This is a genomic window from Sphingomonas sp. AC411, assembly GCF_979253035.1.
On record NZ_CEEDAQ010000001.1, the window covers coordinates 1,542,501 to 1,768,742 of the forward strand.

Consider the following 226,242-nt stretch of genomic DNA (forward strand, 5'->3'; position numbering starts at 1 on the left):
AGCCGGATCGCGACGAGCAGGACGTGGGGGCGTTCGGGATCAAGCCGTCGAGCAACGCAAACGCCGCAGTCGACAGCGCCGCGACCAAGGCCAGCACCACCGCGCCGCCGGTGATCGCGAAGGCGAGCAGGTTCAGCATGATGAATCCGCGGGTCTCGCGTTGTTCATAGGCGATATTGAGCGCGGTGACGATCGACGAGGCGCCCTTCGTGCCGCCATATAGAGCGATACCGAGCGCGATCACGAGACCGAAGCCCTTTTTGCCTTCGGACGTGCCGACCACGGTGGTGAGCTGGTCGCCGATCACGCGCGCGGCATCGTCGGGGAGGACGTGGAACAGCGCGCGAATGTTGGCAACGACGGTTTCGGTATCGGCGACGAGACCGTAGATCAGGACGATCGACGCGAGCAGCGGCACGATCGCGGCGAACCCGTAGAACGCGGTGCCGGCCGCGATGAGGCCGATATTGTCTTCGCCCGCCTCGGTCCAGGTCCGCTTCAGGACCTTCCACCATTCGCGGGCCGACATCGACCACGGGCTGGTGGCCTCATGCTCGGCTCGTAACTCACCTTTGCTCAGCGTCTTGCCCCTTGGTCCCGATATCCTCCGACCCAACGCCGTGCGCACGCAAACGTGCCGTCAGAGTTGCCGCAAGGCCTGTGCCGGGCGGGCGCCGAGGATCGGCCACGCGCCGATCAACCCGATCGCCATCGTCAGCCCCGCCCCGCCGATCAGCGTCGCTGCGACCGCCGCATAATCCGGCAGCCACTGAAAGCTGAACAGCTGCGTGACGACATACCACGCGCCACCGAGTCCAAGCGCGAGCGCGAGAAGCGAAAGCACGATGCTCAGGAAAGCGTATTCGAGCGCCTGCACCGCGAGCACCTGGCGTCGCGTCGCGCCGAGCGTGCGCAGGATCACGCCGTCATAGGTGCGCGCCTCGCGTGCGGCGGCGATCGCACCGATCAGCACGGCGATACCGGCGAGGATCGCGACCGACGCCGCCGCGGTGATCGCGGTCGCCATCTGCGAGACGATCGCGCGGACCTGCCCCAGCACGCCGCGCACCTCGATCACCGATACCGACGGGAAGCGGGGCAGCAAGGCGCGCATCACCATCGATTCCTCGCCCGGCGCCAGATCGATCGTCGCCGCCAGGTTGTGCGGCGCATCCTCGATGGCGTTGGGCGAGAACACCATGACGAAGTTGAAGCCGAGCGTATCCCAGCTGATCCGCCGGAACGACGCTATCCGCGCGGTCCGCTCGACGCCGAGCAGGGTATAGGTGAGCGGATCGCCGATCTTGAGATCGAGCACCTTCGCCAGACGCTCGTCGATCGAGACGAGGTGGGCCGCGGTAATTACGCGGCCACCACCGGCCGGCGGTCAGTTCGCTGCCCTCGGGCAGGGTCGCGGAATAGGTCAGGCCACGTTCGCCGCGCAACGCCCAGGCGCCTTCGGGCAGGGTCTTCAGGTCGGCGACCCGCGTCGTCCCGTAGCCGGTGATCGTGCCGCGCATCGCCGGCACGGTGCGGATCACCGGGTGGATCGCGATGCCTTCGACAGTCCGGCGAAAATCGGCTTCGCGATCGGGCGGGACGTCGAGCGCGAACAAGGCCGGCGCACGCTGTGGTACGGAGCGTTCGATATTAGCGTCGATGCTGGTGCGGATCGCCGCCAGCAGGACGAACAGCGTCAGTCCCAGCCCGAGCGCGACGACCAGCGTGCCGGTCCTTGCGCCGGGGCGGTGGAGGCCAGCGATCGCCAGTCGGAGCAGCGGGCGGCGCGATCGGGGCAACAGTGCGGCACTCCGCCGGACGCCCCATCCGAACACCGCCAGGAGTGCCAGCACGCCGGCCACCGCCGCCAGGAACCCGGCGCTCAGTGCGGGCTGTTCGGCGGTGAGCAACGCGAGCGCGACGATCGCGGCGCCGGCGCCGAGCACCCATGGCAGGGCCTTGCGCAACGGCACGGGGCGCTCGCCCGGCACGCCGCGCAACAGTCCGGCGGCGGGAATGCGACCGGCCTCGATCAAAGGCGGTGCGGTAAACGCGAGCGCGATCAGCATGCCATACGCCGCGGCGAGCGCCAACGGCGCGACTTGGAGCGTGAAGCGCGGCGCGACGGGCAGCACGTCCCCGCTAGCCACACGATCAGCGGCACGGTGAGGACGCCTGCGACCAGCCCGGCGGCGATGCCGATCGCCGCGACGACCGCCACCTGCAGCACGTAGATCCGCGCGATGATCCCCGACGTCGCGCCGAGCACCTTCAACGCGGCGATGCTCCGCGACGCGCGGCGAGATAGGAGGATACGCCGTTGCCGACGCCGATCCCGGCAATGACCAGCGCCGATAGCCCGACCAGCAGCACGAACTGCCCCATGCGATCGACGAAGCGCTCGGCGCCGGGTGCGGCGCGATCGCGCGTCTTGGTTTCCCATCCGGCGGTCGCGAACGCCGCCTTGAAGCGGTCGACGGCACTGGTCGGCGATGCGCCGGTCGGCAGGCGGACGCGATATTTGCTTTCGTACAGACTGCCTGGCTGGACCAGCCCGGTTCGCGCGATACCGGCGAGCGAGACGATCGCGACCGGGCCGAGCGTGAATCCTTCGCCCAACCGGTCCGGCTCGCCCGTGACGATGCCGCCGACCGTGAAGGTCGCGGTGCCGAGCTTGAGTTGAGCGCCGGGCGCGATCCCGAGGCGGCCGGCCAGCGCCGGCACGATCAGGACGGTGTTGGCATCTAGCACCGTTGCCACATCGCCGCGCAGGGCCAGCGTACCGTATAGCGGATAGGCGCGATCGACGCCCTTGAGTTCGATCGGGACGCTGTTGGTGCCGCGCACCGCCATCGCCTGCATGCGCACGGTTTCGGAGACAATCCCCAGCCGCGCCATCGCAGCACGTTCGGCGGGGTCGCGGCGCGCTGAGACGCGGCGAACTCGACGTCGCCGCCGAGGATCGCGCTACCGCGAGATGCCAGTTCGGTGTCGATCGCCCGCGTCAGGCTGCCGATCGCGGCCAGCGCACCGACGCCGAGGAACAGGCAGGCGAGCAACAGCCGCAGCCCGCGAAACCGCAGGTCGAGTTCGCGCCGCGCAAGCCGCCACGCCAGCCGCCAGTCGTTCACCGCAGGCGGTCCGAGACGATCCGGCCGTCGGCGAGTTCAACGGTGCGATCGCAGCGTGCCGCGAGGGCGGGGTCGTGGGTGATGACGATCAGCGTCGCGCCGGTAACCGCGCGGTGGTCGAACAGCAGGTCCATGATCGCGGTGCCGGTCGTCGCATCGAGGTTGCCGGTCGGTTCGTCGGCGAAGACGATATCCGGCCTCGGCCCGAGCGCACGGGCGATCGCCACGCGCTGTTGCTCGCCCCCGACAATTGCGTCGGGTAATGGCCGATACGATGCGAAAGGCCGACCGCGCCCAGTTCGGCCTCGGCGCGCGCGAAGGCGTCCGGCATCCCCGCCAGTTCCATCGGCACCGCGACATTCTCGAGCGCGGTCATCGTCGGTAACAGGTGGAAGGCCTGGAGGACGATCCCGATCCGCCCGCGCCGTGCCCTGGACAATGCGTCCTCGTCCAGCGTGCCGAAATCGAGCCCGGCGACCTCCACACGCCCGCCGCTCGCCTGTTCCAGTCCGGAAAGGATCGCCATCAGCGACGACTTGCCCGACCCGGATGGCCCGAGCAGCGCGACGCTGGTGCCGCGGGCGATATCGAGATCGATGCCCTTGAGGATCGTCGTCGCGGCGGTGGCGGCGCCGAGTGTCAGCGTGACATCGCGCGCCGAGATCACCATATCGGCGGAAGCAGGTTCGGACATGGAGACCAATATCTTGGAGAAACAGATGCGACGCTGGCCTCTTTATGGGGGCGGACTGGCGCTTCTCCAAGCCGCGCTGTTGAGCGCGTGCGATCAGGCGGCGGAGGCCCCTGCCCCGGCTGCCACTACGAACGCAGTCGCACCGGTCGTGGAAGCGCCCGCCCCGAGCGGACCCGAGCGGCTGATCCTGGCCTTCGGCGACAGTCTGTACGCGGGCTATGGGCTCGACCGCGGCCAGAGCCTGCCGGACGCGGTGCAGGCGCGACTGCGGCGCGACGGCATGAACGCGACGATCGTCAACGCCGGCGTCTCGGGCGACACGAGCGCAGCGGGGCGGCAGCGGTTCGCGTTCGCGCTCGACAACATGGCGCGCAAGCCGGATCTGGTATTGATCGGACTCGGTGGCAACGATGTGTTGCGGCAGATTTCGCCGGCCGAGACGCGCACGAATATGACCGCGATGCTCGACGAGGCGAAGCGACGCGGAATCCCGGTCGTGCTGACGGGGATGATGGCGCCGCCCAACCTCGGACCGGACTTCTCTTCGCAGTTCAATGCGATATGGCCCGATCTTGCGAAACGTTACAATGCGACGCTCTATCCGTTCATTCTGAACGGCGTGATCGGCAATGCACAGTTGATGCAGGCGGATCACGTCCATCCCAATCAAACCGGCGTAAACAAGATTGCGGACCGGGTCGCACCGATCGTCGAGAATGCTTTGAAAAAGGCCGAATGATTGGAAATACTTGGCAGGCAGTTCTGTATTCGGGTCGGAAACAGTCGGCGGGGCCATCGCACGATCGTCCAAGTTCGTCACATCGAGTGGCTTGCATTCCCCTTTCACAGGGCGCGCGGTTGGTGCAACGCCGACATGAGGGATACAGAGGGCTAGGACATACAGGGCGATGCAATGCAATTAAGCGGTTTGATCGCACGGCTTGGTCGACATCTCGATCTGACCGATGCGGAGCGCGAGGCGATCACGCGGGCCGAGCGGGGCGAGCGCCGGTTGAAGGCCGGCGACATCCTGATGGCGGAAGGTGGCGAGAGCCATGCGCTGTACGTCGTGCGCCAGGGATGGCTGCATTCCTCGACTAAGCTGGATCACCGGCGGCCGGCAGATCCTGCGCTTCCATTATGCCGGCGACCTGATCGGCACGTCGAGCATGGCCTGGTCGCAGGCGGCGGCGACGCTGACCGCTATCTCGGACTGCTGGGTCATCGAACTGCCGAAGACCGAACTCGGGCTGCTGTTCCGCGCGCACCCGCGGATCGCCGGATTGCTCTATGCCATCGCTGCCGCCGAGAACGTCGCGATGAGCGACCGGCTGACGACGATCGGGCGGATGGGCGCGAGCGAGCGGCTGTCGACGTTGCTGCTCGACATCATGGCCCGGCTGCGCGTGACGGCGGGCGGGATCGTCGACTCGTTCGACCTGCCGCTGACGCAGACCGATATCGGCGATGCGCTGGGGCTGACCAAGGTGCACGTCAACCGGACGATCCGGGCGCTGGAGAAGGCGGGTGTGATCGAGCGGAACGGGCGTCGGGTGCGGATCGTCGACGAGGCCGCACTGGTCGCGACGACCGGGTTTACCGATCGGTATGGCGAGATCGAGACGGCCTGGTTGCCGCCCGCGGCTTGAGAACGATCGTTTCTTGATCCTCCCCGCCAGGGGAGGATCATTTGGGCAGCGTCAGGTGCGGTCGACGACGAACAGCGTGACGCGGTCGTATTTGATGTCGCCGGGGTTGAAGATCGCGTCGGGGACGAACGGGCGATCGATCACCTCAATATCCTTCAGACCGGCGAGCTTGAACGTGCCGAGCTTGATCTCCTTGGGCGGCTGACCGTCGCGCTCGAGCGTGATCGCGTCGACGAAAACGTCGTCATGCTTGGTGTAGAGGATGTGCGGCGCCAGCGTGCAGACCATCCGGTTATAGGTCGCGGTGATGCACTGGCGCAGCGCGATCGCCTGCAACAGCAGCGCGTTTGCATTGGACGGGGCGGACTGGTCTGGGGTCGAGGTCATGTTGTGCATCGCAGCATAAGTTAGGGGATCGGTGCCGTTAGGCCGAACGCGCTACATGCGACAAGGCCTAACTTGACACTATAGCCGGTTTAGCCCGCCTGCTCGACCCGGCCTGACGCTTCGACCTCGTCGGTGTGGACGTCGAAGCCGACCAGACGGGCGGGGCCGAAGCTGGTGGTGAGCGCGGTATCGGTCGCGTCGCGCCCGCGCGCCATCAGGATCCGGCCGATCCGCGGGCGATTGTGCCGCGCGTCGAGCGTGTGCCATGTACCGCCAAGATACACGTCGAACCATGCGGAGAAGTCCATCGGCGCGTCGACCGGCGGGATGCCAATGTCGCCGAGATAGCCGGTGCAATAGCGTGCGGGGATGTTCATGCAGCGGCACAAGGTGACCGCGAGGTGCGCGAAATCGCGGCAGACCCCTTGGCGTTCCTGGTAGACGTCCCACGCGGTCTTGGTCGACCGCGCGAAATGATAGCCGAACTCGACATGGTTGTGCGTGAAGTCGACGATCGCTTGGACGCGCTGCCAGCCGGCGGGGACGTGCCCGAACAGCGACCAGGCGGTCTCGGACAGGCGGTCGGTCTCGCAATAGCGGCTGCCGAGCAGGTAGATCAGGATGTCGTCGGGGAGATCGTGCACCGCATGCTGGACCGCGTCGGGGGAGACCGAATCCGGCAGGCCGCTGTCCTCGATCGTGAAGTCGCAGGACAGGGTGAGGCCGCCGCTGCGCACCGTGAACCGCGTGCACACGTTGCCGAACGCGTCGAGATAATCATAGGTCGGCACGTCGGGATCGGCGGCGATCCGGTGCGGGGTCACGAAATCCTTATTGCGCGACGGATGCACGCTGAGCATCGCCAGCATCGGTGTCTCGACGTCGGTTTCGAAACGAATGTCATAACCAGCCCGGATCAGCATCGATGTCCCCCTTGGGCGCAGTGTTTCGCGCCGTATGTCACGCAGTGTGTGATGATTGGTGGTGGTCGGAGTGCTCGTTCGAGTCTTCGTCGACGGTGATGTCGACCGACACGCTCATGTCGAGGAAGCTGCCGGGAAAGCCGCTCCAAGTGCCGGAGACGGGCACCGCTTGGTAGATGTCGCGCGCGACTGCGACGCGGACGAGACCGCGATTGCCGACGATGCCGTTGGTCGGGTCGAACTCGACCCAGCCCGAGCCAGGGATATAGACGCGCACCCAGGCATGTGTGTTGCCGCCACCGGTGCGATGCTCTCGACGTGTCGGATTGTAGACATAGCCCGACACGAACCGCGCCGCGAAACCGAGCGCGCGGACCGCCTCGATCATCAGCATCGCATAGTCTCGGCAGGTGCCCTTGCGCTTGGCGAGCGTCTCGATCGGCGACTGCGTGCCCTTTTCGGGGCGCTGCACATAGGTGAACTCGCGCTTGATCGCCGCGGTCATCTCGGAGAGCATGGCGAGCGTATCGGTCTGCCCGCCCGGCGCGACGAACCGGCGCGCCCAGGTGTCGATCTCGCGCAGCGGATCGTGATGCTGACGCTCGATCGAGCGGAGCAGGTCGGGCATCTCCTCCGACGAATAGGTGAACGGATAGAAACGCGCATACCGCTCGATATCGACCCGCTGCAATTCCCCCGGCGTGTGATCGAGGTGGACGGTGCTATCGATCAAGAGGTCCTTCGCCCGCTTGGCGAAGGTGGCGATCGCTACCGAATTGCCGAACACGTCGTGCAGCCAGCGGATGTCCGAGGGCTCGGGGCTTATCGTCAGCGTGGCATCGATCAGGCGCTGGTCGTAGCTTTCGCGCGGTCGGACCATGATCCGGTGTTCGCCGAACGCAACCGGTTGGCGATACGAGTATTTGGTTACATGAGAGAGTTAGAGATGGCATCGAGGATCCACGTCGCATGAACAGCACTGCCAGCCAAACGCTGCTTGGGACCGAAGATGCCGCACCGGTCAGGGTAATCAACCCCAAAGGTGCGTCATCGTTCCTGTTGATAGGCGATCATGCGGGAAATGCCGTACCGAAGGCGCTGGGGTCGCTGGGCCTGAGCGATGCGGAGTTGTCGCGGCACATCGGCTGGGACATCGGCATCGGCGAACTCGGCGCGCTGCTATCAGAGAAGCTCGACGCGGTGTTCGTCCGGCAAAGCTATTCGCGACTGGTGATCGATTGCAACCGGAGCCCGAGCCAGCCGGATCTGATCGCCGAGGTGAGCGACGGGACCGTGGTGCCGGGCAATGCGAGGCTCGGTGAGGCCGACCGCGCGACCCGGTTCGCGAAGATCCACACGCCGTATCAGGACGCCATCGCGGCGGAGATCGCGCGGCGCGATGCGGCGGGGATGACGACGGTGCTGGTCGCGCTGCACAGCTTCACGCCGGCGATGAAGGGCGCGTTGCGGGACCAGGCGCGGCCTTGGCATATCGGCATCCTGCACGACGGGGGAGACACCGCGTTCGCGCATGCACTGCTCGATGCGTTGCGCAACGAGGCGGACCTGGTGGTGGGCGACAACGAACCGTACCGCATGGACCTGATCGACTATACCATCCCACGTCATGCGTATCCGCAGCGTCGGCTATATGCTGAGATCGAGGTGCGGCAGGATCTGCTAGGGTCGAGCGAGGGGTGTGCGGCTTGGGCCGAGCGGCTGGCGCGGGTGCTGCCGGCGGCGCTGGGCTCGCTGTAGTTCCACATTCACGATCCTCCCCGCTAGGGGAGGTGGCTGGCGCTTGCCAGACGGAGGGGAGGAAGGGCGTAACCACTGTTCCGTGCTCCTCCCCTCCGTCGCCTCCGGCGCCACCTCCCCTCGCGGGGGAGGATCAGAGTGCTTCGGGTTCGGCTTGGCCGTGCCGTCGCAGCCGCAATCGGATCGCGGATCATCTTGGCGGTCTGGTGCGTTCGCTCGGCGGCCAAAGATGTGACCACCCCTCTGTTTGAAATTCGAGCCTGATGCAGTCCACGCCCCCGCCCACGGCGCCCGACCAGATCCCAATCCCGGCGCAGGAGCGATACAAGGCTCTGTTCGAGGCGATCGACGCGGGATTCTGCATCATCGAAGTCCTTTTCGACCAGCATCGGACGGCGATCGATTACCGTTTCGTCGAGGTCAATCCGCAGTTCGAGCAACAGACCGGGCTGCTCGATGCGGTCGGCCGTACTGCACGCGAACTCGTTCCCGATCTCGAGCAATTCTGGTTCGAGACGTACGGCAAGGTCGCACTGACCGGCGACCCGGTGCGGTTCGATCACGGCTCCGACCCGATGGATCGCTGGTTCGAGGTAAATGCGTTCCGGATCGGCGCACCCGACGCGCACCTAGTCGCGATCCTGTTCAACGACGTATCGGACCGCCGCCGCGCCGCGCTGCAGACCCAAGAGAGCGAGGACCGCCTTACCCAGGCGCTGACCGCGGGCAACGGGATCGGCACCTGGGACTGGGACGTTCCCAACGACAGGATCAAAGCCGACGAACGGTTCGCGCGACAATATGGCGTGCCGGTCGAGATGGCTCGCAAGGGTGCGCCACTCGAACGGTATTTCGCCTGCGTCCATCCCGACGATCTGCCGGCGACCCGCTGCCGCGTGGCCGATGCGATGGAGGCGGGCGGCGACTTCTCCGCGGAATACCGCGTGGCCCAGTCCGACGGCGCGATCCGGTGGATCGCCGCGCAGGGCCGGTGTCGACTGGCGGCAGACGGCTCGCCACTGCGCTTTTCGGGGTGAGCTTCGACATTACCGAACGCAAGCAGGCCGACCTTCGGCAACACGCGTTGCTCGAGCTGGGCGATGCGATCCGTGACCTGACCGGACCCGACGAGATCGCCTATGCCGCGTCGGCCATCCTCGGCACCGCGCTGCAGGTCAGCCGGGTCGGCTATGGCGTGATCGACACGGTGCGAGAGACGATCACCGTCGAACGCGACTGGAACGCGCCGGGGATCACGACGATCGCCGGAACGCTCCGGTTTCGCGACCACGGATCCTATATCGAGGACCTGAAGGTCGGTCGCACCGTAGCCATCGCCGATGTCGATCTCGACCCGCGCACCCGTGAAACAGGCGACGTGCTGAAGGCGATCAGCGCGGCCGCGTTCGTCAACATGCCATTGGTCGAGCAGGACGATTTCGTCGCCTTGCTCTACGCCAATCACGCGACGCCGCGCGTGTGGACCGAGGACGACCTGTTGCTGATGCGCGAGGTCGCCGAACGCGTCCGCACCGCGACCGAGCGCCTGCGCGCCGAGAATGCCCGCCGCGCCAGCGAAGAACAGTTCCGCGTGTTCGCCGAGGCAGTGCCCAACCAGATCTGGGCGGCACGGCCGGACGGCCATCTCTATTGGTTCAACCAGCAGGTCTATGCGTTCAACGGCCTCGAACCCGGTGCGCTCGACGGCACGCGCAGCTGGGCGAACCAAGTGCACCCTGAAGACTCTCCTGCTGCAACAAAGGCTTGGAAGCGATCCCTCACAACCGGTGAGCGCTACAGCGCCGAGTTTCGCGCTCGGGGGAAGGACGGCATCTACCGCTGGTTCCTGGTCCGCGCCGATCCGGTCCGCGCCGCCGACGGTACGATCCTGCGCTGGGTCGGTACCAACACCGATATCGACGACAGCCGCCGCCAGGCCGCCGAGCTGGTCCGCTGGAACGAGACGCTCGAGGAGCAGGTCGCAGCCCGGACGCGCGACCTGATGGCGACCGAGGAAGCGCTGCGCCAGAGCCAGAAGATGGAGGCGGTCGGCCAGTTGACGGGCGGAATCGCGCATGATTTCAACAACCTCCTGACCGGCATTACCGGCAGTTTGGAACTGCTCGGCATCCGCATCGCGCAAGGGAGGCTGAACGATGTCGAGCGCTATTCGATCGCCGCACAGGGCGCCGCCAAGCGCGCCGCGGCGCTGACCCACCGCTTGCTGGCCTTCTCCCGCCGGCAAACGCTCGATCCCAAGCCGACCGACGTCAATCGGCTCGTTTCAGGGCTGGAGGATCTGGTGCGGCGGACGGTCGGTCCCGCCATCGAGGTGGAGGTCGTCGAGGCGGTCGGGCTGTGGGCCACGCTGGTCGATCCGAACCAGTTGGAGAACGCGCTGCTCAACCTGTGCATCAACGCGCGCGACGCGATGCCCGAGGGCGGGCGGCTGACGATCGAGACCGCCAATCGCTGGATCGATGCACGGACTGCGCGCGAACGCGAACTCGAACCCGGCCAATATGTCTCGCTCAGCGTATCGGATACTGGCACCGGGATGCCGCCCGAGGTGATCGCCAAGGCGTTCGACCCGTTCTTCACGACCAAGCCGCTCGGGCTCGGCACCGGACTCGGGCTGTCGATGATCTACGGGTTCGCCCGACAGTCGGGCGGCCAAGTGCGAATCTATTCCGAGGTCGGCGACGGCACCAACGTCTGCCTTTATCTACCGCGGCATTTCGGCGAGGCGGAAGACGCCGGCGTCGATGCCGAACTCGCCGACGCCCCGCGCGCGCTCGACGGCGAAACCGTGCTGGTGGTCGATGACGAACCGACCGTACGGATGCTCGTGATCGAGGTGCTGGAAGAACTCGGCTATGCGGCGATAGAGGCGGCGGATGGTGCCTCGGGCTTAAACTGCTGCAATCGTCAGCGCGGATCGACCTGCTGGTAACCGATGTCGGGCTGCCGGGCGGAATGAACGGACGCCAGATGGCCGATGCAGCACGCGTCGGGCGGCCCGACCTGAAGATCCTCTTCATCACCGGCTATGCGGAGAATGCAGTGGTCGGCAACGGCTTCCTCGATCCGGGTATGCACGTGATGACAAAGCCGTTCGCGATGGAAGCGCTGGCCGGGCGGATCAAGGCGTTGATTACCGCGCGATAAGTTTGCGCGCTGCGACGATCTTGAACCCGATCGTCGATCGATGCGTGTCGTCCGCCCGCCCCTAACAGCATGGGCTTCCCATGCCAGACAGCGCGATGATCTGTGTTGCCTTGCGGTAACAGCCGGACTCCCAAGTGCGGAGATGGCAATATTGTCACTTGATATGATGTATCATCAAATTTACCCGGCGACTCGTACAGGGACAACACCCCGACGATAAGGGAATTTCATGAAGACGATGCTGTTCGGCGCCACCGCCCTGGCTGCCCTCCTCGCCTCTCAGGCTCACGCTCAGACCGCCGCGACGGATCCCGCGACGCCCGCCCCTACCCCGGCGCCCGCCTCGACGTCGGTCAGCTCGACCAATCAGCGCGACATCATCGTCACCGCACCGCTCCAGACGAGCGAGCGCGACGTGTTGCAGGGCACGACCGTCCTCACCGGCCAGGAACTCACGCGCCAGTTGCGCCCGTCGATCGGCGAGACGCTCGCGCGCCAGCCCGGCGTGTCGGCGTCGTCGTTCGGGCCGAGCGCCTCGCGTCCGATCCTGCGCGGCTTCCAGGGCGACCGGATCCGCGTGCTGACCGACGGGATCGGCTCGATCGACGTCTCGAACACTTCGGTCGACCACGCGGTCATCATCGATCCACTGCTCGCCGAGCGTATCGAGATCCTCCGCGGCCCCAGCGCGCTTCTATATGGCACGTCGGCGGTCGGCGGCGTCGTCAACGTTATCGACACGCGTATCCCGCGGTCGGTGCCCGAGAACGGCTACCGGTTGAACGGCATCGCCAATTATGGCTCGGCGGCGAACGAACGCTCGGGCGGCATGGCGGGCGACGTCGCGGTCGGCCAGCACCTCGTGCTGCATGCGGATGGCTCGTATCTGAAGTCGGGCGACCTGCGCACCGGCGGCTATATCCTGTCGCGTGACGCCCGGGCACAGGCACTCAGCCACGGCCGCCGCCACACCCGTCGATCCGAACGAGGCCGATCCGATCGACTATGCCGCATCGGCGCAGTTGAAGGGCAAGCTCCCCAATACGCAGTCGGAGACGTGGACGGCGGGCGCCGGCGCGTCGATCATCACCGACAATGGCAGCCTCGGCGTGTCGTACAGCCATTACGACAGCCTGTACGGCGTACCGATCCGCTACGCCACGCAAGCCGGGCAGGAGCAGGAAGCGCCGCGTCTCGACGTGGTCCAAAACCGCGTCGACCTGCGCGGCGAGATCGACACCGGCGGCGACGTGCTGAGCAAGATCCGCGTCCGCGTCGGCCAGGCGAGCTATCGCCATTTCGAGCTGGAGGAAGACAATTCGGTCGGCACAGCCTTCTACAACAAAGGCCTCGAAGGACGCCTCGAAGTCGTCCAGGCGAACCGCGGCGGCTGGCAGGGCGCATCGGGCGTGCAGTTCTACAACCGGATCTTCAACGTGGTCGGCGACGAGGCATTCCTGCCGAAGAACGAAACCAACCAGACCGGGCTCTTCACGCTCCAGCAGTATGAATCAGGCAAGTTCCGCGCCGAGGGCGGCGTGCGCTACGAGATCACCGATCTCGCCGCACGGACGCCCGAGGACGACCTGCGCTTCTTCCGTGGCAGCCAGAGCTATCATTCGGTCTCGGGGTCGCTCGGCGCCTCCTACGCGCTGACCGACAGCATCCGCGTCGGCCTGAACGGCTCGCGGACCGAGCGCGCGCCGTCGGCCGAGGAATTGTTCGCAAACGGCGCGCATGCCGGCACGCAGGCGTATGAACTGGGCAATCCGGACTTCAAGCTGGAGAAGTCCTGGGGGCTCGAAGGCACGCTGCACGCGCATGGCGACGGCTTCAGCTTCGACGCGTCGGCCTATTACAACTGGTTCTCGAACTACATCTCGGAGAACCAGGTCGCACCGTCGGTCTGCCAGGCGGCGGCCGATCCTTCGGGTCGCACCGTCGACCTGCCCTGCTTCCAGTATCAGCAGGCCAACGCCCGCTATTACGGGTTCGAGGCGGACGCATCGGTCAAGCTCGCGCAGATCGGCGGCTATGCGGTCAACGCCGACGTGCTGGGCGATTACGTCCACGCCAACATCGTCGATCAGGGCCCGGTCCCGCGCATCCCGCCGATGCGCGTGCTCGGCGGGATCGAGGCGCAGGGCGACCGGATCAACGGCCGCGTCGAGGTGGAGCATGTGTTCGACCAGAACCGGATCGCCGCGTTCGAGACGAAGACCAACGATTATACGATGGTCAACGCGTCGATCGGGTTGAGCCCGTTCGGGAAGGATCCGAAGACGACGCTGCTGCTGAGCGCGAACAATTTGTTCGACGTGAACGCACGGCGCGCGACGAGCTTCCTGAAGGACTTCGCACCGCTTGCAGGTCGTGATTTCCGCGCGACCCTACGCTTCGGGCTGTAAAAGCCGCTACACGCCGCCTGCCCGTCACCCCAGCGAAAGCTGGGGTGACGGGCAGGAGACGCGCTGGACCATCGCTGAAGACAAAGCCCCCGCAGAAGGGACAGTGCTTCATCCCCAACATGAAACAAATGTCATTTTCGGGTTTACGCCGCCCCGCCCCCGCCGCTAGGAGAAATTCTTCTAACGGGTGGCAAGGTAATGATGCGGAAGGCTATTTCTCTTTCCGTGGGCGCGTGCCTGCCGCTGTTGACGGCGTGCAACCAGCACCAGTCGACGCTTGCCCCATTCGGTGAGGAGGCGGACAAGGTCCTCTCGATCACCATCGTCCTGGTCATCGGTGCCGTCATTCTCGCTGGCGGCCTCGCGCTGCTCATGCGCCATGCGATGCGCGCGCCCGAGGGGCGGCTGACGCACAAGGGGGCATGAAGCTGGTGCTGTGGCTCGGCGGCATCGGCCCTTCGATCATCCTGCTTGCGCTGCTGCTCTACGCGCTCCCTGCGATGCGCCCGCGCGAAGTCGCCAACGGCGATCTCCGCATCGGCGTCGAGGGCGAGCAATTCTGGTGGCGGGTCCGCTATGCCCCGCCCGGGGGATCGGTGGTCGAGGCCGCGAACGAACTCCGCCTCCCCGTCGGCCGCACGGTCGAGCTGTCGTTGCGCAGCCCCGACGTCATCCACAGCTTCTGGGTGCCTGGCCTCGCCGGCAAGATGGACATGATCCCCGGCCGCACCAACCGCCTCGTCGTCCGCGCGACCAAGGCCGGCACGTACCGCGGCGTCTGCGCCGAGTTTTGCGGGCTCGGCCATGCGCTGATGGCGTTCGACGTGATCGCGATGGAGCCCGCCGCGTTCGAGCGCTGGCTCGCCGAGCAGGCCCGCCCCGCGACCGTCACAGCCTCCCCGGCGCGCGCTTGTTCGCGAGCTATGGCTGTAGCGGTTGTCACAGCGTCCGCGGTGTCGGACCGGTCGCGAAGATCGGCCCGGATCTCACGCATTTCGGTTCACGCCCGACACTCGCCGCCGGCGTGCTGCCGATGACCCAGGCCAACATCGCCGGCTTCGTCCGCAACCCGGCCAAGACCAAGCCGGGCGTTCGGATGCCCGCCTTCCCGCAGATGTCGGCCGCCGAAGCCGACCAGATCGCCAGCTATCTTCAGGGGCTCAAATGACCACCGAGAGCGCCCAGTACGTCGCCCCCGACCAGAACGATCCCGCGGTCCGCAAGGGCCAGGAGGATCGCCTGCGCGAAGTGTGGAAGCCGCCATCGGGGTGGTTCTTCCGCTGGACCGACGTCAACAACAACCGGATCGGCGTGTGGTACACGCTGACCGCGTTCGGCTTCATGCTGTTCGCAGGCGTGCTCGCGCTGATCATGCGCACGCAGCTCGCGGTGCCGAACAACGACCTCGTCACCGCGAACACCTTCAACCAGCTGTTCACGCTGCACGGCTCGATGATGATGTTCCTGTTCGCGGTGCCGATGTTCGAGGCGGTGTCGATCATTCTGTTGCCGCAGCTGCTCGGCGCGCGCGACCTGCCGTTTCCGCGACTGTCGGGGTTCGGATATTGGAGCTTCCTGATCGGCGGCGTGTTCGTGTCGGGCTCGATCTTCTTCGATGCGGCACCCGATGGCGGCTGGTTCATGTACCCGCCGCTGACGACGCGCACCGACCTCAGCGGGCTCGGCGCGGATATCTGGATGCTGGGGCTGAGCTTCATCGAGGTGTCGTCGGTCGCCGCGGCGGTCGAGCTAATCGTCGGCGTGCTGAAATGCCGCCCGCCCGGCATGCGCCTCAACCTGATGCCGCTCTACGCCTGGTACATCCTGGTCGTCGCGGTGATGATCCTGTTCGCGTTCCCGCCGCTGATCGCGGGCGACGTGCTGTTCGAGATGGAGCGGCTGCTGAACTGGCCGTTCTTCAACGCGGAGAAGGGCGGCGATCCGCTCCTCTGGCAGCACCTGTTCTGGATCTTCGGGCATCCGGAAGTCTACATCGTCTTCCTGCCGTCGATCGCGCTGTTCGCGATGCTGATCCCGACGTTCGCGCAAAGACATTTGCTCGGCTATCCGTGGATCGTGCTGGCCGCGGTCGGCACCGCATTCCTGAGCTTCGGGCTGTGGGTCCACCACATGTTCACCACCGGGCTGCCGAAGATCAGCCTCGCCTTCTTTGCGGCCGCGTCGGAAGCAGTGGCGATCCCGACCGGGGTGCAGATCTTCGTGTTCATCGCGACTTTGTGGGCTGGCAACGTCAAGAAATCGACGCCGCTGCTGTACGCGAGCGGAAGCCTCGCCGTGTTCGTGATCGGCGGCCTGACCGGTGTGATGGTCGCGGTCGCGCCGTTCGATTGGCAGGCGCACGACACCTATTTCATCGTCGCGCATCTCCACTACGTGCTGATCGGTGGTACGCTGCTGCCGCTGTTCGCCGGGCTGTATTATTACTGGCCGCTGGTGACAGGGAAGAAGCTCAGCGACAAGCTTGGGCGGATCGCGTTCTGGATCATGTTCGTGGGCATGAATCTGACCTTCTTCCCGATGCATCTGTCCGGCCTGCTCGGCATGCCGCGCCGCGTCTTCACCTATCCGGAAGAACTCGGGATCGGCGGGCTGAACCTTGCCTCGACGATCGGGTCGTACATGTTCGCAGCTGGCGTCGTGATCGTCTGCATCGACCTCGCGCTTTCACCGCGCCGTCCGAAGGCACCGCGCAATCCGTGGAATGCGGGCACGCTCGAATGGCTCGCGCATCCGGACGACGAGGATTGGGGTATCCGTTCGGTGCCGCTGATCGAGAGCCGCTATCCGATCTGGGACCAGAAGAACTTCGTCCAGAAGGTCGACGAGGGGCGCTTCTTCCTGCCCGATGCGGAGGAGATGCGGCGCGAGTCGATCATCACCACCGTGCTCGACGCGCGCCCCCTCCAGGTGATCCGCCTCGGTACGCCGAGCGTGAAGCCGATGATGACCGCGGTCGCCCTGGCGGGCGTGTTCATCCTGACGACCTACCATCTTTATATCTGGTCGGCGGTCAGCGGCGTCGCGACGCTCGCGTGCGTGCTGTGGTGGCTGTGGACCGGGACCGCCGAGATCCCCGAAAAGCCGACCAAGCATATCGGCCATGGTATCGAGGTGCCGCTCTACACCTCCGGGCCGTCGGCGCCGGGCTGGTGGGCGATGTTCATCACGATGATGGCGGATGCGACCGCGTTCTCTGGCCTCGTGTTCGGCTATTTCTTCTTCTGGACGATCCACAATGATTTCCCGCCGAGTGGAGTTGGGCTCAACGGGCCAGGCGTGTTCTGGCCGATGGTCGCGCTCGCGCTGACCTTAACCGGCTGGGCCGCAACCGTCGGCGCGCGCGAAGTGCATCGCCGCGGCAACGTCGGTGCGGGCCGGGCGCTGCTGGTGGTCGGGATCGTCGCGACGCTGGCGAGCCTGTTCGCCGGGCTTGCCGGACCGTGGTATTCGGGGCTCGATCCCGAACTCCACGTCTATCCCGCGATCGTCTGGACGTTGGCGATCTGGACCGCGGTGCATGCCGCGATCGGGGTCATCATGCAGGCCTACACGCTCGCCCGCAGCCTCGCGGGGAAGATGACGCCGGTCTATGACGCGGACCTGCGCAACATCACCGTGTACCACCATTTCCTCGCGCTGACCGGCATCGTGACGTTCTGCACGATCGGCCTGTTCCCGGGGTCGCATGACCGAGCCAAAGTCCAGCCGGAAGTCCGAGTCCGACCGAAAGCATTGGGCGCGCGACCTAAAGGTGACGCTCTGGACCTTGATCGTCCCGCCGACGATCTGGGCCGTACATTTCCTGTTCTGCTACCTATGGGTGGCGGTGACCTGCGCAAAATCGCCGACCCCGGGGACCGCCTTGACCGGCTTTCCCCTTGCGACGCTAATCGCGACGATCGTGGCGCTGCTGGCGATCGTCGCGGCGGGCTATATCGCGCGCGTCCAGTCCGAGACGCCAGGCGATCCGGCCCCGCACGAACAGGGCACGGCGATCGACCGCCTGCGCTTCCTCGCGCTGTCGACGCGGTTGCTGGCGGGGCTGAGCTTCGTCGCGGTGATCTTCACGGCACTACCCGTCATCATGTTCGGCGATTGCCGATGAGACGGGTGCCGACGAGACGCGCGAGCCTTGCGCTGGGCGTCGCACTCGTCCCGATCGGCTGGGCGTTCGCCGCCGCGCCGCTCGGCATGGTCGGGCACATGACGGGCCACATGATCGCAGTCGCGGTCGCGGCACCGTTCCTGGCGTACGGCATCGCCGGCAGCCGCTTCGATCCGGCCGAGCGCTGGCCCGCGGTCGTGACCCCGCTCGCAATGTCGCTCGTCGAACTGGTCGTTGTGTGGCTCTGGCACCTCCCCGCGCTCAGATTGCGCGTCGACATGCAGCCGGTTGCGTTGCTGATCGAGCAGGCAAGTTTCCTCGCGGCTGGCGTGCTTCTCTGGAGCGCAGTTCTCGGCACGCGCACCGGCGGCGCGAGCGATCGACGCGCGTCGGGTGTCGCGGCGATGTTGCTGACCTCGATGCACATGACGCTGCTCGGCGCGCTGATCGGCCTCGCCCCGCGCCCGCTCTACGCGATGATGGAGATGCACCCGGCAATGCACGGTCTCGACGCCCTCGAAGACCAGCAACTCGGCGGCGTCGTCATGCTGATGGTCGGCGCGGCGAGCTATTTCATCGGCGGGCTCGCGATGCTCGGCGGACTATTGAAGACACGGAGCGCGACGGCATGACGATCCGGATCACCTGGGCGCGCGCAATCGCCACCCTTGTCGCGCTGGCGCTCGCCGGGCTGTTGTTCGCCTGGTCGGGCGTGTTCAACATCGCCGCGTCGTCGGGCCATTGGAAGATCACCGACTGGTTCCTCCACTGGACGATGCGCAACTCGGTCCGCACTTACGCCGCCGTCACCGCTCCCGACGATCCCAAGGCGAACGACGGCCTCGTCAGCGCCGCCGGCCACTTCAAGGCAAGCTGCGCCTCGTGCCACGGCGCCCCCGGCGTGCGCCCGCTTCCCGTGATGCAGTCCGCGACGCCGCCCGCGCCGAACCTGTCGATCAACGCGCGCGAATGGACCGACAAGCAGATCTTCTGGATCCTCAAGCACGGCGTCAAATACACCGGCATGCCCGGCTGGGCTGCCAAGGGCCGCGACGACGAGGTCCGCCGCATGGTCGCCTTCGTCCGCCTGCTGCCCGAGATGACACCCGCAACCTATCGCTCGCTGACCGAAGTCCCGGGTGTTTCCGATGCCAGGATCACGACTTGCGCCGGCTGTCATGGCGCAGACGGACAAGGCCGCGGCCAGCCCGACATGCCCGTGCTCGGCGGCCAGAGCCCGGCCTATCTCCGCGCTGCGCTGGAGGCCTATGCGACCGGCAAGCGCCAGAGCGCCGTTATGGCGAACGCCGCCGCGACGCTGACCCCGGCCGAAATGAAACGGCTGGCCGACCACTTCGCCGCGATGCCGGGCCTCGGCCGCGCAACGCCGTCGGGCTCGACCGAAGCCGCGAAGATCGCCCGCGAGGGGTTGCCGAAGGTGCAGCTCCCCGCCTGCGCGAGCTGCCACGCTCCCGGCAAGCCCTACCCCGTCCTTGCCGGCCAGCGCGCTAGCTACATCGCCCAACGCCTACGCAACTGGCGCGGTGATGAGACGGTGGTCGACGCGCGGAAGTCGCAGGCGACGATGCCGGTCATTGCCCGCCGTATCCCGGAAGACATGATCGACCCGCTCGCCCGTTATCTCGCAGGCCGCTGATCCTTCAGCTTTTCGCGGGCAACATCTCGATCGACACGGAACGTTCGCCGAGCACATCGGCGAGCCGTTCGCCGGATGAGAGCCCGGTGTCGCCCCACCAATCGCGGGCATCGATCCGGTCGAGATGGCGCTCGGCACAGCGGAGCGGAACGACGCAGCGCAGGCTTGCCTCCTTGCCGACCCGCCGAAACGCAATCACCCGATCCGCGCGAAGGCCGGTGACGGCGACCGCCTCGTAGCGGCCCTCCGAGAACAAGGTCGGGTGATCCCTTCGCATCGCGAGAAGCTGCCGAATCAGCGCCATCTTCGCTGGCGTTTTGCCGTCCAACGATGCCTGCAGTCGCGCGTAATCTACCGGTCGCCGATTGTCGGGATCGACCAGGCTCAGATCGGTGGTCTCAGTTCCTTGATAGAGGTCTGGCACGCCGGGCACGGTGTAGCGCAGCGCGACCTGTGCGAGGCCGTTCGCCTCCGCCGCGGGTGCGATCTGCGCGATGAACGCGGTCATGTCGTCGAGGAAGGCCTTCGACCGCTCGGGATCGAGCAACGCGCGGGCCAGATCGTGGCAGCGGCTCTCGTACGCCTCGTCCGGCGCCTCCCACGAGGACCGTAGCTTCGCCTCGCGCAACGCCTTTTCCTGCCACGCGACGATCCGCTTGGCGAAATCCGCCAGTCCCTGGGCGTCCGATGCCGTCAGCTCCTCAGGCCATGCGCCGAACAGCGTCTGGAACAGCATATAGGCGTCGGCAGGATCGACCCCGTCGGCAAACGGCGCGGCGAGTTCGTGCCATCGTTGCACGCGCGCGCGCCAGAGGTCGGGCACTTCGCTCAACACCGCGAGCCGTGCCCGGACGTCTTCGCCACGCTTATGGTCGTGCGTGGCGGTCGCGAGCATCGCCGCCGGCCAATAACGGGCGCGATCGACCATTGCCGCGTGGAAGTCGTCGATCTCCAGCGACATGCGTGCAGCGTCGAACCCCACGTCATTGCGCGAGAGCAGGCGGCCGTAGCGGTAGAACGCGGTGTCCTCGACCGCCTTGGCGGCGATCGGTGCGGAGAGTTGCTGGAACTTGCGCACCGCCTCGGCCGCGAGCTTGGACTCCCCGGAACCCTCGCCTGCCAGCCATGCGAGCATACGATCGACCACTGCGGTCTCGCCTGGTGGGACGAACTGCGCGATGCGCTGGCGAACCGTCTCGCGGATCGCGGCGTCCGCTGCCGGGGCGGCGTCGCCTGTTCCGTAGGTGCGATAGACCGGGAAGACCCAGAGCAGTCGCTCGATCGCGCGGTCGAGCATGCCGCGGGTAAGCCCGTCGCATTCGGGCGTCGAGCGGGCGAGTGCGACGAAGGCCTCGACGCTGCTCCGGTGCTGCGCGTGGAACTGCCACGCAAGCAATTCCTGCCGCGCGCGCAATTCCTCGGGCGCGAAGTCCGGGGAGCGGCCACCGATATCCGCCCAGAGTTCGGCGAGCGGTTCGGCACCGGCGGGCGCGTGGAGCAAGGCCGTCACCTGCTCCATGAAGTCGTACCCACTGGTGCCGTCGACGCCCCAGTCGCTGCTGAGCGGTTCGCCGTCGGCGAGGATCTTCTCGATGACGATGTACGCCCGACCGGTTGGCGCATCGGCGGGACGTTCAATCGCATCGAGCCTTGCACGGAGTTGACGACAATAGCCGGCGGGGTCGGTCAGGCCATCGACGTGATCGACGCGAACACCGTCGATCAGTCCCTCGGCGTACAGTCGGAAGTAGAGCGCGTGCGTGGCGTCGAACACGACCGGGTCTTCGGCGCGGAGGCCGGCAAGGTCGTTGATCGTGAAGAACCGCCGCCAGTTGAGTTCATCGTTGGCGACGCGCCACGATGCGAGGCGGTAATGCTGGCGATCGACGAGCGCGGCGATGTCGTCGGTTGCTGCGGTGGCCTGATCCTCGTCGCGGATCGGCAGGCGATGTTCGCCATAGGCTTCGAGGACATACCGACCGTCGACCTGCTCGACTTTGATCGCGCCACTCGCGAGCGTCTCGGCGAGCGGATCGCCCAGGATCGGGAGGACCAGCTTCTCGCGCCAGTCGATATCGAAGTAGCGCGAAAATTCGCTTGATTGGCCGTGCGTTAGGACGTCATTCCACCACGCGTTCTCACCGCCGGCGACACCCATATGGTTGGGGACGATGTCGATGATGACGCCCATGTCGCGCGCACGGAGGGCGGCAACGAGGCTGCGGAACGCCTCTTCGCCCCCGAGCTCGGGATTGATGCGGGTCGGGTCGACGACGTCGTAGCCGTGGGTGGACCCGCTGCGGGCGGTGGTGATCGGCGAGGCGTAGAGGTGGCTGATCCCAAGTGTGTCGAGATACGGCACCAGCGCCTCGGCATCGGCGAAGGTGAAGTCCTTGTGGAACTGGAAGCGATAAGTTGCGCGCGGCGTCGTAGGGGGTCATGCGGGTCTCGCGGCGTTGAGCGTGTCGATGCGGGCGGCGACGGCGGGGCGTTGGAGCAGTGCCTCGGTCATATCCGGCAGGCGGCGTCGCCAATTGGGGTGTTCGTCGATCGTGCCGGGGAGGTTGGGCTGCTCGATCACCCCCGCCAGATCCTCGATGGGTATGATCGCGAGCGCACACGGCGTGCTAGCGACATGCGCGATTGCGGCATCGACGACCGGGTCGGTGTCATTGAGCGATGGCTGCTTCGCGCCCGTGTCGAAAGCGGACCAGAGTGCCGCGCGATCGTCCGCGCGGGCTGCCCGGTCTGCGGGTTCGTCGATAGCGTCGGACTTGCGGCCGAGGTCCCACGTCCAGTCGATGTCGCGGCCGCTCCACCAACCCGCGATTGTCGCGAGGTCATGTGTGCCGGTCATCGCGACCGCGTCGGGCGACCATTTCGCTAGGGGCACGAAACCGTCCGCGTCGCGCTCGAACCAGAGTACGCGCATGCCGAGCATGTGGCACGCATCCATCGCCTCGCGGAACCCGTCGGGAACAGTGCCGAGGTCTTCGCCGATGACGATAGCCTTCGCCCGCTGCGATTCCATCGCGATGATCCGCATCATGTCGTCGAACGGCATGTCGAGGTACGCGCCCTCTGCGGCGGACGCGCCTTCGGGGACGATCCAGAGGCGGCGGAGACCGAAGGCGTGGTCGATGCGGATGCCGCCGGCATGCGCCAAGGCCGCGCGGATCGTCGCGATGAACGGGGCGAACCCGGTCTCGCAGAGCGCGTGCGGGTCGAAACCGGTGATGCCCCAGCTTTGGCCGTCCGGGCCCAGCGGATCGGGTGGCGCGCCGATCGAGAGGCCGGTGAGCAGATCGCTGCGTCGGCTCCAGCCGTGGCTGCCACCCGGGTCCATGCCGACGGCGAGGTCGGCGATCAGGCCGACCGCCATGCCTGCATCCTTCGCGGCCTTTTGCGCGGCGTCGAGGTCGCGGCGAGCGAGCCATTGGAGGAAGACGTAGTAGGTGACGTCATCGGCATGTTCGGTGACGAAGCGGCGGACGGCCGGGCTGGCGGGATCGTGATACGCGGCCGGCCATTGCTGCCAACCCCGCGCGCCGGAGGTCGCGAGGAAATGCGCGTGGAGCGCGTCGAACTCGGCGTGGCGTTCGAGGTCATCGCCCCCTACGTGCCTGTATGCGTCGAGGGTTTTGCCAAGTTGTTGAGAATCTTGGTCGAAGGTCTTGCGAAGGCGTGCGAGCTTTGCAGGTATCGCGCTCTGCCAGTCTATCAAGTCGGGCGCGGGGTCGTTCGACGTCCCGGCGAACGCGGACGCGTCGGCATAGAGGCCGTTGAGGAATTGGCGACTGGATGGCGCGTAAGGGCTGTACCGGCTGGCGTCGGCGGGGAAGAGAGCGTGGGTCGGACTGATCGCGAGCGCGTCGGCGCCACGCTCGCCGAATGCTCGCGCGGTCTCCGCGAGTGTGCCGAAGTCGCCGAATACTTTGGCAGTCTCGCTGCGTAGGCTGGGAACCTGGACTGCGGGCGCCCAGATTTTGCGCCCCGGTACGGCATCGGCGATCGTGTAGCAGCGGCGCGGGGCGACGAGCAGATCGATCACGTCGTCGCCGATTTCTAGACGATGATAGCCGGTGTGCTCGATGGGCTTCAACAAGCCTCGGTCGATCGCAACCGACGTCCGCGTCCCGTTTTCCAGGGTGAGTTCGGCCTCGCCCGATAGCGGCGTCGCAAGCTGGATCGGATCACCGACGTCGACGGACAGGAAGCGGGGCGCTCGCGCAGTCCTGACTGCGATAGCGGCGAGGCTTTCTGCGATCTGCGTGGCGCTCGCGGATGGGTGGCCGAGGCGATCGAGGATCGCCCGCAACGCCTCGTCCGACACCGTCTGACGGCGACCGGCCGCGTCATGCCATTCGAGTTGCAGACCGGCGGCGGTCGCCAGTGCTCTTGGATCGCTCATCGTTCCAGCCAGACCGCGACGCTGCCGGATTCGCCCAGTTCGCCGTCGGCGAAGATCGGTGCGGCTTCGATCTCCGGGAACGCCACAGCCTCATCGCCAAGGTTAAGCGCGATCGTGAGCACCGCGCCGTCGGCCATCTTCCAGCGGGCGACGACGGCCCCTCCCCGATCGCTTCTGCGCAGATCGCGGTCGTGCCGCGCAGGCGAGGAATGATCGCGTCGTGGCGGATTTTCAACAGGTTGCGGTATAGGTCTTGCCATCTGGGCGCATCGGGGCCGGGTTCTGCGCGCGACCGATGGAAGGTTTCGTGCGCGTTCGGATCGGGGATCGCTTCGCGTGCTTCGGGGTCGGCGAAGGCGGCGAACTTGGCGAATTCCTTGCGCCGGCCATCGCGCACCGCGTCCGCCAGCTCGTCGTGGAAGTCGGTGAAGAACAGGAACGGGCTTTCACTGCCGTGCTCGTCGCCCATGAACAGCAAGGGAATTTGCGGCCCTAGCAGGAGCAAGGCGGTGGCTGCGCGGAGCTTCTGATGGTCGGCGAGCAGCGTCAGGCGTTCGCCCATCGCGCGATTGCCGATCTGGTCGTGGTTCTGGAGGAACGCGACGAACGCGGTCGGCGAGAGGTGCGCGCTCGGCTTCCCGCGCGGCTTGCCGTCGTGGTTGGGCGAGCCCTCCCCTGATAGATGAAGCCTTCGCTGAGGCAGCGTGCGAGGCGTTCGGCCGGACGATCTGAAAAATCAGCATAATAGGCGCTGGTTTCGCCGGTCAGCAGGACGTGGAGGACGTTGTGGAAGTCGTCGTTCCACTGCGCGTCGAACGCGTCCGAGTGCAGACGCTCGGCGTCGTTCCCTTCGTTTTCGAGGACGAGATGGACGTGCCGGCCCGCCGTCTTCTCGCGGAGTTCGGCGGCCATCGCGTCGAGAAAATCGTCGTTCGCGATCGCGTGGACAGCGTCGAAGCGGAGGCCGTCGAAGCGGTATTCGTTCAGCCACATCAGCGCGTTGTCGACGAAGAAGCGGTGGACCGGCGCCTGATCGACCGCGACCGCGCCGCCCCAGGGGGTATCGGCGTCGGCGTTGAAAAGCCCTGCGCATACGCGCCGAGGTAGTTCCCGTCAGGCCCGAAGTGATTGTAGACGACGTCGAGGAACACGGCCAGGCCAAGCTCGTGGGCGCGATCGACCAGCGACTTCAGTTCGTCGGGCGTGCCGTAGCTTTCGGCGGGAGCGTAGGGTAGCACGCCGTCATAGCCCCAGTTTCTCGTGCCACTATAGGCGTTTACGGGCATGAGTTCGATGGCCGTCACACCCAGCGCCGCGATAGTCGGGAGGTGATCGACAACGCCCGCAAAGCCGCCGAGCGCGCCAACATGGACCTCCTGAATGACCATCTCTTCCCACGGACGGCCGCGCCAGTCTGCTGTGCGCCAGTCGTAGGCGGCGTGATCGACGACGACGCTCCACCCATGGACGCCCCCGATTGTGCTCGCGAGGCCGGATCCGGAACCGTCAGATCGCCCGCCAGCCGGAACCGGTATCGCGTCCCTGGCGCTACGCGAGCCGAGGTGCTGAACCAGCCGTTGGCGTTGCGCGTCATTGGAACCGCGCCGCCATCGGCGATCTCCAGCGTCACGTCGTCGTGGTCGGGCGCCCAGAGGCGGAAGGTCGTTCCGTCGTTGGCGAGCGTCGGTCCCCAGCTCATGCCGCTGCGACCGTCCACGAGAGCAACGCCGCACCCTGTGGGGAAGCTCGTAGCTGTCCTTGATCGGAAGAGGACCTTGCTCGGGCTTGCTGCTGTCGATCAGGACGGTGCGCTCGACCTCTTCGGGGGTGGCATGTGGAAGGTCAACGGACCTTCCGAGGCATTGAGGAAGAGCGAGATCACCTGGATCTCACCCGATTCCATCTCGCAGGCGCGGCGCATTACAAGGGCACGGCCGTTGGTGTTGTCCCAATCTTCCGCCGTGAGTTGCTGGCCGCGCTCGTCCCACCATTCGATGTCCTTCAGCCCTTCGGCCGGCGTGTCGTCGCCGTAGAGGAAATTGCCGGCGCGCAGCATGCCGTATTCGCGGCGCAGCGCGATCAGGCGCGCGGTGAAGTCGATCAGCCCTTCGCCCTCAGGGGACTTGGCCTTGTCCCAGTCGAGCCAGCTGATCTCGTTGTCCTGGCAATAGGCGTTGTTATTGCCGTTCTGCGTGCGGCCGAACTCGTCGCCCGCGACCAGCATCGGCGTGCCTAGCGAGGCGAACAGCGTCGTCAGCATCGACCGCATCACGCGCTGGCGGGTCTCCAGGATCGCGGGGTCGTCCGTTGGTCCCTCCACGCCCCAGTTGCGCGAGCAATTGTTGGAATGGCCGTCGTTGTTGTCTTCACCGTTCGCTTCGTTGTGGCGCTCTTCGTACGCGACGGTGTCGGCGAGCGTGTAGCCGTCATGTGCGCCGAGCAGGTTGACGCTCGCCCAGGGACGGCGGGCGCGGCGATCGAACAGGTCGGCCGAGCCGGTCAGGCGCGCGGCTAGATCGGCGCGCTGCGCGTGGTCGCCGCGCCAGAACTTTCGCACGGTGTCGCGGTACTTGTCGTTCCATTCGGCGAACCCTGGCGGGAAGTTGCCGAGCTGATAGCCGCCGGGGCCGATGTCCCACGGCTCGGTGATCAGCTTCAGCCTGCCAAGCACCGGGTCCTGGCGGAGCACGTCGAAAAAGCCCGCGCCGGGATCGAAGCCGGTGTCCGTCCGGCCGAGCGTCAGGCCGAGATCGAAGCGGAAGCCGTCGATGCCGAAGCTGGTCGCCCAGTAGCGGAGCGAGTCCGCGACCATCTGGATCACGCGCGCCTTGGTGAGGTTCAGCGTGTTGCCGGTGCCAGTGTCGTTGATCGAGTAGCGCGGGTCGTCCTTGACCAGCCGGTAGTAGCTGGCGTTGTCGAGTCCTCGCCAAGATAGCGTCGGGCCCTGTTCGGAGCCTTCGCAAGTGTGGTTGTAGACGACGTCGAGGATCACCTCGATCCCGGCCGCATGCAGCCGGCGGATCGAGCGGCGGAGTTCGTTGTGGCTGTCGGTCGCGAAGAACGAGCGCTCGGGGGTGAAGAAGTTGAGGGTATTATACCCCCAGTAATTGCGCAGCCCCTTCTCCTGGAGGAAACGGTCCTGGATGTAGGTGTGGATCGGCAGAAGCTCGAGCGCGGTGACGCCGAGGCGCTTGAGGTGATCGATGACCTTGGGATTGCCGAGCGCCGCGAAGGTGCCGCGCTCGGAGGGCTGGACCTCCTCGAACAGCTTGGTCAGGCCCTTGGTATGCGCCTCGTAGATCACCGTCTCGGACCAGGGCGTGTTGGGCCGCACGTCGCGCGACCAGTCGAAATGGCTGTCGGTCACGACGCCCTTGGGCATCGTCAACGCGCTGTCGCGGCGGTCGAAGCTGAGATCCGCACGCGGCGACTTCACCTGATAGCCGTACATCGCGTCGGTCCAGCGGAGTTCGCCGATCATCTGCTTGGCGTACGGATCGAGCAGCAGCTTGTTCGGGTTGAAACGGTGGCCTTCCTCGGGGGCATAGCGGCCATAGGCGCGATAGCCGTAGACCAGGCCGGGCTGCGCGTCGGGAAGATAGCCGTGCCAGACTTCGTCGGTCCATTCGGGGAGCGCATAGCGCTTCAGCTCGCGGCGGCCGGTTTCGTCATAGACACACAGTTCGATCTTTTCGGCATTGGCGGAATAGACTGCGAAGTTGACGCCGAGGCCGTCGAAGGTCGCGCCGAGGGGTAGGCCGAGCCGGCGTCGAGCGTGTCGGGCAGTAGATGCAATGCGAAGACCCTTTTCGTGTCGTAATCGTCTCGCTGCGGACGCGGCTTTACCGCGGTGCAGCATTCCTTGCCGTGAAACCCGTCCGCCGGTTCCTATGTTCCGCTCGCAGCAGCGAGTTTTCGCCGCACGTTCTCAGATTTCAAGGAACATCCATATGCCTTTTTCCATCCGATCGATCCACGCATGAGCGGCCCGAAACTGTTCGAGCCGCTCACGGTCGGCAATCTGACGCTCGCCAACCGGATCGTGATCGCGCCGATGTGCCAGTATTCGGCGGAAAACGGCTGCATGAACGACTGGCACCAGATCCATCTGGGGCAGCTCGCGCTGTCGGGGGCTGCATTGCTGACGATCGAGGCGAGCGCGGTGCTGCCCGAAGGACGGATCACGCATGGTGACGTCGGGCTGTACGACGATGCGACCGAGGCAGCGATGGCGCGCGTAATCGAGAGCGTCCGGCGCTGGTCCGACATGCCGATCGCGATCCAGTTGTCGCATGCCGGGCGCAAGGCGTCGTGCGAGGTGCCTTGGAAGGGTGGACTCCAGATCGCACCGAGCGCGCCGAATGGGTGGCAGACCGAAGGACCGTCGACGGTGCCGTTCCTGCCCGAGGACAACGCACCGGTCGCGCTCGATGCCGACGGACTGGCGCGGGTGCGCGATGCGTTCGTGGCGGCGACGGTGCGCGCTGCTCGGCTGGGGATCGACGCGGTGCAGTTGCATGCGGCGCATGGCTATCTGTTGCACGAATTCCTCTCGCCGCTGTCGAACCGGCGCGAGGATGAGTATGGCGGCAGTCTCGAAAATCGGATGCGGTTCCCGCTCGAGGTGTTCGATGCGGTTCGGGCTGCGTTCCCGGCCGAGCGTGCGGTGACGATGCGGGTGTCGGGGACCGACTGGGCCGAGGGCGGCTGGGATTCGGAGCAGACGGTCGCGTTCGCCAAGGCGCTCGAAGCGCGCGGGTGCAGTGCGATCCATGTCTCCAGCGGAGGCACGACGCCGGCGCAGCAGATTCCGGTCGGGCCGAGCTATCAGGTGCCGCTGGCGCGTGCGGTGAAGCAGGCGGTGTCGATCCCGGTCGTCGCGGTCGGGCTGATCACTGATTTCGAGCAGGCCGAGGCGATCGTCGGGACCGGCGATGCGGACATGATCGCGCTGGCCCGGACGATTTTGTATGATCCGCGATGGCCTTGGCATGCGGCGGCGCATCTTGGGGGAAGGTGAAGGCGCCGAACCAGTATCTTCGGTCGCAGCCGCGGCAGTTTAAGGATCTGTTTGGGGGTAGAGGCGCTCTTGCGATCCTCCCTCGCCAGGGGAGGTGGCGCGGAGCGACGGAGTGGGAGGAACACGCAACATTGGTTGCGCCTGCCTCCCCTCCGTCAGGCAAGTGCCTGCCACCCCCCTGGCGGGGAGGATCAATCAGTTCCGCTCCGGTACGAGCGATGATGGTTGGCAGCTTACCCCGCGACGGTCATCACCGATCCGGAGTCCACGCGGATATCCGCGCCGTTGATGAAGCTCGCCCGCTCAGAGCACAGGAACACGATCGCCGACGCGACCTCTTCCGCCGTGCCGCGGCGCTTGAGCGTCATGCCGGGGCGCTCTTCCTCGAGGAACGTCTCGATCGCTTTGTCGAAGCTCACCCCTTCTCGTCAGCGCGCTTCTTCATCATCTTGTCGGTCATCGGCGTGGCGATGAACGCGGGCGACACGGTGTTAACCAGCACGTTGTCGCAGCCATAGGCCTTGGACAGCCCCTTCGAGAGGCTCGAAATCCCGGCCTTCGATGCGCAATAGGCGAGTTCGTCGACATAGGGCTGCACCGCATCCTCCGAGCTCATCAGCACGATCCGGCCCCATTTCGCGGCGCGCATCGCCGGGATCGCCTCGCGGCAGACGCGGACGGCGCCCATCAGGTTGATGTCGAGCGTCGACTGCCAGCCGGCATCGTCGACGTCGAGGAAATCGCCCGTCGCGCCGGTCACGCCCGCGCAGTTGACGAGAATGTCGGGCTCGCCGAGCTGCGCGCGGACCTTGGCGAACAGCGCCTTCACGTCGTTAGGCTTGGTGAGGTCGGCCTCGATCGCGATCACCTCGCCATGCGCCTTCAACTCCGTCGCGCTCGCGTCGAGGTCACCACCGGGCTGATCGGTGATCGCGACGCGCACGCCCTCCTGCAACAACATCCGGGCGGTTTCCTTGCCCATGCCGCTGTCGGCCCCGGTGACGAGTGCGATCTTGCCTGCGATATCGAGGTTCATGGTCGTATCCTTGTCGGAGTGTAGGTCATGCCCAGGCCTTGGGCCCGCCATCGTCGAGCGCGCGGTCGAGGTAGAAGGCGGCGCTGATCAGCGCGAGGTGGCTGAACCCTTGCGGGAAATTGCCGAGGAAGCTGCCGTCCTGCGCGATTTCCTCGGCGAACAGGCCGAGGTGGTTGCCGTGCGCGAGCAGCTTCTCGAAATTCCAGCGCGCTTCGTTCAGCCGCCCTGCCCGCGCGAGGCATTCGACGTACCAGAACGAACAGGCGACGAACGTCCCCTCCCGCCCCGGCAAGCCGTCGTCGATCGTGTAGCGATACACCTGCCCATCGTCGGACAGGTCTTCGCCGATCGCCTCCAGCGTGGCGAGCCATTTGGGGTCGGTTGGGCCGATGAAGCGCACCAGCGGCATCATCAGCAGCGCGCCGTCGACCGCCATGTCCTCGGGCGCATCGCCGATCGCGCGGACGAAGCGGCCTAGGCCGTCGTTCCAGAAATTCGCCCAGATGTCCTCGTTGATCGCGGTCCGAACCTCCGACCAGCGCACTAGCGGTGCGGGCAGCGAGCGTTTCTGCGCCAGCCGCACCGCGCGATCGACCGCGACCCAGCTCATCAGCCGGGAATGGAGGTAGTGCTTCTTCGGCCCGCGGACCTCCCAGATGCCGGAGTCCGGCGTCGCCCACGTCTCGCAGACCTGATCGACGATGCGGCAGATCGCCATCCAGGAATCATGCGCGATCGGCTCGCCATGTTTGGTGCCGAGATAGGTCGCGTCGAGCAACGCGCCGTAGATATCGTGCTGCGTCTGGTCCTTCGCCTCGTTGCCGACGACGATCGGCGACGCGCCCTCGAACCCGGCGAGATCGAGCGGACGTTCGTCGGCGATCGGGCCGCCGTCGAGCGCATACATGACGCCGAGATGGCCCTTCGAACACGCCTGCGCGCGGTCCATCGTCCAGTGGAGGAAGTCGACCGCCTCGCTCTGGAAGCCGAGGCGCAGCAGCGCATAGACGGTGAACGAGGAATCGCGGATCCACGTCGCGCGGTAATCCCAGTTGCGGACGCCGCCGGGCGCCTCGGGCAGGCCGAAGGTGGCCGCCGCGGCGATCGAGCCATGGCGGCGCGAGGTCAGCAGTTTGAGCACCATCGCCGAGCGCTCGACGGTCTCGCGCCAGCGGCCGCGATAGCGCGACTGGCGGCTCCATGTCCGCCAATAGGCGATGTCCTTCTCGACGATCGCATCGAGCGCCTCGGTGTCGAGCGAGACGTCGTCCGGGTTGCTAAGGATCAGCGAGACGGTATCGCCTTCGCGCAATGCGATCTCGGCCGTGAGGTCGCAACCGTCCGCGACCAGCGATGCCGCGCCGTGAAGTGCCAGCGCCAAGCCCGTCTCGTGATCGAACCGCCCGCGCGAGACGTCGGCGCCGTTGATGGTAACCGACGCCTTGCGCCCCGCCGCGCCATAATCGAACCGCGGCGCACACCGCACACGGATCGTCGCCGCCCCGCGCGTGCAGGTCAGCCGTCGCACCAGCCGGGGCGGTGCATCGTCGACGTCGTTGCCGACCGGCATCAGGTCGACGAGGTCGATGCTCGCCGCATTCGCCATCCAGCGGGTGAGCAGGATATTGGTCTCGGGCAGATACATCTGGACGATGTTCGCGCCGGGCAGCTCGGGCTCGACCGCGAAATGCCCGCCCTTCTCGTCGTCGAGCAGCCGCGCGAAGACCGAGGCGCTGTCGAGACACGGCCAGCAGAGATAGTCGATCGTACCCGCCGTATCGACCAGAGCAATCGTCTCCAGATTGCCGATCGCGCCATGATCCGCGATGGGTATGGCGGGCTTGTCGCCAAGCTCACCCATTGTTGCGGAAGCCGGGATACAGGCTCATGCCGCCATCGATAGTGAGCGTCGACCCTACGATATAGTCAGCGGCATCGGAGACGAGGAACAGGGCGGCGCGGGCGACATCCTCGGGGTCGCCGATCCGGCCGTAGGGGATCAGTTCGAGCAGCTTGTCCTGGTCGGCGGTGGCGTCCGCATTGATCTCAGTCGCGATCGCGCCGGGGGCGATGCCGTTCACGCGGATGCGGTCGCCGGCGATCTCCTGCGCGAGCGTCCGCATCAGCATCCCGCTGCCGCCTTTCGACGCGGCGTAGTTGGCGTGGCCCGCCCAGGGAATGACCTCGTGCACCGAGCTCATGAACAAGATCTTGCCGATCGGCCGGCTGAAGCCGCGGTCGCCCTGCTTGCGGAACCGGCGGACCGCCTCGCGCGACACGAGGAACTGCCCCGTCAGGTTGACGTCGATGACTCGCTTCCAGTCCTCCAGCGTCAGGTCGGCATAGGCCGCGTCCTTCTGCATGCCGGCATTGGCGAAGACGATGTCGACGCCGCCGTAGCGCTCGACCGTCTCGTCGAACAACTTCAGCACCGCCGCCTCGTCGGACGTATCCGCCTTGCACGCAAACGCTTCGCCGCCCGCCTGCTCGATCGCCTCGACCACCTCGCGCGCCTTGTCCGCGCTGCTGTTGTAATTGACCGCGACCTTTGCGCCGGCCTTGGCAAAGGCGATGGCGGAGGCGCGGCCGAGCCCGGAACTCGCGCCGGTGACGATCGCGGCCTGGCCTGTCAGGTCGATGTTCATGGCTGGTCCTTCGCTTGGGGATTTCACTGGAGGCATCGCCGCTCAACGCGCCCCGCGGTCAGTTTCTCCAAGGCTCCATGAACCGTTCGGCAATCGCGCTGATCTGCATCAACCGTCCGATTTCGGTGCAACTCTTACGGCTCGCCACGCGCTGTGGGTCTTGAGTAGCTACGAGGACGGCACATGACCAAGACCATCGCCAAGGATACCGGCACGCCACCGAAAGGTGACACGTTCGAAACGCAGATCGGCGAAGGCGGCGAACTGCACCAGATCGCCAGCGGCGAAGGCGCCGTATTGACGACGCAGCAGGGCATCCCGGTTGCCGACGACCAGAACTCGCTGAAAGTCGGTGATCGCGGGCCGACGTTGCTGGAGGATTTCCACTTCCGCGAGAAGATCTTCCATTTCGATCACGAGCGTATTCCCGAGCGCGTCGTTCATGCTCGCGGTTACGGCGCGCACGGCACGTTCACGCTGACCGAGAGCCTGGAAGAATTCACGAGCGCCGGCATCCTGACAGAAGTCGGCGAGCAGACGCCGATGTTCCTTCGTTTTTCGACGGTGGCGGGCAACAAGGGCTCCGCCGATCTGGCGCGCGACGTGCGTGGTTTCGCGGTTAAGTTCTATACCAAGGAAGGCAATTGGGATGTCGTCGGCAACAATATCCCGGTGTTCTTTATCCAGGACGCGATCAAGTTCCCCGACCTGATCCATGCCGCCAAGCAGGAGCCCGACCGCGGTTTCCCGCAGGCACAGACCGCGCATGACAATTTCTGGGACTTCATCAGCCTGACGCCGGAATCGATGCACATGGTCATGTGGATCATGTCCGACCGCACCATCCCGCGCGGCTTCCGCTTCGTCGAGGGCTTCGGCGTGCATACCTTCCGGCTGGTCAACGCCGAGGGTAAGGGCACCTACGTCAAGTTCCACTTCAAGCCCAAGCTGGGTCTCCAGTCGGTCGCGTGGAACGAAGCGGTCAAGATCAACGGTGCCGATCCCGACTTCCATCGTCGCGACCTTTGGGACGCGATCGACCAAGGTAACTTCCCCGAGTGGGACATGGGCGTGCAGTTGTTCGACGACGAGTTCGCCGACAATTTCGAGTTCGACGTGCTCGATGCGACGAAGGTCATTCCCGAGGAGCAGATTCCGGTCCGGATCATCGGCAGCTTCAAGCTCGATCGTCTGGTGGACAATTTCTTCGCCGAGACCGAGCAGGTTGCGTTCTGCACGCAAAACATCGTGCCGGGGATCGGTTTCACCAATGATCCGCTGCTGCAGGGCCGCAACTTCTCGTATCTCGATACGCAGCTGAAGCGTCTAGGTAGCACCAACTTCACGCATATCCCGATCAATGCGCCGAAGATTCCGGTGAACAATTACCAGCAGGACGGCCACATGGCGATGCATGCCCGCAAGGGTCGTGCGAACTATGAGCCGAACAGCTGGGAAGGCACGCCGCGCGAGAGCCCGACCAAGGGCTATAAGCACTTCCCGTCGCAGGAGACGGGGCGCAAGGCACAGGTCCGTTCGGCGACGTTCGCCGATCACTACAGCCAGGCGCGGCAGTTCTTCATTAGCCAGACCGAGATCGAGCAGAAGCACATCGGCGATGCGCTGACGTTCGAGCTGTCGAAGGTCGAGCGGGTCGATATCCGCGAGTTGATGGTCGGGCATCTGCTCAACATCGACGAAAAGCTGGCGAAGACGGTCGCGACCGGGCTCGGCCTCAAGGCGATGCCCCCCAAGGCGAAGGCTGCGGTCGAGCCCCGCACCGACCTGCCTGCTTCGGACGCGCTCAGCATCCTGAAGAACACTACCGGCAGCTTCGAAGGTCGCAAGCTGGGTATTCTCGTCACCGACGGGGCGCCGGCTGCGATCGTGCAGGCTCTGGTCGATGGGATCGTCGCGGCGAAGGCCACGTACGAGATCATCGCGCCAAAGGTCGCTGGCGCAACGCTCGACGACGGGACGCTCGCGGAGGGCAAGCAGAAGATCGATGGCGCGCCATCGGTACTCTATGATGCCGTCGCGATCGTCGTGTCGGCGGATGGGGCGAAGAAGCTTGGCAAGGACAAGACCGCCAAGGACTTTGTCAGCGATGCGTTCGGGCATGCCAAGTTCATCGGCTTTAACGCTGACGCAAAGCCGTTCCTCGAAAAGGCCGGCATCGAGGACGAGGACATGGACGACGGCGTGATCGCGCTGGGCGGCAAGGGCGATGTCGATGCGTTCCTCAAGACGCTCGGCAAGCTGCGCATCTGGGATCGCGAACTGAACGTCGATCTCGACGCTCCCGCGTTCGAAGACCCCGAGGCGGCTTGATCGCTTCGATAAAGCCTAAGGCAACGCCACCGTACGCTCAGCGTGCGGTGGCGGTGGCCATTCCCGTCAAGAACGAAGACCAGTATCTGGGCGGATGCCTAGACGCGCTGGATCGTGCGGCGGGGCGCTACGGTGGCGAAGTCGTCATCGTCGCGATGGCGAACGATTGTACCGATGGGACGATCGAGATTTTGAACACCTGGCGGCCGAACCATGCAACGCTTGCATGGTCGGCCGTTTCGCTTTACCGGGCGCTCGGCACGCCGGTTGGGCGCGGCGCCTGGCGCTCGATGCAGGCGCGAACCTGCTGACCCATCATACCGATTTGCTGCTGTCGACCGACGCGGACACGAACGTCGCGGCCGACTGGATCGTGCGGATCGTCGCGCACATCGATGCGGGCAACGATGCCGTGGCCGGACGTGCGCTGACGCTCAAGGCAGATCGCGCATCGCTGGGCGTCACGGCACAGCATCGGCTGGACCAGCTCGGACGCTATTACACCGCGCTCGATTATCTTCGCGCTCGCGCTGAGACGCAGCCACATGATCCTTGGCCTCGCCATTTCTACGAAGGCGGCGCGAGCATCGCGGTCACACACGCGATGTACCGTCGGATCGGTGGTGCGCCCACGCCGTCCGTGGCAGAGGACCGTGCGCTGTTCGACCGCATCCGCGCGCATGGCGGCCAGGTGCGCCACCCGCTGAACGTGCGCGTGTTCACGTCCTGCCGGATCTCTGGTCGCGCGCCGGGCGGCATGGCCGATGCCGTGGCGCGGTGGATCGATCAGCCGATCGACGCACCGTTGCACGAAACCTATGCCGTGGTGGCCGCGCTCAACCCCGCGGTAGCCAGGCCGGACGATCAGTTGAGCTTTGCGACTTTGCCTGCGGCGATCCGGGAGGCGCAGTCGCTGATTCGCCTAACCCGCACCTTCGAGCCGCCAGAGATCGAGCCGGTACGCCTCGTGCCGGTCGCTGCGAACGACCGCGACGCGATCGTCGAGCGCAGCGTGCAGTTCGGCAACGGCCTCGTCCCCGCTTTTGGGATAATCGGTCTCGCCGATCCAATGGACCAGCATCACATACCCGCCTGACACCACCGCGCCGCGCAGATAGCCTGCGAGCCGGACGATGTCGGCGCTGTCCCAGTAATAGACGACCTCCGACAACATCACGAGATCGAAAATCCCCTCGGGCGCTTCGTCGGGTAGGCGGCGCTGCTCGATCGTCACGTTCGGCTGATTTGCACACCGCGCACGCGCCGAGGCCAGCGCGGTCGGTGAGACGTCGACCGACAGCAACGCGTCGCACCGCGAACCAAGCTGGGTTGTCAGCACACCATTCGCGCACCCGACTTCCAGCGCATTGGCGAACCGCGGCTGGGGCAAGGCGGCGAGCGTCTCGGCGTATTTTGCGGCTTCGTACGCGCTGGTTTCGAAGTCCCAGGGATCGCCCTTGTCCTTATAGAGCGCCTCGAAATAGTCGGGGGCGATCGAGTGTTCACGACGCACGGGGATCTCCAGCAATAGGGTTGTGGGCCGATCGAGCAGACGGAGCATCCTGTCGGGGAGGCGGAAGTTCTCAGCGGCACCGACGATACGCCCGCCGCGCTGGCTGCGGTGGCATGCCATCGCGCGACGTTGTTGCGGCCTGGCCGCCGCCGTGTCGATCGAGACGACGCGGTGACGGCGGACACGCTCGACTACGTCCGCAACGGTCCAGCCCCAGACGACATAGTGATACAGGCGAACCGCTATACGCCGCGCGACTGCATCGGCGAGGGCTGCGGCGGCCTCGTGATCGCAGTGCGGCTCGCCGTCCCACGTTACCGCGATCCGGCGTATATCGCGGGCGCGACACCAGGTCGCCAGGCGATCCGCGGTGCGTTCGAAGCGCGGGTCGCCGGGTTTCGGCGGGGCCGCATCGGGCCAGTCGAGATGCAGCGGGGCCTCTCCGCCCAGCAGGCGCAACGCGGCGGCGGCTTCGGTACGGCGTAACCCGGCGATACGCGTGCGGCTCCAACCCGGTGCGTCGGGGTGTGATCCCGCGCCATCGGTCACGAATGCGGTATGCGCGCGTCCCCGCTGGCAGCGAGCGCGGCGATCAGTGCACCACAGCCGAGCGTCTCGTCATCGGGATGCGGCGCGAGGATCAGCCACGGACCTTGCGCCGCGGCTGCCTTGGCGGACATCGGTCGGGCGCGACGGAAGAGTGTGCTCCAGGCGCGATGGCCCGGCGCTACCACCACCGATCGTCGCCCCAGCAATCCTCCTCCAGCCATGCCGCCGCCGCCCGATCGCGTGCCTGGTCGGGCACCGGCTGACGCAAATACAGCCCGAGATCGCGGGTGATCCGGTCGATCCGGCTGGCGGCGAAGAAGGACGCGGTACCGACCGAGCGCGCCGCCGCCTCCATCGTCTTCAGCCCCGCCTCCTCGACGATGCCGCGGGTCATCAGCACGAACGGGATCGCCTCGGTCGCGTGCGCCTCCGCCAGATGCGCGGCGCGACGTACCCAGAGGCCGGCGCTGCGCGTCTCCGTCAGGCAGGTGGCGAACCGCGCACGCTGGACCGCGTCGTCGCCCTTGCCGGTCGCGACGAGGTGATCGCGCAGATGCCGGACCAGCGCCTCGACCGCGCCGAGCTGGACCGCGGTGAACCGCCATGCGCCGGCACTGAACCGCGGCTCGGTTTCGTACACGTCGGGGGCGCCGATCATGCCCTCGGCACCGATCGGCATGTCGGAGAAATCGAACAGGCCGCTGCACGTGCCGCGCATGCCGCGAACCTGCCATCCGCTATTGTCCGCGCGCGCGGTTTCGCCAGCGATCGGGACGAGGACGAGTTGCTTGCCGCCGGTCGCGTCCCGCGCGGTCACCAGGATGCGATCGAGGTGCCCCGCCCCGGTTGCGAAACTCTTGCGGCCCTGGAGCAGCCAGCGACCGTCGCCGTCCGGGCGGATCGACAGACCGGGCTGCGGCTCGGTGTTCCAGACCCCGTAGACGCGACCAGCCTCGAGATCGCTCTCCAACGTCCGCCGCTGGGCGTCGTCGCCATAGGCCGACACGAGCTGCGCCGCGTTCACATGGCCCTCGAACACGCGACCGAGGCTGAGATCGGCGCCACCGATGGCGCGCAATACGTCGACCAGCGCGTCGGTCCGTTCGGGAGACGAGACGTCGACGAAACCGGCAAGCGCTCCTACCTCGTGCAGCGCGGCGACGCGCTCGGCGGGGAACACCTCGTCTCCGTTGGTGCGATCCCAGTCGGCTGCCAGCGCGCGGACCGCCTCCAACGTCGTCCAACCCTGTGGATGTGCGGGCGATCGTGCCGGTGATGTCATGGCCAGTGGATCAATCCCCGCGCGCTGCGAACCATGCGATACGGCCGCTGTGCCAGTAGAACGCCGGAACGCCGCGAGCGTTGCGTGTCTGGGCCTCGGCGACGGTTAACCAGATCCAAATTCGCCCAAAACCTTTGGTTAACGCTTGGCCGGCATAGTCGCGCGATCGGAAGGGACCGGATCGATGGCACAGAAACAGGATGTCTTCGCGCTGGTCGGCAAGCGGATGTGCGCGTCGCCGCGGCATGGCGATCTCGCTACCGGGTATGACGTACCCCCGATCGCGGACCTGATCCGGCGGATCGACCGTGCGCTGCTGGAACGCCGCGCGGCCTGAACGTCTAGTCGTCTGCGCCGGCCATACCGATCGCGGACGCATACATCTGCGCCGCGCGCTGCTCCCGCGGGTCCTTGAACGCGCGTGTCGGATCGGGCGCATCGCCGGTCGCGCGCAACACCGCCCATAACGCGAACCGTCGACCGGCATCGCGCTCGGTGCCGAACGCCAGCGACACGCGGTCGCGTCCCGCTTCCAGCGCCTCGGGGCTGAGCGTGTCGATGTCGGTCGTGCCGAAGAAGTGGTGCGAAATCGCGTCTAGGTCCATGCGAACAGCCTAGCGGACCGCCCGCCCCCGCGCAATCGGATGCGGCGATGCGGCGGCGCATAGCAACGGTTGCGATCGCGCCGCTCTCCGCTTAGACGCCGTCGTCCGGCTCGTCCTAGCGCCGGTACGGAAGAGTGTCCGAGTGGTTTAAGGAACTGGTCTTGAAAACCAGCGATGGGGTAACTCATCCGTGGGTTCGAATCCCACCTCTTCCGCCACCCCATGTTTTCAGGTTGTCTCACAGGGTCTCGCAACCCCTCAGATTACCTTGGGTTTTGGGTTGCGGTTTGTCTCACGCGGCATCATTGAACATCAATGCAGCGTAACCAATCAGGGGGCACTTTCGGGGCACCGGTTCAGCCAGATGGGGGCACCGGGTGCTGACCGATCGGGCATGCCGTCAGGCGAAGGCTATGGAGAAGCCTTACAAGCTGGGCGATGCACACGGGCTCTACCTGTTCGTGATGCCGAGCGGCTACAAGAGCTGGCGCTGGAAGTATCGAATCGGCGGCAAGGAAAAGCGCATCGTGTTCGGTGCCTACCCGGACGTTTCGTTGCAAGAGGCCAGGGACCTGCGCGAGGCAGCTTCGCGGGAACTTCGCCGCGGCACGGACCCGGCAGTGGACAAGCGACAGAAGGCAGCAGCGCAGATCGCCCGAGCGGGCAACTCGTTCGAGATCATCGCGCTGGAATGGCATGCCAGTCAGACGCCAACTTGGTCGGCGCGGCATTCAGCGCTAGTCCTCAGCACACTGCAGAAGGATGTGTTTCCGAAGATCGGAAAACTGCCGATCGATGCGATCACGACACCGCTGGTGATCGAAGTGCTTCGTCCGATCGAGCAGCGGGGGGCGATCGAGACTGCGCATCGGGTCCGACAGCGCATATCGGAAATCTTTGCGCGGGCGATCGGGGCCGGAATAGCGACGGCCGACCCGGCAGCGGTCGCCGCAAAGGCACTTGCTCGAGTACCAAAGGGCAAGTTTCCCGCGGTGCGGACGATCGAGGCAGCGACGAATGTGTTGAGGTCCGTAGAGAGTACGCCCGGCCATCCGCTCACCAAGCTTGCCTCGCGACTTCTGGCGCTGACATCCGTCCGAGCTGGTGTGCTACGTATGGCGGAAGCCAGCGAGTTCGAGGATTTGGACGGCCCCTCCCCGCTGTGGCGTATTCCCGCCGCGAAGATGAAGCTAGTTTTGGAGCGCAAGGAAGACGTTGCGTACGAATTCCTCGTGCCTTTGTCAGCGCAGGCGGTGGCAACAGTGAAGGTAGCGATGGGTTTCTCCGGGAATGCGCCGCTGATCTTTCGGAGCATCCGGCATCCACGCAAACCGATCAGCGACAGCACTGTGAGCAAGGCTTATCGAGACGCCGGCTTCGCAGGCGTGCACGTGCCGCACGGCTGGCGATCAACATTCTCAACCGTGATGAACGAGCTGGCGGGCGAGCAGAACCGGGTCGGCGATCGGGCGATAATCGACTTGATGCTTGCGCATATTCCGACTGGAGTTTCCAGCAACGAGGGCGCGTACAATCGGGCCGCATACATGCCACGCCGGCGCGAGCTCGCGCAGGAATGGGCCGACATGCTGATCCGGGATCTCGCTCCACCGGAAGCGCTGCTTACTATTCCTCGACGGTAACCGGCGTGGGAGCAGTGGCATGACTGCGCGCTCCCTTTTCAAGATTGTCGGCGGCAAGGCCTCAAAGGGACATCGGACCGGACAGCCGGTCCGCCGTAGCAGCTATCGCGCAGGCGAGCGCGAGCAGCGGTATTGGCGGCCGTTCAATAAGGCTGAACGCAACGCGCGCATGCGTGCTGCGGAAACCTACGACCGAAAGCACAAGATCGCTGGCAAGCGTAACGGGCCGCTGGGCGCGATCGGCGTCGACGTGCTGCGCGAGCTGATGCGAATGATCGACTTCAAGACGGGCAGGCTCGAACCCGCCATCGCGACGTTGGCGACGCGGCTAAGCCGTTCGCGCGGCGCTATCGTCAGCGCGCTCGCGCGTCTAAAGGATCACGGCTTCCTCAACTGGATCCGACGGTTCGAACCGATCGAGGATCCCGACGCCTTCGGCCCCCAGGTCAAGCAGGTGACGAACGCGTATTGGTTCGGTCTGCCGAAGGAAGCGGCCGACATGGTCCGCCGCATGATGGGCAAGGGGCCAATGCCAGACGACGAGGTGACCCGCAGGAAGGCCAACGAAGAGGAAACCGCGGCTATGCTCGCGACGATCTCGGCCGAGGACCTGGCGGCGTTCCGTGCCGGCGACGAGTCTCCGCTCGCGAAAGCACTCGCTTCGCTAGGGCGTCGCGTAGATCTCTGTAACGCGAATCCACCGGGTGGTCAGAACCCGACCCTACAAGGTTAAATATAAAAGGAACGCCGTTGGCGTGCGCAGATTTGATGCTTCACCAAGCCCCCGAGGCCCCGAACCCAACGGGTTCAACATCCAGCGACCGCGGGTGAGCGTGCCGGCTTGCGCCGTCCCGTGCATCCTGGGGAGGATGCGCGAAATCGGTCGTGGCTCGAAGAAAGCGGGCGGTTTTTGCGGAGCTCGACTTAATACGCGGCTAAATCAAATTAGACTGCCAACTAGCGATGGTGAACGGGAACGAACCCACCAAGATCCGGACTTTCAATTGTCCACGCTGTCGCCGGTGGCGCCGGAAGCGTTGAGTTGGGAAGCCCGATGCTTAGCGGGGCAGAGCTGTAGCTCCGGACAGCACCAAAGACTCCGGATGCCGTGCAAAATACTCCAATTATACCAACTATCAATGGAACGTACTGATCCAATACACGAAAGCCGTACCGTTGGACCGTATCAATACTAGAACTGAATGTATGAAGACTGGTTTCCAATTTCTTCTGGGTTTTCTCCTCTTCTATGGAAGCTTGCCAGAATTTATCGACTATATCTCGAAATTCAGATATAGCTTCGACAACACGCCTCTGAGCATCCCGATTAGCATTTATACTGCTCCTCATGGTTTTATAATGTTTTCGGAATTCTTCGCGAGCTTCATTTAATCGACTTACAAAATATTCACGGTTATCTGCAATGGTTACGTTAAGTTGCGCTTCACTTTGAAATTTGCTATCTAACGATCTATCAAATTCTGTAAAAGTAGTGTCAATGGCGGATTCGGCTTTTGATCGAAAATCGTTAACCGAGCTAATGGCGGGCAAAAGCTTATTGTTGGATGCGTACGCAAGCGCATTATCCATTTCAGAAAATCTTTGCGACAGGGCGCTTTTCGACGCTATGATTGCGTCATGAACACTATTGTATTGGCCACCGTCAAGAGCTACCGAGTTTGTCGAAATTACCACACGCAGCGATAAATAAAATTGAAACATAAAGTAAATGATAGCTCCAAGAATGAAGCTAAACGCCCAACCCGAAGATATTGACACTTCAGTTCCCAAGCCTGGAACTTTTATTTCTGAAGTCGGGGCGGCAAATCTAATGACAATACCAATTGCTGACGCAACCAACAGGTTTCTTTTCTTTTCATCAAAGCCCGCTACCGACGTTACGCCCTTTATGGTCATAGTTTTTGCCCCGCTTACGAATCCAGATTTAAGTAGCCCACGATGCGCATCGCGCAAACGATCCAGTATCTCAGACTGGATATTCAGAGCCAATGCGACGTAGCTCGGGAGCGCCGCCTTATCGAACTACCGTGTCGCCCCGTTGTCGGAAACTCGCCGGAGACCGCCAACCGTCAACTAGGGCGTGCGATTTGGCAGCTTGATCGAAAGCGAATTTTGGTCCGAAAGCCCGCAATCCAAGCGAGGGCAATAACTCGAGCCGAACGGGCTACAGCTGCATCAATCCGCATCTTCCCACTGGCTTAAAGCGCCCTCTACGGCCCTGTTCCCCGTATGGTGTGCACCACTTTCTAGGACTGCATCAAAAGCGACCTATTAAGTGGGCGGGCGAGGCGGGGTTCTTGCGCGGTAATCGGGGTCGGCGCGCTAATGATGCTGTCCGTAGCGGTCACCGTCGGGCGACCGTTCCGCTTTGGTCTGTCCAGTCGGGTCGCGTGGAGCGGGCGGACGTACCGCACTTGGTGCATCGAAAGCGTCGCGCCAGCTGAGGTACCGCCAGATGGTCCGATAGCTGATCGACGTTGACCGATGCTTGATAACCGCACGCGCAGTCCGCCACTATTGCCCGAACGCCATCGCTCCTCACGTTGCCGAGCGTCATTGGCCCCTGCCCGTTCATCCGCGCGCGATCCGAATGAGCCGTTTCCGCTCACGATCGTCGGCCCGCAGGAACTCGATGACGGCGACGCCCTTGGGTACCGGCGGGTCAATCACGACATCGATGCGCGCACCTTTTCGGCCGCACCGGCAGAGCAGTACGCTAGCGAGATGGTTGATCTCCATATGACCTCGGACCTTCGGGTGGCCGGGCGGCGGCTGTATGAATTCGCCTGGAAGCTTCCAAACCTGCCGACCGCAGCGGCAGATGATCAGGAGTACAGCCCCATGCTTCCGGCAATCGGAAAGGGTTCGAAGGCTCTTATAGCCCACAGCCGGGCGACCACGGATCGCGCGCGCCAAGCTCGCGCTCGTCGACGTTCAACACGATCGCGAGATGGCGTCGTTCGTCTTCGGGCAGTCGCCGGGGAGAGCCACGCGTAACGAACTGGCGAAGGTATGCTGGGTTGCGGCCGATCATAGCGGACAAACTAGCGAGGCTCCTGCCCCTCTCGATCGCCAACTCTGGGAGCCGATCACGAGGATTGCGAGCCGATGCCATCAAGCGCACAGCCAGTCGAGCTCCGCATCGTCGACCGCGTCGAACATATCGCCGTCGGCCTGCATCGCGGAAAGATGCTTTCGAACAGCTTCCGGATCGCCGGTTCTCGGGAAGCGTCGATCAGCGTGCGCGCCCGTCGCCAACTGCCCAACGAGCCCGGCCCTGTCTGTTTGGGTCATCAGCCATTGGCCGAACGGGGTGTCGGGCATCATCGCATCCTCGCGTCGAATCAGTATGCAAGGATGTAGCCTGTTCCGCGTTTGTTCTCAATCCGTGTTCTTGGCCTTGACCGGCTTCCGTGTAGGAAAGACAGGACCGCGCACCGACATCTGATCCGGTCGATACGGCCGCTGGAGTGCTACCACGTCGTCGTAGCTCCCCGTCAGCCAGCGTGTGTGATCGCTCGGATGGAGTACCGTGATCATGGCTTTCGGATGGATCGGCGCAACCAGCTCGTTGGGGTCACAGGTCACCATGGCGAAGTATCGCTCGTCGCCGATTTGACGCCAAAATCCCGCGATTGCGAACACGTGCTGATCAAGGACGTTGAACCACATCTCGCCCTTGATCGCCTTCTTTCCATCGCCCTGATCGATCGGCTTCGGCGTCCATTCGCAAAATTCCGTAAGCGGTACCAGGCAGCGGTTCGCCGGGTTGCCGGCGAGAGCCTTCCACTGCGGCAGCGCAAGATTGCGCACATTCGTCATTGGCCATGGGGCCTGTCCCGCCGTGACGTCCCAGTTCATCACGTCGAGGCCGCGATGCCCGTCTTGGTCGCGAACCACATAGGCCCGGCTTTTTGGATACAGCTCTTGCGGATTGAACCGGTTGTCCATCGGCTTCGGCGTCAGCCACTGGGCGCCAAAGCGCTCGACTATCGTCTCGGGCTCGCCGCTGAACCTTGCACGGTTGCACATCAGGCGGCCCCCTCGATCGTCGGGACCACAACACTCGTCATCGCAAATGCCAACCACGAAGGCTTTGCTCCATCGCGCTGGGATCTCATTCGTCGAGATTTCGACGCTGAATCTCGGCGAGCAACGCATCGGCCTCCGGGTTTCCCGGAACGCCGTCGGTCTGCTCGTACGCGTGCAACAGAGCGTCGTCAGAAAGGTTGGCTGGATCTATCATCGCCACAGCGTAACCCTTCCGTTCGGCCTCGCAAGATCATACATTGCGTAGATGGATCGAACCGCCAAATCGTCACACGTCATGAAGGTCGATATTCAGGCAAAGGTCGACCTGTTTCAGAAAATCATGCCTTTGGTGATGGACTATTTGGCAGCGAACTCGCCGGACAACGCGCTGTCGGCCGACGACATCATCGACTTTCATGCCCTTTCGATCGCGGCAGTCCTCGAGAACGACACGAACCTGACAACACCGCAGCAGCTGCGGAAGGGCGGCGAGGTTGCTGCTAAGCACATAGCGACATGGGTTCGCCTGTTACGATTGGATCATCAAGCGCGGGGGCCTTCCCTTATGGCGGTGACAATGGGCGCAGTCGCAACGGGCGACACGACCCAATAGGAGCCTCCTTTTCCATTCCGACCTGAGTACGGGGCTGGCGCCGCACCGCGGCGCCAGCGGATCAATCGGGCGCGAAATTCGACACGATCAGCTCCCCGGCACGCTGAGCGGCTCCGGCACCAACCGTGTACGTTGTCTCGGCCGTGCCGACATAGAACCGCGCGAACGTCGCCCGCGCGCCGGGTGTGTCGTTAATCGACAGAATGAAGCGCCCCTTGATCCCCGCGAGCTGCGCCGCGAGCTGGTCGAAGTCGCCGCGGCCGAACACGTCCTGGCCATAGTCGGTTTCGCATCCCCAATAGGGCGGATCGAGATAGAACAGCATGCCAGCGCGATCGTACCGCCGAATGAAGTCGGCATAGCCGAGCTGCTCGATCACGACGCCGGCAAGCCGCTCGTGGATATCGGCGAGCATCGGCTCAAGCTTGGCGACGTTGAAGCGCGCGCCCTGTGTCTTGTCGACGCCGAAGTTCCGGCCGTTGACCTTGCCCCCGAACGCCAGGCGCTGGAGGTAGAGGAAGCGGCAGGCGCGTTCGAGGTCGGTCAACGTCTCGGGCGGCGTCGCCTTCAGTCGTTCGAACTCAGATCGCGCCGCCACGCGGAACCGGAGCATGTCGATCATGTAGGGATAGTGGCGCTGTAGGACGCGGAAGAGCGTGACGACATCGCCCGACACGTCGTTGATGACCTCGACCTTCGGGCGCGATCGGCGCCGAAGGAAGACGCCGCCCATGCCGACGAAGGGTTCGGCATAGCCGTCGTGGTCGACGCGCTCGATCATCGCGACCAGGCGCGACGCCAGATTGCGCTTGCCGCCGATATAGCCGGCCGCGGGTGAGACGGGCCGGACGGAATTAAGGGTGTACATGTAGGATTTGCTCGCCTTGTAGAGATCCCGCCCCCGCGGATTGCGGGGTGCGGGACGGCCGATGGCCGTTGGTCGTGGCGAGACAGATCCTCGTCGGTGTGCCGGGCTGGACCCCGGCATCCCCGCCCGGCTATGCCGGACGTCGAACTACTTGGCCGGCGCTACCGCGCGCGGCGTAAACCGGACGGCCTCGAAGCCGAGGTAATCGTTGATTTCCATGAACGCCATCTGCAGCGGCAGGATCTCCAGCTCGAAGAACATGTCGACGGCCTCGCTGATCTTGCCGAGCTGTGAGCCCTGCGCCGGCACGATCCCGAGGACCGATGGCGGGGTTCGGTGCGCCGCCAGCACATCGTCGCGCGTCGCGTTCTTGATCCCGAGGAACTCGTCCTTTGCGCCGACCTCGGCGATCGGCAGGATCTTGATGCTGCCATCCTTGCCGCCCGGCGCGTGCACGAAAAGGTTCTTGAAGTTGCCCGGCCCCTTGGAGTTTTTCAGCGCCTCGCGCAGGGCATCGGTGTCGTTCTCGTCGATGTCGCCGGTCGCATAGAGGATGTATCCGGCGTGGCTGCCGTTGAGATAATAGCGGCGCCGAAACAGCGTCGCTGCCTCGTTGAGCAACGCAGACTGCAGCGCGCTGAGATACTCGGGAACGCCGTAGATCTCCTGGTTGATGTCGGGCTGCATGATCTGAATGACGCTGTCGGCGGCGAACGCGGTCGCCGCGGCCATCCCCGGCGTCCAGTAGAACTCACCATCGACGATACCGCGGCGCGTGTATTTCGCCATCGCGTGGTGCAGATCCATGACCCCGCCGAGCACGTTCTTGCGGGCTTCGAGATATGCGTTTCCGAACACCAGATAGTCCTGCACCGCCTTTCCGAAGGCCGACCGCGACAGGATCGGCGTCGGGTCTGCCGCGCTCCGCGGCACCGGATCGAACGACGCGGCTATGAGGTTGCGCTTGAGCATGATCGCCGAACTATGGTGCGGCGACACGCGGAACGCGCGCGCCAGGCCGTCTAGCGACAGGGGCGGCTCGTACCAGCGGTCGTTGCGGTAGCATTCGACCATATCCATGATCTCGCGCCGGTTCAGCACCTCGACCGGCTCGCCGAATGAGAAGGCGTTCACCGCGGTCGAGGGGCTCGCCGTTGTCTGGACGGCACCCCTAGATGCTACAGCGGCTTCGCCCCGCGACATACGCTGCGCCCGGTTACGCTTGCTCATTAGAATAGCTCCATTCGTGTTTTCGGGCGCGCCTGGCCGTCGAGGGGTTCGTTGATGAAAATGTGCATCGCCGCCCAGGCGAGGTCGCCGTGTCCGACCGCCTCGGTGCGGCTGGTCTTGAACGTCACGCTCTTGCCGCTCTGGGTCAGCGCCTTCTTGATCGACAGGAATGCCGACTGCAGGTCGATCCAGCCGGCGTCGTATTCGACGCGCTGGCGAGCGAAGGTGTGCTGCGCCTTCATGACCAGGCCGGTTTTCACCTCGAGCGAATATTCGATCGCGACGACGCCGCGCATCTTATCGCGCAGCAGCTGGTACACCGCGGCGCCGACACCCTTCTTGTCGATCCCGAGATAGGTGCAGTTATACCGCGCCAGGCGGGCGAGGATGAACTCGGCCTGCTCTTGAAAGTCGCCCTTGATCTGGTGACGTTCGAGCAGGCGGAACTTGCCGCCGGGCCCGGTGGGCGGCAGCGCGATCACGAACCCGGCATTGTCGCCGTTCTCGCTCTCCTGCGGATCGAACCCGGCCCACACCTCGCGATTGCCGACCGGCCGGTTCGCAAGCATGTCGACGTCGGTCCAGTCGACCATGGCGTCGACGGTGCAACGCTGCAGCTCGTTGAACTTGAACGCCGACAGGCTGTCGTCGACGAACTGGCACATGAGCAGGTTGGCGAATTCGTCGGGCGCGTATTCGATGCGCAACTCGTCGAGGTTGAACAGGTCGCAGCCGCGCGCCGCGGCGTCCTCAATCGTGACAATCTGCCGCCAGACCTGATCCTCACACAACACGCCTGCCTGCAGCCGGGCGTGCGAAACGTCGATCTCGATCCGGTCGGCTTTCTTGACCCGCCGGTTGCGCCGCTCGCCCGTCCAGTACGGATGGCCCTGATGCGCGATCGTCGACGGCGTCGAGAAATAGGTGCGGCGCCAGCGCTTGTGCATCGCCATGGCGCTGGCGACCTTGTTCAGCTCTTCGAAGCCGTAGGTCCAGAAGAACTCGTCGAAGTAGAAATTGCCGTGGTAGCCCTGCGCGGTGCGGGCGTTCGTGCCGAGGAAGATCAGCTCGGCTGCGGGCTCGCCCTCGGGGATCGTGTCGGCCGTCAGCACGATCGGATCGCCCTGCAGCTTCACGCCGACGCGGGCGGCAAACTGGACGATGTAGTTGCGGAAGATGTGCGCCTGGTTCTTCGACGCCGACAGGAAGATCTGGTTGCCGCCTCCGCGTAGCGCGTCGAGCAGCGCCTCGCGGGCGAAGTACCATGTCGCGCCGATCTGACGCGATTTGAGGATCATGCGGGTGCGCTGATCCTTCGCGCCCCACCAATCCTCCTGATAGCCGAACAGCTCGTCGTGGAAGATCTGCTCGAGCTGCTCGACCTGTTCGGTCGTGAAGTGGTTCTTCGGCTTGCCGGCCTTGCGGTCACCGGCGTTGCGGTTGGCGACCTTCTCGTTGAGATCGCCCTCGTGCCCGCCGGGCGCCTCGAACCGGCGCACGCGGGCACCGGCAACGACCGCTCGCATCAGCAGGTCGATCTCTTTGAAATCGCCGCCCGTCTTCGCGTCCTTGGCAATCAGCGTGTTGAGGCGGCATTCGAGCGCATCCTCGATCTTTGACAGCGACGACGCCTCGTCCCATTTGCGGCGCTGCTTCCACGCCTCGACGGTCGGCCGCTTCAACCCCAGCTCGTCGGCGATCTGGGTGACGCCCCAACCGCGCCAATACAGGCTGCGCGCCTGGCGCTCGGCGTCGATCGGGATCGGCATCGTGGCGGCGGGCAGCGGCATGCCGGTATCTGCGGGGAGCTTGTCCATGTCGCGGCGGACCTTGCCGCGCGATCGGTGCCGTCCGCACCGTGTCCAGGGTGTGGAATGCGATCCCACACCTGCGCACGCTTGAGAGAGGCGGCACTTTCGGTCCCTTTGCGGCTTCCAGATGCCGCCTGACGCGGCCCACCGATTTCGAACCCCGAGGGACCGACCGCCATGGGCACCAAGAGCAAGTTCTTCCGCGCATTCGTCGCCGGCCAGACGATCAGCGACGGCCGCAAGATCGACGACGCGTGGATCGACCAGATCGTCGAGACCTTCAATACCGGAACCTACACCCCGCGCATCAACGTCGAGCATCTGTCGGGCTACAGCCCCGAGCCCCCGTTCAACGGCTATGGCGACGTCGTCGCCGTCCGCGCCCAGACCGACGACATCGAGATCGCCGGCAAGACCGAGAAGCTGAAGGCGCTGTATTGCCAGGTCGATGGCAACGACCAGCTCGTCGCCCTCGTCGCCAAGAATCAGAAGCCTTATCCCTCGGTCGAGCTGACCGACAGCTATGCCGGATGCGGCAAGGTCGGCCTGATCGGCCTCGCCTTTACCGACAAGCCTGCGTCGATCGGCACGCAGGCGCTGCAATTTTCGCGCACCGCGCCCGGCTCGCTGTTCTCGCAGGGCGGCGAAGCAATCTCGCTCGATTTCGAAACGCCCGCGTCCGATCCGGCCAAGGTCGAAGGGGCCGTCGCCGGCTTCTTCTCCGCGCTCGCGGCAACGCTGAAGGGCGGCAAGCCGGAGAAGATCGAGGTCGTCACGCCCCCGGCACCCGCCAACGACAATTTCGATGCCGCAGCCTTCACCACGCAGATGGGTGACGTCGTCGGCAAGTCCATTGCTGCTGCAATCAAGCCGATCACCGACGCCCATGCCGAGCTGCAGGGCAAGTTCGCGACGCTGCAGGCCAAGCTCGAGAAGACGCCCGAACCGCAGTTCAATCGCACGCACGCCAATGGCGGCACCGGCGAGCCTGTCACCGACTGCTGACGCCGTCCCCTCTTCGCACCGACTGATATTCGCCCAGGAGCCGCCCCATGCTGAACGACACCCGCCTTAAGTACGACGCCTACACCATGCAGATCGGCAAGCTGAACGGCGTCGCCGACACCGGCAAGTCGTTCACCGTCGCGCCCGCCGTGGCACAGACGCTGCGCGGCAAGATCCAGGCATCGAGCGCGTTCCTGACCAGCATCAACATCATCCCCGTCGTCGCCCAGGAAGGCGACAAGGTCGGCGTCGGCGTGAAGGGCACGATCGCCAGCCGCACCGATACCCGGATCCACGATCGCCAGCCGCGCTATCCCGGCGATCTCGACGAGACGCGCTACCGCTGCGAGAAGACCGACTTCGATACGCTGATCCGCTACGAGACGCTCGACGCATGGGCCCACCAGCCGAACTTCCAGCCGCTGATCCGTGACGCGATCGTCAAGGCGAAGGCCCTCGACATCATCACGATCGGCTTCAACGGCGTGAAGGTGGCGGTCGAGACCGACCCGAACACGTACCCGCTGTTGCAGGACGTCAACATCGGCTGGCTGCAGCATATCCGCCTCGACGCGCCCGCTCGCGTGCTGTCGGAAGGCGATCTGAAGCCCGCCACCCGCGTGAACAACGTCGTGACGGTTGCCGGCGCGATCTATGTCGGTGCAGGCGAGGTCGGCACGGACGTCGACTACGTCAATATCGACGCGCTGATCTATGACGCGATCGAGCTGCTCGACGAGAATTACCGCGACGACACCGACTTGGTCGTGATCGTCGGCCGTGACCTCGTCCACGACAAGTATTTCTCGATCGTCAACGCGGCCGGCGACAAGGCGACCGAAACGTTGGCGCGCGACGTCTTGCTCTCCGACAAGAAGCTGGGTGGCCTGCAGGCGGTCCGGGTGCCGAAGTTCCCCAAGAACGCGCTGCTGATCACCACGCTCGCGAACCTGTCGGTCTACGAGCAGATCGGCACCGAGCGTCGCAAGATCGAGGACAACGCCAAGCGCGACCAGATCGAGAATTACGAGAGCGTCAATCAGGCTTTCGTGATCGAGGACATGGGCAAGGTCGCCCTCGTCGAGAACATCATCATGGGGAAGAAAAAGGCGGCCTAACCGGCCTCGCTTTTCCCCTTACCAGTTAGCCCGCTCTCCACAGGACATGCCATGAGCCTTGCTCGCAAACATCGGGATCGAATCCTTGCATCCCAGATGGCATCTGCTCCCGTCACGGAGAGCGGGTTATCCCCTGCGGCGTCGTCGTCCGACGCCGGCACCCCTGCCGAACGCGCAGCCGCATCGATCGCGATGCGGCTGCAGCACGACCTGCGTCGGCTGAAGGAAATCCATTCGATCCAGCGCAAGATCGAAACCAAGCGCGAGCTGTTGCCCGCTTATGCCGACTGGGTTGCCGGGCTGCTCGAGGGCGGGCGGAATGCCGGCATCGGCGTTGCCGAGGACGTCCTGCCGACCATCATGGTCTGGCTGATCGACACCGGCGATTACGCGCGCGCGCTCGAACTCGCTGACCATGTCGTCGCCTATAACGTGCCGCTGCCGTCGCGCTACGAACGGTCCGCCCCGGCGCTGATCGTCGAGGAGATCGCCGACGCCGCGATCCGCGCGCAGACCGCGAAACAGCCGTTCCCGCTCGACGTGCTGGAGCATGTCGAAGAACTAACAGCCGACGCGGACATGCACGATCAGGTTCGCGCCAAACTGCACAAGGCGATCGGCACGGAACTGGCGCGCGCGGCCGACGCGATGGATCCGACGAAACCGGAATTCGCCGACGTTGCGCACCGTGCGCTTGCCCCTCTGCGTCGCGCCGTTGCGCTGCACGACCGGGTCGGCGTTGCCGGACAAATCAAGCGGCTCGAGCGCGCGCTTGCGCCGCCAAAGCTCACCACGAAATCCGCCGGCACGTCGCCGGCCAAATAAGCTCGCCCCCGGCGCTCGGGGGCGGATCACGCGGGATGGGAGGGCGCTTCGGCGCTGAGGGCCATCGACCGTTCCTGATCCCCACCCCCGAAAACACGAAGGATCGCGCCCGATGCTCGTCACAATCGCCATCGTCGCATGAGCGGGTTCGGCTGCGCGCCCCTCATCGTCATCCCGCCCGAGCCGGCCGAAATGCCGGTCACGAACGACGGATGGTTTCCCGACATCGACGCTACGCAGATCCGCGACGAATGGCGGGTGCGCGATGTCGTCACGCCCGATCGGCTGAAACGCGCGATCGTCGGTGCGATCATGACCGTCGGCAACCAGCTCGCTGCCTGGCAGGCCGCCCACGTCCTCGCCGGCCATACGTCGCTTGCCGCGGTTCCATCGCCGAAGATCGACGGCACAAGCCGCCTCGTGCTGCTCTACGCGCGCGCGATCGGCGCCAGCGCCAAGGCCGAGCTGGTCGAGACGTACCGCGACATGGATGTGACCGGCACCGGTCAGCGGCAGGTCGACGACATGGAACCGTCGATCGTCGAGCTGCGCCGCGACGCGCTCCACGCGGTGCGCGACATGCTCGGCCGGACGCGCCTGCGCGTCGAGCTGATCTGATGGCCGACGTCCTCACCGCAAGACAGGGCGACACGCTCGACGAACTCATCTGGCGCGAGCGCGGGTTGGGCGCTGCCGACATCGGCCGCGTGCTCGATCTCAACCGCGGCATTGCCGACGTCGACGCCGTGCTGCCGCTCGGCACACAGATCGCGATGCCAGCCAGCATGGCGCCGGCCGCGCGCACCCTCCCGCTTATCCAGCTTTGGGACTGACCGTATGAAGGATCTACTCCACGAATTCGGCGTGTCGCTGCTGGCATTCGCGTTCGGACTGACGCCGGCCGCGCTCGGCGCCGCGGTCAGCCTCGCTTACGAAACCGGCCTGACCTGGTCGCGCCGCTTCCTGCAAATGTCGGTCGGCATCGTCGTCAGCTATTTCGCGACCGGCGTCATCCGCGTGCTGTGGCCATGGGGCCAGCCCGACCCGTTCGTCATCCAGGCGGTCGGGTTCGTCGTCGGCATGATCGCTTTCAAGGCGACGCCCAAGTTCATCGCCGGCCTCAGCGAGCGCGTCACCGATATCCCCGCGGCCTTTTTCGACCGCTTCTTCCCCAGAAAGGACCGCCTGTGACCGCCGCAACGCCCGCCCCAACGCCGAAGCCGAAGGTTCCGGCGAAGACCCTCGCCGGTGTTCTCGGCAGCGTCGGTGCAGCGCTCGCGCTGTTCGTGATGACCCCGGCCGAAGAGAGCGGCCGCAAGGTCACCGCGACCGTCGCGCCGAGCGGCGCGATCACGATCAAGCACGTTTCGGGCAAGCAATATCTGAAGGCGTATCTCGACGCGGTCGGCGTCGCGACCGCCTGCGACGGCATCGCGACGAAGGATATCCGGCTCGGCCAGACCTACACCGAGGCGCAGTGCGCGACGATGCTCGAGCGCGAGCTGATCGTGCATGCCGAGGGTGTCATCAAGTGCATCCCCGGCGTCTACGGGCGCACCAATCAGGCGATCGCGATCGTGTCGCTCGCCTACAATGTCGGCGTCTCGATGGTCTGCAAGTCGAGCATCGCCCGGTTCTGGAACGCAGGCCAGTGGCGCGCCGGCTGCGATTTCTTCCCGCGCTACCGGTTCGCAGGCGGACGCGTCCTGCCCGGCCTGGTCGCCCGCCGCGCGCGCGAGCGCGCCATCTGCCTGAAGGAGCTTCCGCGATGATCCGCACTCTGTTCACCAAGCTGCGCGGCGACTTCGCGTTCGTCGTCCTCGTGATCGTCGCCGCGGTCGGCGCCTGGCAATATGTCGAGGCACGTCAGGCGCGCGCCGACCGCGACGATCTCCAGCACGCCGCACAGGTCATCTGCGCCGGATCCGGCACTGGCTTTGCCGCAGCCGGCAAGACACCCCGCGGGGAGGCCTGCGCCGCCACGGTCGCCGGTCTCGTCCGGTTCAAGGCCAGCAGCGACCAGCTCGCCGCGGCGACGCTCGCGCAGGCGATGGCCGACCATGACGCCCGACAGAATGAAGACACCCGCGCCGCGCGTGCTGCTGCCGAGGCAGCAAGCTCGGCTGCTCAACGAATGGAGATGGCAGATGCGAAAGCTGAACGGACGAACCTTGTCGATAGCGATTGGTTTCGCGCTGTTAACGGCGTTGCCGGCCTGCGCCCGGCACGCTGACGCGCCGCCCGCGGCTATCTCGGCGCCGATCGTCGTGAAGGTGAAGGCCACGCCCCCGCCGAGCTGCTGCACTGCGCAGATCGCCCCGCGGGCCTGCCTGAAGATCCCGCGCTGATTGCGCAGATCCCGACCGCCATCCGCGCCGGCATCATCCGCCTCGCGCGCGCCTTCGCCGGCAACGCCGATCGCGGCGACCGCCTCGTCAACTGGAATGCACCGGGCACGTGCCCGGTCGCCAACGCAAAGTGAAAGGAGCCGCGGTGAAACTCCGTCTACTCGCCCTGTTGGCTGGTCCCGCGCTGCTGGCGTCCGCCAGCGCGCACAGCCAGGCCAAGCCGATCTATAATGACCAGAGCATCACCGTGCTGCAGGGGCTCGCCTTCGGCCCTTGCGAAGCGAGGCGATCCCGGTCGACGACGCACACGGTCTGCCCGTCCGCTGCATGTCGGGCTGTAGCGCCGGTGGCGGCGATGACACGCCCACCGGCGCGGCCGGCACGCCGAACGCCAAGGTCCTGACGATTCAGGGCATCCCCGGCGCGACCGCCATTCCCGTATCGGGCACGTTGAACCCGGTCACGCTGGCGGCAACGTCGAGTGCACTCGCCGGCACGTCCTCGGCCGCACAGGTCGTCGGCCCGTTCGTGCCCCAGCTCGGCCGCGCGATCACCGTCGCGCTGTCCGCTGTCGCATGGCCGGGGGCACGGCGCAGCTGCTGCGCTCGACCGATGGCGGCACGACCAGACTGCCGCTGACGCCGGCCGGCGTCGTGCTCGGCACGTACACCCGGCAGGGCGTCGACCAGCCGTGGTTGGAGACCGAAGCCGGCGCGACCTTCTACCTGTCCCTCCCGAACGCCGGCATCGGCTACCGGGTGTCGCAGTGATGCGCGCGATGATGGCGCGCCTGGTCGCGTTCTTCCTGCTGCTGACGTTCCCGGTCTCGCCGATCGCGGCGCAGATCGATCCATCGGCGCGCGGCCTGGCTGTGCAGGCACAGGCGCTCGCTGTTGGACGCGACGCGCGCATCGCTACGGTGGTCGCCGATAGCCGCGGTGACGCGGTCTATATCGATCCCGCGCAATACGCGCTGAACATGCGCAGCGCTCTGGTATGGGCGAAACAGCTATCCGGGGGCGGTTCTCGATCGGACCGACCTTCGGGAAGTCGGGCGATCGTACCGACCAGATGATGGCTCGAATGCCGCAGGCGCTCGCGACGCGCGCCGGCATCCTCTACATCATCGCCGGGGTGAACGACCTCGCGCAGAACTATCCGACCGCAGCGACCAGCGGCGCGACCGCAGCCGGTAACATCATCGCGATGGCGGAGATGGGGCGGCTGGCCGGGATGAAGGTTATCCTCGAGGCGGAAGTCGGTGCGAACGGTTTGACCGCCGCGCAGGTCAGCCAGATGAACGAACTCAACACCCGGCTCGCCGACTATGTCGAGGGCACCCCGAACGTCTATCTGAACGACGCGCGATCGGCGGTGATGAACCCGACCGCGGCCGCGTCGACCGTGACGTTCAAACCCGGCTTCTCGCTCGACGGGACACACGAGATAAGCCGCGGCTCGTATTACCATGCCCTCACGCTGCTGCCGCTGATCAACCAGATCGTCCCGCCCCGCAGCGTCCTGACCCGCACCGGTACCGAACTTCCCGGCAATGGCCGCTGGCAGCTTCTCGCCAACCCGATCTTTGCGACCGCGACGGGCGGCACGCTGAGCGGGACGGCAACCGGAACTGTCCCGTCTGGTTGGACCGCGTTCGGCTCGGCAGGCACGACGGCTACGTTCGGCACGCAGGCCGATCCCGAAGGCGTCGGCAACAACGTCACCGTGACATGCCAATGGGCCACGGCCGGCGATAGCTGTCGGTTGTTTCAGACCGTGGGGTCAGCGAACTGGCAGCCGGGCGACATCGTCCAGGCGGTGACGCAGATTCAGGTCACCGCGGCATCGTCATGCCTTGCGGCAACCCGCCTCGAGCTGGTCACGGTCGGCACGTTGAACGGGTCGGCGACGGGCTTCAACTACATGGACGGTTACACCGCCACCACGTCCGGCAGCATCGGCGCTGATCAGCCCTACACGGCCACGCTGATGACGCGGCCCTTCACCGTCCCGGCTTACACCACCAAGAGCTATATGGCGGCGTACGTCCACCTCGAGGGATCGTGCGCGGGCACCGCCAGCTTCGTGATCCGGCAGATGCCCATCCGTCGCCGGCTGTCGGCGCCGAACGGCTGACTCTGTCAACGGTAGCGGCCCAATCCGGCCGCTACCCCCGCATCCGCGCAGGATCCTGAAATGAAAAAGCCCGAAACCCTCCGATCGTTGCTGCTCGCCGCGGTGCCGGGATTGAAGACCAAGCCCGAGAATTTGGCGATGTTCGTCGACAAGGGCCGCATCGCCGCGCACGCCGGGGGCACGCTGTCCCTCGAATACCGCTACACGCTCAACATCGTCGTGCAGGACTACGCGGGCGCAGTGAACGATATTATGATCCCGATCCTCGCATGGATCGCCGGCCAGCAGCCGGACCTGTTGCAGGGAATGACCCCGAGCCGTTCGGGTTCGAATCCGAACTGCTCGACGCCGACACCGCCGACGTCTCGATCACGATCGAACTGAGCGAGGCGGTCCGCGTCACCGCGAAGGATGGCGGCGGCTATAACGCGACGCACCTTGCCGAACTCCGCGACGGGGACGGGTTTAATGGCGTGTGCTGCGTGAACCTCTGGCAACTCTTCCTGCGCGATGACCTGGTCGCGCAGACCAGCGATCCTGCATTCGTGGCTGCGGCATGACTGACGATCTTGCCCCGATCGAGCAGCTCGCCGGCGCGCTGCTCCGCCGGGTCGATGCGGGCGAACGCCGGAAGGTCCTCCGTCTCATGGCGCGCTCGCTGCAGCGCAGCCAATCGGCCCGTATCGCGCGCCAGCAGGATCCGGACGGCCAGCCCTATGCCGCCCGAAAGCCACAACCTGTAGGTCGGCTGCGGCGTAGGGGACGATCAAGCGCAAGGCGATGTTCCGCAAGCTGCGCAACCCATCGAACCTCAAGGCTGGCTCGACCGATACCGAGGCATGGGTCGGCTTCAGCGGCCGAGCTGCGCAGATCGCACGCGTTCATCAGGAGGGGCTAGATGATGTCCCGTCTAAGGGGCGAAAGCCTGTGCGCTATGCGCAGCGGGTTTTGCTCGGCGACACGGAAGCGGAACGCCAAGCGCTGCTCGACACCGTATTCAACCATATCAGTGCTTCGCTACTTTGACGTTTACGCCCAGACTCAGACGTTCGGGCGACCAATCTTGCTTTCGCATAACGGCCATTCGTTAATCGCGGTAAATGTGTCACGGTTGGTGGTTAACCGAAATCGCGTGGACTAAGCATCAAACAGGTTACGACGCGGCGGTGCAACATGGGTAAATGACCACTAGTCGGCGTTCCGACATACTGAGGGCATGCAGCGATATTTCGTCAACGTGTCCGAATATGGTCGCTGGATCACAGACGATGACGGATTTCTCGCCCCCGGGCTGGAGGTTGCTCGGCAAATGGCTATCGCGGGGGCCCGCGAGATCATCGCGGCTGACATCTTAAACGGCAAACTATGCGTATCGACAACGATCGAGATATTGAATGAGAATAGGATCGTTCTGGATCGCGCGTGGTTCAAGGACTTTGTTCACGTATCTGACGGCTAATCGCAGAGTTTATTGCCAAACGCATGGCTTTTACAGCGTCGCGCTTTCCCTCCGTCAGAGCCCTGGCTTCGTTCATAGCTTGGACTTCAAACGGGGTTAGCGGTCGCCCGAAGATCCGTTCGAAGTGGCCCTGCAGTTTGCTCGGTTTCATTTCGCGAGAATAACAAAGTTCGAATTTTTCGATACAATATATGTTAGGCAATTGCCGTGGAAAAATCCGATGCAGTCGGCGCGCGCATTCCGTGATAGCTTTCCTGTAGCGAGCGTCTGAAACCGCCAGTCCGCTTTCCTTTCCCCTTACAAGCTTGCCTCGGTGATAGCGAAAGGTGACATCAGCGGAACGGGTATGGACATTTTAGTAACATTGCCCGTTAATCAGAATGTGATTGGGGCCGACTCCATTGACAGGCGCATGTCCGGCGTTGTTCGAAAAGACTGTCTTGCGCGTGAGAACGCGTAAACCGCAATGGCTCTAATCCGCATCATAAACTTGCGGAAAGGCAGTAATGGGCTGGGGAGGTTTTCGAGCCTCCCCTCTATCTTTCTGCCAGACGGCTTTGAAAAATTTATGTCCCGTACGCTGTCCGCTAATTTCTGGTGACAACTACGTTGCCTCTGGACCGCTAAGCGGTCAGTCCGCTTTCCTCCCGTTCCTTCCATTCTACTATCGCCCCGTCTCAGCGGTTCCGCCATGTTCGCGCAAAGATCGGAGATTGCTCTACCTTTCTATCAGTTTTATGAGGCGATATCGGTACGTCTGGCCTGGAGCACGGTGCCGATGGAGGCACCTGACGTGTCTTCGCTCAACATGGAGCGAAACCATGTCCGAAGTAATGGGACGCGCTTATTTCAACGCTCGCGGTGCTAAGGCGCTTCAGTTGGCTCAAAAAGCAAAAGACTCGCAAATAGCAGAAATTCACCATCGGATGGCGAAAAGCTATTTCGAACTCGCAGAACTCGCGCCAGAGGAAAGCTCGCTGCCAACTCTCTCCGCTGAGCAGTTAGGTAAATCCCAGTGAAGTTGGATATAGAACCTAAGATTTTACGTGTATCAGTTGGGGGTAATGTAACGATAGGTGCTAGAAAGTTGCTGCGTGATATATTCTGCCGCTCAGTTGAGCTTGGTTATTATCCTACAGCTTGGTCGCTTCGAGTCGGCTTCGTTGAACTGATGCAGCGAGATGCGTACTTAGTGTTAGGATACATACCAGCCAGGATCGACAGTTTCATGGGGCTGCCGATAACCATATCCGGCTCGGGTTTGCAAAATCGCCTCATAACGGCGACCGGCAGTATGGCCGTTCCAGAACTTGAAGACGTTCCGCGGACTAGATCGTATGCCAACGATTGAATTGCGAAGTGGCTCACCGGACTTAGCGTTTCAGACCCGGCTCTGAAGCCGTCTGTCAGCTATTGCCATCCGGCTTCCCGAAAGCGGAAGGTCCGCTTTCCTTCCCATTCCGGCCATTCCGGTAACGCCCAAACCTAGAGCGACATCCGGTCGGGTCTACCGCGTGATCGGACAGTCTCAGCTACGCGGAGTGAGGAAAGTAAACAATGAAGACGGGGATAGCATAAATCTTGATCTAGTTTAAGTCATCGTCATGCCACGAGTCGCCCTCTCGCCCGTTCAGCGCCTGCGCGAAGACTTGGAGGATGCCTTGGCGCAGGCAGATGCCTTAGACCTATCACTGGTAGCTATCCAGATCGCGGAGGCGCTCGAGATGCTCGGGCCGTGTGAGGACGGCAAAGCCCGGCTGCTCGGTTAGCACGAACGAGGGCGGGGCGAACGTTCAACAGTGGATCGCTTGGTCTTAAACGAACGACTATGCTCCAAAGCGGACGGTCCGCAATCCTCCCCATCTGAGATATTCCCGACCGTCCCTTATGCCAACTGCCAAGCTCGCCTTCAGTCCCGGACCGGCACGCAGGACAAAGCGGTAGAGATGCTGGGCAACGCTCGACAGGTCGCAGCCAGACATTAGGACCATCCGGCACGCTCCAGAATCGCAAATTATCTAAAAATAGGAGTGACGAAGCCCAAAAGGCCCGCCAGGATCAATATCATCAGGGTGGTTTGCAGCCTTGGTAACGGGAGTTAGGTTTCATCATGTCTATTTCGGGTGCAACGACTTTGGCTGGAGAAATACTGGCATCTTACGAGGCCGTTCGGAGGCATTCCCCTGCGAACGACGCAATTAGTAAAGCCTGGGCAAAGTATTGGGGGACTCGATACGGAAGCCGGGAGTTTTGGTTCGCGTATGCCGAGTACCTCGGGAAGTTAACCGATCTTAATAGGCAGATAGAATTCTTTTGCAAAGACCCACGGTCGTTGCAGCTGTTCTCCAATGCGTTGACTCGGTTGCAGGCGAGTTTTGATCCTATCTATTTTCAGAATCAGACGTCGCAACTCGCAAATCTTGACGAGACATTTAACATTATTCATCTGGCCTCTGCAATTCTTCCAAAGACGATAAACGATCCTATTGAACCTCTGACGATCGAGGGAATAGGGAAGATGCTCGATGAGATGATGAGCGAACTAGAGACGGCGGACATTGATAGTCAACTCAGCCAATTTCTCCGAGGGAATATGAGCTTTCTCCAATGGGCTGTTGCCAACTACGCCACATTGGGGACCGACGGTCTTTCGAAAGCATACGGTTTAGTGGCGTCAGAGTTCATTAGAGCATGGGGGAAGCGAGCCTCAGAAAATCCATCATCGGAATCATGGTGGCAGTCGGCGCGGAGCAAGATGAAACTGATTGGCGAAGGGGTTATCTGGTCGGAGAAGCTAGCGTCTGGAGCTGAAAAGCTGCTTACCCACGGAGATGACGTAATTAATCTGCTAACTTAACTACGAGGGCTACGGGAGGCCGAATGACCGCTATCGCCCACTTCCGGACGTTCCGTCATCTGCTAACGTGATCGGCATGCTAGCGCTTCTGGCCGTTCTCCTATTCAGTGGCTTAGTAGGGTTCTGGCTCTCTTTGTTGACAGTCGTCCGGACGCGACGCTCTGTTGCCGCCCTCTGGGCGCTCGCCCCTTCCACCTTCTTCCTCGCCAAAGCCTTCGCAGAAGGCGGGAGCGCTATGATGCTTGTATCGACCCCGTGGGCGGTCGTGCTCCTCGCCACATGGGGAGCAGCGGCGCTGCTGGGCTACCTCGCTGCCCGTGACCGACGACGGTCCTACCGCGAAGGCTAGCAAGAAAGTGCGCTGCCTCATCGCGTCGAGCGTCCGCTAACCTTCCATCTCGGACATTAGTCCGATGGAGCGGGGCTCGTACGAGGGGTCGGGGAGCGGGTAACAGGATTTGGTCGCTATCGGCCTGCGGGTGGTTGATGGTGGTCCTACGGCAAAATAGGCTTCGGCCATACCCCAAGGTATTTAAGCTATGGCAGACGTATCGACTTTCGGATTGATGCTGGGCTCATCTGTTATCGCAGCGGCGCTGACGCAGGGCATAACAGCAATTAAAGACAGATTTTCAAAGCGGGAAACTGCGAATTTCTCAGCGCTTTATCTCGCAATGACATTTGAGGGATACGGCCGGGAATGCTCCAATATACTCTCCGAATCGGAAATGTCGCTCGCGTCTGAAGGCAATGCTGGGAAGCATCATGGGTTTCTTCCCGAGTTTCCTGAGGTGCCAGCAACCGTCGACTGGAAATCGCTCGGCATAGAAATTACTTCCAAGGCGCTGGCTTTGCCAGTTCTGGTGGCAACAACGAACGTTTCGATTAGAACGACTTGGGACGTCACCGAAGAGGATATCGCTTTAACGGAGTTGCATGAAGCAGCCGCTGATATTGGCTTGCAATCTTTCGCTTTGGCCCGTGAGGTTCGCGAGAAGCGCAGCATCCCCGCGCTCGTTTTGAACGAAAAATGGAACGCTTTCACTCACCTCACGGAGAAACACCGAGAGTTCACCACTCTACGTGAAAATTCAAAAGCTCAGCATGCTCGAATGTGGGACGGACTTGAGGTCGCCTAACCCACCAATCTCGGCCATTCCGCTAACGCCCAGTTTCGGTCTCTAGCCGAGTTGTCGTCGATCCCGAAAGCGGTCGCTGGACAGCAGCCAGCGCCGCGTCCAATCTGTTTTTCAGGGCGATTCGGAGGTTGATATGAGCAACGTACAATTGAGTGACCACCAGCTTCTAGGCAAGGCAAAGACGGCGATTCGTGAGGGGGATGGCGAACGCGCCAAAGTTTTCTTCGCCGAATTTTCCGAGCGGAGCGTAGCGAGGAACAAGGCGAAGGTGGCAAATGATCCTACGTGATCTAGAGTCCCCCAAGCAACGTCATCCTCCGAAAGCCGCCTGACCGCTCCTCTCCCATACCCGCCATTAACGGCGGGTGTGAAAAGCCATCTGACACCCGAGCATGATGGCGCACCGGTGACCTGACCGGCGACATGGCCCGATGGCCGAGCCGTCCACCTTCACCGCTGTCGATCTGTCCCGCCTGCCGGCGCCGACGATCGTCGAGACCCTCGATTTCGACACGATCTACGGTCAGATGCTCGCGCAGCTCGTCGCGCTGCTCCCCGATTTCGATGCGACCGTCGAGTCCGATCCCGCCGTCAAGCTGCTGCAGGTCGCAGCCTACCGCGAGCTGCTGCTACGCGCCCGCGTGAACGACGCCGCCCGCGCGGTCATGCCGGCCTATGCGATCGGGGCGGATCTCGACAACCTTGCCGCCCTCTTGGGCGTGGTTCGCCTGGTCATCACCCCGGCCGATGCACAGACCGGCGCCGCGGCGGTCCTCGAAAGTGACGAGGACTTCCGGCGACGCCTGGTCCTAGCACCAGAGGGCTATTCGGTTGCCGGCCCCGAGGGCGCGTATATCTTCCATGCGCTGTCGGCATCGGCGGACGTCCTCGACGCCAGCGCGACCAGCCCGACGACCGGCGAGGTTCGCGTCACCGTCCTCGCGCGCGCCGGCACCGGTATCGCATCGGCAGCACTGCTCGCCGCAGTTCTCGCTTATGTCTCGGCTGAAACCCGCCGCCCGCTGACTGATTACGTGACGATACAGTCGGCGCAGATCGTGCCATACGCGGTCGCCGCCTCGATCACGACGTTCGCCGGTCCGGATGGCTCGATCGTCATCGCCGAAGCGCGCGCGCGTCTCGCCGCCTACATCGCCAACTCGCACCGCCTCGGCCGCGACATCACGCGTTCGGGGATCTTCGCCGCGCTTCACGTAGAGGGCGTGCAGAACGTCGTCCTCACCAGTCCCGCGGCCGACGTTGTGCTCGACCGCACGCAGGCCGGCTGGTGCACCGCGTCCAACGTCGTCCACGCCGGGCTCGGCGAGTGACGCTCCTCCCGCCCAACGCCACCGCGCTCGAGCGCGCGGTCGAGGCCAGCATGGCGCGCCTCGCGGACGTGCCCGTGCCGCTGCGCTCGCTCTGGAACCCCGATACGTGCCCGGTCGACCTGCTCCCCTATCTCGCATGGGCGCTGTCGCTCGACAGCTGGTCGAGCGCGTGGCCGGAAACGATCAAGCGCGCGCGCGTCCGCCAGGCGCTGGCAATCCAGCGCCGCAAGGGCACGGCATCGTCCGTCCGCGACGTCGTAGCCTCGTTCGGCGGATCCGTGGCGCTTCGCGAATGGTGGCAGATGGCGCCGCCCGGCGATCCGCACACCTTCAATCTGCTGCTCAACATCACCGACGATGCCGGCGCGCCCGTCGATGCCGCATTCGTCGATGCCGTCATCGCCGAGGTCTACCGCACCAAGCCGGTCCGCTCACACTTCACCTTCAGCCAGGCGCTCAACGCCACCGCCGGCATCGTGCCAGTCAGCGCCGCGCGCCCCGCCGTTTTCACCCGCCTGACCATGACCGCACCTGCGGCCTGACCCGGAGAGACTATGTCGCTCGTCTTACGCATCACCGACGCCGGCCGCGCCGCGCTCGTCAACGCCGCCCGCGATGGCACCAACGCCGTGCGGATCGCGAGCGTCGGCGTCTCCCCGACCGCAATCGTCGCCGCGGCGAATACCGCCGCGCTGCCCGGCGAGGTCAAGCGCATCGCAACGATCTCGGGCGCGGGCGTCGCGGCCGACGTCATCCACCTGGTCGTGCGCGACGAGACCGCCGATACCTACACGGTGCGCAGCCTCGCGCTGTACCTGGCAGACGGTACGCTCTTCGGCGCCTACGGGCAGGCCGCGCCGATCATCGAGAAGTCGGCCGGGGCGCTGCTGCTGCTCGCGATCGACGCCACCTTGCTCGATGTCGCTGCCAGCCAGATCACGTTCGGCAACGCCAACTTCCTCAACCCACCCGCCACTACGGCGACCCCCGGCGTGGTCGAGCTGGCGACGGACGCCGAAGCCACCGCGCTGGCCGACGCGGTCCGCGCGCTCACCCCGAAGAACATGGCGGCGATTTTCACCGCGGCGAACGTCCTGTCGCGCCTGATCTCGGTCGATGGCGCGGGTTCGGGGCTCGACGCGGATCTCCTCGATGGCCGCCAGGGCGCGGAGTTCGCGCTGTGGTCCGGTGGCAACTTTACGGGTCCGGTCGGCATCCGTCATGCCGGACTGGCGGCGGGCCTGCGCATATCGGACGGCACGAACGGTTACGGCTTCCTGCAGTTCGGCGAAGCGTCCGATGCCAACGTATCGCTCAACTGGTACATGGGTTCGTCCGCCGACAACGCGTACAGCATCTACCAGGGGCCGTTCGGATCGGGCGCGCTGCGGTTGCGCGTCACGCAGACGACGGTCGCTTTCAACGGGTCGCTGATGTGGACGGCCGCGAACGATGGCGCGGGTTCGGGGCTCGACGCGGACCTGCTCGATGGTCAGCAAGGCGCCTGGTACACCGACATCGTCGCCCGGCTGGGATACACGCCGGTCAACGCCACGACCTTCACCGGCGCCAACATCATATCGCGCCTGCTTACGGTCGACGGGGCAGGTTCGGGGCTCGACGCCGACCTGCTCGACGGTCGTCAGGGCAGCGAGTTCGCGCTGCTCGCAGGCGCGGCATTCTCCGGAGCGGTATCGGCGCCCTCCGGCACGATCGGCAGCGTTACCTGCGACGCCGACGCGAACCTGCTCGTCGGTGTCACCAGCGGCAGCGCGCATATCCTCGCCAAGGGCGGCGTGGAGAACGCGCAACATACCGGCTTCCTCGGACCGAACGGCTATGTCGCGACCTTCAACATCGCGAATGCATCGGGGCAGAGTTCGGCTCCGTCGGCCTTCTACCTGTCGAAGAACAGCAGCACGGGACGGTCGATCAACGCGGCCGGTACGATCAACGCCAGCGGCGCCGACTATGCCGAGTATATGCAGAAGGCAGACGGCTGCGGCCCGATCGCGGCCGGCGACGTCTGCGGCGTCGATATCAACGGCGAGCTGGTGACGCAGTGGGCTAATGCCCTGAGCTTCGTCGTCAAATCGGATCAGCCGGGGTTCGTCGGCAACGATACCTATGGTGCGCATCTTGGCGAACGACCGATCGGGCCGACCGACCAAACTGCCGACGATTGGGAAGCGGCGCACGCGGCCTACCTCGCGGATCTCGCGGCGTTCGAAGACGCGCTCGAGGCGGCGCGCGCGAACGTCGACCGGATCGCCTTTTGCGGTCAGGTCCCGTTGGCGGTCAGCGGCGCGTTCGCGATCGGCGATTACATCGTCGCCGCGCCGGATGGCGACGGGATCAAGGCGATCGCCATTGATGCCGCGACGATCAGCTTCGACCAGTACCGCGCCCGCATCGGCAAGGTCTGGGCGGTGCGCGACGACCGCGCATGGATCGACGTTCAGCACGGCTGACGCCCCCGCAATCACAACCACCCACCGGAAGGACCCGACGCAATGAAGATCACCATCGGCGAACACGACCCTGCGACCCGCACCGTCGCCGCCACCTTCACCAGCGGCGACGTCGTGCATGAGCGCAGCGTCAACGCCTGCTACGACGCGAGCGGCGAATACGATGCAGACGCCACCGCCGAGCGCGTCGAGGAAGTCGCCCGCGGCGTCGCAGTAAAGATCGGCCTCGGCGTGATCTCCAATGCTCCCGAAGCAGAACCTGCGATCGAGCCTGATCCCACCGCCTGATCCCTTCGGGTGTGGGATCGCATTCCACACCCGCACGACCGCGCGCAGTCCGGATCGCCGCGCCACTGTCCCGCGTCATGAACGCGCTTCCCGATCCTCGCCGCATTATCGGCAACATCGTCCGCATCGGCACGATCGAGATCCGTCGATCGTGCCGATGCGACGTGCCGCGTGCGTGTCGGCGAGATCGTCACCGGTGACGTCTGCTGGATCGTCCAGCGCGCCGGCAACACGCGCATCTGGTCGCCGCCCACGGTCGGCGAGCAATGCCTCCTGATCTGCCCCGAAGGCGACACCGATGGTGGCGTCGCGATCCTCGGCCTGTTCTCCGATGCGATGCCAGCACCGTCGAGCGACGACATCGACCTGATCGCGTTCGGCGACGGTGCGATCGTCTCTTACGACTCGGTTGCACATCACCTGGTAGTGCGACTCCCGGCGGGCGCCAGTGCCGATATCGACGCCCCCGGGGGCCTGAAGATCACCGGGCCGGTCTCGATCGATGGCGACGTGACGATCAACGGCAAGGCAACTGCCAGCGATGATGTGATCGGTGGCGGCAAGAGCCTCAAGGGCCACAAGCATCTCGGCGTCACCGCCGGTGGTGGCGTGTCGGGGCTGCCGCAGTGAACGGCATGAACGCGCGCACCGGAGCTTCGCTCGACGGCGTCGATCATCTCACCCAGTCGATCGCCGATATCCTGTCGACGCCCATCGGCTCGCGCGTCGCGCGGCGCGACTATGGCTCGCTGCTGCCCGACCTGATCGACCAGGCGATGAACCCCGCCGGCCGCATGCGCCTGCTCGCCGCGACCGCGCTCGCGCTGCTGCGCTGGGAACCGCGCATCACGCTGACCAACGTCGCGCTGGGCCAGATCGGCCCCGCCAGCTTCGCGCTCATCCTCGACGGCAAGCGCACCGATGTCCCGGCGCTCGCCGCCCGCACCCGTCTCTCCATCCCGCTTGCCGGCGCGCTGCCCGCATAGTCCTGAAAGGATCTGTTTCGATGGCCTACCAGCACGGAATTACCGTCACCGAAGTTACCTCGGGCGCCCGCACGCTCGTCGACGTCGCCACCGCCGTCATCGGCCTGGTCGCGACCGCAACCGCGCCCGCGGGTGCCGCGACCGCCGCGCTCGATGCGGCGTTCCCGCTCAACCGGCCGGCGCTGGTGACCGACATTGCGGCCGCGATCGGCGTCGCCGGCACGACCGGCACGCTGCGTCTCGCGCTGCAGGCCATCGCCGACCAGGCGCGCGCGCCCGTCGTCGTCGTGCGCGTCGCTGCAGGAGCCGATGCTGCCGCCACCAACACCGCCGTGATCGGCGGGACGGTCAACGGGCTCAAGACCGGCATGCAGGCGCTACTCGCAGCCGAAGCACAGCTCGGCATAAAGCCGCGGATCCTCGGCTGCCCGGGCCTCGACACCCAGGCGGTCACCACCGCGCTGGTCGTCGTCGCGCAGAAGCTGCGCGGGATGGCCTATGCGTCCGCGATCGGCGCCGACATCGCTGCCGCTACCGCCTACCGGGGAAGCTTCAGCGCGCGCGAGCTGATGCTGATCTGCCCCGACTTCATCGCCTTCGACACCGTCGCCAGCGCCAACGCGACCAGCTTTGCGGTTGCCCGCGCGCTCGGCATGCGCGCCCGCATCGATTCCGACGAAGGCTGGCACAAGACGCTGTCGAATGTCCCCGTCGTCGGCGTCGTCGGTCTCACCAAGGATATCCAGTTCGACGTGCAGGATCCGAACTGCGAGGCGAACCTGCTCAACGCGCAGCAGGTCACCGCATTGATCCGCAGCGGCGGTGGCTTCCGGTTCTGGGGCTCGCGCACGACGATCGAGCCGACCTCGCCGTTCACCTTCGAGTCTCGCGACCCGCACCGCGCAGGTCCTCATGGATACGATCGCGGGCGGCATGATGTGGGCGATCGACAAGCCGCTGTACCCAAGCCTCGTGAAAGACATCGTCGAGACGATCAACGGCACGCTGCGCGGGATGAAGAGCGCCGGGCAGATCATCGACGGCACCGCCTGGTTCGACGCGGCCAAGAACACCGCGGCGACCCTCAAGACCGGCAAGGTGACGATCGATTACGATTACACGCCGGTCCCGCCGCTCGAAAACCTGCTGCTCAACCAGCGCATCACCGACAGCTATCTCGCCGACTTCTCCGTCGCCTGATCGCCACCGCTTTCCCGACCCGAACTTAGGAGCCGACCATGGCACTCGCCCGCAAGCTTAAGCACATGAACCTGTTCAACGAAGGCAAGAGCTACCTCGCCGAAGCGATTTCGGTGACGCCGCCCAAACTCGCCCGGAAGTATGAGGAATATCGCGGCGGGGGCATGGATCGCGCGGTCAAGATCGACATGGGCGGCGAGCCTCTCGAAATGGAATGGACGTTGGGCGGTCCCGATCGCACCGTCATTCGCCAGCACGGAATGACCCAGCTCGCAGCCGTCGCCCTGCGCTTTGCCGGCTCCTATCAGAACGACGAGACGGGTGGATACGACACGATCGAGATCACCGTGCGTGGCCGTCACGAGGAGATCGACCGAGGCGAGCAGAAGACCGGCGAGGGCGGCGAGATGAAGGTCAAAAGCGCGCTGGTCTACTACCGCGAGGAGTGGAACGGCCGGATCGAGATCGAGATCGACGTCCTCAACATGGTCTTCATCGTCGATGGCGTCGACCTGATGGCCGAAGCGCGCGCCGCGATCCTCTGAGGGCTCCCCGGCGCCAGCGCCGCCTCCACTATTATCCCCGACCGAACCCTAGGAATTTTGCGTGAACAAGCCCGACACCGCCCCGCTCTTCAACACCTTCACCCTCGACGCCCCCATCCTGCTGGGTGGCGTCGAGATCATCGCAGCCGGCACCGAGGTAAAGGTGCGCAAGCCCGACTCGGGGGCTCTTCGCGGTATGACCCTGATGGCATTGTCGCAGCTCGACGTGAACGCGCTTGCGCAGCTCGCACCGCGCATCACCGAGCCGACGATCCCTCAGGCCGCGATCATGGATCCTGCCGATCTCATGCAGTTCGGTGGCGAGGTCATGGATTTTTGCTGCCGAAAGCGGCCAAGGCGGCGGTCTCCCCGACAGCGTAGAGGAAGCGATGGCCGATCTGGCCATCGTCTTTCATTGGTCGCCGGCAGTCATGGACCCGATGCCGATACGCGAACTGGTAGCCTGGCACGAGAAGGCAGCCCGACGCCACAACCCCGACGCATAGAGAGGCCTCAGCTTGGCGGACCGCAATCTTCGTATCCGGATGCTGCTGGAGGCGGGTGACAAGGTCACCCGCCCGTTGCGCGATATCGCCGGTGGATCGAGCCGAGCCGCACAGGCGCTGAAGGCCACACGCGATCGCCTGAAGGAGATCAAGGCGGCGCAGGCTGATATCGGGGGCTTTCGCGAACTCAAGATGGGTCTGCGATCGAGCAGCACCGAACTCGACAAGGCACGGGCTCGCGTCACTGCGCTCGGCCGAAGCATGGCGCAGGTCGATACCCCGACCCGCAAAATGACTACCGAGTTCAATAAGGCAAAGCGTGAGGCCGCAAAGCTCGAAAGCCAGCATGAACAGAACAGCCAGAAACTGGGCGAGCTGCGCACCCGCCTGTCCGCTGCCGGCATCGCCACGAATGATCTGGTCCGTCACGAACGTCGCCTGAGGGATGAAGCCGCGGCGACCAACCGCGAGCTCACCGAGCAAGGTCGGCGCATGCTGCAGCTCAACGATCGGACGAAGAACTTGGCCACCGCGCGTGCGGGGATGGCCAAGGGCATGAATATCGCCACCGGTATGGCCGCGACCGGTGGCGCGGGCATTGCGACAGCAGTCGCGATCGGCGGTCCCCTTGTCGGCGCGGCAAAGGGGGCAATGAGCCTCGAGGAAGGCATGGCTGGCGTCGCCAAGGTCACCAACATGACCGCGCCGCAGATCGCCACCATGACGAACAACATCGTCGATCTCAGCACGCGGATCCCGATGACCGCTATCGAGCTGGCGAACATCGCGGCTGCTGCCGGCGCGGCTGGCGTCGGCATGGACAAGATGGGACGCGCGCTGCCAACGCAGCGCAAGGACCTCATCGACTTCACCGACGCGGCTGCGCGGATGGGCATTGCCTTTGACATGACCGCCGAGGACGCTGGTGGAACGATGGCGAAATGGCGTCAGGCGTTCAAGATGACGCAGCCCGAGGTAGAGGCGCTGGGCGACCGGGTGAACGCGCTCACGAACAAATTCGGGGGCAAGGCGGCAAACGTCAGCGCGATTGTCACCCGGATCGGGCCGCTTGGCAAAGTCGCTGGCATTGCGGCCCCGGCAATCGCCGCGATGGGCTCGTCTCTCGACTCGATCGGTGTCGAGAGCGAGATCGCAGCGACCGGTATCAAGAACACGCTGTTGGCGCTTACCAAAGGGGAGGCGGCGACGAAGAGCCAGACCAAGGCGTTCGACGCCCTTGGTCTGTCGGCGGTAGACGTATCCAAGCGCATGCAGCTGGATGCAAACGGCACGATCGTTGACGTCTTCGAACGGCTCGCCAAGCTCAGCCCCGATCGGCAGGCGAGCATGCTGGATAGCTTGTTCGGTTCCGAATCGATCGGCGCCATTGCGCCGCTTCTGACCAACCTCGACGGACTGAAACAGCGCCTCGGGCTCGTCGGTGACAAGGCTCAATATGCCGGATCGATGACGAAGGAGTTCCTCAGCCGGATCAACACGACGCAAGGTGTGACGGACCTAGCTGGCAATGCGTTCCAGGCAGTCAATATCTCGTTCGGGCAGTCGCTGTTGCCGACGATCAGGGAAGGCGCGTTGCGCTTCGGTGCCATTGCACTGCGCATGCGGGCCTTCGCCCTACGGCACCCCGAGCTGGCAAAGAACGCGCTCATGGTCGCGGGCGGTATGGCTATTCTGTTTGGGCTCTTCGGTGTTGCTGCCATCGCCATGGCAGCGCTGATGGGGCCGGTAATCCTGTTGAATGCCGGGCTTACCGCCATGGGGCTTGCTGGGACCGTCGCGTCTGTCGGTATGCTGCCGATTATCGGTACGATCGCAGCGATAGTTCTAGGCGCGGCTGCGCTCGCGATGGTGGCGTACGTCATCTACGCGAACTGGGACAAAATCACCGGTTGGTTCAGCGAGAAGTGGACGTCGGTCAAAGGCGTATTTTCTGGCGGCATTGCCAGCATCGCTGCCGTATTGGTCAATTTCAGTCCGGTCGGCCTGCTATACGCTGGCTTCGCATCTCTCATGAGTTTCCTCGGTGTGTCGATGCCGGCGAAGCTATCCAGTGCGGGGCGATGGCTGATCATGGGTCTCGTCAGCGGGATTACGGGCAGCTTGGGCGCCTTGAAGAACGCCGTCGTCGGCGCGGCATCGGCAGCAGCAACTTGGTTCAAAGAAAACTGGGTATTCGTTCGCCGTCGCGCGTGTTCGCATCGTTCGGCGGTTTTATGATGGAGGGCCTGAGCAATGGGATCGCGCGGGGAGAGGATGATCCCGTGCGCCGGGTCGATCGCCTCTCACGCCGCGTCACCGCCGCCATGACGGCAGGATCGTCGATGCGCCTGCGCTTGCCCCAGCTAGGCGAACCACTGGAACGCCTCGACGGCCTGTCGCGGCGCATTACCGCGGCAGTCGCGATCGGCGCATCGGTGGCGGCCGCAAACCCCGTTGCTGCGAGCGCGCCACGCCCCGACCAGCCTGTCAGCCAACGCTACGCACAGCCCGCGCCGGCACCGATTACCATCATCGTCAACGGCGCCCCCGGCCAAAGCGAACAGGCCATTGCCGAAAAAGTCGAACGCGCACTCGAGCGATTGATGAACCGGCAGCGCGCCATGTCCCGATCGTCATTTTCCGACACCCCGATGGAGCCGACCAGTGAACATGATGGCTCTAGGCATGTTCGTCTTTTCGCTGCCGACGCTGGCGTATCAGGACATGCAGCGGCGAAGCGGCTGGCGACATGCGCGTAGCGGCCGGATCGGCGCGGTCGACGCCACCCAGTTCGTCGGTCGAGAGAACGATAAGATCAGCCTCTCGGGCGTCGCCTATGCCGAGTTGATGGCAGGGCGCGCGTCGCTCGACGAACTGCGCGACATGGCGACCGAGGGGAAGGCTTGGCCGCTGATTGACGGGACCGGGCGGGTCTATGGCGCTTTTGTCATTACCGACATCGACGAGGGCATGCAGGAGTTCTTCGCGGACGGCACGCCGCGGAAGGTCGACTTCACCATCGATCTTCTTGAGATCGCCGATATCACGACGGGTGCAGCATGACCGCCATCAACAACGTTCCCGATTTTAAGGTCACGTTGGACGGCAAGGATCTGACCGATCGTATCCGCCCGCGCCTGGTCGTACTACGCCTGAGCGAAAAACGGGGCGGCGACGCCGACCAGCTCGAGATCACTATCGACGATTCGGACGGCAAGCTTGCCATGCCGCGTGCGGGCGCAACGCTCAGCGTTCAACTCGGCTGGTCGGCAGGCGCCGGCGTTACGATCGGTCTGGTCGACAAAGGCAAGTTCACGGTGGACGAGGTCGAACATAGCGGCCCATCGGACCAGATCACGATCCGCGCGCGTGCGGCGGACTTCACCAGCGCCATCGCCACTCGGCGCGAGAAGAGCTGGCACGACACGACGCTCGGCGCGATCGTCAGAGAGATTGCCGGCCGGAATAAGCTCACGCCCCGCTGCGCGCCCGCGCTCGCGACGATTGCGGTCAAGGCGATGGCACAGACCCGCGAGAGCGATATCGCGCTCCTGCGCCGGCTGGGGCGGGAGAACGATGCCACGGCGACCGTCAAGGCAGGCGCGTTGATCCTCGCGCCCACCGGTGCCGCCACGACCGCGACGGGCGCGGCGATCCCTGCACTCACGATTCGCCGCGGCGACGGCGATCGACATAGCTTCCGGATCAAGAAACGCGACGAGGCCAGCAACGTGTCGGCCGACTGGCACGACCGCAAGGGCGCGAAGAAGAAGACCGTGACGGTCGGTAGCGGCACTGGCGAGACAAAGCGCCTGGCGCGGACCTATTCGTCCGAGGATGCCGCCCGCCGCGCCGCGACCGCCGAGCAGGGCCGTGCAGCACGCGAGCCTCGCACGCTGGATCTTGCCCTCGCCCTCGGCCGGTTGGAGATCTATCCCGACAGGCCGGTTACGATCATTGGTTTCAAAGGCGAGATTGATGCGGTGAAATGGCTGGTTTCCGACGTGTCGCACGAACTGATTGCCGACCGCGGGTTCACGACGACCGTAACGCTGGAAAGCGCGGCTTAACCAGCCGGAACGGCCATCGGTCCGCAAGTGCTAGCGCGATAGTGCGAAGTCCCGGCCGTCCATTCGGCGTTAATTGTCAGGAGATGGCTAGTCCCCCTAGCAGGCTCCAGCTTTCTCCGCACCGAAGCGTGCTTGAGCTTTGGTATACTTAGACCCGGAATCGGATGAAAGCTGATCGACTAGCCCGTTGCATGAAAAGCCGGTCATATCTAAGTATTGCTTAGCCGAGCGAACCGCTTGTTCATTCCAATCTACTGTCAGACTGTCGACCGCTGCCGTAGCATCTGCGACAGCATACCCATTGCCGGCGTCGGAACTAAGCTGCTCGATTAGTCCTCGGCGGGAGAAGCCTGTCATGTCGAGATACTGCTGGGCACTGCGCGCGGCGTTCGCTTTGGGGCCGAATAAACCTCCACTCGATGAGCTCTCGGGCTGAGCTACAGCGCCGGTCGTGCCATTCGCTTTGTCGCTCGACACCGTGCCTAACGAAGCCACAGGCTGCCCACCTTCTCCTGCAATCGCGCCGATAATCATCAGCACGACGACGATGGCGATAAGCACGAGGCATCCCTTGCCGTATTTCTTCTTCGCGACACCCGGTGTTGCCGCTTCCGTTGTCACGGAATGGCCACCACGCAGGACCGCCGCTTTTTGCGTCTCGAACTCCTCCGACGTCAGCACACCCTGATCGCGCAAAGCAGCCAGCCGCGCCAGCTCCTCTGAAACATTCCCTGCCATAATTCCCCCGTAGATTGTTTTCGTCCATTAACATTCGCGAAGGCATTCATCGCAAAATGTCGATCGAAATTGGACCTTACTCGCTGCCGCTAGTATCCCATCGCTTCATCCCACGGCATGACGCGGTGGACTGACGACACCTGCTCGTTAGGCACTTCGAACTCTACGGCGGGGTTAAACTGGCGCAGGATCACAACGGTCGGGCGTCGCCGCACCAGTTGCTTGATTAGAACGTGACGGACCTCTTCGCCGTCGAACGTTGGGCCACGCAGCTGAACAACTACGTCTTCACCAACGCCAGGCGACCGCTTGGGATCGACGAGGACCCGGCGTCCCGAATCAAAGCGCGGCTCCATCGAGTGCCCCGATACCGATACGACGTAGAGATCTGGCCTGCCGGTGACGCCGATCGGCCTAGCCATGAAATCGAGAGGTGCGGACATGTGCAACTCCGTCTGCTCGACATTCACTACAACCCCGTTGCAATCGTCGAATTCCAGATCAGCCCCGAGCGCGGTACCGTAGATCGGGAGGGTCTTGGGTAGGCGACGGAACGACTCCGGCGACATTGTCTGCGAAGCAAAGGTTCGCTCAATCGAGCCTTCTCGACCCAAAAGCCAATCCGAGGTCGTACCAAGATGTTCGGCAATGGCATCAAGCCGGTCGATAGACGGCATAGCGTGCTTCGAAATGATGTTTCGTATCGCACCCGGTTGACCCGTAGCGGCAAGCGATATCTCACGTGCGCTGACGTTCAGCTCAGCAAGCTTGGCAGCAACCCGCTCTTGAAGAATTTCGATCGGTCTCACCGCGTCACGTATGCCGCACTAAGACGCAGAGGACGAGCGTCATTTGTGACTTGACTGGGTGAGTCACGAAGGGCACATAGCGTGTCATGTGTGACGCATACCAGAACGCATTGCGAACGGTCGCTGATTCGTACGATGCCGAAGTAGCCCGCTGGGGCGGCAAATCGCTGTCGCGAGTTGCCACGATTGTTGTCAGCAGCGGTGCCTTTTTTCAACGTTTGCGCGATGGCAAGACCTTTTCCGTCACCAATCTGGAAAGGTTTGCATCTTGGTTTCGCGTGCCCGCAAACTGGCCTGATCATACAATACCTCGTGACGCTGCTGCCGCGTTGATCAGTATCGGTCGCCCACCTCTTTCTGCTAACATCATGCCGCATCCGTACAGCATAAATGACGCAGCCGTCGCCTTCGATAAGCGTCCGGTTTTGAAGCGAGCCGACGCATGACGATCGTCCGCCCTCCCAAGACCTTCGCTCAGGCAACGACGACGATCGCTGGTCTGCTGAGCTGGGAAGCCATGAAGAAGATCGTGAAGCGCTCGACGCGGACCATCCGGTATTGGAGCCAGCCGAACTGCAAAACGACGCCGATGCTGCACCAAGCGGCTGCGCTCGATGCCGCGTACCTTGCAGCTGGCGGTGAATATGCACCCTACGCCCGAGCGCTCGCGTTCGCGGTCGACGTCGAATATTCCAGCGAGATTGCCTGTTACCGGGCGCTCGCTGCCGACACCGCCAAATTCGTTCGCGAAGCCGGCGAACTCGGTGCAGCCCTTATTGAAGCCGGTCAGCCCGGCGCCTCCCCGCACGCGCATAGCCGTGCGCTGGTTGAGGCGCAGGACGTTGAGACGGCGCTTGGCGCGCTCATGCGACGCCTACCCAAATTCTTCCGGTTCGGCGCGGGGTCGCACTCGGAGAACACCGGGGGACCCAATGACCATCTCGAAGCCTACCAAGCACAGAATTCCCGGCCTTTCCTGCCCGCATTGCGACGGTCCGGCTGGCATCCGTAACAGCGCGGCACTGACCACGACGGTTCGGCACATTCGCTATCGCTGCGAGAATGACGAGTGCGGCCATGTGTTCGTCGCTGAGCTGCAGGTCATCCGCACGATTGTGCCAAGCGCCTGCCCGAACCCGGAGATCCGCCTCCTTTCTCGAACCGGAACGTCGGCCGGACGCGACCGCATCCCGCGAATGACGACAACCGCACACCCGCCAACGACGACGTCGTAACGTCCCCGGCAGCGAATTCGCCCATCCCAAGCTGATCCATCGCGACAGCGCCGCGCCCGTCACCCCCGCTGACTGAACACCATGCCGGAAGCACTCGCTTCTGGTGACGCCAAACCTTTGCCTGAAGAGGATCGACAATGCTTCATCTGCCATCGTTGCCCCATCGCTGCGTCCCACTTGAGGCAGCACCGATTGCGCCGATTACCCCTGCCGGATACCTGAGGCTGCGTCGGGATGCCGCTGGCGTTTCGGTCGCCGAGGCCGCGCGGCGGATCGCACCGAACAACCAGGCGGAAGGCGTCGCGCTGATCCGCTTGCTCGAAACGGACGGCGCCGCCGCTCGATACGTCGAAACGATCTACGGTTTGCGCGAGGCATACCCGCTCGACGTCGATGTGTATTTGCAGCTTCGCGACACGCCATCGGAAGCGCACCCTAAGATCTGCACCGGCTGCGGATGCAGTCATTGGGATCCGTGCGTCGCGCCCGACGACGCGGGCACCTGCACTTGGTCAAGCGACACGACGTGCACGCGCTGCAGCGGCGAGGCCTTTCCCGTCACGGTGTACCAGTGACCAGCAGCACCAATTCGATGACGCCGAGCCAGATCGACCGTCGTATGCGTCGCCGTCGTGCTGCGAAGTTGGCTCTGCTGATCGCGTCCGCGTTCATCTGGATCCCCGTCGCGATCGTCATGGTCGTCGCCGGCCTTGCGGATCGGCGCGCGTGATTGGCGCCGCTCATCTGCTTCACGGCATCGGTATCGGACTGTTTATTGCGTCTGCCGCGACTGCAATCCGCGTCATCGCGGCCAGCTTGATCCGCAATGGCCGCGCATCGTCAGGCTAACACTCGGCGATGTCGAGCCGGTGTGTCGGGTGTCGGACGTCATTCCACACCTCGCTGGCGATGGCAGAGAGTCCTGCCCGTTGCAGACACTTCATCCGCTTATGACCGCGTCGCGTAACATCATCAATGCGATCCGCCTGTGACGTGGGGGACGTCGCCGTCTGTGGTGGGGATCGCGCCCTCTTCGAAGGGCTCGGCCGCACCGGCAAGCAATGCGACGTCCTCGCCGTCCGCAAGGCGTTCGCCTCGGTTCGCTTCGACGACGGACAAGCGGTCCTCTGTCTCGCCAAGGATCTGCACCCGATCCAGCGCCGCCCGCCGCCCATGTTTTGAACACCCGGCCCTTGGCCAGCCCCTTTCTACAAGGAAGGCCGCTGGCGCGAGCGCTCGATCCCCCCGCACGAACAGGATCTCCATGATGATCAGCGCCGCTCCGACCAAAGCCCGCCAGACTCATCCATCGACGCAGCCATACAAATGTTCCGAAAAACCGGAACAGCGAGGTCTACCGGTCGGAATGTTGCGGATAATGGGGCTCGAAACCGCCGCGAAGTTCATCGGTAAAGGCCGGCTCGCTGACGAACTCTGCATAACGCCGCGCTCCCTACATCACAAGCTAGACGCAGCACGTGGCATATCAGACGCCGATCTCGTCGCGGCAGCTCATGGGCTGGAGCAGGAGGCCGAGCGGATCCTCGCACACGCGCAGAAGCTGCGGGCGGTCGTGTCCCCTGCCGTATCCGGTGCTATAACCGCCGCTCCCTTGGGACAGGCGCGCATCGTCCTCGCCCACTGCGATCACATCGAGCGTTTCGCCTATGAGCGTCAGGCCGCCGGGTTGGATGCGTCCCCCACATGCTGGCCACAGCGGCAAGAAGGCTCGCTGCGGCAATCCTACCCGAAAGCACGAAGTGCGGAACGCCGGCATGAACATGATCGCCACCGATTTGTCGCGCCGCAGCCTCGCGGCTGACAAGCTTGACGGCCGGCCAAGCGACAGCGGTCGCTTCCTTCGCATAACCGACGTCGTCGCGACCGTCGGCCTTAGCCGTGCAACGATCTACCGGCTGATCGACGCCGGTGAATTCCCAACCAGCACGGCGCTGACGAAGCGGTGCGTCGGCTGGTGGGAGGAAGAAGTCTGCAACTGGGTAAACGCCCGCCGCTCACGTGCATCCCGTACGTAATTATCCCCCGGCCGGGGTCACCAAAGGGGGCACCGAGCAATTACTGTCCAAGAATTACAGAGTAGTTTCAGGAATTTATGATGGTTTACGCTACAGCCACCTCTTCCGCCAGCACCCGTCGATAGTGCGTCAGTTCGCCTTGGTCGGCGGGATCACGGGCATCGGTAGCGGGGCAACGGGTACGCCTTCGTCGACGAGAGCCTTTGCTTCGGCGAGGCTCGCCTGGCCGTGGATGGTGGCGTGTTTCTCTTCGCCGAGATGCATGGCGCGGGCGCGATCGGCAAACGCGGTGCCGACCCATTCGGAGGACTCCAGCGCCTTGGCTTGTTGCTTGGCGATCAGCGTCATCGCCGCCTTCACCATTGCCGGACTGGGCGGCGACTGCCTAGCGTTGCCCTTGGACAGGATCGAGGGCGCCATCGGTGCCTTGATGACGTCGCCGTCGTCGCAGAGCGGGCAGCGAACATGGCCGGCGGCGCGTTGCGTCTCATACGCGTCGCTCGAGGCGAACCATGCCTCGAACACGTGCTCGCCGCTGCATTTGAGGTCGAAGACGATCATGCCACGGTCGTGACGGGGGAATGGCCCGACGATGCGCGATCGCGGGGATGCGTGCGCGGACCTGCTCGACCCGTTCCAGATCGATCTCCGCGAACCCCAGTCCGGCTGCCTCGCCCATGTCGAGGATCACCTCGCCCCACGGATCGACGACGAGCGAATGGCCGTATGTCTCGCGCCCGTCCTGATGCACGCCGGTCTGTGCCGCCGCGACGACGAACGCGCCGGCCTCGATCGCGCGTGCGCGCAGCAGGACGTGCCAGTGCGCGGCGCCGGTCGGTCGGGTGAAGGCGGCGGGAACGGAGAGCATCGTCGCGCCGGCATTGCTCAGCGCCCGGTAGAGATCGGCGAAGCGGAGGTCGTAGCAGATCGACGCACCTAATCGGCCGGCCGGCGTATCGACCACGACCGCCGTTTCGCCGCCGACATAAGCCGCGGACTCCCGCCAGCTTTCGCCCGTCGGAAGGTCGACGTCGAACAGGTGCAGCTTGTCGTAGCGGGCACGGATCGCACCGGCAGGATCGATGACGAACCCGCGATTGGCGAACTTGCCATCCGGGCGGCGGACCGCGAGCGAGCCGAGGTGCACCCAGACGCCGGCGTTGGCGGCGGCGGCACGCACCGCCGCCAGCACGGGATCGGCGTCTTCGGTGACGATCGACGCCGCACCCCGCGTACGATCGCGGTCGATCAGCCCCGACATCTCGGGGGTGAACAACATCGCTGCGCCGGCCGCTCCAGCTTCACCGATCGCACCGACCAATGTTTCGGCGTTGACGGCGGGATCGATCCCGCTCGTCATCTGGAGAACGCCGATCCTGGTCATCAGGCGAGGAGAGGGTCGAGGCCACCCTTGGCGTCGAGCGCGGCGAGATCGTCGGACCCGCCGATATGCTTACCGTCGATAAAGACCTGCGGCATCGTGTTGCGACCGCCCGACCGCTCGACCATCTCGGCCTTTTTCGGGCCACCCATGGTGACGTCGAATTGCTCGGGTTCGACGCCCTTCGATGCGAGGAGTTTCAGCGCGCGCGTGCAGTACGGGCAGAACGCTTTGGTGTAGATTTCGACTTTAGCCATGTAGGCGGAGGTGTGGTTTCGCCCTGCGCTTGTCAATCGTCCGGCGACGAGAGGACGCGTGCCCAGCATAGAATCGTCACCGATCGCGCGCCTGCCTTCAACAGCGCGCGCGTGCACGCGTCGGCGGTCGCGCCGCTGGTGTAGACGTCGTCGATCAGCACGATCGCCCTGCCTCGCACGCGATCGGAAGCGGCCACGCCGAACGCGCCGGCCACGGCCTTGGCGCGCTGACGACCGCCCAGGCCGCGCAACAGGATGGTGCGGCGCTTGCGGATCAGGACGTTGCGATCGTGGCGCACGCCCGACAACAGCGCGACGGCGTCGGCGATCAACGCGGCCTGATTGAAGCCGCGCGACCAGATCCGCCAGCGGTGCAGCGGCACGGGGACGAGAAGATCGGTGTCGGGGGCAGCAATCGCCGCATCTGCCGCGCCATCGTCTCGGCAAAGGCGATCCGGCCGCCATATTTCAGCCGCAGCGCCAGCGTGCGCGCGATCGGCCCGTAAGCGACCGCAGCGCGGACTCCGGCGTGACGCGGCGGTGCGGCGAGGCAGGCCGCGCAGCACGCGCCCTCGCCGCGATCGAACGCGAAGGGTCGGTTGCAGCGCGCGCACCATGGCGGACCGAGAAACCGCAGTGCGGTCCAGCAGATCGCGCAGAACCGGTGATCCTCCGCGACGGGCACGCCGCAACCGGGGCAGCGCGGTGGCAGGGCGAACCCGACGATGTGACGGAAAGGGTCGCGTATCCTCATGCAGACCTCCCGCCACGCGACCCGCGTTCTACCTCAGAGCTTGTCGGCGCGGCGCGACCGCAGCACAAGCGCAGACGTGTCCGATATCGTTTCAGAAAATGCCGCCCCGGAAATCTTCGACCGGGCCGCCCGCCGCCTGCGCCGCGACAGGGCCGCGCCCGGCTATGCCGAGCATGATTTCCTGCGCGCGACTATGCTCGACGGCATCGCCGAACGCCTTGACGCCGTGACGCGGGACTTCGCGGACGTTCTCGATCTCGGCTGTTTCGACGGAAGCTTCGTCGCTCCGCCGGGTGCCCGCGTCGCGCGCTGCGATCCGGGATATGCCTTTGCCGCGCGGTCGGGCGGCGTGCAGGCGGACGAGGACCGGCTGCCCTTCGCCGATTCCTCGTTCGATCTGGTGGTGAGCGCGGGCATACTCGATCAGGTCGCCGACCTGCCGGGCGCGCTGTCGCTGATCCGCCGCGTGCTGCGTCCCGATGGCCTGTTCCTCGGCGCGTTCGTCGGCGCGGGAGTCCGCCGGCACTGCGCACTGCGCTTCGGACCGCGGAGGGCGATCGCCCGGCGGCACGGCTCCATCCGCAGATCGACGTGCGATCCTCCGGTGACCTGCTCATGCGGGCCGGGTTCGCGTTGCCGGTCGCCGATGTCGAGACGCTCGATGTCGGCTACCGGGATCTCGGCCGGCTGTTCGGCGACCTTCGTGGCATGGCGGCCGGTAATATCCTGGCGCAGCGCCAGCCGCTGACGTCAGCGGTGGTCGGACGCACGTTCGCAGCCTTTGCCGAGGCAGCGGATGCCGGCGGGCGCACGCACGAGACGTTCCGGATCGTCTTCCTGACCGGCTGGTCGCCCGATCCCTCGCAGCCGAAGCCAGCGCGGCGTGGCAGCGCGACCGCGTCGCTGGGCGAGGCGCTGAAGCCCCGCGCCTGAGAGGCTAGTCGATCATCCCGTCGCCTGCGGCATCGCGGGCGAGGATGGCACCCATCGCGTCGAACAACGCGTCCATCGCGACGGGTTTGAAGATCACGTCGTCGGCGCCCGCGACCATGCACCGTTCGCGAAGGTCAGGGGCGATGTCTGCGGTCACGACGATGATCGGAACCTTCGCCTTCGCATCAGGTCGGGCGCGGATATGTTCGATCGCGGTGATGCCATCCATGCCGGGCATCCGCAGGTCCACCAGGACCATCACGAAATCCTGCTCGTCGAGGATCTCAAGGCCACGTTCGGCGCTCTCCGCCTCGACCATCGTCACGCCCGCGACGTCGAGCATGTCCTTGACAACACGCCGATTCATCCGGTCGTCTTCGATGAACAGAACGTTCACTTCCGCCCCTCGGAGGGTCACGCAGCGGAGGTAAAATCGGCATCATATCGCAGCATCTACGCGTCAAGCAGCGTGCGATACAAGGTTCGGATTTGCGTTTTTATTTGAAACTGATCCATGTAATAAACGTGTGACGAGTTCCCCGCCGCTGACCGGTCTGGAGATCACCTGGGTGATGCCGGTCGCAAGCAATTCTTGCCGCTCCGCCTCCGCCGAAACTGGCCACAACAACGATGTTTCCGCTCCCGACTGGAGCGCAGCCGCGGCGATCCGCGACAGCGCCGCGTGCGGGTCCACACAGGCCCGGATCGTCATGTCGTCGATCAATACGCGTACCACGTCACCGCCCTCCAGACGTGCGACCGCGTCCTCGACGGACGCCGCGAAGGCGGTCGCGCCGCAATCGGGCGCAAGCAGCGTCTTGAACATGCTGCGCGTGATCGGATTGCGGTCGACGACCAGCGTCACCGCATCGACGCCCGGCGCGACCTGCTCGGCCGGCATGATCGGCTCGGGCGCGGCCTCCGGCGCGCGAACCACCGGCAGGACGAGGGTGAAAGTCGCCCCCTGCCCCACGACGCTGCTGACCGAGACGTCGCCGCCCATCGCGCGCGCCAAGTTGCGGCAGATCGCGAGGCCAAGCCCGGTTCCGCCGAACTGCCGCGTCGTCCCGGCATCGGCCTGACGGAACGACTCGAAGATATCCTCCAGCTTGTCGGCGGGTATGCCGATGCCGGAATCGGTAACGGCGACATGGAGGCGGTCGTTCTTGTCGACTTCGATGCGCAACGTCACGCGGCCGGACTTGGTGAACTTCAGCGCGTTGGAGAGGAGATTGAAGACGATCTGTCGCACGCGCGCGGCGTCGCCCATGATCATCGCCGGACATCCGCCGAGCTCGATCGCGAACGACAACCCCTTGCTCGAGCCTGATCCTCCCACATGCGGGCGGCATCCGTGATCGTCGCGCAGACGTCGAACGGTGCCGATTCGATCGCGAGGTTTCCCGTCTCCATCTTGGCGACGTCAAGGATATCGTCGACCAGCGCGCGCATCCTAACGCCGGCATCATGCACCACGCCGATCCGTTCGCGCAGCGCGGGCTCGATCCGCTCATCGGCAAGCATGACCTCGCTCATGCCCAGGATGCCGTTCAACGGCGTCCGAATCTCGTGGCTGGTCGTGGCCAGGAACTCGGTCTTGGCCGCCAGCGCCTTGCCCAGCGCGTCGTTGGTCACGGCGAGATCGTCATTGGCCGCGCGGACCTGATCACGGCTGCGACGGAGCGTGACGATGCCGAACGCCAGCAATGCGATGACGATCGCCACCGCGGCCGAGGCGCCCAGGAATACGTAGCGTTGCGTCTGCGCCCGCGCCCGCTCGAACGCGATGCTGCGTTGCAATTCGCTGGCCTTGAGCTGGCTGATCTTCAATTCCTGGTTCGCGAAATCGAACCGCGCGGCCATCAGCGCAGTCTTGGTACTTGTCGCGAGCTTGGTCGCGTTGTCGTCGAGCCGCTTGAGCGCCTGGAGATGCACCAGCGCGGCCTTGTAGTCGCCTACCGTCCGAAACACGTCGTACGCCGTCTGGTGAAAGTCCTTGTAGACCAGACCTGTCTTGCTCGCATCGACTCCGACCAGTGCTTCGGTTATGAGGTCCAGTGCTCGTTTCGGCTGGCCACGTAGCAAGGCCGACTGTGCAGCGGACGCGATCAGCTTCGCACGTTGCCCTCCTATGTCTTTATCTGTCGCAAGCTTGAGCCCGGCATCGATCGCTGCATCCGCCGCATCCATTTTTCCGGCAGACAAACGCGACCGGGCGATATTATTAAATATTCGCGCCTGAAGAGCTTTACCCCCAACCTTCCTCGCGAAATCCAGGGACTTGATGTATTGTTCGGCAGCTGCGTCATACTGCCCCAGTTCGCTAAGCACGACACCGCGGTTATTATATATCGATATCGATAGATTGGGATCCGCCGCATAGATCTCCAATGCTTGTTTTGAGTATCTGAGAGCCGCCACTTGATCTAACGCGTCGTTGTAGATCATGGAAATCAAAAGCAACGCCATTGCTTGACCGCGAGCATCGCGCAGGCGGGAATATATCCGGTACGCCCCTGATAGTCCTGCAAAGCATTGCCGGCGCGTCCCTGATCACTATCGACCCCGCCCTCGAAACAAGGATGTCCGCGTGGAGCTTGCCGTACGGAACGAGCTTTACGACCAATTTCAACGCCTCGTTAATCGGCGCCTCTGCCTGCGAAGATTTGTTAGCCCTTAGAAAGGACTCGGCCTGAAGCCATTTTGACGTCGCGACCGCCATTCCCTGCGATTTCGGATCTAGAATTTTCTTTGCTTGTACTTCGGCAGCACGCGCCTTGGCACCTGCCAGATCGGGATCGATCAACATAGCCGCTTTCGCATCCGCTATGGTGACCTCGTATTTGTTGGCCTTGCTATTGGATTCCCCGATTGCGCGGTGGCCGCCCCCGAAATGGATATTCCGGCAATCATCAAAAGCGCAAAGGCTAAACCGCGGGGGGACATCATGGATCTCAGGCGCGCTTCCACACGGTCGCAAGTCGATTAAGCGGAGCGCGCGCATTTGCCGCGATTGCCAAATGCTTGCCCTCGTCGAGGAAGTGAATCAGCGCATCGATATTGATCGGTCGACTGATGAGGAAACCTTGGATCATATCGCAACCCATGACCGATAACAGCGCCATAGCGGCTTGCGTCTCTACCCCTCGGCAACGACTTCCATCTCGAGCGCATGCGCAAGATCGATCGTCGATCGAACGATCAGCGGATCGCGGTTGGAACTGGTCAGTTGCGTAACGAAGAGTTTATCGATTTTGAGTTCTCGTGCGGGTAGCTGCTTCAGATAAGCGAGTGAAGAAAGCCCCGCACCGTAGTCATCGATTGCGATAACGATACCGATCGCAGCAAACACTTTCAGATTGGCGATTGCGCTTTCGGGATCACGTATCACCGACGTCTCGGTGATTTCGAAGCCAAGTTGCGCGCCACTATCCTCAACCAGCGCACATGCGCGTCGAACGAATCGCTCGTCCGCCAAAAGCACACCTGCGATATTGATGAAAATTCGGAGATCGTGGCCATGCTCGGCCAATATCCTCTGATCCTGAATCGATCGCCGGATCGTCCATAGTGTCAGCGCAACGATATCCCGCGACTCCTCGGCAATGGGGATAAAATCGCTTGGCAGCACCAACCCTCGAGTTGGATGCGTCCATCGGACGAGTGCCTCCACACTCGTAATTTCCTGCCGACGGAGATGAACCTTCGGCTGATACTGGAGGAAAAGTTCCTCATTTTCGATCGCTCGGGTAAGGTCACGCCCCAACCCCGCTCGATCGATCGCCGCAGAATCACCAGCGACGTCACGCGCCACGGCAACGTGCTCGGTGCGTGCGTCACGAAGTGCTTTCTCAGCCTCCTCGAGAAGATGCACTTCGTCGCGGTGGCCGTCGGCGGCGGCCGCGCCGAGTTGGAGGCAAACCATGTACGATTCGCCGTCAAGATCGAACGGCAACTCGAACGCGACTTCGATCGCGGTCAACGCAAGGTCGAGCGCGAGCCTCGCATCGCTTTCAAAGGCGATCTCGGCAATGTCACGACCCGCAATAACGGTTCGCGCCTCAGGAAGCGCCCTGGCAAATCCGCGCCGCGACGTCGACAATCAGCGTGTCCGCACGCGGTTTACCGACATGTCGTCGCAAGACCGCGAAGTTCGCGATCTCCGCCAGGACTACAAACCGCCAACCCCTTGAAGAACTGAAGAAAGTACGTCTCGCGTCAGTTCCGATCGAACCTCGGAACCAGCCTGGGTGCTGCCCGGCCGCGCCATACGCTCGAATTGCGACTGCGGAAATTCCTTCATGTGGCCGGGATATTCGCAGACGCATAAAGATACCCTTAAGCCGGTGGACTGCTAACCATCATTCGTGGTTAACGAACTCTAAAAATAATTGTTTAACGTTTTGTTATCCACTATACCGGCTTCACACCCTAGCGGGTGTTTACAAGGGAGCATAAAAATGCTGAATTTCCTCATCTCGCTCGTTTATGATAACATTCGCCCCTGGTGAATGACTTCGTCGGCCCGGGTATCGTTGGGGCATTGAATAAAGATGCCTATTGATAGTCGGGCCGAAACTTGCTCGATTCGGCAGATCGCCGACGATTGTGGCGCAACATCTCATGTCATTGCCGTTGCTTGATAAATTGCGGGTTTTCGCAGTTGAAGCATGGTCGACATAGGCAGTGACGAGATTGCCAAGCCCTTTTATTCTAGTGCGCTACGTTAACCGTGATCGGCCTGAAGTTCGATCTTCGACAACCGCTGATACCGTTGTACCGCATGCGCACGACGGTCCGGTTTGGCACGCGAGTCACCTCTCTTGCCGCGCATGATATGACGCTGGTACCTACACTTCATGGAGGACCGCGACATAGTAGCCGATCAGTGCGCTTTGGTTAGCTCGGTCTGAATTGCCCGAACCCGCACCGGGTTCGAGAACACCATCGCGTCGTCGATCGAGCCGAACTTCAGCGCCATCAGGTCCAGCGCGTAGTTCTGGTTTAATTTCCACGGCTTGCGCTCTCCCTGGGTTGGCAGGGCGGCGGCGGCGCGCTGGACGTAGCCGGAGGTGAAGTCGAGGAACGCCTCGTTCTTCATCGTCGGATCGTCGTTGTGCGGGGTCGCCTGGCGCAGGCCGCGCTTCTTCATCGTGTTGAGCAGGCGGCAGACATACACCGCGGTCAGGTCGGCCTTCAGCGTCCAGGAAGCGTTGGTGTAGCCGAAGGTCGAGGACAGGTTCGGCACGCCGTCGAACATCATCCCCTTGTACTGGAGCCGTCCGGCGAGCTCGATCGGCTTGCCGTCGAGGCTGAACGCGACGCCGCTCATCAGTTGCAGTTCGAGGCCGGTGGCGGTGACGATCACGTCGGCGGGCAGGTCCTTCCCGAATCGAGATGGATGCCCTCGGGCGTGATCCGTGCGATCGTGTCGGTGACGATCGAGGCGGTGCCGGCGTTGATCGCGGTGAACAGGTCGCCGTCGGGCACCAGGCAGACGCGCTGATCCCACGGGTTGTAGCGCGGCGTGAAATGCGTCGCGACGTCATAGTCGGGGCCGAGCTGATCGCGGACCATGCCGATCATCCGCTCCTTCACTTTGGCCGGCTTCTTCGCGCCAGACGATAGAAGACCATCCCCATCAGCACGTTCTTCCACCGCGTGATGCCGTAGGCGGCCTTGGCCGGAAGCTTGCCGCGCAGCCAGTTCGCCACGCCATCCTCGCCCGGGCGCGCGACGATGTAGGTCGGCGAGCGCTGGAGCATCGTCACATGCGCGGCGGTCTTCGCCATCGTCGGCACCAGCGTCACCGCGGTCGCGCCGCTGCCGATCACGACGACTCGCTTGCCGCTATAGTCGAGGTCCTCGGGCCAGAATTGCGGGTGGACGATCTGCCCGGCAAGCTCTCCGCACCCTCGAACTCGGGCGAATAGGCCTTGGCGTAATTGTAATAGCCCGCGCACATCGACAGGAAGTTGCAGGTCAGCGTGACCGATGCGCCATCGGGTCCCGTAGCTTCGACCGTCCAGCGCGCGTCTTGGGTCGACCACGCGGCGGACTTCACGTGATGGCCGTAGCGGATCTTCCGGTCGATGCCGTACGCGTGCGCCGTTTCCTCGACATAGGCGCGGATCGAGGGGCCGTCGGCGATCGACTTGGCTGCCGTCCAGGGGTGGAAGACGAACCCGAGAGTGTGCATGTCCGAATCGGAGCGGATGCCGGGATAGCGGAACAGGTCCCACGTCCCGCCCATCGACTGTCGACCCTCGAGGATCATGTAGGTCCGGTCGGGGCAGCGCATCTGAAGGTGGTAGCCGGTGCCGATCCCGGAAATGCCGGCGCCCACCACGATCACGTCGACATGCTCGGTCATGCTGCATCCCCTCGCCCCGGCGTTACGCCGTAGGTTTCATAACCGAACCTATCCTGTTGTGATATTTACTCAATAGTCCTTCGTGTATTTGACGCTCGCGCTCTGCCCGCCGCTCGATCCCGCTGCCGACAACAAGCTTAGCGCCCTTGTCAGCGCGATCTCGAGCTGGGTCGAAGTGAAGCCCTTCGCGTCGGTCACGATCTCCACATAGATGTTCTTCGTGATGTACTTACCCGCCGCGAGGCTGGTGCCACGCCCGGTCGCCTCGTCGGCGCCGAGCACGCGCAACCGGTCGAACCCGGTCGCCGAGCGCAGCTTGCCGAGCGGGTTGAGACCGCCGCCGCCCGACCCGCGCAGCGAGTTCAGCGCAGACGCCAGCTGGATCGCCTCGGTCGCCGACAAATTGGCCGGGCTCGACCCGAACAGCAGGCGACTTAGCACCTCGTCCTGCGGCAGCGTCGGCGTCGAGGTGAACGCGATCTGCGGACGTTGCCCGGTACCCGTCACGTTGATGATGACGGTGATGTCGCTGGTCGTGGTGGACGCCTGGATATTGATGTCCGGGTCGGTCAGCGCGCCGCCGCGGAAGCGGATCTGGCCCTTGGTGACCTCGAATCGCTTGCCCGAGAACGAGTAGGTCCCGCGGACGATATCCAGACCGCCGGTGACGATCGGCGCAGCGGACGTGCCGCCGATCCGCATGTCCATCTCCCATTCGGATTCGAGGCCCATGCCCGACACGAACAGCTGGTTCGGCGCACGGACGCGGAGGTCGAGCTTGAACGAGCCGGCATTCGGCACCTCCGACCGGTCGGTCGACAGCGGCGTACGCACATCGCCCTTGCGCCGTACCCCGGTCAGTTCGGGGACTTCGGCTTGGCCCTGGCGGATGATCTGATAGCGCGCCTCGGGGATCTGGAGATCGCCCTGGATCAGCCCGCCGTTGCGATCGTGCGTGAGGCGGACCGTGCCGGTCGTGGTGGCGCTGATCGCGTCGCTCTTCGCGAGCTGTGCATTGTTCAGCGTCGCGCGGATATCGATCGGGAAGCCGCTGTCCGCCGCAAAGCCGATCTTGCCCTGCGCCTGCACGGTACCGTCGCCAGCCTTCGCATTGAGCTGGGTCAGTTGGAGGTCGGTGTTCGAGAAACGGCCTGCGATCCGCATCTGCGAAAGGCGCGTGCCGTAGGTTTCGTTGTCATAGGTCAGGTTATCGGCACGGACGACGCCGTTGAGCTGCGGTGCCTGCAGCCGACCTGAGAAATCAGCGGCGACCGCGATCGGCCCTGACAGCTGCTGGTTCGGGATCGCCGCAAAGCTGAACAGCACCGCCGATGGGCCATTGTAGCGGATCCCGCCCGAGAGCGGCGCAGCCATCAGGCGCGTGCTCCACGAGCCGTTCCCGGCCGGTAGCGGCCGCAGGTTCGCGACCATCCGGCCAATGACGGAAGTGCCCCGACGGACCAGTGCACGACCGGTAGCGCCATCGCCGCCAAGCGTTCCGGCGAACACGATGTCGACCGGCTCGGAGACGGCAGCAAGGCCCGAGCGCGTGAAGTTGGCGACGGTCACGCGTGCGTCGGCGGTCGGCAATGCGGCCGAGTTCGCCTGCGAGAAGTCGAGGCTGCCGGTCGCCTTGCCGCCGATGCCGAGGTTCGGGACGAGTGCCGACAGCGTCGACAGATCGAGACGATCGAGCCGGACCTGCGCGTTCGTGCCGCGGCCATAGCTGCCGGCCAGGCGCGCCGAGCCACCGCCTGCGCCACCGAAGTCGATCCGGGTCGGCGACAGGCGGTATTCGCCCTTCACCGCCTGGATGCGCGCCGGATTGACGGTGCGGAAGTCGATGCCGTTGGCCTGACCCTGTGCCGCGACGAGGTAATTGTTCGGGCTGAGCTTGGCGTTGACGGCGAGGCGGAAGGGCACGCCGTTCGAGCCGGTCAGCACCGCTTGCGCAGTGCCGTTGCCGCCGACGTAATTCACCTTCGCACGTGCTGCGGACAGGACGATCGCCCCATAGCGCATGTCGGCGATCTGCGCGTCGGCGACGATCTGTGGCGTCGGCGTCATGACCGCGGTGGCGTTGACGATCGCGCGGCCGATGGTGAAGTCCACCATCCCCGGGATCTTGGCACCGTTGGCGCGCGAGGCGACGTCGGCGCGTTGATAACCGCCCTGGTTGGCGAGGCGGACATTGCCCGTCAGGCCCTGCCCAGCGAACTGGAGCGCACCCGAGAACGGGCCGGCCGCGGTCTGCACGATCCGGCCGCGACCGGTGATCCCGGCGAACACCACGCGGCGCACGTCGACCGCGAGCTGCGTGCCCGGCGTAACCAGCACGTCGGCGGTGAACGGGCCGTAGTTGGTGCCGCCGCTCGCAGGTGACGGCATAGGCGCCGCCGCGGCCGACGATCCGGGCGTTGAGGTTCACTAGCCCAACGCCGACGCCGGGACGCGGTGCGCGCAGAACGACGACAGGAGCCGTCGCGCTTCCCGTCACGCGGGCCGACAGCGGGCCGTAGACGGTGGAATACGCGTCTGCATTGACCAGCACCGCGCCGGTGGCGGGATCGAAGCGACCTTCGCCGCGCGTGACGCGGAACTGTGGCGCATTCATCCGGAGATTGCGGAAGGTAACGATGCCTTCCGGGCTGTAGCCGATGTCCGAGCGGACGATCGCGTTACCGCCGAGGAAGCTGCGCGCGCCCTCGTTGAAGATCTGCGCGGTCTGCGCGACGACACGGCCGGTGATGCCGAAGCCACCATTCGGTCCCGGTACCAGCTTGGCGTCGGTCGTCAGGTTGACGATGCCGATGCCATCGACGCGGTAGTTGTTGACCCGGCCCTTCAGCGCGCCGGTGTAGCGGCCGGTCGACATGTTCGCGACGACCACCGCGGTTGCGTCGATCTTGTCCGAGCGGATCTTGAGATTGTCGGACAGGACGTTGACGCCGGAGATCGCGAAATCGCCGTCGATCGCGACGTTCGTGGCGAGCCCGCCGACCGCGGCGTTGAGCCCCGTCACGCGACGTGCGCGTGCCTTCACCGGCACCAAGATGCGGTCCGAGTTCACGCGCGCGAGGCCCTCCGCGTAGAGGTTCTCGACGCCCATGTCGCCGAACGCGATCGTTGCCGCACGGACCTTGTAGTCTACCGTCGGCGTCGCGAACGCGCCGTCGAGGACAACGCGCGCGCTGACGTCGCGACCGCGCAGGTTCGGCAGGATCGCGCCGGGCGTCAGCAGCTTCGCGTTCACCGCGAAATTGCCGAACCGGCTGTTGGCGAGATCGATCAGGCCGCCGGCGTCGACCGCGAGCGCGTCCGACTTTAACGTCATCCGCGTGTCGGCCTTGCGATCGTTAAGCGTGGTATCGATCGCGACATCGAGCTGTGGCGCGGTCAGGCGCTCGACTGGACCTTCGAGGTACAGGCCGGGACGCGTCGAGCCGCGTACTTCGATGTGGCCGTTCTTCGCGGTCAGCCCGAGGTTCGCCAACTGCCCGCCGCCGAGCGTCGCGACAGCGCGACCCTGCCAAGACGCCCAGCTGCCACGACCATCGACGCTCGCAGTCAGCGGCGCCTTGAACGAGCCCATCGTCGAGACGACGCCGCCGACCGGAGCGGTCAGCTTTACGTTCACGTCGAGCTTGTTCTGCTCGGGCACCGCGTCGAGCTTGAGCACGAGGCGGTCGCCGCCAGCGATACCGCGGCCGGTCAACGCGGTCGCGTTGGTCGTCAGCTGCGCGCGCTTGTCGGCGATGTGCACCGCGCCGTCGATCTTCACGATATGCGTCTGGCCAGTCACCGGCTTGGCGATGACGAAACGGTCGATCGCCAACCGGTTCACGTCGATGTCGAGATCGGGGAGCAGCGGCGCGTTCGGATCGGTCGGCGTCGCGTTCAGCACCGGGCGACGCTGCAACGTGACGAGCGGTGTCGTTAGCGAGCGCACGTCGACATGGTTGTTGGCGAACGCGAACGGGCGCCAGTCGACGGCGAGCTTCGGGCTGGTCAGGAAGACGCCCTTGGGATCGGACACGCGGACGTCGCTGAGTGTCATCGCGCCGTACATCGAGCCGTCGATCCGACCGACCTTGATGTTGAGCCCGGATGCGGTGGTGTAGCCACCGATCTGATCCGCGACGAGGCGGCGGCCCGGATCGGTGTTGATCCCGAACAGCACGATCAGCACGAGCGCAATCAGCCCGACGACCAGGATCGCAAGCCATTTCAGGATGCGCTGCCACAACGGGCGACGCTCGACGATCACCGTTTCGGACTGCTCGAACTGGTCCCGCTCAGCAGGGCCCCGTTCACCAGCGGGAGTGCCGTTTTCGGCCATCAGAATGCCTGCCCGATCGAGATGTAGAGGGCGATCTTGCCGTCGCCCTCGCGTGGGTTCAGCGGCGTCGCGACATCGATACGCATCGGGCCGAAGCTGGTGTAGAAGCGCCCGCCAATGCCCGCGCCGTAGCGCAGGGACGACAGGTTCGGCGTGCTGCTCTCGTAGCTGTTGCCGGCGTCGATGAACGGCACGATGCCGAAATCGCCGAACCGGTAGCGGGCTTCGAGTGCGAATTCGTTGAGCGACCGACCGCCGACCGGGTTGCCGTTGGGATCGAACGGCCCGAGCCGCTGATAGCCATAGCCGCGCACCGATCCGCCGCCGCCGCCATAATAGCGCCGCGATGGCGCCAGGTCGTCGCGGTCGACGCCCTGGATCGAGCCGGCCTTGGCACGTCCGGCGATCACGATGCTACTGGAGACGGGGTAATAGAACGTCCCTCGATCATCGTTCGGATGTACGGCTTCACCGACCCCTGCACCGATGTTTCGGGGCTGAGGTTGAGCGTCAGGCGATAGCCCTTGGTCGGGTTGAGCAGATTGTCCGAGCGATCGAACCGAACCTGGCCCGGCAGCGCGACGATGCCGTAGGTGCGGCGGACGTCCCTGCCTTGCGCGAAGTCGTAGACGCTCTCGTTCGTGCCCACGAGTTCGCCGCCGTAATAATAGGTCAGCGGCTTCTGCCAGATCGGCGTGGAGTCGTAGCTCCAGCGGACGCCGACGCTGGTCGTGAAGGCGTCATAGGCGTCGTAGTTCGAATGGTTCGCGCCCGCGGTCAGGCTGAACGTCTTGTCGCGCTTGCCTGCGTTCGCGCGGCGGAACGTGCCCGACACGCCCTGTTCCTGCGTCCCCGCGATCACCGAGGCGATCAGCGCGCCCTCGTACGGGAACAGGTTACGGTGCTGCCACGTGCCTTCCGCGCGGAAGCCCTGCCCGGTAGAGAAGCCGACATTGCCGCCGAGCGAGCGCGGCTTGCCCTCGCTCTGACGCACCAGCAGGTCGACCTGTTCTGTGCCATCGGGGTTGATCGTGCCGGTCCGGACCGGTTCGACCGACACGGTCGAGAACAGCGACGTCGCGACCAGCGCATCGCGCAGATCGTCTGTCATCCGGTTGTCGTAGAGTTCGCCCGACTTGAACCGCGGGAACAGGCTCAGATGCTCCAGATTGAAGACCGGATCGCCTTCGGTCCGCAGCTGTCCGAACGACGAGCGAGGACCCGTGTCGACGGGCAAGGTGTACGCGCCGGTCGGGGTCTGGTCGTCGAGCAAGATATCGCGCTCGCCGACCTTGACGAACGGATAGCCTTGCTGCGGCAGCGTCAGGCTGACGTTCGCCTCGGCGCCCTGAATGCGCGCAGCCTCGATCGGGTCGCCGACCTTGAGCGGCAATTGCGTGCGGACCAGATCCGCGGGCGTCGTCGGATCCGACTTCACGGTGATCGACGACAGCGAATAGAGCCGGCCGGGTTGCGCGCTGACAGTCGCCTTCAGCCGCGCGGGCTTGGTCGTGTCTGCATCGGGGATCGTCTCGATCGTCGAGATCGCGGTCGCGTCGTAATAGCCGAGCGACTTGAGCAACCGCACCGCGAGTGCCTCGTCCTCGCGTGCGCGCGCCGCGACCTGCGTGGCGTTCGCGGCCTTGCCCTTGCCCTCGTTCAGGGCGGACAGCGCCTTGTATTCGCCTTCGAGCCCGTCGCCTGCCTTGTCGAGCCCCTTGGTGGCGGTCTCGTAGCGGATCTCAGGCGCGTCCTTGTCCTTGATATCCGCGGCGGTCTGGAGCGGGGTCGTGTCGAAGCTCGACAGCGGTGTCAGCGGTTGCGCCAGTTGCGGATCGCTGGGACCGGTCGGCGGTAGGACGTCGCCCGCAAGCGTGGTCGCGGGAGACGTCGCGGTTGCGGGCGTTGCGGGTGCCTGGGTTGCAGGTGTCTGGTTCGCAGGTGCCTGGGTCGACGGGGCAGGCAGCGGCGCCATCGCTTCCAACGGCGCATTCAGGTCACCGCTCAGCGGCGGCAGCGCGCTGTCGAATTCGGAATCGGGAACGATCGGCGCGTCGGAGCGCGGGTCGGTGGACTGCGGCTGATCGCTCGGCTTGGGCGCGTCGGGACCCTTGGCCGGGGCGGTGCCCGGCTTGGCAAGCTGCGCGGAACCGATACCCGCAAACCCCGTTGTCGACGCTACCAACGCGAGAGCGAGCCAATGATGCCGGCTATTCGAAGCTGTCACACGATCCCCTTTACGGACGGCAATCGTGTACGATTCACCCCCATCTTCGTCCACGTAACGCACGTAGGACGGCTTGGTTTCCAACAAATTTACCTCAGACACAGCCGATTAGGCCACCGACCGGCATGACGACGGTATCACGGCCGGGGCGGTCGATCCTTAGCGTCGCGGAGGTCACGGTCGCGCCGGCCGAGATGTCTGCACGGACGGCGACCGCCATGTCGAGCGTCGCGGTGACGTCGCCACCACGATACACGGTGACGCCGCCAAAGCCGAAACCGATCGCGGCTGACTGGGTCGCCATCGCATAGTCGGTCGTCTTGCCGTCGACCGCAAGGCGGATCTGCGCCGGGTCGGCGGTGGCCATCGCAACGAGTTGGCGGCCGGCGTCCATGCTCCAGAGATACGCGGCGCACCCCTTGGCGGGAAGCTTCTGCTTGCCGATCGCGCCGAGCGGGCCCGGACCTGGATTTGCAGCTGGCGCAGGCGCCGCGGTTTGCAGCGCGAGCATAAGAGCGAGCGATATCATGGCGTCAGGCCTATCATGAACAGCCACGCGGGATAACCCGCGATCGCCAGCAACGCGCCGAATGGAAGCGCGGTGTCCGCCGCCATGCTGCGTCCCTTGAGAAGCGCGGAGAGGACCACGCCGAGCCCGATCATGCTCGCGATCAGCAGGACGGCGGGCAACATCTGCCATCCGAGCCACAACCCGATCGCGCCGAACAGCTTCGGATCGCCGCCGCCCATACCGTCGCGTCCTCGTATGCGTCGATAGCCGAACGCGACCAGCCACAGCGTCCCGAACCCGGCGATGCCGCCGATCAACCGCTCGGATAGCGGCGGATCGATGCCCAACGCCGCACTCGCCAATCCGGTCGCGGCAAGCAGCAGGGTCAACCGATCGGGCAGCCAGAACGCGACGAGATCGAGACTGGCGAGCGCCAGCAGCAGCCATCCGAAGACCGCGCCTGCGATCCCGATGGGTCCCGGCACGACCAACCCCGCCGCGGCACCGATCGCCAGTCCGGCCAGTTCGATCCGCCAGTGGACGGGGCTGATCGGTGCGCGGCACGAACGACAGCGTCCTCTCAGTACAAGAGCGCTGAGCAGCGGCACGAGGTCGGTCGCGCGCAGCGTTCTGCCGCACGCATCGCAGGCCGAACGCCCCTGCATGACCGATCGGCCATCGGGCCAGCGCGTCACCAGCGCCGCGACGAAGCTGCCGATGATCGCGCCGAGCACGCCCAGCGACACCGCCCAGAACGCCGCCTCAGACACCCGTTTTCCGCACCAAATAGCGATACACGCCGAGGAGATTGATCCCGAACAACACGATGTTCTGCGTGCCCAGCGCCCAGTCCCCGGTCAAGGCCGCACCGCTCAGCCACGCGATCGACGAGCCGACGAACAGCACGAACCCCACCCCGTCACGCGCCGCCCGAAATCGAGCGATACCATGAACGCGGCGATCACCCCCGACGCGGCGGCACACCATTTGAGCGTCATGATGAGGGTTTCCATGCCGACGGGTCTAGGCGCGTCCGCCCGTGCTTTGTATTGCCGCACATCAACCCCAGATACGGGGCAGAAAAATACATGGAGAGCTGAAGTGGCCGCCGATCGAGATCCTATCGTCATCCTGTCCTACGCACGTACGCCGATGGGTTCGTTCCAAGGCGCATTGTTGGGCGCGACCGCGACGCAGCTTGGCGCCGACGCGGTGCGCGGTGCGGTCGAGCGGTCGGGCGTGTCGGCTGCCGAGATCGAGCGGATCTACATGGGCTGCGTGCTCCCCGCCGGGCTCGGCCAGGCGCCGGCGCGACAGGCGGCGATCAACGCCGGGCTGGGTGATCACGTCGAGGCGACGACCGTCAACAAGATGTGCGGTTCGGGGATGCAGGCGGCGATCCTGGCGGCGGATGCGCTGGCGGCGGGGTCGGTCGACCTGCTCGTCGCGGGCGGCATGGAGAGCATGACCAACGCGCCGTATCTCTCGAAAAGCCACCGTGGCGGTGCGCGGATCGGGCATGACCGGATGTACGACCACATGTATCTCGACGGGCTCGAGGATGCGTACGAACCCGGCAAGCTGATGGGCAATTTCGCCGAGGACACCGCGCACGAATACCAGTTCACGCGCGCGCAGATGGACGACTACGCGATCGAGTCGCTTCACCGCGCCCAGCGCGCGCAGAAGTCCGGCGCGTTCAACCGCGAGATCGTCTCCGTCGATATTGCGGGCCGCAAGGGCACCACGACCGTCTCACTCGACGAACAGCCGGCCAAGGGCGATGTCGCCAAGATCCCCACGCTGAAGCCCGCCTTCTCGAAGGACGGCACGATTACCGCCGCCAACGCCTCGTCGATCTCCGACGGTGCCGCTGCGCTGGTGATGACGCGCGCGAGCGTCGCGGACCGGCTCGGGATCACGCCGATCGCGCGCGTCGTCGCACATGCCGCGCACGCGCATGCGCCGTCGCTGTTCACCACCGCGCCGGTATTCGCGATGCGCAAGGCGATGGAGAAGGCCGGCTGGTCGGCGTCGGACATCGACCTGTTCGAGGTGAACGAGGCGTTCGCCGTCGTCGCGATGATTGCGATGCGCGACCTCGGGCTGCCGCACGACAAGGTGAACATCCACGGCGGCGCATGTGCGCTGGGCCATCCGATCGGGGCGAGCGGCGCGCGGATCCTCGCGACGCTGCTGTCGGCGCTGGAAACGACCGGCCAGAAGCGTGGTCTCGCCTCGCTTTGCATCGGCGGCGGCGAAGCGACCGCGATGGCGGTGGAATTGATGCGCTAGTTTTCTTCCCCCTCCCTGAAAGGGAGGGGTCGGAGTGGGTTGCCCTCCGCATCTCCCGAGCACAGTCTCGAAGAATGCCGCGTGTTCCTCCCGAAATGACACGGCGTGCTCGGGATCTGCGCAACCACCCGACCGATGCGGAGATCGCGATCTGGCACAAGGTCGCGTATTTTCGGCCCCGGTTTACGCGGCAGTTGGTGGTTGAGCGGTTTATTGTCGACCTAGCTTGCCGGGAAATGCGGCTGGCGGTGGAGTTCGATGGGAGCCAGCATATTAGTTCTGTTCGCGACCTTGCTCGTACGGTGCGGTTGGAAGCGCTCGGCTGGACGGTGATCCGGTTCTGGAACTCCGATGTCGCCCGGAATCCGAACGGTGTGGCGGAGACTATCCTGGCAACCGTCGTCCGTCTTCAGCGGCCGACCCACCTCAACCCCTCCCTTCCAGGGAGGGGAGCTAGAAGGGGGCAAGAAGGGGGCAAGAAGGGTAGTCGGTACCGAACCCCTCTTCTTACCCCCTCCCTGAAAGGGGGGTGGGGGTGGGTCGGCTTCCGTATCACGCACCGCCGCCCCGGAAGCTAAACCCCCACCCTCAAGGCAAAGTCTCACCAGCCTCCACACCCCAAAGTCCGCTAATCTGCACGAACCCCGCCTGACCCTTCACGTCCATCCGGCACCAGCCATTCCCGCACTGGCTCAACCGACCGACCACGCCCGGCGCCGCGCGCCACAACAGCCGGCTCCCTGAAACCGGCTTCTCCCGCAGCTCCACAGGCCCCGCCCCGCGAACGATCGCGGTCCGCGTGCCGCTCAGCAAATTCGCCTGCATCCAGCCCTCGGTCCCGTCGGGATCCGCCACCTTGCGCCATTCCTTGAAGATCGCGACGACCTTGATCGGCAGGTCCTGGCGTTGATACAGCCAGCTCGCCGGATACGTCCGCGCAGGCCCGGTCCGCATGCGCGCGCGCGTCGCCGAGATCGACGCGTAATAGGGTACGCTCCGCTTCGCATCGGCGGCGGTCGCCGGGTCCGGCACCAGCGCCACGATGACGAAAGCGGAAAGCGCGGCGGCGAGAATGCGCATGGTCATGTCCTAACTGGCGAGACGACGTCCTATCGCGACGAACCGCATTCCTCAACCGAAGTTGAAGCCTCGAAGTCGACGGGACGGCGACGAGACGTTGACGGGCACGAGCGCCTTCGCCAAGCCATCCGCATGATCGACACACGCCGCTGTCCGAACCCGAAGGTCGTCGTCACCCGCGAGCTAGCGGACACGCTCATGGAGCGGATGGAGGCGCTGTTCGATACGCATAACAACCGCCCCGACGCCAAGCTGACGCGCGAGCAACTCGCCGCCGCGATGGCCGATTGCGACGTGCTGGTCCCGACCGTGACCGACGACATCGACGCCGCCCTGATCGCCGGCGCTGGCGACCGCCTGAAGCTGATCGCGAACTACGGCGCGGGCGTGAACCATATCGACCTGAAGGCGGCGCGGGCTCGCGGGATCATCGTCACCAACACGCCGGGGGTCCTGACCGAGGACACCGCCGACATGACGATGGCGCTGATCCTGTCGGTCCCCGCCGCCTCGCCGAGGGCGAGAAGCTGGTACGGTCGGGCCAGTGGAACGGCTGGAGCCCGGGCGGGATGCTCGGCCACCGGATCGGCGGCAAGGCGCTAGGGCATCGTCGGCATGGGGCGGATCGGCCAGGCGGTCGCGCTCAGGGCGCGCGCGTTCGGGCTGACGATCCATTACCACAATCGCACCCGCCTGCCCGCCGTCCGCGAGGCGCAACTGGCGGCGACGTTCCACGAATCGCTCGACGAGATGCTTGCGGCGGTCGACATCGTCACGATCCACACACCGCTCAATGCCGACAGCCGCAACCTGCTCGACGCGCGGCGGATCGGGCTGATGCGCCCGCATGTCTACCTGATCAATGCGGCGCGCGGCGGGATCGTCGACGAGGTGGCGCTAGTCGAGGCGCTGGAGAACGGGCGGCTCGCTGGTGCTGGGCTCGATGTCTGGGCGCACGAGCCGGTGATCGATCCGCGCCTGCTCGCGCTGCCCAACGTCGTGATGCTGCCGCATATGGGGTCCGCCACGCTCGAAGGCCGGATGGCATCGGGTGAACGCGTGATCCAGAATATAAGGATGTGGGCGGACGGACATCGACCGCCGGATCAGGTTCTCGACGGCTGGGCCTGATCGCGCAAAGGTAATCTGTATCAGTATTGCGGAACCGATCTCGCAATGCAGCATTTGTTGGACACCCCCGGAGAGAATGGAGTGTCCCCAATGAAGAAGATTGCTGTTTCCGCGCTGCTGCTCGCATCCGCCGTGTCGATGAGCGCCTGCTCGACGCTCAAGGGCGCGGGCATCGGTGCCGCCGGCGGCGCAGGCGTCGCGGCAGCCACTGGTGGTAGCATCGAAAAGGGTGCGGCGGTTGGCGGTGCCGGTGGCGCGGTGGTCGGCACGGTCGCCGACTGATCGAGCACTCGGTGGGACATGCGGGAATATCGCCCCTGTCCCACCAAATTACGGCGTCCGACAGTTTGGTGAGCCATTAATCCTCCCCGCCAGGGGAGGTGGCACCGAAGGTGACGGAGGGGAAGGACGCGGAACAGAGGTTTCCTCTCCTCCCCTCCGTCTGGCAGAGACAGCCACCTCCCCTAGCGGGGAGGATTAAACCAGCCACCTCCCCCTAGCGGGGGAGGATTAAACCAAACGCCTCAGACCGCTTGCCTTAGACCGCGCGCATCCAGTGCGTGCGGGCGACTGTTCCGGTCAGCACTTTCGACCCAAATGCCTTGATGATTTTGGCGGCGTCGGCACTGTTCATCAGCACGACCCGCGTGCTCCCCCGACGGCAGCGTCTCGATCGCGCTGATGATTGCGCCGTGCTTCTTGCACATCGCAACGACCTGAGGCTGCTCGACGCTGACGTTCACCGCCCGCGAGATCGGCACGACAGTCTCGGCGACCTGCTTTGCGACGACCTGCTTGTCGACGGCCGGCTTGTCCGCGCCCGTGGTCACGATGCGAGCGTTCCGGTTGCGATGTAAGGATAGATCGTCATGCGGCATTCCCGGCTCGGAGCGGGAGCGCAAAGCATCTCTCAGTCGCAGCCTGCCCGTACGAAGCGCCGCGATGGATCCGTTATGCGCGCAATGCCCGGAAACGGCAATGGCCGCGCTACGCCCGCACCCGCAGCAGGGCCAGTCCGAAGCCGATGAAGATCCCGCCCGTCACCCGGTCGAACGCCCGTCGCAGCGCCGGTCGCGTCAGGTATCTGGCGAGCGTCCGGCCGCCTGCCGCATAGATGCCGTACCAGATGCTCTCGACCACCGCGAAGGTCGCCACCAGGATTGCGAACTGCGGCGCCTGTGGCGATGCGCGATCGACGAATTGCGGGAGAAAGGCCGCGGCGAACAGCAACAGCTTGGGGTTGCTGATGCCGATCACGAACCCGCCGCGGAACAGCCGGCGGGCGGAAACCGTCACCGGCAGCGCGTCCGCGCCGACGTCGATCGGAGACCCTGCCCCGCGCCATGCCTTGATGCCGAGGAACACGAGATACGCGACCCCGGCATAGCGCAGCGCGTCGAACACGCGGGGCCATGCGGCCAGCAACGCGGATACGCCCGCCGCCGATGCCGCAAGCACGAGTATCAGCGCGGTCAGGCACCCCGCCATCGCCGCGATGCTGCGGCGCGCGCCGAACGCCACGCTGCGCGTCATGACGTGCAGCATATTGGGACCCGGCGTCCCGCACAGCAGGACGATCGCGATGACGAACAGCCACCATGCGTGGAGTGTCATGTCTGCCCCCTGCCCCTTCTTGCGGATACGGAAAAACTGGCTGCCCCGCCGCGCGCCACCTGCTCGGAACCTTGCCAACACCGGTAGGTCACCTCGGACCTGTTCCGGGGTCCACGGTGCGGCAAACTCACACCTTAGAGAATGCGGCACCGTGGATGCCGGAACAAGCCCGGCATGACGAAGAAAGTGGCGTATTGGGATATCGCGCCGCCGCTAACCTGCGGTTCGCTACAGCCCCCGCCTCAATCCCCCGTAAGGATCCGATCGACCAGCTGCCCGACACTCGGCACGAAACCGTTCGAATAGAACGGGTCCTTCTTGAAGTTATACGCCGCATGCCCGGCGAACATCAGGTTCTGGTCGATGTCGCCGCCGTGCGCGATGTCCTGGAGCGTTTTCTGGATGCAGAAACTGCGCGGATCGGCCAGCCGACCGGTCGAGTTGGTCTCGGTATCCGCCCAGCTCGAGAACGAGCATTGCGACAGGCAGCCCATGCAATCCGACTGGTCCTTGCGGATCATGCCCTTTTCGGTCGGGCTGACGAACACGAGCGTGTTGTCGGGCGTCTTCAGCGCGTCGGTATAGCCCTCGCCGAACCACTGGCGCGCGCGCAGCAGGTCGTTGCGCGTGACCCAGAAATTCTTGCCCTTCACGCCGACGTCGAGCTGGAAGATGTGATCGCCGGCCTCCTGGGTCGAGAACGCGATCTGGCGCTCGGACCGCGCCTCCAGCGAGCGCAGGAACGGATTGCGCACTGCCGACGAATAGAACCCGGTCGGCGAGAATTTGTGCAGCAGTACGTCGCCTTCCTCGATCTGCGTCAGCGCGTTCTTCCAACCCTCCGGGATCGGGCTCTCGCGCGTGAGCAACGGCCGCGTGCCGAACTGGAACGCGATCGTGCCGAGCTCGGGATTGTCGATCCAGTCGTTCCAGTCGCGCAGATACCAGACGCCGCCCGCCATCACGATCGGCACGTCGTCGCTGATCCCGCCCTCACGCATCACGTCGCGCAGTTCCTTGACGCGCGGATACGGGTCCTGCGGCTTCAACGGGTCCTCGGCGTTCGACAGGCCGTTGTGCCCGCCCGCGAGCCACGGATCCTCGTACACCACCGCGGCGAGCCACTCGGCCGCCTTCGAATAGGCCCGCTTCCACAGCGCGCGGAAGGCGCGGCCGGAGCTGACGATCGGCAGATAGCTGACGCCGTAGGATGCGGTGATCTCGGACAGCTTGTACGGCATGCCCGCACCGCAGGTGACGCCGGCGACCTTGCCGCGCGTGCGCTCCAGCACGCCGTGCAGGATCCGCTGCGCGCCGCCCATTTCCCACAGCACGTTGATGTTGATCGCGCCCTTGCCGTCGGCGATCTCGTACGCGCGCTCGACCTGCTGGACCGCACCCTCGATCGCGTACTGGACGAGTTCCTCGTGACGGTCGCGCCGCGTCAGCGCAGCATAGACCTGCGGAATGATCTTGCCGTCGGGATCGTAGCTGTCGGCGTTCACGGCCGAGACCGTGCCGATGCCCCCGGCCGCAGCCCACGCGCCGGCCGAGGCGTGGTTGGTCGCAGCGACGCCCTTGCCGCCCTCAACCAGAGGCCAGACTTCCCGACCGTTATAGACGATAGGCTTCAGGCCCTTGAACACGACGTCACCTCTCCCGGAAAATACGGCCCCCTATATCGCAAGGACGCAGCGCGCGAGCAATATTAAGACCTAGGTTAGTATATCGCCTAGTGCACCGGGGCGGCCGAGCGCATCCTCGTACAGCGCGCGATAGCGGGCGATCATCACCGCCTCGTCGTACTCCGCCCGTGCCTTGGCCTGGTTCGCGGCACCGACCGACGCCCGCAAGGCCGGATCCGCGACCAGCGCCTGCAACGCATCGCGCAGGCGCACCTCGTTGGCGATGTCGGTGACGAACGGCAGGTTTTCGGGCGAGACCATCCGCCTGATGTCGCCGACCGGATAGCTCGCGATCGGCAGACCCGCCGCCATCGCCTCGACCACGGAGATCGGGAACTGCTCGCTCCGCGACGACACCGCCAGCATATCGAAATGGCCGATGTAGCGATACGGCCGATCGAGGAAACCGGGCAGCACGAGCTTGTCCGCCATCCCCATCGCCGCGGCAGCCTGAAGGATGTTCGCGCGCTCCGGGCCGTCGCCGACGATCACGAGGCGCACCCTGCCCGAGACGCCGCCGACCGCACGGACCAGCGCGGTGAGGTCCTTCACCTCGCGCAGGCCCGCCAGCGCGCCGATCACGACTTCCTGGCGCTGCGCGTGAAGCCGGGGATCGCCTTGGGCTCGGGCTTCTGCGTGTAATAGGCGGTGCCGATCCCGTTGACGATCCGGTGCACGCGCTCGCGCGGCTGTTTCCAGGTCTTGAGGGCGATCCCCTCGAGCACCTCGGACGGTACCGCCAGCGCATGCGCCGCGCCCAGCGCGAGCCGCCGATAGACGTTCCGCTCGATCTTGAGCCCGCCCGCCTCGTCGGCGTTGAATCCGTCCTCGTGATGGACGAGCGGCGGCGCTCCCTTGCTGAACGCGCGCCGCGCCATCGCCCCGTCGATCGCGCCCCAGTTGTAGGTCAGCACCAGATCGAACCGTCGCATATACTGCGCGATCGCCTCGTAGCGCTTGACCGAAGGCTTGCCCGTCAGCGGCGGGGATTCTGGGCGATCTCGTAACGGATACCCTGAGCGATCGAATCCCGCGCGCTCAGGGCATCGGGCACCCCGACACGATGGTGTGCTTCGCCCGATCCCCGAAGGCGTTCATCAACCGAACCGCCCGCGCCTCCTTGCCGCCAAGGTCGAACGTGGAATGGAGGTGCAGGATGTTCACGGGAGCGGCCATCGGCGTGCGATGCCGATTTCCGATGGCGGTTTCAAGAGAGCGCTGCGTCGCGCACTGCCGATGTCGTCCTCCCGCGGAACGCCCGCATGGAAGAACGACATCGACAAGCCTGAGTCGCCGCCCTTGGGTCGACTACCAGCTAAGCCCCGCCCGCGCGTAGAGATAGCGACCGTTGAACCCGAATGGCGAGTAATACGGGAAGCCGATCACACCGGTCACGTTGTTGGCGACGACCGTCGCATCCGGGTACACGTCGAACAGGTTGCTGACGCCCAACCCGAGTTGCGCGCCCTTGGTTGCCTGATAGCGAAGCTCCACATCGGTGATGAGATGCTTGCCGCTGTGCACGTCGGCGGCTTCGGTGGTGCCGGGCTGGTTGACGTCGCCGTAATAGGTGACGCGGGCGAGTGCCCCCAGTCGATCGAGCGACCAGTCGATCGATCCCGTTACCTTCTCGCCGGGGGTACCGTCTTCGAGCGTCAGGATACGGCTGCGCGCGAAGAGCACCGGCGCGGGGTTGAGCGTCGACGTCGAGGTCGGCACGCGCGTCACGTCGCTGTCGTTGATGTTGCCCGCGATCGTGAAGTCGAACGTCCCGGCCGCGTCGGTCGGCAGGCGATAATGTGCGACCGCGTCGATACCCTTGGTGGTGGAGGCGAGCCCGTTGATGAAGAAGCGCGCGGCGGTCGCACCCGATCCTGCAAGCAGACTGGTGATCTGTGCGTTGACCGCCGCAGACTGGGTCGCCGACGTCGTGATGTTCTCCGACAGGCCGATCTGGTTGCGGATCCGGATCCTATAGGCATCGACGGTCAGGTCGAACCGACCAAAGCGAAAGACGGTGCCGACCGACAGGTTGGTCGATTTCTCGGGCTCCAGCGGCAGGCCGCCTAGCCGCGTCGCGACCGGGCTGACCGACGGGAAGGTGCCGGTCTGGATCGGGTTGCCGTTCTGGATGACGGTCGCGATCGACGTGAAATACTGCTGCTGGAGAGCAGGCGCGCGGAACCCGGTCGAGGCCGTGCCGCGGAGCGCGAACCAGGGTGCGAAGTCGTAGCGTGCCGAGATCTTGCCGGTAGCGGTGGTGCCGAAATCCGAATAATCCTCGCCCCGGCCAGCGAGCCCGACGAGCAGCTTGTCGGTCACCTGCGCCTCGAGATCGAGATAGACGCTGCCGTTACGGCGGTGACGATCGACTTCGTTGGCGGGCGAGAAGCCGCCGAACCCTTGCGCGCCGGGCGCCGCGTTCGCTGCGGCGCCGGTGATCGTGCCGGCAACGGGATAATCGTACGACGCCCGTTCGCCCGCCTGGATCTGGAAACCTTCGCGGCGCCCTTCGAGGCCGAACGCGACGTTCAGTCCCTGCAGGACGTCGAGCTTGCGACTGACGTCGAGGCCGGCGACGAGCTGATCATAGACCAGCGCGCCGTCCGAGAAGTCCTTCGGGGTCGCGCTGCCATAGGCGTAGTTCGCCGAGTTCAGCGTGCGGAAACCGATCTTGTTGCGGCCGTAGCTGACGTTCAGATCGACCGACCAGTCGGCGACCTCGCCCTTGATGCCGACCGCCGAGTTCAGATCGCGCGATTTGGTGTTGATGATCGGCAGGAAGCCATCGGGGTAGCCGGCCAGCGCCGTCGTGGCACTGGCGAGCCGCGGAAACGCGGCACTGCGCGTGTCGCGGTCCTGATAGCCGAGCCAGCCGTACAGCTTCCACGAACCGGTCAGCGTCGTGCCGGCATTGGCGAAGATGCTGTACTGCTCGACGGCGGGATCGCCGAACCGGCCCGTCACGCGCAACGGCGTGACACGCGGGTCGAAATCGGCGCGGTTGGTAGCCTGGCGGTTCAGATACTCGCCCGACACGGTCAGGAAGCCATCCTCGCCGAAGCCGACGCCCTGCCACCCCGACACCGTCACGGCATGCTCGCCGTTCGTGCTGCGGCTGCCGCGCGCGGTATCGATGTCGGTGTTGTAGAAGCCGTAATTGACCGTCGCGCCGCCGCCCGACCGGGCCTCGCGCAGGCGCAGGTTGACGACGCCTGCGATCGCGTCGGAGCCATATTGTGCCGATGCACCGTCACGCAGCACCTCGATCCGGTCTAGCGCGACGGTTGGAATGGTGTTCAGATCGACCGCCGCCGAGCCGCGACCGACCGAGCCTCCGACGTTGAGCAACGCAGCGGTATGCCCGCGCACGCCGTTGATCAGCACCAGCGTCTGATCGGGCGACAGGCCGCGCAGCGTCGCCGGCCGGATCGCATCGGTGCCGTCGACCGCCGACGGCCGCGGGAAGTCGATCGAGGGCGCGATGGCCGACAGCGCCGCACCGAGTTCGGTAGTCCCCTGCCGCTGAAGCGCTGCCGAACTCAGCACATCGACCGGCGATGCGCTGTCGAGCCGCGAGCGACCGACCGACCGAGTGCCGGTGACGATGATGTCGTCCTGCGTATCGGGAAGCGCCGCCGCTGGGTCCGAAGCGGCGGGCACCGGCGCATTCTGGGCATGCGCGGCCTGGGCGCTGGCAAAGGCGAGAGTCGAGGCGGCGAGCGTCAACGCGGTACGATAGGCAGTCATGCGATAATCCCTGATAGTGGATCGTTCTGCGACGATCTCGGTGCGTGATGAACGAACGGACGCATTCACCGGTCCCGATAGGTACCAAGCGCGCGGCCGATAAGTGAAAAGAACGCGCGGCTGGATGCACGCGCTGCAACGTCCCATTCGGGAGGCCTTTGCACCGCCAGCACGTCGCCGCCGCATGGTCGTCTCCATCCAAGACGACCATCATCCACTATCGCGGTGGGAGTTCCCAGTCGTTTGAGCTTTCGACCCCGAAATTTTTAGTTGGCGCGCCGACGTCGCACGGTCGGCGCTTGCCGAAACACCGCGGTTCGGCAAGCATGGGCGAAAGGGGAGAAAACCAGATGCTCAAGGCACTCTTGATCGGCCTGACCGCCACCGTTGCGCTGCCGCTCTACGCTCAGACGACACCTGCGCCGCAAACCCGGCCAGCCGCCGCCACGTATATCCAGGCAGGCACGTTGCTCGATCGGCCGGGCCAGCCGCCGCGCGGCAACACAACGATCATCGTCCGCGACGGCAAGGTCGCCGAACTGCGCGACGGCTTCGTGGCACCCGAACAGGGGCGGCGCTGATCGACCTGCGCACCGCGTTCGTCATGCCGGGGCTGGTCGATATGCACGTCCACCTCTGGGGTATCGGCGGCGATCCGATGCGGGCACGACTGGAGGCGCTGAACCGCGACCGGTTCGACGACGAGATGACCGCCGTCGCGAACGCGCGCACGACGTTGAACTCAGGCTTCACCTCGGTCCGCGATCTCGGTGGCGACCCGCGCGGTATCCGTGCGCTGCGCGACGCGATCGACGCGGGAACGGTCGAGGGCCCGAGCATCACCAACGCGGGCGAGATGATCTCGGTGACCGGCGGCCATGGCGACGGCGGCAACGGGCTTGCCGAAGAATTTGCCGACATGGTCCATGGCAAGGAGGTCAATCTGTGCGACGGCCCCGACGATTGCCGACGCGCAGTGCGGGCGCAAGTGGCACTGGGCGCCCGCGTCATCAACTCGCGGCCACCGGCGGTGTTCTCTCGAACGTGAGCGGTGGCCTCGGCCGCGCAATGACTCCGGACGAGATGCGCGCGATCATCGAGACGGCGCATGCGCTGGACCGCAAGGTCGCCGCGCATAGCCACGCAGCCGAGGGCACCAAGGCGGCGCTGGAAGCCGGCGTCGACTCGATCGAACACGGCACGTTCCTCGACGAGGAAACCATCCGGCTGTTCAAAGCCAAAGGCGCCTACCTCGTGCCGACCGAGATCGCGCCTGTCGCAGCGCTCGCACAGGCGCGCGGTGGCGCCTTGCCGCCAGCGACGATCGTCAAGGCCGAGGCTGCCGCCGCCGCCATGGCCGCCAGCCACCGCCGCGCGTATGCGGCCGGTGTGAAGGTCGCATTCGGCACCGACACCGGCGTATCGAAGCATGGCGACAACGGCACCGAGTTCGCACTGATGGTGAGGAACGGCCTCACGCCGACCCAGGCGATCGCGGCCGCGACGACCGGCGCCGCCGACCTGCTCGGACGCGACGACATCGGCACGCTCGCCATCGGCAAGACCGCGGACATAATCGCCGTGCGGGGCTCGCCGCTCGAAGACGTAACCCGCCTCGAGCATGTCGACTTCGTGATGCACCGCGGCGCGATCGCAAAGGGTCCGCAACCCGGCACCTGACTGCGGTTCCGGACGACACAATCGAACCGGTCGCCTTGGCAAATGCCCGCCGAACTGCGACCGTCGGGCTCAGGGCGATCTCGGAGAACGACGACATGCTACGGGCGGGATGGATTTTGGGGATCGGGCTGTGCGCAGCCCCGGCCGCGGCACAGAGCGTACGCGTCGAAGGGGCACGCTCGAAGGCGTCCGCCTGACGGCGTCGCAAGCGCCGGTCGATACCTATCGCGGAATCCCTACGCCGCGCCGCCGATCGGTCCGCTCAGGTGGCAGCGACCCAAGCCTGCCGCACGGTGGAGCGGCGTGCGGAAGGCGGACGCATTCGGTGCACGCTGCATGCAGCAGGCCTTGTTTGCCGACATGAAGTTTCGCTCGCCCGGCATCGCCGAGGACTGCCTGACGCTCAACGTGTGGGCGCCGGCCGGTACGAAACCCGGCGCGAAGCTTCCCGTGCTGTTCTACATCCATGGCGGCGGCGCGATCGCGGGCGACGGGTCCGAACTCCGCTATGACGGCGCAGCACTGGCACGGCAGGGCATCGTCGTCGTGACGATCAACTACCGGCTCGGCGCATTCGGCTTCCTCGCGACCAGCGACCTCGTCGCGGAATCGCCGACGCACACCGCGGGCAATTACGGCCTGCTCGATCAGGCCGCCGCGCTGGCCTGGGTCCGCCGCAACGCCGCCGCATTCGGGGGCGATCCGGCGCGCATCACGATCGGCGGGGAAAGCGCCGGATCGATGTCGGTCAGCGTGCTGATGACCTCGCCGCTGACCCGCACGCAGTTCGCGGGCGCGATCGGCGAGAGCGGCGGCGTGATGCCGCCGAGCTTCCGCCCCAAGTCGCTGGCGCAGGCGACCGCGAATGGTGACGCATTCGTGCGCACGGCGGGCGCGCGTTCGATCGCAGACCTCCGCGCGATGCCGGCCGACGCAGTGCTCGCCGCGCAGGGCACCCAGCGCCTTCGCGCGGACTTCATCGTCGACGGCCTGTTCCTGACCGAGGCGCCGATCGACACCTATGCGGCAGGACGAGCGGCACGCGTGCCGTTGCTGGTGGGTTCGAATTCGCAGGAGGGCAGTTGGACCGGCGTCCTGAATGGCCAGCCGCCGACGGTCGCGAATTACCGCGCCGGCATCGCCCGGCTCTACACCGATGCCGATGCCCTGTTCGCGCTGTACCCGGCACGGACCGATGCGGAGGTGCCGGCCGCCGCGACGAGGCTGGCGAGCGACACGTTCCTTGGCGCATCGACCTGGAAGTGGTTCGACCTGCATCGCCGGACCCGGCAGCCGACCTATTATTACTATTTCTCGCATCCCCGGCCCGCGGCGCTGCCACCGCTGACCAACCCCGAGGTCCCGCCGATGGGCGCGGTGCACAGTGCCGAGATCGAATATGCGCTCGGCAATCTCGATACAAACCCGGCCTATGCGTGGACCCCCGACGATCGGCGCATATCCGCCGTCTTCCAAGGCTATTTCGCGGCGTTCATCAAGACCGGCAACCCGAACGCGACCGGCCTGCCGACCTGGCCCGTCGCATCGCCCGGCAATGGCGCGATCATGCGTCAGACCGTCGATATGCAGACGCGTGCGGAGCCGTTTACCGAGCAGGCGCGCTACGAGGCTGCGGTTCCCCTGCTCGAGAACCGCCGGCCCTGACCGCGCAGGCTGGCGTCACGCGGTGCGTCAGATCTGGTCGAGGAACACCGCGCCGGGGACCGCCAGCGTCTGCTTGGTGGCGGTCAGCCGGCCGTCGCTCTCGACCTTGAAGATCGCGACGGTGCCGGAGCGTTCGTTGGCAACCACCAGCCGCCGCTGCGCGTCGAGGAGCAGGAACGCGCGTGGCCAGTTGCCACCGCTCGCGATGTGCTGGAGTGGGCTCGGCACGCCCGCGGAATCGAGTGCGAACACCGCGATGCTGTCATGCCCGCGGTTGGAGACGTAGAGCCGTCGCCCCGCACGGTCGATCGCGATATGCGCCGCCTGCGATGCGCCGCGATGCTGGGCCGGCAGTGTCGAGACGATATGTCGCGTGACGAACCGCCCATCCGCTTCTGCGTCGAGCATGATCAGCGTGTTCGACATCTCGCAGACGACATAGGCGACCGGCCGTGTCGGATGGCGTGCGAGATGCCTTGGCCCGGCCCCCGCCGGCGCGCGCCACGCGACCACCGGCTCCGCGAGCGTCCGCGCGCGCGGATCGAACCGATAGGCGAAGATCGCATCCGCGCCGAGATCGACCGAATGCAGCCAGCGCCGATCCGGGCTGAACCCGACCCAATGCGCGTGCGGTCCGTCCTGCCGATCATGGTTCGGGCCGCTGCCGGTATGGCGGAACAGCGTCGGCTGGCCGGGAACGCCGGTCCGTCGGTCGAGCTGATAGAAGGCGACGCTGCCACTGGAGTAATTGGCGATCGCAAGGCACGCGCTGGCCCGGTCGATCGCGACATAGCAAGGGTCGGCCCCAGCGGTCGGCACGATGCCGCGCCGTGTCCAGCCGGGCGCGTAGGCCGCGATCTCGCCGGCCGCATTTTCGCGAACGAGGTAGTAGGCACCGCCGGGGCCACCACCGGCACCGAACGAGGCGTCCGCGATCCCGGCGATCGGCGTTCCGACCTGCCATTGGTCTTGGCGCGGATCGTACTTGATCGGGTACAGGCCCTTGCCACCCTCGCGCGCGTAGGTCCCGGCGATCAGCGTGATTGCGCCCGATGCGGCGCGCTTGGCGACCGCCGGAAAGGCGATCGTTGCCGCCATCCCGGCAAGCGCGGACCGTCGTGTCGTCGTCCAGTCGGTCATCATCGGTCCTCGGCTAGCAGCGGCATCGATGGCGGTTCATGCGTCATGCCCGGCGCGGTGGCAACGCAGCGTGTGCCGAAGCGCAGCCATTGCTGACGAACACGCGTTCGGCGGGCCCCGGCGGCGGCGAGGAGCGCGATACCGCGCGTATTCGCTCGCTGGGCGTCGATCATGAAACGGACTCCTGCATCGGTCGTTTCGAATAGTGCATCCGTCCACCGCGGACGATCACGACCAAGGTCGTAATAGGCGGCGCACCGCGTTTCCCGGATAGAGGACCCGCGGCGCGCGTCTGATGATACCGACCGACCCCGTCCTGCCATGGAGAGCCCGTGTCTTCCCTCGACGAAACAGTACGAATGCCATCCGCCGCCGCCCGTTATGCGATCGTCGTCATGGGGGTCAGCGGCAGTGGCAAATCGACGATCGGGGCCGCGCTGGCCGCACGTCTCGGATGCCAATTCCTCGAAGGAGACGCCTTCCATACGCCGCACAGCGTCGCAAAGATGCGGGCGGGGCAGCCACTCGACGACCAGGACCGCTGGCCCTGGCTCGACCGCGTCGCCGCCAGCTTGCGCGATACGGCCGATAGCGACGGCGTTGCGGTCGGGGCCTGCTCCGCGCTGAAGCGTATCTATCGCGATCGGCTGTCCAAGATGGCGGGTATCCCACTGCTGTTCGTGTTCCTCGACACCACCGACCAGGACGAACTGTCGCGGCGACTGGCGCATCGTTCGGGGCACTACATGCCCACCAGCCTCATCGCGAGCCAGCTCGACACCCTGGAAAAGCCGCAGCCCGATGAGCGTGCGCTTACCCTCTCCGCCGGTCTGTTGCCCGATCGGGCCTGCGACGTCGCGCTGGACTGGATCCTGCGCGAGAGACCTGTCCACGACGAAGAGCGCCTCGGGAGGGCTGTCTAATGGAACTCGGAAGACGTGATTTGCTCGTTGCGGCGGCGACGCTGGCGGCGACGTCGAGCGCAGCCTGCGCTGCGCCTCCGCGCAAGCTGGGCTATGCGATCGTCGGGCTCGGATATTACGGGCTCGAAACGATCCTGCCGCAGTTCGTCAATTGCGAGCATTCGCGCGTGACCGCGCTGGTCAGCGGCGATCGGGCCAAGGCGCTCGCGACCGCAGCCAAATACGACGTGCCGGAGCGGTCGATATATACCTATGCCGATTTCGACCGCATCCGCGACAATCCCGACGTCGACATCGTCTATGTCTGCCTGCCCAATTCGATGCACGCCGAATACACCATTCGCGCGGCGAAGGCGGGCAAGCATGTGATGTGCGAGAAGCCGATGGCGATCTCGGTGGCCGAGTGCGAGGCGATGATCCGCGCGTGCAAGACCGCGGGCAAGAAGCTGATGATCGGCTATCGCTGCCACTTCGAGCCGTTCAACCTTGAGGCGATGCGGCTCGCGAAGTCCGGCGCTGCGGGCAAGATCCGCTATGTCCGTTCGGAGCACGGCTTCGTCCAGGGCGACCCGAACAAATGGCGCCTGAAGCGCGCGATGGCAGGCGGCGGGTCGCTGATGGACATGGGCATCTACAGCCTCCAGGCCGCACGCTACATGACGGGCGAGGAGCCGATCGCGGTCACTGCCCGTGAATCCACCGACCGCCGCGATCCGCGCTTCCGTGAGGTCGAGGACATGATCGAATGGACGCTGGAATTCCCGTCCGGCGCGATCGCCGGATGCCAGTCGATGTACAGCGCCAACCAGAACCACATCCTGCTGATGGGCGACAAGGGTCGCGTCGAGCTAGAACCGGCGACTCGCTATGACGGCAACCAGTTGTGGACCGGTCGCGACGGTCGCGAGACCGCGATCACCAGTCCTCCCCGGGGCCCGGCAAGACCCAGTTCGCCGGGCAGCTGGATCATCTGGCGGAATGCATTCTAGACGGACGCGAGCCGATCGTTTCCGGTGAGGAAGGCTTGCGCGACATGCGGATCGTCGAGGCGATCTACCGGTCCGCGCGCGAAGGCCGGACGGTGAAGCTGTGATGCGGCCGTTGCTTGCGGTCGCGGTCGCGATGATCGCAACCTCGGCTCTCCCCGCGCAGACCACCAGCGATCCGACGAGCTTTGCCGGATCGGCCGATGTTCGCGCGCGGATCGTCGCGCTCGAAAAGACGATGAAACCGGGCCAGGGGTTCGCCATGGCGCCGCTGGTCGAGGCGGGCGGGACTAGCGCCGCGCTCGAATTATGGAAGGCGCCGGGCAAGCCTGCGGTACACCCCGACGAGGCCGAATATGCGACGGTGATGGCGGGTTCGGGGACGCTGGTCTCGGGCGGCACGCTGGTCGCGCCGAAGCTGCGCTTTGCGGGGCTCGTCGAAGGCGATCGGATCGAAGGGGTACGACGCGGAAGCTCGCGGTCGGCGACGTGTTCCTGATCCCGGCGGGGGTGCCGCACTGGTTCGGCATCGACGGCAAGCTGGTCATGCTCGGGACAAAGATCAGGACGTCAGGTCAGCGGAAGCCCAGCCAGTAGAGCAAGCCGATGTTGACCGCGAGCAGGGGCAAGGCGGTCGGTATCTGCGCGCGGATGACGGCGTTCTTGTCCTTCAGCTCGAGTAGTGCCGCGGGGACGAGATTGAAGTTCGCCGCCATCGGCGTCATCAGCGTGCCGCAGAACCCGCTGAGCATGCCGATCGCCGCGACTACGGCGGGATCGCCGCCATAGTGGCGCACCAGCAGCGGTATGCCGATCGCCGCGGCCATGACGGGGAACGCCGCGAAGGCGTTGCCCATGACCATCGTGAACAGCGCCATGCCGAGCGTAAAGGCGAGGACTGCGCCGAACAGGCTGCCTTCGGGGATTGCGTGGCCGGCCAGCCCGCCGACAACGTCACCGACGCCGGCCAACGCGAAGACAGCGCCGAGACTCGCCAGCATCTGCGGGAGGACCGCGGCCCAGCCGATCGCGTCCATCAGCCTGACGCCTTCCGCGAGCGGCTTGGCGAGGCGGGGCGGAACCAGAGGTGCATGGCGACCAGCGCGATCAGGACGCCGCAGGTGAGTGCGACGAGCGTCGCCTGCTTCGGGTCGACGAGGCTAGGGACTGCGCGGAAGAGGACGGTCCCGCCGAGTGCTGCGGCGGGGATGATCAGCGCGGGCAGAAATATACGGTTGCCGAGCCGTGCAGCTTCGGCGCGCCGTTCGTCGAGTGTAGTAGTAACACGCCCGCCCCGCCCCATCGCGCCCGAGCCGGCGATCGCGACGAGGGCGAGAACCAGCACGCCGTTGCCGATGTCGCCCAGTCGCCCGCCGAGCAGGAAGCTGATCGCCAGCACCACGTAGAAGGCTGCGTTGCCGAAGCGCTTCGGGTTGGTGCGGTCGGTCGCGCTCAGGATCGCGAACGCCGCGAACATCAGGCCGGCGACGCCGTAGATGAAGCCGGTGCCGATCACTTGGCGGATCTCCGGGCGCGCGCCAGACGGCGATCGAGCAGCCAGAGGCGGAAGCCGTGGATCAGGAACGCGGCAATCGCTGTCGGGATCGCCCACATCGAGAGGTGGAGCGGCTGGATGACGATGCCGTATCCTCCAGCACGCCCTTCATCAGCAGGATCGATCCGATCGCGATGAAGATGTCCTCGCCGAAGAACAGTCCGATGTTGTCGGTCGCCGCCGCCATCGCAGGGATGCGGTCGCCGCCGGGCGCGACGCCTTGCGCCTCGGCGGCGGCTTCGGCCATCGGCGCGACCAAAGGACGGACGCTCTGGGCCGGGCCGGCGATCGACGTGAGGCCGAGTGCGGCGGTGAGTTGGCGGAACAGCAGATAGCCGATCAGCAGGCGCCCCACGGTCGCGCCGCGGAGCTTGGCAATGGCAAGCCGGGCACGTTCCTGCAGGCCATGGCGTTCGAGCAGTCCGATCACCGGCAGGACGATGTAGATCACGGTGACGTAGCGGTTCTCGTTGAACGCCTTGCCGAACGCGGCGAGAATCGCGAGCGGTGCGATGCCGGCGGCGAGGCCAGTGACGAGCGCGGACACCGCGACGACGAGCAGCGGGTTGAACCGGAGCAGGAAGCCGGCGACGATCACCGCGATGCCGCACAGGACCAGCATGGCGTCTAGCGCGCCTGCTTAGCGAGATCAGCGTCGAACGCGACCTTGGCCTTCGCGACAATCTTCGGGAGCAATGTGGGGTCGACGAACGCCGTGGTGTGGCCGGCTTGACGGCGTTCGCCGCGGGCGATCACGTCGGCGAGTTCGGGATGCGACGGGAGGACGATGTCGGCATGGAGCGTGCCGAGCATCGCGATGCTGCGGCGGTAGTCGGCGACGATGCCGGGATAGGCGCGGTTGCCGATCAGGCGGTTGCCCGCGACGCTGACGCTGCACGGGAAGACGACGTCGAGTGGGCGCGGCCTCGCGGGGATCCGCATCGTCCAGGTCGTGCAGCCGGGCGTGTGGCCCGCGGTTGCGCGCGCGGTCAGCGTCGTGGTGCCGAGGGTCACCGTTTCACCATCGCGTATGCCGCGGCCGACTTCCACCTTCGGGAAGCGAATGACGCCGTAGTTGGTCTCGCCGGGTGGCACGCCGGTTTCGAGCGCGCGGACGTCGCGGATGCCGGCGACGACGCGCGCGCCGGTTGCACGCTTGAGCGCGGCGGCTCCGGCGGCGTGATCGAAATGGGCGTGGGTGACGAGGATCAGCTTCACGTCGCGAAGGCGGACGCCGGCCTTTTCGATGTTGCGCCCGATCATGCCTGCATTCTCGGCAAGGGTGCCGTCGATCAGGATCGCGCCGGCGCTGGTCTTGATGAGGTAGGCGGCGATGCCTTCGCTGCCGACATAGGTGATCGGGCCGGCGATCGGGAACGGGACTTGGGGACGTGTCCAGGCAGGCGGGTCGGCTGCGCCTAGAAGAAGTGGAGCCGTAACAGCGATCGCCAGTGCGCCTACCGGTGATTTGGTGCGACGACCTAACGATCCTCCCCCGCCAGGGGAGGTGGCAGGCGTAGCCTGACGGAGGGGGCGGTAAGCGGTAACCTCTGCATCTTATCCTCCCCCTCCGTCTGGCAAGGGCCAGCCACCTCCCCTGGCGGGGAGGATTAAGTCGTGTGCGTCTAGCTTATTCCCACTCGATCGTGCCGGGGGCTTCGAGGTGTAGTCGTAGGTCACGCGGTTGATGCCCTTCACCTCGTTAATGATCCGGGTCGCGACGCGCGGCAGGAAGTCGCCGGGGAACTGGAACGCCTGCGCGGTCATGCCATCGGTCGAGGTCACCGCACGCAACGCCAGCACGTTGTCGTAGGTGCGGCCGTCGCCCATCACGCCAACGCTGCGGACCGGGAGCAGCACCGCGAACGCCTGCCAGATCGTGTCGTAGAGCCCCGCCGCGCGGATCTCCTCGAGATAGATCGCGTCCGCCTTGCGCAGGATGTCGCAGCGTTCCTTGGTCACTTCGCCGGGGATGCGGATCGCGAGGCCGGGTCCGGGGAACGGATGACGGCCGACGAAGATCTCGGGAGGCCGAGTTCGCGCCCCAACACGCGGACCTCATCCTTGAACAGCTCGCGCAACGGCTCGACGAGCTTCATGTTCATGCGCTCTGGCAGGCCGCCGACATTGTGGTGGCTCTTGATCGTCACCGACGGGCCGCCGGTGAAGCTGACGCTCTCGATCACATCCGGGTACAGCGTGCCCTGCGCGAGGAACTCCGCGCCACCGAGCTTCTTCGCCTCGGTATCGAACACGTCGATGAAGGTCTTGCCGATGAACTTGCGCTTCAGCTCGGGGTCGGTGATCCCGACGAGGCCACTGAGGAACAGCTCCTCGACGTTCACGTGGATCAACGGGATGTTGTAGGCGCCGCGGAAAAGGCTGACGACCTGCTCGCTCTCGCCGGCGCGCATCAGGCCGTGGTCGACATAGACGCAGGTGAGCTGCTCGCCGATCGCCTCGTGGATCAGCACGGCTGCGACTGCGGAATCGACGCCGCCCGACAGGCCGCAGATGACGCGGCCCTTGCCGACCTGCGCTCGGATCTCGGCGATCTTGTTGTCGCGGAACTCGGCCATCGTCCAGTCGCCGCTCAGCCCGCAGACGTGGCGCGCGAAGTTCGCGATCAGCTTGCCGCCATCGGGGGTATGGACGACCTCGGGGTGGAACTGAACGCCGTAGAAGCGCCGCGCTTCGTCGGCGACGATCGCATAGGGCGCGCCGGTCGAGGTGGCGACGGGGTGAAGCCGGGCGGGATCGCGTCGACCTTGTCGCCGTGACTCATCCAGACCTGGTGGCGCTCGCCCTCGGCCCAGAGGCCGTCAAACAGCGCGCAGTTGGACTTGACCTCGATGAACGCGCTGCCGAACTCGCCGCCATCGCCCGACACGATAACGTTGCCGCCGAGCTGTGCGGACATGACCTGCTGGCCGTAGCAGATGCCGAGGATCGGAATACCCGCCTCGAAGAAGCGCTGCGGCACGCGCGGGGAGTTCTCGGTGGTGACCGAGGCGGGGCCGCCGGAGAGGATGATGCCCTTGGGCTGCATCCGGTCGAACGCGGCCTCGGCGGACTGGAAGGGGGCGATCTCGCTATAGACGCCAGCCTCGCGCACGCGGCGGGCGATCAGCTGGGTTACCTGGCTGCCGAAATCGACGATGAGAATGCTGTCTCGGGTGCTCCATGTCGGGCGCATAGCCGGATGAGCCCCGTAACGAAAGAGGCCGCGCCTCCCGGATGGGAAACGCGGCCTCTGATCGGCGGTAAATCTGATCCTCCCCGCAAGGGGAGGTGTCGCCGAAGGTGACGGAGGGGGCGGACACGGAACCGAGGTTGTCGCCGCCTCCCCTCCGTCAGGCTGTGCTTGCCACCTCTCCTGGCGGGGGAGGATTAGAAGGTCAGCGCTTCGGCGGAAACAGATTATGCCGCTTCGTTGTAATCCTCGTCCGACATCACCGGACCCGAATCCTGGCCCTTCGCCGAGACGTCGCGGTCGACGAACTCGATGACGGCCATCGGCGAGGCGTCCGACATGCGGATACCGGCCTTGATGACGCGGGTGTAGCCACCGTTGCGATCCGCATAACGGGTCGCCAGAATGTCGAACAGCTTGATCAGCTGCGCGTCGTCGAGCAGCTTGCCGTGCGCGAGACGACGGTTGGACAGGCCACCCTTCTTCGCGAGCGTGATCAGCTTCTCGACGTAGGGACGCAGTTCCTTCGCCTTGGCGACGGTGGTGGTGATCTGCTCGTGCTTGATGAGCGCGGCGCTCATGTTACGGAACAGAGCAAGACGGTGGGCCGAGGTCCGCTGAAGCTTACGGCCGCCTACGCGATGGCGCATGTTCAATACCTTTTCGTTCGTTCAGGGGCCGTGTGAGGTACCCGGGAGCTGGTCGCCGTTAAGGCCGCGACCGATCGCCTTTCGTAAAAGAAGGTTAGGCCGGGTTACGCCAATGACGCTTCCTTGGCCATGCCAACTTTATCTTCAACCGGGTGGCGCCGCGGCAAAGCCGCGTCGTCGAACGGGTCGGACGAAACCGACCCGCCGGCCGGGCTGTTTCGTCTCCGGGGCAAGCTCGCTTGCCCCGGTGCGAAATCAACCCATAATCTCCTGCTCGAGCTTCTTGGCCATCTCTTCGATGTTCTCAGGTGGCCAGCCGGGGATTTCCATGCCCAGGCGAAGACCCATCGACGACAGAACTTCCTTGATCTCGTTCAAGGACTTGCGGCCGAAGTTAGGCGTACGCAGCATCTCGGCTTCGGTCTTGCCGACCAGATCGCCGATGTAGATGATGTTGTCGTTCTTGAGGCAGTTCGCCGAGCGCACCGACAGTTCCAACTCGTCGACCTTCTTGAGAAGGTAACGGTTGATCTGCTGGGTGTCGCCTGCCGGCTCCGCACCACCGGCAGCGGGTGCTGCCTGGCCGATCGGGGCCGACGAACGCGTCACCGACGAATCGTCGAAGTGGACGAACAGCGCGAGCTGGTCCTGGAGGATGCGACCGGCATAGCCGACTGCGTCTTCTGGGGTGATCGTGCCGTCGGTTTCGATCGTCAGCGTCAGCTTGTCGTAATCCAGGTCCTGACCGACGCGAGTCGGGTCGACCTTGTACGAAACCTGCCGTACCGGCGAGTACAGCGCATCGACCGGGATCAGACCGATCGGCGCATCGGCCGGGCGGTTTGCGGTCGCGGGCACGTAACCCTTACCGATGTCGGCGGTCAGCTCCATGTTGAGCGTCGCACCCTCATCGAGGTGGCAGATCACGAGATCCTTGTTCATGATCTCGATGTCGCCCGAGACGGCGATGTCGCCGGCCTTGACTTCACCCGGACCCGTTGCCGAGAGTTGGAGGCGCTTGGGCCCCTCGCCCTGCATGCGGATCGCGATCTGCTTCACGTTGAGGACGATGTCGGTCACGTCCTCGCGGACGCCGGCCAAAGACGAGAACTCATGCAGCACGTTCTCGATCTTGATCGAGGTGACGGCCGCGCCCTGCAGCGACGAGAGCAACACGCGACGCAGCGCGTTGCCGAGCGTCAGGCCGAAGCCACGCTCGAGCGGCTCGGCGATGAAGGTCGCCTTGCGCTTGGTGTCGCCACCGGCCTTTTCTCCAGGCCGCTGGGCTTCTTGAGTTCCTGCCAGTTCTTTGCGTTGACAGACACATGCTTCCCCTAATTTGGGGGCCGACGAAAAGGACTTCCGCCGGCCATTAAAATGCATCCGCGACGCGCGTTCGACCTGATCAGGGTCAACCGTGCGCGGACAACGTCGGAGAAATCAGACGCGACGACGCTTCGAAGGACGAACGCCGTTGTGCGGGATCGAGGTCACGTCGCGGATCGACGTGATCTGGAAACCGACTGCCTGAAGTGCGCGCAGTGCCGATTCGCGACCCGAGCCGGGGCCCTTGACCTCGACTTCGATCGTGCGGACGCCGTGCTCGGCGGCCTTCTTGCCGGCGTCTTCCGCTGCGACCTGGGCCGCGTACGGAGTCGACTTGCGCGAGCCCTTGAAGCCCATTGCGCCGGCCGACGACCACGAGATCGCGTTGCCCTGGGCATCGGTGATCGTGATCATGGTGTTGTTGAAGCTGGCATTCACGTGAGCGACGCCAGAGGTGATGTTCTTGCGCTCGCGCCGCTTAATGCGCTGAGGTTCGCGTGCCATGGTGTATTTCCTGACCTGTATCTGCGTGACGCCGGGCGGTCGCTAAGGACCAGCGCCGGCGGAGTAATCCGTTGAAAAAGCGGATTACTTCTTCTTGCCGGCGATCGGCTTGGCCTTGCCCTTGCGGGTGCGCGCATTGGTATGCGTGCGCTGGCCGCGGACCGGGAGGCCCTTGCGATGACGCAGGCCGCGATAGCAGGCGAGATCCATCAGGCGCTTGATGTTCATCGAGGTCTGGCGGCGCAGATCGCCCTCGACGGTGTGATCGGCGTCGATCGTCTCGCGGATGTGCAGGACTTCCTGGTCGGTCAGGTCCTGGACGCGTGCGGTGTCGGCGATGCCGAGCTTCGCGACGATTTCCTTGGCCTTGGTCGAACCGATGCCGTGAATGTAGGTCAGCGCGATCACCACGCGCTTGTTGGTCGGGATATTAACACCCGCGATACGTGCCATGAACTTGGTTCTCCTGCTCCACGAGGTCCGGCATGGCTGCACGAACCTCATCTCTTAGCGATGAACCGAAACGCACGATAACGACGAACGCAAACAAGCGCCGCCGGAACCGTCGTGTCGGGGAGAGTTCGAATAAGCGCGCGCCAACGCGCTGTCAAGCGAGCGGTTCCGCAGGAACGGCCACGGCCTGGCGCATCTTGAGCCAGCGGCGGAACGAGACGACCGTCCAGATGATTTCGACCACCCCGAACGGCCACGCGCCCTGGAGAAAGCCGTAGATCGAGCCAAGCACGCACCCGAACGCAAAGCCGAGCGTCCACCAATGCGAGCCGGCTTCCTTGGCGTAGCATAGCAGGGTGAAGGATACCGCGGCTAGGCCGAATAGCGAGAGAGGGTCCATGGGAAGGCCATGCCCTGCGCGTCGCGAAGGCGCTACCCCGGCACCGTACCCGGCACCGTAATCTTCGCACAAAAACGCGATGATCGTGGGGCAAGGATCTTGGGGCCAACGGCCGTCTAAACGGATCATCGGCCGAAGGTCTCGCAAGAGCGCAAGCCGCACCGGCGCTGACTGGCGGGGGCGGTGGCCAAGCGCTACCAGCACTGGGGAGCCGCACGCGCTTTCGGTCCGGACGGGCCTCCTACCAGCCATCGGAGCATGCATGATCGTCCGCTTTGGCATCCTTGCCGCAGTGCTGTACGCGGCGCCGTCCACCGCTACCCCGCCCTCAGCCATCCCCGCGCTGCGCCACGCATGGCCGGGCGACGCCCTCGGACGGGTCGAAGGCCTTGCAGCGCTCCAGACCCTCGAGATCGAATTGCTCACCCGCGACAGCGCCACGCTGGCGCTCGACGACTGGTGCGCGGCCCACCGGATCGATGCACCGGGCAGCAAGATCGTCGCGGATCGCGACTATTCGGTCACCAAGGCCCCGACCGCCGATCAGCGACGCCAATTGGGCGTTAGCGACCAGGAGCCGATCCGGTATCGCCGGGTACGCCTGCGATGCGGCAGCCATATCCTGTCGGAAGCCGACAATTGGTACGTGCCGTCGCGGCTTACCCCGGCGATGAACGTCGCGCTCGACCATAGCGACGTCGCCTTCGGACGTGTCGTGCAGCCGCTCCACTTTCGCCGCCAGACGCTGTCGGCACGGCTATTATGGTCGCCCCTGCCGATCGGCTGGGATCGCGGCACGCCGATCGTGGGCGCGACTCCGACGCTGGAGATCCCTGAACACGTCATAGAGAACCGCGCGTTACTCGTTACGCCGACGGGAACGCCATTCAGCGAAGTGGTCGAAACGTACACGCGCACCGTGCTCGATTTCGCCCCGCCGACGCTGAAATGAGGCTGGCGAAACGCGAGGAATGCGACATCGTCCATTCCTGGATGTTAGCACCGCAGCGTCCGCCCGCTGGGCGTAAGCGGTCGCTCGTCCGCGCTCGACGCAAACCATAGGCGCTATTTTCATCGGCTACTTCCGCCCGAACAGCTTTTCGATGTCACCGTGTGCGAGCTTTACCCAGGTCGGGCGCCCGTGGTTGCATTGGCCGGAATGGGGGTGACTTCCATTTCGCGGAGGAGCGCGTTCATTTCGGGGACCGACAGGATGCGGCCGGCGCGGACGGAGCCGTGGCAGGCCATCGTGCCGGCTACCGCGTCGAGGCGTTCTTTTAGGGAAAGTGCTTCGTCGAAGGCGGCGAGTTCGTCGGCTAGGTCGGTGACGAGGCCTTTGGGATCGCTTTGACCAAGGAGCGCAGGCGTGGCGCGGACCAGCATGGCGTGGGGGCCGAAGCGTTCGAGGTCGAGGCCGAATTCGGAGAGTTCTTCGGCGCGGGATTCGAGGCGGTCGCAGGCGGATTCGTCGAGTTCGACGACTTCTGGGATCAGGAGGGCTTGGCTCGCTATGGTGCCGCCGATCAGGGCTGCGCGCATGCGTTCGAGGACGAGGCGTTCGTGGGCGGCGTGCTGGTCGACGAGGACTAGGCCGTCTTCGGCTTCGGCTACTATATAGGTCTTGGCGACCTGGCCTCGGGCCACACCCATGGGGAAGGCTGTGGTTTGGGGCGGGGGTGCCCAGGCGGGTTCGGCTCTTGCCTGCGGGGGCGACGCGAAGAAATTTGGGCGGGAATCGTTGACCGCGCCATAGCTTCTACTCTCCAAAGGGAGCCTTTGGGGCGTGCCCTCACCTTCCCATCCGCTTTGCGGACGGGCCCCTTCCTCTCCCCCGGGGGAGAGGAGATGGTTTCGGGTTGCCACATCGAGAGGGCGGACTCGCTGGCGCGTTGGCTGCGGTGGCCTGCCGCGTCCAATGCTCGGCGGAGACCGGAGACTATGAGGCCGCGCACCATCGCGGGATCGCGGAAGCGGACTTCGGTTTTCGCGGGGTGGACGTTGACGTCGACCTGGTCGGTGGGGATGTCGAGGAACAAAGCGACGACGGCGTGGCGGTCGCGCGGGAGCATCTCGGCATAGGCGCCGCGGATCGCGCCCATCAGCAGGCGGTCCTTCACGGGCCGTCCGTTGACGAAGAGATACTGGTGGTCGGCGATGCCGCGATTGTAGGTCGGCAGGCTGGCGACGCCGCCGAGGACCAAGCCTTCGCGTTCGAGATCGATCGCGACCGAATTGTCGGCGAGCGCGCGATCGGTGAGCGTCGCCACCCTGCCCGGCCGATCCTCGACCTGCGTCGCCGACAGCGCGCGGCGGCCGTCATGTTCGAGCGTGAAGCCGATGTCCGGGCGCGCCATCGCAAGGCGGCGGACGACGTCGAGACAGGCGGCGTACTCCGCGCGGGGGAGCGGAGGAACTTGCGGCGGGCGGGGACGCGGGCGAAGAGGTCCTCGACCACCACCCGCGTACCGGGGGAAGCGCGGCGGGGCCTTCGCGCTCGACCCGGCCATTGTCGACCGTGCGCGCCCAACCTTCGGCGCCGCGAATCCGGCTCTCGATCGTCAGCCGTGCGACGCTCGCGATCGAGGGCAACGCCTCGCCGCGAAAACCGAGCGTCACGACCGATTCGATAAACTCGTCGGGCAGCTTCGAAGTCGCGTGGCGTTCGAGTGCGAGCGCCATGTCTGCAGGCGTCATTCCGCAGCCGTCGTCGGCCACCTCGATCCGCGAAGTTCCTCCTTCGACAAGGAGAATCGCGATGCGGCCGGCGCCCGCGTCGATCGCGTTTTCGACTAACTCCTTCAACGCGCTGGCGGGTCTTTCCACCACTTCACCGGCGGCGATGCGATTGACCAGATGCTCGGGGAGACGCCGTATTGACATGGGTTTGCGTCTAGACCAAGCGACGGCATCCCGCGACCCGCAAACGCCACTTAATATAGTATAGGCACCCGGTGCTCGAAACCACCGGCGGGCTCCGCGAGATGATGTGTGTGCGCATGTTTTGCTGGCGGTCCGCCCGTCCGGCGGACAGGATTACGGGACCCTGATTGAATGGCCTTCTACTCGCGTTTCTTCAAGTTCATGTCGCACGACATGGCGATCGACCTCGGCACCGCGAACACCGTCGTCTACGTCCGTGGCCGCGGCATCGTCCTGAACGAGCCGTCGGTGGTTGCGGTCGAGACGATCAACGGGATCAAGCGCGTGAAGGCGGTCGGTGACGACGCCAAGATGATGATGGGCAAGACGCCGGGCAACATCGAGGCGATCCGGCCACTCCGCGACGGCGTGATCGCGGACATCGACGTCGCCGAGCAGATGATCAAGTATTTCATCCAGAAGGTCCACGGACCCCGCAAGTTCGCGCGCTGGCCCGAGATCGTGATCTGCGTGCCGTCCGGTTCTACCAAGGTCGAGCGCCGCGCGATCCGCGATGCCGCGTCGAACGCGGGTGCGTCGCAGGTCTGGCTGATCGAGGAGCCGATGGCGGCGGCGATCGGCGCGGACATGCCGGTGACCGAGCCGATCGGTTCGATGGTCGTCGACATCGGCGGCGGCACGACCGAAGTCGCGGTGCTGTCGTTGCGTGGTCTCGCCTACACCACCTCGGTGCGCGTCGGCGGCGACAAGATGGACGAGGCGATCGTCTCCTACGTCCGCCGCAACCATAATTTGCTGATCGGCGAAGCGACGGCGGAGCGCATCAAGAAGGAGGTCGGCATCGCCAAGCCGCCGGTCGACGGCATCGGCATGATCATCCAGATCAAGGGCCGCGACCTCGTCAACGGCGTGCCGAAGGAAATCCAGATCAATCAGGGGCAGATCGCCGAGGCGCTGAGCGAGCCGGTCGCGACGATCGTCGAGGGCGTCCGCGTCGCGCTTGAGAACACCGCACCCGAGCTGGCCGCGGACATCGTCGACCAGGGCATCGTGCTCACCGGCGGCGGCGCGCTGCTGCAGGGGCTGGACGAGGTGCTGCGCGACGAGACCGGGCTGCCGGTGACGGTCGCCGAGGACCCGCTGACCTGCGTCGCGCTCGGCACTGGCCGCGCGCTCGAGGATCCATTGTTCCGCGGCGTGCTGATGAGCGGCTAAGAGGTTGGTTTTGCTTTAAGACACGCGGACACGAAATCGCGTCGTCCGAGTCGCGGGGGATCTGGCCCCTGCGCTTCGGCGGCGCCCGAGACAGGGGGACAGGCGCATGGCGCCAGCCCGCGACCGGCGCACGGGGTTTTCCCGACGTCGGCAATATGGTGTGTTCATGGGCTATGTGCTCGCCGTCGCTGGTGCGGTGGTGGGCCTGGTGCTGCTCGTCGCGTCCACGTTCAATCCGCCGGCGTTCTCGGCGCTGCGGATGGGCGTGGCGGGCGTGACCACGCCGGTCTCGACCGGACTCGCTACGATCGGGTCGTCGATCTCGGGCATCCCCGATGCGATCGGCAATTACTTCTTCGTGAAGCAGGAGAACGTCGCGCTGCGCGCGGATCGCGCGCGGACGCGCTCGCTGCTGATGCGCGCGCGCACGATCGCCTATGACAACCGACGGCTGCGCAGCCTCCTGGCGATCCGCGACCGTTCGCCGGAGCCCGTCGTGACCGCGCGGCTGGTGAGTTCAAGCGCATCGAGCGGACGGCGCTATGCCCTGCTCAACGCCGGCCGGTGGAGCGGCGTGAAGCCCGGCATGCCGGTGCGCGGCCCCGATGGCCTGATCGGGCGCGTGGTCGAGACCGGGCCGAACGCGGCGCGCGTGCTGTTGCTGAGCGACGGCGACAGCATCGTCCCCGTCCGCCGCACCCGCGACGGCCTACCCGCGATCGCGGCGGGGCGCGGCGACGGGATGATCGACATCCGCTCGGTCAACGCGACCAACGTGCGCTTCAACGCGGGCGACCTGTTCGTGACGACCGGCACCGGCGGCATCTACGGCCCCGGCGTGCCGGTCGCCCGCGTGACCAGGGCCGGCTCGGATTCGGTGATGGCGCGTACCTTCGCCGATCCCGACACGCTCGACTTCGCGCTGGTCGAGAAGGTGTTCATGCCGGTCCCGCCGCCACGCCCGATCGCGCAGCAATGAGCATGCCGCGATGAGCCGCCCCCGCGTCGTCGACAGCGTCGACTACAAGCCGTTCGAGACCAAGCTGCCGGCCAGCCGCGCACGGGCGATCCCCTGGGCGACGGTCATGGCCGGATCGCTGGTCACGATCATCCCGGTGGTCGCGACGATCCCCTCCTCCCGCCGTTCGGGTTCGTCATGCTGCTGGCGTGGCGGCTGCTCGCGCGGTTCGCGTTCCGGCCTTGGGCGGCCGCCCCGCTCGGGCTGTTCGACGATCTGGTCAGCGGCCAGCCGCTCGGCAGCGCGGTGCTGATGTGGTCGCTCGCGTTCGTCGGCATCGACATGCTCGAACAGCGCCTGGCGTTCCGCGATTACTGGCAGGACTGGCTGATCGCGAGCGGCCTGATCGCGGCGTGCATCCTGGGCGGGCGGTTCATCGCGGTACCGGTCGGCGCGCATGTCGACACCGTGCTGATCGCGCAGATCGTCGTCACGATGCTCTGCTTCCCGCTCGCCGCGCGGATCGTCGCGTTCATCCAGAACAAGCGGGGCGGCGAGTGAGGAACACCCCGCGGATCGTCACCGAGATGTCGCAGGCATACACCTTCTCCAGGCGTGCCTGGATGCTGGGCGCGGCGCAGGGCGCGGTCGGGCTGATGCTCGCCGGGCGGATGGCGTGGCTGTCGGTCGCGCAGAACGAGCGCTACACGATGTTGTCCGAGAGCAACCGCGTCAACATGACGCTTCTGCCGCCCCGCCGCGGCTGGATCGTCGACCGCCACGGCGTGCCGATCGCCAACAACCGCACCGATTTCCGCGTCGACATCATCCCCGATCGCCTCCGCGACAAGGAGCGCGTGCTGCCGCTGCTCGGCCGCATCCTCCAGTTGCCGCCCGAGGAAGTCGAACGGATCGCGATCGACCTTGAGCACGCCGCGGGGTTCCAACCGGTGCAGGTCGCGGAGAATCTCGACTGGGAGCGGTTCGCCGCGGTCAGCGTCCGCCTGCCCGAACTGCCCGGCGTCGCGCCAACCCGCGGGTTCGCACGCAGCTATCCGGCGGGCGCCGCGGTCGCGCATCTGACCGGCTATGTCGGCGTGCCCAATGCCGAGCAGTATAAGAAGACGCGCGACCCGCTGCTCGTCACGCCCGGGTTCAAGCTCGGCAAGGACGGGCTGGAGAAGATGCTCGAGCCCGAACTGCGCGGCATCGCCGGCGCCAAGCGCGTCGAGGTCACCGCACGCGGCAAGCTGGTCGCCGAACTCGCCACCAAGCCCGACGTGCCCGGCAAGACCGCGCGCCTGACGATCGATGTCGGCTTGCAGGAGTACGCGGCAAGGCGTCTCGGCACCAACTCCGGATCGGTCGTCGTGATCGACACGCGCACCGGCGAGATGCTCGCGATGGTGTCGATGCCGGCCTATGATCCGAACAGCTTTTCGGACGGGATCAGCCATCTCGAATGGCAGATGCTGAGCGACGACGATCACGTGCCGCTGATGAACAAGGTCACGCAGGGGCTGTATCCGCCGGGCTCGACCGTCAAGCCGATGAACGGCCTCGCGCTGATGAACGCGGGCGTCGATCCGTCGACCCGCATCAATTGTTCGGGCGCAATGCGGCTCGGGACCAGCGTGTTCCATTGCCACAAGAAGAGCGGCCACGGTCCGCTCGACCTCAAGAACGCGATCATGCAGAGCTGCGACATCTATTTCTACGAGATGGCGCGGCGGGTCGGCTACAACGCGATCGCCCCGGTCGCGCGCGTGCTGGGGCTCGGCCAGAAGTTCGACCTGCCCTTCTCGACGCAGCGCTACGGCACGGTCCCCGATCCGGCGTGGAAGCTGAAGAAATACAAGCACGACTGGACCGTGGCGGACTCGCTGAACGCGTCGATCGGCCAGGGCTATGTGCTCGCCAACCCGTTGCAGCTCGCGGTGATGGCGGCGCGGCTGGCATCGGGGCGGGCGTTGCAGCCGAGCATCCTGGCGAACCACGTCCACCGCGACTCCCTGCCCTCGCGATCGATTCCGAGCATCTCGCGCGCGTCCGCGACGCGATGTTCGGCGTGATCAACCAGGGCGGCACCGGCGGCGCGGCCAAGCTGCTCATTCCCGGCGTCGCGATCGCGGGCAAGACCGGCACCGCGCAGGTCCGCCGCATCACGATGGCGGAGCGGCGCTCGGGCGTGCTGAAGAACGGGCAGCTGCCGTTCAAGATGCGGGATCACGCGCTGTTCATCGGCTTCGCCCCCGCCGACAATCCGCGCTATGCGCTGGCGGTGGTGCTCGAGCATAACGGCCACACCGTGCGCAACCTCGACACACCGATGATCGCCCGCGACATCATGACCTATATGCTCGACCGCGAGCGTGCTCTGAAATCGCTCGCCGAGGTCGAACCGACCTGGGGCGGCGATATTCGCACGCGCATGGCGGCGACCGCGGAGACGTATCGCAAGGCGCAATCCGCCCCGCCCGCGGCGATCGCCACCAAGACCGACGCGATTGTGCCCAGCGACGCCCCGGCGGTGGTCAACGCCACCGACATGGCCAACGCGACGCAGGAAGCGCTCACCACGCCCGGCAGCACGGTCGCCGAGGACGATACGCGGGACCGCCAGCAATGACTCTCGACCGAATGACCCCCATCAGGCGCACGCGATGAACCGTATCGTCCCCGAACCGCTCGCCAAGCTTCCCTGGCTGGTGATCATCCTGGTCATCGCGATCGGCTGTTTCGGGCAGATCGTGCTGTATTCGGCGGCGGGCGGCTCGCTCCGGCCCTGGGCGCTGTCGCAGGGTATCCGCTTCTTCGTGCTGCTCGCCGGCGCGATGGGGCTGTCCTACATCCCCGAACGCACCTGGAAGGCCGCCGCGCTGCCCGCCTATGCGCTGATCGTGCTGTCGCTGATCGCGGTCGAGATCCTCGGCAAGGTCTCCGGCGGGTCGCAGCGCTGGCTCGACCTCGGCTTCATCCGCCTCCAGCCGTCCGAGTTCATGAAGCCCGCGATCGTGCTGGCGGCGGCGAAATTCTACGACATGCTCCCGCCCGGCGAGACGCGCCGCTTCGGCGGGATCTGGCCCGCCGCGCTGCTGATCGCCGTTCCCGCGGCGATCGTGATGAAGCAGCCCGATCTCGGCACCGCGCTGATGATCTGCTCGGGCGGCGCGACCGTCATGTTCCTTGCCGGCGTTCCCCTCCGGCTGTTCGTGGGCGGCGCGATCGCCGCCGCGATCGCGATCCCGCTCTCGATCAACTTCCTGCTGCACGATTATCAGCGCAACCGCATCCTCATCTTCCTCGATCCCGAGAGCGATCCGCTCGGCACCGGCTATCACATCAGCCAGTCGAAGATCGCGATCGGCTCGGGCAGAATCTGGGGCAAGGGTTTCCTCCAGGGCACACAGAGCCATCTCGACTACCTCCCCGAGGGCCATACCGACTTCGTCTTCGCGACGATGGCGGAGGAATGGGGCTGGTCGGCGGCTGCCTGCTGATCCTCGCCTTCCTGCTGGTGATCCGCTGGGGGATCGAGGTCGGCCAGCGCGCCAACAGCCGCTTCGCCAGGCTGACCGCGGCCGGCCTCGCCACGACGATCTTCTTCTACGTCGCGATCAACCTTATGATGGTGATGGGCCTTGCGCCGGTCGTCGGCATCCCGTTGCCGCTGGTGAGCTTCGGCAGTTCGGCGCAGATGACCGTGCTGCTGTGCCTCGGCATCCTGATGTCGATCGACCGCCAGAACCGCAAGACTGTCGGCTGGTAGGCCGGATAATTCGGCTTATTTCGCGAAAAGCGGCTCGATCGACGAAAACGGACTCGGATCGACGAAAAGGGGGTTGCGGCCCCCGACGAGTCTGCTAACAGCGCGCCTCCAGCAGCGGGGCGCCACACCAGGGCGCCACTCAAAACCGCCCCGGAATGGACGCATAGCTCAGTTGGTAGAGCAGCTGACTCTTAATCAGCGGGTCCTTGGTTCGAGCCCAAGTGCGTCCACCATTTTTTCCGTTTACATATCAGGCATTTAGCTTGACCCCACCTACAAGGCTGGGTCGGAGCGGGCTCGTGCTGTGACCAGTTTTGTGACCTCGACCGGGGCCTTCTCCCTCGGGCGCAGTGTGACCTGATTTGCCATCGAAAATCAGCTGGTCTGCATGAGGCTGCAAATGCTTCACCGACATGTGCGCGTAACGACGCACCATCACCGCTGATCTCCCGCCACCCAGCGCCTACAGCCCCCATGTGGGCACGTCATTTTGCCGGAGTCAGCTCGCCTAGCTATGCCGCAGGTCGCGTCAGCGAAGGCTTTACCGACATCCGTAGGCCCTCTGCGTTTCACTACTTCGGGCACTCTTTCATATCTGCGCGAAAGCTAGCGTGTATGAGTGATCGGACTCGATCTCAGCAGGCGAGCGGGATTGCCCGCGACGGTCACGCCATCTGGAACATCGCGCGTCACGACACTGCCTGCCCCGACGATCGCGTTGTCGCCGACGGTGACGCCCGGCAGGACCAGCGCGCCGCCGCCTATCCAGACGTTTCGACCTATGGTGACCGACCGCCCGAACTCGAGCATCTGGCCACGCTGAGCCGGGTCGCGCGGATGATCGGCGGTGAGGATCTGCACGCCGGGACCGATCTGCGTGCCCGCACCGATCCGCACGGGCACGACATCGAGCACTGTGCATCCGAAATTGAGAAACACGCCCGCGCCCAGATGAATGTTATAGCCATAGTCGCAGTGGAACGGCGGTCGGATCGTCGCACCACGCCCCGCGTGACCAAGCCCTTCCACCAGCAGCGCATGACGCTCCGCCGCGGTCGCTGTCGACGCGCGGTTGTAGCGGTCGAGCCACGCGGCGGCGCGCGCCGCGTCCGCGACGAGTTCCGGATCGTCGGCGACGTAGAGTTCGCCCGCCAGCATCCGTTCCTTCTGCGTCATCGCGATCAACTCAGGTCGTGAAGGTCCTTGCCCAACGGGGCTGTGATGCTCAGGTCGGAGAAATGCACCTCCAGTCCGGCGCGTTCGGGCGTGCAGGCCATCGGTCCGACCTGATATGCGGAGGCGATCGGAAAGGGCGCCAGTCTGACTAGGGGCCAGGTCTTGCCGTCCGCCGAGACCTGCAACCGCAGGACGCCCTTTGCCACGGTCGCACGCATCCAGAAGTCCTGCGCGTCATGCTCGTAGGGGCCGGTTGCCCAATCGGACTTGCCGTCGGTCAGCACGCTGCTCAGCATGGCGCGCCCGTCGGACAATTCGATCCCCGCCTTGACCCAGCGTCGTTCGTCGACCCGCACCATGATGCCGGCCTGATCGTAGAGTTTCTGATACTGGCCGCGGATGCGCAGTTGGGCGGTAAACGCAGCAGGCGCGGTGAAGCCGAGAAAATGGCCGCTGTCCCGGGTGAACCCGTAATGCGTCTCGCGCCAGAAATCGCTGCCCTTGTCGGTGACGAGCGTCAGGTCTCCGCTGGGCGCGACCTTCCAGGCCTTAGGCGCATTCAGCCAGCGACCGTCGCGGCGCCCAAGTGCCGCGGTTGCCGAGTCCTGCGCGGCCGCGACGCTGGCATTGCCCGCGATCGCAAGCGCCGCCGCACCACCGATTACTGTCCGCCTGCTCACCCGATCCTCCGTCATGGCCGCTACCTTCCAATCATCCCCAATGTTATGTACATATGTACACATGCCAAGATCGAGGTAAAGAGGCGATGACCCAACAGTCCCGGCGCAACGATCCTGCTCGGCGGCAGCGCATCATCGATGCGACGCTTTCGGTCATTGCGGATCATGGGACCGCGGCAACGACCCATCGCCGCATCGCCGAGGCTGCGCAGGTGCCGCTCGGGTCGGTCACCTATTATTTCGCGACGCTGGAGGAGTTGCTGACGGCGGCCTTCCTGCAACTGGCCGCCGAATCCTCCGCTGCCTTTCGCGCCCGCCTGGACGCTGCGACGGACCGCGCGACAGCGTGTTGGGCGGTCGTCGACATCATCGCGAACCAGGTCTGGGCGGAACCGCGCACCCTGTTGTTGAGCTACGAACTATACGCCTTTGCCGCGCGTCATCCGGCAGTCGGCGCCGTCATGCAGCAATGGATGGACAGCAGCCGCGATGCGCTGGGCCGTTTCTTCGATCCGCTCACGGCGCGCGCGCTCGACGCGCTGATCGAGGGTATCGGCATCCACAATTCGATCGATCGCGCGCCCCTCGACCGCGATGCGGTCAAGTTCATCGTCGAGCGGATTGCCGGGCGTTAGCCGGTCCGATCCATCAGGCTGCCCCAGCAAAACGGCACGACGGTCAGGATCAAGACCATGCCGAAAGCATCACGGCCGCATGATCGCGATCGGCCGCTGTTCCACGGTCTATCGGTCCCATACTAGGCCAAAGCAGCGCACATGCGTTTAGCGACATTTTATCGACGCGAGCCTTCATAACACGCCCCCATGATCACGGCCGGGGGCGAATGTGCCGCTCGTCACGGGCCCCGGACAACCAGGCAGAGCCGACCACCCCAGCTGCCTCGCCCCCGAAGGACGCGCGTCACCCGCACTTTGCCATACCGCGGCCAAAGACTGAAACGTAGGGAGATCAACCACTTACTTGGCACAGTCAGGCATAGACTCGCCAGGCGAAGCATCGGCGGCATGGCGTTCGCGTTTCACTGGGAAACGCTACCAAGGCTTAATGCTATTGATAATCTATCGCAGATATATATGAGCGCCCACACCGGAATGAGACGAAGGGGCGGACTATGGGGAAGTTGATTGTTGTGGCCGGTATGGCCAGCGTGCTGGCCAGTTCTGCGGCCTGGGCCCAGGATGCCGAGCCGGTTTCGCCGGAAAACGACATCGTGGTGACCGGCGCCATCGCCGGCACGAAGACCGAAACCCCGCTGATCGAGCTGCCGCAGCCGCTGACCATCATCCCGGCGGACCGGTATCTGTCGCAGGGCGCGATCAACATCAGCGACACGGTAAAGTATGCCGCCGGCGTCCTCGCCAATCCCTATGGCCGCGATACGCGGGTCGACGGCTTCAACGTGCGCGGCATCAGCGCGCTGCAGTTCCGCGACGGCATGCGCGACATCTTCTCCTATTATGCCAGCATCCCCTCGGACCCGTATAATTTCTCGCGGGTCGAGATCGTGCGTGGCCCGGCATCGGTGCTGTTCGGGCAGGGCTCGATCGGCGGTCTCGTCAATCTCGTCTCCAAGACGCCAGAGTTCCGCACCGGCGGCGAGCTGAACCTCGTCTATGGCAGCTATGACCGCAAGGAGGCGCTGGGGGATGTCAACCTGGCGCTCAGCGACACGCTGGCGATCCGTGCGGTCGGTCGCGTGCGCGACGCCGACACCTTCATCGATCATGTGCCCGACGACCGCGTGATGTTCGCGCCGTCGATCCGCTGGCAGCCGACGCCGGATACCGACCTGATCCTGACCGGCCTGTACCAGAAGGACGACACCGGCTCGACGTCGCAGTTCCTGCCGATCGTCGGCACCTTCGCGCCCAATCCCGACAATCCGGGCGGGCGGCTCGATCCCTACACCTTCGTCGGCAAGGCCGGCTGGGACCGCTATGCCGGCCGCTCGCTCCAGGGTGGCGGGTCGCTGGTCCACCGCTTCTCGGACAATATTCGTATCAGCCTGAAGGCACGATACATCGACAGCGACCTCGAATATTTCACCCATTACGCCGACAGCTATACCAACCCGATCAATCCGTTCGCGGTCTATGGCAGCGATGGCCGCACCATCGGGCTGTACGCCGAGGCCAGCGATGCGCGGATGAACGTCTTCTCGACCGACAACAACGTCCAGCTCAAGTTCAACACCGGCGCAGAGATCGAGCACACGCTGCTGGCCGGCCTCGACTATAGCTGGAACAAGGTCGGCAAGCGATTCGCGACCACGGCGCTGGAGACGGTCGATCTCTACGACATCGATTATGATCTCGCTTCAGACCTACGACCCCAGCGGCCCGTTCGCCTATGATCTCACAGAAGCAGCTCGGCGTCTACGTACAGGACCAGATCCGCTTCTTCGACCGCGTGTCGGTGATCGTCGGCGCCCGCCGCGACCATGTGACGAACTCCTCGGGCCAGGAGGACAATGCCACCACCTTCCGCGCCGGCATCATCGGCGAGGTCGGCGCAGGCTTCTCGCCCTTCTTCAGCTACACTGAGAGTTTCCTGCCGATCGCCGGCCGGCTGACGGGCCCTGGCGGCGTCCCGACCGACCCCTTCAAACCGCAGTTGGGCACGCAATATGAGGCCGGGGTGAAGTGGCAGCCAGATCTCCGGACGCTGATCACCGTGACCGGTTTCAAGATCAAGGAGCGCAACCGCGTCCTCTATCTGGCCAATAACGTGACGACCCAGTCCGGCGAATTGTCCACCAAGGGCGTCGAGTTCGAGGCGAGCCGCGTCCTGCCGGGCAATTTCGAGCTGTTGCTGAACTATGGCTACAGCCAGCTCGATTCCGAGGTGAACACCAGTCTCGACTATATGCCGCGTCACACCGCGTCGATCTGGTCGACCAAGACCTTCGGCGACACCAGCGGACCGCAGCTTAGGCTCGGCGCGGGCGTGGTCTATAGCGGCGAAAGCAAGTCGACCGGTGCGCTCGATCCCTATGGTCGGAACCCCGCGATCGCGCCCGGTACGCTCTACACGGTTGTCACCCCGTCGCGCACGACGGTCGATGCGCTCGCGGAGATCAGCTGGGACAAATGGCGCCTGGCCATCAACGCGACCAACCTGCTGGACAACCGTGGTTTCGCGTCCTGCCTCGCGCGCGGAGACTGCTTCATGGCCGCCCCGCGCAACGTGATGGCGACGCTGGGCTTTCGGTTCTAGCAGGCGACGGCGTAACATCACCGTTCGGGGCATCACTGCTCGGCGGCATGGATGCCCGCCGGGCCGCCCGCCTCAGCCAACCTTGCTCCAGTGTTGCAGGGCCATGACGTTGTAGCGGACCATCGCATTCACGAGCGTGCCGCGCAGCTCTGCTATCGACGAGATCGTCGGGCAGCAGCGGGTCCGAGTTGATCGCGCGGATGACGGATTGCCCGAGCAGGAAGGTTTCGCGCGCCGCCTCGGTGACCGGCATCCGCGCGGTCCTGGCCTCGCTGGCTTCCAGCTCGCCGATCCAGAAGCGATAGCCGTCCTCGAGCAGTTCGGGTGACCACAAGGCGCGGAACCGTGCATCGTCCGCCGACTGCGCGACGCATCCGGCGAGGATGGTCGCCTGCGCGTCGAGCCCCAGCCCCGCGAGTTCGCCGGCCAGCGACGGCGTATCGCGCCGCAGATTGTCCGGCCGCACCCAGGCGCCGGTATCCGCCTCGACGAAGCCGGTAAGCCGCAACGCCCGCTCCCCGCCTGGAGTCGCGGCCGGTTGATGCGGCCCAGATGGTGCGTCAGCACGACGATCCACGCCCCGTCCCACGGACGCACGCCATCCTCGACGCGCGGCCACTGGCGCGCCTTTGCATGCAGCGCGGCCGCGTTCGGGCCCAGCGAATAGACGCCTCCTCGGCCTGGTCGGCGAGGCCCTCCCGCACCAGCCGTCCCAGCGCGACGCGCACCGCAGCGGGTTCGATGTCGAAGATGCGGGCACGATCGATCAGCGTTCCGGCGCGCAGCGGCGCGGGCGCGGCGGTGGACAGGAACCACAAAGCCAGCGACTTCGGCGTCACCGGCGCACGCCAATCATGTAACATCTTTGACTCATACTGCGTTATCGTGTTACTCAAGCTGCGGAAGGATCGCCAGCATGAAGGTAACCGATTTTCTTGCAAGGGACGAACTCGCCGCATTGACGCGGCGATCAAATCTGCGGGCGTGGTGGGCGTTCGCGGTGAACTGGGGGTTGATCGCAGGCGCGTTCGCCGTCGCGATCATCTGGCCCAACCCGCTGACGATCCTCGCCGCGATCCCGGTCATCGCCGCGCGCCAGCTCGGGCTCGGCATCCTCGTGCATGATTGCGCGCACAACGCGCTGTTCACCGACCGGCGCACCAACGAGGTCGTCGGGCAATGGCTCGCGGGGACGCCGATCAACCTGTCGCTCCAGGACTATCGCACCTACCATCTGGCGCACCATCGCCATGCCGGAACCCCCGACGATCCCGATCTCGGCTTCGTCGCCAATTATCCGATCACCGCCCAGGCGCTGCGTCGCAAGCTGATGCGCGACGTGACCGGCCGTACCGGCTGGCGCGATCTCGTCCAGTCGCTCGCGCGCTTCACGATCGCCAAGCAATGGCCCTGGGTCGCCTTTCACATCGGTCTGTTCACCGTGCTCGCGCTGGCGGGCGGCTGGTGGGCGTACGGCCTGTGGTGGGTCGCGCAGATCTTCGCCTATCCCGTGATCGCGCGCCTCCGCCAGATCGGCGAACATGGGGTCGTGCCCGATCGCGGCGATGCAGATCCGCGCATGAACACCGCGACCACGATGGTATCCTGGTGGGAGCGGCTGCTGGTCGCCCCGAACCACGTCAATTATCATGTCGAGCATCACGTGGCGGCGGGTGTCCCGCCCTACCGGCTCGCGCGGATGCACCGCCTGCTGAAAGCGCGAGGCTTCTATGACGGGTTCGATTCGTTGTCGCACGGCTATCGCGACGTGGTGCGCCGCGCGACCCGCCGGGCCGCCTGACAATCACGACCGCCGTGCACGACCGCCGTGCGACCATCGTGAGTTCAGGACCGCGAGATTGACGACGCATGCGGACGCTCTAGACATCGCGCATGGGGTCGGAGGGGCAACGCGCGCCGGAGTCGGGCGACAGGACGACGATCCTGCGCACGCTCGTCGATGCGTATAGCCGGCCACTCAGCCGCTATTTCAACCGTCGCGTCTCGGCACAACACGACGTTCCCGATCTCGTCCAGGAGGTTTTCCTGCGGCTCAGCCGGCTCGCCGACCCGAACGATGTCCGCCAGCGCGACAGCTTCATCTTCGTCACAGCCGCCAATGTGCTGAAGGACCAGGCGCGCCGGGATCAGGTGCGTGGCGCCGGCTTGTCGGACCCGATCGACGATTTTTCACTCGAAGGTTCGGATTTTGCGCCCGACCGCGTCTTGGCAAGCAGGCAGGTCGCGCTTGCGTTGCGGCACGCGCTTGCCGAACTGCCCGAGCGCACGCGCGACGTGTTCGTGCTGCGGATGCTTGAGGGACTTAAGATGGCCGACGTCGCACATGCTCTGGCCATCTCGACGCGCGCGGCCGAGAAGCATCAGGCACGCGCACTCGCGCATGTCGCCGAGCGGCTGAAGGATTGGCGACCTTGATCGCGCCGCACCAGGGCGAGGCGGTGATAATCGAGGCCGCCGAATGGGCCGAGCGTCTCGACGACGATCCCAGCGACGCTACGCGCGTTCGGTTCGAAGATTGGCGGGCGCACGCCGCGCACGCAGCGGCGTTCGCGGCGGTTGCCGAGGCGCGCACCATGAGTGCCGCGCTGGCCGATCACCCCGAGATGCTGGCGCTGCGTCACGCCGCGGTGGCGCGCATCGCGCTGGCGCGCGAGCCGCGCCGCGCCGCGCCGTGGATGCTGGCGGCGGCGGCCTGTGCCGCGGTGGTCGCGCCGATCGCCTGGTTACGTCTTGCCGACGATACGACGACGACGGGACAGGCGGCGCAGATCGCAGAAGCGCCGGTGTATCGCACCGCGACCGGGCAACGGCTTATGGTGACGTTGACCGACGGGTCGCGGTTGACGCTCGATACCGACAGTCGGGTGCGGATCGCCTATAGCAATGCCGAGCGGCGACTGGTGCTTGAACGCGGCCAGGCGCTGTTCGAGGTCGCAAAGCATCAGCGACGCCCGTTCGTCGTCACCGCGGGATCGCAATCGGTGACCGCGCACGGCACCGCGTTCGACATCAGGCTCGACCCCGGTGCGGTGCGGGTCGCTCTCGTCGAGGGGTTGGTGAGCGTTGCCTCCAAGGGCGGACACGCGAAGCCGGTTGCAATGGTACCCGACGACGTCCTGACGGCGTCCGCTGGCGGCGTATCGCTGCGCCATGTGCCGGGCATCGGCTTGGCGCTGTCGAGCTGGAGCGAGGGCCGGCTGGTGTTCGAGGACACGACGCTGCGTCACGCGGTCGCCGAAATGAACCGCTACGGCACGCCGCGGATCGCACTCGCCGACACGCAGGCCGGCGATGTCAGAATCAGCGGATCGTTCCGCACCGGCGAGATTCAGCCCTTCCTCGATGCGTTGCAGATGGGCTTTCCCGTGACCGTCGCGCGGAGCGCCGACGGCATCACGATCGCCACGAAAAATAATTTCGGACGAGGGTTCGGGGTTTAGGGACGCCTGCGTCTTTATCCTCGGATCGACCCCGGCAGAGGGATCGTACACACAGGGAGGGTTGCATGACATCCATAGGCAGGACCGTGCTGTTGCGCGGCATGATGATGACCGCCTTGGCGCTAGGCGCAGGCGGCATCCCGATCGGCGTGACCGCGCAGGCGGCCGTCGGCGTCCGGATCGCCCGACAGGACATGAGCACCGCGTTGCTCGCCTTCTCCCGCCAGAGCGGCAAACAGATCCTGTTTTCGCCGACGCTCGTTCGTGGGAAGACTGCGCGCGCGGTGACCGGCCGGATGGAGGTGGGCGACGCACTGGCGACGATCCTTAAAGGCTCGGGGCTCGGCCACAAGCTGACGCCGAGCGGCGCCTACCTGATCGTCGATGCACAGGATCAGTCGACCGGTGACGTAGCGACGGCGCGCGCCGTTGCGCCCACGCAGGATCCGACCGCGACGCAAGCCGCACCCGAAGAGCCCGCTCCTGACATCGTCGTGATCGGCACCGCGGGCGCCGGCACGCGGCGGCAGGATGCAGCGTTCGCGGTGACCACGATCGACAGCACGATGGCGCAGCGGCTGGGCACCGCCAGCACCGCCGAGGTGCTGCGCGCAGTACCGGGCGTCAGCACCGAAAGCTCGGGCGGCAAGACCGGCGCGAACATCTTCGTGCGTGGCTATCCATCGGGCGGCGATGCGGAATACGTCACCTTCCAGACGCAGGGCGTGCCATTCTTCCCGCCGCCGACACTGTCGTTCCTGGAGAACACGCAACTGATCCGGATCGACGAGACGATCCAGCGGGTCGAGGCGGTACGTGGCGGCACCGGCGCCCTGTTCTCGAACGGCCAGCCCGGCCTGACGGTCAACCTCGTCCAGCGCGAGGGCAAGCAGACGCCGGCCGGGTTGCTCAAGCTCAGTGGCACCGATTTCGGCGAGTTCCGCGTCGACAGCTATGTCTCCGGCCCGATCGACGACAGCACGACCTACATGGTCGGCGGCTATTACTCGACCTCGCGCGGGATCCGCGACGCGCAGTTCGAGGCGGAGCGCGGCGGTCAGATCACCGGCAACATCCGGCATGATTTCGACAGGGGCTCGATCCTGCTGTTCGGCCGCTATCTCGACGATCGCGGCCAGTGGCTGCTGCCGATTCCGGTCGTCCAGGACGGCGACAAGATCCGCGAATATCCCGGTTTCGACGCCGGTACCGGCACGCTCGTCGGGCGCGACACGCGGATCAGCGTGCGCAACGACGGCAGCCGGGTCGACCTGGCCGACGGACGCAGCGCGAAGACCTATAACCTCGGCGGCAATTTCGATTACGACCTCGGCAGCGGGATTACGGTTCGCGACCGCGGCAGCTGGATGGAGGGCGATGCCGACACGATCGGTCTGGTCCCCGGCGGCACCCCACCTATCACCGCCGCCGCCTATGCCGCCGGCAAGGGCGGGACGATCGGATCGCTCACCTACGCCACCGGCGGTGCCGCGGCGTCGCCCAACACCGCGGTCGTCGAGGCCGGGCTGTGGAGCGTCGAGAAGCATATCCAGGCGTTCGTCAACGATTTCGCGCTGGAGTGGAAGTCGGGCGGCAACACGCTGACCGGCGGCGTCTATTATACGCGCTACAAGTCGCGCGACCGGTGGAATCTGGGCAACAGCATGCTGCTGACCGCCGAACCGAATGCGCGTCGCCTCAACCTGACGCTGGCGGATGGCCGGATCGTCACGCGCGACGGCTTCTCGGGCGGTTCGACGTTCAAGGTCAACGCCCGCTACACCGGCGAGGACGTCGCGGGCTATGCGGTCGACGAATTGCAGATCACCGACAAGCTGCGCATCGACGGCGGCGTCCGCTACCAGCATCACTCGGTCGACGGCACGCTCGAGAACCTGGCCGGCACGGTGCCGGCAGCGGGCGCGGACGGCAATCCGCTGACGCTGTACGACAATGGCGACGCACAGTTGAACGGCACGTTCCGCACGATCCGCTATCGCGGCGATGCGTGGTCGTGGACCGGCGGCGTCAATTACGACCTGACCCGCCAGATCGGTGCGTTCGTCCGCTACAGCCGCGGCAACAGCTTCCCGTTCTTCGACAATCTGCGCGACGGCATCGATGTCGCGCCGCAGGTCGACAGCTATGAAGGCGGCGTGAAGGTCTCGACCGGGATCGCGAACCTGTATGCGACGCTGTTCCACAACACCTTCGACGGGCTCGCGACGACGGTCATCACCAGCGGCGCGCCGATCGCGTCGATTGGCGGCGCCAAGGCGACCGGCGTCGAGTTCGAGGGCAGTTGCGGCCGTTCGCCGGCTTCACGCTCAGCGGCTCGGCGACGTATCTTGATGCCAAGTACCGCGACTTCTTCACCGATGGCGGCCTGACCGATCTGACCGGAAACCGCGTGCAGCGCCAGCCGAAATGGCAGTGGCGCGTCACGCCCGCCTACGATCTGGAACTCGGCGGCGACACGAAGGCCGGTGTCTATGCAACGATCGGCTATGTCGGCGACCGGTTCTCCGACGTCCAGAACGCGCAGGTCCTGCCGGGCTATTACAAGCTCGACGCAGGTGCCACGCTCGACCTGACCCCGCAGATCCAGTTTCAGGTGATCGGCGACAATCTGACCGACGAGATCGGATTGACCGAGGGTAATCCGCGCACGCTTGGGTCCCAGGGTAGCGGCACGATCCTCGCCCGGCCGATCGTCGGCCGCTCGATCCGATTCGCCGCTGCGTTCAAGTTCTGAGATATGCCGGATCGATCCCGCATCGCGCGGGATCGATCCGCTTTGCGGGATATTCGCGACGTCATGAAAAATGTTCTCTGTTTTGCCGCGCTGGCATCGGTCGCGGCGATCGCGCCCGCGCAGACCGGCCCCGCTTCCGCTCCCTCATCGGTACAATCACCCGCCGACATCTATGGTCCGTTGTTTCGCGCGGTGCAGCAGGGCCATGTGTTCGCGGACGGCAAGACGTTCGTCGACGCCGTGCCGAAGCGCGCAGCCGATGCGATCATGGCGGATTACGCGCGAGCCAAGCCGGTAGGTGCGGCGCTGAAGGCGTTCGTCCTCGCCAACTTCACGGTGCCCGGCGAGAATGATCGCGGCGCGGACGATCTCAGGGCGCATGTCCGAGCCTTGTGGCCGCAACTGGTGCGCCAGCCGGTCGTCGCCGTCGCGGGCAGTTCCGCGCTGCCGCTGCCCGCGCCCTATGTCGTGCCGGGCGGGCGCTTCCGGGAAATCTATTACTGGGACAGCTATTTCACGATGCTCGGGCTCAAGGTCGACGGCCAGCAGCCGCTGGTCGAATCGATGCTCGACGATTTCACCAGCCTGATCGAGCGATACGGCCATATCCCGAACGGCACGCGGACCTATTATCTCAGCCGATCGCAGCCGCCTTATTACGCGCTGATGCTCGACCTTTCGACGAATACCGATCCGCTGGTGGCAAAGCGCCGATTGGCGGCGTTGCGCGCGGAACATGCGTTCTGGATGAAGGGCGAGACGTGCCTCGCCCGCCAGCCCGCATGCCTGCGTGTGGTGCGGATGCCCGACGGCAATGTGCTCAACCGTCATTACGACGACCGCGACACGCCACGCGACGAATCCTACGCCGAGGATGTCGAGACCGCCGCCAAGGCAGGCCCCCGCCCCGCCACCGAGACGCAGCGCGACCTGCGCGCCGGTGCGGAAAGCGGATGGGACTTCAGCTCGCGCTGGCTGCGCGATCCGCAGTCGCTCGCGACGATCCATACCACCGACATCGTACCGGTCGATCTCAACAGTCTTTTATGGGTGATGGAACGACGCATAGCCGAACGCTGCCGGACCGCCGCCGATACACCCTGCGCCACCGCATTCACCACGCTCGCGGCAAAGCGCAAGGCAGCGATCGACCGCTATCTCTGGCAGTCATCGAGTGCGCGCTACGCAGACTGGGACCTGTCGACGCGCAAGCCGACCGCCAGCATCAACGCGGCGATGCTACATCCGCTATTCGTCGGTCTCGCTTCGCCCGCACAGGCGAAGTCGGTGGCGACGACGGTCCGCAATTCGCTGGTCGCCGAGGGCGGCCTGCGGACGACCACGCTCAAGACCGGGTTGCAGTGGGACGAACCCAATGGCTGGGCGCCACTGCAATGGGTGGCGATCGCCGGACTCGAGGCTAACGGCGAGCCTGCGCTTGCGAAGGATATCGCCCGCCGCTGGCTTGGCACGGTCGGTGCGGCCTATGCCGAGACGGGCAAGATGCTTGAGAAATATAATGTCGAGCAGCGAACGCCGGGCGGGGGTGGCGAATATCCGGTGCAGGACGGCTTCGGCTGGACCAACGGCGTCACCAGCGCGCTCCTGGATCGTTTTCCCGACCTCGCACGGCCTTGAACCATATTCTGCACGATGACGACGGATCACCGCGAGTTTGCGCGCGACGGAGGAGCGGCGTCTTCCGCTCTGACGTCGCTACCAGCGATGATTGATCGGCCGCGGTGGCGAACACCCGCAGCCATCGAACTTACCAGGGGTGATCAGCCGATCGGTCCGACGCTCGATTGGCTGGCGGGGCGCTGATCCCCCGCCCCTAACCCCAGAAAGTCTTGCGATCGAGAAGATCGTCATACGCCTCGGCCGCGGCGTTGATGATCTTCGATTTCTTGCGATGCGCCAGCAGGTCCTTCGCCCCGGGGTCGTCGCGCAGGCCAACCCGGTCCAGAACCACCGGCGCCGTCGCCATATCGTTCAGTGCGCCAAGCTGGTCCTGCAGCGTCTCCAACGTTCCCACGAACTTCCCGTAACGACGCGAACGCTTCTTGCTCGAGAAGACGGAGCCGAGAAACTCCGCGCCATAGCGGAGCCGTTTGGCGGTCTTGCGAACTTCATGGCGTTCCTCGTCTGCCAGCGTCGCAAGCGACTGACCACGCTTCCTGATGCGACGACGCAACGCGTGCAACGTCTCCGCCGCGAACTGCCGTGCCGAGGCGTCCCGTGCATCGCGCGTCGATGGCGCGGTGCGCCACGCCCCGCACGCCAGCCACTCCGTCAGATCGAGCATCAGGGCGCGAACCCGGTCCGAGCCCAGCGCAGTATCGACCGCTGCATAGGCAGCATCGCGAGCCTGGCTCAAACGCTCGAACAACGACCCGCCGGACTTCGCCTTGGCCAGCAACACATCCAGGTCGCGCGCTTCGCCCAGCACCGAACCCAGCCACCGCAGCTCGCTCTGGAAATGCGACACCTCGTCGCCGTCGAGCAAGGGCTTGAAGATCGAAAAGGCCGACCGCAGCCGACGCAACGACACGCGCGCCTGATGCAGGGCCTCGGCATTGGCCTGATCGAGCAGGATAGTCTCGTTCAGGCGATATTGGCGTATGCACGAGCCGGCGACCGCCTCGAAAGCGTTCGCCGCGGATGCGTCCCGACCCAGCGCAATCCGCTCCGACTTGAACGCCCTGGATACGGGACGCAGCAAGTCATAGCCGCGCTCGGACTTGGTGATGACGCCCAGGCGCACCGGAAACTGCGCCGCCAGCGTCCTGGCCAGCGCGAACAGAGCGGCAGGCTCTCCCTGCTTCAACTCCAGTTCGAGTTCGCAGATCGGCGACTGGCGGTCACCCGCAGCAACATGACCACGGTCCAAGACCAGTTCGATCGACGCCTCGCCGCTGGCGATCACCCATGCCAGCCGCTCGACCGCGACGGTGAAGATCGGCGCGACGGTACCGGCCTCGTCGTCGAGCAGCGCCGGGATAGGCGTCCGGTCGTCGACGACCGGCGTCATGTCGGCCACCTCGATTTCCCATTCGTGTCGCGCAAAGAGACCCGCCGCCTTCGCATCCGCGACCTTGATCGTCTGCGTCCGCGTGTCGCCGGACTGCCGGATGCGCAACGAGACGCCGCCTTGCGAAAGCGCGAGATCGGGCGTGTCGAAATACACCGCCTGCATCTGCCGCTTGCTCGCCGGGGCGCCGCAGAGGTCAGATCTCGGCAAAGGCATCGGCCGCGGCGACGTCCAATACCAGCTTCAGCTCGACTTCCTGCGACACCGGCTACCTTCCCGTAAACCCACGACACCCCATGCTCATGGCAACCGGCAATAGTCCGTCTGGTTCCCGGTGAGCCGCCCGCAAGACCTTGTTCGCTTCACCGCATTTGCATGAAAAGCGCGAGTGCGTTGCGGACGCTATCCGCGAAGCGATCGTAGATCACGCGTGCGACCTCGGCGATGACAGGCTGACGATCGCGTCCCCCTCGCGCGAATATAGCGACTGCCACCCGGCGGCCGTCAGGCATGGTAATGAACCCGACATCGTTGGTGATACCGTCCAGCGTGCCGGTCTTGTCCTCTACTCGAGTACCCACGGGAAGCAGAGCGCGGATGCGGCGGGTTCCCGTCGCGCATCGGCTCATCAGTTCGAGCAGAAACGCGCGACTTTGCGCCGTTAGAACGGCGCCATTGTCGAGCTTGTTCAACAGCGTGACCATGGCAACCGGCGTGGCAACATCCTTGCTGTCGGCGAGGTGGCCGCGCTCGCGAAGCAACTGGGCTATGGTCCGGTCCATCCGGATGCCGGGTATCTTTTGGGAAGAAAGCCACTGCTGGATCGCGACGGGCCCGCCTAGCGCGGCAAGCAGCTGGTCGGTTGCCCGGTTGTCGCTGCGGATAATCATCAGCTCCATGACTTTCGCCGCGGGTCGGCCAACGATCATGTCGCCGAGGCTGCGTCGCCCCTGATCGACCTCGGCGAGGTAGGTCGCTGCAACGGCGATCTTGACCGTGCTCGCCATCGGGAATTGGGTGTCGCCGTTGATCGAAACCATCGAGCCATCGCGAAGGTCGAGCGCTGCAATGCCGTAGTCGCCCGAGCGTTCCGCGACCAATTTACTCAGCGCGCGCTCAAGCCCGATGAGTTCAGGGGAGCTGCAGCCGCCGGTGCCGGGACAAGGATGCTTGCGGCGATACTCGAAAGGAGCAGGCGGGAAAGCAGGGACGCGCGCATCGATAGTCCTCGAATGTTGTCTTTCAGCGACCCGCTCATGGTAGACCGAAAAACCTGAACGCGTCATGTTGCATGCCGGTGAAGTTCGGACAACGGCGGCTCGCGACGCCGGTTGGTTATACCTCCGGCGCTGCGGCTTTTCGGGCACGCTGCGATTGCTGCAGATCGGAGAAACGAATTGCCGATCTCGCGGCGCAATGGAATGATGCCATCATGCAGATCCTCAAAGCGGCCGGCCTCGCCCTCCTCGCGTCAGTGCCCGCCACTGCCCAAATTGTCGCGCAGCCCTCGGCAGGAACGTACCAACGCGCGGTAGCGGCCGGTTACAAGGCGGCGCTCTACTGCTCCGGAATCTTCAACGCCGGTCGCACGCCTGCTCAGATCGATGCCGATGAACTGGCCGGAATCTACCCCGAATATGCGACGATCGTGCCGACTCTGACGGCGAGCGTCGACCGTGGTCTCCAGTCCGTTTCCGTAGCTTTCGATCCCCAGCTACCGCCAAGACGCGCAGCCTGGACCAGTGGACGGGGTTGCGTGACGCTGCCGATCGGAAGCACGGCACCGTCTGGCCGCAAGTCGACAGCGGCACCGTCGATCACGGCGGCGGATCCCCGGCGCTGGCCTCAGGGTGACGCTGGCATCGCACCGCGCCCGACAGCCGCGCTGACCGGCGCCGTCGGCAAGGCATTCGGGACAACATATGGCGTCGGCACCAAGACGGTCGGGGTGATCGTCGTGAAAGACGGCGAAGTTCTTGCCGAGCAATATGGCCGCGGTTTCGGGCCGTTCGTGTCCAACCGGACGTGGTCGGTCGGCAAGTCGATCGCTGGCACACTCATCGGCCTCAGCAATGCGAGCGCGTTGAAGGCTCCCGCCGCCGTGCCGCAATGGAAGTCGGGCGATCCGCGTCGGGTGATCACGCTCGACAATTTGCTTCGGATGGGATCCGGCCTGCACAGCGACACCGCTGGAAATCGCACCGATGCGATCTACTTCGGCGGCACCACGGTAGACGAACAGGCGGTGTCATGGCCTTTGGAGGCGCTGCCCGGCAAACGCTTCCGCTACGCCAACACCGATATCCTGCTCGCGGTCTATGCCACACGACAGGCAATCGGCGAGGCCCGGTACCGCGCATTGCCGGGCACCCTGTTCGGCCAGCTTGGCATGACGCACACCGTCGCCGAGACGGACTGGCACGGCAATTACGTCCTCTCCAGCCAGGTCTGGTCGACCGCACGCGACCTGGCGAGGCTGGGGTTGTTCTGGTCGCAGGACGGCGTCTGGCAGGGCAAGCGCCTGTTGCCGGCGGGCTGGATGCGTACCATGATGACGCCCAGCGGACCGCAGCCCGCGAGCGGACCGGGCTATGGCGCGACGATGTGGCTGTTCGGTCCCAAGCAGGGCTTGCCCGAAGGCAGCTTCGCCGCACAAGGCAACCGGGGCCAATATGTCATGGTGATCCCGTCCCGGCACCTGGTCGTGGTCAGGCGCGGCGAGGACCCGGGCACCGCGCGGTTCGACATCGCTCGCTTCGCGGCCGACGTTGCCGCTGCGTTGCCTTAGGCGTCTTACCCGAACGGCATACCCGGCGACCTAAGGGACAGGCGTAAGCCGTGGGCGCTAGCGTTTCGTGAACACCGCCTTGGGCAGGACGACGTGGACACCCTTGTTGCGGTCGACGAACTCGGTGATCTCGACATCGCCCGCGACGCTGATCAGCATGTAGGCGTCGTCGCGCGTCATGCCTTTTTCCGCGACGAGGAAGTCGATCATGTTGCCGCCGTTGATCGTCGGCGGCGAGCTGTCGTAGCGGCCGAACGCCGGTGGCGGCGCCCCCATGCTGCCGAAGAACGGCGCCAGCGGCACTTCGACGCCGGGCGCGAACAGGCCGACCATCCGCTTGGCGTCCAGGGGCACGATCTTCATCCGCGCATAGCGGAAATCGTCGGTCAGGGACTCCGCCCCGTACCGGAACGCCTTATAGGCATAGGGGATCGCCAGATCGACCTTGCGGATGCGCACTTCCAGCATGTCGCCGGGCTCCGCGCCTGCGATCGCGATCGGTCCGGTCAGGATATGGCCGCCGGGACCGCGTGCGCTGGCGGGTACGGCTCTTCCCTCAGTCGCGGGGGCCGCGGGCGATCACGGCCTGCGCCGAACGAAGACGGGCCTTCCATATTTTAACCGATGGGTGCCCGGACGCCAGGCCGGCAAGCCGCCCTTCGATCTGAGCGACCTCTCGCTTTGCGGCATCGAGCTCGGTGGCTGTTGGTGCAGGTTGGATATTGGCGCGCGTGTGTGCGCCGGTGCGTCCCTTGCTCTTGGTCATGGAAGACGCGATGGTCTCAAATGCTAAGCGCCGTCAATGAGAGACGGCATGGCAGCTCGTCGGGGCGGCTGCCCAGAATGCGCCTTTCCCAAAAACGAGGAGATGCGGAACAGACGGATCGGCGGGAGTGTCGCCGCCAGTGCGGTTCGCATGGAACCGCCAATCGGACGTCCGCTCATCTCGGCTGTAGAGCCTCTTCAGAATGCATCCGCTGGTCTGGTTTTGGAATAAAGAGCCGGGCGATCGCCCATGCGTTCGCCGAGGCGCACCGGGCGCGTTGGCAGCCAGCTTGGATCAAACGCGATCGTTCCCGGCCGGAATAGCATCACGACCGTCGAGCCCAGCAGGAAACGGCCCATTTCCTCACCCTGTTCGAGAACGATCTCTCGATCGGCATAGCACCATTCCGCCAGCTTGCCGGTACGCTTCGCATTCACGGCGCCGTGCCAGGCGGTGGCGATGCTGCCGACGATGGTGGCTCCGACCAGCACCATGACGAAGATTCCGTGCTCCGAACTTTCGAATACGCACACGAGGCGTTCGTTTCGGGCGAACAGATTGGGCACGCCGCGCGCCGTGACGGGGTTCACGGAAAACAGGCTGCCCGGAATGTAGCGCATACTGATCAATCTGCCCGCGCACGGCATATGAAGACGGTGATAGTCACGTGGCGACAGATACAGGTTCGCGAAACTGCCGTGACGGAACTCCGCTGCCAGCGTGCCGTCGCCGCCGATCAGTTCGGTCGTGGTGAACCGGTGCCCCTTGGCCTGTACGATATGATGGTCGTCGATCGCCCCAACCTGGCTGATCGCGCCATCCACCGGGCAGACGAAGTCGGCATGCGCGAGAGGGCGGATCCCCTGCCGCAGGGGGCGCGAGAAGAAGTCGTTGAAGCTGGCGTAGCTGGCGATGTCCGGATTTTCGGCTTCGCTCATATCGACCCCGTATCTGGCGACGAACCAGCGGATCAGCCGGGTGGTCATGGCACCGCCCCGCGCCCGGGCGATACGACCAGCCAGACGGGTCAGGCGCTGTTTTGGCAGGGCATGTTGAAGCAGGATGGTGAAGCGATCGGACATCTTGGACCCTCGAATAGTCGCCAGCGACTGTAACGGTCGATTGTTCCGCTACGCGAGCGTTTCATCAAGCAGATCCCTGCAGCACCCTCGAGCGGGTGCATTTTCAAAAGCACGCGGAACCATCATAGGGCGCGCATCGGGTCGCGTGGAAAGGCTGTGCCTGTGCGTCCGACCTGCCACCTTACCGCCATACTTTTGCGGCCAACCGCGGGTCTAGAACGCGTGCGACGCCCTCATGGGTCGTCGTCTGGATATTGGCTTCGATCCGAGCCCTGCCTGCGCAAGACGTGGCGTCGGACTGTCCGACGCCACAAAACGCTTCAGGGCATCAATACGGTGTCGACGACGTGTACCACACCGTTCGACTGCATCACGTCTGCCGTGGTTACGGTCGACTTGCCACCCTTAGCGTCGGTCAGCACGATCTTGCCACCGGAAACGCGCGCCGTCAGCGCCTCGCCCTGCACGGTGGTGAGCGTCGCCTTGTCGCCCCCAGCCTTGATCGCCGCCAGCGCCGCCTTCGCCGTGATCGTCCCCGGCACGACGTGATAGGTCAGGACACTGGCAAGCTGAGCCTTGTTCTCCGGCTTCAAGAGCGTCGGCACCGTGCCGGCGGGTAGCTTCGAAAAGGCCGCGTTCGTGGGTGCGAATACCGTGAACGGGCCAGGACCAGACAGGGTCTCGACCAGATCTGCGGCCATCACAGCAGCCACAAGCGTGCTCAGGTTACTCGCGGCGGACGCATTCTGGACGATCGTTTTGCTTGCATACATGGCGGCGCCGCCAACCTTCGGGTTAGCCGCCACCGCAATAACCGGCACCGATACCGATAGGGCGAAGCAAACGCCCAATGTGCGCGCGATCCGTGATGTCATGTTGATTTCTCCTAGCGTCATACACCCCCGCTTGCTCGCCACCGACAAGCTTTCGGGACCCTGAAACGACAGGCTTGGAGTAAAGCCACACCCCTTTTCGGGGCGCGACATGCCTCACCGCCGCTCCGTTGTGCTGTTTTGCTACTCGACGTGCGGCAAGCAATACGGACTAAGGGATAGGTTCGACCTAGCAAGGGTAAGAAGACCTCGTTTTATCACGAGACGACGACGTCGGCGGCAACGGGATATGGGCCGGGCGCGCAACGGGACGCACGGCGTATCGCCTCCAAATTTCTTTGCCGGCGCCTGATCCAGCGGGATAGCGTGCATGATGGCTCGCCTCAAAACCACGATTCGCCAACTCAGCTATTTCGTTGCGCTTGCCGAGGAAGGCAGCTTCACGCGGGCCGCTGAGCGCATGGGCATTTCGCAGCCTTCGCTGTCGCAACAGATCCGCATCCTCGAAACGATCGTCGGCACCACGTTGTTCGAGCGGGGCGGACCCGCCATCCTGACCCCGCTCGGGCGCGACTTGCTCGACAAGGCGCGGCGCATCCTCCTAGATGTCGCCGATCTCGAAGACTTCGGGACGACATCGAGCGATCCGTTGATCGGCACGATCCGGCTCGGCGTGTCGCCGACGCTCGGCGCCTATCTGTTGCCCGGGCTCGTCGCGCGCCTGCACCGCGAGCATCCGGCGCTCCGGGTCCATGTCCGCGAAGGCCTGCCGACCGCGCTCGCGTCGGGGCTTGCCAGCGGCGTCCACGATCTGATCCTGGCGCAACTGCCCGTGCCGGGCGGCGCGTTTCACAGCGAAAGACTGTTTCGCGAGCCCCTGTACGTCGCGATGGCAACCGATCATCCGCTCGGGGCCAAGGCGATCATCGCCCCCGCCGATCTGCGCGGCGCCAATTTGCTGACCCTGCTGCCCGAATACCGGCTTTCCGAGCAGATCGCAGCGATCGCCGCCGATGTCGAGGCGACCGTATTGCGCGATTACGAAGGCACCAGCCTCGACGCGATCCGGCAGATGGCGGGCATGAACATGGGGCTCGCCTTGTTGCCCGAACTCTATGTCCGGCAGGAAATTCGAGAGGGTGACGATGTCACGGTCAGACCGATCAAGGGTGGCCGCTATTACCGGGAGATCGGCCTGTTGTGGCGACAGGGCGCAGGGCGAGCGCCGGCCTATGGCCTGATCGCCGATCTGTTACGCGCCGTCGGCCCATAGGTAAATCCTATCGAAGAGATAGGTACCGTTATCTTGCTCCAATGCAGAGGACCGGCAATCCTAGTATCGGATCAGGTGCGAGGGTCGGATGGCGAGCGAACATATCGGATGGCGGGCGGCATCGGGCTGGCTCGCGGAAATCGTCGGGCCGGACATGCCCTATGTCCGCCTCGCGATGGTGTATGGCGTGGCGATCAGCCTGTTGTCGCTCGCCACGCCGATTTCGGTACAGCTGCTGATCAACAGCGTCGCCAATACCGCGATGCCCGCCCCCTCTGGACGCTCGCTGGGCTGTTGCTGGGGCTGTTGCTGGTGGTCGCAGGGCTGAGCGCGATGCGGTTCTGGATGATGGCGTTGTTCGAGCGGCGGCTGTTCGCGCGCATCGTCGCCGAGATTACCGTCCGCGCCGTCCATGCGCAGAACCCGTTTTTCGCCGATCAGAATCGCGGCGACCTGTTCAACCGCTATTTCGATCTCGTGGTGGTGCAGAAAGCCGTGCCGAGCCTGGTCATCGGCGGGTTCACGATCATCCTGCAATCCGCGGTCGGGCTGATCGTGACCAGCTTCTACCACCCGTTCTTCCTCGGCTTCAACGCGCTGCTGCTACTCGTCGTCCTGGCCATCTGGATGATCTGGTCGCGCGGCTCGATCCGCTCCGCGGTCCAGCTCAGCCACGCCAAGCACGACGCTGCGCGCTGGCTCGAAGGCGTCGGCGGATCGAACGGCTTCTATAAATCGAGCCGCCATTTCGATTTCGCGATGGACCGGTCGGAAGCGGTCACCGCGACCTATGTCGACCGGCATCGTCGCTATTTCCGCTACAGCTTCACCCAGACCGTCGCGTTCCTGCTGCTCTATGCCTTTGCGAGTGCGGCGCTGCTCGCGCTTGGCGGCAATCTGATCCTGCGCGGCGAGCTGTCGATCGGGCAGTTGGTCGCCGCCGAGCTCATCCTCAGCGGCGTCTTCTACGGCGTGTCGCAGCTCGGCTGGTATCTCGACTCGTTTTACGACCTCGTCGCGAGCGCGGAGGAATTGTCGCTGCTCTACGCGATCCCGCAGGAGGACGCGGTACGGACGTCCGGCAAGGCGCCCGGCGATGGCGCGGTGCGTCTCGACGGCGTGGTGACCGAGGGCGCGCGGTTCGATTTCACGCTCGCGGCGGGCGAACAGCTCGTCATGCGCGCCGATGGCGATGCCGAGCGACAGCTGGCGATGGTGCTCAAGCGCCATGTCGTGCCCGAGCGCGGGCTGGTGACGGTGGGCGGCGCCGACATGGCGACGTTCGACATGTATCTGCTGCGCTCCGAGGTGATGGTGCTCGACCGGCCGACGATCGTCGAGGTGACGATCCGCGACTATCTGACGCTCGCCGCCGCGGATGCCGATGCGACGGCGATGCTCGAGGTGCTCGAGACTGTCGGCTTGCGGCAGCGCGTCGCCGCCCTGCCGCACGGGCTGGATACCCCGCTCGCGGCATCGGGCTATCCGCTGTCGATCGGCGAAGTCATGGCGCTGAAGCTCGCCAACGCCTTGTTGGTGCGGCCCCATGTGCTGATGTTGTCGCAGCTCTATGACCTGATCCCGACCGATCGGCTGGCCGAGGTGTTGCGCCGGCTCAAGACGAGCGGGACGACGGTGTTGCTGAGCACGGGGCGCCCCGAGGACATCGTGCTCGATGGCTGGTTCCATCTCGAACCCGACCGGCAACGCCGCTTCCCGATTGTGCGGCGCTGATCGCAGCGACGCAGCAGGAGGCCGGCCATGCCGTATAAGCCCGATCGCATCGCGCATTTCCCGACCTTGGCGGGCATGCGTGCGCCACGGATCGCAACGACGATCGCCTGGATGCTGGTGCTCGGGATCGCCAGCGCCGCAGCGATCATGCTTTTCGTACCGTGGTTGCAGACCGCCAACGGCACGGGACAGGTCGTCGCGCTCGATCCAGGCGATCGCCAGCAGCAGGTGACCGCGCTGGTCCCCGGCCGGGTCGATCGCTGGTACGTGCAGGACGGCCAGCACGTCGAGCGCGGCGATCCGATCGCGCGCGTGGTCGATCTCGATCCCGATTTGCTCTCGCGTCTCGCCGCCGAGCGCGCGCAGGTGCAGGCCGAGATCGCCGCGATCCAGCAGAGCCGCGCGGTCGCGGGCATCGACGTCGCGCGCACCGGGCAGTTGCTCGCCGAAGGCCTCGCCGCGCGCCGCGACTATGAGCAGACCCAGATCAAGGTCGCCGACGCCGGCGCCAAGCTTGCCGAGTCGCGCGCGAAGCTCAACCGGATCGACATCCAGCTCAACCGCCAGTCGGCCCAGCTCGTGCGTGCGCCGCGCGACGGCCGCGTTCAGCAACTGAACGCCGCCAGCGGCAGCGCGCTGGTGTCGCCCGGCACGGTGCTGGCGGTGATCGCCCCGAACGCGTCGAGCGCGCGGTCGAACTGTATGTCGATGGCCGCGACATGCCCGTGATCCGTCCGGGTCGCCCGGTCCGGCTGGAGTTCGAGGGCTGGCCCGCGATCCAGTTCAGCGGCTGGCCTTCGGTCGCGCAAGGGATGTTCGACGGGCGCGTGCGGATGATCGATCCCAATGCGGCCCCCGACGGGACGTTCCGCATCCTCGTCGAACCGCGGCCGGGCAAGCCGGGCTGGCCGACCGACGCATTCGTCCGCCCGGGCGGGAAGGTGCGCGGCTGGGTGCAGGGCGAAACGGTCCGCGTCGGCTATGAAACATGGCGACAGCTCAACGACTTCCCGCTGGAGTTCGGCCGGCGCGGCGCAGCGGCGCTCACCGCGCAGCCCAAGGCGCCGGCAAAGGCGAGCGCCGACGACGCGGCCAAGGATGGGGACGCCAAGAAGTGAAGCGGATGATCGCCATTCTGCTCGTGGTGCTGAGCCCAGCAATCGCGTCCGCGCAAGTCGCGCCGCTGACGCTCGACGAGGTGCTGCGATCGTCCGCGCGTTCGGCGCCGCAGATCGTCGAGGCGCTCGCCAAGGTGCGTCAGGCGGACGGGAAAGCCTTGTCCGCCGAGGGGGCGTTCGACACCGTGTTCGACGTCGATTCGAAGGCGCGCGTCGCCGGCTATTACGACGGCACCGTCGTCGAGGGCCGGGCGACGCGGCCGCTCACCGGCAATGGCGGCTATGTCTATGGCAACTACCGCGCGTCGCGTGGCACGTTCCCGGTCTATGAGGACCAGGCCTATACCAACAAGCTGGGCGAGGCGAAGGTCGGCGCGCTGTTCGCGCTGCTGCGCGACCGGGTGATCGACGAGCGCCGCACGAGGCGGACCATCGCCGGCACCGAGATCGACGTCGCGCGGTTCGAGGCGGATATGGTCGCGATCGGCGTGCAGCGGCGCGCGGTCGACGCCTATCAGGCCTGGGTCGCGGCGGGCTTGCGCCTGCGCGCCTATCGCGACCTGTTGCAGCTCGCCGAGCAGCGCCGCAGCGCGATCGGCCGGCTGGTGACGCTGGGCGCAAGGCCAGAGATCCTGCTCGTCGAGAACGACCAGAACCTCGTCCGGCGTCGCGCGCTGGCGGTACGCGCGGAACAGGATGTCGCGGCGGCCGCCAATGCGCTGTCGCTCTATCTGCGCGACGAGGCAGGCGCGCCGGTGACGGTATCGGACGATCGCATGCCTGCAGATGCCGGCGCTTTGGCAGCGCTGGCCGTCGCGAAGACCCGGGCGGGGCCGGTCGAGCGCCCCGATTACCGCGCGGTGCTCGCGCGGATCGACCAGGCGACGTCGCGGCTGATCCTGGCGGAGAACGACCTGTCGCCGCGGCTCGACCTGCGCGGCGAGGTCGGCAAGGATGTCGGCCCGGTCGGCCTCGGCGGACCCAACCGGACGCCGCTGGAGGCCGCGGTCGGGTTCAAGTTCAGCGTCCCGTTGCAGAACCGCTCCGCCAAGGGCCGCGTCGCCGAGGCGCGTGCAGAGATCGACGCGCTCGGCCAGCGCAGCCGGTTCCTGCGCGACCAGATCAGTGTGGAGGTCCAGGGGATCGTCATCGCGGTGAATGCTGCCGAACGCCTCGCGTCGATCGCCGACGAAGAGCGCCAGCTTGCCGACCGACTGGCCAACGCCGAGCGCCGTCGGTTCGAACTGGGATCGGCCGACTTCTTCCTGGTGAACCAGCGCGAGGAGACCGCCACCGACGCACGCGTTCGCCTGGTCGATGCACAAGCGCGCATCGCATCCGCCCGTGCCGAGCTGGCCGCCGCGACCGCCGATCGAGCAGCGCTGAAACTAAGCCAGGAATAGCGATACGCACGGGCTAGCGTAAAAACCAGAAATAGCGCCAACCCAGGCCGAGACGAGCGTGATGCACGCCGCCTGACGTCAGCCGTGGTGTGAACTTCACGCCTTATCCGAAATAGGCCGACCGTCATAAAACGTCAGCATAACTGACACGCTTCTGTCGCTGCGGCAGCATAAGCGCGGCAATCGAGGCCGTAGAACGGTCTCGTGCAAGGGCGGAGCCCACCTTCCCGTGTCCGGGAAGCCACTCTGCTCATCCCTGTCGGAGATGCTGGCCCAATGTCGTTTCTTTCGCCCACTCGGCGCGTCCGCCTCATCGCCTCCGCCGCGTGTACGCTCCCGCTGCTTTTCGTCGCCAGTGCCGCAAACGCCGAGGACCCGACCGCCGATCCCGACCAGACCAAGTCCGATATCGTCGTCATGGGCGAACGCGCGATCCGATCCGACAAGGAACAGTCGACGTCGGTCCGCGATTCGATCGTTTACGACGATCTCGAGACGCTGTCCGCCGACGGGAGCGTCGCCGGCCAGTTGATCCTGCTGCCCGGGATCAGCGCGATCGAGGACGGCGATGCGCCGCGCTTCGTCAGCATCCGCGGCATCTCGCCCGATCTCAACCAAACCACGATCGACGGGATCACCCTCGCCACGATCGGCAATGACGGCGAAGGCTCGCGCAAGGTCAACCTCCAGCAGATCCCGTCCGAACTCTCCTTCCACAACGACGTCTACAAGACCTTCACCGCCGAGCAGGACGGCGCGGCGATCGGCGGCATCGTCGATGTGGTCACGCGCAGCGCCTTCGCGCTCAAGCGGCGCTACGTGATGGTCGACGGCTACGGCATCTATTCGTCGTTCAAGGGTGATGGCGGCAGCAATGCCGGCAACGGCAGCACGCCGCATTTCGGTGGCGGCGGCAAGATGGTGTTCGCGGACAAATTCGGTGCGGGCGACCAGTTCGGCGTGGTCCTGTCGGCACGCTACGAAAACCGCATCCGCAACTCGCGCAAATGGTGGCAGGATACCAAATATTACTTCGACGATGCCGGCAAGAAGCTGGCGGGGCCGGACGATCCGGCGTGGAACGGCATCGCCGTGCCCTACAACCACAGCTATGGCAGCTACACCAACCGCCTCCAGACCGCGGGCAGCTCGGCAAAGTTCGAATGGCGCCCGCTCGGCACCGATATCTATGCGTCACTGCTCGGGTTCAATTATCGTCAGTGGGAATCCTCGACGATGAACAAGAACGATTTCTACACCAAGAATGCGGTCAGCGATCTCACCGCGGAGGGCGGCGGATCGGACATCAACAGCATCTATTCGCGCTATCGCTACGATACCTGGAACAAGGCGACGGTCGGCGCGATCGGCAATGTCGAATGGCATGACGACCGCTCGTCGCTGCGCGTTCGCGGCGGCTATACGCGCGCCAGGTACGACAATACGCAGCCCTATATCGGCGTTCGCACGTATCCGACCGGGCTTTCGCTGGACTGGGCCGCGGCGAACGACGGCAATGGCGGGCTGCCATACGTCACCGGGATCAACAAGCCCGGCATGGTGATCGGGTCGCCCTACAAGCTCAGCACCGCGCAGACGACCTACCGCATGGCCAATGAGGGGCTGGCGAATGCGCGCGTCGACTATGGCTGGAACGCCGAGCCCGAGGATCGCGGCTTCGGGTTCGTCACCGGCATCGAATTCCGCAACCTGGAACTGTCGCGCAACGTCGACATGACCGAATACAAGCTCGGCCAGGCGATGAACGCCTATCTCTACGATCCCGGCTATGTACCGGTCGGCGCGCCGCAATCCTTCCCCTGGGTCGATTACGCGCGGGTGAAGAGCGAGCTGTGGCCCAAGTTCGTCAAGGACGTACCCAATTCGACCTATGACAGCATCACCGGCGATTATCGCTATACCGAACGGCTGGTAACGCCGTATCTGTCGCTCCATTACGCCACCGACGACACCACGCTGGTCGCCGGCGTCCGCTACGACCACACGCGCTTTTCCGCGTTCCAGCCGACGATCACCGGCGGCACCGCGTCGGCGGTGATGACGCGAAGCAAGGGCGGGTACCAGTATCTGCTGCCGTCGTTCACCGGCATCCAGGACTTCGCCGGCGGCAAGAAGCTGCGGTTCTCGTACAGCCGTACGCTCGGCCGTCCGACGCCCGGCAACATCGCCCAGCCGGAATCGCTCAATTGCGGCGACGAGGATTGTTCGATCAGCCGCGGCAACCCCGATCTGCGCCCACGCCGATCGGACAATCTCGATGTCCAGTTCGAGCAGTATTTCCACAAGGACGGCATCATCTCGCTCGGTGCCTTCGCCAAGTGGATCAAGGACGACATCTTCACGCTGACCACGACGCAGCTGATCGACGACGTCAACTACCGGGTTCGCCAGCCGCTCAACGCCGACAGCTCGCGACTGTACGGCGTGGAGTTCCAGGCGGCCGATCACGACGTGAACCTGTTCGGCCAGCGGATCGATCCGTTCTTCAACGCGACCTGGCTGAAGGGCCGGATGTCGATCACCAGCGATGCCGGGACGCGCTCGCTCGACCGGCTGATCTACCAGCCGAAATGGATCATCAACGGCGGTGCGACGCTGCGCCTGCCCGCGATCGACGGGGCGTTCCGCGCCACCGTCACGCACCGCGGCAGCTACATGGAGGGCATCGGCGAAACCGCGCAGGACGACAATGGCCGTGCCGAGCTGACCACCGTCAACCTCGGGCTGTGGCACCGCGTGACGTCGCACGTGACGTTCAAATACGAGATCACCAACCTGCTCAACGACCAGCCGAAATTCCTGGTCGGCAACGGCCTTCGCTACGTCAGCGAAGTCGACGACTATGGCCAGGGTGCCTTTTTCCACATCATGCTGCGCTGATCAGCCGAACGGAGTTACGACCATGTACGAAGTCGACCGCCGCTATCTTCTGTCCGCGCTGGGGAGCCTGACCGCGGCCGGTCTGCTGCCATGGCGCGCCGGTGCCGCCGAAGTGCGCCCGCGCAACCTGATCGAGGACCCGCGCTTTCCGACGCCGCCGTTCACGCTCGGCGTCGCGGCCGGCGATCCGGATGCCTCGGGCTTCGTCATCTGGACCCGGCTCGCGCCGCTGCCGCTTCAGCCCGACGGCGGCATGATGATGGCCCCGGTGCTGGTCGCGTGGGAAGTCAGCGCCGACCCCGAATTCCGCCAGGTGCTCCAGCGCGGCGAGGCGATCGCGCACCCTGAGCTGGCGCATTCGGTCCACGTCGAAGTCGCCGGGCTCGCCCCCGCGCGGCCCTATTGGTATCGCTTCACCTGCGGCGGCGAGCGCAGCGCCGCCGGGCGCGGCGCCACCCTGCCCCCGCCGGGCGCACCGCTCGACCGCGTGCGCTTCGCGGTCGCCGGGTGCCAGCATTACGAGGAAGGCTATTACACCGCGTGGCGGCACATCGCCGCCGAGCCGATCGACTTCGTGTTCCACTACGGCGATTACATCTACGAGGGTCCCGATCGCGGCGAGCAACCGCGCAATGCCAAAAGCCGCTGATCCGCCGGCATCTCGGCCATGAAATCTATTCGATCGGCGATTACCGCCAGCGCTATGCGCAATATAAGAGCGACCCCGATCTGCAGGCCGCGCACGCCGCCGCGCCGTGGTTCGTCAGCTTCGACGATCACGAGATCGACAATAACTGGGCCGGCGACATCGATCAGGACAACACCGCGCCGGAAGTGTTCCGCACGCGCCGCGCAATGGCGATGCAGGCCTATTACGAGCATATGCCGCTGCGCCGTTCGTCGATGCCCGACGGATCGCACATGCAGATGTATCGCGGCGCGCGGTTCGGCGACCTGATGGACGCGTTCTTCCTCGATACGCGGCAATATCGCTCCGATCAGGTGTACGGCGATCGTGATGCGCCGCAGGGACCGGACGCGTTCGCGACCGAACGGTCGATCACCGGCGCACCGCAGGAGGCATGGCTGTTCAAGGGGCTCGATCGCTCCAAGGCACGCTGGAACCTGATCGCGCAACAGGTCTGCCTGATGAACCTGACCTATCACAAGGCGGGGCAGCCCGAGCAGCTGGTCTCGATGGATCAATGGTCGGGCTATATGAACAGCCGCCGCCGCCTGCTCGCGCATATCGACGCGCATTGCCCCGGCAACGTGATGACCGTCAGCGGCGACGCGCATCGTCATTATGCCGGCGACCTGATTCAGGACCATAGCAACGGCAAGATCATCAGCAGCGAATATCTCGCGACCTCGATCAGTTCGGGTGCGGACGGTGTAGGCGAGAATGACGACTATACCCGCTCGTCCCGCGCGGAAAATCCGAACCTCAAGGCGCTGACCGACAAGCGTGGCTATGTGCTGTGCGATGTCGGCCGCGATGCGTGGCGCGGCGACCTGAAGGTCCTCGACACGATCGCGACGCGCAACGGAACGCTGACGACGCACGCAAGCTTCGTCACCGAGCGCGGCAAGCCCGGCTTGCAACGCGCTTGATCCGTGCGCGCGGGACCAACAGGCGAAGTCCTTTCGCGAGTGCTTTACGACCGGCTACTCGCCAGCCTGCCGCGACCTCTAGACGTCCGACGCTCGTTCGGACGATGGCGGACTGATCAACGGCATGCTTCTCGGTCGTACCCCGATGGCGGACGTGAGCGCGTTGGCGAGTGCCGCAGCGGTCGGGCCCTGCGCGCACTCGCCCGTGCCGAGGAACGGCGTGCCCGGACGGTCGATCACCTCCACGGTCACGCTGCGCGGCACATCGGCGAAGCGGAGTATGGGATAGGTGCTCCAGTCGTAATCGGTACGGCGTGCACCGTCATGGCCAGCCGCCTCGATCGCGGTCCAGCTCAGCGACTGGACGATCCCGCCCTCGACCTGGTTGCGGATCCCGTCCGGATTGACCGCCTCGCCGCTGTCCACCGCAGCGACCGCGCGGTGGACGATCAGCCGGCCCTCGTCGGGGATACGCTCGACATCGAGCGCGACCGCGCAATAGGCGCCGTGATTCTTGTAGCGCGCAAAGGCGAAACCCCGCCCGCGATTGGGTGCGGGTCGGTATCGTTCCCAGCCGAACCGGTCCGCCGCGCGCCGGATCACTGCGGCGGCGCGCGGATCGTCGAGATGCGCCAGTCGGAATGCGACCGGATCACGTCCCGCCGCGACCGCCAGTTCGTCCATGAAGCTTTCGAGCGCGAAGATGTTGAGATGCGCGCCAAGCCCTCTCAATGCCGAGACGCGCACCGGCATGTCGGGCAGGAAATGGCTGACGATGGTCTGGTTGGGAAAGCGATAGAGCGGAATGGCATTGCGGTCGCCGCCGCCGTTCGGCTGCGGGATCGGCTTGGGTGGCGTCGGCGTGAAAGGCGGCATCACCTCGGCCCCGGCGAGAAGATCGCCGGCTGCCGTCGGGCGGGTGCTGTGCGTGTTGCTCCACACCTGATGCCGCCAGTCGACGATCCGCCCCGACGCGTCCAGCGCCGCATCGACCTGCGCGAGCATCGCCGGGCCGAGCGGTTCCCAGCCATGTTCCTGCTCGCGGCTCCATTGCAGCCGGACGGGCACGCCGGGCATCGCGCGCGCGATCAGCGCGACATCGCCCGCGACGTCGTCGGCACCGTTATGCCCGTAGCAGCCCGCTCCCTCGCGGTGGACGCAGCGGACGCGGTCGGCCGGCATAGCGAGCAACTCGGCGATCGCCTGGCGCAGCGGTTCGACGCCCTGGCTGTGCGTCCAGACAGTCAGCCGGCCCTCGGCGAACAGGGCGACCGCGCAGGACGGTCCGATCGCGCCGTGCATCAGATAAGGGCGGTCATAGCGCGCCGTCAGCCGCCGAATGCCCTGCGCCGCAGGATCGTCGCGACGCGTGTCGATCACCTGGCTTTCGCGGCGCATGGTCAACAGTCCCGCCGGCATGGGCGGTAGCGCCGGCACCGCCGGGTCGCGCACCCAGCGGCCACGGTTGGCGACCCGCAGCGCCTGCTCGAGCGGCCACTCCCGCGGTCCGACGATCGCGGCGAACCGCCCGACCTGCACGACTTTTGCGACACCCGATTGCCGGCGCAGCGCGGCGAGGTCCGGCGTCAATCGCGTGCCGGACGAGGGCCGCGCAGCACCCGGGCGTGCACCATGCCAGGCAGCGTCATGTCGTGCACATAGCTCGGCAGGCCGGTCAGCTTGGCGGGCAGGTCGACGCGCGGCACCGATCGGCCGATCAGCCGCCGCGCCGCCAGCCGCTTGCGCGGCACGTCGGCGCGCGCACGCACCGCCAGCGACGTCGACGCGGCGAGCTCGGCATAGGTCGCGCGCCGTCCCTGCCCGTCGAGCACGACGCCGTCGCGCGTGAACAGTGTGGTCGCGACCACGCCCCATCGAGCCGCCGCGGTCTCGGCAAGCAACAGCCGGACGTTGGCGGCGGCGTTGGCGATCGCGGTGCCGCTCTGCTCGAGCGTCTGGCTGCCCGCGGTTACGCCCTCGTTGGGGGTCAGGGCGGTGTCCGCAGTGATGAGATCGACCTGCTCGATCGCCACGTCGAGTTCGTCGGCGGCCAGCTGCGCCATCGCGGTCTTCACGCCGGTCCCGAGTTCGACCTTGCCGGTGAACACCGTCACGCGACCATCCGGTGCGATGCGGATCCAGGCGTCGAGATCGGGAAACTTGGCCAATGTCCCGGCCAGGTCGGGCGCGACCGTCGGTGGCCCGCCGCTCCTCGCCGCCGCCGGTCTGTGCTAGCGCGGCAGCGGGCGCGAGCGAGAATGCGACCAGCAGCCCGCCCAGCACATCGCGACGTGACGCCTGCCCGCTCATGTCACCGGTTCCGCGGCATCGACTACGCCGCCGCCGCGCATCACCGCCGCGCGCCGAACCGCGCGCAAAATCCGCAAGTGCGTTCCGCACCGACACAGCGACGGTGCCATCGCCGTCCTCATTGCGTCTTCGGTCGGCGTGGTCGTCTGGCGCAGCAGCGCTTCCGCGCGCGCCATCATCCCGGGGATGCAATAGCCGCATTGCGCCGCCTGCTCGTGGAGGAAGGCGCGCTGGACGTCGCCGGGTCTGGCGGCCGTGCCGAGCCCCTCGACCGTGGTGACCTTGCGCGTCCCGATCGCACCGACAGGCATCAGGCAGGAGAATACCGGTCGGTCATCGACCAGCACGGTGCACGCCCCGCACTGCCCCAGTCCGCAGCCGAACTTGGCGGCATGGAGATGGAGATCCTCGCGGAGGACATAGAGCAGCGGGGTAGCGGGATCGACGTCGACGCGCGCCGCCGCCCCGTTGACGGTCAAGTCGATCATTCGCCCTCCTCGCGCGCCTTGGCGACGTCTTTCTCCAGGTCTTTCCAGGCCGGTCCGGTGCCGTGCCGCGCCTGCAGATACGCCACGATCTGCGCCACCTGACGGTCGTCGAGCGCATCGGCATAGGCCGGCATATAGGGCCCGTGCGCCGACACCGGCGGACGCAGCCCCTGCAGGATGATCTGGATCGTGTCGCGGGGGTTGTCCTCGTGCAGCGGCGTGCCGAGCGGCAAGGCCGGGCGCCCCGCGACCATCATCGCCGCACCCGGCTCATGGCATACCGCGCAGGCGCCGTCGTACAGTCGGGCGCCATCCGGATGCCGCTGCGATGCCAGCGCCCGACGATCGGGCAGCGGCGGCTCGACGCGCGCGGCTGGCGCGTCGCGCATCTGCCACGCGTAATAGGTCGCCAGCGCGCGCATCGTCCGCCGGCGCAGCGCGCGCCAGATTATACGTGACCGGCCCCATCGGCCCGGCGGCCGCGGCATGCGCGGTACTGAGGCCGGTGCGGAAATACGCATCGAGCCGGTCCACCGTCCATGCCCGAACTGCCGGCGAGCGCGCGTTGATCGCAGGGGCATACCAGCCGCCCGACCACCCGCCATCATAGGCCTCGGCGCCGCGCTTTTCCTGCTGCAACAGACCGCGCGGACTGTGGCACGCGGTGCAATGCGCCAGCGTCTCGCCGATGTAGCGACCCCGGTTCCATGCTGCCGACTGGCGAGGATCGGATGCGATCGGCTGCGGTCGCAAGAACAGCAGCTTCCAGCCGGCGAGCAAGGGCCGAAAGCCGAGCGGCGGGATCATCGTATTGGCCGGCGGTACCGCACGCACGGCGGGTCGGGTCATCAGGAACGCGTACAGCGCGCCCAGATCGCTGTCCGTCACGTTCGCATAATGCGTGTACGGAAAGGCCGGATACAAATGGCTGCCGTCACGTCCCACACCCTCCCGCATGGCGCGGTTGAATGCAGCCGGTGACCATTCCCCGATTCCCGTCACCGGGTCGGGCGTGATGTTGCTGCCGTAGACTGTCCCGAACGGCGTCTTGATCGGATAGCCGCCCGCATAGGGACGCCCGCCCGCGGCCTGGTGGCAACTAACGCAGTTCCCCAGCCGTGCGAGATTGGCGCCGCGCGCGACCAGCGCCGCATCGAACAACCGCGGATCAGGCCGCGTCACCGCCGCAATGGCCGGTCGGTAGGCGATGATCGCAAAGACCACTATGCCTAAGCACAGCGCAATCGCGGCCCATATGACGGTGCGCGTGATCCCTGACCGGCTCATTCCCCGCTATGTCTTTCGATCAGCGCTCGCCTTCGCCGCCTTCGCCTCGCTCGTTCTCGCCACCCTCATACTCGCCTTCGCCACGCTGGCCTGAATGCTGCTGCGCGGCGCGGGCGCGACGGGGCTGCGGACGACATGCCGAGACTTGGCCGAGCGGACGACCTGACGCCCCTCGCCTTCACCTTCTCCCTCGCCGCGCTCGCCGCGCTCGTTCTCGCCGCCTTCGCCGACCTGATCGACCGACGACGCCAGCGGCTTGGCTGCCGCTTCGGTCAGCATGGCCTGGCCCGATTGCGCGACCACGAAGGCACCGACGCCCATCCACAATTTCGTACGCATGATATTTCCTTACTCGCCAAGCCGTTGGCCGCATGAGGGCTTACTGATAGTGCTTGCGACCCGACGCCATGCCGATGCCACGAGTTTCCCCATGCTTATCATGATTGCCAACGTTCTGGATGCCGACAATCTCCAGTGGCTGCGAGATAATCTCGGCAAGACCCGCTTCGTCGACGGGCGCCAGACCGCCGGTCGCGAGGCGCGGCCGGTCAAGCGCAACGAGCAGGTCGACCGGACCGACCCGTTGCTCGCCGACATGCAGGACCTCGTGATCGACCGGCTGCTGGCGAACCCGCTGTTCCGGATGGCGACGCGGCCGCATGTCGTGCGCCCTCCGTTGTTCAGCCGCTACGAGCCCGGCATGGCCTATGGCAACCATGTCGACGACGCGATCATGGGCGGGATGCGGACCGACGTATCGGTCACGATCTTCCTGTCCGATCCCGACACCTACGAGGGCGGTGAACTGGTGATCGAGTCCGCGGCGGGCGAACAGGACGTGAAGCTGGCGGCAGGCGATGCCGTGGTCTATCCGACGACCGCGCTGCACCGCGTGGCGCCGATCGTTTCCGGCGAACGACTGGCCGCGGTGACCTGGGTCCGCAGCCTGATCCGCGATGCCGACGCCCGCGAGCTGCTGTTCGATCTAGAAACCGCCCGGCACGCGCTGTTCGAGCAGTTGGGCAAGACCCCGGAACTGGACCTGCTGGCGAAGACGCAGTCCAATCTGCTCAGGCGCTGGGCAGAAGATTAAGACGGAGCCAGGGTGCGATGTTGATGCCACAGTTCCCGACCGTCCCAAGCCACTGGTCGCGGACTCAACGGCCGATCTTGACGCGAAGCCCTACCACGACGGCGTCCTCGAGCTGCGTGTCGCCTCCGGGGTTCACGACATATTGCAGATCCGGCTGGACGCTCAGCCACGGCGTCAGCACCGCGTTATAGACCGCCTCCACCACCAGTTCGTGCGCGTCACGCACGCCGCCGTCCCCGGATTGGTCGCGTCGATAGCGATCGCCGAACCCGGCGGAGGCGAAGGACACGCCGACCTGGTCGTCAGGACGGTCCGGTGCGATGCCGGTATGGACCAGCCCCCACCGAGATACCGTCCGATGCGATTGAACCGAGTGTCGGCGACGCCGAAGCGCAGCCATCCCGCCAGACCGTGCGCATCGTCGGCGCGCGAGCCGACCAGCCGGTGCTCGGCGAACACGTACGCGCCTTTGTTCCCGCGTCGAGGCGCGGCGGGATCGGACGACCGGACATCGTCGAACCGGGCGGTGTATCCCCAGACCCCGATCGCCGCCTTCGTCCCGCGATTGAGATAATCGACTTCGCCGACGACAAGCGCACCGTCCCGCGAAGACAGCGCGATCGCGGTGCGCCGGGGATGCGCGGGATCGCCGGGGACGCCGTCGAGCACCGCGACACGCCCCAGCCAATGCTCGGCGAGCTTCATTTCGCCCCGGACCGCGAGCGACGTCACCGGGAAGATCGACGGACCGCGTCGCCCCGACTGCGAAAAATCAGGGCCGATCCCATGCGACGAGATCAGGAACAGCCCGCCACTCTGCGTCGTGTCGAATTCGGAGTTCAGGTTGTACAGGCCGAGCTTGATCGCGGCGTTGCGACCGACGTCCTGCTCGACCCATGCCTCGAACAGCCGCGCCGCCCGCACATTGGTCTCGATGTTCGATATCCCCTGCGCGTCGCCGACCAGATCGCCCGACAGCGACGCACCATTGTCATAGATCCCGTACAGGAACAGCCGCGCGCCGTGCCATCCGACCAGGCGGTCCGCGTCGATCGCCACCTGGAGATCGAGATTGTCGAGGTACCGCGTGCCGCGCGCGATCCCGCCCGAGACGTTGCTGCGGATATCGGCGACATACACCGCCGACAGCGTGACCGGCGTATCGGAGCGTTCGTTGGCCGAGCGCGGATAGCCGGTCGGCCGCTCGTCCTGCGCATAGGCCGGCGCCGCGAATCCAAACACCAGCACCAGCGCGGCAATCCGCCGGATCACACGACATCGTCCAGGCTGAACCGATCCGCATCTTCGTCATACGCGAACACCTCGGCATAGCGGCCCCAATGCGTCGCGGTCCGCAACGTCTCGTCCGCGTAGTCCTCCGACATATGATCCTCCAGCTCGTCGCGGAACCGGCGCGCGGGGGCGACATGCCCGCTGCGCTCGTCGAGGATGCGGCGGATGTGCTGCGCGAGCGGGACGTGTGCGAGCAACGCCTGTGCGAACAGCGCCTTGCGCGTGTCGACGTCGGCCTGCGCATAGCGTCGCGCGGCCGGCGTCAGGAGAATATCCGCCCCCTGCAACTCGGCGAACCGCAGCAACTGGAGCGTCTCCGCCATCGGAAACAGATCGTCGACCTCCAGCTGGAGCTGATCGGCGAGATCGGCCATCGCCGCGCGGCCGTCGAACGGGCTGGCGTCGACTTCCTCGATCAACCCGGCCAGCGCGTTGGTCGAGACGCGCGGCAATACCATCTGGATGCCGGTGCCGGGGAACAGCCCGTCGCGGACCGGCTCGGCCGGCGCACGCGCGGTCATCTGCGCATAGATGTCGTCGACCAGCTTGCGGAAGGCGGGATCGAGCCGGTCGCGCGGTTGCGGCAGGTCGACCCTGATCTCGGCGGCGACGCGACCGGGGTTGGACGAGAAGACGAGGATGCGGTCGCACATCAGCACCGCCTCCTCGATATTGTGCGTGACGATCAGGATCGACTTGATCGGCATCCGCCCCTCCGCCCACAGATCGAGCAGGTCGGTGCGCAAGGTCTCGGCGGTCAGCACGTCGAGCGCGGAGAAGGGCTCGTCCATCAGCAACAGCGACGGATTGACGACGATCGCGCGCGCCAGCCCGACGCGCTGCCGCATCCCGCCCGACAATTCCTTAGGATAGGCGTTCTCGAACCCGTCGAGACCGATCAGGTCGATCGCCGCGAGCGCGCGCGTGCGGCGCTCGTCCGCCGGAACGCGCTGCGCCTCCAGGCCAAGCTCGACATTCTGAAGCACGGTCAGCCACGGGAACAGCGCAAAGGTCTGGAAGACCATGCTGATCGTATGTGCGGGACCGTCGGGAACGTCGGCGAACCGTACGCTCCCTTCGTCGGGCCGGATCAGCCCCGCGATCGAACGCAACAAGGTCGACTTGCCCGAGCCCGAGCGACCGAGCAGCCCGACGACCTCGTCCTCGTGCAGCGTCAGGCTGACGTCTTCGAGTACCGGCGCGCCGCCATCGCCGCGGCCATAGCGATGACTGACGTGCTCGACCCGAACGAGCGGGCGGCTGGCCGGAGCGCGGAGGAATGCTGTTGCCATGTCTTGTCCTTTCGACATCAGGCGAGCCGGAGACGGCGTTCGGCAAAGGCGTACATCGGACGCCAGACGAGCCGGTTGAAGGCGATCACGAACATCGACATCACCGCGATGCCGAGCGCGACGCGGGGATAGTCGCCGGCCTCGGTCGCCTTGGCGATGAACGTGCCGAGCCCGTGCGCCTCGACCTTCTGCGTCCCCCACGAGACCGCTTCGGCGACGATGCTGGCGTTCCACGATCCGCCCGATGCGGTCAGCGCGCCGGTGACGTAATAGGGAAACACGCCGGGCAGCGCGACCTGTCGCCACCATTGCCAGCCGCGAACGCCGAACATCCCCGCCGCCTCGCGCAGGTCGGTCGGGATCGCGCTGGCACCGGCGATGACGTTGAACAGGATGTACCACTGCGTCCCCAGGATCATCAGCGGCGACAGCCAGATGTCAGGCGACAACCGCCAGTGGACGATTCCGATCACCGCGAACGGGAACAGGACGTTGGCAGGGAACGCCGCGAGGAACTGCGCGACGGGTTGCAGGCGCTCCGCCCATTTGGGGTTGAGGCCGATCCAGACGCCGATCGGCACCCAGACGAGGCTGGCGAGTGCGATCAGCACGACGACCCGTAGCATCGTGATACAGGCCAGCCCGAACACCGCGACCGCATCGCTGAGCCGCAGCGTCGCGAAGACATAGCGTCCCGCGAGCCAGAGCGCGGCGACCACCGATACCAGGACCAACGCCTGCCACAGCCGTTCCAGCACGATGCTCGGTTCGTGGACGCGGCGCTCACGCGGGCGCGCCCTGCCCCGGTCGAGCGTCAGCAGGAGCCGGCCGAGCGCGGTGACCGGCGCGAACAGCACGGGCAACAGGCGCGTGCGGCGGAACAGGTCGTAGGCCCAGGACTGTGGCCGCTCTGTGCTGGCGGTCTGTTCGAACCGGAAGCGGTCCGCCCAGGCGACCACCGGCCGGAAGACCAGCTGGTCGTACAGCAGGATGACGATCCCCATCGCGACCACCGCCAGACCGATCGCGCTGAAATCCTTGCGGGCGATCGCGAGCGCCAGCCATGAGCCGACCCCGGGCAGTGTTACGGTCGTGTTCCCGACCGTGATCGCTTCGGACGCGACGACGAAGAACCAGCCGCCCGACATCGACATCATCGCGTTCCAGACCAGCGACGGAGTCGCGAACGGCAGATCGAGCCGGAGGAAGCGGCGCACCGGCGACAAGGCGAAACCGCGGGTCACCTCGTCCAGGTCGGACGGCACCGAGCGCAGCGACTGATAGAAGCTGAACGCCATGTTCCACGCCTGGCTGGTGAAGATCGCGAACACCGCCGCCAGCTCCACGCCCAGGATCTGGCCGGGGAACAGCCCCATGAAGGCAGTGACGGTAAAGGTCAGGAAGCCGAGGATCGGCACCGATTGCAGGATGTCGAGCATCGGCACGATGATCTGCCCCGCGCGGCGGCTGCGCGCGGCCAGCGTCGCGACGACCAGCGTGAAGACCAGGCTCGCCGCGAGTGCTGCGAACATCCGGATCACCGTGCGCAACGCATAATAGGGCAGATAGCGCGGATCGAGCGTGACCGGCTCGACCCGCAGGCGCGACAGCGGCTCGGCCACGCCTTCGGCGCCGCGGACCAGCAGCGCGGCGACACCAATCAGCAGCACCAAGGCGATGAGGTCGGCGCGGTTGGGCTGCGTCAGGCGGAGGATGCGCGAGAACGAGCGGACTGGGCCGGCAGTCGCTACCGTATCAGTCGCCATGCCATTCCTCCCCGCCGACGGGACGCGCTAGCGTCGCCGCGTGACAGGCGCGCGTCATGCCGAGCGCTCGGCCACGGCACGGGATCCGCGCGCCGCCCATCCTCGCAGGATGCGGCCACGGTGAAGCGGCGCGACGGCCAGCGCGGCGTGAATGGCGCGATCATGCTGGATCGTGCGGAAAACGATATTGGTCATCATGCGTCTCTTCCGGGCTCGTGGGCCAAGTCCGGGACAGACGCTCAGCCGGATCGCACTCGCGATTCGTGAACGGCGTGCCCGAACCCGGGACGTCCAGCCGTGATCGTCAGCAGGGCAGAGCCGCTACTGTCGCCATCGCCGGACAAGGGGTAGATCGGGGTTTCATGTGCGTCCTGTTCGTTACCGGTGCCGCGATTGCGCCACCTGCCGGGCGCCCTTGGCGTCGCGACGAGCGCCCGCTATACCCTAGGGGGTATAGATCAAGAGGGTGATGCACGTCGGCCATGAGCCATGTCGAAAAAGAGAAGAAGAAGCTGCTCAACCGGCTGAAGCGGCTGAAAGGACAGATCGAGGCGCTCGAACGCGCGATCGAGGAAGACCGCGAGTGCGCGCGGGTCCTGCAGCAAGCCACCTCGTGTCGCGGCGCGCTCAACGGATTCATCGCCGAGGTGATCGAGGATCACATCCGCGAGCACATGATCAACCCTGCGACCGCGCGTGACGACCCCCGCACCGTCGCAGCCGAGGAGCTGGTCGAGATCGTCCACGCTTACCTCACCTGATCGCCGGCGCAACGTCTACGCCGCGAACTCCTCGGGCAGATAGCGATCGGCAACGATCTCGAACCGATCGCCGTCGACCATTACCTGCGGACTGAGCGCGCGGCAGTTATAGGTCGACGCCATCGCCGCGCCATACGCACCGGTGGCGTGCAGCACCGCGAGGTCGCCGCGGCGGACACGGTCGATGTCGCGCGCTACCGCGAACACGTCGCCGCTTTCGCAGACCGGGCCGGCGATGGTGGCGACCATCCGCTCGCCGTCCGGCGAAACGGCTTCGAACCGGTGAAAGGCATCGTACAGCGCCGGCCGCGCGAGGTCGTTCATCGCCGCATCGACGATCACAAACGGATGGTCGACGCCCGGCTTCACCCAGATCACTCGCGTCAGAAGCACGCCGGCGAGCCCTGCGACCACCCGCCCCGGCTCGAACGTGAGTTCGACGTCCCAGTCGCGCGTGACCCGCGCGACCATGGCGGCGTAGGCGTCGAGCGTCGGAACGACTTCGTCGGCGCGGTAGGAGATGCCGAGGCCGCCGCCGAGATCGACGCGGCCGACGACATGGCCGCGCGCGCGCAAGTCCGCCACCAGCCGACCGATCCGATCATAGGCCTCCTCCAGCGGCGCGAGATGGCGCAGCTGGCTGCCGATGTGTAGCGCCACCCCGACCAGGTCGAGACCCTCGAGCCGCGACAGTCGATCGTACATCGCGGGGACGTCGGCGATCGGCACCCCGAACTTGTTGCCGCGCCGCCCCGTCGAGATCTTGGCATGCGTGCCGCCGTCGACGTCGGGATTGACGCGCAGCACCGCCGTCGCCCGCCTGCCCCGCGCATGGGCCAGCGCGGCGAGCACCTGTCCCTCCTCCTCCAGTTCGAGGTTGAACTGACCGACGCCGGCAGCGAGCGCGTCGGCGAGTTCGCGGTCGGTCTTGCCGACGCCCGAAAAGACGATGTCCGATGCCGCGATCCCCGCGTCGAGCGCGCGCCGCATCTCGCCCCCGGAGACGATGTCGGCGCCGAAGCCGCAACCGGCCAGCAGGTGCAGCACCGCGCCGTTCGGGTTCGCCTTGACGGCAAACGCGACGCGCACGCGTGGCAGGATCGACAGCGCCGCCCTGAACCGGTGCGCTGCATCGCGCAGCGCGGCGGCGGAATAGACGTGGGCGGGTGTCCCCACCGCCTCGGCGATAGCGGGCAGCGGCACGGCTTCGGCGCACAGGACGCCGTCCCGCGGACTGAAATAGGTCATGCGTGGTCTGTGTCCGGTTATCGGGAATGCGGCGGGTCGGGCCGCCGGCGGGTACGACGGAGGTCGCACGGCGTGGATCGCTTGCGCGGTGTGCCCGTGACCATGACGCTCGGCGCGCAGCACCACCGCCACGCGCTTGCCGTTGATAATCAGCGTCAGGCCGAGCAGCGCGATCGGAAACACGAGCATCGCCTGCGCCGACCCGTTCATCGCCGCGGCCACACCGCAGGCCCCGACCGCCAGCACCAAGCCGATCCCGCGCCAGAGCATATCGCGCCGGGTCATGCCGCGATTCCTCGAACTTGGCAGGCGGCATCATCGGCGATCACGATCCGCCCGGCGTTCCTGACGGCATGCGCTGCCTCCGGGCGACGGTTTCGCGCGAGGTCGTGCCAGATCACGATATCGGCCGGCAGGTCCTGTTCGTCGCGCAAGGCCGCGACCATGTCCGCCACCGCGAAGTCGACGCCGATCGCCAGGTCGGTGACGCGGTGCGCCGCTGCCCGCGCCCGCCCGATCAACAGCGGCGATCGGTCGATGCCGCGTCCCTCGATCGCCGTGAAACCAAGCCGCCTCGCCTCCGCCAAGGCCTGCAACAGCAGCGTCCCGGCACCACATTCGGCGTCGACGATGCGCACCGCGTGCCGGCCATTCGTCCGCAGCGCCGCCAGGGCTGCCTCGATCTGGGGCCAGCGCGGGTCATGGGCGGCGGCCTTCGACACGTGCCGCGACGGGCACGTCGACGCGACCCCGCCGATCGCCGTGCGCAACCGGACGGGAAGAGCATGTACGTTCATTTCCATCCCTCCGTCAGGCCGCCCGCGGCAGCGCACGCTCGTCGCGACCCACCGGAGCAAAGGACACGAGCGGCGTGAGCGGCACATCGGCGATCTCGACGCTCGCATGGTAGATGTCCCGCTCGGCCTGCGCATAGCGCATCGCGGCGCCGTACGAGATGAAGCGGCCTTCGAGGTTACGCCTGCTGTCCTGGACCAGCCAATGGCCTGCGCGATCCTGGCCGACATAGATGACGAGCCCTGTAGGATCGGGCTCCGATATGGGTTCAGACGACATTTCGCCTACGTGCCTTTCGTATCGCGAGCGTCCTGCCCGCCCCCGATAATTACCGGTCACGGCATAGCGCTTCGAGATCGATCCCGGCCGATCGCATAGTGCGCGCATAGTGTTGCGCTCGGTTCGCCGCGTTCCGGCCCCTCAGGTGCTACGGAATGACGAGAGTCAGACCGGCTGAAACATCCCGAACGGGTCGCTGCACGTCAATCGGCCGGGGGCGTCGATACGCCCCGATACCCGGCGCCTATAGTGCGGGACTTTCGCCGCAACGACCGTGATGTCGTACCATCCATAGTTCTTGCCCAGCGGCCAGCTACGCTGCGCTTCGGTCAACGGCGTCACCTGGGTCGTGGCACCGATGCGTTCGGTCCGCGCGGTCAGTTCGTGCGTGCGGTGCCCGGCGGGGAGAAGCAATGCCATCTCGGTCGTGGTCGCGCGCCAGACCAGCCCGGACAACAGCGCCGGGTCGTCCCTGTGCCCCATGAAGTGGCGGTGAAACCCGTTCGGACCGAGCACCCAGAGATCGTAACGACCTTCGTGATCGAACGGCCAGCGCCCATCCAACGCGCGTCCGGGCTCGACCGTGAAGCGGCGCGGCGTCTGGGTCAGATTGGTCCGATCATAGACGTGGAACACGGCGCCCTGCGTCCCGTCTACGACGAAGCGAAGCGTGATTGCGCCATCGGCGATCGTCTCGCCGACGGTCAACGCATACGGTAGCGGGCGGGCACGACGGATCCCGGGTTCCTGCCATGGAGGCGACGAACCGGCCGGCGCCTGCGGGCTCACCTGCTTGGGGATCGCGGCAGCCCGCACGGCGTCGATACGCGGATCGGGCATAGCGGCGAACGGCGCAGGGTCGGCAGCGGTGAAGTCGAACGCGGAGGTCAGGTCGCCGCAGACCGCGCGGCGCCACGGCGCGATGTTGGGCTCGTGAAAGTCGAAACGGCGTTCGAGGAAGCGGATCACCGAGGTGTGATCGAACACCTGCGAATTGACCCACCCGCCCCGGCTCCACGGCGACACGACGTACATCGGCACGCGCGGGCCCAGCCCGTAAGCCCGCCCGCGATACGCCGGCAGATCGAGCGCGGCATCGCCCTTGCTCGGGTTAAGGTGATAACTGCCCTCAAGATCAACGGTCGAGCCGCCGAGGACCGTGCCGTCTGCCGCGTGCGACGGCGGTGCAGGCGGCGGGACGTGATCGAAAAATCCGTCATTCTCGTCGAACATGACCAACAACGCGGTCCGCGCCCAGACCTTCGGGTCCGCGGTCAGCGCGTCGAGCACCTCGACGGTATAGGCCGCGCCTTGCGCAGGGCTCGAGGGGCCGGGATGCTCGGAGCCCTTCGCCGTGGCGATCACGTACGACACTTGTGGCAGTCGCCCGGCGAGCACGTCGGCGCGCAATACGTCGAGCCCGCGCGTCGTCAACGCGCGCTCGCGCAATGCCGAGTCCCCGCCACCCCGGTGCGCGTCGCGAAACGCGGCGAACCCGACCAGCGGGTTGTCGGTGAAATTGTCCGCCATGTCCTGGTAGATGCGCCAGTCGACGCCCTTCGCCTGCAATCGCTCGACCACCGTCGTCCAGCGGTACGGTTCGGGGTTGCCGCCATCCTCGGCGAAGCTGTCGTGCGAATTGCCGATCGCCGGACCGCCCTTGGTGCCGCCGGGATCGTTGGTCCCGCTCCACAGGAACAGCCGGTTGGTGTTGGTGCCGGTCTGGACCGAGCAATGATACGCGTCGCAGACCAGTGAACGCCTCGGCGAGCGCGAACTGGAACGGGATGTCCTCGCGCCGGTAATAGCCCATCGCGCGCTGGCTCTTCGCCTCGGGCCAGTGCGCCATCCGCCCCTCGTCCCAGCCGCGCTGCGCATCGGGCCAGCTGTGCGGCGTGCCCTCCATCCGCATCAGGTCGAAATTCGTGCGCGTCGCAAGATGGAACGGCGACACGGTGCGCGCGCCGCCCGGGGCCGTCCGGTCGCGCTGATACCAGACCGGTGCCGGCTTCGTCGCATCGGACTCCGCGGGAACGGGGATCGGCAAGCGATCGGCGAACCCGCGAACACCGCGGAGCGACCCGAAATAATGATCGAAGCCGCGATTTTCCTGCATCAGGATGACGACGTGCTCGACATCCATGATCGACCCCGTCTTCACGTCGGGCGCGATCGCCGCCGCCCGCGCGATCGCCGCGGGAAACGCGGACAGCGCCGCCCCGGTAAGGCCGGCACCGAGTAGCGTACGGCGAGAGACATCAGTCATCGGGCAACCCACAGGTGAAGAACATGGTCCGCAAACGCACGCGGACCATGCCCATTTCGGATCAGAAGTCGAGCGACCCCTTTTCGGATCAGAAGTCGAGCGACAGCGACGCGGTCACGGTCCGCGGCGTGCCGAGAAATGCAGAGCCGCCATCGGCGCTCGACAGATAGCGTTCGTCGGTCAGGTTGGTCGCCTGCACCGTGAACGACACCCCTTCAGTTGCTCGCTCACCGCCTCCAGATCGGCGCCGACATAGCCGCTCACCAGCGTGAAGCTGCCGGCCTGCGCCTTGCCCTGCGTATCGATGTTGCGGTCGCCGACGAACTTGGTGGCGATGCCGGCCTTGAAGAACGACTTCTTATAGTCCGCCGAGACCACCCACATGGTCCGCGGCGAATTGATCACCTGCTGGCCGGGCGTCACGCCGACGTCGGCATCCTGTGCGGCGTCGCCGGTGCCGATATACGTCGCGTGGTTGTAGGTGAAGCTGCCCGACAAGGTCAGCGGCGGCAGCACGCGGTAGGCGAGCGCCGCCTCGATGCCGCGGCTCTTCACCCCGCCGACGTTCAGATAGACGCTGTCCTGCTGTTCCAGATAGTCGATCCCGGTGACGAGGTTCGACGAGATCGAGACGATCTGGTTCTTGAACTTGATGTCGTAGCCGGTCAGCGATGCCTGGACGCGGCCGGTATTGTAGCGTGCGCCGATCTCGATGTTGTTGGCGGTTTCCGGCCGCAGGTTGCGGATCGTCTCGGGCGGCTGGCCGAGCGGGCCGTTGCCGATCGCCGCAAAGTTCTGCGAATAGCCGGCGAACATCTCCAGGCCCTGGAGCGGCGTCGCATAGGTCAGGCCGGCGTTGATCAGCGGATCGGAATGCGACTGGATCGACGTCGCGCTCAAATTCCCGAGCAGTTCGGTGCGGCTCTGGTCGAGGAAGAACTGCTTGACGCCGAGGCGTGCGGTGACCGGACCATAGGTCACCGCGTCCTCGGCATAATACATCACCTCGTCGAGCCCATAGTCGGTGCTGAACTGCACGTAATAGGGCGTGCCGTCGAACGCCGGACCGACCCGCGCGTTGGTGATCTTGTGCCAGTCGCGAAGTTGGTTGGCGCGGCTATGCTCGAACCAGAATCCGGCGCGGAACTGGTTCTGGACCACGCCGAAGTCATGCTGCCAATCGACGTCGCTCGTGACGCCCATACGGTCGTTCTTGTAGTGGGTGTGGCGGTACGACATGACCGGCGTCGCGTCGGACGCGTAGCAGGCAGGCGAATAATCCGCGGGTACGCCGCTGGTGCCGACGCAGCCGGCGGTCATGGTCGCGGCCGCACCGGCGGGCGTGACGAAGTAGATTTGGCCGAGCGCGTCGCTGCCGCGCACGGTCGGGCCGCCGACAAATTCGCTTTCGGGATTGCCGCTGCCGTCGTTGCGGACATCGACCAGGTACGGCGGCGCGAAATCGCCGCGGCCGCGCATCCGGTGGTAATAGCCCGCCACCTGCAGCTTCACTTCGCCGACCTCGGTACGCGCCTTCAGGTACCCGAACAGGTTCTTCCGCAGCGCGCGCGACGTCGAGCGATAGGCCTGGTCGACATACGGCAAGCCTGTCCAAATGTCGGTATAGGCATCGTGGTTCGGATCGTTCGCGAACTGCGCGGGCGATACCGATCCGAACTCGGACTCGTCGGCATCGTCGTACGAGACGAAGCCGGTCAGATCGACCGTACCGACACGACTGAGCACCTTAGCGTCCAAATGGTCACGGCTGGTCTTGCCCGATCCGCCGATCCAGTCGCGGACGCGCGAGGTCGACGCGCTGACATAGGCGGTCGTATTCGGTGCGATGGTGCCGGTATCGCCGCGCACATAGAATTTGCGCGCCCCGAAGTCGCCGCCCGCCGCCGTGAAGCGCAATCGGCTGTCCGCGGTCGGATCGGAGGTCACGTAATCCAGCGTCGCGCCGAGCGCCTCGTTCGAGCGCGACGAGATGTCGGCGGTGCCCTGCGACACGTTGACGGTCTTCAGGTCGAGCACGTCGATATACCGGTTGGCGCGCGATCCGCCGCCATAGCCCGACCCGCCGTTCGGCAGGCCGTCGATCGTCGAGCCGATCTGCTGGCCACCGCCGCCGCCGCTGTTGAAGCCGCGGATGCTGATCGAGGTCGCCCAGTCGGACGAGCCGAACGCATCGCCCTCGCCCACGAACACGCCGGGCAGTTCGTTGATGACGTCGTTGACGCTGGACAACGCGGACTGCCGCTCGATCATCGGCGCAGTCACGCGGGTGTTCGCAAATGCCGTGGATTGCCCCGTCACGACGATCTCGTCGCTGCGCGGCTGTTCCGCGTCGCCTGTCTGCGCCGCGGCCGGCACGGTGGTCGGCACGGTGGTCGGTGCCGCGTCCGGCATCGGGGCCGGCGTTTCCGTCGTCTGCGCATGTGCGTTCGTCGATGCCACGATCGCGAGGATCGCAGCCCCCATCATCCACTTGGTCATGTCGTCTTCCCCTGCCGCGGTCCGAATTTCGCCGGGCATCCCGTACCGATGCCCTTGCAAGCGCGGTGTGACATGGCTGTGACATTATGTGGATATGGTTGGTATTTTGTGGCTTGTGCAGGACGGGAGATGCGGAGAAACAGGCGTGACAGGAGAAGCCTCAGTGACGCAGTCGGATCGTATCGCCAGTCTGGTCGCGTTGCTCGAAGCGCGAGGATCGTGTTCGATCACGATGCTCGCCGATCACTTCGCAGTGTCGGACGAGACGATCCGGCGCGACGTGCGCCAACTCGAGGCGAGCGGTCGCGCGTACAAGGTGCATGGCGGGGTCAAGCTTCCCGACAATCGGCTGGAGGCGCCGTACCGGCTGCGGATGCAGGCCCAGGCGGATGCAAAGCAGGCGATCGCGCGCCGTGCCGCAACGCTGATCGAGGACGGGATGACCGTGCTGGTCGATTCGGGCACCACCTCGTGCTGGGTCGCACGCGCGCTCGCCGATCGGCGACGACTGACGATCGTCACGAACAACCTGGAGGTGGCGGGCGACATGCTCGGTCGCGACGGGATCCGCGTCTTCCTGGCCGGCGGCGCGGTCAACGTCGATTACCGCGCGACGTTCGACGCGGAGGCGATCCGGTATTCGCGCGGCTTCTCGCCCGACGCGACGATCCTGTCGATGGGCGCGATCGAGGCCAAGCGCGGCTTCATGGATTTCGAACCCGACGAGGCCGCCTACAAACGCGCGCTGCTCGATGGCGCGCGCCGGGTGATCGTCGTCGCCGACGCGGAAAAGTTCGACCGCGCCGGCACCGTCCATGTCGCCGACTTCGCGCAGGTCCACGACCTCGTCACCGACCTGCCCGCGCCGCCGGTGATCGCCGATGCCGCCACCCGCGCTGGCGTCCGGCTCCACACCGTCTGAGCGCCCTCACCGCAGCGGCGGATGGCGAACGAACCAGAATGCCGAGACAAAGGTCAGCACCAGCAACGCGGCGCCGGTCAGCACGCCGGCATCGAGGAACAGCCCGAGCCAGTCCCGCCCGGGCGCGGTCGTGCTCCGCATGAGCAACAGACCGATGCTGCCCGAATAGCCGAACGCGTCCGCCAGATAGATCAGGAATCCCGCGGTGCCAGGCGACGGACTCGCGGCCATGATGCGGTCGAATAGGATCGCGCTGAACAGGGCATAAGCGAGGTAGATACCGACGCCGGTCAGGATCATGCCGGTCACCGGCCCGATCGCCCCTGCGCGCAACGCCAGCATCGATCCGCCAAGGATCACGGCGCCCGCCATGATGACGCCGTGGATCGTGACCACCGCATACCGGTTGTCGCGCACCAGCCCCAGCATCGCCAGGCCGAGCAGCACGATCACCGCCACGGGCACCTCCGTCGCCACGTACAGCGCAGGCGTCGCCGGGTGATCGAGCGCGATCCACAGTTCGGGCGCGAAATTGTCGCGCAGGTCGCGAAGTGCCGCCAGCATCGTGTAGCCCGCAACCAAAGCGGTCACCGGCACCCAATGCCGCTTCAGATAGGCGCGCCGTGCCGTCGCATCCATCGGACCGCGAACGCCTCTCGCCTTCGAGTCCGCGACGTCCGGCGGTGGGGATCGGGCAAGCGCCGCCATGCCGGCCAGCAGCAGCGGCGTGAAGATCAGCCCGGTCAGTGCCGGCATCCAGAACGCGCCGACGCCGTGCACCAGCAACAGGCTCCCGACCGATCGCGTCGCGCCCGACGACAGGATGAAGCTTGCGGTCAGGATCGACGCCAGCACCTCCGAGTTGCGCCGCCCCTCCAGATAGCTGAACACCAGCCCCCAGATCATCCCGAGCGGCAACCCGTTCAGCAGCATCGCCAGCGGGCCAAACCGGGCGGGCAAAAGCGCCAGCAGCAACAACGCCGCCCACGCCGCGCCGATCAGCGACAGAATCAGGCGCGTGCGATGCTCCGGCCGATGAACCGATACGACATGCACGCCGATCATCTTGGACAGCGCATAGCCGACCGCCTGCGACAGGATCAGCGCCGTCTTGTAGTCGAGCCCGGCGAACACGGCGGGTACGCCATCGAACCCCGCCGCGGCGATTGGCTTGCGAAACCCGTACATCGCAAAATACACGCAGAACGCGGCGATGCCCGGCATGATCGTCAGCAGCTTGGTCGGGCGCTTGGCCGGTAGCTTGGCGGGGAGGAGTTTCGACGACGGGGACCACGAGTTCACCGCCAGTCGCTATGCCAGATACGTTTCACCGGCGTGACACGGCCCTGGTTCTATCGGGGGAGATCGCCGGCAACCGGTATGATCGCTTGGATGGCGCGAGCACGAAACGCGTCGAAAGCGGCCGCATGATCGACGCGCACCGCCATCAAGCAAACCGCGCAATCTTATTGATAACGACTTGCATTAGGTTTTCATACGTTCCAATAGTCCGCAAGCGCTACCTGGGGAAACGAATGACTGCCTTGCTCGCCGTTCTGATGACCGCGGCCACTCTCGATGCCGAGCCCGTCAACAAGCCCGATGTCGGGACCGAGCCCCTACTCCAGGCGGGCCAATCGACTGAAGAGATCGTCGTCACCGGCGCACGGACCGAGGGCAGCAGCGATTACACGATCCCCGGGCAGACGACCGCGACGCGGCTAAACCTGACGCTCCGGGAGACGCCGCAGTCGATCAGCGTCGTCACGCGCGCGCAGATCGAGGATTTCCAGCTCAACGACGTCAATACGCTGCTTGCCACGGTACCGGGCATCAACGTGCAGGCCGGCGAGACCGACCGCGTGTATTTCTCCGCGCGCGGCTTCGACATCCAGACGTTCCAGGTCGACGGCATCGGCGTCCCGTTCGCGTTCGGCATCCAGACCGGCTCGATCGACACCGCTTTCTACGACCATATCGAAGTGGTCCGTGGCGCGCCCGGCCTGCTGTCCTCGACCGGCAACCCGTCGGCGGTGGTCAACTTCATCCGCAAGCGCCCGACCAAGGACCTTCAGGTGCGCGCGAGCGGGCAATATGGCTCGTTCGATCAATATCGCGGCGAGGCCGATGTGAGCGTGCCGATCACCAAGGACGGCAGCGTCCGCGCACGCGCGGTTGGCGCGTATCAGGACGGCGACAGCTATCTCGACCGATACGGCCTGCGCCGCTGGGTCGGCTACGGTATCGTCGAGGCGGATCTGGGCGCCAACACGACCGTCAGCGCAGGTTACGGCCATCAGGATCACAAGAGCCGCGGCGCGATGTGGGGCGCTATCCCGATCACCTATAGCGATGGTACGCCGTTGGACTTCGCCCGCTCGTCGAACGTGGCCCCCGACTGGTCGAGCTGGAACGTCATCGATCGCCAGATCTTCGGCGACATCACGCACCGCTTCGGCAACGGCTGGGTCGCCCGTGCCAGCGCCATCCGCCGCGCAACCGACGAGAACAACACGCTGTTCTACGTTTACGGCAACCCGCTACGGAACGACGCGGACGGCATCGGTATCGATCCCGCGACCGGCTTCCAGGTCGGCATCCAGAGCTACCCCGGCAAGTTCCGCGCGACCACCCGCAACCTGACGATGGAAGCCTATATCGCGGGCCCGGTCACGTTCCTAGGCCGCGAGCATGAGATCAACATCGGCGTGAACCGCAGCGCACAGGAATATATCCAGCAGTCGAGCTACGACGACAGCACGATCGGCACGTACCTGCCGTATCCCGACCTGTTCGCGGGCAATTTCCCACTGCCCAACTTCCCCACCGAATTCTCGAGCGATCCGATCTCGAGCCAGAACACGCACACCACGCGCGAGACCGCTTACGGCCTCATTCGCTTCAACCCCGGCGACGCGGTGAAGGTGATGTTCGGCGGCAACGTGACCCACGCCAAGAGCACGGGCTTCTCCTACGGCACGAACACCGATTTCGATGCCACCCGCTTCCTGCCGTTCGCAGGCGCGACGGTCGACGTGACGCGCAACCTCAGCGTCTACGGCAGCTACGCGACGATCTTCAATCCGCAGAACCAGCTGCTCGACTTCAACCGGCGCATCATCGATCCGATCGAAGGTGAAAACCTCGAACTGGGGATCAAGGGCGACTGGTTCGCCGGCCGGCTGAACGCGACGGTCGCGCTGTTCAGGACGCGGCAGGACAACACTGCCGAGGCGGCGGGCATCGTCGTCGAGAACAACGTCACCCGCACCTATTATGTCGGGATCGACGCGCAGTCTGAAGGCGTCGAGATCGATGTCGGCGGTCAGATCGCACCGGGTCTGCAGATGACCGGCGGATACACGGTGATGCGGATCGAGGATCCCGAGGGCAACCCGGTCCGCCGCTATGTCGCACGGAATACCGGGCGGCTGAACCTCAGCTATACGCTGCCGATGCTGCCCGCGCTCAAGCTGGGCGCAGCCGCGCAGTACCAGAGCCGCATCATCTCGCCGAGCGGGCTGGGCCGGCAGGGCAATTACGCGTTGCTCGACCTGTTGGCGGCGTACAGCATCACCCCGAACATCTCGGCCGCGGTAAACCTGCGGAACGTCACCAACACCAAATACCTGACCGCAACCAACTTCGACGGCGGCTATTACGGCGCCCCACGCTCGGTGATGGGAACGATCAGCGTGCGATACTGACGTGCAGATGCATGGGTAAGCGTGGCGACGGCGGCCAGTTCGCCGTCGCCGTGGTGGATGCCCTGCGCGACCAGACTGCCCCTGCCACAAACTGACCATTCCGATGACGGCGAAGTGCGTGTAGACCTAACCGGTCAGGACCTGCAGCGTTCGACTTAAGCGGCCGACACGAGCGGCATCGCACGACGCTGTCCGAGCAGCGCTGACACGGGAGAAGGCATGAAAAAATTACTGCTGGCCGCGCTCGCGGCGACGAACGCACTCACCGCCGGCACCGCCGACGCCCGTCCGCGCTGGACCGAGGCGCAGGCCACCGCCTGGTACGCCAAGCAACCGTGGCTGGTGGGTGCGAACTACACCCCGCTTCCGCGATCAACCAGCTCGAAATGTGGCAGGCGACGACGTGGGATCCCAAGCGGATCGACTACGAACTGGGGCTCGCCCAGGGTATCGGGATGAACACGATGCGCGTGTTCCTCCACGACCAGCTCTGGGTCCAGGATCCCGAAGGTTTCAAGCGCCGCGTCGATGAATTCCTGACGATGGCGCGCGCGCACGGCATCCGTCCGCTGTTCGTGCTGTTCGACAGCTGCTGGGATCCCGATCCAAAGCTCGGGCCACAGCATCCGCCGATCCCCGGCGTCCATAATTCGGGCTGGGTGCAGGGTCCGGGCCTGCCGGGTTGCGCGACCGGAGCCGCTACCCCGCGTACAAGGCGTATGTGCAGGGGATCGTCGGCGCGTTCGCCAAGGACGACCGCATTCTTGGCTGGGACGTCTGGAACGAACCCGACAACGGCGCCGACCAGTATAAGGGCCAGGAGGGCAAGGAACCGCTCGTCCGGGCGCTTCTGGCGCAGGCGTTCGACTGGGCGCGCGACGCCGACCCGTCGCAGCCGCTGACCTCGGGCGTGTGGCAGCATGACGACTGGACCCCGACCGGTGGCAAGCTGTCGCCGATGGAGAAGCTGCAGCTCGGCCAGTCCGACGTCATCACGTTCCACGATTACAGCTGGCCCGAAACGTTCGAGGCGCGCGTGCGTCAGCTATTGCCGTACAACCGGCCGATCCTGTGCACCGAATATATGGCCCGCGGCAACGGATCGACGTTCGACGGTTCGCTGCCGATCGCCAAGCGCTACAATGTCGCCATGATGAACTGGGGGTTCGTCGACGGGAAGACACAGACCCGCTTGCCCTGGGACAGCTGGAAAAAGCCGTATGTGATGGAGGAACCGACGATCTGGTTCCACGAGGTCTTCCGCGCCGATGGCACGCCCTATCGCAAAGCGGAAACCGATCTGATCCGCCGGCTCAGCGCTGCACCCAAGACCGTGGTCCCCGGCGAACCGATCACCGTGCCGCAGTCCGGCACACGTCGCCGCCGCTGACGGCGCAGGGGCCGGCGCAGAGGCCGGGGCCGGGGCCGGGCACAGGATCCCGGCCTCGATCACGGCGTATTACGGCAGGACCGAAGCCGAGCGTCCCCAGTGGTTTGGCGTGCGACCCAGCTCGAGTTCCAGCATGCCGCCCTGGATGATCGCGGCCTGCGTCAGAAACGGCACGTCGAGCGGTTGTCCATTCAGCCTCGCCGCGCGGATGTAACGCGTGCCCGCCCCTGCCCGCGCGCGACGATGGTGAAGGTCCGCCCGTTCTCGAGCGTGATCCGGGTGCGCGGCTGGTGCGGCGCGTGAAGATAATAGAGATCGCTGCCAAGCTTCGGGAACAGCCCGATGCGGTTGAAGACATAATGCGAGCTCATCGCGCCACTGTCCTCGTCGCCGGGATAGGCGTTCGCGGTAAACCGCCTGAAGACGACATCGGCATAATAGCTTGCCAGGTCCGGCCGGCCGACGTCGCTGAAGAGCCACGGCGTGGAAAAGGACGGCTCGTTGGTGAAATCGATCAGCTTGGCATCGAAGGCGTGCTGCAATCGCCGGGTGAACGCCTCTCGCCCTCCCATGATCGCGACCATCCCGGGCACATCGTGGACCGGCGCGTAGGAATAAATCCATCCCGTCCCTTCGTAGAAGCCGAAATTGTCGTGCGTCTTTCCATCCCAGCCCAGCTTGGGATCGTTGGGCTGGAAACGCCCGTCGGCAAAGCGGGGACCGACAAAGCCGGTATATCCGTCGCTCTCGGCATTCGCGTCCCAGACGTTACGCCAGTTGCCCGCCCGCTTCGCCAACACCGCCGCCTCGTCCGGACGGCCCGTGCCCGCCGCCAGCCTTGCCGCGTAATAGTCGTTGAGCGCCATGCCCGTGGTGGCCGAACCCGAGCGCGACCGTTGCGGCGTTCCTTCGGGACTGCGATCGCCGACCGCGAAATAGCCGTCGACGAGATACCGTGGCCGGCGCCGTTCGAATGCGTTGAACAGGGCGACATCGGCGGCTTTCGTCCAATCGACCCCGGCCACGCCGCGCAGAAAGCCCTCGCCGATCGCGTTGTCGACCTCGTCGCCCGCCTGCCCGATATGGAAATTGCGGCCGGAAATAAACGCGGTATCGGCCGCGCCATAGCGTTCCCACGTCCGGATGAACGATCCGATCACGCCCGCATAGGTCCTGGGCCGGACGATCGACATCAGGGGATAGAGCGTGTGGTACGTATCCCATAATGTGTAGTGATCGTCATAGAGCGGCGACGTCCGCTCGCTTTCCACCTGGTCCTGCGATCGATCGCGGGGCTGGATCGTACTGTGATACAACGACGTGTAGAACCGGCGGCGATCTGCCTTTCCGACGCCCTCGATCGTGATGCGTGCCAGGGCGTCGTTCCAGGCCTTGGCCGCCGCCATCCGGACACCGGCCAGATCCCAGCCGGGTATATCCTGCTCGAGCAACTCCTCTGCACGCTGCGCGCTGGCGAAGGAGACCGCGATCTTCATCTCGATGGGTTTGCGATCGGTGCTGCCGAACGTCCACCAGGCGCGCAGCGGCTGGTCGGCGGGGCGCTGCCGCTGGTCGCGCCCGCCCGCCGCACGTTCGATCGCTCGACGCCCCACGCGGTCGGCTTCGCATCGACCTTGCGACGAACCAGATATCGACCTGCGCGGGCGACCAGTAGTTCTTGGTGCGGACCCGGCCGACGATCTTCCCTTCGTCGGGAAACAGCGTCACGTCGGACCCCGCGCTCCCCATTTGGCCCATGATCTTGCGGGTGACGTCGAACAGCAGGTGTGCATCGTCGGACCGGGAGCCGGAGCGGGGAAAAGTGAACCGGTACAGCGCGGCATGGTGTGCCGGGGCAATCTCCACGTCGGTGCCATAGCGCGTCAGGGTCACCGAATACCCGTCGGCCGCTGCATGTTCGTTCCGCTTTGGCGAGAGATGATCGGCTTCCCGCGTCTGCAACGTGCCGGTCTGGGGCGAGACGAGAAACGTGCCGTAGCTCGGCGTGCCGCCAGACCCTTGCGTATGGAGTTGCGCAAACCCGCTCAGCGGTGCGTCGCGGTCATAGCCCGCATTGCTCGTCGTCGACGTGATCGTGTTCGGGCTCGGGTGGATCGATCCGGCGGGCAGCGTCGGACCGGGGATCGTGTCGCCCTGATCGTCATCGCCCGTCCCGAGCAGCGGGTCGACATATTGGCTGAGCGGTACGTGATCCTGACCGGCGCCGCCCCCGTCCCGGCCCCTCCCTGCGCCACCGACGCCACCGAGGCCAGAGCGAGGCCGAAACCGATCGACGCCAGCGATGCGGCGGACCGCCGTGCGCTTGCCGATCCGCCCCTCCACCGGTTCATCGTCTTGCGGGGTCGCGCGTGCCTCGGCAGTCAGCACGAGTTCGGCCGCGAGCAACGCACCCTCCTGATCCTGCGCGACCGACGTGTGTTCGACGATATCCGTCACGAACTGCGGCCCGAACGGCAACGGCACCTTCGAGCAATCGAGGTAGCGCGTCCCCTTCTTGTCGGCGATCAGCAGGTGGTTGCCACCCGGCCGCCCTGCGATGTCCACATATTTACGGAGCTCGATATAGCCCTCTGTGCCGAGGATGAAGAGGCGGCCGTCGCCCCAGGTCGGCAGGCCGTCGGGCGTGAACCAGTCGACGCGGACATAGCCCGAACCGCCGTCGCCGCTTAGCATCATGTCGCCGAAATCCTCGAACTTGGGATGCGCGGGATTGCCGAAGTTCCCCGTCTGCGATGCGAGCACCTGCGCGCGCTTACTGCCCGTCAGGTAGACGAACTGGTCGGCCTGGTGACTGCCGACATCGGTCAGGATACCGCCGTTCTGCGCCGGGTCCCAGAACCAGTCGGGGCGGCTCGCGGCGGACAGCCGGTGCGGTGCGAGGTTCACGGTCTGGATCACGCGCCCGATTGCGCCGTCATGGACGAGTTGCCCCGCCATCACCGCGGCAGGCACCTCAAGCCGTTCGGAATACATGATCCCGTATTTGCGCCCGGTCTCCTTGATTGCGCGGCGGACGTCGGCAAGCTGCTTCAGCGTCGTCACCGCCGCCTTGTCGCTGAGATAATCCTTGCCCGCACGCATGACCCGGATGCCCAGCGGTGCGCGCAGGCTGGGGATCGCCGCGCTGCACACCAGCTTGATCGTTCGGTCGTCGAGGATCTCCTGCTCGGATCGCGCGAGCTTCACGTCGCCGTAGCGCTTCCTGAACATCGCGATCTGTTTCAGATCGGTCGCATAAAACGCGGTGAGCACGCCGCCGCCGCGGATGATCGCATCGGTGATGCCATAGATGTGGTTGTGGTCCATCCCGATCACCGCGAACGGCAGGCGGTATTTCGCCTCCGGTGCCGGACGCGCGACCGCGCCTTCGGTGGGCGCATCGCCGCGCGTGGCGGATTGTGCGAACGCGTCGGCGGCAAACCCGGCGGCGAGGCCAGCGGTCAGGCCAAGTCCGAGGACCCCGCGTCGGTTGGTATCGGTCACAGCTATTCCCCTTGTCAGATCGCAACCAGATTCGTCGGCCATGTCATCGCGTCGCCGCGGTCCATCGCCTGTTCGCCGAGCAGCGAGGCGACGCTCGCCTGATAGGCTTGGCGCAGCAGGCCGGGCAGCGGCTTGCCCGCGCGCACCGCCGCGCCGAACCCCTCGAACTGCAGCATCGTCTCGTCATATTCGCCCCAGCCGAGCGACTCGCCGGGCGTCGTCACGGGCAGCTCGGGGAACCAGGTGGCGCCGCCAATCGGCACGGTGCGCTTGTGCCCACGCGCGACATCCTTCTGCATCCGCTGCAGCGCCAGTACCTTGGCCGGCACCTCCTGATAGATGCGGCCGAGTTCGGGCTCGATCGTGCCCTTGCTGCCCTGGATCTGCTCCTCGCAACCATAGCGCGCGTTGTTCAGCAGCGAGGTGTAGATGAACTTTCGCCCGCCCGAATATTCGTAGATCAGCGCGACATGGTCGTAGACCTCGCGGCCGTCCTTCCAGAAACAGATGCTGCCCGAGCCGATCACCCGCGTCGGCGGCGCGTCGAAGAACCAGTTGCCGACCTGAAGCTGGTGCGTCGCCAGTTCGGTCATCAACCCCGCCGAGCTGTCGCGGTACAGGCGCCAGTTGATCTGGCGATCGGTGGCGTCGGCAGGCACCGCGCGACGCCAGGCATTGTTGCGGTGCCAGCTCGCCCGGATCTGGGTCAGCGATCCGATCTCGCCGGCCTTGGCGCGCTTCAAGGCGTTGAGATAGGTCGGGTGGAACATCCGCTGATGGCCGATCTGGAGCACCTTGTTCGCCGCCTGCGACCGGGTCACCATCGCGCCGCAATCCGCGATCGTGCGCGCCATCGCCTTTTCGCACCACACATGCAGCCCCGCATCGAACGCGTCGAAGCTGTGCCGCGCATGCAGGTTCAGCGGCGTCGCGATCACCACCGCATCGATCCCGCCAGCGTCGAGCATCGCGCGGTGATCGCTGAAGACGCGCGTCGTCGGGCCGACCCACTGCCGCGCCTTCGCCAGGTTCGGCGCATAGGTATCGCAGATCGACACGACCGCGCAGCTGCGCGTCTTGTTGATGTTCTGGATCAATGTCCGGCCCCGGTCGCCCGTGCCGATCACGCCGAGCCGTACGGGGTTCGTCTTCGCTGGATCGGCACCCGCCGCCGACGCCGCGGACACGGCCCAGGGCGCCGCGGCCGCCATTCCGGCGCCAGCGGTCGCCATCATCACGCGATCGATGAACGATCGCCGCGTGAGGTCGAAATCCTTGTCGGTCATGCCGCGGGCATCCTCGCTTCGTCGACGGTCGGCGCCGCCTCTTGGGAAAGATCATATAGAAAACGGTGGGTCGGCGCGCCCTCCACCAGTCGTCGCGCGCCAGCGTCATCCGCGACCAGCAAAGCGGTGCTCAGCGCCTCCGCCCTGCCGCCGCTGCGATCGACCGCCACCGCACAGCGTGCCGCGGTCACGGTCGCGCAATCGCTCGGCCGGATCATCGCCGCACGCTCGGGCGCATGCGTGCCCGCGCCCACCGTCGTCGAGATCGACAGCGCCTCGTCGATGAGGTCGAGCTCGATCAGCACCGCGCCGTCGATCGACGGATGGGGTATCGCGAACGGCCAGCCGCCCCCGAGCGGATGCTCGCCGATCACCGCCAGCGAGCTCTCGCCCGCCGAGAGACACGCCGAGACGACGCCCGCATCGCGCAACGCCGCGCACGCCCGATCCAGCGCAAACCCCTTGCCGAAACCACCGAAATCCAGCGCGAGCGGTCGCGTCGCCGCGATCCGCGCCGTGCGCGCGTCGAACATGACATCGCCCCACCCCGCCCCGCCGAACCGCTGGTCGATCGCGGGATCGAACAGCCCGACGGTCAGCGCATGCACGTCCTTGATCGCGGTCAGCGCCTCGATCAGCACCGGATCGTCGATCGCGACGCCGCGCCCGGCGAGAGCGCGTCGTTGACCGCGGTCGTCGGCGACGGTCGATGGATCGTCAACGCATCGTCGACCTCCTCGATCGCGCGCCGCGCCGCGATCACGGCATCCGCAAATTCGCCGCCGAACACGTGCAGCTCGACCCGCGTTCCCATCGCAACGAAGCGCTCGACCTGCGCAACGATGCTCACGTCAGGCCTTGACCTCCCAGCCCGGTTCGTACGCGACCGACCACAGCTTCATCGCCTCCGCGCTGCTCGGCTTGCCGGTCGTCGGATCGACGGTCAGCACGCTGTCGGTGCGATAGGCCATGTTCCCCAGATGGCAGAGCGTCGTGCTGATATGTCCCTCGGCGATCGGCGAATTGAGCGCCGAGGCGCGGCCGCGGATCACGTCGACGAAATTGCCGGCGTGATAGACGTCGAGGACACCCTCGCCGACCGTACCGGTCGTTTCCGACGTTGCCTTGGCCATCACCTGCCGGATCGACTTGCCCGCAAGGTCGTAGAGTTCGAAACCGTTGCGATCGACCACCGCGGATCCCTTGGTGCCGAGCAACAGGACGCCGCGTCCGCGCCCATAGGTCAGCATCGCATTGCAGCTCTGGCCGTTCCAGCGGATCACCCGGTCGTTGTCGTAGTTCAGGTCCAGCGCGAGCGAATCGTACATTTCCCAGTCGTCGCCGGCATGGAACCGCTTGGCGCCCTGCGCGGACACGGTCTTGGGATAGGTCAGCCCCATCAGCCAGCGTGCAACGTCGAGTTCGTGCATCGCGTTGTTGCAGAGTTCGCCGGTCCCGTATTGCCAGAACCAGTGCCAGTTGTAGGGGACCAGGTTCGACCGATACGGCGCGCGCGGCCGTGGCCCCTGCCACATGTCCCAGTTGAGATTGGCCGGCGGCGTCGTCACCTGCCCCTTGCCGATCGTCTTGCGATTGTTCGCGTACCAGGTCTGTGCCTCGTACACGTCCCCCAGGTCGCCGGCCTGGACGAGCGCGAGCAGCTGCCGCGTCTCGGGGCTCGATCGCTGCTGGTTGCCGACCTGCAGGATGCGCTTGGTGCTCTTCTGCGCGGCGATCATCGCCTCGCCTTCGGCAGGCGCGATGCCGATCGGCTTTTCGCAATACACGTGATGCCCGGATTTCATCCCGTCGACCGCGAGCTTGGCGTGCCAATGGTCCGGCGTCGCGATCGTGATGATGTCCAGCGCCTTGTTGTCGAACAGGCGGCGGTAATCGCCCTCGGTCTTGGGCGCCGGATTGCCGCGCGCCGCGAACTCACCCGCACGCTTGGCCAGCACCGCCGAATCGACGTCGCAGAAATGCGTGATCTCGACGTTCGGCACCTTGGTGAACGCGCCCATATGCGCCTGGCCGCGCCCGTTCACGCCGATCACCGCGACGCTGAGCCGGTCGTTCGCGCCCTTGATCCGCGCATAGCTGCGCGCACTCATCGCCATGCCGAGCCCAAGCCCCACCGTGGCACCCGCACCCTTGATCATCGTCCGACGGTCCATCGATCCATCCCCTTCAGAGTTCGCGCAGCTTGATCGACCGGAACTCGACCTGGTCGCCGTGATCCTGAAGCAGGATCGGTCCTTGCTTGCCTTCGCCGAAACCCGGCACGCCGGCATATTTGCTCTGTGCCACCAGCGCCCGGAACGCCGGGGAGCCGCGGTCATACTCGACCATCTTGAAGCCGTTCAGCCAATGCTCGACATGCGTGCCCCGGACGACGATCACCGCGCGGTTCCAGGAGCCCGGCGGATTGATCCGCTTGCCCGGGCTGTCGGGATCGGACAGGTTTTTCGCGGCGATCAGGTCATACAGCGATCCGAGCGTCCGGTTGCCATCGCGTCCCATCTTGGCGTCGGGATGCCGCTCGTCGTCGAGCAACTGATATTCGAGCCCGATCGACTCGCCCTTTTTGAGCAGGCCCGCATCGACGAAATACTTGATCCCGCTATTGGCGCCGGGCGTCAGCTTGAAATCGATCGACAGTTCGAAATTGCGGTAGTCGCGGGTCGTCGCGATATCGCCGCCACCACCGCCACCCTCGACGCGCAACACACCGTCGGCCATCGACCAGCCCGTTGCCGGAAACTTCTGGCCTTTGACGCTACGCCAGCCGGCACCGGTCTTGCCGTCCCACAGCAGCTTCCAACCGGCGCGCTGCTCACCGGCGGACAAGCGATTGGTCAGCCACCCCTGCTCGGCAAGCGCCGTCGCAGGCATCGCGAACCGGGCCGGCGACTCCGTGATCATCCGCACGTTGCGGAACCGCACTTCAGGATGCCGTGCGGCCTCGGCATCGGGGATCGCATGGACCTGGAAGGCGATGAAGCCGCGTGCATCGACGTCGTCGACCACATCGGCGGCAGGCACGCCGTTGATCCACGTCCGCAGCCGCGTGCCGATCGCCTCGACACGGTAGTGGTTCCAGTCGCCCGAGCGGAAAGTCTGGCGTGCCGCCTCGTTACGACCCAGCGTATAGAGCCATTGCCGGCGCTGCTCGTCGTACAGCCCGGCACTCCAGCGGCGCGACGACGGGTCGATCTCGGCCTGATACCCATGCACCACGCCGTCACGATAATCCGGTCGGCTCTGACCGCGGATCATCATGCCCGAGTTGAGCGCCGGATCGGTCTTCGCATCGAATTCGATGATGAAGTCGCCATACTGCGCCTCGGATACGAGCCAGCTGTTGGTCTTGCCCGGCTCGGCGCGCCCGATCAGCTCGCCATTCTCGAAAGCATAGCTCGCCTTGCCGCCCGTCGCACGCCAGCCGGCCAACCCCTCGCGCGGGGTCACATCGCGCCACGGCGCCTTTGCCTGGTTAGCGGAGGATTGCTGCGTCGGTGCAGCTTGGGCCCCGGCATCGACTGATGCCTGCGCCATCAACGGCACGGCCGCCAAGGCCAGAATTGCGAGCGCTCGAGCCATTCGCCTCCCCTTTTCTCTTTTCTGCGAGCGCGGGTTGGGCAACCCTCTCCGGACAGGTCCGGTCGTCTCGCATCATTTACCGCCGACATGTCGCTGTCGTACGGCCTCTCCTGAACCACGTCTTAAATTGTGGTCGGGCCACATGCAACATGATTGTAAGGCATTTTTATCGGACCGCAGCGCGGTTTTCGGCTGCACTCGGCTCGCCGATGCTTTACGCAACGCGGTGTGGACGCGGCGTCGACGCTCGGCCGAGCCGCGCGCGCATTCGATGAGGACTGTAATGCAAGGCACTGAAGGCGGCGGCAAACTCTATCGCAAGATCGTGCAGGCGATCATCTCTGATATCGCCGACGGCGTGTATCAGGTCGGCGCGCGCCTGCCTGCCGAACGCGACCTGACCGAGCGGTTCCAGGTCAGCCGCCCGACCATCCGGGAGGCGATGATCGCACTCGAGATGAAGGGCATGGTCGAGGCCCGCAAGGGATCGGGCGTGTTCGTGCTCGCCTCCTCTTCGAACGACTCGGAAAAGAGCTCGACATCGGCGCGTTCGAAATCACCGAGGCCCGCCGCATGCTCGAAGGCGAGGTCGCCGCCGTCGCCGCGACCGAGATAACCGAACAGCAGCTGGTCGAATTGCGCAGCCTTTTGGCGCAGATGGATCAGGACGATACGCTGGTGGCGGAGGACGCGGACCGTCGCTTTCACATCGCGATCGCGGAGGCCACGGGCAACGCCGTCATCATCTCTGCCGTCACCGACTTCTGGGACATGCGCTTCCGCTCGCCGCTTGCGCGCGAAGTGCTGGCGAAGGCGGGCAGCCTCGGCACGGAGAACCGCATGGCAGAACATGGCCGGATCCTGAGTGCGCTAGAGGCGCGATCGCCGATCGACGCACGCAATGCGATGCGCGATCACCTTGCGCGCGTGATCGACCACCTGCTCGATGTCACCGAGACCGAGGCCGTCGAGCGCGCGCGCGCCGCTACCGACCAACGGCGCCGCGCCCTGGCCCGACGTTCGGTCTGATCTGACGATCGGTCGCGTCTGCAGCGGACCCTCCCGCCACGTTCTCCGCTAGTCTCAGCGCGGCAGGATCGAAGTCGGATCGAATTGGTCGAACAATCTCCCTGACCAAATGATTCAGTATTGTCATATCTAAATTGGACTGATACCTGACGAACTACGTCGACCATGGAAAACCATGGCGGCAAAATGTCGAGCAGCGTCAACTCAGCGCGCTCGGCCTATCGGGAGAGGGTCTTTGAGCCGTAAGAGCTTCGATAAGCGCAAACTGCTTATCTCGACGAGCATCGTCAGCCTATTTATCGCCGCGCCTGCCACGGCCCAGCAGGCTGCGGGCAGCCAGATGCCGCAGCCTGCGGACAGTCAGACGAGCCCGCCAGATCCCGGCACCTCACCCCAGGTCGCACCGGAAGCCGAGAACGCAGATATCGTCGTGACCGGGTTTCGTGCGGCGTTGAACAACGCCCTGAACCAGAAGCGTAACGAGACCGCCGCGATCGACAGCATCGTCGCGGAGGATATCGGCAAGTTCCCGGACTCCAACCTCGCTGAATCGATGCAGCGCATTCCCGGCGTGGCGCTCTCGCGCGGTGACGGTGGCGAAGGCCGCAACATCTCGGTCCGCGGTCTCGGCTCGCAGTTCACACGCGTCCGCATCAACGGCATGGAAGGCGTGTCGCAGGTCAGCGGCAGCGACATTCGCGGTAGCGTCGCGACAGGTCGTTCCTTCGACTTCGTGACCTTCCCGACCGAAATCTTCTCCGCGCTCTCGGTCCGCAAGACACTGTCGGCGGATGTCGAGGAAGGCTCGCTGGGCGCGACGGTCGATCTTCGCGCACCCAAGCCGTTCGACCAGAAAAGGATTTCGTCCTCACCGGTACCGCGCGCGGCATCTATAACGACATCAGCAAAAGGCCGATCCGCGGCTGTCCGCGCTCGTCTCCAAGAAGTTCGGCGATACGTTCGGCATCCTCGGCAGCGTCGCCTATTCGAAGCGCCATATCGACGAATATGCCTATTCGGCAGTCGATGTCGTGCCGACCACGGTTTACGGTCAGGCCCAGCCCGCGGGCACCGCGAACGCCGGCGTCATCTTCCCGTTCTGCACGCCCGTCGGCTACACCTATAACGGCGCCGCGACGAACAGCCCGGTCGGAGGCTATACCCAGCCCAACGCCACGGCGATCGGCGCCGACGCCAACAATTGCAGCACCGGCAATCCCCGCACCGGCACCGCGGCGGCCTATGACTATATCATGAGCCGTACCGGGGTGAACGGTCGTCCGGGCGGCGGTGTCTTCCTCCCGCGCTTGCCCCGCCCGGTGAAGAGCAGCCAGGACCAGGAACGTCTCGCCGGCACGCTGACACTGCAATGGAAGCCCAGCGCCAACACCGACATATCGCTCGACGGCCTGTATTCGCGGTTCAAGGTCGATCGGCTCGACACGTATTTCGATGCACGGTCGTTCGGTCGCGCAATCTCGAACAATGGCCAGCCCCTGACGTCGGTCCGCGAGATCGAGGTCGACGACAACGGGTCGCTGGTCCACGGCCTGTTCGACGGCGTCGATCTGCGGTCGGAGATGCAGCAGGAGAAGTTCACGTCGACCTATCGCCAGGTCAATCTGAACTTCGACCACCGCTTCTCGGATACCGTTCGGGTCTATGGCCTGGCCGGCATCAACCAGTCGCGGCTCGATGTCGACCGCCTGCAAGTCGCGATCGATCTCGAACGACACGCGCGATTTCTCGATCGATTTTCGCGACAATCCCGACATTCCGAAGATCGGCTACGGGATCGACACGGCCAATCCCGCGCTATTCCAATACGGCCCACCGCTCGCGAACGGCGACCAGCGCGGACAATTGTCGAATTTCATCCGCCGCAACACGATCACCAGCAAGACGTTCGAACTCAATGGTGAATGGGAGGCGGCGCCCGACTTCACGCTTCAGGTCGGCGGCCAGTACCGCACGAACAAATATACCGCGCGCGAGCGGCAACTTGCCACCAATACGCCGCTCGATCTGCCCGCGGGCGTCACGCTCGCAAGTTTGACCACCGTGACGAAGGGCGTCGGCAGCAACCTCGACGGATTGCTGCAGGATTTCGTCTCGATCGATCCGGAGAAGTTCCGCGATACGGTCGGCCTCGACAACTATGTCTATTGCAGCCTCGAATGCGCAAAGGGGACGTTTGGCGGCGTCTACGAGAAATACGGCTCGGGCTACGCCATGGTGAAGTTCAACACCGCCAACTCCCTGCCCTTCGCGCTGCGCGGCGATGCCGGCGTCCGCTACGTCCATACCAGCCTGGACACGTACGGTCCGATCACCTCGGCGGCGCCCGCCGGTTCGCTCTATCCGTCGCGTTTCGTGATATCGGAGGTCAGCCGCAGCTATGACGACTGGCTGCCGTCGGCGAACCTCGCGCTGGACATCACGCCGGATCTGATCGCGCGTGCGTCGGTGGCGCGTGTCATGTCACGACCAGCGTACGGCCAGCTGATCCCCGCGGGCTCCGCGAACCTCGTGATCCAGACCGCATCCTTCAGCAATCCGTTCCTCGAACCGATCCGCGCCAATACATTCGACGCGGCGCTCGAATGGTATTTCGCCAAGGGTTCGTTGATCTCGGTCGCGTATTTCTACAAGAACATCGAAAGCTATATCCAGACGACCAGCCAGGCGGTCGCGTTCCAGGACATCGGCCTGCCGCTGACCCTGCTCAACGGTACGCAGTTGCGTCCGACCGATGTGTTCACGGTCCAGCGCAGCAACAATACCGAGGGCGGGCCGTTGCGCGGGTTCGAGGTGAACGTCCAGCTGCCCTTCACCTTCCTGCCCGGCGTGCTGCGCAATTTCGGCGCGCTCGGCAACTTCACGCGGGTTCGTTCGAACATCAATTACGTCATATCGCCGACGCTTTCCCGGACTGCGCCGCTGGTCGGGCTGTCACCGGAAACCGCAAGCGGGACGCTCTATTACGAAGACGACAAGTTCAGCATCCGCTCGACGGTGAACTACCGCGCGGCGTTCCTGACGGCGGTTCCCAGCGGCTCGGTCGATGCGGATTCGACATCGAACGCGAGTTCGATCTTCGTCGACGCATCGGCCTCGTACAATTTGAACGAACATATCAAGCTGATCGCCGAGGTCTCCAACATCACAAACGAGACCAACCGCCTGACCGTCGACACGACACGCCAGGACCCCCTCTACACCTCCTATTTCGGCCGCACCTACGCCTTGGCGGTCAATTTCCAGTTCTGAATTCTTCCTTCCCCCGTCGACATCGGCGCTCCCCATTGCCGATGTCGACCAACCTAAGGGTGCGCCGCAAATTATCCCCGGCGCACCCATTTTTCTGTCCGAGCAAGACCCGGCGGAGTTGCGCGAACCCGGAGAAGTCATTGTGAAGCGTTTGCCTTCACCATTTGATCTCCGCCCCACAAAATGGCCTGACCACTTTATTCCATCTGGCCTATTAGATTTGTGATTGCTAAACAGGCATGAACTGCAGCGAGACCAGAAGGTCCGCGCAATCGAGGAGGACGCTGGGTGCCAATGATCGAGACGATGCGCTGGTTCGGCCCCTCCGATCCAGTAACGTTGCGCGATATTCGCCAGGCCGGCGCAACCGGCATCGTGACCGCGCTGCACGAGATCGCGAATGGCGCCGTCTGGCCGCAGGACGCGATAGCGACACGCCGAGCCGAGATCGAGGCGGCCGGGCTCGTCTGGTCGGTGGTCGAAAGCCTGCCGGTGCACGAAGCGATCAAGACATTCGGCGCCGATCGGGAGGTGCTGATCGACAATTACCGGCAGAGCCTGACCAACCTGGCCGCGTGCGGAATCCGCACGGTCACCTATAACTTCATGCCGGTCATCGACTGGACGCGCACCGACCTGGCTTGGACGATGCCCGACGGCGCGCGTGCGCTTCGCTTCGAACTGGAGGCCGCCGCGGTCTTCGATATCCACATTCTGCGGCGTGCGGGGGCCGAGCGCGATTACTCCCCAGCGCTTGTCGAAAGCGCCGAGCGCCGGTTCGCAGCCATGGATACGGACTCGCGCCGCCTGCTCGAGAAGACGATCATCGCAGGACTGCCCGGCAGCGAGGAGACCTTCACCGCTGATCGGTTCCGCGACGCCCTGGCGCAGTATGACGCGATCGATGCCGAGGGACTTCGCGCCAACCACATCGCGTTCCTGGAGGCGGTCTGCCCGCTGGCCGACGAACTCGACATGCGGCTGGTGGTGCATCCCGACGATCCGCCCTTCGCCTTGTTCGGCCTGCCCCGCGTGGTCAGTACCGAGGCCGATGTCACGACGCTTTTCGCGCGGGTGCCCAACCGCTCCAACGGTCTGTGTTTCTGCGCCGGCTCGTTCGGCGCCCGTGCGGACAACGACCTTCCCGGGATGATCGAGCGGCTGGGCGACCGGATCGGCTTCCTCCACCTGCGATCGGTCCAACGCGAACCCGATGGTGCCTTCCACGAGGCCGCGCATCTCGCCGGTGATGCCGATATGGTCGCGCTGGTCGCCGCCATTCATACCCTCCAGACGCGCGAGGGACGCTCGATCCCGATGCGCCCCGATCATGGCCACCAGATGCTGGACGATCTCTCGAAGCACACGCTGCCCGGCTACTCGCTGCTCGGGCGGATGCGCGGCCTCGCCGAACTGCGCGGTCTTGAGCGCGGGATCGCACATATGGCCGCGCACGCTTGAGCCGCCCGCTTCGCCTCTCGCCCGATCGGCTGTTCTCCAGCGATCCGGACCAGCGGTCGATCGCCCGCGCGCTGTATGCGGAGATCGCCACGCTGCCGATCGTCTCGCCGCACGGCCACACCGATCCGCGCTGGTTCGCGACCAACGAACCATGGCGCGACGCGACCAGCCTGTTGCTGGCGCCCGACCATTATCTGTTCCGGATGCTCTACAGCCAGGGCATCGCGCTCGATCGGCTCGGGGTACCGTCACGGCAGGGCGTACCCGACACCGACCCGCGCGAGGCTTGGCGAACACTCGCCAGTCATTACCATCTGTTCCGCGGCACACCGTCACAGGCGTGGCTGGATCACGTCTTCGCCGAGGTGCTTGGTTTCGACGTGGCGCTGGATGCCTCGACGAGCGACCTGTATTTCGACGGCATTGCCGAACGACTTGCGACCGACGCGTTTCGCCCGCGTGCGCTGTTCGAGCGGTTCGGGATCGAATTCCTCGCGACCACCGAGGGCGCCGACGATCCGCTCGACGCGCACCGTGCGATCCGCGACTCCGGCTGGACGGGCCGCGTCGTGACGACCTACCGTCCCGACGGCGTCATCGATGTCGAGCACGAGGCGTTCCGGCCGACGATGGAGCGGTTCGCCGCGTTGACCGGCGAGGATGTCTGGGCCTGGCCCGGCTATCTCGCCGCACACCGCAAGCGCCGCGCTGACTTTCGTGCCGCAGGGGCGACCGCGACCGATCACGGCCACCCGACCGCACAGACCGCGAACCTCGATCCGGGCGACGCGGCGGCGTTGTTCGCCCGCGTCATCGGTCCTTATCCGACGCCGGCCGATGCCGAACTGTTCCGCGCGCAGATGCTGACCGAGATGGCGCGCATGTCGATCGAGGACGGCATGGTCATGCAGATCCATCCCGGCAGCGTCCGCAATCACAACGCTAGCCTGTTCGCCAGTCACGGACGCGACCGCGGCGCCGACATTCCCGCGCGCGCCGATTTCGTGAACGGCCTGCGCCCGATGCTCGACGAGGTCGGCAACGATCCGAGCCTCACCATCATCCTCTTCACGCTCGATGAATCGACCTATGCGCGCGAACTCGCGCCACTCGCCGGCCATTATCCTTGCCTGCGTCTCGGCCCCGCCTGGTGGTTTCATGATTCACCCGAAGGCATGCGCCGCTTCCGCGAGATGACGACCGAGACGGCAGGCTTCTACAATACGGTCGGGTTCAACGACGACACACGGGCCTTCCTGTCGATCCCCGCGCGCCACGACGTCGCGCGCCGCGTCGACTGCGCGTTTCTCGCGCGTCTCGTCGCCGAGCACCGGCTGGCGGATTGGGAGGCAGCCGACCTCGCGCACGAGCTGACCGTCGGGCTTGCGCGCCGAGCCTACCGCTTGTGAGACTGTCCGCTGCCACGGTCGACCGACTGCCGGCGAATGTCGCGCGGCCGGACTATGACCGGATGGGCCAGCGTATCGGCATCGTCCACCTCGGCATCGGCGCCTTCATGCGCGCGCATCAGGCGGTCTTTACCGACCGCGCCATGGCGGCGGGCGACCGGGACTGGGGCATCGTCGGCGCGTCGCTGCGATCGCCGGCCGTCCACGACATACTGGTCCCGCAGGACGGCCTGTTCACGGTGACCGAGAACGACGCGGACGGCACGCAAACACGGCTGATCGGGTCGGTCCGCGACGTGGTGGCCGCATCGGCCGCAAACGATGCTCTCCACCGCGCGCTCGTATCGCCAGACGCGGCGATCGTGACCATGACCGTGACCGAGAAAGGCTATCATCGTCGCGTCGACGGATCGCTCGACCTTGCCGCCGTGGAGCGGGCGGGCGGCACGCTCTACCACCACCTCGCGCGCGCATTCGCCGGTCGCCGAGATGCCGGGATCGGTGGAATGACGGTGTTGTCGTGCGACAACCTCGCGAGACAATGGCGGCATGCTCGCGAGCGCGCTCGGCGCTTGGCTCGATCATGTCGATCCCTCGCTCGGCAGCTGGTTCGCAGGCGAGTGCACCTGCCCGTCGACGATGGTCGATCGCATCGTGCCCGCCGTGACGCCCGCCGATCTCGACACGGTCGAGGGCCTGCTCGGCGTCCGCGACGAGGCCGCGATCCTGACCGAGCCCTTTGCCCAATGGGTGATCGAAGACGATTTCGCGGGCCGCCGTCCGCGCTGGGACGCGGTCGGCGCACAGATCGTCGCCGACGTCGCGCCGTATGAGACGGCCAAGCTGCGGATGCTCAACGGCGCGCATTCCGCGCTCGCCTATCTGGGACTGCAAGCCGGCCTGCATTACGTCCACGAAGCGATTGCTGATCCCGCGATCGGTCCGAGCGTGGAGCGACTGATGCGCGATGAGGCTGCGGCAAGCCTCGATCCCGCGCCAGGGCAAGACCTTAGCGCTTACGCCGACGCGTTGCTGGCCCGCTTCGCCAATCCAACGCTGCGCCATGCCCTGCGCCAGATCGCCAGCGACGGATCGCAGAAGATCCCTCAGCGCTGGCTCGCCTCGCTCGAAGCCAATCGCGAGCGCGGACGGACCTGTCCGGAAACGCTGTCGGCGCTGGCCGCGTGGATGCTGCATGTTCGTGGCGATGGCAGCCCGGTCGACGATCCGCGTGCAGCAGAGCTGGCGGCGGCGTGGGATTCGGCAGGTCGCGACGGCATCGTCGACGCGCTGGTCGGCGAGCGCGGTCTGCTGGCCGGCACCTGGCGTCCGAGCGTGCAGGACCGCGCGATACTGGCCGATACACTGGCAGCATTCGACAGACGATAAAAGCGGACAAACCGCGAGGGGAGAGCGAGCGTGGACGGTTCAATACAGGCGACGAATCCCGGCCCGCAAAAGGCCGGCGGCAACGTCCGCTGGGTCATCTGCGCGTTGCTGTTCTTCGCGACGACGATCAATTACATCGACCGTCAGGTTATCGGCATCCTCAAGCCCACACTGCAGGGCGAACTCGGCTGGTCCGAGGTCGACTATGGCATGATCGTCTTCTGGTTCCAGGCTGCCTACGCGATCGGCCTGCTTGCCTGTGGGCCGATCATCGACAAGGTCGGGTCGAAGATGGGCTATGCCGCGGCGATCACGGTGTGGAGCCTCGCCGCGCTGGTCCACGCCTTCGTCCGCAGCCCCGGCGGTTTCTCGGTCGCGCGCTTCGCGCTGGGGCTCGGCGAGGCCGCGAACTTCCCGGCGGCGATCAAGTCGGTCGCCGAATGGTTTCCGAAGAAGGAACGCGCGCTCGCGGCCGGCATCCTGAACGCCGGCGCCAATGTCGGCGCGATCGCCACGCCGATCCTCGTGCCGATCATCACGCTCGCCTATGGCTGGCGCGCGGCGTTCATCGTGACGGGGATGCTCGGGTTCGTCTGGCTTGCGGCGTGGCTGATCTTCTACCGCGCGCCCGAGCATCATCCGCGGGTCTCGGCAAAGGAGCTTGCCTATATCCGTGCCGATCAGGACAACGACGCGGGCACTGCACCGATCCCCTGGCGTCGCCTGTTCCGGTATCGCGGCACCTGGGCATTCGTTACCGCGAAGTTCCTGACCGATCCGGTCTGGTACCTCTTCCTGTTCTGGCTGCCGGATTTCTTTGCCAAGCGCCACGGCCTCGACCTCAAGACCTTCGGCCCGCCACTGATCGCGGTCTATTTGCTGGCGGACGTCGGCAGCATCGGCGGCGGCTGGCTGTCGTCGGCGCTGATCAAGCGCGGGTACAGCGTCAACGCCGGCCGCAAGTTGGCGCTGCTGGCCTCTGCCATACTGGTACTGCCGATCATGCTGGCCAGCACCGTCTCCAGCCTGTTCGCCGCAGTTGCGATCATCGGCGTTGCCGCAGCCGCGCACCAGGGATGGTCGTCGAACCTGTACACGATGGTCTCCGATACCTTTCCCAAGAGCTCGGTCGCCTCCGTCATGGGCATCGGCGGTGCCGCCGGGGCGGTCGGCGGGATGATCATGGCACGCTATGTCGGGCACGTGCTCGAAACGGTCGGCAGCTACGTCCCGGTATTCATCTGGGCCGGCATCGCGTATTTCATCGCCCTCGCCATCGTCCATCTTCTGCTGCCGAACCTGGAAGAGGCAAAACCGAACTGACGTCGTGCAGGGGCGAGAACGGGAACCGCCACCATAGCTCCCTGGATCAGGACTAAAACCTGCGCGACGCCGATACTCGGTCTGCACGACTGGCGTGTTATTGTCGTTGAATACCCTGGATGAGGCGGCAGCTTGCCCATGTATGAACGATAACCGTATGCCCCGGACACGCGGGCGCACAGCCGTCACCGATCGAGATCAGTCGGTGCGTAGCCGATCCTCTAGGATCAGCCGTTCGTGCGCCAGCGCCGCCTGGCTTATCAAGGTGTTGAACAACACGCCCCGATCCGCCCGGATCGGATCACGCCCATCGTGGCGTACGAGGGCCAGCACGGCCAGTACGCCGAGCGACGTGCATAAAGGTTCGACCCGCCACTCGGCCGAGGCAATCGTTGGTGTCCCCCGCCCTGCCGCCTCGCCATGCTCCCAGCACCAATCCAGCGCCGCCTGATCGATCGGCCCCCATGTGAGTGGCGTCATCGTCGCACCGACGAGTTCCAGCCGACCGGCCCGATTGCGAAAAACGGCCACCTCCGTCTTCAACACACCCGCGAATTCGTCGCAGATCGCGGCGGCGGTCTCTTCCCAGTCAGCCGCGCGCGCAAGGACTTGGGAAAAGGTTGCGATCCGGGCATTTTCCTTGGCACTGCGGTCGCTGAGTGCCACCCGGTTCCGGAGCGCTTGGGTCACGAGGCTCGTATAAACGGCAACCGCCAGCAGCGCAGCGAGCGTGACAACCATGACGGGTGCCGTCAGCTCGAGGTGGAAGCGTGGCTGGAGCAGAAGAAATCGAACCCGAGCACCGATGCGACAGTCGCGGTCAGTGCAGGTGCCAACCCGAAGCGTGCCGCCGCGGCGATCACCGGGAACAGAAACAGCAGGTTTAGCGGTCGTCCGCCCAGCAGCAGGCTCACCAGCTCGGCAAGACCGAGCGTGATCGCAACGAGGCCTAGAGCGAAAAGATGATGTCGGGGCTCTACCTTGGCCGCTGTCGAGATATCTGTTTCCGACCCAACCGTACCATCTGCGACGCCAACCGCCTTCGGCGCGATGTGGACCGTCAGGCCAGGAAACCGCTCTTGTACCGACAACACCGTCGATCGGCGAAACCAGCGATGACGGCCCATCGTTGTCGGAGTTCCGACCACGAGATGGTCTGCGGGCATCGCTTCGAGATGCGTCGTCAAGCCTCTGGTCACTTCATCGTCGGGTTCATTGCTGACCGTGGCGCCGTACCGGGCCGCAAGGGACAGTGCGTCGGCGGCCCGCCGCGCGATGGCGGGATCACGCGCCGACCGCGGCGTTTCGATAAACACCGCATGCCAGCTTGCGCCCATCGCAGTGGCCAGATCGGCCGCGAGCCTGACTACGCTCTCTCCGCTCCCCGACCCGCTGACAGCGGCCAGAATGCGGGTCTCCGGTCCGCCTGTGAGCTCCGACGCGGTGGCATCCTCGCTCATGGCAGCCTCAATGTTGCGCCTCGTGCGACACTGCGATTTGCGGTCATGGATGTTGACCTCATGTTCGGCTCGCCGATGCCCAGGTAGCAATGGTCTCCTGTGTCGACGGGTTCTCGATCGCGACATCGTCGAAGGTCACGGCGACCAAACAGACCGGGCGCTGATCCTTGCCCCCGGCTGACGACACCGGACTGCCTCTCCATCGGGAAAGCGGCCGATGCGCCCGCGAAGCCTGACACGCAGCCCCTTATCGATCTTGAGATCGTCCTCGTCCATGCGGCGCACGCTCTCATAGGGCTTGCCGCCGCGTCGCGCGTTTCTCGAATCCTCGTTGGTGAAGATCTGTGCCAGTCCGAGCGTCTGGCCGGGAATCGTCACAGCGTCGATGCCGAGTGGAGCAGTTGGAGCCGACGCGGATTGCACGTTTCTCGCGACGACCATGGCCGCGCAATCCAGAAGCCTTCGATAGCCTCTTCCCTTGCGGCCGGACGCGCGATGCTACCGGCAACTGACGTCGGCTCGCCGAGCCACTCCTGCGGATCGAACGCAGCTGGCGCGACCGACACCCTTAGCGAGGAAGATTTGGAGTCGTAGCGCCACTGAAACGGATCCCGGCTGTCTTCAGCCGCTGGACCATCGCAACCGAACAGCAGCTCGATCTCAAAGCGCGATCCTTCGGCCGCGCTCGCACTCTCGGGCATCTTCGCTCCAGAAGACGTCGCGTCCGCAGCGGCATTCGCCATCGCGATGATATCGGTACGCGACAGGACGCGGGCGACGGGCGTTTCGGAAACCACAGGAGCTGCGACAGGCGCGGGCATCGGACTGATGATTGCCGGCGGGGGCGCCGGAGCGGTGCTGCGCCCGAGCACGAAACCTCCCCGCCCAAGAGAACAATCGCGGCGGCCGAGCCGGCGACAACAAGGCGACTGGTGCGGGGGATGGCTCGTGCATCGAGGAACTGTAGCAAATTTCTCGCGATCCTCCATACCGCGTGGCATGAAGGTCCACATGAGAAGCGCCGATTTCTGGTTGCCGCTGAGGCGTTTATGACTTTTGACCAGATCATTACATTGCTTGTGTTGGGCTGCGTGGTGGCCGCGCTGATCTGGGACAAGGTTCGTGCAGACGTCGTCGCGCTTGCAGGCGCGGCCGTATTGCTGATGACCGGGGTGGTGCGTCCGGTCGATGTTCAGGGTGCTTTTGCGAGCCCCGCAATCATCGCGCTCGCCTCGCTCTTTGTCATTTCCTACGCGCTTGAACTTTCCGGATTGCTTGATCGCGCAATCGAGGCCGCCGTTGCGATGTGTCGCAGGCTCGGGTCGACCGGGGTCTGGCTGCTGCTGGGGATCGCCGGGCTGTTGTCCAGCGTGCTGAACAGCACCCCGATCGTCGTGCTGACCGCCCCGGTGGTGAAGGACGTCGCCGCCAGCCTGCAACTGTCGGCCAAACGCTATCTGATGCCGTTGTCCTACATCACCATCCTCGGCGGCTGTTGCACGTTGCTGGGGACGTCGACCAATCTGCTCGTCGACGACATGGCGCGCATTGCCGGGCAAAGCCGCTTCGGCATCTTCGAGATCACACCCGTGGGCCTGCCCGTCGCGCTGGTCGGCGGGCTTTATCTCTTGCTGTTCAGCGGCAGATTGATGGGGACGCGCATGCTCGATCCAGCCGACGGGCGTCCCGATGCGGCGATCGCGGTCGCTGGCGGACAGGTGGGAAACGCCGAGCTGTTTGCGGAGCGGCGTCCGTTGCAGCCCGTCAAGGCCGCCATCGCATTGGCGACCTTCGTCGGCGCGATCATCCTTGCCGCATTCAATGTCGCACCGATCGCCGCGACCGCGTTTGCGGGAGCCGTATTGCTGATCCTCCTGCGCGTCATCTCCGCCGACCAGGCCTATGGCGGCCTCCGTCCCCAGATCCTGATCCTGATCGCCGGGATGGTCGTGCTGGGGATCGCGATGGCACAAAGCGGGCTGGCGAGTGCCGCCACCACGACGCTGATCGCCACGCTCGAGGAGTCAGTCCCCTGACGGCGCTCATCGTGCTCTACGGCCTGACCATGGTGCTGACCGAGTTGCTGTCGAACGCGACCGTCGCCGTGCTGGTAACGCCGGTCGCGGTCGCGCTGGCGGAGAGCCTCGGGGTGAGCCCCCGCCCCTTCCTCGTCGTCGTGATGATCGCGGGCAGCGCCTCGTTCGCGACCCTGTTCGGCTACCAGACCAACGTCATCGTCTATCAACTCGGACGCTATCGCTACACCGATTTCCTGCGTGTGGGTCTTCCGCTCAACCTCATCACCGCGGTTGTCACAATCACTACCACCCGCATCTTTTTCCCGTTCTGATCCTTCAACGGGGCCGTCGGCACGCTGCCGCCTAACGCGACCCTGGGGTTTGATCGCCGGGCGACCGGGCGTCGACGGTATCGCCGACATTGCCCTCGTTCGAACTTCCGCCGGCTGCCATACCGCCGCCGCTGCCGCCGCCGCTCCGACTACCGCCGCCACCCGATTGTTTGTCACGCTCCCCTTGCCGCGCGCGCCTGCACCGGAAGGTCGCGTCGGTCCCTGCGCCGGAAGCACGAGGTCCTGGGGAATTGGCTGCAGATCCAAGGCCTCGCGCACGAAGTTCCGGAGCGAGATCACAAGATCGTGCGTCGGCACCGGACGTCCGGCGACCAGTTCGTCGGCTGCGCTTGCGGCGAGCCGCACCTGCTCGTCCGTACCCAGCAGGATGATGTCGGAGAGCGCTGCTTCCACCGCGTCCCGGATCCGCCGACCACGCTCCGACCCGGCCGCAGCCTCCAGATCAAGGCTTGCTTCGGCGGTCTGCAACGGGTCGCTGCCGCGTTTCCGGAGATCGCGCAGATGTGCGGGGTCGACGGTGAGGTTCCCGGTGAACGATCCCCCCAACGTCTTGTAGGCCGCTATCAGCGTGCGCAGGCGTTCGTTGATCTGCCGGTTCATTCGCTCGCGACGCTGCTGGATCGTCATCATCGTCAGTAGCCGGATACCGACACCCATCAGCGTCACCAGCGCCAGCCCGAACAGCGTTGCCAGGACGCTCTGCCAGGAACTGAAATCGATGTTCCGCATGCCCATTCCTTCATTCTCCTTAGAGACGACGCGGTAAGCCGGCTTCAGCGCGCCCGACGCCCCGGATCTTGCTCCGGTCAACGGTCATGCCGCTGATAACGCACGGCTGACGCTTGGAGTAGGTGCCTGCATTGCCGTCCGCCGATCCGGCCTGACCGTCGTAGTTCGCATCGATTGACACCGATCAGCGGACGGAAGGGCTGGTGAAATCGCCGCGCTGTTGGCTTCAGCGCCGAGGGACAACCTCGACGATGATGTCGCCCGCTTCCAGACGGTCGGCCTCGGGTTCCCAGAAGCAAAAGTTCTGATGCCCACGATAGATGCGATGACCGAGCCCGGTGGTGATGTCGGCAAGCGACTTGCCCACTTCCTCCGCGGCGACTTCGCGTTCGCGCAGGACGACACGCCCGCCGGATGCGGCGAGATCGGCCATGTATTCGGCGGTATGGGCACCGTGCGTGGAGCCGGCGAGCAGGAGACCCGCAAAGCTGGCCGGGTTGATGACCACGTCCGCCCCTGCCTGGCGGGCGATCGCTTCATTGTCCTCCGACCGGATCACCACGCTGATCGGGAGATCGGGTGCGATCCGCCGCGCCGTCAGCACGATGAGGATCGAGGTATCGTCGCGACCGGCGGAGACGATGAGCGCGCGGGCCTGGGAGAGACGGGCCGCCTCGAGCGCTGCGTTGCGCGTGGCGTTTCCCTCCATCACCGTCGTGCCGCAACTCTCCGCCGTGCGTAACGCCGCGGCGCGCTCGTCGACGACCACGATCGTGCCCGGATCGGCACCGCGACGGATCAGCTCGCTTACGGCTTCGGACCCGCTCGTGCCGAAACCGGCGACCACGACATGGCCTTCGAGGTGCTGCTGGATCACCGACATACGCCATTTCTCCCACACGCCCTTGAGCAGAAAATCATACGCGGTTCCCAGAAAGATGAGCCATACGAAGAGCCGGATCGGCGTCACGACGAAGGTGTCGAACATCCGCGCCTGCTGCGTCACGGGCACGATGTCGCCGTAGCCGACGGTCGTCACGGTAATCATCGTGAAATACAGGATGTCGGCGAACGTCACGGGCTCGCCCGAATTCTGCCGCAGGCCCTCGCGATCGAACCAATGGACCGCGAGCGCGATGCCGATCAGGGCCAGCGCGACCAGCGCTCGCCAGGACAAGGCCAGCCACGCCGGGGTTCGGCTCTGACGGCGCAGGCGATAGTGCACCGTGTCTGCATCGTCGGTGTGCATGCCATCTCTTGCATCGCCACAAAGCCGCTGTGAAGCTACGATCCGTCCAGGATCGGTGCAAGGCGCCGGCATGTGGCGGGGTCATCCAGCTAGAGTAGGTGGCGCGACGCCTCAGCGAAAAGCCAACCTGACAGGCCGGCGAGGCCGGTTTGCGGTCGCAGACTGTGCGTCCTCCCGTTGTGCGCGAAATGCCCCCCGACCTAGCGGCGATATGCGGTTCGTCGCGCGAGGCTGTGGAGCGAGCGCAAACCCACCCGAACCGCTCTGGACGCCGGATTGCCCACGTTCCACGACGGTCGCCTACCGGGGGCCCGGAGATAGTAAGTGTGTTGAAAACGATGTTGAACATGCCCGCCAAGCTGATGCGGGAAGCGAACGGGGATGACGACGCGGCGCAAGAGCATGAACCGGTCGCGTCGGGATCGCTCGTGCAGATGGTAGAGGCCTTCACCGCGCTCGATCCTGCCGAGGTCGAAGGGCTGGTCATCCAATGCGCGGGTCGCGATCGGCCCATCACGTCGGCGGAGGTCCGTGACCTGCGACTGACCGCTGCGGCGGTTTAGGGTACCGGCCGGAGCGCTGGCGAGGACCCCGGGCCAGCCAGCGCGGTCACGCTGCTCGAGCGAGCGAAGCGTTCGAGGCCTAAGCTTGCACGTCCATCAAGCCCGGTCCGTTAGACGACGGTGTCGATGCGCCCGTAAAGGGCGGCGCGCGTTACGACGCGCACCGCCCTCACGGCAGCTGAGGATTGCATGCGGCATCTCGGCTGGCGTGTTCCCACCTCAAGATTTTGGCCGCTTTAGCTCCACCGCTGCGCCTCGATAGGTGACGGTCGCATCCCCCGCGTCGTCGAGATCGAGCGGACGGCCAGCCGTCATCCACTTCACCCGCACCGTCCGGCTCGCGGGCATGGCCTTATACCCTGCCCTTCACGAGCCCCGAGCGTCACTACTCCGGTCGCGTCGTCGTACGTCACCGGATCCGGCTATACGCCCCGCCACGATACTGCTCGCTGGTCCCGTCATCCTCGTACAGCCCGAAGCTGCCATTCGCGCCCGGATAGACCGCGAGCGTCAGCGGTGCGTCGGGCTTCTGGTCGACATATTGCGTGACCGGCCCCATCGGCACGATCGCCCCCGCCTTCACGAACAGCGGCATCCGTTCATACGGTGCCGCGATCGTCACGCTCTGTCCGCCGCGATACGCCTGACCGGTGTTGAAGTCGTACCAAACCGTCGCGCCAGGCAGGTACACCGAGCGAGACCGCGCGCGATATTCGGTCACCGGCGCGACGAGGAAGCTGTCGCCGAACAGATATTCGTCGTTCACCTTCCGCGCCTGCACGTCGTTCGGATAGTCCATCACGAGGCCGCGCATGATGCTGCCGTCCTTGAACCACGTGTCCGCCGCGACCGTGTAGATATATGGCATCAGGCGGTAGCGAAGCTGGTCGTACCAGACCATCGAGTTGCGCATCGGCGACCCCTCGGGCGAAATCTCGTAGATTTCGCGGTACGGGCTCTCGCCGTGGCTGCGGAACAGCGGGCTGAACGCACCGAACTGGAACCAGCGCAGGTTCAGCTCGCGCCACTCGTCGAGGTTCGCCGCGGTCGGCGTCTTGCTCGCAAAGCGATCCTCCAGCGCGAACCCGCCGATGTCGTGCGTCCAGTTGGGAATGCCCGACATTGAAATGTTCACGCCCGCCGAGATCTGCGCGCGCAGATCGTACCAGCGGCTCGCCACGTCGCCAGACCACACCGCGGCACCCTCGCGCTGCAACCCGCCGAACCCCGATCGCGTCAGGATGAAGGGCCGTACGTCCGGCTTATACTGCCGCCAACCGTCATAGACCGCGCCGACATGCACCAGCGGATAGCTGTTGAAATACTGCGCAGCCGGTCCCGCGGCAGTCGGGCCCATGGTGGCGATCCGCTCAGGGATCGACAGGTTGGAGTGAATGTCGGGCTCGCTCGCATCGAGCCACCACGCATCCGTGCCGATCTTCGCGAGGCTGTCCTTGATCTGCCGCCAGTAGATCGTCCGCGCCTCGGGCGCATAGGGATCGTAATCGGTGTTCAGATAGCCCGGCCCGACCCAGTCCTTGTTCCCGTAATCGAGGTTGCCGCGATAAGTGTATCCCTTCGCCGCCAGCTCCTTGTAGTTCTCTGAAGTCGGGTAGAATTTCGGCCAGACCGAGATCATGAAACGCGCGTTCATGTCGTGGATCTTGTCGATCATCTTCTGCGGCTCGGGGAAGCGCTTGGCGTCGAACTGGTGGCTGCCCCACGCATTTTCCGGCCAATAGAACCAGTCCTGCACGATGTTATCGAGCGGGATCTTCAGGTCGCGGTACTTCTTGACGACGTCAACGACCTCGTCCTGCGTATTGTAGCGCTGGCGCGACTGCCAGAAGCCGTACGCCCATTTCGGCATCATCACGGCCTTGCCGGTGAGCGAACGATAGCCGGCGACGACCTCGTCCATATCCTTGCCGGGCACGTACCAATAATTGACCGATTTCGCGATATCGCTGGTGAACCACACCGAATGGCGATCGGGCGCCGCCAGGGGATTATTGTGGAGCAGCGCGATATACCCCGCGTTTGGCTCCCACTCGATCCGCACCGCGACGCGCTTGCCCTTGGTCATCGGCAGGTCGAAATTCGCGTACCACGGGTTCCAGTTCTGACGCCAGCGGTTCAGCACTTCCTTGCCGTCCGCGAACACCTTGAAATAGCTCGAGCCGTAGAGCTGGAACTTGTGCACGCCGCTGACGTCGGGCGTCACGTCGCCGGTCCACACGACCTTCTGCGTCTCGACCGCATTGCCCGCGGTGTTCTGGCCACCGGTCGCGGCGACCGTCTGCGCCTTGGCGGCGGCGGGCCACTTCGCCTGATCCTTGATATACTGGTAGTTGATCGACGCTTCCTGCTGCGTCACCGCCAGCCGATCGCCGAGATAATATTGCGCGGTGAAACCCGGCTTGCCGCCGCTCGTCACCTTAAGGCCGTCCGTGCCGACCAACGAATAAGGGCGCGGATTGCCGAAGCGGGTGATGCCGTCATTGTCCCACAACAGGCCGTAATTCTTCGTCGAGACGACGAACGGGACCGCGATGTCCATGTTGTGCTGCGCGAGTTCGACGTCCTCGCCGTTATAATCCATCTGCGCGTTCTGGTGCTGGCCGAGACCGTACAGACCCTCGTCCGTGCCGCGGTTGAACTGCTGCGACGCGACGACGAACGGCTTGCCGTCCGCGTTGGTCGGCGAGAAGGCGGGCGCGGCGGCCTGATCCAGCACGACCTTTCCGGCGGCATCGAGGAAGCGGACGCGGCCGGTCTTCAGATCGACCTCGGCGGTATCGCGCGCGGTCGCGACGAGAACGCGCTTGCCCTGCTGCGTGACCGTGTACTGGCCGGCGATCGGCGGTGTCGGGACCATTAGGCTCGGCGCCGTCGTCGTACGCGTCGGGCTGGCGACGACATGGATGATCCCGTCACCATGCACCGTCACCTCGACCCAGCCGGCCGGGCCGCTCGACGGCGCCACGCCGATCCCGTTCGCGATCTTCTCGAAGCTACCCTTGGCAACCTGCGCTTGCGCGATTGCCGGAGCGAGGGCGCTGCCGGCCAGCAGCAGCGCGAAACCCAAAACCTTCATCATCGTCGTCCCTTTGATCGTCGAGTTTCGCGCTCGTTATTTGTAGCTGCCCATGGTCACCTTCAGGATGACCGGGGTGAGCAGGTTGATGCCATAGTCGGTCTGGTCGCCGTTCCACACGCGGCTCATCACCCAGCGCCCGTCGACCACGCGGCCCTCCTCGACGCGGAACACCGCGCCGTTCTTCGGGCCATTTTTGGCCGTCCCGAAGTTCAGCCGAACGTGATCGCCGACCACCAGGAACTCATTCGGCGACAGGTGCGCGATCGTGACACCGCCGACCGGTTCCTTCGCCCAGACCGGAGGCTCGGACTTGATCCACGTCCAGTCCTTCTGCCCGAACTGCCATTCGCCATAGCTGGTGCCGATCGTCCAATCGCCCATCGTGACCGACTGGACTGCGGCCTGCCCCGCGCTTTCGTCGGGCTTGGCAACACCCCAGGTGGGATGTTCGAACGCGATCTTCGCCCAGTCGCGCGCCATCGTCGACAGCGCCGCGTATTTCAGCCCGATCGCATCGACGGTCTCGTCGTCGAGCGCCTTCGCCCCCAGCGGATAATTGAAATACCCGGTCTCATCCATGCCGAACGGCGCATAGCCGATCGCGCCGCGGCCTAGCGCTGCGTAGAAGAACCGCGCGAACTCCTTCGCATTGCCGATCTCGGGCACCATCAGCGCGTTGTCCGGCCGGGCATAGGCGTCGAGGTACAGCGCGACATGCGCCGCATCGCGGTCGTAGATGTCAGGCGCCTGGAAATCGAGCGCAGGCGCCGCCGCCTTCCAGATATCCAGCACGTCCTGCTGCGGGCCGCCGCTCGCCACGCCGGTCGGGTCAGGCACGTTCGACGGTCCGGCGAGCGAGGCGTTGACGTACATCGGCAACGGCTTGATCGCCTTCCCCGCCGCCGCGATCTCGTCGACGAAGCGCGCGGTATGCCAGGTGTTGAACGCGCGGTCGGCCTGCGCGCCGAACATCTGCGTCCAGCTTCCGCCCGGCTTCTTCAGCGCCTTCGCCAGTTCGGCGGGCACGGGCTTGGCAAACACCGCATTGGCCTGAGCCCCGTAATCGCGCGGTGAGCGATAGCTGCCGACCTCGTTCTCCGGCTGCACCATGATCACCGTGTTCTGCGGATCATGCGCCTTGAGGTACTTCATCACCTCGACGAACGCGCGCTTGTCCGCCTCCAGCGTCGCACGGAACATCGGCGAATGGACATAATGGTCGGTGCCGTCCTTCAGCTTCATTCGCGGAAAACGGCGGTTGTCAGCCTTGAACCAGTCGGGCGTGTAGCCGGGCGACGTGTTCTTCCACGTCCCGAACCACAACAGCACGACGCGTTTGTCATGCGCGCGCGCCTGATCGAGCAGTGTCTGCAAAAACGACAGGTCGAACTTGCCCTCGACCGGCTCGACCTGCTGCCATGCGATCGGGATCTCGACGGTGTTCGCATGCATCCGGTCGAGCATCGGCCAGATCTGCGGCAGCGCGGACGCATAGTTGCTGCTGTTGTTGACCTGCGCGCCGAGCATCAGGAACGGCGCACCATCGACCATCAGCGCATGACGGCCGCCCTTGGTGACGATCCGCGGAACCTCGGTCGGCGTCTGTGCCGAAGCGACTCCGGCGATCAACGAAGCGGACAGAGCCAAGCCCGCGACCATCTTCTTCATACGAACCATCCCTGAATCCTTTTCTGACGATGCGGGACCGACCGGAAATACCCTGCCGATCGGTACCGAAATACTTGCGTTCCGCACCGGCTAGCGGTGTGGTGCACGCGCGGGGAACACGTCATTCCTCTACGAATACGATGCCACCCAACCCCGACGCTTGCGCGCCGTCGCTCTCCAGCAACACGGAGACGATCCGGTCGCCTTCGCCGGCGGGCATGGGCACGATGAGCGTCGCGGGCGCGAACCCGGCCTTCGTCCCGACGCGCTTGCCGTCGATCCAGACCTCGCCACGACCGACGACCCCTGCAAGACCAGCTTCCGCCGCGCTCGCGCACGGGCGGCGCGGAGTGACCTTGGCGCGCAGCACGCTCCAGGGTCCCTGACCTTGCGCCGGCTGGATTTCGCCGGCGCGCACGAACAGCCAACTGTTCATGTCGTTGTCCGCCAGAACGATGTCGGGCGATGGCCGGGTCGCGGACGCGGGGATTGTCGCCAGTCCTGCACCAGGAGCGTCGCCGCGGTGGTCGGCACACGCGGCCGGGGTGCGGTTGCGAGCAGGCGGACCGTCGTCGTCGCACTTCGCAGGTTAGCCGACGTCGCCTCGAGCGACAACGCGCGCGCGCCTTGCTCGGCACGAACGATGACCTGTGCCAGGCCGTTGAACAGCGCACGCCTGTCGCCCTGTTCGGCTTCGTGGCTGATCGGATCGCCGTTGCCGAGGCCCATGATCGTCCCCCCGGTCACGGCGAATGCGACGGGAAGATTGGCGGTCGGCACATGGCGTCCGCGCGCATCGACCGCATCGATCGTGAACGGCTGCACGTCCTCGCCGTCGGCGGCCATGACGCTGCGATCGGGCGTGATCCGAAGCGCGACCGGCGCGCCGGTCGTCTCGACCACACTGCGCACGACCTCGCGCCCGCCGCGATAGCCGATCGCCTCCAGCCGGCCCGGCGCATAGCGAACCTGCCACTGCGGCATGGTGAAGCGATCGACCGCCTGCTCGCCGATCACCGTGTCGTTCAGCAGCAGCCGCACCGTATCGACATTGGTCAGCGCCATCACCTTGACCGGCTGGCCCTCACGTCCCGGCCAGTTCCAGTGCGGCATCAGGTCGAGCAGCGGTACGTCGTCGATCCACTGCGCGCGGTGGAGATAATAGGCCATCTTGGGGAACCCGCACAGGTCCATGATCCCGAAATAGCTGCTGACCGACGGCCATTCGAACGGTGTCGGTTCGCCGTGATAGTCGAACCCGGTCCACACGAACGTCCCGCCAACGAAGGGGCGCTCGGCGATCGATTTCCAGCCGGCGCGGTGCGTACTGCCCCAGTCGGCCGGCTCCTCGTCATAGGATGCCATGACGTGCGCGGCCCGGTCGGTCGTCCACGCGCCGCGCGTCATGAAGCTCGACGTGTCCTCCGAACTGATCATCGGCAGCGTCGGATTGGCGGCATGGAACCGGTCATACTGGTCGCGCTGGTAGTTGAAGCCGACCAGGTCGACCGCCTGGCTGACGTTGACGGGGGCGAACATCCCGCTGTTCATCGCCGCGGTCACCGGGCGACTGTCGTCGAGCGCCTTGACGGTCCGCGACATGCGCCGGACCATTTCATAGCCGGCGGGCGTGCCCTGCATCGGCTCTTCGTTGAAGACCGACCACATGATGACGCTGGGCCGGTTGCGATCGCGCCGCACCAGCCATTCCAGTTGCGCGATATAATCGGGGCTGGTGTTGAAGTTGCGGTTCTCGCTCATCACCAGGAAGCCGAGGCGATCGCACGCGTCGAGCACCTCGGTCGCGATCGCATTGTGCGAAAACCGGATCGCGTTGCAGCCCAGATCCTTCAGACGCCGGAGCCGCCATTCCCACAGCGCATCGGGTACGGCGACGCCGACGCCCGCATGATCCTGGTGGTTGCACGTCCCCTTGATCTTCAGCGGGCGGTCGTTGAGATAAAACCCGGTCGCGCCATCGAACCGAAGCGTCCGGAAGCCGATCCGAAGCGTCCGCTCGTCGACCGTCTTTCCCGCGCGGATTAGCCTGGTCCGCAGCGTGTAGAGCGTCGGCGTCTCGACCGACCACAGTCGGGGAGTCGCGACCGGGAGACTAAGCGCAACCTCGGCTGGCTCAAGCGACGGCACCGCCCCGCCAGCGGTTTGCGTCGCGATCACGCGCCCGTCGGGATCGATCAGCGTCGCTTCGATAGTGACCGCGGCCGCTTCCTTGCCGATATTGCCGAGCGTCGCGGTCACCGGGACGGACCACGCGCCGTCGGGTCCGCGGCGCGGATCGGCGTGGATACCATCGGTGGCGATGTAGGTGGCATCGCGCTTCACCAGCCAGACGTGGCGGTACAGCCCCGCGCCCTCGTACCACCAGCCTTCCATCGTCTGCGCATCGACGCGCACGACGATCGTGTTCAGGTCGTCGCCATAGCGCGCGAGATCGGTGATATCGACGTACACCGAATTGTAGCCGCTCCAGTTGTGCGCGACGACCGATCCGTTGAACCAGATCGTCGCGTTCGTCGCGATCCCGCCGAACTGGATTTCGAGATAGCGCCCGCGGTCCTGCGGATCGAGCCGCAACGTGCGCCGATACCAGCCGAAACCGCGGCGGCGATAACCCTGCGAGACGTTGGCGCTTTTGGCGACGGGCATCGCCATGGCCCAATCGTGCGGCAATGCGACCTCGGGCCAGTCCGAATCGTCATAATATAGGGCCGCGGCACCCTGTGCCTGTCCGGCCTTCGCGCTGTTGTAGGACCAGCCATGCCCGCGGATCTCGGGCATCGGTATGTCGCCGAGATGAAACCGCCAGCCGCCGTCGAGCAACAACCGGCCCGGATCCTCGACCGCCGCGCGCAGCGGCAGGGCGTTGCGCGTCGCGGGCATCGGCAGCGCCCCGCAGTTGCTTCCTCGGACCGCGCTACCGCAGCGCGCGCGACCGGCGCCGGTCCTACCGCCGCGCCAAGCGCCGCACCATTCGCAAGAAACAGGCGGCGGCTGATCCGGGTCGTCGGCTGGTCCTGCTTCATCGTTTCCCCTCCGAAGCGCGCATATAGCGGCCATGCTTACGCTTGCGAATCGAAGCCAGCGGCCCTGTCATAACCGTGTCTATCATTCCCTGCCCGTCAGAGGCTGAGCCCGATCCAAAGACCGAGCCCAGCCCTGACGTCCAGCGTTGCCGGATCAGAAGGTGATGCGCGCCACGCCGCTGATCTGGCGATCGCTCATGATCGAATCGCGCGGCCGGGTGGTGATGCCGTAGAAGGTCGACCGCACCGTGTTGGTGAGGTTCGTGCCGTTCAGCGTCAGCGAGAGATGCGGCGTTATGTTGGCGGTGATCGACGCATCCAGCTGGCCCGACGGCTTCTGGAACTGCGGCAGATTGCCCGTACCGTTCGCCGACGTCGTCACCAGGAACTTGCTCCGCCAGTTATACGCAACCCGCGCCGAGAGAATCCCGCGCTCGTAAATCCCGATCAGATTGTAGTTATACTTCGACAGGCCCTCGAGCGACAATTGCGTCACCGGACCGTCGCTGGCCGGGCTCGGCGCCTCGGAGTCGACATAGGTGAAGTTCGCCTGCACGCCCAGGCCGGCGAGCGGTCCCGGCAGGAAGTCGAAGAACTGCTGATACGCGACTTCGGCACCCTTCACCTTGGCCTTGGCGGCGTTGCTGTAGGTGGTGACGTCGTAGGTCGCGGTGACGCCGTCGGTAAAGGTGACGTCACGCGGTGTGATGACCGTCTGGATGTAGTTCGAGATATCCTTGTAGAATCCCGCGACCGTCAGCGATCCGGTCTTGGCGAAATACCATTCGAGCGAGGCGTCGAAATTGGTCGACTTCATCGGCTTGAGATAGGGATTGCCGGTCGACGTCACGTGCTGCTGGTCGATCTGCGCGGTGCCGGGCTCGGTGATCGTCAGGCTCGGATTGAGCTGATTGAAGTTCGGACGCGAGATGTTCTTCGACGCAGCAAAGCGCAGCTGGAGGCGGTCGGTCAGGCGCCCGCGCACGTTGAGGCTCGGCAGGACCGACGTGTACTTGGTCGCCTCGTTCACCTGCGTGAAGGTCGGCGCCGCGGTCGACTGGGTGCCGTCGGGCGCGGTGATCAGGTCGACCTGCTGGTAGAAGCCCGATACCGCGACCTTGCTCTGGACAACGCGCACGCCGAGGTTGCCGTCAATCGGCACCGGCAGGTCGTCCGCCTTGAAGAACGCTGCAGCATAGCCGGTATAAGTCTTCTGCGCCTGCGTGTTGGTGCCGCTCGGCACATAGCCCGGCGTCGTCGTGATACCGAGCGACTCCCGCGTATCGTCGTAGTTCAGGACCGTCGGCAGCGAGAAGGCCTGGATATCCCCGAACAGATCGGCCTGCCCGCGGAAGAAGCCGCTGAGGTCGACATAGCGCAGGTTGGTCGCAGCCCCGGTCAGCCCGGTATAGCGATAGCCGGTATCGCTGGTGCGGTTACGACGATCGGCAAACCGGAAGCCGGCCTTGATCGAACTCAGGATGCCCCCGTCGAAGCGATATTCGCCGTCCAGGCGACCGACCTTGTCGGTGCCCTTCGAGTTGTTGAGGTTATCCAGGTAAAAGCCCTTGCTGTAGGTCGCGGGGTTCGCGAGCCCGTCAGCGGACGTGATCTGAAACGACGGGATCTCGCCCGAGATGTCCTGCGTCAACGTGGTGGCGACACCGCTCAACCCGACGATCGAGTTCAGGTTGTCGGTCTTGGAATCGACATATTGGAGATCGCCGGTGATCGTCAGGTTGGCGGTCGGCTTCCACTTGCCGTTGAGCGAATAATCGGTCGTGACCGAATGGCGCGACCCGAGCGAGGTATTGTTGCCGATCGGAACGTCGGTGAACGTGCCGCTCTGGAAGTCGCCGTTCGGTGCATAGGTGAACGGCGCGCCGGCCAGCGGCGTAATCGAAGCCCCGCTGGTGTACGCGAAGTAGCTGTAGCCATAGGACCGCAGCTTGTAATCGTTGCGGAACAGCTCGCCGGTGAACTCCAGCGTATCGGTCGGGCGCCACTGGAGCGACACGTCGATGCCGAGGCGACGACGGTCGCCGAACACTTCGCCGATGCCGGTGCCGTGCGGCAGCGTCGTGGTCTGGCCGGTACGCCCGAGCAGCGCAGCGGTGGCGGCGTCACCGGGATTGCTCTCGTCGAGCGTGTAGAACGGCTCGGTCGAGATCGTGTCCTGCCGGAAATTCGTCTTCTGATACGACGCGCTGGCGAGGATGCCGATCTCGCCGATGCCGGTGTTCCAGCGATCGCTGAGCAGCAGCGAGGCGGCCGGCTGGCTCTTCTTGATCAGGTCATAATAGGTGTTGGTCGCCGAACCCGAGATCTTGAAGCCGTCGAAATCGAACGGCTTGCGCGTGCGGAAGTTGATCGTGCCGCTCAGCTGATCCTCGATCAGGTCCGCCGACGGGTTTTTGTAGACGTCGATCCCGGCGAGCAGCTCGGACGGTACGTCCTCGAGGCTCAGCGCGTTGCTCGAACCGCTCGCGGTGAAGATGTCGCGACCGTTCAGTTCGGTGCGGACCTGCGTCAGGCCACGGATCGCGACCGAGCTGCCTTCGCCGAAATTGCGCTGGATCTGGATGCCCGAGATGCGCTGCAGGGCTTCGGCGATGTTGCGATCGGGCAATTTGCCGATGTCTTCGGCGACGATCGAGTCGACGATCTGCGCCGAATTGCGCTTGATGTTCTGGGCCGACTGAAGGCTCGCGCGGACGCCGGTGACGACGATGTCCCCCTGCGTCATCGCCAGCCGCAGGTGTTTCGGGTGCCGGGTCGATGGACTGGCCCTGGTCGCCGCTCGGGGCAATGGTACCGCTATTCTGCTGCGCATCCGCGACCGGTGCCGGGGTCGTCTGGGCATGCGCCGCCGAGCCCATCAGCATGATAGCCAGCAGCGACACGGTCGTGTTGAGATTGCCGATCCTGCCGACGGCGGTGGGTGTCCACGAACCCTTCATCATACTCTCCTTCAGCAGGTCGAACGCTACGGCCGCCTGTGTTTACATTACGAATTTCGCACGCGGCGCTCCGCAGACGTATCGTGGCGGGCCGCCTACATCACACGTAAACCGATTTATATGCTTATTCGAATTACGCGGACAATTTGGGCGAAAGGCTGGCAAAAATGTCGCACACGATGGACATTGCCGATGCCCTTGCGAACCGACCTGACCACGCGACGTGTTTGCCGTAGAGGGGATCCGATTCCACCGGTTCACGGCGAGATCGCGCGCAAACGGCCATTTCGGCCCTTATGAAGCTCTCGATAGGGAGCACCGGGGCGGTGGCGATGCGCCGCGCAAACCCACGCACACTCACGATTTTTCTGAAAGCGACGACCGGTCGAACCGAAGCAAGCCGACGCAGCGCTTGCAATTGTAGGACTTAATTGCAAAACGTTGCAGGCTTGTCGTTGGCATGGGATCGCCGCCTAACGCGCGGACCCGCCGGCCTCTTGCTGGGAGAGGCGAATGGTAACGTTCAACAAACGCGAGATACTGGGCGCCCCTTGGCGGCAGCGTTCGGGCTCGAGGGAATGTCCCGGGCCGCAAATCGGGGAGCGCCCGGCCCTGCCCAGCCCATCAACCTCGACATAACCCCAGGAAAATTCGAACCGACGGTGCAGTCGCTCGCCGGCTATCGCGCGCCCGACTGGTTTCGCGACGCCAAGTTCGGCATCTGGGCGCATTGGGGACCGCAGGCAGTGCCGAGCCAGGGCGACTGGTACGCGCGCTTCATGTACGTGCCCGGTCACCCGCATTACGACCACCACGTCAAGACCTACGGCCACCCCTCGAAGGTCGGCTACAAGGACATCATCCCGCTGTGGCGCGCGGAGAAGTTCGATCCCGACGCACTTGCCGCGCGCTATGCCGCCGCTGGCGCGCGTTACCTCGTCTCGATGGGCGTGCATCACGATAACTTCGACCTGTGGCGGTCGAAGCATCACCGCTGGAACGCCGTCGCGATGGGGCCGAAGCGCGACATCGTCGGCGAATGGAAAGCGGCCGCCACGCGGAACGGCCTACGCTTCGGCGTGTCCGAGCATCTCGGCGCAAGCTATAGCTGGTGGTATCCGAACCACCTCTACGATCAGTTCTGGCCCAAGCTCGGGCTTGCCTATGACGGCGCCGATCCGCGCTATGCCGATCTCTATCACACCAACCGCGACGAGCCGTTCATCAACACGCCCGCCAGCTGGTACACGACCAACCCCAAATATCACGCGATGTGGTTCGCCCGAATCCGCGACCTGATCGACAGCTACCAGCCCGACCTGCTGTATTCGGACGGCGGCCTGCCGTTCGGCGAGGTCGGACGCCTCGCTGCTCGCGCATTTCTTCAACAGCAGCATGGCGCGCACCGGGAAGCTGGACGCGGTCTACAACTGCAAGGATACGGGCTCGGGCGCGTTCAGCACGGACTGGGCGGTGCAGGACGTCGAGCGCGGCGTCTTGAAGGGTATCAACCCACACCCCTGGCAGACCGACACATCGAACGGCGACTGGTTCTTCAACCGGACCGACACCTACAAGACCACCGACGAGGTCGTCGCGATGCTCGCCGACGTCGTCAGCAAGAACGGCAACCTGCTGCTGAATGTCGTAATGCGCGGCGACGGCAGCCTGCCCGCGGAGTCCGACCGGTTGCTGGCCGATCTGGCGCCGTGGATGGCCGCCAATGGCGAAGCAATCCACGGCACGCGTCCGTGGAAGATCTATGGCGAGGGTCCGACCACTGCCGTCGCTGGCGCGTTTGCGGAAAAGACGAGTTACACCCCGCAGGACATCCGCTTCACGACGAAGGGCGAGACGCTGTACGCGATCACGCTCGGCACGCCGCGGGGGCAGACCGTGATCACGTCGCTCGCCCAGCCCAACCCGCACGAACGACGCCGGGTCCGCGGGTGCGCCTGCTCGGCCTCCCCGGCGGCGTCACGTTCCGCCAGACCGGGCAGGCCTTGGTCATCGATCTGCCTGCGACCTTGCCGACGCGTCACGCGAGCGCCTTCGCGATCGACTTCGCCTGACGAGAAATACCGCACGTGCACATTGTGTGCGTCGATCGAATACGAGCTTGGAGAGGCCATTTGAAACACCCACTGATCCGCGCCCTGCGTTTCGCGATGCTTGCGGCTGCGACGCTGTCGGTACCGCTTGCCGGCATCGTTCCAGCGCAGGCGCAGAGTGCCGTCGGGCATCCCGACTGGCCCGGCCGCGGCGATCTGTTCGTCGGCGCCTGCTATCAGCCGATCGACCGTTCGCCCGAGCAGGTCCGCCAGGACATCGCGATCATGAAGAAGGCCGGGTTCACCATGGTCCGGATGGGCGACCTGTCCTGGGATTCGTTCGAGCCGCAAGAAGGCCATTTCACCTTCGAATGGTTCGACGCGATTCTCGACCAGATGCATGCCGCCGGGATCAAGGTGCTGCTCGACATTCCCGGCCAGCCCGCCCCGACTTGGCTGCACAAACACTATCGTCACCCAGGACGGTGTCCGGCGCAATGCGGCGACGCGCTATTGGGACAATATCAGCGATCCCGATTATCGCCGCCTCGTCCGGCGGCTCGCCGAGCAGATGCTCAAGCGTTACGCCCATAACCCCGCGGTGATCGCGGTCGGCTATACCAACGAGATCGGCAACGGCCAGATGTCGTATTCGCCGGCGGACCGACAACGCTTCGTCGGCTGGCTGCAGAAGAAATACGGGACGATCGCCGCCCTCAACACCGCCTGGGCGACGCAGCGCTGGTCGCGCCGGATCAACAGCTGGGACGAGGTCGACCTGCCCTATGGCAATGGCCCGGGGCCGAACGAGCGCAATCTCGATCTTCGCCGCTTCTGGTCGGATGACACGGTCGGCGCGCTCACCGACCTCGAAGGGGTGCGGAAACAATATGCGCCCAACCTGCCCGTCGCGTCGAATTTCTGGCCCGACGCCTGGACCAAGGGGTTCAATTACCTTCGCTCGTGGGACAAGGTCTCGACCTATGGCGGCCAGGGCTTCTATCCGGGCGAGCCGCTCGGCGCGGCGCTCGACGTGTCGCGCAACCGCGCCGGACACGATACGCCGATGTGGCTGAACGAGTTCACCGCGGGCGGCGGGGGCCATTACGGCACGCCGGGCCGATCGCGGATGTGGGCCTATTTCGGGCTGATCTACTACGCGCAGACCTTCCTCGCCTGGACCTTCAACTCGCATAGCGGTGGCGAGGAACAGGGGCTGTTCGGGCTTGTCGACCATGACGGTCGCCCGTCGTGGAAGGTCGGCGAGTTCGGCCAGATCGCCAGCGAATTCGCCAAGCTGAAGTCGATGGGCTTCCCGCGCTATCGCACGCCCGAGGTGGCGATCGCCTATTCGTTCCAGACCAACTGGCTGACCTCGCCCCCGCCGGGGCCGAACACGATGCAGGAATATTTCAAGACCAACTACCCCGATCAGGCCAAGGCCGCGCTCGCCCCGCTGTTCGCCGACAATATCGACACCGCGGTGATCGACATCGGCCACGACGCGATCGACCGCTACAAGCTCGTGATCCTGCCCAGCGCGTACATGATGGACAAGGAAACCGCCGAGGCGGTGCGGCGCTATGTCGCGAACGGCGGGACGGTGATCATGACCGGCTATTCCGCCAAGGTCGACGAAACCGGCAAATGGTTCGAGACGCCCCTGCCCGGCCGGCTGACCGATGTGTTCGGCGTGCGGACCAACGAATTCTACCGCGCCGAGCAGCCGCTGAAGGTCATGTTCGGCGGCAAGGAGCAGACTGGTAGCGATCCCTATTACGAAGTGCTCGAACCAAGCACAGCCAAACCGCTGGCGATGTTCACCAACACGCCCAAGCCAAGCCCGGCGATCACCGTCAACCGCTTCGGCAAGGGCAGCGCGATCTACCTCGCGACCGCCGCGCAAGCAGCCTTTCTCGATCCGCTGGTCCGCTCGCTCTACGCCGAACTCGGGATTGAGCGTGGCCCGGTCACCCCGCCGGGGTGGTCGCGCGCGTCGTCGACGGACGGACGCTGTACGTCAACACGAACGCTGCGCCAGCCCGCGTCACCCTCGCAGGCGAACAACACGATACGCTGACGGGCAAAGCCTATACCGACCGGGTCGACCTTCCGCCGTACGGCGTGGCGCTGCTACGGTGAGGCCAGGGGCGACCAGATTGGGGGCGACCAGATTGCTGATTTTCGTGTTGCCTGAACACGAATACGGTTGACCGGCATGCCCTGTCTGAAATTATACGACAAAATTATCGCTTCGCCCAAGATAGCGTTACCGTAAGGGCATAAGCCCGTGGAGAGGATTTCGATGCACAGTTTCCCAGCCGATATCGTTGTGCAGTCGCTCGACCGGTCCCGCATCACGGCGCGACTGGGCTGGTCGTCGCGGCTGGTCGCGCGGCTGGCCATGGGCGTATCGCTGGCGACGCTCGGCTCAGCCGCAATCGCCGCACCGATCGCGACGGTCGATCGCAACGGCAGCCTCGTCTCGGTCGAGGCCTATGCCCCCAACATCGTCCGCGTGACGATCGCGACTGACCGCGGACAGGTCGACGCGCCCCGGGCGACGGCCCCAACGCCAAGCCCGATGCCGCCGGCTGGACGCATCGTAACGACGCGGGCGCCGATGTCTTCGCGTCCGCGGCGCTGTCGCTGTCGGTCGACGCGAAGCCCTGGCCCAAGGCCCCAACACAGATGGAGCGCTATTTCGCGCCGTCGCTGCCACCCGTGTCGGTGACGATCCGCAAGCCGGACGGCACGATGCTGACGCAGATGACCGGGTGGGAAATGGCGCCGCACACCGTCAACGGCGAGAAGACGTTTCGCGTCGGGGCCAGCTTCGCCTCGCCCGCCGACGAGCATTATTATGGGCTCGGCCAGAACCAGGAAGGCAAACTCGACCTGCGCGGCCGCACGATCGACTGCCGCCACAATTACGACGCGCCGGCGGGCGAGACGGTCTGCGTACCCTTCATGGTCACCAACAAGGGCTATGGCATCGTCTGGGACAATCCGTCCGCGACGATCGTTTCCCCGGCCTGCACAGTTCGACGCACTGGCAGTCGGAGGTCGGCGAGCGCGTGTCGTTCTTCGTGATCACGGGCGCCACCACGGACGAGATCTATGCCGGCTACGCGACGCTGACCGGCACTACGCCGCTGCCGCCCAAGGCCGCCTTCGGCCTCATCCAGAGCAAGGCGCGGTACGAGACCGACAAGGAATTGCTCGGTATCGCCGAGGGTATCGCAGCCGGGGTCTCCCGCTCGATATCATGGTGCTCGACTGGTTCTACTGGTCGCGCATGGGTCAGCTCGACATCGACCGGAAGTATTTCCCCGATCCCAAGGGCATGAACGACAAACTCAAGTCGATGGGGATGCGTTCGATCATCAGCGTCTGGCCGCGCTTCGAAAAGGAATCGCGGTATTTCGACCTGCTGTCGAGCAAGGGCTGGTTCCTGACGGACAAGGACGGTAACGTCGTCGACGGCCTGCCGATCCGGTCCGATCGCGCGGGCGCGTTGCTCGACAGCACCAACCCCGATGCGCGTCAGTGGTTCTGGGAGCGGATCCGCGACAATATCGCCAGCCAGGGCTTCGACTGGTTCTGGCTCGACGAGACCGAGCCGGATCTGGTGCCCGACGGCAACTTCTATTCGATCGGCTCCGGCGACCGCTATCGCAATGTCTTCCCGCTGCTCCACACCATGAGCGTGGCGGACGGGTCGGCGAAGGATCGTCCCACCATGCGCAACCTGATCCTGTCGCGCGCCGCCTATCTCGGCGCCCAGCGCAACGGCGGGCTGTTCTGGTCGTCGGACATCAAGTCGACCTGGGAGGCGCTTCAACGACAAGTGCCGGCCGGGCTCGGCTTCACCGCAAGCGGCATGGCCTATTGGGGCAGTGACATCGGCGGCTGGCAATGGCCGAACGGGCCGAAGGCGACGCGTCCGGTGCTGCTCGATCCGGCGGGCGCGACCGCGATGGCGCCCGATTACGCGGATTATCCCGAGCTGTTCACGCGCTGGTTCGGGTACAGCGTGTTCACGCCGACCTTGCGCATCCACGGTCAGCGCCCCGCCACCGCGCTCTGGGAATATGGCACGGCGGCCGAGCCGGTTCTCGCGAACTTCCTGAAGCTGCGCTATTCGCTGATGCCGTACATCTACTCGCTCGGTCGCCACACCTATGAGAGCAATGCGCCGATGATGCGCGCGTTGTTCATGGACTTCCCGAACGATCCCAATGTCGCCGACATGGGCGACGAATATATGTTCGGCCCCGCCTTCCTGGTCGCGCCCGTCACCGAACAGGGCAAGACCAGTCGCCAGGTCTATCTGCCGGCCGGGGCCGACTGGTATGATTACTGGACCAACCAGCGCTTCACCGGCGGACAGACGGTCACCGCGAATGCGCCGATCGACAAGATCCCGCTGTTCGTGCGCGCCGGGTCGATCATCCCGATGGGCGTCCAGGTGCCGAGCACCGCGACGGCGCAGGCGCTGGAGAGCATCCGGGTCTACCCGGGCGCGGATGCAAGTTTCGCGCTGTACGACGATGACGGCGTGACCAACGACTATCGGACCAAGGGCGGTCGCAAGGCGATGCTGCGCTGGGACGACAAGACCCGCCGCCTGACCGCGTCTGGCAAGTTGCCGACCGGGCAGGACGCCGCATCGCTGGTCCAGATCGTGGCTCCGAAGTGATCCGCGGTATCGCCGTCGCCGCACTGTCGCTGGTCGCCTTGCCAGCGACTGCGCAGACCAACGTCCCGGGCGATCCTTATGCCGGCGATCCGGTCGGGATCGTCGCGGCGCCCTGCCCCACCCATCCGTCCCCGACCGACGGTGCCGGGTGGGAAACGTGGAAGCTGCACGTGCTCACGCGCGATTTCGGCCAGCTGTGCCGCTATCGTGCGCAGAACGAACAGCTGAAGGCGTCGCGCGCCCCGGTCCGCGTGGTCTTCATGGGCGATTCGATCACCGACAACTGGATCGGTGCGGACGCCGGGCTGTTCACCGGCGGACTGGTCGATCGCGGGATCAGCGGGCAGACCACGCCGCAGATGCTGGTGCGCTTCCGCGAGGACGTGATCGCGCTGAAACCGCGCGCGGTCCACATCATGGCGGGCACCAACGACATCGCCGGCAACACCGGCGCCTCGACGATGGAGATCGTCCAGGGCAACATCGCCAGCATGGCCGACCTGGCGCGCGCGAACGGCATCAAGGTCATCCTCGCCTCGACCCCGCCCGCCGCCGCCTTCCCGTGGAGCAAGGACAAGCAGCCCGT

203 protein-coding genes, 2 tRNA genes and 33 pseudogenes (2 of these 238 running past the window's edge) are annotated in these 226,242 nt (G+C 65.4%); 125 read left to right on the top strand and 113 right to left on the bottom strand.

Annotated features, from left to right (window positions below; translation table 11 throughout):
- The 3 genes and pseudogenes from AC0IX7_RS07850 to AC0IX7_RS07860 form a co-directional block, all read right to left on the bottom strand.
- On the bottom strand, nt 1–628 hold the 5' portion of the coding sequence (locus AC0IX7_RS07850) for a YihY/virulence factor BrkB family protein (RefSeq protein ID WP_471811120.1). 5 nt of this gene lie to the left of the window's left edge; 628 of the gene's 633 nt are visible here — the first part of the coding sequence; it begins with the start codon at nt 626–628; the stop codon falls past the left edge of the window.
- A gap of 12 nt (nt 629–640) precedes the next feature.
- Nucleotides 641–3,131, bottom strand: a pseudogene (locus AC0IX7_RS07855) (ABC transporter permease).
- A pseudogene (locus tag AC0IX7_RS07860) lies at nt 3,128–3,801 on the bottom strand (ABC transporter ATP-binding protein). The pseudogenes AC0IX7_RS07855 and AC0IX7_RS07860 overlap by 4 nt, the downstream one beginning before the upstream one ends.
- A gap of 22 nt (nt 3,802–3,823) precedes the next feature.
- On the opposite strand from AC0IX7_RS07860, the gene AC0IX7_RS07865 reads away from it, so the two are divergent.
- Entirely contained in the window at nt 3,824–4,564 is a 741-nt protein-coding gene (locus AC0IX7_RS07865; RefSeq protein ID WP_471811122.1) for an arylesterase, read from the top strand.
- A gap of 180 nt (nt 4,565–4,744) precedes the next feature.
- On the opposite strand, the gene AC0IX7_RS07870 is transcribed toward AC0IX7_RS07865, so the two are convergent.
- Nucleotides 4,745–4,882, bottom strand: a complete 138-nt coding sequence (locus AC0IX7_RS07870) for a hypothetical protein (RefSeq protein ID WP_471811124.1) — start codon at nt 4,880–4,882, stop codon at nt 4,745–4,747.
- On the opposite strand from AC0IX7_RS07870, the gene AC0IX7_RS07875 reads away from it, so the two are divergent.
- Nucleotides 4,881–5,474 (top strand): Crp/Fnr family transcriptional regulator, encoded by a 594-nt coding sequence (locus tag AC0IX7_RS07875; RefSeq protein WP_471811125.1) that lies wholly within the window; start codon nt 4,881–4,883, stop codon nt 5,472–5,474. The two genes, AC0IX7_RS07870 and AC0IX7_RS07875, sit on opposite strands and share 2 nt — an antisense overlap.
- 51 nt (nt 5,475–5,525) lie before the next feature.
- Here AC0IX7_RS07875 and AC0IX7_RS07880 read toward each other — a convergent pair whose 3' ends face one another.
- The 3 genes from AC0IX7_RS07880 to AC0IX7_RS07890 form a co-directional block, all read right to left on the bottom strand.
- On the bottom strand, nt 5,526–5,861 hold the full coding sequence (locus AC0IX7_RS07880; protein WP_128454646.1) for a hypothetical protein: 336 nt from the start codon (nt 5,859–5,861) through the stop codon (nt 5,526–5,528).
- An 89-nt stretch (nt 5,862–5,950) separates the two neighbouring features.
- Nucleotides 5,951–6,784: a transglutaminase-like domain-containing protein gene (locus AC0IX7_RS07885; RefSeq protein WP_471811127.1), complete on the bottom strand. Its 834-nt coding sequence runs from the start codon at nt 6,782–6,784 to the stop codon at nt 5,951–5,953.
- A gap of 37 nt (nt 6,785–6,821) precedes the next feature.
- Nucleotides 6,822–7,664 (bottom strand): transglutaminase family protein, encoded by an 843-nt coding sequence (locus AC0IX7_RS07890; RefSeq protein ID WP_471811129.1) that lies wholly within the window; start codon nt 7,662–7,664, stop codon nt 6,822–6,824.
- An 89-nt stretch (nt 7,665–7,753) separates the two neighbouring features.
- Here AC0IX7_RS07890 and AC0IX7_RS07895 point away from each other — a divergent pair, with 89 nt between their 5' ends.
- The 11 genes and pseudogenes from AC0IX7_RS07895 (at nt 7,754) to AC0IX7_RS07945 (ending at nt 19,901) form a co-directional block, all read left to right on the top strand.
- Nucleotides 7,754–8,542 carry an N-formylglutamate amidohydrolase gene (locus AC0IX7_RS07895; RefSeq protein ID WP_471811131.1) on the top strand — a complete coding sequence of 263 codons (789 nt, stop codon included), beginning with the start codon at nt 7,754–7,756 and terminating at the stop codon, nt 8,540–8,542.
- Between the two features lie 263 nt (nt 8,543–8,805).
- The gene (locus AC0IX7_RS07900; protein ID WP_471811133.1) at nt 8,806–9,579 is read left to right on the top strand and encodes a PAS domain-containing protein; all 774 of its coding nucleotides are present in this window, start codon (nt 8,806–8,808) and stop codon (nt 9,577–9,579) included.
- A pseudogene (locus tag AC0IX7_RS07905) lies at nt 9,576–10,013 on the top strand (GAF domain-containing protein); the annotation flags it as partial. The gene AC0IX7_RS07900 and the pseudogene AC0IX7_RS07905, both read left to right, overlap by 4 nt.
- Nucleotides 10,014–10,049: 36 nt before the next feature.
- Nucleotides 10,050–11,710 (top strand): annotated as a pseudogene (locus tag AC0IX7_RS07910) (ATP-binding protein); the annotation flags it as partial.
- Between the two features lie 229 nt (nt 11,711–11,939).
- Nucleotides 11,940–14,118, top strand: a pseudogene (locus tag AC0IX7_RS07915) (TonB-dependent receptor).
- Nucleotides 14,119–14,316: 198 nt separating this feature from the next.
- Complete coding sequence (locus AC0IX7_RS07920) at nt 14,317–14,544, top strand: hypothetical protein (protein WP_471811135.1); 228 nt, start codon at nt 14,317–14,319, stop codon at nt 14,542–14,544.
- A gap of 74 nt (nt 14,545–14,618) precedes the next feature.
- Nucleotides 14,619–14,879 (top strand): annotated as a pseudogene (locus AC0IX7_RS07925) (cupredoxin domain-containing protein); the annotation flags it as partial.
- A gap of 149 nt (nt 14,880–15,028) precedes the next feature.
- Nucleotides 15,029–15,286, top strand: a complete 258-nt coding sequence (locus AC0IX7_RS07930; protein ID WP_471811136.1) for a c-type cytochrome — start codon at nt 15,029–15,031, stop codon at nt 15,284–15,286.
- Nucleotides 15,283–17,817, top strand: a pseudogene (gene ctaD / locus AC0IX7_RS07935) (cytochrome c oxidase subunit I); the annotation flags it as partial. The gene AC0IX7_RS07930 and the pseudogene ctaD, both read left to right, overlap by 4 nt.
- A gap of 423 nt (nt 17,818–18,240) precedes the next feature.
- Nucleotides 18,241–18,876: a cytochrome c oxidase assembly protein gene (locus tag AC0IX7_RS07940; protein WP_471813802.1), complete on the top strand. Its 636-nt coding sequence runs from the start codon at nt 18,241–18,243 to the stop codon at nt 18,874–18,876.
- Entirely contained in the window at nt 18,873–19,901 is a 1,029-nt protein-coding gene (locus AC0IX7_RS07945; protein ID WP_471811138.1) for a c-type cytochrome, read from the top strand. The genes AC0IX7_RS07940 and AC0IX7_RS07945 overlap by 4 nt, the downstream gene beginning before the upstream one ends.
- Before the next feature lie 4 nt (nt 19,902–19,905).
- Here the strand turns inward: AC0IX7_RS07945 and treY are convergent.
- The 3 genes and pseudogenes from treY to AC0IX7_RS07960 form a co-directional block, all read right to left on the bottom strand.
- A pseudogene (gene treY / locus AC0IX7_RS07950) lies at nt 19,906–22,314 on the bottom strand (malto-oligosyltrehalose synthase); the annotation flags it as partial.
- A gap of 24 nt (nt 22,315–22,338) precedes the next feature.
- Nucleotides 22,339–24,312, bottom strand: a complete 1,974-nt coding sequence (gene malQ / locus AC0IX7_RS07955) for a 4-alpha-glucanotransferase (RefSeq protein ID WP_471811139.1) — start codon at nt 24,310–24,312, stop codon at nt 22,339–22,341.
- Nucleotides 24,309–24,449: a DUF3459 domain-containing protein gene (locus AC0IX7_RS07960; protein WP_471811141.1), complete on the bottom strand. Its 141-nt coding sequence runs from the start codon at nt 24,447–24,449 to the stop codon at nt 24,309–24,311. Before AC0IX7_RS07960 ends, malQ begins: the two co-directional genes overlap by 4 nt.
- Nucleotides 24,450–24,607: 158 nt before the next feature.
- Here AC0IX7_RS07960 and AC0IX7_RS07965 point away from each other — a divergent pair, with 158 nt between their 5' ends.
- Complete coding sequence (locus AC0IX7_RS07965) at nt 24,608–24,808, top strand: hypothetical protein (protein ID WP_471811142.1); 201 nt, start codon at nt 24,608–24,610, stop codon at nt 24,806–24,808.
- A 50-nt stretch (nt 24,809–24,858) separates the two neighbouring features.
- On the opposite strand, the gene AC0IX7_RS07970 is transcribed toward AC0IX7_RS07965, so the two are convergent.
- The 3 genes from AC0IX7_RS07970 to glgX all read right to left on the bottom strand — a co-directional run bounded on the left by AC0IX7_RS07970 (nt 24,859) and on the right by glgX (nt 28,171).
- Nucleotides 24,859–25,305 carry a hypothetical protein gene (locus AC0IX7_RS07970; RefSeq protein WP_471811144.1) on the bottom strand — a complete coding sequence of 149 codons (447 nt, stop codon included), beginning with the start codon at nt 25,303–25,305 and terminating at the stop codon, nt 24,859–24,861.
- Nucleotides 25,305–25,700, bottom strand: coding sequence for an alpha-amylase family glycosyl hydrolase (locus tag AC0IX7_RS07975; RefSeq protein ID WP_471811146.1), 396 nt, complete (start codon nt 25,698–25,700; stop codon nt 25,305–25,307). Before AC0IX7_RS07975 ends, AC0IX7_RS07970 begins: the two co-directional genes overlap by 1 nt.
- Nucleotides 25,701–26,110: 410 nt before the next feature.
- Nucleotides 26,111–28,171, bottom strand: a complete 2,061-nt coding sequence (glgX, locus tag AC0IX7_RS07980) for a glycogen debranching protein GlgX (protein ID WP_471811148.1) — start codon at nt 28,169–28,171, stop codon at nt 26,111–26,113.
- A 120-nt stretch (nt 28,172–28,291) separates the two neighbouring features.
- On the opposite strand from glgX, the pseudogene AC0IX7_RS07985 reads away from it, so the two are divergent.
- Nucleotides 28,292–29,385: pseudogene (locus AC0IX7_RS07985) on the top strand (NADH:flavin oxidoreductase/NADH oxidase); the annotation flags it as partial.
- A gap of 180 nt (nt 29,386–29,565) precedes the next feature.
- Here the strand turns inward: AC0IX7_RS07985 and AC0IX7_RS07990 are convergent.
- From AC0IX7_RS07990 to AC0IX7_RS08000, 3 genes and pseudogenes are all read right to left on the bottom strand, one after another.
- Nucleotides 29,566–30,368 (bottom strand): annotated as a pseudogene (locus tag AC0IX7_RS07990) (SDR family NAD(P)-dependent oxidoreductase).
- Nucleotides 30,369–30,393: 25 nt separating this feature from the next.
- On the bottom strand, nt 30,394–32,229 hold the full coding sequence (locus AC0IX7_RS07995; RefSeq protein WP_471811149.1) for a glycoside hydrolase family 15 protein: 1,836 nt from the start codon (nt 32,227–32,229) through the stop codon (nt 30,394–30,396).
- Nucleotides 32,222–33,013, bottom strand: coding sequence for a glucose 1-dehydrogenase (locus AC0IX7_RS08000; RefSeq protein ID WP_471811151.1), 792 nt, complete (start codon nt 33,011–33,013; stop codon nt 32,222–32,224). The genes AC0IX7_RS07995 and AC0IX7_RS08000 overlap by 8 nt, the downstream gene beginning before the upstream one ends.
- Before the next feature lie 183 nt (nt 33,014–33,196).
- Here AC0IX7_RS08000 and AC0IX7_RS08005 point away from each other — a divergent pair, with 183 nt between their 5' ends.
- Both AC0IX7_RS08005 and AC0IX7_RS08010 read left to right on the top strand, forming a co-directional pair.
- Nucleotides 33,197–35,344, top strand: a complete 2,148-nt coding sequence (locus AC0IX7_RS08005; protein WP_471811152.1) for a catalase — start codon at nt 33,197–33,199, stop codon at nt 35,342–35,344.
- A gap of 53 nt (nt 35,345–35,397) precedes the next feature.
- Complete coding sequence (locus AC0IX7_RS08010; RefSeq protein WP_471811154.1) at nt 35,398–35,655, top strand: hypothetical protein; 258 nt, start codon at nt 35,398–35,400, stop codon at nt 35,653–35,655.
- Between the two features lie 611 nt (nt 35,656–36,266).
- Here the strand turns inward: AC0IX7_RS08010 and AC0IX7_RS08015 are convergent.
- Genes AC0IX7_RS08015 through AC0IX7_RS08025 form a run of 3 tightly spaced genes read right to left on the bottom strand, consistent with a single transcriptional unit; the run spans nt 36,267 to nt 38,688 of the window.
- Nucleotides 36,267–37,406 carry an SAM-dependent methyltransferase gene (locus AC0IX7_RS08015; protein ID WP_471811156.1) on the bottom strand — a complete coding sequence of 380 codons (1,140 nt, stop codon included), beginning with the start codon at nt 37,404–37,406 and terminating at the stop codon, nt 36,267–36,269.
- Nucleotides 37,403–37,537 carry a PIG-L family deacetylase gene (locus AC0IX7_RS08020; protein WP_471811158.1) on the bottom strand — a complete coding sequence of 45 codons (135 nt, stop codon included), beginning with the start codon at nt 37,535–37,537 and terminating at the stop codon, nt 37,403–37,405. Before AC0IX7_RS08020 ends, AC0IX7_RS08015 begins: the two co-directional genes overlap by 4 nt.
- A 47-nt stretch (nt 37,538–37,584) precedes the next feature.
- Nucleotides 37,585–38,688, bottom strand: a complete 1,104-nt coding sequence (locus AC0IX7_RS08025) for an acyl-CoA dehydrogenase family protein (RefSeq protein ID WP_471811160.1) — start codon at nt 38,686–38,688, stop codon at nt 37,585–37,587.
- A 184-nt stretch (nt 38,689–38,872) separates the two neighbouring features.
- Here AC0IX7_RS08025 and AC0IX7_RS08030 point away from each other — a divergent pair, with 184 nt between their 5' ends.
- A complete protein-coding gene (locus tag AC0IX7_RS08030; RefSeq protein ID WP_471811162.1) occupies nt 38,873–39,025 on the top strand; it encodes a hypothetical protein in 153 nt (50 codons plus the stop codon).
- Between the two features lie 4 nt (nt 39,026–39,029).
- Here the strand turns inward: AC0IX7_RS08030 and AC0IX7_RS08035 are convergent, their stop codons facing one another.
- Nucleotides 39,030–39,293, bottom strand: coding sequence for a hypothetical protein (locus AC0IX7_RS08035; RefSeq protein WP_254687957.1), 264 nt, complete (start codon nt 39,291–39,293; stop codon nt 39,030–39,032).
- Between the two features lie 128 nt (nt 39,294–39,421).
- Between AC0IX7_RS08035 and AC0IX7_RS08040 the strand changes: the two genes are divergently transcribed.
- The 3 genes from AC0IX7_RS08040 (at nt 39,422) to AC0IX7_RS08050 (ending at nt 41,669) form a co-directional block, all read left to right on the top strand.
- Nucleotides 39,422–39,511 (top strand) — tRNA-Ser (locus AC0IX7_RS08040).
- A 159-nt stretch (nt 39,512–39,670) separates the two neighbouring features.
- Nucleotides 39,671–40,936, top strand: a complete 1,266-nt coding sequence (locus AC0IX7_RS08045; RefSeq protein WP_471811164.1) for a tyrosine-type recombinase/integrase — start codon at nt 39,671–39,673, stop codon at nt 40,934–40,936.
- A gap of 19 nt (nt 40,937–40,955) precedes the next feature.
- Nucleotides 40,956–41,669 carry a replication protein A gene (locus tag AC0IX7_RS08050; RefSeq protein ID WP_471811166.1) on the top strand — a complete coding sequence of 238 codons (714 nt, stop codon included), beginning with the start codon at nt 40,956–40,958 and terminating at the stop codon, nt 41,667–41,669.
- 224 nt (nt 41,670–41,893) lie between these two features.
- Here AC0IX7_RS08050 and AC0IX7_RS08055 read toward each other — a convergent pair whose 3' ends face one another.
- The 5 genes from AC0IX7_RS08055 to AC0IX7_RS08075 all read right to left on the bottom strand — a co-directional run bounded on the left by AC0IX7_RS08055 (nt 41,894) and on the right by AC0IX7_RS08075 (nt 45,203).
- The gene (locus AC0IX7_RS08055; RefSeq protein ID WP_471811168.1) at nt 41,894–42,853 is read right to left on the bottom strand and encodes a hypothetical protein; all 960 of its coding nucleotides are present in this window, start codon (nt 42,851–42,853) and stop codon (nt 41,894–41,896) included.
- A gap of 675 nt (nt 42,854–43,528) precedes the next feature.
- A complete protein-coding gene (locus tag AC0IX7_RS08060; protein WP_471811170.1) occupies nt 43,529–43,696 on the bottom strand; it encodes a hypothetical protein in 168 nt (55 codons plus the stop codon).
- Nucleotides 43,697–44,071: 375 nt separating this feature from the next.
- A complete protein-coding gene (locus tag AC0IX7_RS08065; protein WP_471811172.1) occupies nt 44,072–44,284 on the bottom strand; it encodes a YozE family protein in 213 nt (70 codons plus the stop codon).
- A 54-nt stretch (nt 44,285–44,338) separates the two neighbouring features.
- Entirely contained in the window at nt 44,339–44,989 is a 651-nt protein-coding gene (locus AC0IX7_RS08070) for an SOS response-associated peptidase family protein (protein WP_471811174.1), read from the bottom strand.
- An 85-nt stretch (nt 44,990–45,074) separates the two neighbouring features.
- On the bottom strand, nt 45,075–45,203 hold the full coding sequence (locus AC0IX7_RS08075) for a hypothetical protein (protein WP_471811175.1): 129 nt from the start codon (nt 45,201–45,203) through the stop codon (nt 45,075–45,077).
- An 81-nt stretch (nt 45,204–45,284) separates the two neighbouring features.
- Between AC0IX7_RS08075 and AC0IX7_RS08080 the strand changes: the two genes are divergently transcribed.
- Complete coding sequence (locus AC0IX7_RS08080) at nt 45,285–45,602, top strand: hypothetical protein (protein ID WP_471811177.1); 318 nt, start codon at nt 45,285–45,287, stop codon at nt 45,600–45,602.
- A 61-nt stretch (nt 45,603–45,663) separates the two neighbouring features.
- Here the strand turns inward: AC0IX7_RS08080 and AC0IX7_RS08085 are convergent, their stop codons facing one another.
- The 3 genes from AC0IX7_RS08085 to AC0IX7_RS08095 all read right to left on the bottom strand — a co-directional run bounded on the left by AC0IX7_RS08085 (nt 45,664) and on the right by AC0IX7_RS08095 (nt 49,517).
- Nucleotides 45,664–46,470 (bottom strand): DNA adenine methylase, encoded by an 807-nt coding sequence (locus tag AC0IX7_RS08085; protein WP_471811179.1) that lies wholly within the window; start codon nt 46,468–46,470, stop codon nt 45,664–45,666.
- Nucleotides 46,471–46,617: 147 nt separating this feature from the next.
- Nucleotides 46,618–47,700, bottom strand: a complete 1,083-nt coding sequence (locus AC0IX7_RS08090; RefSeq protein ID WP_471811181.1) for a phage portal protein — start codon at nt 47,698–47,700, stop codon at nt 46,618–46,620.
- Nucleotides 47,700–49,517: a terminase large subunit domain-containing protein gene (locus AC0IX7_RS08095; protein ID WP_471811183.1), complete on the bottom strand. Its 1,818-nt coding sequence runs from the start codon at nt 49,515–49,517 to the stop codon at nt 47,700–47,702. Before AC0IX7_RS08095 ends, AC0IX7_RS08090 begins: the two co-directional genes overlap by 1 nt.
- 171 nt (nt 49,518–49,688) lie before the next feature.
- Between AC0IX7_RS08095 and AC0IX7_RS08100 the strand changes: the two genes are divergently transcribed.
- The 9 genes from AC0IX7_RS08100 (at nt 49,689) to AC0IX7_RS08140 (ending at nt 55,210) form a co-directional block, all read left to right on the top strand.
- On the top strand, nt 49,689–50,516 hold the full coding sequence (locus AC0IX7_RS08100; protein WP_471811185.1) for a GPO family capsid scaffolding protein: 828 nt from the start codon (nt 49,689–49,691) through the stop codon (nt 50,514–50,516).
- A gap of 47 nt (nt 50,517–50,563) precedes the next feature.
- A complete protein-coding gene (locus AC0IX7_RS08105; RefSeq protein ID WP_471811186.1) occupies nt 50,564–51,634 on the top strand; it encodes a phage major capsid protein, P2 family in 1,071 nt (356 codons plus the stop codon).
- 96 nt (nt 51,635–51,730) lie between these two features.
- Nucleotides 51,731–52,459, top strand: coding sequence for a phage terminase small subunit (gene gpM / locus AC0IX7_RS08110; RefSeq protein WP_471811188.1), 729 nt, complete (start codon nt 51,731–51,733; stop codon nt 52,457–52,459).
- Nucleotides 52,460–52,597: 138 nt separating this feature from the next.
- On the top strand, nt 52,598–53,077 hold the full coding sequence (locus tag AC0IX7_RS08115; protein ID WP_471811190.1) for a head completion/stabilization protein: 480 nt from the start codon (nt 52,598–52,600) through the stop codon (nt 53,075–53,077).
- Entirely contained in the window at nt 53,077–53,292 is a 216-nt protein-coding gene (locus AC0IX7_RS08120) for a tail protein X (RefSeq protein WP_471811192.1), read from the top strand. The genes AC0IX7_RS08115 and AC0IX7_RS08120 overlap by 1 nt, the downstream gene beginning before the upstream one ends.
- A gap of 4 nt (nt 53,293–53,296) precedes the next feature.
- A complete protein-coding gene (locus AC0IX7_RS08125) occupies nt 53,297–53,650 on the top strand; it encodes a hypothetical protein (protein ID WP_187502734.1) in 354 nt (117 codons plus the stop codon).
- Entirely contained in the window at nt 53,647–54,231 is a 585-nt protein-coding gene (locus tag AC0IX7_RS08130) for a lysozyme (RefSeq protein ID WP_471811194.1), read from the top strand. The genes AC0IX7_RS08125 and AC0IX7_RS08130 overlap by 4 nt, the downstream gene beginning before the upstream one ends.
- Nucleotides 54,228–54,692, top strand: a complete 465-nt coding sequence (locus tag AC0IX7_RS08135) for a hypothetical protein (RefSeq protein ID WP_471811195.1) — start codon at nt 54,228–54,230, stop codon at nt 54,690–54,692. The genes AC0IX7_RS08130 and AC0IX7_RS08135 overlap by 4 nt, the downstream gene beginning before the upstream one ends.
- Before the next feature lie 260 nt (nt 54,693–54,952).
- Nucleotides 54,953–55,210, top strand: a complete 258-nt coding sequence (locus AC0IX7_RS08140; protein WP_471811197.1) for a hypothetical protein — start codon at nt 54,953–54,955, stop codon at nt 55,208–55,210.
- Between the two features lie 4 nt (nt 55,211–55,214).
- Here AC0IX7_RS08140 and AC0IX7_RS08145 read toward each other — a convergent pair whose 3' ends face one another.
- Complete coding sequence (locus AC0IX7_RS08145; RefSeq protein WP_471811199.1) at nt 55,215–55,361, bottom strand: hypothetical protein; 147 nt, start codon at nt 55,359–55,361, stop codon at nt 55,215–55,217.
- Nucleotides 55,362–55,382: 21 nt separating this feature from the next.
- Here AC0IX7_RS08145 and AC0IX7_RS08150 point away from each other — a divergent pair, with 21 nt between their 5' ends.
- The 25 genes from AC0IX7_RS08150 (at nt 55,383) to AC0IX7_RS08270 (ending at nt 73,795) form a co-directional block, all read left to right on the top strand.
- Nucleotides 55,383–55,577: a hypothetical protein gene (locus AC0IX7_RS08150; RefSeq protein WP_471811201.1), complete on the top strand. Its 195-nt coding sequence runs from the start codon at nt 55,383–55,385 to the stop codon at nt 55,575–55,577.
- Nucleotides 55,577–55,882, top strand: a complete 306-nt coding sequence (locus AC0IX7_RS08155; RefSeq protein ID WP_471811203.1) for a hypothetical protein — start codon at nt 55,577–55,579, stop codon at nt 55,880–55,882. The genes AC0IX7_RS08150 and AC0IX7_RS08155 overlap by 1 nt, the downstream gene beginning before the upstream one ends.
- Nucleotides 55,883–55,890: 8 nt before the next feature.
- Nucleotides 55,891–56,943 carry an SGNH/GDSL hydrolase family protein gene (locus AC0IX7_RS08160; RefSeq protein ID WP_471811204.1) on the top strand — a complete coding sequence of 351 codons (1,053 nt, stop codon included), beginning with the start codon at nt 55,891–55,893 and terminating at the stop codon, nt 56,941–56,943.
- Nucleotides 56,944–57,003: 60 nt separating this feature from the next.
- Nucleotides 57,004–57,327, top strand: coding sequence for a phage tail protein (locus tag AC0IX7_RS08165; protein ID WP_471811206.1), 324 nt, complete (start codon nt 57,004–57,006; stop codon nt 57,325–57,327).
- Nucleotides 57,213–57,503, top strand: a complete 291-nt coding sequence (locus AC0IX7_RS08170; RefSeq protein ID WP_471811208.1) for a phage tail protein — start codon at nt 57,213–57,215, stop codon at nt 57,501–57,503. Before AC0IX7_RS08165 ends, AC0IX7_RS08170 begins: the two co-directional genes overlap by 115 nt.
- On the top strand, nt 57,500–57,841 hold the full coding sequence (locus AC0IX7_RS08175) for a phage virion morphogenesis protein (RefSeq protein ID WP_471811210.1): 342 nt from the start codon (nt 57,500–57,502) through the stop codon (nt 57,839–57,841). Before AC0IX7_RS08170 ends, AC0IX7_RS08175 begins: the two co-directional genes overlap by 4 nt.
- Nucleotides 57,724–57,969, top strand: coding sequence for a phage virion morphogenesis family protein (locus tag AC0IX7_RS08180; RefSeq protein ID WP_471811212.1), 246 nt, complete (start codon nt 57,724–57,726; stop codon nt 57,967–57,969). The genes AC0IX7_RS08175 and AC0IX7_RS08180 overlap by 118 nt, the downstream gene beginning before the upstream one ends.
- Before the next feature lie 190 nt (nt 57,970–58,159).
- Nucleotides 58,160–58,402, top strand: a complete 243-nt coding sequence (locus AC0IX7_RS08185; RefSeq protein ID WP_471811214.1) for a DUF6894 family protein — start codon at nt 58,160–58,162, stop codon at nt 58,400–58,402.
- An 821-nt stretch (nt 58,403–59,223) separates the two neighbouring features.
- A complete protein-coding gene (locus AC0IX7_RS08190; RefSeq protein ID WP_471811216.1) occupies nt 59,224–59,421 on the top strand; it encodes a hypothetical protein in 198 nt (65 codons plus the stop codon).
- A 1,313-nt stretch (nt 59,422–60,734) separates the two neighbouring features.
- Nucleotides 60,735–61,259, top strand: coding sequence for a hypothetical protein (locus AC0IX7_RS08195; protein WP_471811218.1), 525 nt, complete (start codon nt 60,735–60,737; stop codon nt 61,257–61,259).
- Nucleotides 61,260–61,798: 539 nt separating this feature from the next.
- Nucleotides 61,799–62,398 (top strand): hypothetical protein, encoded by a 600-nt coding sequence (locus tag AC0IX7_RS08200; protein ID WP_471811220.1) that lies wholly within the window; start codon nt 61,799–61,801, stop codon nt 62,396–62,398.
- Between the two features lie 431 nt (nt 62,399–62,829).
- Nucleotides 62,830–63,729, top strand: a complete 900-nt coding sequence (locus tag AC0IX7_RS08205) for a baseplate assembly protein (RefSeq protein ID WP_471811222.1) — start codon at nt 62,830–62,832, stop codon at nt 63,727–63,729.
- On the top strand, nt 63,726–64,271 hold the full coding sequence (locus tag AC0IX7_RS08210; protein ID WP_471811224.1) for a phage tail protein I: 546 nt from the start codon (nt 63,726–63,728) through the stop codon (nt 64,269–64,271). The genes AC0IX7_RS08205 and AC0IX7_RS08210 overlap by 4 nt, the downstream gene beginning before the upstream one ends.
- 12 nt (nt 64,272–64,283) lie before the next feature.
- Nucleotides 64,284–66,200: a hypothetical protein gene (locus AC0IX7_RS08215; RefSeq protein WP_471811226.1), complete on the top strand. Its 1,917-nt coding sequence runs from the start codon at nt 64,284–64,286 to the stop codon at nt 66,198–66,200.
- 42 nt (nt 66,201–66,242) lie between these two features.
- Entirely contained in the window at nt 66,243–66,488 is a 246-nt protein-coding gene (locus AC0IX7_RS08220; protein WP_471811228.1) for a hypothetical protein, read from the top strand.
- A 77-nt stretch (nt 66,489–66,565) separates the two neighbouring features.
- Complete coding sequence (locus AC0IX7_RS08225; RefSeq protein WP_471811230.1) at nt 66,566–66,688, top strand: hypothetical protein; 123 nt, start codon at nt 66,566–66,568, stop codon at nt 66,686–66,688.
- Nucleotides 66,660–67,118: a phage baseplate assembly protein V gene (locus AC0IX7_RS08230; RefSeq protein WP_471811232.1), complete on the top strand. Its 459-nt coding sequence runs from the start codon at nt 66,660–66,662 to the stop codon at nt 67,116–67,118. The genes AC0IX7_RS08225 and AC0IX7_RS08230 overlap by 29 nt, the downstream gene beginning before the upstream one ends.
- A gap of 5 nt (nt 67,119–67,123) precedes the next feature.
- Nucleotides 67,124–67,474, top strand: coding sequence for a GPW/gp25 family protein (locus AC0IX7_RS08235; RefSeq protein WP_471811234.1), 351 nt, complete (start codon nt 67,124–67,126; stop codon nt 67,472–67,474).
- A gap of 20 nt (nt 67,475–67,494) precedes the next feature.
- Nucleotides 67,495–68,703 carry a phage tail sheath subtilisin-like domain-containing protein gene (locus tag AC0IX7_RS08240; protein ID WP_471811236.1) on the top strand — a complete coding sequence of 403 codons (1,209 nt, stop codon included), beginning with the start codon at nt 67,495–67,497 and terminating at the stop codon, nt 68,701–68,703.
- Between the two features lie 9 nt (nt 68,704–68,712).
- Complete coding sequence (locus AC0IX7_RS08245) at nt 68,713–69,219, top strand: phage major tail tube protein (RefSeq protein ID WP_471811237.1); 507 nt, start codon at nt 68,713–68,715, stop codon at nt 69,217–69,219.
- Between the two features lie 61 nt (nt 69,220–69,280).
- Nucleotides 69,281–69,784 carry a phage tail assembly protein gene (locus AC0IX7_RS08250; protein ID WP_471811239.1) on the top strand — a complete coding sequence of 168 codons (504 nt, stop codon included), beginning with the start codon at nt 69,281–69,283 and terminating at the stop codon, nt 69,782–69,784.
- The gene (locus tag AC0IX7_RS08255; RefSeq protein WP_471811241.1) at nt 69,738–71,963 is read left to right on the top strand and encodes a phage tail tape measure protein; all 2,226 of its coding nucleotides are present in this window, start codon (nt 69,738–69,740) and stop codon (nt 71,961–71,963) included. The genes AC0IX7_RS08250 and AC0IX7_RS08255 overlap by 47 nt, the downstream gene beginning before the upstream one ends.
- Nucleotides 71,936–72,484: a hypothetical protein gene (locus AC0IX7_RS08260; RefSeq protein ID WP_471811242.1), complete on the top strand. Its 549-nt coding sequence runs from the start codon at nt 71,936–71,938 to the stop codon at nt 72,482–72,484. The genes AC0IX7_RS08255 and AC0IX7_RS08260 overlap by 28 nt, the downstream gene beginning before the upstream one ends.
- Nucleotides 72,450–72,788, top strand: coding sequence for a phage tail protein (locus AC0IX7_RS08265; RefSeq protein ID WP_471811244.1), 339 nt, complete (start codon nt 72,450–72,452; stop codon nt 72,786–72,788). Before AC0IX7_RS08260 ends, AC0IX7_RS08265 begins: the two co-directional genes overlap by 35 nt.
- Nucleotides 72,785–73,795 carry a contractile injection system protein, VgrG/Pvc8 family gene (locus AC0IX7_RS08270; protein WP_471811246.1) on the top strand — a complete coding sequence of 337 codons (1,011 nt, stop codon included), beginning with the start codon at nt 72,785–72,787 and terminating at the stop codon, nt 73,793–73,795. Before AC0IX7_RS08265 ends, AC0IX7_RS08270 begins: the two co-directional genes overlap by 4 nt.
- Before the next feature lie 96 nt (nt 73,796–73,891).
- Here AC0IX7_RS08270 and AC0IX7_RS08275 read toward each other — a convergent pair whose 3' ends face one another.
- Nucleotides 73,892–74,533, bottom strand: a complete 642-nt coding sequence (locus AC0IX7_RS08275) for an Ltp family lipoprotein (RefSeq protein ID WP_471811247.1) — start codon at nt 74,531–74,533, stop codon at nt 73,892–73,894.
- Nucleotides 74,534–74,622: 89 nt separating this feature from the next.
- Nucleotides 74,623–75,342, bottom strand: coding sequence for a S24 family peptidase (locus tag AC0IX7_RS08280; RefSeq protein WP_471811249.1), 720 nt, complete (start codon nt 75,340–75,342; stop codon nt 74,623–74,625).
- Nucleotides 75,343–75,428: 86 nt separating this feature from the next.
- On the opposite strand from AC0IX7_RS08280, the gene AC0IX7_RS08285 reads away from it, so the two are divergent.
- The 5 genes from AC0IX7_RS08285 (at nt 75,429) to AC0IX7_RS08305 (ending at nt 77,307) form a co-directional block, all read left to right on the top strand.
- Entirely contained in the window at nt 75,429–75,788 is a 360-nt protein-coding gene (locus AC0IX7_RS08285) for a hypothetical protein (protein ID WP_471811251.1), read from the top strand.
- A complete protein-coding gene (locus AC0IX7_RS08290) occupies nt 75,785–76,354 on the top strand; it encodes a hypothetical protein (RefSeq protein ID WP_471811253.1) in 570 nt (189 codons plus the stop codon). The genes AC0IX7_RS08285 and AC0IX7_RS08290 overlap by 4 nt, the downstream gene beginning before the upstream one ends.
- Nucleotides 76,275–76,577, top strand: a complete 303-nt coding sequence (locus AC0IX7_RS08295; protein ID WP_471811255.1) for an Ogr/Delta-like zinc finger protein — start codon at nt 76,275–76,277, stop codon at nt 76,575–76,577. Before AC0IX7_RS08290 ends, AC0IX7_RS08295 begins: the two co-directional genes overlap by 80 nt.
- Nucleotides 76,578–76,714: 137 nt before the next feature.
- Nucleotides 76,715–77,152: a hypothetical protein gene (locus AC0IX7_RS08300; protein WP_471811257.1), complete on the top strand. Its 438-nt coding sequence runs from the start codon at nt 76,715–76,717 to the stop codon at nt 77,150–77,152.
- Complete coding sequence (locus AC0IX7_RS08305; protein ID WP_471811259.1) at nt 77,149–77,307, top strand: hypothetical protein; 159 nt, start codon at nt 77,149–77,151, stop codon at nt 77,305–77,307. The genes AC0IX7_RS08300 and AC0IX7_RS08305 overlap by 4 nt, the downstream gene beginning before the upstream one ends.
- A gap of 242 nt (nt 77,308–77,549) precedes the next feature.
- Here the strand turns inward: AC0IX7_RS08305 and AC0IX7_RS08310 are convergent, their stop codons facing one another.
- On the bottom strand, nt 77,550–77,843 hold the full coding sequence (locus AC0IX7_RS08310; protein ID WP_471811261.1) for a hypothetical protein: 294 nt from the start codon (nt 77,841–77,843) through the stop codon (nt 77,550–77,552).
- A 220-nt stretch (nt 77,844–78,063) separates the two neighbouring features.
- Nucleotides 78,064–78,369: a hypothetical protein gene (locus tag AC0IX7_RS08315; protein WP_471811263.1), complete on the bottom strand. Its 306-nt coding sequence runs from the start codon at nt 78,367–78,369 to the stop codon at nt 78,064–78,066.
- On the opposite strand from AC0IX7_RS08315, the gene AC0IX7_RS08320 reads away from it, so the two are divergent.
- Nucleotides 78,353–78,613 carry a helix-turn-helix transcriptional regulator gene (locus tag AC0IX7_RS08320; protein WP_471811265.1) on the top strand — a complete coding sequence of 87 codons (261 nt, stop codon included), beginning with the start codon at nt 78,353–78,355 and terminating at the stop codon, nt 78,611–78,613. The genes AC0IX7_RS08315 and AC0IX7_RS08320 overlap by 17 nt on opposite strands.
- Before the next feature lie 129 nt (nt 78,614–78,742).
- Here the strand turns inward: AC0IX7_RS08320 and AC0IX7_RS08325 are convergent, their stop codons facing one another.
- The 4 genes and pseudogenes from AC0IX7_RS08325 to AC0IX7_RS08340 all read right to left on the bottom strand — a co-directional run bounded on the left by AC0IX7_RS08325 (nt 78,743) and on the right by AC0IX7_RS08340 (nt 81,005).
- Entirely contained in the window at nt 78,743–79,174 is a 432-nt protein-coding gene (locus tag AC0IX7_RS08325; protein ID WP_471811267.1) for a DUF1178 family protein, read from the bottom strand.
- A complete protein-coding gene (locus AC0IX7_RS08330) occupies nt 79,101–79,997 on the bottom strand; it encodes a carbon-nitrogen hydrolase family protein (protein WP_471811269.1) in 897 nt (298 codons plus the stop codon). The genes AC0IX7_RS08325 and AC0IX7_RS08330 overlap by 74 nt, the downstream gene beginning before the upstream one ends.
- On the bottom strand, nt 79,997–80,251 hold the full coding sequence (gene grxC, locus AC0IX7_RS08335; RefSeq protein WP_187502832.1) for a glutaredoxin 3: 255 nt from the start codon (nt 80,249–80,251) through the stop codon (nt 79,997–79,999). The genes AC0IX7_RS08330 and grxC overlap by 1 nt, the downstream gene beginning before the upstream one ends.
- A gap of 32 nt (nt 80,252–80,283) precedes the next feature.
- Nucleotides 80,284–81,005, bottom strand: a pseudogene (locus AC0IX7_RS08340) (ComF family protein).
- Between the two features lie 40 nt (nt 81,006–81,045).
- Between AC0IX7_RS08340 and AC0IX7_RS08345 the strand changes: the two are divergent.
- A pseudogene (locus AC0IX7_RS08345) lies at nt 81,046–81,938 on the top strand (class I SAM-dependent methyltransferase).
- 4 nt (nt 81,939–81,942) lie between these two features.
- Here the strand turns inward: AC0IX7_RS08345 and AC0IX7_RS08350 are convergent.
- From AC0IX7_RS08350 to AC0IX7_RS08410, 13 genes and pseudogenes are all read right to left on the bottom strand, one after another.
- Nucleotides 81,943–82,335 (bottom strand): response regulator, encoded by a 393-nt coding sequence (locus AC0IX7_RS08350; protein WP_187502835.1) that lies wholly within the window; start codon nt 82,333–82,335, stop codon nt 81,943–81,945.
- Between the two features lie 63 nt (nt 82,336–82,398).
- Nucleotides 82,399–83,250, bottom strand: coding sequence for an ATP-binding protein (locus tag AC0IX7_RS08355; RefSeq protein ID WP_471811271.1), 852 nt, complete (start codon nt 83,248–83,250; stop codon nt 82,399–82,401).
- On the bottom strand, nt 83,211–84,407 hold the full coding sequence (locus AC0IX7_RS08360) for a histidine kinase dimerization/phospho-acceptor domain-containing protein (RefSeq protein ID WP_471811273.1): 1,197 nt from the start codon (nt 84,405–84,407) through the stop codon (nt 83,211–83,213). Before AC0IX7_RS08360 ends, AC0IX7_RS08355 begins: the two co-directional genes overlap by 40 nt.
- 485 nt (nt 84,408–84,892) lie before the next feature.
- Complete coding sequence (locus AC0IX7_RS08365; protein ID WP_471811275.1) at nt 84,893–85,063, bottom strand: hypothetical protein; 171 nt, start codon at nt 85,061–85,063, stop codon at nt 84,893–84,895.
- A 14-nt stretch (nt 85,064–85,077) separates the two neighbouring features.
- The gene (locus tag AC0IX7_RS08370; RefSeq protein ID WP_471811277.1) at nt 85,078–86,040 is read right to left on the bottom strand and encodes an EAL domain-containing protein; all 963 of its coding nucleotides are present in this window, start codon (nt 86,038–86,040) and stop codon (nt 85,078–85,080) included.
- Between the two features lie 783 nt (nt 86,041–86,823).
- Nucleotides 86,824–88,311 (bottom strand): annotated as a pseudogene (locus tag AC0IX7_RS08375) (flavin-containing monooxygenase).
- 69 nt (nt 88,312–88,380) lie between these two features.
- Nucleotides 88,381–92,650 (bottom strand): annotated as a pseudogene (locus AC0IX7_RS08380) (translocation/assembly module TamB domain-containing protein).
- Nucleotides 92,650–93,060, bottom strand: coding sequence for a BamA/TamA family outer membrane protein (locus AC0IX7_RS08385; RefSeq protein WP_471811279.1), 411 nt, complete (start codon nt 93,058–93,060; stop codon nt 92,650–92,652). Before AC0IX7_RS08385 ends, AC0IX7_RS08380 begins: the two are co-directional and overlap by 1 nt.
- Complete coding sequence (locus AC0IX7_RS08390) at nt 93,057–94,835, bottom strand: autotransporter assembly complex protein TamA (protein ID WP_471811281.1); 1,779 nt, start codon at nt 94,833–94,835, stop codon at nt 93,057–93,059. The genes AC0IX7_RS08385 and AC0IX7_RS08390 overlap by 4 nt, the downstream gene beginning before the upstream one ends.
- A gap of 136 nt (nt 94,836–94,971) precedes the next feature.
- Nucleotides 94,972–95,406: a hypothetical protein gene (locus AC0IX7_RS08395; RefSeq protein WP_471811283.1), complete on the bottom strand. Its 435-nt coding sequence runs from the start codon at nt 95,404–95,406 to the stop codon at nt 94,972–94,974.
- Complete coding sequence (locus AC0IX7_RS08400; RefSeq protein WP_471811285.1) at nt 95,403–96,158, bottom strand: prepilin peptidase; 756 nt, start codon at nt 96,156–96,158, stop codon at nt 95,403–95,405. Before AC0IX7_RS08400 ends, AC0IX7_RS08395 begins: the two co-directional genes overlap by 4 nt.
- The gene (locus AC0IX7_RS08405) at nt 96,151–96,294 is read right to left on the bottom strand and encodes a hypothetical protein (RefSeq protein ID WP_253072278.1); all 144 of its coding nucleotides are present in this window, start codon (nt 96,292–96,294) and stop codon (nt 96,151–96,153) included. Before AC0IX7_RS08405 ends, AC0IX7_RS08400 begins: the two co-directional genes overlap by 8 nt.
- Nucleotides 96,261–96,401: a hypothetical protein gene (locus AC0IX7_RS08410; protein ID WP_471811287.1), complete on the bottom strand. Its 141-nt coding sequence runs from the start codon at nt 96,399–96,401 to the stop codon at nt 96,261–96,263. Before AC0IX7_RS08410 ends, AC0IX7_RS08405 begins: the two co-directional genes overlap by 34 nt.
- 88 nt (nt 96,402–96,489) lie before the next feature.
- Here AC0IX7_RS08410 and AC0IX7_RS08415 point away from each other — a divergent pair, with 88 nt between their 5' ends.
- Both AC0IX7_RS08415 and AC0IX7_RS08420 read left to right on the top strand, forming a co-directional pair.
- On the top strand, nt 96,490–97,683 hold the full coding sequence (locus tag AC0IX7_RS08415) for an acetyl-CoA C-acyltransferase (RefSeq protein WP_471811289.1): 1,194 nt from the start codon (nt 96,490–96,492) through the stop codon (nt 97,681–97,683).
- A 95-nt stretch (nt 97,684–97,778) separates the two neighbouring features.
- Complete coding sequence (locus AC0IX7_RS08420; RefSeq protein WP_471811291.1) at nt 97,779–98,261, top strand: endonuclease domain-containing protein; 483 nt, start codon at nt 97,779–97,781, stop codon at nt 98,259–98,261.
- A 10-nt stretch (nt 98,262–98,271) separates the two neighbouring features.
- On the opposite strand, the gene AC0IX7_RS08425 is transcribed toward AC0IX7_RS08420, so the two are convergent.
- Nucleotides 98,272–98,763, bottom strand: a complete 492-nt coding sequence (locus tag AC0IX7_RS08425; protein WP_471811293.1) for an SH3 domain-containing protein — start codon at nt 98,761–98,763, stop codon at nt 98,272–98,274.
- Nucleotides 98,764–98,970: 207 nt separating this feature from the next.
- Between AC0IX7_RS08425 and AC0IX7_RS08430 the strand changes: the two are divergent.
- Nucleotides 98,971–99,894: pseudogene (locus AC0IX7_RS08430) on the top strand (2-hydroxyacid dehydrogenase).
- Nucleotides 99,895–99,984: 90 nt separating this feature from the next.
- Nucleotides 99,985–100,176: a hypothetical protein gene (locus AC0IX7_RS08435; RefSeq protein WP_471811295.1), complete on the top strand. Its 192-nt coding sequence runs from the start codon at nt 99,985–99,987 to the stop codon at nt 100,174–100,176.
- Nucleotides 100,177–100,418: 242 nt separating this feature from the next.
- Here AC0IX7_RS08435 and AC0IX7_RS08440 read toward each other — a convergent pair whose 3' ends face one another.
- The 5 genes and pseudogenes from AC0IX7_RS08440 to AC0IX7_RS08460 all read right to left on the bottom strand — a co-directional run bounded on the left by AC0IX7_RS08440 (nt 100,419) and on the right by AC0IX7_RS08460 (nt 106,943).
- On the bottom strand, nt 100,419–100,724 hold the full coding sequence (locus AC0IX7_RS08440; RefSeq protein ID WP_471811297.1) for a hypothetical protein: 306 nt from the start codon (nt 100,722–100,724) through the stop codon (nt 100,419–100,421).
- A 157-nt stretch (nt 100,725–100,881) separates the two neighbouring features.
- Complete coding sequence (locus AC0IX7_RS08445; protein WP_471811299.1) at nt 100,882–101,508, bottom strand: LysE family translocator; 627 nt, start codon at nt 101,506–101,508, stop codon at nt 100,882–100,884.
- Between the two features lie 242 nt (nt 101,509–101,750).
- Entirely contained in the window at nt 101,751–103,154 is a 1,404-nt protein-coding gene (locus tag AC0IX7_RS08450; protein ID WP_254687187.1) for an NAD(P)H-dependent flavin oxidoreductase, read from the bottom strand.
- A gap of 69 nt (nt 103,155–103,223) precedes the next feature.
- Nucleotides 103,224–104,369 (bottom strand): annotated as a pseudogene (locus AC0IX7_RS08455) (glycosyltransferase family 4 protein).
- Nucleotides 104,370–104,501: 132 nt separating this feature from the next.
- On the bottom strand, nt 104,502–106,943 hold the full coding sequence (locus AC0IX7_RS08460) for a TonB-dependent receptor plug domain-containing protein (RefSeq protein ID WP_471811301.1): 2,442 nt from the start codon (nt 106,941–106,943) through the stop codon (nt 104,502–104,504).
- Between the two features lie 350 nt (nt 106,944–107,293).
- Here AC0IX7_RS08460 and AC0IX7_RS08465 point away from each other — a divergent pair, with 350 nt between their 5' ends.
- The 4 genes from AC0IX7_RS08465 to AC0IX7_RS08480 are packed head-to-tail and all read left to right on the top strand — an operon-like array spanning nt 107,294 to nt 110,288.
- A complete protein-coding gene (locus AC0IX7_RS08465; RefSeq protein ID WP_471811303.1) occupies nt 107,294–107,524 on the top strand; it encodes a hypothetical protein in 231 nt (76 codons plus the stop codon).
- A 23-nt stretch (nt 107,525–107,547) separates the two neighbouring features.
- Entirely contained in the window at nt 107,548–107,991 is a 444-nt protein-coding gene (locus AC0IX7_RS08470) for an amidohydrolase family protein (protein ID WP_471811305.1), read from the top strand.
- A complete protein-coding gene (locus tag AC0IX7_RS08475) occupies nt 107,988–108,623 on the top strand; it encodes an amidohydrolase family protein (protein WP_471811307.1) in 636 nt (211 codons plus the stop codon). The genes AC0IX7_RS08470 and AC0IX7_RS08475 overlap by 4 nt, the downstream gene beginning before the upstream one ends.
- A gap of 42 nt (nt 108,624–108,665) precedes the next feature.
- Complete coding sequence (locus AC0IX7_RS08480; RefSeq protein ID WP_471811309.1) at nt 108,666–110,288, top strand: carboxylesterase/lipase family protein; 1,623 nt, start codon at nt 108,666–108,668, stop codon at nt 110,286–110,288.
- Between the two features lie 27 nt (nt 110,289–110,315).
- On the opposite strand, the gene AC0IX7_RS08485 is transcribed toward AC0IX7_RS08480, so the two are convergent.
- On the bottom strand, nt 110,316–111,428 hold the full coding sequence (locus tag AC0IX7_RS08485; RefSeq protein WP_471811310.1) for a lactonase family protein: 1,113 nt from the start codon (nt 111,426–111,428) through the stop codon (nt 110,316–110,318).
- A complete protein-coding gene (locus AC0IX7_RS08490) occupies nt 111,428–111,601 on the bottom strand; it encodes a hypothetical protein (protein WP_471811312.1) in 174 nt (57 codons plus the stop codon). Before AC0IX7_RS08490 ends, AC0IX7_RS08485 begins: the two co-directional genes overlap by 1 nt.
- 186 nt (nt 111,602–111,787) lie before the next feature.
- Here AC0IX7_RS08490 and AC0IX7_RS08495 point away from each other — a divergent pair, with 186 nt between their 5' ends.
- From AC0IX7_RS08495 to AC0IX7_RS08510, 4 genes are read left to right on the top strand one after another with little or no spacing between them, the layout of a single operon-like run.
- Nucleotides 111,788–112,351 (top strand): gluconokinase, encoded by a 564-nt coding sequence (locus AC0IX7_RS08495; RefSeq protein ID WP_471811314.1) that lies wholly within the window; start codon nt 111,788–111,790, stop codon nt 112,349–112,351.
- Nucleotides 112,351–113,340 carry a Gfo/Idh/MocA family protein gene (locus AC0IX7_RS08500; protein WP_471811316.1) on the top strand — a complete coding sequence of 330 codons (990 nt, stop codon included), beginning with the start codon at nt 112,351–112,353 and terminating at the stop codon, nt 113,338–113,340. The genes AC0IX7_RS08495 and AC0IX7_RS08500 overlap by 1 nt, the downstream gene beginning before the upstream one ends.
- A 14-nt stretch (nt 113,341–113,354) precedes the next feature.
- Nucleotides 113,355–113,444 (top strand): Gfo/Idh/MocA family oxidoreductase, encoded by a 90-nt coding sequence (locus tag AC0IX7_RS08505; protein ID WP_471813803.1) that lies wholly within the window; start codon nt 113,355–113,357, stop codon nt 113,442–113,444.
- Nucleotides 113,444–113,836: a cupin domain-containing protein gene (locus tag AC0IX7_RS08510; protein ID WP_471811318.1), complete on the top strand. Its 393-nt coding sequence runs from the start codon at nt 113,444–113,446 to the stop codon at nt 113,834–113,836. The genes AC0IX7_RS08505 and AC0IX7_RS08510 overlap by 1 nt, the downstream gene beginning before the upstream one ends.
- Before the next feature lie 76 nt (nt 113,837–113,912).
- On the opposite strand, the pseudogene AC0IX7_RS08515 reads toward AC0IX7_RS08510, so the two are convergent.
- The 9 genes and pseudogenes from AC0IX7_RS08515 to AC0IX7_RS08555 form a co-directional block, all read right to left on the bottom strand.
- Nucleotides 113,913–114,853, bottom strand: a pseudogene (locus tag AC0IX7_RS08515) (DUF979 domain-containing protein).
- Nucleotides 114,850–115,514: pseudogene (locus AC0IX7_RS08520) on the bottom strand (DUF969 domain-containing protein). Before AC0IX7_RS08520 ends, AC0IX7_RS08515 begins: the two co-directional pseudogenes overlap by 4 nt.
- 5 nt (nt 115,515–115,519) lie before the next feature.
- Complete coding sequence (bla, locus tag AC0IX7_RS08525) at nt 115,520–116,344, bottom strand: subclass B3 metallo-beta-lactamase (RefSeq protein ID WP_471813805.1); 825 nt, start codon at nt 116,342–116,344, stop codon at nt 115,520–115,522.
- Nucleotides 116,345–116,522: 178 nt separating this feature from the next.
- Nucleotides 116,523–118,088, bottom strand: a pseudogene (guaA, locus tag AC0IX7_RS08530) (glutamine-hydrolyzing GMP synthase).
- A 224-nt stretch (nt 118,089–118,312) separates the two neighbouring features.
- Nucleotides 118,313–118,735, bottom strand: a complete 423-nt coding sequence (gene rplQ, locus AC0IX7_RS08535; RefSeq protein WP_471811320.1) for a 50S ribosomal protein L17 — start codon at nt 118,733–118,735, stop codon at nt 118,313–118,315.
- A gap of 255 nt (nt 118,736–118,990) precedes the next feature.
- Nucleotides 118,991–120,060 (bottom strand): annotated as a pseudogene (locus AC0IX7_RS08540) (DNA-directed RNA polymerase subunit alpha).
- 115 nt (nt 120,061–120,175) lie between these two features.
- Nucleotides 120,176–120,565: a 30S ribosomal protein S11 gene (gene rpsK, locus AC0IX7_RS08545; RefSeq protein WP_031395237.1), complete on the bottom strand. Its 390-nt coding sequence runs from the start codon at nt 120,563–120,565 to the stop codon at nt 120,176–120,178.
- 84 nt (nt 120,566–120,649) lie between these two features.
- On the bottom strand, nt 120,650–121,018 hold the full coding sequence (gene rpsM / locus AC0IX7_RS08550) for a 30S ribosomal protein S13 (RefSeq protein ID WP_056015521.1): 369 nt from the start codon (nt 121,016–121,018) through the stop codon (nt 120,650–120,652).
- A 154-nt stretch (nt 121,019–121,172) separates the two neighbouring features.
- On the bottom strand, nt 121,173–121,418 hold the full coding sequence (locus AC0IX7_RS08555; RefSeq protein WP_471811323.1) for a hypothetical protein: 246 nt from the start codon (nt 121,416–121,418) through the stop codon (nt 121,173–121,175).
- Between the two features lie 262 nt (nt 121,419–121,680).
- On the opposite strand from AC0IX7_RS08555, the gene AC0IX7_RS08560 reads away from it, so the two are divergent.
- Nucleotides 121,681–122,370 carry a hypothetical protein gene (locus tag AC0IX7_RS08560; RefSeq protein WP_471811325.1) on the top strand — a complete coding sequence of 230 codons (690 nt, stop codon included), beginning with the start codon at nt 121,681–121,683 and terminating at the stop codon, nt 122,368–122,370.
- A 126-nt stretch (nt 122,371–122,496) separates the two neighbouring features.
- Here the strand turns inward: AC0IX7_RS08560 and mutL are convergent.
- A pseudogene (mutL, locus tag AC0IX7_RS08565) lies at nt 122,497–124,298 on the bottom strand (DNA mismatch repair endonuclease MutL).
- Between the two features lie 171 nt (nt 124,299–124,469).
- Here mutL and AC0IX7_RS08570 point away from each other — a divergent pair.
- The 7 genes and pseudogenes from AC0IX7_RS08570 (at nt 124,470) to AC0IX7_RS08600 (ending at nt 130,473) form a co-directional block, all read left to right on the top strand.
- On the top strand, nt 124,470–125,513 hold the full coding sequence (locus AC0IX7_RS08570) for a rod shape-determining protein (protein ID WP_055878614.1): 1,044 nt from the start codon (nt 124,470–124,472) through the stop codon (nt 125,511–125,513).
- Between the two features lie 106 nt (nt 125,514–125,619).
- Nucleotides 125,620–126,492, top strand: a complete 873-nt coding sequence (locus AC0IX7_RS08575) for a rod shape-determining protein MreC (protein ID WP_471811328.1) — start codon at nt 125,620–125,622, stop codon at nt 126,490–126,492.
- Nucleotides 126,493–126,502: 10 nt separating this feature from the next.
- Entirely contained in the window at nt 126,503–126,784 is a 282-nt protein-coding gene (locus AC0IX7_RS08580; protein ID WP_471811329.1) for a hypothetical protein, read from the top strand.
- Nucleotides 126,670–127,032 carry a rod shape-determining protein MreD gene (locus AC0IX7_RS08585; protein WP_471811331.1) on the top strand — a complete coding sequence of 121 codons (363 nt, stop codon included), beginning with the start codon at nt 126,670–126,672 and terminating at the stop codon, nt 127,030–127,032. The genes AC0IX7_RS08580 and AC0IX7_RS08585 overlap by 115 nt, the downstream gene beginning before the upstream one ends.
- 26 nt (nt 127,033–127,058) lie before the next feature.
- A pseudogene (gene mrdA / locus AC0IX7_RS08590) lies at nt 127,059–129,100 on the top strand (penicillin-binding protein 2).
- 34 nt (nt 129,101–129,134) lie between these two features.
- A pseudogene (rodA, locus tag AC0IX7_RS08595) lies at nt 129,135–130,240 on the top strand (rod shape-determining protein RodA).
- Between the two features lie 157 nt (nt 130,241–130,397).
- Nucleotides 130,398–130,473, top strand: a tRNA-Lys gene (locus AC0IX7_RS08600).
- A 373-nt stretch (nt 130,474–130,846) separates the two neighbouring features.
- Here the strand turns inward: AC0IX7_RS08600 and AC0IX7_RS08605 are convergent.
- Complete coding sequence (locus tag AC0IX7_RS08605; RefSeq protein WP_471811333.1) at nt 130,847–131,416, bottom strand: sugar O-acetyltransferase; 570 nt, start codon at nt 131,414–131,416, stop codon at nt 130,847–130,849.
- A 5-nt stretch (nt 131,417–131,421) separates the two neighbouring features.
- A complete protein-coding gene (locus AC0IX7_RS08610) occupies nt 131,422–132,096 on the bottom strand; it encodes a DUF1349 domain-containing protein (RefSeq protein ID WP_471811335.1) in 675 nt (224 codons plus the stop codon).
- 86 nt (nt 132,097–132,182) lie between these two features.
- Here AC0IX7_RS08610 and AC0IX7_RS08615 point away from each other — a divergent pair, with 86 nt between their 5' ends.
- The 3 genes from AC0IX7_RS08615 to AC0IX7_RS08625 all read left to right on the top strand — a co-directional run bounded on the left by AC0IX7_RS08615 (nt 132,183) and on the right by AC0IX7_RS08625 (nt 135,333).
- Nucleotides 132,183–132,731: a TetR/AcrR family transcriptional regulator gene (locus AC0IX7_RS08615; RefSeq protein WP_471811337.1), complete on the top strand. Its 549-nt coding sequence runs from the start codon at nt 132,183–132,185 to the stop codon at nt 132,729–132,731.
- A 497-nt stretch (nt 132,732–133,228) separates the two neighbouring features.
- Entirely contained in the window at nt 133,229–134,470 is a 1,242-nt protein-coding gene (locus AC0IX7_RS08620; protein WP_471811339.1) for a TonB-dependent siderophore receptor, read from the top strand.
- Nucleotides 134,467–135,333, top strand: coding sequence for a TonB-dependent siderophore receptor (locus tag AC0IX7_RS08625; protein ID WP_471811341.1), 867 nt, complete (start codon nt 134,467–134,469; stop codon nt 135,331–135,333). Before AC0IX7_RS08620 ends, AC0IX7_RS08625 begins: the two co-directional genes overlap by 4 nt.
- Here the strand turns inward: AC0IX7_RS08625 and AC0IX7_RS08630 are convergent.
- Both AC0IX7_RS08630 and AC0IX7_RS08635 read right to left on the bottom strand, forming a co-directional pair.
- On the bottom strand, nt 135,284–135,841 hold the full coding sequence (locus AC0IX7_RS08630) for a hypothetical protein (protein ID WP_471811343.1): 558 nt from the start codon (nt 135,839–135,841) through the stop codon (nt 135,284–135,286). The two genes, AC0IX7_RS08625 and AC0IX7_RS08630, sit on opposite strands and share 50 nt — an antisense overlap.
- A gap of 52 nt (nt 135,842–135,893) precedes the next feature.
- Nucleotides 135,894–136,196, bottom strand: a complete 303-nt coding sequence (locus tag AC0IX7_RS08635; RefSeq protein ID WP_471811345.1) for a hypothetical protein — start codon at nt 136,194–136,196, stop codon at nt 135,894–135,896.
- 53 nt (nt 136,197–136,249) lie between these two features.
- On the opposite strand from AC0IX7_RS08635, the gene AC0IX7_RS08640 reads away from it, so the two are divergent.
- The 6 genes from AC0IX7_RS08640 to treF all read left to right on the top strand — a co-directional run bounded on the left by AC0IX7_RS08640 (nt 136,250) and on the right by treF (nt 143,187).
- On the top strand, nt 136,250–137,134 hold the full coding sequence (locus tag AC0IX7_RS08640) for a fatty acid desaturase family protein (RefSeq protein ID WP_471811347.1): 885 nt from the start codon (nt 136,250–136,252) through the stop codon (nt 137,132–137,134).
- A 92-nt stretch (nt 137,135–137,226) separates the two neighbouring features.
- A complete protein-coding gene (locus tag AC0IX7_RS08645; RefSeq protein WP_471811348.1) occupies nt 137,227–137,769 on the top strand; it encodes an RNA polymerase sigma factor in 543 nt (180 codons plus the stop codon).
- Nucleotides 137,766–138,794: a FecR family protein gene (locus tag AC0IX7_RS08650; protein WP_471811350.1), complete on the top strand. Its 1,029-nt coding sequence runs from the start codon at nt 137,766–137,768 to the stop codon at nt 138,792–138,794. Before AC0IX7_RS08645 ends, AC0IX7_RS08650 begins: the two co-directional genes overlap by 4 nt.
- 65 nt (nt 138,795–138,859) lie before the next feature.
- Nucleotides 138,860–141,184, top strand: a complete 2,325-nt coding sequence (locus tag AC0IX7_RS08655) for a TonB-dependent receptor (RefSeq protein WP_471811352.1) — start codon at nt 138,860–138,862, stop codon at nt 141,182–141,184.
- On the top strand, nt 141,097–141,549 hold the full coding sequence (locus AC0IX7_RS08660) for a TonB-dependent receptor domain-containing protein (protein ID WP_471811354.1): 453 nt from the start codon (nt 141,097–141,099) through the stop codon (nt 141,547–141,549). Before AC0IX7_RS08655 ends, AC0IX7_RS08660 begins: the two co-directional genes overlap by 88 nt.
- A 63-nt stretch (nt 141,550–141,612) precedes the next feature.
- Nucleotides 141,613–143,187, top strand: coding sequence for an alpha,alpha-trehalase TreF (gene treF, locus AC0IX7_RS08665; protein WP_471811356.1), 1,575 nt, complete (start codon nt 141,613–141,615; stop codon nt 143,185–143,187).
- Nucleotides 143,188–143,383: 196 nt separating this feature from the next.
- Here the strand turns inward: treF and AC0IX7_RS08670 are convergent, their stop codons facing one another.
- A complete protein-coding gene (locus AC0IX7_RS08670) occupies nt 143,384–144,745 on the bottom strand; it encodes a CYTH and CHAD domain-containing protein (RefSeq protein ID WP_471811358.1) in 1,362 nt (453 codons plus the stop codon).
- 197 nt (nt 144,746–144,942) lie between these two features.
- A complete protein-coding gene (locus AC0IX7_RS08675; RefSeq protein WP_471811360.1) occupies nt 144,943–145,866 on the bottom strand; it encodes a serine hydrolase in 924 nt (307 codons plus the stop codon).
- Between the two features lie 146 nt (nt 145,867–146,012).
- Between AC0IX7_RS08675 and AC0IX7_RS08680 the strand changes: the two genes are divergently transcribed.
- Complete coding sequence (locus tag AC0IX7_RS08680) at nt 146,013–147,368, top strand: serine hydrolase domain-containing protein (RefSeq protein ID WP_471811362.1); 1,356 nt, start codon at nt 146,013–146,015, stop codon at nt 147,366–147,368.
- Between the two features lie 57 nt (nt 147,369–147,425).
- Here AC0IX7_RS08680 and AC0IX7_RS08685 read toward each other — a convergent pair whose 3' ends face one another.
- The 4 genes from AC0IX7_RS08685 to AC0IX7_RS08700 form a co-directional block, all read right to left on the bottom strand.
- Complete coding sequence (locus AC0IX7_RS08685; protein ID WP_471813806.1) at nt 147,426–147,881, bottom strand: acetamidase/formamidase family protein; 456 nt, start codon at nt 147,879–147,881, stop codon at nt 147,426–147,428.
- Between the two features lie 43 nt (nt 147,882–147,924).
- Nucleotides 147,925–148,134 (bottom strand): hypothetical protein, encoded by a 210-nt coding sequence (locus AC0IX7_RS08690; RefSeq protein WP_471811364.1) that lies wholly within the window; start codon nt 148,132–148,134, stop codon nt 147,925–147,927.
- Nucleotides 148,135–148,331: 197 nt separating this feature from the next.
- The gene (gene asd, locus AC0IX7_RS08695) at nt 148,332–149,216 is read right to left on the bottom strand and encodes an archaetidylserine decarboxylase (RefSeq protein ID WP_471811366.1); all 885 of its coding nucleotides are present in this window, start codon (nt 149,214–149,216) and stop codon (nt 148,332–148,334) included.
- Nucleotides 149,217–149,536: 320 nt separating this feature from the next.
- Entirely contained in the window at nt 149,537–150,091 is a 555-nt protein-coding gene (locus AC0IX7_RS08700) for a fasciclin domain-containing protein (protein ID WP_471813807.1), read from the bottom strand.
- A 331-nt stretch (nt 150,092–150,422) separates the two neighbouring features.
- Here AC0IX7_RS08700 and AC0IX7_RS08705 point away from each other — a divergent pair, with 331 nt between their 5' ends.
- The 8 genes and pseudogenes from AC0IX7_RS08705 (at nt 150,423) to AC0IX7_RS08740 (ending at nt 160,092) form a co-directional block, all read left to right on the top strand.
- Nucleotides 150,423–151,322 carry a hydrogen peroxide-inducible genes activator gene (locus AC0IX7_RS08705; protein ID WP_471811368.1) on the top strand — a complete coding sequence of 300 codons (900 nt, stop codon included), beginning with the start codon at nt 150,423–150,425 and terminating at the stop codon, nt 151,320–151,322.
- A gap of 88 nt (nt 151,323–151,410) precedes the next feature.
- The gene (locus tag AC0IX7_RS08710) at nt 151,411–151,650 is read left to right on the top strand and encodes a hypothetical protein (protein ID WP_471811370.1); all 240 of its coding nucleotides are present in this window, start codon (nt 151,411–151,413) and stop codon (nt 151,648–151,650) included.
- The gene (locus tag AC0IX7_RS08715) at nt 151,617–153,056 is read left to right on the top strand and encodes an ATP-binding cassette domain-containing protein (protein WP_471811372.1); all 1,440 of its coding nucleotides are present in this window, start codon (nt 151,617–151,619) and stop codon (nt 153,054–153,056) included. Before AC0IX7_RS08710 ends, AC0IX7_RS08715 begins: the two co-directional genes overlap by 34 nt.
- 27 nt (nt 153,057–153,083) lie before the next feature.
- A pseudogene (locus AC0IX7_RS08720) lies at nt 153,084–154,174 on the top strand (efflux RND transporter periplasmic adaptor subunit).
- 5 nt (nt 154,175–154,179) lie between these two features.
- Nucleotides 154,180–155,577: a TolC family protein gene (locus AC0IX7_RS08725; RefSeq protein WP_471811374.1), complete on the top strand. Its 1,398-nt coding sequence runs from the start codon at nt 154,180–154,182 to the stop codon at nt 155,575–155,577.
- A gap of 276 nt (nt 155,578–155,853) precedes the next feature.
- Nucleotides 155,854–158,478, top strand: coding sequence for a TonB-dependent receptor (locus tag AC0IX7_RS08730; RefSeq protein WP_471811376.1), 2,625 nt, complete (start codon nt 155,854–155,856; stop codon nt 158,476–158,478).
- 22 nt (nt 158,479–158,500) lie between these two features.
- The gene (locus AC0IX7_RS08735) at nt 158,501–159,127 is read left to right on the top strand and encodes an alkaline phosphatase D family protein (protein ID WP_471811378.1); all 627 of its coding nucleotides are present in this window, start codon (nt 158,501–158,503) and stop codon (nt 159,125–159,127) included.
- Nucleotides 159,019–160,092 (top strand): alkaline phosphatase D family protein, encoded by a 1,074-nt coding sequence (locus AC0IX7_RS08740; protein ID WP_471811380.1) that lies wholly within the window; start codon nt 159,019–159,021, stop codon nt 160,090–160,092. Before AC0IX7_RS08735 ends, AC0IX7_RS08740 begins: the two co-directional genes overlap by 109 nt.
- A gap of 78 nt (nt 160,093–160,170) precedes the next feature.
- Here the strand turns inward: AC0IX7_RS08740 and AC0IX7_RS08745 are convergent, their stop codons facing one another.
- The 6 genes from AC0IX7_RS08745 to AC0IX7_RS08770 form a co-directional block, all read right to left on the bottom strand.
- Nucleotides 160,171–161,682, bottom strand: a complete 1,512-nt coding sequence (locus AC0IX7_RS08745; protein ID WP_471811382.1) for a molybdopterin cofactor-binding domain-containing protein — start codon at nt 161,680–161,682, stop codon at nt 160,171–160,173.
- Nucleotides 161,679–162,260 (bottom strand): molybdopterin cofactor-binding domain-containing protein, encoded by a 582-nt coding sequence (locus AC0IX7_RS08750; RefSeq protein ID WP_471811384.1) that lies wholly within the window; start codon nt 162,258–162,260, stop codon nt 161,679–161,681. The genes AC0IX7_RS08745 and AC0IX7_RS08750 overlap by 4 nt, the downstream gene beginning before the upstream one ends.
- A 138-nt stretch (nt 162,261–162,398) precedes the next feature.
- Complete coding sequence (locus AC0IX7_RS08755) at nt 162,399–162,890, bottom strand: (2Fe-2S)-binding protein (RefSeq protein WP_471811386.1); 492 nt, start codon at nt 162,888–162,890, stop codon at nt 162,399–162,401.
- Nucleotides 162,887–163,279 (bottom strand): c-type cytochrome, encoded by a 393-nt coding sequence (locus tag AC0IX7_RS08760; RefSeq protein ID WP_471811388.1) that lies wholly within the window; start codon nt 163,277–163,279, stop codon nt 162,887–162,889. Before AC0IX7_RS08760 ends, AC0IX7_RS08755 begins: the two co-directional genes overlap by 4 nt.
- Complete coding sequence (locus AC0IX7_RS08765; protein ID WP_471811390.1) at nt 163,161–164,114, bottom strand: c-type cytochrome; 954 nt, start codon at nt 164,112–164,114, stop codon at nt 163,161–163,163. Before AC0IX7_RS08765 ends, AC0IX7_RS08760 begins: the two co-directional genes overlap by 119 nt.
- Before the next feature lie 69 nt (nt 164,115–164,183).
- Nucleotides 164,184–164,516 carry a hypothetical protein gene (locus AC0IX7_RS08770; protein ID WP_471811391.1) on the bottom strand — a complete coding sequence of 111 codons (333 nt, stop codon included), beginning with the start codon at nt 164,514–164,516 and terminating at the stop codon, nt 164,184–164,186.
- A gap of 91 nt (nt 164,517–164,607) precedes the next feature.
- On the opposite strand from AC0IX7_RS08770, the gene AC0IX7_RS08775 reads away from it, so the two are divergent.
- A complete protein-coding gene (locus AC0IX7_RS08775) occupies nt 164,608–165,270 on the top strand; it encodes a Fe2+-dependent dioxygenase (RefSeq protein ID WP_471811393.1) in 663 nt (220 codons plus the stop codon).
- A 64-nt stretch (nt 165,271–165,334) separates the two neighbouring features.
- Here the strand turns inward: AC0IX7_RS08775 and AC0IX7_RS08780 are convergent.
- The 4 genes and pseudogenes from AC0IX7_RS08780 to AC0IX7_RS08795 all read right to left on the bottom strand — a co-directional run bounded on the left by AC0IX7_RS08780 (nt 165,335) and on the right by AC0IX7_RS08795 (nt 169,816).
- Nucleotides 165,335–166,542: pseudogene (locus AC0IX7_RS08780) on the bottom strand (carbohydrate porin).
- Nucleotides 166,539–167,855 (bottom strand): ABC transporter ATP-binding protein, encoded by a 1,317-nt coding sequence (locus AC0IX7_RS08785; RefSeq protein WP_471811395.1) that lies wholly within the window; start codon nt 167,853–167,855, stop codon nt 166,539–166,541. The pseudogene AC0IX7_RS08780 and the gene AC0IX7_RS08785 overlap by 4 nt, the downstream one beginning before the upstream one ends.
- Before the next feature lie 17 nt (nt 167,856–167,872).
- The gene (locus AC0IX7_RS08790; protein WP_471811397.1) at nt 167,873–169,621 is read right to left on the bottom strand and encodes an ABC transporter permease; all 1,749 of its coding nucleotides are present in this window, start codon (nt 169,619–169,621) and stop codon (nt 167,873–167,875) included.
- Nucleotides 169,622–169,675: 54 nt separating this feature from the next.
- A complete protein-coding gene (locus AC0IX7_RS08795) occupies nt 169,676–169,816 on the bottom strand; it encodes a hypothetical protein (protein ID WP_471811399.1) in 141 nt (46 codons plus the stop codon).
- A gap of 287 nt (nt 169,817–170,103) precedes the next feature.
- Here AC0IX7_RS08795 and AC0IX7_RS08800 point away from each other — a divergent pair, with 287 nt between their 5' ends.
- Nucleotides 170,104–170,382 (top strand): metal/formaldehyde-sensitive transcriptional repressor, encoded by a 279-nt coding sequence (locus AC0IX7_RS08800; RefSeq protein ID WP_471811400.1) that lies wholly within the window; start codon nt 170,104–170,106, stop codon nt 170,380–170,382.
- Between the two features lie 15 nt (nt 170,383–170,397).
- Here AC0IX7_RS08800 and lysA read toward each other — a convergent pair whose 3' ends face one another.
- From lysA to AC0IX7_RS08825, 5 genes and pseudogenes are all read right to left on the bottom strand, one after another.
- Complete coding sequence (gene lysA / locus AC0IX7_RS08805; RefSeq protein WP_471813808.1) at nt 170,398–171,630, bottom strand: diaminopimelate decarboxylase; 1,233 nt, start codon at nt 171,628–171,630, stop codon at nt 170,398–170,400.
- 281 nt (nt 171,631–171,911) lie between these two features.
- Nucleotides 171,912–172,427: an SAM-dependent methyltransferase gene (locus AC0IX7_RS08810; RefSeq protein WP_471811402.1), complete on the bottom strand. Its 516-nt coding sequence runs from the start codon at nt 172,425–172,427 to the stop codon at nt 171,912–171,914.
- A gap of 13 nt (nt 172,428–172,440) precedes the next feature.
- On the bottom strand, nt 172,441–172,704 hold the full coding sequence (locus tag AC0IX7_RS08815; RefSeq protein ID WP_471811404.1) for a hypothetical protein: 264 nt from the start codon (nt 172,702–172,704) through the stop codon (nt 172,441–172,443).
- 165 nt (nt 172,705–172,869) lie between these two features.
- On the bottom strand, nt 172,870–174,582 hold the full coding sequence (locus AC0IX7_RS08820) for a phosphocholine-specific phospholipase C (protein ID WP_471811406.1): 1,713 nt from the start codon (nt 174,580–174,582) through the stop codon (nt 172,870–172,872).
- Nucleotides 174,518–174,847 (bottom strand): annotated as a pseudogene (locus tag AC0IX7_RS08825) (alkaline phosphatase family protein); the annotation flags it as partial. The pseudogene AC0IX7_RS08825 and the gene AC0IX7_RS08820, both read right to left, overlap by 65 nt.
- Here AC0IX7_RS08825 and AC0IX7_RS08830 point away from each other — a divergent pair.
- The gene (locus AC0IX7_RS08830) at nt 174,794–174,946 is read left to right on the top strand and encodes a hypothetical protein (protein WP_471811408.1); all 153 of its coding nucleotides are present in this window, start codon (nt 174,794–174,796) and stop codon (nt 174,944–174,946) included. The pseudogene AC0IX7_RS08825 and the gene AC0IX7_RS08830 sit on opposite strands and share 54 nt — an antisense overlap.
- Before the next feature lie 204 nt (nt 174,947–175,150).
- Here the strand turns inward: AC0IX7_RS08830 and AC0IX7_RS08835 are convergent, their stop codons facing one another.
- Entirely contained in the window at nt 175,151–177,469 is a 2,319-nt protein-coding gene (locus AC0IX7_RS08835; protein WP_471811410.1) for a TonB-dependent receptor, read from the bottom strand.
- Nucleotides 177,470–177,632: 163 nt separating this feature from the next.
- On the opposite strand from AC0IX7_RS08835, the gene AC0IX7_RS08840 reads away from it, so the two are divergent.
- A complete protein-coding gene (locus AC0IX7_RS08840) occupies nt 177,633–178,391 on the top strand; it encodes a DeoR/GlpR family DNA-binding transcription regulator (protein ID WP_471811412.1) in 759 nt (252 codons plus the stop codon).
- A 6-nt stretch (nt 178,392–178,397) separates the two neighbouring features.
- Here the strand turns inward: AC0IX7_RS08840 and AC0IX7_RS08845 are convergent, their stop codons facing one another.
- Nucleotides 178,398–179,693 (bottom strand): DUF5690 family protein, encoded by a 1,296-nt coding sequence (locus tag AC0IX7_RS08845; protein WP_471811413.1) that lies wholly within the window; start codon nt 179,691–179,693, stop codon nt 178,398–178,400.
- A 257-nt stretch (nt 179,694–179,950) separates the two neighbouring features.
- On the opposite strand from AC0IX7_RS08845, the gene AC0IX7_RS08850 reads away from it, so the two are divergent.
- A complete protein-coding gene (locus tag AC0IX7_RS08850) occupies nt 179,951–182,098 on the top strand; it encodes a TonB-dependent siderophore receptor (RefSeq protein ID WP_471811415.1) in 2,148 nt (715 codons plus the stop codon).
- A gap of 219 nt (nt 182,099–182,317) precedes the next feature.
- A pseudogene (locus AC0IX7_RS08855) lies at nt 182,318–183,488 on the top strand (cellulase family glycosylhydrolase).
- A gap of 191 nt (nt 183,489–183,679) precedes the next feature.
- Here the strand turns inward: AC0IX7_RS08855 and AC0IX7_RS08860 are convergent.
- The 7 genes and pseudogenes from AC0IX7_RS08860 to AC0IX7_RS08890 all read right to left on the bottom strand — a co-directional run bounded on the left by AC0IX7_RS08860 (nt 183,680) and on the right by AC0IX7_RS08890 (nt 191,878).
- The gene (locus tag AC0IX7_RS08860) at nt 183,680–184,984 is read right to left on the bottom strand and encodes a glycoside hydrolase domain-containing protein (protein WP_471811417.1); all 1,305 of its coding nucleotides are present in this window, start codon (nt 184,982–184,984) and stop codon (nt 183,680–183,682) included.
- 145 nt (nt 184,985–185,129) lie between these two features.
- Nucleotides 185,130–187,034: pseudogene (locus AC0IX7_RS08865) on the bottom strand (Gfo/Idh/MocA family protein); the annotation flags it as partial.
- Complete coding sequence (locus tag AC0IX7_RS08870; protein WP_471811419.1) at nt 187,007–188,278, bottom strand: Gfo/Idh/MocA family protein; 1,272 nt, start codon at nt 188,276–188,278, stop codon at nt 187,007–187,009. The gene AC0IX7_RS08870 and the pseudogene AC0IX7_RS08865, both read right to left, overlap by 28 nt.
- Nucleotides 188,275–188,919 carry an FAD:protein FMN transferase gene (locus AC0IX7_RS08875; protein ID WP_471811421.1) on the bottom strand — a complete coding sequence of 215 codons (645 nt, stop codon included), beginning with the start codon at nt 188,917–188,919 and terminating at the stop codon, nt 188,275–188,277. The genes AC0IX7_RS08870 and AC0IX7_RS08875 overlap by 4 nt, the downstream gene beginning before the upstream one ends.
- The gene (locus AC0IX7_RS08880; RefSeq protein WP_471811423.1) at nt 188,913–189,128 is read right to left on the bottom strand and encodes a hypothetical protein; all 216 of its coding nucleotides are present in this window, start codon (nt 189,126–189,128) and stop codon (nt 188,913–188,915) included. Before AC0IX7_RS08880 ends, AC0IX7_RS08875 begins: the two co-directional genes overlap by 7 nt.
- 1 nt (nt 189,129) lies before the next feature.
- Nucleotides 189,130–190,452, bottom strand: a complete 1,323-nt coding sequence (locus AC0IX7_RS08885; protein ID WP_471811425.1) for a Gfo/Idh/MocA family protein — start codon at nt 190,450–190,452, stop codon at nt 189,130–189,132.
- A gap of 13 nt (nt 190,453–190,465) precedes the next feature.
- On the bottom strand, nt 190,466–191,878 hold the full coding sequence (locus AC0IX7_RS08890; protein ID WP_471811427.1) for a 3-keto-disaccharide hydrolase: 1,413 nt from the start codon (nt 191,876–191,878) through the stop codon (nt 190,466–190,468).
- Nucleotides 191,879–192,161: 283 nt separating this feature from the next.
- On the opposite strand from AC0IX7_RS08890, the gene AC0IX7_RS08895 reads away from it, so the two are divergent.
- The 9 genes and pseudogenes from AC0IX7_RS08895 (at nt 192,162) to AC0IX7_RS08935 (ending at nt 201,759) form a co-directional block, all read left to right on the top strand.
- The gene (locus AC0IX7_RS08895) at nt 192,162–192,494 is read left to right on the top strand and encodes a FadR/GntR family transcriptional regulator (RefSeq protein ID WP_471811429.1); all 333 of its coding nucleotides are present in this window, start codon (nt 192,162–192,164) and stop codon (nt 192,492–192,494) included.
- Nucleotides 192,452–192,907 carry a FadR/GntR family transcriptional regulator gene (locus AC0IX7_RS08900; protein ID WP_471811431.1) on the top strand — a complete coding sequence of 152 codons (456 nt, stop codon included), beginning with the start codon at nt 192,452–192,454 and terminating at the stop codon, nt 192,905–192,907. The genes AC0IX7_RS08895 and AC0IX7_RS08900 overlap by 43 nt, the downstream gene beginning before the upstream one ends.
- 235 nt (nt 192,908–193,142) lie before the next feature.
- Nucleotides 193,143–194,033, top strand: coding sequence for a TonB-dependent receptor plug domain-containing protein (locus tag AC0IX7_RS08905; protein ID WP_471811432.1), 891 nt, complete (start codon nt 193,143–193,145; stop codon nt 194,031–194,033).
- Nucleotides 194,034–194,602: 569 nt separating this feature from the next.
- Nucleotides 194,603–196,177 carry a TonB-dependent receptor gene (locus tag AC0IX7_RS08910; protein WP_471811434.1) on the top strand — a complete coding sequence of 525 codons (1,575 nt, stop codon included), beginning with the start codon at nt 194,603–194,605 and terminating at the stop codon, nt 196,175–196,177.
- A 294-nt stretch (nt 196,178–196,471) separates the two neighbouring features.
- On the top strand, nt 196,472–197,638 hold the full coding sequence (gene uxuA / locus AC0IX7_RS08915; RefSeq protein WP_471813809.1) for a mannonate dehydratase: 1,167 nt from the start codon (nt 196,472–196,474) through the stop codon (nt 197,636–197,638).
- Nucleotides 197,635–199,047, top strand: a complete 1,413-nt coding sequence (gene uxaC / locus AC0IX7_RS08920) for a glucuronate isomerase (protein WP_471811436.1) — start codon at nt 197,635–197,637, stop codon at nt 199,045–199,047. The genes uxuA and uxaC overlap by 4 nt, the downstream gene beginning before the upstream one ends.
- Before the next feature lie 107 nt (nt 199,048–199,154).
- Nucleotides 199,155–199,526 (top strand): annotated as a pseudogene (locus AC0IX7_RS08925) (mannitol dehydrogenase family protein); the annotation flags it as partial.
- Nucleotides 199,527–199,596: 70 nt separating this feature from the next.
- Nucleotides 199,597–200,436, top strand: a complete 840-nt coding sequence (locus AC0IX7_RS08930) for a mannitol dehydrogenase family protein (RefSeq protein WP_471811438.1) — start codon at nt 199,597–199,599, stop codon at nt 200,434–200,436.
- Between the two features lie 30 nt (nt 200,437–200,466).
- Nucleotides 200,467–201,759 carry an MFS transporter gene (locus AC0IX7_RS08935; protein ID WP_471811439.1) on the top strand — a complete coding sequence of 431 codons (1,293 nt, stop codon included), beginning with the start codon at nt 200,467–200,469 and terminating at the stop codon, nt 201,757–201,759.
- A 198-nt stretch (nt 201,760–201,957) separates the two neighbouring features.
- Here the strand turns inward: AC0IX7_RS08935 and AC0IX7_RS08940 are convergent, their stop codons facing one another.
- The 4 genes from AC0IX7_RS08940 to AC0IX7_RS08955 form a co-directional block, all read right to left on the bottom strand.
- Nucleotides 201,958–202,500, bottom strand: coding sequence for a hypothetical protein (locus tag AC0IX7_RS08940; RefSeq protein ID WP_471811440.1), 543 nt, complete (start codon nt 202,498–202,500; stop codon nt 201,958–201,960).
- 11 nt (nt 202,501–202,511) lie between these two features.
- On the bottom strand, nt 202,512–203,219 hold the full coding sequence (locus tag AC0IX7_RS08945) for a DUF4118 domain-containing protein (protein WP_471811442.1): 708 nt from the start codon (nt 203,217–203,219) through the stop codon (nt 202,512–202,514).
- Nucleotides 203,220–203,354: 135 nt separating this feature from the next.
- Entirely contained in the window at nt 203,355–203,597 is a 243-nt protein-coding gene (locus AC0IX7_RS08950; protein ID WP_471811444.1) for a hypothetical protein, read from the bottom strand.
- A complete protein-coding gene (locus tag AC0IX7_RS08955) occupies nt 203,594–204,040 on the bottom strand; it encodes a hypothetical protein (RefSeq protein WP_471811446.1) in 447 nt (148 codons plus the stop codon). The genes AC0IX7_RS08950 and AC0IX7_RS08955 overlap by 4 nt, the downstream gene beginning before the upstream one ends.
- Nucleotides 204,041–204,268: 228 nt before the next feature.
- Between AC0IX7_RS08955 and AC0IX7_RS08960 the strand changes: the two are divergent.
- Both AC0IX7_RS08960 and AC0IX7_RS08965 read left to right on the top strand, forming a co-directional pair.
- Nucleotides 204,269–205,569: pseudogene (locus tag AC0IX7_RS08960) on the top strand (SLC13 family permease).
- Nucleotides 205,570–205,875: 306 nt separating this feature from the next.
- Nucleotides 205,876–206,229, top strand: a complete 354-nt coding sequence (locus AC0IX7_RS08965) for a hypothetical protein (protein ID WP_471811447.1) — start codon at nt 205,876–205,878, stop codon at nt 206,227–206,229.
- Between the two features lie 316 nt (nt 206,230–206,545).
- Here the strand turns inward: AC0IX7_RS08965 and AC0IX7_RS08970 are convergent, their stop codons facing one another.
- Nucleotides 206,546–207,568, bottom strand: coding sequence for a potassium channel family protein (locus AC0IX7_RS08970; protein ID WP_471811449.1), 1,023 nt, complete (start codon nt 207,566–207,568; stop codon nt 206,546–206,548).
- A gap of 347 nt (nt 207,569–207,915) precedes the next feature.
- On the opposite strand from AC0IX7_RS08970, the gene AC0IX7_RS08975 reads away from it, so the two are divergent.
- Nucleotides 207,916–208,131, top strand: a complete 216-nt coding sequence (locus tag AC0IX7_RS08975; protein WP_471811451.1) for a hypothetical protein — start codon at nt 207,916–207,918, stop codon at nt 208,129–208,131.
- Nucleotides 208,132–208,350: 219 nt separating this feature from the next.
- Here AC0IX7_RS08975 and AC0IX7_RS08980 read toward each other — a convergent pair whose 3' ends face one another.
- From AC0IX7_RS08980 to AC0IX7_RS09005, 6 genes are all read right to left on the bottom strand, one after another.
- Nucleotides 208,351–208,479 (bottom strand): hypothetical protein, encoded by a 129-nt coding sequence (locus tag AC0IX7_RS08980; protein WP_471811452.1) that lies wholly within the window; start codon nt 208,477–208,479, stop codon nt 208,351–208,353.
- 61 nt (nt 208,480–208,540) lie between these two features.
- Complete coding sequence (locus AC0IX7_RS08985; protein WP_471811453.1) at nt 208,541–211,231, bottom strand: TIM-barrel domain-containing protein; 2,691 nt, start codon at nt 211,229–211,231, stop codon at nt 208,541–208,543.
- 33 nt (nt 211,232–211,264) lie between these two features.
- Complete coding sequence (locus tag AC0IX7_RS08990; protein ID WP_471811455.1) at nt 211,265–212,899, bottom strand: DUF5597 domain-containing protein; 1,635 nt, start codon at nt 212,897–212,899, stop codon at nt 211,265–211,267.
- A 121-nt stretch (nt 212,900–213,020) separates the two neighbouring features.
- Nucleotides 213,021–213,335 (bottom strand): hypothetical protein, encoded by a 315-nt coding sequence (locus AC0IX7_RS08995; protein WP_471811457.1) that lies wholly within the window; start codon nt 213,333–213,335, stop codon nt 213,021–213,023.
- A complete protein-coding gene (gene galA, locus AC0IX7_RS09000; RefSeq protein ID WP_471811458.1) occupies nt 213,332–215,800 on the bottom strand; it encodes a beta-galactosidase GalA in 2,469 nt (822 codons plus the stop codon). The genes AC0IX7_RS08995 and galA overlap by 4 nt, the downstream gene beginning before the upstream one ends.
- Before the next feature lie 297 nt (nt 215,801–216,097).
- Nucleotides 216,098–218,689, bottom strand: a complete 2,592-nt coding sequence (locus AC0IX7_RS09005) for a TonB-dependent receptor (RefSeq protein WP_471811460.1) — start codon at nt 218,687–218,689, stop codon at nt 216,098–216,100.
- Between the two features lie 792 nt (nt 218,690–219,481).
- On the opposite strand from AC0IX7_RS09005, the pseudogene AC0IX7_RS09010 reads away from it, so the two are divergent.
- The 6 genes and pseudogenes from AC0IX7_RS09010 to AC0IX7_RS09035 all read left to right on the top strand — a co-directional run.
- Nucleotides 219,482–220,186: pseudogene (locus AC0IX7_RS09010) on the top strand (alpha-L-fucosidase); the annotation flags it as partial.
- Nucleotides 220,187–220,298: 112 nt separating this feature from the next.
- Nucleotides 220,299–221,039, top strand: a complete 741-nt coding sequence (locus AC0IX7_RS09015; RefSeq protein WP_471813811.1) for an alpha-L-fucosidase — start codon at nt 220,299–220,301, stop codon at nt 221,037–221,039.
- 200 nt (nt 221,040–221,239) lie between these two features.
- Nucleotides 221,240–222,851: pseudogene (locus AC0IX7_RS09020) on the top strand (beta-galactosidase); the annotation flags it as partial.
- Between the two features lie 86 nt (nt 222,852–222,937).
- The gene (locus tag AC0IX7_RS09025; RefSeq protein WP_471811462.1) at nt 222,938–223,096 is read left to right on the top strand and encodes a Beta-galactosidase C-terminal domain; all 159 of its coding nucleotides are present in this window, start codon (nt 222,938–222,940) and stop codon (nt 223,094–223,096) included.
- A 262-nt stretch (nt 223,097–223,358) separates the two neighbouring features.
- Nucleotides 223,359–225,656, top strand: a pseudogene (locus AC0IX7_RS09030) (glycoside hydrolase family 31 protein).
- A protein-coding gene (locus tag AC0IX7_RS09035; RefSeq protein WP_471811464.1) for a GDSL-type esterase/lipase family protein crosses the window boundary here: on the top strand, nt 225,653–226,242 show its 5' portion. The gene runs 211 nt beyond the window's last position; the window shows 590 of its 801 coding nt (coding positions 1–590); the start codon lies at nt 225,653–225,655; its stop codon lies beyond the right edge, outside the window. The pseudogene AC0IX7_RS09030 and the gene AC0IX7_RS09035 overlap by 4 nt, the downstream one beginning before the upstream one ends.

What these genes read in the sequence shown, in the direction of transcription:
- AC0IX7_RS07865 (WP_471811122.1), top strand. Translation starts at nt 3,824, where the DNA reads ATGGAGACCAATATCTTGGAGAAACAGATGCGACGCTGGCCTCTTTAT.
- AC0IX7_RS07875 (WP_471811125.1), top strand. Translation starts at nt 4,881, where the DNA reads ATGCGCTGTACGTCGTGCGCCAGGGATGGCTGCATTCCTCGACTAAGC.
- AC0IX7_RS07870 (WP_471811124.1), bottom strand. Translation starts at nt 4,882, where the DNA reads ATGGCTCTCGCCACCTTCCGCCATCAGGATGTCGCCGGCCTTCAACCG.
- AC0IX7_RS07880 (WP_128454646.1), bottom strand. Translation starts at nt 5,861, where the DNA reads ATGACCTCGACCCCAGACCAGTCCGCCCCGTCCAATGCAAACGCGCTG.
- AC0IX7_RS07885 (WP_471811127.1), bottom strand. Translation starts at nt 6,784, where the DNA reads ATGCTGATCCGGGCTGGTTATGACATTCGTTTCGAAACCGACGTCGAG.
- AC0IX7_RS07890 (WP_471811129.1), bottom strand. Translation starts at nt 7,664, where the DNA reads ATGGTCCGACCGCGCGAAAGCTACGACCAGCGCCTGATCGATGCCACG.
- AC0IX7_RS07895 (WP_471811131.1), top strand. Translation starts at nt 7,754, where the DNA reads ATGAACAGCACTGCCAGCCAAACGCTGCTTGGGACCGAAGATGCCGCA.
- AC0IX7_RS07900 (WP_471811133.1), top strand. Translation starts at nt 8,806, where the DNA reads ATGCAGTCCACGCCCCCGCCCACGGCGCCCGACCAGATCCCAATCCCG.
- AC0IX7_RS07920 (WP_471811135.1), top strand. Translation starts at nt 14,317, where the DNA reads ATGATGCGGAAGGCTATTTCTCTTTCCGTGGGCGCGTGCCTGCCGCTG.
- AC0IX7_RS07940 (WP_471813802.1), top strand. Translation starts at nt 18,241, where the DNA reads ATGAGACGGGTGCCGACGAGACGCGCGAGCCTTGCGCTGGGCGTCGCA.
- AC0IX7_RS07945 (WP_471811138.1), top strand. Translation starts at nt 18,873, where the DNA reads ATGACGATCCGGATCACCTGGGCGCGCGCAATCGCCACCCTTGTCGCG.
- malQ (WP_471811139.1), bottom strand. Translation starts at nt 24,312, where the DNA reads ATGAGCGATCCAAGAGCACTGGCGACCGCCGCCGGTCTGCAACTCGAA.
- AC0IX7_RS07960 (WP_471811141.1), bottom strand. Translation starts at nt 24,449, where the DNA reads ATGGCCGACGGCGCGGTGCTCACGATCGCGCTTAACCTTGGCGATGAG.
- AC0IX7_RS07965 (WP_471811142.1), top strand. Translation starts at nt 24,608, where the DNA reads ATGGAAGGTTTCGTGCGCGTTCGGATCGGGGATCGCTTCGCGTGCTTC.
- AC0IX7_RS07970 (WP_471811144.1), bottom strand. Translation starts at nt 25,305, where the DNA reads ATGTGGCTGAACGAATACCGCTTCGACGGCCTCCGCTTCGACGCTGTC.
- AC0IX7_RS07975 (WP_471811146.1), bottom strand. Translation starts at nt 25,700, where the DNA reads ATGGTCATTCAGGAGGTCCATGTTGGCGCGCTCGGCGGCTTTGCGGGC.
- glgX (WP_471811148.1), bottom strand. Translation starts at nt 28,171, where the DNA reads ATGCTGCACCGCGGTAAAGCCGCGTCCGCAGCGAGACGATTACGACAC.
- AC0IX7_RS07995 (WP_471811149.1), bottom strand. Translation starts at nt 32,229, where the DNA reads ATGGGTGAGCTTGGCGACAAGCCCGCCATACCCATCGCGGATCATGGC.
- AC0IX7_RS08000 (WP_471811151.1), bottom strand. Translation starts at nt 33,013, where the DNA reads ATGAACATCGACCTGACAGGCCAGGCCGCGATCGTCACCGGCGCGAGT.
- AC0IX7_RS08005 (WP_471811152.1), top strand. Translation starts at nt 33,197, where the DNA reads ATGACCAAGACCATCGCCAAGGATACCGGCACGCCACCGAAAGGTGAC.
- AC0IX7_RS08020 (WP_471811158.1), bottom strand. Translation starts at nt 37,537, where the DNA reads ATGTCCGCCAAGGCAGCCGCGGCGCAAGGTCCGTGGCTGATCCTCGCG.
- AC0IX7_RS08025 (WP_471811160.1), bottom strand. Translation starts at nt 38,688, where the DNA reads ATGACATCACCGGCACGATCGCCCGCACATCCACAGGGTTGGACGACG.
- AC0IX7_RS08030 (WP_471811162.1), top strand. Translation starts at nt 38,873, where the DNA reads ATGGCACAGAAACAGGATGTCTTCGCGCTGGTCGGCAAGCGGATGTGC.
- AC0IX7_RS08035 (WP_254687957.1), bottom strand. Translation starts at nt 39,293, where the DNA reads ATGGACCTAGACGCGATTTCGCACCACTTCTTCGGCACGACCGACATC.
- AC0IX7_RS08050 (WP_471811166.1), top strand. Translation starts at nt 40,956, where the DNA reads ATGACTGCGCGCTCCCTTTTCAAGATTGTCGGCGGCAAGGCCTCAAAG.
- AC0IX7_RS08055 (WP_471811168.1), bottom strand. Translation starts at nt 42,853, where the DNA reads ATGACCATAAAGGGCGTAACGTCGGTAGCGGGCTTTGATGAAAAGAAA.
- AC0IX7_RS08060 (WP_471811170.1), bottom strand. Translation starts at nt 43,696, where the DNA reads ATGGAGATCAACCATCTCGCTAGCGTACTGCTCTGCCGGTGCGGCCGA.
- AC0IX7_RS08065 (WP_471811172.1), bottom strand. Translation starts at nt 44,284, where the DNA reads ATGATGCCCGACACCCCGTTCGGCCAATGGCTGATGACCCAAACAGAC.
- AC0IX7_RS08070 (WP_471811174.1), bottom strand. Translation starts at nt 44,989, where the DNA reads ATGTGCAACCGTGCAAGGTTCAGCGGCGAGCCCGAGACGATAGTCGAG.
- AC0IX7_RS08075 (WP_471811175.1), bottom strand. Translation starts at nt 45,203, where the DNA reads ATGATAGATCCAGCCAACCTTTCTGACGACGCTCTGTTGCACGCGTAC.
- AC0IX7_RS08080 (WP_471811177.1), top strand. Translation starts at nt 45,285, where the DNA reads ATGAAGGTCGATATTCAGGCAAAGGTCGACCTGTTTCAGAAAATCATG.
- AC0IX7_RS08085 (WP_471811179.1), bottom strand. Translation starts at nt 46,470, where the DNA reads ATGTACACCCTTAATTCCGTCCGGCCCGTCTCACCCGCGGCCGGCTAT.
- AC0IX7_RS08090 (WP_471811181.1), bottom strand. Translation starts at nt 47,700, where the DNA reads ATGAGCAAGCGTAACCGGGCGCAGCGTATGTCGCGGGGCGAAGCCGCT.
- AC0IX7_RS08095 (WP_471811183.1), bottom strand. Translation starts at nt 49,517, where the DNA reads ATGGACAAGCTCCCCGCAGATACCGGCATGCCGCTGCCCGCCGCCACG.
- AC0IX7_RS08100 (WP_471811185.1), top strand. Translation starts at nt 49,689, where the DNA reads ATGGGCACCAAGAGCAAGTTCTTCCGCGCATTCGTCGCCGGCCAGACG.
- AC0IX7_RS08105 (WP_471811186.1), top strand. Translation starts at nt 50,564, where the DNA reads ATGCTGAACGACACCCGCCTTAAGTACGACGCCTACACCATGCAGATC.
- gpM (WP_471811188.1), top strand. Translation starts at nt 51,731, where the DNA reads ATGGCATCTGCTCCCGTCACGGAGAGCGGGTTATCCCCTGCGGCGTCG.
- AC0IX7_RS08115 (WP_471811190.1), top strand. Translation starts at nt 52,598, where the DNA reads ATGAGCGGGTTCGGCTGCGCGCCCCTCATCGTCATCCCGCCCGAGCCG.
- AC0IX7_RS08120 (WP_471811192.1), top strand. Translation starts at nt 53,077, where the DNA reads ATGGCCGACGTCCTCACCGCAAGACAGGGCGACACGCTCGACGAACTC.
- AC0IX7_RS08125 (WP_187502734.1), top strand. Translation starts at nt 53,297, where the DNA reads ATGAAGGATCTACTCCACGAATTCGGCGTGTCGCTGCTGGCATTCGCG.
- AC0IX7_RS08135 (WP_471811195.1), top strand. Translation starts at nt 54,228, where the DNA reads ATGATCCGCACTCTGTTCACCAAGCTGCGCGGCGACTTCGCGTTCGTC.
- AC0IX7_RS08150 (WP_471811201.1), top strand. Translation starts at nt 55,383, where the DNA reads ATGGCCGGGGGCACGGCGCAGCTGCTGCGCTCGACCGATGGCGGCACG.
- AC0IX7_RS08155 (WP_471811203.1), top strand. Translation starts at nt 55,577, where the DNA reads ATGCGCGCGATGATGGCGCGCCTGGTCGCGTTCTTCCTGCTGCTGACG.
- AC0IX7_RS08160 (WP_471811204.1), top strand. Translation starts at nt 55,891, where the DNA reads ATGCCGCAGGCGCTCGCGACGCGCGCCGGCATCCTCTACATCATCGCC.
- AC0IX7_RS08165 (WP_471811206.1), top strand. Translation starts at nt 57,004, where the DNA reads ATGAAAAAGCCCGAAACCCTCCGATCGTTGCTGCTCGCCGCGGTGCCG.
- AC0IX7_RS08170 (WP_471811208.1), top strand. Translation starts at nt 57,213, where the DNA reads ATGGATCGCCGGCCAGCAGCCGGACCTGTTGCAGGGAATGACCCCGAG.
- AC0IX7_RS08175 (WP_471811210.1), top strand. Translation starts at nt 57,500, where the DNA reads ATGACTGACGATCTTGCCCCGATCGAGCAGCTCGCCGGCGCGCTGCTC.
- AC0IX7_RS08180 (WP_471811212.1), top strand. Translation starts at nt 57,724, where the DNA reads ATGTTCCGCAAGCTGCGCAACCCATCGAACCTCAAGGCTGGCTCGACC.
- AC0IX7_RS08185 (WP_471811214.1), top strand. Translation starts at nt 58,160, where the DNA reads ATGCAGCGATATTTCGTCAACGTGTCCGAATATGGTCGCTGGATCACA.
- AC0IX7_RS08190 (WP_471811216.1), top strand. Translation starts at nt 59,224, where the DNA reads ATGTCCGAAGTAATGGGACGCGCTTATTTCAACGCTCGCGGTGCTAAG.
- AC0IX7_RS08200 (WP_471811220.1), top strand. Translation starts at nt 61,799, where the DNA reads ATGGCAGACGTATCGACTTTCGGATTGATGCTGGGCTCATCTGTTATC.
- AC0IX7_RS08205 (WP_471811222.1), top strand. Translation starts at nt 62,830, where the DNA reads ATGGCCGAGCCGTCCACCTTCACCGCTGTCGATCTGTCCCGCCTGCCG.
- AC0IX7_RS08215 (WP_471811226.1), top strand. Translation starts at nt 64,284, where the DNA reads ATGTCGCTCGTCTTACGCATCACCGACGCCGGCCGCGCCGCGCTCGTC.
- AC0IX7_RS08220 (WP_471811228.1), top strand. Translation starts at nt 66,243, where the DNA reads ATGAAGATCACCATCGGCGAACACGACCCTGCGACCCGCACCGTCGCC.
- AC0IX7_RS08225 (WP_471811230.1), top strand. Translation starts at nt 66,566, where the DNA reads ATGAACGCGCTTCCCGATCCTCGCCGCATTATCGGCAACATCGTCCGC.
- AC0IX7_RS08235 (WP_471811234.1), top strand. Translation starts at nt 67,124, where the DNA reads ATGAACGCGCGCACCGGAGCTTCGCTCGACGGCGTCGATCATCTCACC.
- AC0IX7_RS08240 (WP_471811236.1), top strand. Translation starts at nt 67,495, where the DNA reads ATGGCCTACCAGCACGGAATTACCGTCACCGAAGTTACCTCGGGCGCC.
- AC0IX7_RS08245 (WP_471811237.1), top strand. Translation starts at nt 68,713, where the DNA reads ATGGCACTCGCCCGCAAGCTTAAGCACATGAACCTGTTCAACGAAGGC.
- AC0IX7_RS08265 (WP_471811244.1), top strand. Translation starts at nt 72,450, where the DNA reads ATGCAGCGGCGAAGCGGCTGGCGACATGCGCGTAGCGGCCGGATCGGC.
- AC0IX7_RS08270 (WP_471811246.1), top strand. Translation starts at nt 72,785, where the DNA reads ATGACCGCCATCAACAACGTTCCCGATTTTAAGGTCACGTTGGACGGC.
- AC0IX7_RS08275 (WP_471811247.1), bottom strand. Translation starts at nt 74,533, where the DNA reads ATGGCAGGGAATGTTTCAGAGGAGCTGGCGCGGCTGGCTGCTTTGCGC.
- AC0IX7_RS08285 (WP_471811251.1), top strand. Translation starts at nt 75,429, where the DNA reads ATGTGTGACGCATACCAGAACGCATTGCGAACGGTCGCTGATTCGTAC.
- AC0IX7_RS08290 (WP_471811253.1), top strand. Translation starts at nt 75,785, where the DNA reads ATGACGATCGTCCGCCCTCCCAAGACCTTCGCTCAGGCAACGACGACG.
- AC0IX7_RS08295 (WP_471811255.1), top strand. Translation starts at nt 76,275, where the DNA reads ATGACCATCTCGAAGCCTACCAAGCACAGAATTCCCGGCCTTTCCTGC.
- AC0IX7_RS08300 (WP_471811257.1), top strand. Translation starts at nt 76,715, where the DNA reads ATGCTTCATCTGCCATCGTTGCCCCATCGCTGCGTCCCACTTGAGGCA.
- AC0IX7_RS08310 (WP_471811261.1), bottom strand. Translation starts at nt 77,843, where the DNA reads ATGGAGATCCTGTTCGTGCGGGGGGATCGAGCGCTCGCGCCAGCGGCC.
- AC0IX7_RS08320 (WP_471811265.1), top strand. Translation starts at nt 78,353, where the DNA reads ATGAACATGATCGCCACCGATTTGTCGCGCCGCAGCCTCGCGGCTGAC.
- AC0IX7_RS08325 (WP_471811267.1), bottom strand. Translation starts at nt 79,174, where the DNA reads ATGATCGTCTTCGACCTCAAATGCAGCGGCGAGCACGTGTTCGAGGCA.
- AC0IX7_RS08330 (WP_471811269.1), bottom strand. Translation starts at nt 79,997, where the DNA reads ATGACCAGGATCGGCGTTCTCCAGATGACGAGCGGGATCGATCCCGCC.
- grxC (WP_187502832.1), bottom strand. Translation starts at nt 80,251, where the DNA reads ATGGCTAAAGTCGAAATCTACACCAAAGCGTTCTGCCCGTACTGCACG.
- AC0IX7_RS08360 (WP_471811273.1), bottom strand. Translation starts at nt 84,407, where the DNA reads ATGGCGTTGCTTTTGATTTCCATGATCTACAACGACGCGTTAGATCAA.
- AC0IX7_RS08365 (WP_471811275.1), bottom strand. Translation starts at nt 85,063, where the DNA reads ATGGCGCTGTTATCGGTCATGGGTTGCGATATGATCCAAGGTTTCCTC.
- AC0IX7_RS08395 (WP_471811283.1), bottom strand. Translation starts at nt 95,406, where the DNA reads ATGATATCGCTCGCTCTTATGCTCGCGCTGCAAACCGCGGCGCCTGCG.
- AC0IX7_RS08410 (WP_471811287.1), bottom strand. Translation starts at nt 96,401, where the DNA reads ATGGAAACCCTCATCATGACGCTCAAATGGTGTGCCGCCGCGTCGGGG.
- AC0IX7_RS08420 (WP_471811291.1), top strand. Translation starts at nt 97,779, where the DNA reads ATGACACGGCGTGCTCGGGATCTGCGCAACCACCCGACCGATGCGGAG.
- AC0IX7_RS08425 (WP_471811293.1), bottom strand. Translation starts at nt 98,763, where the DNA reads ATGCGCATTCTCGCCGCCGCGCTTTCCGCTTTCGTCATCGTGGCGCTG.
- AC0IX7_RS08435 (WP_471811295.1), top strand. Translation starts at nt 99,985, where the DNA reads ATGAAGAAGATTGCTGTTTCCGCGCTGCTGCTCGCATCCGCCGTGTCG.
- AC0IX7_RS08445 (WP_471811299.1), bottom strand. Translation starts at nt 101,508, where the DNA reads ATGACACTCCACGCATGGTGGCTGTTCGTCATCGCGATCGTCCTGCTG.
- AC0IX7_RS08460 (WP_471811301.1), bottom strand. Translation starts at nt 106,943, where the DNA reads ATGACTGCCTATCGTACCGCGTTGACGCTCGCCGCCTCGACTCTCGCC.
- AC0IX7_RS08465 (WP_471811303.1), top strand. Translation starts at nt 107,294, where the DNA reads ATGCTCAAGGCACTCTTGATCGGCCTGACCGCCACCGTTGCGCTGCCG.
- AC0IX7_RS08470 (WP_471811305.1), top strand. Translation starts at nt 107,548, where the DNA reads ATGCCGGGGCTGGTCGATATGCACGTCCACCTCTGGGGTATCGGCGGC.
- AC0IX7_RS08480 (WP_471811309.1), top strand. Translation starts at nt 108,666, where the DNA reads ATGCCCGCCGAACTGCGACCGTCGGGCTCAGGGCGATCTCGGAGAACG.
- AC0IX7_RS08485 (WP_471811310.1), bottom strand. Translation starts at nt 111,428, where the DNA reads ATGACCGACTGGACGACGACACGACGGTCCGCGCTTGCCGGGATGGCG.
- AC0IX7_RS08490 (WP_471811312.1), bottom strand. Translation starts at nt 111,601, where the DNA reads ATGATCGACGCCCAGCGAGCGAATACGCGCGGTATCGCGCTCCTCGCC.
- AC0IX7_RS08495 (WP_471811314.1), top strand. Translation starts at nt 111,788, where the DNA reads ATGCCATCCGCCGCCGCCCGTTATGCGATCGTCGTCATGGGGGTCAGC.
- AC0IX7_RS08500 (WP_471811316.1), top strand. Translation starts at nt 112,351, where the DNA reads ATGGAACTCGGAAGACGTGATTTGCTCGTTGCGGCGGCGACGCTGGCG.
- AC0IX7_RS08510 (WP_471811318.1), top strand. Translation starts at nt 113,444, where the DNA reads ATGCGGCCGTTGCTTGCGGTCGCGGTCGCGATGATCGCAACCTCGGCT.
- rplQ (WP_471811320.1), bottom strand. Translation starts at nt 118,735, where the DNA reads ATGCGCCATCGCGTAGGCGGCCGTAAGCTTCAGCGGACCTCGGCCCAC.
- rpsK (WP_031395237.1), bottom strand. Translation starts at nt 120,565, where the DNA reads ATGGCACGCGAACCTCAGCGCATTAAGCGGCGCGAGCGCAAGAACATC.
- rpsM (WP_056015521.1), bottom strand. Translation starts at nt 121,018, where the DNA reads ATGGCACGTATCGCGGGTGTTAATATCCCGACCAACAAGCGCGTGGTG.
- AC0IX7_RS08555 (WP_471811323.1), bottom strand. Translation starts at nt 121,418, where the DNA reads ATGGACCCTCTCTCGCTATTCGGCCTAGCCGCGGTATCCTTCACCCTG.
- AC0IX7_RS08560 (WP_471811325.1), top strand. Translation starts at nt 121,681, where the DNA reads ATGATCGTCCGCTTTGGCATCCTTGCCGCAGTGCTGTACGCGGCGCCG.
- AC0IX7_RS08570 (WP_055878614.1), top strand. Translation starts at nt 124,470, where the DNA reads ATGGCCTTCTACTCGCGTTTCTTCAAGTTCATGTCGCACGACATGGCG.
- AC0IX7_RS08575 (WP_471811328.1), top strand. Translation starts at nt 125,620, where the DNA reads ATGGCGCCAGCCCGCGACCGGCGCACGGGGTTTTCCCGACGTCGGCAA.
- AC0IX7_RS08580 (WP_471811329.1), top strand. Translation starts at nt 126,503, where the DNA reads ATGAGCCGCCCCCGCGTCGTCGACAGCGTCGACTACAAGCCGTTCGAG.
- AC0IX7_RS08585 (WP_471811331.1), top strand. Translation starts at nt 126,670, where the DNA reads ATGCTGCTGGCGTGGCGGCTGCTCGCGCGGTTCGCGTTCCGGCCTTGG.
- AC0IX7_RS08605 (WP_471811333.1), bottom strand. Translation starts at nt 131,416, where the DNA reads ATGACGCAGAAGGAACGGATGCTGGCGGGCGAACTCTACGTCGCCGAC.
- AC0IX7_RS08615 (WP_471811337.1), top strand. Translation starts at nt 132,183, where the DNA reads ATGACCCAACAGTCCCGGCGCAACGATCCTGCTCGGCGGCAGCGCATC.
- AC0IX7_RS08620 (WP_471811339.1), top strand. Translation starts at nt 133,229, where the DNA reads ATGGGGAAGTTGATTGTTGTGGCCGGTATGGCCAGCGTGCTGGCCAGT.
- AC0IX7_RS08625 (WP_471811341.1), top strand. Translation starts at nt 134,467, where the DNA reads ATGATCTCACAGAAGCAGCTCGGCGTCTACGTACAGGACCAGATCCGC.
- AC0IX7_RS08635 (WP_471811345.1), bottom strand. Translation starts at nt 136,196, where the DNA reads ATGTTACATGATTGGCGTGCGCCGGTGACGCCGAAGTCGCTGGCTTTG.
- AC0IX7_RS08640 (WP_471811347.1), top strand. Translation starts at nt 136,250, where the DNA reads ATGAAGGTAACCGATTTTCTTGCAAGGGACGAACTCGCCGCATTGACG.
- AC0IX7_RS08645 (WP_471811348.1), top strand. Translation starts at nt 137,227, where the DNA reads ATGGGGTCGGAGGGGCAACGCGCGCCGGAGTCGGGCGACAGGACGACG.
- AC0IX7_RS08655 (WP_471811352.1), top strand. Translation starts at nt 138,860, where the DNA reads ATGACATCCATAGGCAGGACCGTGCTGTTGCGCGGCATGATGATGACC.
- treF (WP_471811356.1), top strand. Translation starts at nt 141,613, where the DNA reads ATGAAAAATGTTCTCTGTTTTGCCGCGCTGGCATCGGTCGCGGCGATC.
- AC0IX7_RS08670 (WP_471811358.1), bottom strand. Translation starts at nt 144,745, where the DNA reads ATGCAGGCGGTGTATTTCGACACGCCCGATCTCGCGCTTTCGCAAGGC.
- AC0IX7_RS08675 (WP_471811360.1), bottom strand. Translation starts at nt 145,866, where the DNA reads ATGACGCGTTCAGGTTTTTCGGTCTACCATGAGCGGGTCGCTGAAAGA.
- AC0IX7_RS08680 (WP_471811362.1), top strand. Translation starts at nt 146,013, where the DNA reads ATGCAGATCCTCAAAGCGGCCGGCCTCGCCCTCCTCGCGTCAGTGCCC.
- AC0IX7_RS08690 (WP_471811364.1), bottom strand. Translation starts at nt 148,134, where the DNA reads ATGACCAAGAGCAAGGGACGCACCGGCGCACACACGCGCGCCAATATC.
- asd (WP_471811366.1), bottom strand. Translation starts at nt 149,216, where the DNA reads ATGTCCGATCGCTTCACCATCCTGCTTCAACATGCCCTGCCAAAACAG.
- AC0IX7_RS08700 (WP_471813807.1), bottom strand. Translation starts at nt 150,091, where the DNA reads ATGACATCACGGATCGCGCGCACATTGGGCGTTTGCTTCGCCCTATCG.
- AC0IX7_RS08705 (WP_471811368.1), top strand. Translation starts at nt 150,423, where the DNA reads ATGGCTCGCCTCAAAACCACGATTCGCCAACTCAGCTATTTCGTTGCG.
- AC0IX7_RS08710 (WP_471811370.1), top strand. Translation starts at nt 151,411, where the DNA reads ATGGCGAGCGAACATATCGGATGGCGGGCGGCATCGGGCTGGCTCGCG.
- AC0IX7_RS08725 (WP_471811374.1), top strand. Translation starts at nt 154,180, where the DNA reads ATGATCGCCATTCTGCTCGTGGTGCTGAGCCCAGCAATCGCGTCCGCG.
- AC0IX7_RS08730 (WP_471811376.1), top strand. Translation starts at nt 155,854, where the DNA reads ATGTCGTTTCTTTCGCCCACTCGGCGCGTCCGCCTCATCGCCTCCGCC.
- AC0IX7_RS08735 (WP_471811378.1), top strand. Translation starts at nt 158,501, where the DNA reads ATGTACGAAGTCGACCGCCGCTATCTTCTGTCCGCGCTGGGGAGCCTG.
- AC0IX7_RS08755 (WP_471811386.1), bottom strand. Translation starts at nt 162,890, where the DNA reads ATGATCGACTTGACCGTCAACGGGGCGGCGGCGCGCGTCGACGTCGAT.
- AC0IX7_RS08760 (WP_471811388.1), bottom strand. Translation starts at nt 163,279, where the DNA reads ATGCGCGACGCGCCAGCCGCGCGCGTCGAGCCGCCGCTGCCCGATCGT.
- AC0IX7_RS08770 (WP_471811391.1), bottom strand. Translation starts at nt 164,516, where the DNA reads ATGCGTACGAAATTGTGGATGGGCGTCGGTGCCTTCGTGGTCGCGCAA.
- AC0IX7_RS08775 (WP_471811393.1), top strand. Translation starts at nt 164,608, where the DNA reads ATGCTTATCATGATTGCCAACGTTCTGGATGCCGACAATCTCCAGTGG.
- AC0IX7_RS08785 (WP_471811395.1), bottom strand. Translation starts at nt 167,855, where the DNA reads ATGGCAACAGCATTCCTCCGCGCTCCGGCCAGCCGCCCGCTCGTTCGG.
- AC0IX7_RS08790 (WP_471811397.1), bottom strand. Translation starts at nt 169,621, where the DNA reads ATGGCGACTGATACGGTAGCGACTGCCGGCCCAGTCCGCTCGTTCTCG.
- AC0IX7_RS08795 (WP_471811399.1), bottom strand. Translation starts at nt 169,816, where the DNA reads ATGACCAATATCGTTTTCCGCACGATCCAGCATGATCGCGCCATTCAC.
- AC0IX7_RS08800 (WP_471811400.1), top strand. Translation starts at nt 170,104, where the DNA reads ATGAGCCATGTCGAAAAAGAGAAGAAGAAGCTGCTCAACCGGCTGAAG.
- lysA (WP_471813808.1), bottom strand. Translation starts at nt 171,630, where the DNA reads ATGACCTATTTCAGTCCGCGGGACGGCGTCCTGTGCGCCGAAGCCGTG.
- AC0IX7_RS08810 (WP_471811402.1), bottom strand. Translation starts at nt 172,427, where the DNA reads ATGAACGTACATGCTCTTCCCGTCCGGTTGCGCACGGCGATCGGCGGG.
- AC0IX7_RS08815 (WP_471811404.1), bottom strand. Translation starts at nt 172,704, where the DNA reads ATGTCGTCTGAACCCATATCGGAGCCCGATCCTACAGGGCTCGTCATC.
- AC0IX7_RS08820 (WP_471811406.1), bottom strand. Translation starts at nt 174,582, where the DNA reads ATGCGCAGCGCGGCTGGGACGAGGGGCGGATGGCGCACTGGCCCGAGG.
- AC0IX7_RS08830 (WP_471811408.1), top strand. Translation starts at nt 174,794, where the DNA reads ATGATCGAAGCCGCGATTTTCCTGCATCAGGATGACGACGTGCTCGAC.
- AC0IX7_RS08835 (WP_471811410.1), bottom strand. Translation starts at nt 177,469, where the DNA reads ATGACCAAGTGGATGATGGGGGCTGCGATCCTCGCGATCGTGGCATCG.
- AC0IX7_RS08850 (WP_471811415.1), top strand. Translation starts at nt 179,951, where the DNA reads ATGACCGCGGCCACTCTCGATGCCGAGCCCGTCAACAAGCCCGATGTC.
- AC0IX7_RS08860 (WP_471811417.1), bottom strand. Translation starts at nt 184,984, where the DNA reads ATGAAGATCGCGGTCTCCTTCGCCAGCGCGCAGCGTGCAGAGGAGTTG.
- AC0IX7_RS08870 (WP_471811419.1), bottom strand. Translation starts at nt 188,278, where the DNA reads ATGACCGACAAGGATTTCGACCTCACGCGGCGATCGTTCATCGATCGC.
- AC0IX7_RS08885 (WP_471811425.1), bottom strand. Translation starts at nt 190,452, where the DNA reads ATGGACCGTCGGACGATGATCAAGGGTGCGGGTGCCACGGTGGGGCTT.
- AC0IX7_RS08890 (WP_471811427.1), bottom strand. Translation starts at nt 191,878, where the DNA reads ATGGCTCGAGCGCTCGCAATTCTGGCCTTGGCGGCCGTGCCGTTGATG.
- AC0IX7_RS08895 (WP_471811429.1), top strand. Translation starts at nt 192,162, where the DNA reads ATGCAAGGCACTGAAGGCGGCGGCAAACTCTATCGCAAGATCGTGCAG.
- AC0IX7_RS08900 (WP_471811431.1), top strand. Translation starts at nt 192,452, where the DNA reads ATGCTCGAAGGCGAGGTCGCCGCCGTCGCCGCGACCGAGATAACCGAA.
- AC0IX7_RS08910 (WP_471811434.1), top strand. Translation starts at nt 194,603, where the DNA reads ATGTCGACCGCCTGCAAGTCGCGATCGATCTCGAACGACACGCGCGAT.
- uxuA (WP_471813809.1), top strand. Translation starts at nt 196,472, where the DNA reads ATGATCGAGACGATGCGCTGGTTCGGCCCCTCCGATCCAGTAACGTTG.
- AC0IX7_RS08930 (WP_471811438.1), top strand. Translation starts at nt 199,597, where the DNA reads ATGCTCGCGAGCGCGCTCGGCGCTTGGCTCGATCATGTCGATCCCTCG.
- AC0IX7_RS08940 (WP_471811440.1), bottom strand. Translation starts at nt 202,500, where the DNA reads ATGGTTGTCACGCTCGCTGCGCTGCTGGCGGTTGCCGTTTATACGAGC.
- AC0IX7_RS08945 (WP_471811442.1), bottom strand. Translation starts at nt 203,219, where the DNA reads ATGAGCGAGGATGCCACCGCGTCGGAGCTCACAGGCGGACCGGAGACC.
- AC0IX7_RS08955 (WP_471811446.1), bottom strand. Translation starts at nt 204,040, where the DNA reads ATGCCCGCGCCTGTCGCAGCTCCTGTGGTTTCCGAAACGCCCGTCGCC.
- AC0IX7_RS08970 (WP_471811449.1), bottom strand. Translation starts at nt 207,568, where the DNA reads ATGCACACCGACGATGCAGACACGGTGCACTATCGCCTGCGCCGTCAG.
- AC0IX7_RS08975 (WP_471811451.1), top strand. Translation starts at nt 207,916, where the DNA reads ATGCCCGCCAAGCTGATGCGGGAAGCGAACGGGGATGACGACGCGGCG.
- AC0IX7_RS08980 (WP_471811452.1), bottom strand. Translation starts at nt 208,479, where the DNA reads ATGCCCGCGAGCCGGACGGTGCGGGTGAAGTGGATGACGGCTGGCCGT.
- AC0IX7_RS08985 (WP_471811453.1), bottom strand. Translation starts at nt 211,231, where the DNA reads ATGATGAAGGTTTTGGGTTTCGCGCTGCTGCTGGCCGGCAGCGCCCTC.
- AC0IX7_RS08990 (WP_471811455.1), bottom strand. Translation starts at nt 212,899, where the DNA reads ATGAAGAAGATGGTCGCGGGCTTGGCTCTGTCCGCTTCGTTGATCGCC.
- AC0IX7_RS08995 (WP_471811457.1), bottom strand. Translation starts at nt 213,335, where the DNA reads ATGAACAGTTGGCTGTTCGTGCGCGCCGGCGAAATCCAGCCGGCGCAA.
- galA (WP_471811458.1), bottom strand. Translation starts at nt 215,800, where the DNA reads ATGCCCGCGACGCGCAACGCCCTGCCGCTGCGCGCGGCGGTCGAGGAT.
- AC0IX7_RS09005 (WP_471811460.1), bottom strand. Translation starts at nt 218,689, where the DNA reads ATGACGCAGGGGGACATCGTCGTCACCGGCGTCCGCGCGAGCCTTCAG.
- AC0IX7_RS09015 (WP_471813811.1), top strand. Translation starts at nt 220,299, where the DNA reads ATGGCGCGCACCGGGAAGCTGGACGCGGTCTACAACTGCAAGGATACG.